Consider the following 181107-nt stretch of genomic DNA (forward strand, 5'->3'; position numbering starts at 1 on the left):
CAACTCGGGCGACGACACCGCCGGCGCCGGCAACACCGACACGCAGGCGAGCACGACCGACACGACCGACGGCAGCACCGCCGGCGATCCGACCGGCGGCGCCAGCGAGAGCGACACCACCGTGCCGACGACCTCGAACGGCAGCAACTCCGGCGCGAGCGACACCGACGACACCACGACCACCACCGGCATGACGGCGACGAGCACCACGAGCGAGCCGACCACCGAGACCGGTCCCGAAACCACCACGACCACCAGCGACAGCGACACCACCACCACCGGCGACACCACGACGATGGGCGTCGACGACACCGGGATGACCGACACGAGCAGCACCACCGGCGAGCCCGACACCACCACCGGCGAGCCCGACACCACCACCGGCGACCTCCCGTGCGGCAGCGTGCTCAAGGCGACCATCCGCGACTTCGCCTTCGCCCACCCCGACTTCGAGAACTACAGCGGCAACAACGCCTACAAGGGCCTCGTCGAGGAAAACCTCGGCCTCGACGACAAGCCGGTCTACGCCCACCCCGGCCCGACCCCGCAGACCAGCGGGCCCGACGCGTTCGCCCAGTGGTACAACGACGTCCCCGGCGTCAATCACACCTTCCAGGTCGACCTCCCGCTCACCGAGGTCATGCCCGGCCTCTATCAATTCGCCGACAACACCTTCTTCCCCATCGACGGCCTCGGCTTCGGCAACGAGGGCCAGCCCAACAACTTCGCCTTCACCACCGAGATCCACACGACCTTCGCCTATAACGGCGGCGAGGTGTTCACGTTCATCGGCGACGACGACGTCTGGGTGTTCATCAACGGCAAGCTCGCGCTCGACCTCGGCGGCCTCCACCCGCAGCTCACCGACTCCGTGAACCTCGACGACAGCGCCGCCTACCTCGGCATCACCCCGGGCATGTCCTACTCGATGGACATCTTCCACGCCGAGCGCCACACCGACCAGTCGAACTTCCGCATCGACACCACCATCGCCTGCTTCGTGCCGATGTGACCCAAGGACTTGACCGACGGCCGGGCGCGTGCGACCTCATCGACAGATGGAAGACGAGGCGCACGGCGACGAGGCGGAGCTCGCCCGCGAACGGCTGTCGCAGCTGCGCGGGGTGCTGCGCCTCGTCGGCGCGACCGTCGACGGCGGCGCCGGCGTCGCGCAGGACATGCACCGGACGATCGCCGACACCGCGGGTCGTCTGCTCGCGCCCGTGCCGGTCGCGGCGGCCGCGGAGCAGCTGCACGCCGGCGTGTGCGACGCGGTCTACGCCTGCGTGCGCGGCAGTAGCCGGCTGGTCTTCAAGGCGCTCGACGCCGCACTCGAGCGCGGCGGGCCGCTCCTCACCCCTCCGAGGGCGTTGCCCGGCCCGCTCGTCGGGGTGCTGCACGGAGTCGTCGGCGATCGCCTGGTCCGCGACGCCAATCCGATGCACATCACGATGCAGCTGCGGCACCGCGGCGCGACGCTGCCGCTCGCGCGCGAGGCCCTGGCGGCGGCCCTGGAGCGGGCGAGCGAGCGGGTGATTCTGTTCGTACACGGGCTCGCGGCCGACGAGTCGAGCTGGGAGCTCGCCTCGGCGCGGGCGTGGGGCCGCGACGGCGTCAGCTACGGCGCGCTGCTCGCCGAGCGCCACGGATTCACGGTGCTCCACGTCCGCTACAACAGCGGGCTGCGGATCGCCGAGAACGGGCGCGCCCTGGCGGCGCTGCTGCGCGCCCTGCTGGCGGAGTACCCGGGGGACCTACGCGAGCTCACGCTGATCGGCCACAGCATGGGCGGCCTGGTGGTTCGAAGTGCATGTCTTTACGGACATGCTGTGAGGGACATCTGGTCCGGGCGGGTGCGCGACGTCGTGTGCCTCGGTTCGCCGCACCGCGGGGCGCCGCTGGAGAAGCTCGGGGCGGCCGCGGCCGCGGTCCTGGCGGCGGTCCCGATCACGGCGCCACTCGCCCGGGTGCTCGAGGTGCGCAGCGCCGGGATCAAGGATCTGCGGCGCGGCGCCGTGCGCGACGACGGCGAGGAAGACGATGAGACGCCGCCGGCGGGAGCGCGGTATCATCTCATCGCCGGCACGCTCCGAGGAGCCGGTCCGGTGCTCGGCTGGGCGCTCGGAGACGGGCTGGTGCGCCTCGGCAGCGCGACGCTCCGGGGTGGACCGCGGATCCGTCGCGTGCGCTTCGACGGACTGCATCACGTCCACCTGCTCAACCATCCGCGAGTCTTCGCGTACCTCGAGGCGACGCTCGCTCGCTGAGATGGCGTTCCGACCGCCCCCGGCACCGGTGTCGATGACACCTGCCGTCCTCGCGCGCCGCGGCGAGGTCGTCGAGGGGATGATCCTCCAGACCGCCCGCGCAGCAGGTCAGTGCGTCCAAAGGCGGCCCTGGAGGCCGCCGTCGGCCAGGCGGCCCACCGTCAAGGAGTGGCCTCCGGCCCCGCCGAAGTTGCCGGTGACGAAGATGTCGGCGCCGGATGTGAGGCCGTCGCCGTCGCCGCCGCTGTCGTTGATGCGCATGGGGCTGCCGGTGGTGACGCTCCACTCGATGACCATCATGTCTCCGGAGGACGTGCGGACGGCGGTGTAGATTTCGCCGAACTTGGACAGGGAGATCTCCTGAGCGAAGCCGGCCTGACTGCCGCTGTTGCCCTGCCACGAGATGTTGCCGGCGCCGTCGATGTCCCAGCGGGTGACGAGCAGGTCGTCGTCCTCATCGCGGATGGCGGTCACCGCTCCGTCGCCCCACTCGCGGATCTTCACGCGGCTGGCCGGGCCGCTGGTGTAGTTGTCCAGCTCCGTGAAGTCTCCGGCGGCGTCGATGGCGAGCGTCTTGAGCTGCAGGTTCCCGCTGTTGTTGCGAAACGCGACCACGACCGACTGATCGATGGTGCTGCCGATCGAGTCGATGTCGATCTGGGAGGCGTTGCCGAACGTGATCGTGTCCAGCTCGACGACCTCCACGTCGCTGGTTCCGGGGAGGTCGACGATGTCCCACGATGTGAGCTGCAGGCTCCCCCCCGCGGTGCGAACCGCGGTGACGACCCGGTCGGAGGAGTCGGGGTGGCTGGTATCAAACGACACCTGGGTGACGGCGACTTCGCTGATCGCGGCGCCAGGGAACCCGCTGAGCACGTTGTCACCCAGCCGAGCCAGGGTCTGGGGCTCCCAGACGATGAGCATCAAGTCGCCGCCCCCGTCTTTGAAGGCCGATACGACGTAGTACGTGGGATCGACCGCCGTGGGCGGGGGGAGGCTGGTCATCGCGAGCTGGCTGGTGCTCGAGATGGGACCCGCCGTATTGCTCACGGGTCGCTCGATCCCGGTCGTGACGATGCTGGTGGCGTCGTACCGCGTCAACTTGAGATCCCCGGAGCTGGTCCGAAAGCCCACGACGGCGTTGCGGTAACAGGCGCTGCCGGGGGTAATGCAGATTTCGGTCCCGGCCAGACGCGAAGAGCCGAGCGCTCCATCGTTCAGGGTGTCGTCGACGTTGATGTCGCCGGCGCCGGCGAACGCGTCGCCAGGGGCTGCGAGCGAGAGCGCGGACAGGAGGGCGAGGCTGAATGCCTTGGTCTTCATGGTGGATTCGTTTCGTAATGGTTGTTGGGTCGAGCGCGGCGGGGCGCTCCACGGCTAAATCGCTGCAGACGGAGATTCAATTGCACCGGCCTCGAAATTCTCGATCGTCCCGCTTCCGCTCGACCGTTGGCGTTCGACCGAGCGTCCTCGCCCGTGCTCGACGCATCCCCCGTGCTCGCGCCCTCGCCGGTCGCCGAGACCGCGCCGCTCGCCTCCGTGGACGAGCCCGCATGCTCACTGCTGGTCCTGATCCGGGTCGACGTGGAATGGTGTTCCAGATGAGCGGTTTCGAGCTCTTGACCGATGGTCGCGGAGTCCCGCTGCGCCGTCGCCAAGTACCGCGAGGTCGTGGTCGCCGGGCGCCTGATCGGCCGCCCGGGAAAGCGTCCGTCACCTCGGCGCCGCAGATGGGCTCAGCGGCACCGGGCCTCACCGCCACCGCGCCGGCTCGTCCGCGCAGCCCGGCTCACCGCCGTCGCAGCACAGGCACGTCGGCTGCCCCTCTCGCTCCGCGCACGTGCCGTCGTCGTGGAGCTCCCGCGGAGTCAGTCCGTGGTACCGGCACGCCTCGCGGCAGTCGACGGCCACCATCCGGCCCCGCTCGCACACATGGAGGTTCCGCCCCTCGCAATATTGCATCCGCGTCCTGTCACACGGCGTCCCCGGACCGGAGCCGCACGCCACGACGCCTTCCGCTGCCACGTACGCGAAGTCAAAGCCCTCCGCGCGGCACAGCTCGTCGGGCGTGCGCGACGCGGGCGCGGGCGCTGGCGCCACCATGCTGGCGGGCCTCCGCGGGGCGCCCTGCGGGCGCGAGCCACAGCCGAGCAACAGCAACGCGATGATCATGGCTCGCATCGAAGCTCGCACTACCACGTCCGACCCGCCCGCCGATCCGACCGCGATCGGCACAACCCGCGCTGGTGCGGCCGCAAAGTCGCCCGCCTCACCCCGGGATCGGCGGCTTGCACAGCCCGCCGTTCTCGATCTGCGAGTTCGTGCGGTAGGTGTTGAGGTTCTTCCACGACGGCGGCTCGAACTGCGGGATCGTGCCGTCTTCGCGCACGTTCGTCACGTGATAGGTGTGCTGGTTCCAGATCCGTCGCGCCTGGATCCACCGGTCTTCCTTGTCGCGGATCACCTGCACCGTCGGCGACGGCGTCCCGCCGAACTGGCACGACACGACCACGATCTCCGCCGAGCCGTCATTGTCGATGTCGGCTATATGGGCCGCAGAGGGGCTCATTTCTCGCGTTTGCGGCACTTCGAGCGACTCGATCGAGAATTCGTACCAAAGTTGAACCAAGTTTGACCCGCCGGGGGAGATCTCACTACCGCGCATAACTCGTCGCAGGTGTACGGACCCTACCGAGAATCGACGGCCATGGGGCCGACCTCGGACCATCGCCTAATCGGTCCGACTTCGAAATCGAGTCCCCGTACGGCTCCAAGGGTATCGGGGGCGCGCACCTCGAAGGTGGGAGTTTGACCGGCGGATCGACCATGCGGAGGGGATGAGCGCGGCGTGGCGGCGTAGTCGAGCTTCTGGGTCCCGTGTCCTACGGGAGCGCGCGCTCCGTCCGGGTTCACCCCCAAGTCGGCGACGAGCCCAAGCGCCTCGGCGACCTCTTCATCGCGCCGAAGACGGCAGAGCGGCGGGCGGCTGTTCCTTCGGTCAGCTTCGCTTTGCCGGCGTGCCCTCGGGCTGCTGGTGACGGTCCGCTTCAGGGGCGTCGCGGGCCCGAGCGCGATCGGCCCCTCGGTGCGGCTCACGGGATCGATGAGCGACGGCTCGGCGGGGTCGTATCCTCCTCGACAACCTGCGGCCGCTCCGTGTGCGCCTCGGCTTCGACCGCGTCCATCGGCGCCGGGTGAGGGGTTGCTCGTCTGGGCCCGGCGGTGTCGCCTCCTCGGTCGGCGAACGCACGACGACGAGGATCGGCCGGGAACGCTAACGGTGCGGCGAGTTCGGCTTCGGCTTGCGCGAGGCGAAGTCGAGCTCGGCCTCGTGGGCGTCCATCAGTCGGCGCAGCGCCTCGAGCTGACGCTTCACCGCGCCGACCAGCGACGGGCGCGTCGGTGCGGAGGGCGGCGGCAGCGCAGCGCGACGTCAGGGGCAGGGGGTGGCCGCGGAAAACCATGCCCATCCCGCCCTCGCCGATCAGCTCGGGCCGCTTGAGCCGCCCCGGCAGTATGCACGGAGGCAGCGCCTCCTTGCGGACGAGCCTCGGCGCGTCCGGTCATCGTCGAGGGCGCCCCAGCCCGAGGCGCCGTCGCCGTCGTCGTCGTCCTCGCCGACCACGACGTCCCGACCCTTCGCCCATTAGATCCTTGCGGCTCGCACACGCCGGTGAGAGTGCATGGCTGTGCATCGACGAGTGCGGGCCGTACCAGGTCGACGGGCAGCGGGCTCAGGTTCACGATCGATCGACCTCTTTGAGCGGCGGCAGAAGGCTTCGACGGCGAATTCTACGTCAGCCAGATCCACGCGTCCCCGTTTGCCCTGGGGGCTCGATTGCTCGGCCTGTACATGGCCATTCGGACATGTACAACGGTGTCCAGTGGCCTACGTGGTGGTCACTACGATCAGCTAAAGACTGGCGCGGGGTGTAAACCGGCCGACAGTACATGACCCCTGGCGCAGTCCGCCCTCTCGGCTGTGCGAACCGCGGCACGATGGCCGCCACCCCGCAGCCGCGGGCGAGGGGTGGTCCAGGCGCGGAGGAGTTCGGGCGGCGACGCGAGGCGGTCACGCCGCCGTCCATCCGAGCAGCGCCGCCTCCGGCGCGTAGGAACCCTTGCGTCCCGATCGCCATCTACGGCGTCCCGTCCGCAAAACGCCGGCGCGTCTGTGTTACCCTCCCGAAGCGTCCCCGAGCATGGCCCCCACAACGTCCTCTCCCCGCTCGGGGCACCAACCCACGGCACCGCTGCAAGGCCCGGCCTCAGGAGCACCCCGATGGCGCGTAAGCGCAAGCCCAACGACGATGAACAGCCTGAGCATTCCGCCGAGGCACCTGCCGAGAGGTACGACATAGACCCTGCTGAGGGCGAAGGGGACGATAGCGGCGACGAGCCGATCCCGCAGGACACCCTGGTTTGCGCCCTGACAGGCGAGTTCAAGCCCGACAAGCCCGAGGAGCGCGTACTCCAGAGCTTCGTCGAGCAGCTTCACCGTGAGTACCAGGTCGAGCTGGCTGACATGAAGCGCGACGTGCGTATCGCTTGCCAGGACGCCGCGGGGAAGAAGAAGACCGTCACGGTCGGCATCGCGGTGTACGAGCACGGCAAGCCGCACGAAGTGGACAACATCATCCGCGTGGTGGTGATTGCGAAGGCAAACGCGAAGGTCTCGGACGCGGCGGTGGGCCAGCTCGACCTGGTGCTCTCGAACCTCAGCGAGGAACGGCCGGAGGTCTACGGCGCGTGGACCAACGGCAAGGACCTCACCTTCCGCATGAGGACCTACGACCCCGCCACCGGCTTCCCGGTCTCCGCCGAGCTCAACGACTTCCCCGCTCCCCACGAAACGCTGGCCGACCTCAACGACCCCAACCGCCGAGCCCTCCGGGTGGCGGCAGGTGACTCGCTGCTGCGCGCGTTCACGCACTGTCACGACTACCTCTCGACGCACGGTCTGCGTGACGAGAAAGCATTTTGGCAGCTCCTCTACTTGATCTTTGCCAAGATTTTGGACGAGGAGCAGACTAAGAACCTGTTCTTCGTCGGCGCCACGGAGCGGAACTCTCCCGAGGGGCAGACGCGCATCGCAAAACGCATCGAGCGGCTGTTCAAGCTCGTGAAGGAAAAGGTCAGCGATGTGTTCGACGGCAACGAGCGTTTGGAGATGAACGAGCGGGCGCTGGCCTACGTTGCCGCGCAGCTCGCGCGCTTTGACCTGCTCTCTACCGACACCGACGCCAAGGGCATGGCCTTCGAGGCGATCACCTCGCACACGCTGAAGCAGAAGAAGGGCCAGTTCTTCACGCCCCGAAACGTCATTCGTATGATGGTGGAGATGGTGGAGCCGCAGGCTGGCAAGCGTGTCCTCGACCCGGCTTGTGGCAGCGGCGGCTTCCTCATCGTCGCGCTGAATCATGCGCGCCGTCGGATCCTGGCGAAGCAGGGATGCCCGTTCCCCGACGACCCAGTGCAGAGCGAGATTAAGCGGGCAACGCCGCAGATCCGCAAGTACGCCGAGACCAGCCTGTTCGGCATCGACGTGGACAGCGACCTCCGCAAGGCTGCCCGCATGAACATGGTGATGAATGGCGACGGGCACGGCCATATCTTCAACTTCAACAGCCTGGAATATGGCGTCTATGGCGCGTCGGAGAGTGTCGGCAAGTCGCGCTACCGGACGCCCGAGATGGAACTGCTGGAGCGCGAGCTCGGCGTAGGCCCCGGCAAGGCGCACGGTCAGTTCGACTACGTGTTTACCAACCCACCGTTCGGCGCGAAAATCCCGGTTGAGGACCCGGAGGTGCTTTCACACCACGATCTGGGCCATGTCTGGAAGCGATCGGCGAGAGGGTGGTCTCGAGGCCCGCTCCAGAAGAAGGTCGCCCCCGAGGTGCTGTTCATCGAGGCGTGCCTGAAGTTCCTCAAACCCGGCACTGGTGTCATGGCGCTTGTGCTGCCGAATGGCATCCTCGGCAACCCCGGCGAGCAGATGGAATTCGTGCGGTGGTGGCTGCTTCAGCATGGGGAGCTGCTCGCTAGCGTGGACCTGCCCGCCGAGACCTTCCTGCCCCAGGTTTCGGTGCAGGCGAGCTGCGTGTTCGTCCGCCGCCGCGCACCATCCGAGATGCGCTTGGTTGGCGCGGACGGGCCGAAGCAACGCCCGGTGTTCATGGCGATCGCCGAGACCTGTGGACATGGACGGCGCGGTGAGAAGACGTGGCAGCGGCTACCAGACGGCTCTCTGAACCTCCGCGACGTGAAGGAGCCTGACCGGTGGGAACGTGACGGCGTTGTTCACAACGGTACACGGCCCAGGAAGAACCAGAAAATACTCGACGACGACCTGCCGCTCATCGCCAAAGAGTACCGTCGGCTAGTTGCCGAGGGGCGGTTTACATGAGGGCATTCGTCGTCGAGGAACCCCGCTCCCGAGCGCTTCGGGCGCTGAACTACTCGCCGGCTGTCGAGCGCATCCGGCGCGCGGGTTCCAGCTCGGCTCGCCCGCTGCGGCAGATCGTCAAGTCGTTCGGTCCCGCCTACGGCACGGTGTTCACCCGCCTCGACTGCCACTCCGACCACGGCATCGAGCTGCTGTCGCAGAGCGACATGTTCGCCGCCGAACCGCGTGGTCGCGTGATCCGTAGCGACTCGCTGCACGAGCCCGACGAGCATCTCGTCAAGCGTGGTCAGGTGTTGATTGCGGGCGCGGGAACGCTCGGCGAGAATGAGCTCTATGGCCGGGCCATCCTCGCGGACGACCGCCTCGCTGGGAAGTACGTCGGCCCCGACTCGATGACCCTCGTGTTCGAAGACCCCGACGACGACTTCTCGCTGTTCGCCTACGCATGGCTGGCCAGTCCGACGGGGGTCCAGGCGATTCGCTCGACAAGCTACGGAACGAAAATCCTAAGGTTTCGAAGCGAGCTACTTCAATCACTTCCGGTTCCGGTCGCGCCGCTATCCACGATCAAGCGCGTGGCCGGCCTGATCAGACGTTGCTCATCGCTTCGGGAGACATTCTTCCAACGGCTGTTGCTGGCTCGCGCTAAGATTGAGCGCCTTCCAGACATGCAAGAGGCAACTCTGATGTGTGGAGAGCGGTCTCGGAGGACGATCGAGTGGCGGGGGCCGTTTCCTTCTCTGTGTGCCTGGACGTTCGCCTCCACTGGTGGCGCGCTTCGTTTCCTGGCTGACCGTTGGGAAGGCCGCCTCAGAGATTTTGCAGAGCCGAACGGTATTTTCAACGGTCAAAGATTTGCAAGGATCGACTGTGCGGCTCCACACGGCGTCGAGCTAATGTCCCAGCGAGACGCACTGCTGATCCGGCCGGTACCTCGACGTATCGTGACGCCCGACGTGCCAGCGGAGAAGCTGTTCGTTCGGCCCGGCACCATCCTGGTGGGCGCACAAGGTACACTCGGGGAAGGTGAAATCTTCGGACGGGCATTGTTTGTCACGGAGAAATTGTTGGGCGTCGCGTTCACTCAACACCTTCTTCGCATCATTCCCCGGGAGCCGTTCGCTGAGGCGTTGTATGCGTTCCTCACAACGACTGTGGGTTTTCGACTTCTGCGCAGCACGGCAGTCGGCACCAAGTTGTTGAGCATGAGGACGGACCTCCTTGCGAACCTACCGCTGCCTGAACTGAATGGTGCGCTCGGTCGCAGCGTGAGCGAGCTGGTCCAGTCGGCGTTCGCATCCCGAGACGAGGCAGACGACGCCGAGGCCGAAGCCATCCGCATCATCGAGGAGGAGGTCCTTCCCCAATGGCTCGCCTGATTTACACTCCGTCCGGCGGCAACGGCCCTGTCGGCCCGTTTGAGGCGTTGGTGCTGGAGACCCTTCGCAAGGCCCTGCCGCGCGCCTGGGGCCTCGCGCCGAACTTCCAGCTCAAGCAGCGGGGCCGCGATGCGCTGGAGTACGACATCGTGCTCCTCGCCAGGCACGCGTTGTTCGTGATCGAGGCGAAGGAGTGGTACGGCAGGCTCACCGGCGACGACCAGGAGTGGCTGCTCAACTACACGCCGAAGCGTTGCCCGATGACGACGGTCAACCACAAGTGCAAGGTCCTCAAGACCGAGCTCGGCGCGCTCGGGAGCCACGCCGCCGCGGTCCCCGTGCTCGTGGTTCCTGACAACACAACTATCCAGATCGGTGGTGGTTGGAACGGCTCGGTGGTGAACCTGTGCGACCTCGCCGCCTGGCTGCAGGACGAGCGCAACGTGCCGTCCCACCGACGAGGCGAGGAGCTCGTGCCGCTGTTTCCCGCGCTGGAGGAGGCCCTCCAGGGCAAGTGGGCGGCCCGTCAGCGCCAGCGGCGTCGGCGTGTCGGTAGCTACGAGATCGTGGAGACCTTGCACCTCTCGAACGATGAGGCGATGTACCTCGCCAAGCGGGCCTACATCGAGGGCGATACCACCCGCTACCGAATTCGTACCTGGAAGATCGACCCGAGCGGCAGCCACGAGGAGGTCGAGCAGCGCAAGGCGGTCGTCCGCCGGCCCACCGAGGCGGTGGCCCGTATCGGTCGGCACCCGAACCTGCTACCGGTGCTCGACTTCTCTTACTCGGACGAGGACCACGAGTTCGTCGAGGTCACGGAGTGGTCCGAGTACGGCACGCTCCACGGTTTTTTCACCAACCCGGAGCGCGACCGACTCACGATTCGGGAGCGCCTGGAGATCGCGGAGGGCGTCACCGCCGCGCTCGAGGCCGTCCACGCCGCGGAGGTCGTTCACCGCAACGTCTGCCCTTCCACGGTCCTCGTCGGCTTCGACCGCAAGCCGCGCCTGACCGACTTCGACCGGGCCTGGATTGACGCCAGCCGCACCGTGTTCGCGGACACCGAGAGCCGCGTCGAGAGGCCATATCTGCCGCCCGAGCTCGCCGACGTGTCGAACTACGACTTCGACACCACTTCGGACATGTACTCGTTCGGGGTCCTGCTCTACCAGCTTCTCGCCGACGAGGTGCCGTTCACTGGACCGGAGGAGGCGCGGGCGGCGGGTGGCTGCCCGAAGAAGCTTCCGTCCGAAGTCCGGGCCGGCGTGGACACGAGCATCGACCAGTTGGTGCTCGACCTTCTCCGCATTGACGACTTCAAGAGTCGTCCGACTGCCGCAGAGGCGCTATCGCGTTTGCGGAGCGTGCTCGGCATCACGACCGGACTCGGCCGCAAGGAGCCGTCGCAGCCCCCCGCGCCGGCCCCGACCGAGCTCAAGGTGGGCGTGGTGCTCGACGGGAAGTGGCGGCTCGACGAGGAGATCGGCAGGGGCACGTTCGCCAAGGTCTACCGGGTATTCAACTTCGACCACCAGCGGACCTACGCCATGAAGGTGTTGGTGGACGCCGACAACGCGGATCTCGCCCTGCACGAGTTCAACGAAGTGCAGCCGCACCTACCCCGCAACCATCCCAACATCGTCGAGATCGTCTGGATGGACCGGCTGGGGCCACCGTTCGGCCACCCCTACATCGTCTCGGAGTACGTCAAGGGCGAGACCCTGGAGCCCTACTGCGCTGACGAGCGCCGCCTGGCGTGGGCGGACGTGAGACGGATCGGCAGCGAGCTGCTGGACGCCCTGGAGGCGCTGCACAAGCGCGGCGTCTACCACCGCGATATCAAGCCCGCGAACATCATGCTCGAGCTTCCTTCGCACCGGCCGAAGCTCATCGACTTCAACATCGCGGCGAAGGCGAGCGAGGCGAAAGGCAAGGCCGGGACGCGCCGGTATTGGGCACCCGACGTGATGACCGCCGGCTGGGGCGCCCACGCCGACCTGTTCTCTCTCGGCATCGTGCTCTACGAGCTGATCGTTCACCGGCACCCGTTCCCGCACGACCGGCCCGATCGCGGGCAGCCCTTCGACCCGCGCCAGCTCGTCGTAGGGGTGCAGTTGTCGGATGAGATCGTTGCCTTCCTGCTCAAGGCGGTGCAGCCGCGGGCAGAAGCCCGGTTCCAGTCCGCCGCCGAGATGAAGGCGGCGCTCCTAGCGGTGCCCGCCATGCTCGCGCCGGCCACGCCGCCCCCTCTCCCGACCGACGGGTTTCCGGGCATCCATCTCGCCCCCGAAGAGATCGGCCGCACCGATTACAACCCCTACGTCACCCGGATGCTGACGCTCTACAGCCAGGCGCGGCGCTCGAACACCGGCACGCGGGGCCTCGACGACATTGCGCGACTCACCTACGTCAAGACCGGCCTGGACAACAAGCTCGCCCCGCAGATCACAACCGGCCGCTACCGGCTCGTGATCGTGACTGGCAACGCAGGCGACGGCAAGACCGCCTTCCTCCAGCAGGTTGAGAGCCTGTTCGAGCAGAACGGCGCGAAGGTGACCCGGTTGCCGAGCAAGAACGGCTCGAGGTGGACATGGGAGGGACGCAACTACGAGACGAACTACGACGGCTCGCAGGACGAGGAGGATCGTTCGAACGATGCTGTGCTCGACGCTTTCCTCAAGCCCTTTGAGGGCGAGGAGATGAGCGGGCTGTCGGGCTCTCAAGTCCGGCTGATCGCCATCAACGAGGGCCGCCTGCTGGACTTCCTCGCCCACGGGCCCCGTGCCACGGCCTACGACGGCCTCCGGCGCTTCGTGAACGACGCGCTCGACGGAAATCCGGGACCGGAGGGGGCGTTGCTCGTCAACCTCAACCTCCGCGCCGTGACGGCCGGGGGCGCGGCTTCGCTCGTCGAGCGCCAGCTCATGCAACTCCTCCAGGCGGCATTGTGGGCCCCCTGCTCCTCGTGTTCGGTGAGTGAATCGTGCCCGTTGCTGCACAACGCGAACACGCTGCGGGACAGCAACTCTGGTCCGGCGGTGCGGGAGCGTGTGCGTCGTCTCTTCGAGGTCGTCCACCTTCGGCGCAGAGCACACGTTACCATGCGCGATCTGCGCTCTGCACTGTCGTGGCTTCTGCTACGTGACCACGGGTGCGAAGACGTGAAGGCGCTGCTCGCTCGCGCCGGCCAGGATGGGCCAAGCACACTGGTCGCACTCTACTACACCGAGGCGTTCGCGGACCCGGACGCGGGCGCTAGCCTGCCGGTCCATGTAGATGGACCAGAGCGCGCCGTCGATCGCCTCGTGCGACGGCTCCGCGAGACCGACGTGGGCAGGGTGAACCACCCCACTCTCGACCGTAACCTCAATCACGACCTGGACAGCGCGGTGCCCTGGATGACCTTCGACGACCGCTCGCCGGTCGCTGCGGCCCAGGTGCGTCGGTACGCCGCCGAGGTCCCCCGGCCCATCGACGACGTGCCTGTCCCGAGCGTCGTAGAAGCCCGGCGGAAGCTCGCCGCCGTGCTGCGACGTTGGTCCTACTTCGAGCGCCGCGACAACGGCTGGCGGGAAATGCTGCCCTACACCTCGGTCGCGCTCCTCGAAGCCGTTATTAACGCGACCAACGACGACGACCGGGAGCGCGCCCGCCTCGACCTGCGCGATCGCGTCGTGGAGGCCGTGAGCGTGGCCGAAGGCGTACGGAACCCGAAACTGCGGCGTAACTACCTCGCGCTCAAGGTTTCGCGGGTCAAGGACGCCGTCATCCGCTCCTACCGCCTGTTCCCCAAGGACGACTTCCGGATCGAGGTCGCACTGCCGGCGCACGAGGATTTCCTGGAGTTCGCGCCCGACGCCGTGGAACTGGCGGCCGTGAACGGTCCAGCGCGGCTCCGCATCTCCCTGGACCTACTGGAGATGATGGAGCTTATCCGTCACGGCTACCGTCCGACGGCGAACGACCTCCAGGGCTTGTTCGTGAACTTGCTGATCTTCCGTCACGAGCTGATCGCTACCACCTTCGACCGGGTGCTGTTGTCGGCGGATGACGAGCAGTTCTACGAGGTGTCTGCCGAAGGGCGGCCCGAGGGCATTCGGCTGACGCTGGTACGACACGGCATCGATGTCGAGGCCGCGATGGAGGGCGCATGAAGCTCCGCAAGCAGGACCAGGAGTTCCGCAACCCCCGGATCTTCTACGCCGATCCGAAGAACGTGGACCTCGACCGCGTGCTGGTCGTCTTGTTCCTCTGGCTCAAGACGAACGGAATGCGGCCGGCGACCACCGGCCGGCAGAAGAAGGAGTTCGAGAAGGTCGATGTTCACTTCAAGCGCCTGGCCACGCTTCCCGGCGTCTCCGGCTTCACGGAGAACGAGGAGATCGCCCGCCAGTGGCTCGAGACGGACGTGTTCGACCTCGTGAACCGGGGACGTCCCACCGAGGCGATTGCGTCCCTGCGACCGCTTCACCTCGACGCCCACAAGATCCGCGTTGCGAAGCACTGTCGCGACTACAACTTCGCCGACGCGCTCTACGCCATGCTGGAGCACGGCGAGGGCCGCGCCCACAAGGAGTTGAAGGCGTACTTGGAGCAGGGGCGTAGCTACCAGCCTGGCGCGAAGCTGGACCTGGAGACACTGGCCGTTCTCAAGCTCGTCGAAAAAATCACCGACACCTTCCCATCCGGAGAGAAGATCACGCCGTACCCACCCCTGTGTCGGGGGCAGTCGCGCGTGCTCTGCGACGACATCGAGCGCATCCTGTCCTACAAGGACGTGCCCCGCCCGGTGATGATCGACTACCTACGGACGATCCTTGGCCTTCACCTGGGCATCTATACGCTACGGCTCGGTCGCCAGCTCTCCGGCTGGATCAAGGACTGCGGGTCACACCCAACCTGCCGTTCGTGCCCCGTATACGGCAACAAGGCGGATCCGTTCGCCGAGTGCCCGTACCCGGTGACGTTCACGACTGACATGGGCGGCGACTACCGGAGCCGCATGGCCCAGCTCGCGCAGGAGGACGCAGCGTCCGAGTACGCTCGCCTCGGCGATCTCATCAAAGCTGTGTTCTCGATGAACCAGCTTCTCCGCTATGCACGCGAGGAGCGCATCACAGATGACCCCTTCGACGCGCCATCTCTGCTTGCAAATCCGACCCCGGCATTCGAGGCGGACTTCAAAGCCGTGCTCAAGCAGATCCGTAACCTCAACGAGGAGGACGAGAGCCTGCCCCCGGAGGTGCAAGCCATCTTCGACGCAGGCATGTCGTCGTTCGACACGCTGATCGAGCTCGTCACCCACGTCCGCCAGGCTCACCACATCAAGTACCTGGTCCAGATGATCGACAAGCTGTTCCAGAAGAACTCGCCGTTCGGCGCGCTCGTACAGGGCAAGTCGCGCGCCAACCCGCGCCGGTGGCACCTGGGCGGGCGCACACTGGAAGTCCTCGTCCAGCTCGCCGTGCTCAAGGCGAAGGACACGCCCACGGGTCGGCAGTTCGAGACCGAGCCGATCCTTGTCGAGGACTTCCTGACCTGGGTGGAACGACGCTACGGCTTCGTCATCGCACCCGGCGTGACTCCGGCCGGTCGTAAACCAGTGTCCCTCGACGAGCACCGCGCGTTCCGCGAGAACGTGCGTGCCTTCAAGGATCGACTGCGGGAGATCGGCTTCTACGACGATCTGTCGGACGCCTACAACGCGCAGACCATCCGGCCCCGCTACGAGCTCCGCGCGGAGGAGAGTGCGTCGTGACCGACCTCAAGCCCATCGTGCCGGCCTCGGCCGACGACCACCACGACGCCCTTGCGGAACAGCTCGCCCCCCGCCTGCGCGAGGTGCTGAAGCAAGCCGGCCCTGGTCACCGCCTTCGGGTGACGACGCTGCCCGAGCCCGTCATGACCCGCCTGGCGATCGCCCTGAAGGACGCACGCTGGCGAGTGTGCGTCCTGAGCGAACACCCCACAGCCGCTCATGAGGCGACAGCAGCGACGATCATTCGATTCCGCGACCACTCTGACGTGCCGGTCCTCGTGTTCTTCCCGCCGGGGCCACGCACCGCGTCTGAGGACTCGCTCGACATCGCGACCTTCACCGAGCTGTCGCTGGCTTCGATGGCGCAGCACCTTGCCGACGTGCTCTCGGAGCGCCTCGCGGAGCCGTTGCGCGGTAACGTTCGCGAAGTAGCGAAGCACCTCGCGGAGGTGCGCCAGATCCGACATCCCGACGAGCAGGTCAACTACCTGCTCACGGTCCTCAAGAACGGTGGCACCTCCGAAGCTGCCGGAGCTGCCGTCTACCTCTTCGGGCTCGTACCCGACTTCGAGCTGTTCACGCGAGGAGCCGGGACGACGCTCAACCGGGTAAGCCGGAACCAGAAGGCGTGCGAGAAGCTGGCCGACGTGAACCAGTCGCTCCAGAAGCGACTCCGCGCGCTCAACCTGAAGCCGGACACGCTCCAGCAGCCCCTCTTTCACTTCTTCCGGCTGCGGCACACCGAGGAGCCTCGTGTATGGGGGCAGGTTGTCGCCTGCGATCCAACCGCCCGTCACCTTTCCTTCGACCGCTGGGAGTTCGCCGACGCCGAGACGGACGGAGAGCTGCGGCTCATTCTCGACCCCCTCAACCTGCCCCGCCAGCAGGCGGACGAGGTGTCCGGGGCCGACCGAATGCCGGTGTTGAACGTCACTGGACGCGATCCGCTGAAAGTCGTGTTCCGCTCCGTGCCGAACCCCTCGCAAGCCCCCGCGTGGAAGAGCTGGCGCGTGCAGATTCTCGCCATCGGAGATGGGGGCGCGACCGTCGCCTGGGAGAGCAACAGTTACCCGAAGCCCGCTGGTGGCCGGCTGGCGAAGGTTCGGCGGTCGATCAAGACCAAGGACCTGGAGAGCTTGGACGAGGGCACCTACTTCCTGCGCGTCGACGCCTACGACGGTGACGGCGCACTGCTGACGACCCCGCGTCGGATCGACCCGAAAGACGACACATCCCGCGCCGAGAACGAATCCGAGCCCTTCCTGGTGGTCCGGGAGGACGTCGTCATCGACGACCCGGACGTTCGCACGATCTTCGTGCCATCGCTGCTCGCCGCCTGGCTGCGTGGCGCGCTCAAAGCCCTCGACGGCAAGTCGCGCGAGCCGGTGCCAACCCGCCACGACCTCAAGGGTTCGTGGAACCAGCCTGTCGGCGCGTCGGTGAAGGGCGACGTGCGATTCGACCTGGAGACAGACGGCTTCCACGGCTTCGCTGTCGTCGTTCCAGGACTACTGCGGAAGGTCGAGGTCGAATTCCTGTGCAGCCCGCGAGCGCTCGGCGTCTACCAGATGGTCCTCGGAAAGGCTCGCACACCGGGCGACGTGGAGCTGGTGCGGAAGGAACACGCCAACCTCGACGCCATCCCTGGAATTGACCCCTTCCTCGCTGCACGGGACGAGGTATTCCGGCGCATCCGAGAGCAGCACCTTCCCCCGGGCGCGATGCCAGAGGAGCGGGGCGCCCGCCTAGGGATCGTCGAGGTTGTGGATCTCGTGCCGCACGCCGATGCGATCCGGGCTTACGCCGAGGCGTTCACCGACCTGGTACGGGGCTCAATCGAGCTGGAACCCGTCCAGCGCACCGCACTCCTGCGCTCAATCGCGTGGCTCGACACCGTGGAAATCCGCTGGCCCGCGCAGCCCGGCGATCCCGGGCGTGGGCTTCTGCTCGCGCCGACCCATCCCCTTCGGCTGCTCTGGCACCTTCGGCACACATCCGAGTGCGCCGCGGCGATCGCGGCCTGGGATACCCGTACTCATCAAGTACCGGAGTGGCGGCGCTTCATCGAGCAGATCCGCGACGACCTGCTGCCGCTGAACCTGCCGATGGCGATGTTCGACCGCCGCGGCCGAGCGTACACCGAGGCCCTCCCCATCACGCCGTTTTGGGGCCTCTACTTGCCCGATCGCGATCACGACGGTCGGCACGTGGATGCGACTGCTGCCCGTGACCGGGCGCTCGCCAGCATGGGGGTGAAGGCTCGGTCGGTCGCCGTCACCACGGTCAATCCGGACGATGTCGCGGCGCGGCTGTTCGAGTTCGTTATCCAGCACCCCTACGTCGAACAGCTCCGGCTCAACGTGTTCAACCCAGGCAACGGTGAGCTGATCGCCGACGTCCTTCGCGGCGTGGAGGCCCTGCGCCGCAGCGCCGAGTCTCCATCATCTCTGCGCTACGCCGTCCACCTGTTCGCGCCGCCCAGCCAACTCGACACTGTGGGCGAGGCCGTGGAGGGCCTGCTGGACCCGGAGCGGCACGTCGGCGAGGACGACGAGTTTGCGCTCTACAGTGGCAACCATCTGCACCCGAAATTGCTTGTCGCCCGTAACGACGTGGCCGACTTCGTGGCGGACCACACCCGGTTCCCCGCCCACCTGTCGATACTCGTCGAGCAGTTCACCGCGCAAGGGCGAGTCGGCCCGCTGAGCCACTTCCGGCGCGGGTCATATGTCGGTGGTCTTGTGCAGGAGCCCGAAACCGTCCCGCTCGAAACACCCGAGGGGCAGCCGAAGCAGGTCACCGGCTGGTCGAAGGGCGTTCGCCCGGGAACCCGGACCAACCCTGAGCCGATGGAGCGGCAGCTCGCCGAGGCTCTGGCTGCGACCCATCGGCTCCAAGCGGCGGTCGCGTTGGGGCAGCCGGTAGATCCGGGAGTCGCGCCGGTTCTCGCGCTCCAACTCGACGCCGAGACCCAAGGACTCATCCGGCAAGTCCACGACGTGAGTGACCGGGTGATCACCATCGACCGCCACCTCGGCGTGGATTTCTTCGACACTCCATCGGCCGGCGAGGAGGCTGGGTACCTGCTCGACTTCGCGCCCGAGTTCTTGCAGGAAGAACGGCAGCGGATCGTCCTGACGACGCGGAACACGGCGGAGATCGAGGGCGTCCTGTCTCCGATGCTCCAGGGCTACGGCATCCATCTCCGCGCGGGGGACGAGGTGATGGTGCTGGAGGGCCTTCGCTCACTGTCGGGCCGGCTCGCGCTGCGCCTGGAGGGCTCGACCACCCGCGCGAAGGAGGTGGTGGGGTTGCTGTTCGCGCGCTGGCTGATGGAGGAGATCGGCGCGCTGGAGAATCGGATCGTCATTCCACTCGACGCACACCGCTCCTGGTTCCAGGGGCCCGGACCGCAGCGGCGGGCAGATCTGTTGCTGGTGGGCTTCCCCGGTAACGGGGTGATCCGCATGGACGTGATCGAGGTGAAGCTTCGAGATGACCTGCCTCCTGCCGCACGCGGCCCGCTCTATCGCTCCATGCGGGAGCAAACCGACACCACGGAAACTCGCCTACGGGCGCTGTTCGACCCCGACCTTTACTCGCTCCCGCGTGCCGACCTGGCCTTGCGCGCCAAGGAACTGGCCGGTGTCCTGGCCTTCTACGTCCGTCGAGCCGTTCGCTACCGGCTGCTCGCGCCCTCCGACGGCGACGCCGCGCTCTCCGTCGTCGAACGACTCGACGACGGCTACCGCCTCGACGTGCAGCGCATGGGCATCGTGTTCGAGCGCCGGGGCTCTGGCCACCACATCGACGAGGACGAGCCCGGTTTCGCGGTGCAGCGTTTTGGAGCAAACAAAGCCCGCAAGCTGTTCCACATGGCGATGGGGCGGTACAGCGAGCGCGCATCAACGCGCAGTGACATGGAGTCGGACGCCCCCCTGTTTACCGAGCGCGGCATTGTCGAGCTCGCCGAGGCCCCCGGCGAGGATCGCTTGCTGGACGCGCTGCGTAGCGCCATCTCGGTGCCCCTAGCGGGGACAACGAGACTGTCTCCCGAGGCGCCGCGTGACGCCGCCGGGAACCGCGCGGACGCGTCGGCGCCAGTTCCGCGCCCCGAGCCGAAGGGCCATCCGGCCACCCCCGTCGCCGATGTGAGGGCCGAGCTTCCGCATGAGGAGCCCATCCGTTCCACCCGCCCCGTCATCCCTGAAGGCTCACAGCCTGTCACGGGAGCGACGCCGGTGGTCGTGCCTGACGTGCTCATCGGTTCCACCGAGGTAACCCCACAGTATGGCGTGCTCGGTCGCTCCGGGTCTCAGGCCGTCGCCATCGACCTCAATGGCTGCAACACGATCTCGTTGTTCGGCGTGCAGGGCTTCGGCAAGAGCTACACGCTCGGCGTGATCGCCGAGATGGCGTCAGTGGTGAACCCCGGCGTGAACGTGCTGCCGTCGCCGCTTGCCACCGTAATCTTCCACTTCCACAAGAGCGACTCCTACGAACCCGAGTACGTCACGGCTGTCGAGCCGAACCGCAAGACTTCCGAGGTGGACCGGCTGCTCGTCGAGTACGGGGCGCGGCCGAAGGGCCTGGGCGACGTGGTGCTGCTCGCGCCGGAGGCCAAGGTGGAGAGGCGGCGTCGGGAGTACCCAGGCGTGCGGGTCGAGCCAATCAAGTTCAGCTCCTCGGAGCTCGGCGCGGAGAGCTGGAAGTTCCTGATGGGCGCGGTCGGCAACTCGTCGCTCTACGTCCGACAGATTGTGGACATCATGCAGTCCTACGGTAACGACCTGACTCTGGCCGACCTGGAGAAAGAGATTGAGGAGTCCGACTTCTCCAAAAGCGACCTCCGCTTCGCTAACATCCGCCTGCGCCTTGCCCGCCGCTTCATCGACGACTCAGTGCGCCTGCGGGATCTGCTCCGGCCCGGTCGGACCCTCATCGTCGACATGCGCGACGAGTGGATGGAGAAGGACCAAGCGCTCGGCCTGTTCCTGGTGATCATGAATACGCTCGCGCAGGCCGAGGAGAACGGCACACTGTTCAACAAATTGATGGTGTTCGACGAGGCCCACAAGTACATCAGCGAGAGCGGCCTGATCAACGAGGTCGTGGCGATGATCCGCGAGATGCGCCATTGGGCCACGAGCGTCGTCATCGCTAGCCAGGACCCCTTGTCGGTGCCCCGCGCGATCATCGAGCTGACCTCGATCCTCGTGCTCCACCGCATGACCTCGCCCCAGTGGCTGAAGCACCTCCGCAGCGCGATCGTCGCCCTCGACGATGTACAGGACGGTGCCGTCACTTCGCTCCAGCCGGGGGAGGCGCTCGTGTGGGCGCAGCGAAGCACCGACAAGCGGTTCACCCTCAGACCGCAGAAGATCGCGATCCGGCCGCGATTCACCCAGCACGGCGGCGGGACCAAGACGGCAGTCGATGGGGCGACCACTCGGTGATCCGGGAGGCGAGCTGGCCGCTCGTCGTCGGCCACTCCAGCGGCGTGATCGCGTGCAGATTTTTACAGCTTGAACCGCAAGGGTTGATCGGCGCGAAGGCTCAGCGATTGTGCAACCTTGAGGGCACAGTCGCCGAGGGCTCCCAGGGGCTCGCGCCCATCGAAGCGGACGCTCAGCCTCCCGTCAGACGCGCGCTCGATGACGACGATCGCCGTCAACTGGGCCCTGGGTGGGTTGCAGGCGAGAATCCCCTTCCGAGCTCGGGAGACGTGTGCTGGGGGCTCGGAGGAGCGCAGGACAGCGCTGCGGGGCTTCGGGACAGCGCTCGATGCCTGATCCGTGGTCGGAGGCGGTGGCGCAACGAGGGGCACGTGACGGGACGGCAAACTGGGAGTGGACGCGCGCTCGAGGAGGTCGTCGTCCAGGTCGATGTGTCGCCGGCCGGTGTCGGTGTTCGCTTCGGCGGTCATGGCGACTTGCCCGGCCATGACACCAACGGCCGATCCGCTGGCAAACGCGACCGACAACAAGGCGCTCAGACCCTTGCGCGTGAGGAGCGCGGACGGTGCGGAGGCCGCAAGCTGGATCGTGGTCGGGGCAACGAGTGGCGACGACGAAGGCGTCACCCCGGCCGAGGCAGGCGACGCGAGTGACGACGGGGACGCCGGCCTCGGCGAAGTCGTCGACGCCGGCGGTGCGGTGTCGGCCGCGAAGGTCACTTCAGGCAGGGTGGCCACGGCCGCAGCGGCCGCGACTGGCGAGACGTGCGCAGTGAGGACGGGCGGTGTCGTTGACGCTGGCGCAGGGAGGGTTGCCACAACCGCAGCAGGTGCAGCCGTCAGGACGGGCGCAGTGAGCACGGGCGGTGAGACGTAATCGAGGACGTCGCGTAGCGCCTGGGCCATCTCTTGCGCGTCGCGGAAGCGGTACTCGACGTCGCTGAGCGCCCGCATGACGATCGCGTCGAGCGCCTCGGGGATGTCGAGGCCGGGGGCGATCGTGCGGACCGGGGGGATCGCCAGGCCGGGGTCGAGCTCGTACTCGGGGAGGGTCTGGGCGGTGAGCAGCTCCCAGAGAAGCACGCCGACCGAGTAGAGGTCGGAGCGCGGGCCGGGGGCGTCGCCGGCCCGGCGCTCGGGGGCGATGTAGCGGCACATGCCGAAGATGTACTTGCTCGGCTCGGGCGAGCCTGTGATCCGCTTCGGCGGGATCACGAAGGCGAAGCCGACGTCGATCACGACGGCGAAGTCGAGGCCCTCGAGGTCGCGCTGGACGAGGATGTTCGAGGGGTGCAAGTCGCAGTGGACGATGCCGCTGGTGTGGAGAGCGTCAAGGGCCGCGAGGATCTGGATCGCTAGCCGCGCGACCCGGCGCCACGGCAGCGGGTTGTCGCGGCCGAGGTTGAAGAGGGAGATGCCGTCGACGAACTTGAAGACGGTGAAGGCGCAGTCCTCGTGCTTGCCGAAGTCGATCGCCTGGACGAGGTGGGGGCACGTGTGGCGGGCCGCGACCCTGCCCTCCTGGCCGAAGAAGCCGAGGAGGTGCTCGTGCATGTCGGCGTTGAGGATCTTGACGGCGATCCTGGCGCCGGTGCGCAGATCCTTGCCGCTGTAGACGGTCGAGGTGCCGCCGGGGCCGATCGGCTTGTCGAGTTGGTAACGGCCGTCGAGGACCGTGTTGCTGTAGTTGTAGGCGAGCCCGTCTTCGGGGATGTCGAACGGGATCAGCTCGGGGTCGGGCGCGAGCCGTGGCGGGTGCCAGATCGCGGGCATCGGATCAGAACTCCACGGCGAGGCGAGGCCCGGCGAGCCGCACGCGTGGGCGCTGGGCGAAGCGCTGCGCGCGGCGATGGCGGTGGCCGTCGACGGCGAGCATGGTGATGCCGGCGATGAGCGCGGCGCCAGCAGCGGCGACCAGCCCCCCGGCGATCCGGTTGAGGCGTACGCCGGTGGCGGCGAGTTGAGCGTCGGCCTCCAATACGTCTTTTGGGACATGTCCCATGGGGTAGGCGCCGTTCACGACGAGGCTGTGCTGGCGCTCGGCAGCCTCGCCGAGGGTGAGCGGGATGGCGGTGACCGACGCGAGCACGATGCCGGCGCCGAGGAATACTCCGCCGGAGACACGGAGCGGGCGCGCTGCTCGAGCGGGCGGTGGTGGCGAAGGCGGTGGTGCTGGCGGTGGCGGCTCTACACGCGGTTCGGCGACAGCGTGCACAGGGACGAGTTCGACCTCCGGTATTTCGCAGCGGTGGTCGCCGAGTGCGGCGCCGAGATCCTTGAGGAGCCGCTTGGCGTCGCGTCGATCGGCGGGCCGGGTGTCGACGCTGACGTGCGTGTCGAGGAAGGCGAGGTAGGCGCGAAGGAAGGCAACCTCCTCGCACAACAGCGCCGGATCGCGGGCGACGCCTTGCGCATCCTCGTAGGTGTAGTGCGTCTCCCAGACGACGAGCGAGCGGTCATGCAGGGCCTCTTCCACGGTCGCGAGGGGCAGCGCGTCGTAGGCGGCACGGCAACGCGGGAGCGCCTCGCGGGGCTTGCCGGCCTTCCGGAGCTGGATGCACTCGTCGAACGCGCGCGGCACGGGCGGCTCGGCGCTGGCCGTCGCACTACAAGCAGCCACGACCACGACGAGCAGACGCCGGGCGGCCGATCGAGGGAGATGCAACACGGCTGCGCCATCGTAACGAGCGGCCGCGGCGAGGGCAACAGCTCGGGCGGGTTTGGGGGTGGTCTCCCCCCGCTCGGCGGCCATGACGGTCGACAGGTTGCGGGTACACGGACCAGATCAGGTCAGGAACCGGAGGACGGCCGGGTTGCGAGCGCGAGCACTTCCGAAGTGCAACAGGCAGCCCACGCGCCGACGTCGGAGGGAGATCGCCAATTGTGAGAACTTCACCAAAATTTCAGTCGCCGATGGCCGCAGGTGGGGTCCGGCGAGGTTGAAGGACATCGTGTGCTTCGGCATGCTCGGGTGCATGGGGCGCTTCGGGATGTTCTTCGCGGCTGGCCTGGTCGTCGCGTCGATCGCCGGTTGCTACCAGCGGCCGGCGTGGCCGCCCTGCGTGCTCGAGGTGACGCCGGAGTGCGGGGACAGCGGGTCCAGCGGGGGGGTCGGCGAGTCCGAGACGGAGACCCCGGGGCCCATCGCCACCGTGACGATGGTCCACCCGACGAGCTCGACCGGGACGGGCGACGACGGCTCGGAGAGCATCTCGACTTCGGGCTCGGGCGAGCTCCAGCCCCCGACGATCGTCGACATGACGCTGACGCCGAACCCCCTCAAGTCGGCGGGGATCGTCGCGGTCGAGGTCACGGTCAAGGACGCCGGGGTCGCCGTGTCGATGACGGTCGACGGGGGCGAGCCGATCGCGCTCGTGCCGGCCCAGGACAGCGCGACGCTGTTCGAGGGCGAGATCGTGGTGTTCGGCGAGTCGTGGAACGGCGAGCACGAGGTCGTGGCGATCGCCATGCGCGATGAGGAGGTGAGCGCGCCGTGGCCGGAGACGTTCAAGGTCGAGGCGCCGGCGGCCGGGGGCGAGGTGTGGCTCGACAAGAGCGGACCCGTGCCGAGCTTCGGCAACGCGGTCGACGTCGACGACCAGGGCGACATCGTGGAGCTGTTCACGTGGTCCGGGATGGACGGCCAGCAGTGCCTTATTCGTCGGCGCGACTCGGGCGGCAAGAAGCTGTGGGCCGGCGACGGCTACCAGGTCGCGCCAGGGGACTGCGTCGGCGAGGCCGTGAAGTTCGCGCCGGACGGGACCATCTGGGTGCTGGTGAATGTGTACGAGAACGGGTTCCCGCGCTGGCAGCTCTGGCACCTCGGCGCCGGCGGTCTGCCGCTCGGGCCCCCGGAGGTAGGTGGCCTGACGCACCTGGGGCGCGGGCTCGACGTAAACGCGGACGGCGACGTGCTGCTGTGCGGGACGGCCCCGGCGACGGAGGACGACGACGATGCCTGGGTCCGGCTGCTGCCGGCGGCCGCCAAACCGTGGACAGAGACGTGGGACTATGTCGATCCCATCGAGGAAGAAGAGCACTGGTTTAACGAGCGGACCCAGGACTGCGCGTTCGTCGAGGATCGGATCGTCGTCGTTGGAGAAGCATGGGGAAAGCACCATAACGGAGGACTCGAGTCGCAGAACCGCGGCTTCGTCGTTGAATTTAGCCCTGCTGCTGCGAAGCTCGCCGAGGTGGTCAACCCTCCTGCCTTCGCCTGGCACAGCAGCCACCAGGCGGTCGCGCCCGACGGCAAGGGCGGGTACGTGGCGGTCGGGTACAACTGCGAGCCGATGACGACGCCCTGCAACAACACCCGGGGCGCGCTGCGATGGTTCTCGCTCGGCGCGACCGAGGTCAAGATGCAGCCAGTGACGAACGCTGATGTCCTTAACGACGTCGCGCTCAGTCCGGCCGGCTACGCCGTCGTCGCCGGTGTGGCGCTCCAGATCGACCAGGGATTTCTCGTGCAAGCCTGGTCCAGCGACTCGTCCGAGCCGGTTCTGCACTACCAGAGCATGCAGACCCAACTGCAAGTCGCCACCGGGATCGCCACGGATCCGGTCGGCTTCATTGTGGCCGGTGGGTACTACCAGGAGGCCGACGACTCGCTCGCCGCCGGCGTGGCGATGGTGCACCCCTACTAACCCGGCACGAACGCGCTGCACGCCTCGAGCGCGAGCGCGGCGGCCTCGTCGAAGATCGGGCCGTAGTCGGGGGTCGTGAGGACTTCGAGGAGGCTGTGCGGGAACTTCGGGGTCATCGTGCAGAGGCGATTGTCGGGGTTCTTCGTCCCCATGCAGTCGTCCGTGAGCGTGAACATGACGATGGCGTCCAGGTCGCCCTTCTTCCGGTCGACGACCGCCTGCATCCACTCCTGCCAGGTGCCCTGGGAGCTGGCCGGCGTGTCTGCGTTGTCCTCCGGGCCGATGAGCGTGACCATGAGCAGCGCGTCGTCGCGGATGAAGCCCTCGTTGCAGCCGCCGACCTTGTTGAGCTTGGGACTCATCGCCCCGAGCAGGGCGTCGCCGATCTTGTTGTTGCCGTAGGTCCCCACGCGTGCGAGGCACTCGAAAGTGGCCGGGATGTCGAGCGTGTCGGCGGTGATGTAGCGACGCGGACCGTCCAAGCAGGGCGCGTTCGCAGTGTTGGGGCCGACGTTCATCACGATGCCCGCGCCGATCGTCTCGTCGCAGGTCGTTGGCGCGTAGGCGCAGGGATAGGCGGGCTCCGCCATGCAGATCTCCGGGCAGTCATCCTCGCACGCGTTCGACCCCCACTGCTGCACCGAGTCGGTGACGAGGATCTGGACATCGAAATCCGTGAACTGGCTCTGAATCGTGTCGATGAACTGCGGGAAGGCTGCGACCAGTTGTTCCTGGTGCGACAGCATGAAGCTGTGGCGCGAAATGATGAACAGGAAGTCGATCTTCCCCTGACAGCCCGGCGGCGTCACGTCGAAGTCGGGCGGCGTGCCCATGTCCCAGACCATGCCAGTTGAGGCCGAGGCTCCGGCGCTCGAGTCGGTCGAGCTGCCCCCGCTCGTGCTCGTGCTCGTCGACGAACTCCCCGTGGAGCTGCCCTCGCTCGTGTCGTCGGGCAACGTCGTGATGGGCGCCGTCGTACCGGGCTGGGTCGTGAAGCCCGGCGACGTCTCGGCCCCGCCGGAGTTGCAGGCGAGCACGGCGAGTGCGAGCACGGCAGGCTTTCGTGCGGCGGTCACCTCGGTCAACGGTAGCGCGGCAGTGAACGTGTGCCAAGGGGCGCGCCGGCCGGGGCCGCGATGCTGCGGGCTGCTCATCGCTGAGGCCCCCACGCCTCATGCACGAGGTTGACGAACGAGGAGCGTCGGCCAACGCGAGTTCTGGGGTGCGGCTCGTTGTTCTGATGGGAGCGTGCTCTCATGGGATCACTCCAGGTCCTGAACGCCGGCGGCGTCCAGGCGCCAGCCCGTCTCGTTGACGTACGAGTGCCCCCACCCCCAGCCGCCCGACCGGGAAACGAGGTACTCCATGGTGTACGTCGCCCGCTTCCGGCACCCGACGACCCCGACCTGCTTCGGCATGTCCGGCCCGGCGTCGTCGTGGACCGCGAGCATCGTGAAGTTGAGCTCCTGCGGGGGACAGTTGAGGTCGAACGACGCCCGCCGGCGCAAGCTGGCCAACAGTTCCTCGGTCCTGTCGCGCTCGAGGTCGAACCCGTTCATCTGAATGCTTGGCTGGGCGCAGGCTGCCGAAATACACACACTGCCGATAATGCACTTGCTGAGTCTCACGGTTCGTCTCCCCGGTCAGGTGGTGTTGCACGAACCCACGTAGACGCGCCCACACGCGCGGCACTGAAACAGGAGGATGCCGTCAAGGACACCGTCCTTTCGGCCCTCGTCGAGGAGATCCTGATAGCCTGTTTGCCAGACCTTCTCGACGGCCTGTTCGTCGCGAGGGCTCCAGTCGTGCCAGATCTCCATCTCCATGAAGGCCAGGTCGAGGGGTCCGGTCTCCGCTTCGATGCTGGCGAGACTGCGACCGCTCCCCTCCTCGTTGATGAGGGTTGATAGGCGGCCACAGCACATCGGCCAGCTCGGGTCACGAATTTCGCTGGAAGCCGAGCGGAGGGACCGTAGTTGACTCAGGTTGTCGTAGAAGGTCCGCCAGGCCGGGATCGGCGCACCACTGTCGATCGTGGCGATCCGAGCGCGCTTGAGATCGTCACGAGTGATGACATACAGGCGTGGATCGCTAAATGCCGGAAGCTCATCGCCCGGCTCGCCCGTTTGCCAGGATGACCAGACCTCGTCGCTGATCCATGGCACGGGGCTGCGCACGAAGGGCGCGCTCGAGGCGGAGGAGGACGACGGCAGCTTGGCGCCTCGGATGCGTTGCAGGAGGGAACGTAGCACGGGTTACTACCCCTTGGTCTGCTGGTTGGAGGGGAGTGCAGCTCGGGCAGCCGAGCTGACGTCAGTCGGCGGGGTCCATGGGCCGTGTGTGGCCCAGCGTGTGAAACCGTATCGCTGGCCGAAGCGCCACTGCTCGTGCAACTGCACGTGCTCGAGCGGGGTGCGGAAGATCGAGCCGGGACCGTGAAGGTTCGCTCGTGTCAGCAGATTGTTCAGGTTGTCGAGGGCTGTGTTGGCTCGATGTTGTGGGACGCTGAACTCAGGGTACTGAGCAACATTTCGCTGGTGATGCGTGCTCGCATTCTTGTGGGCAGCCTCCATGTGCGCTGCTGCCCGTACGCTGACGCGTGTACGCCAGTATTGATAGCTCGTAGGATGTAGGGCCGTCACGGCGAGCCCGAGGAGGGCGCCGCGCCAGCTCGCATCGCCGATACGAGCTTCGCTCAGCGCGTTACCCTCCCAGAGATCGCCGGCGACGGCGCCGGTCGCAGCAGACGCGGAGCCAATGACGGCCGAACCTAGCCCGTAGGGGCTCACGAGCCCCCGAACACCGAGTTGGGCGGTCCTGCCACCCCAGGACCGACCTGGGGCGATGCGCCCGCCGTGGATTCTCGACCAGAGCCCAGACGGCAGCACGCCCGCTCGGAGCGCCCCCTGGAACAGGCCGCCGCCCACGGCGCCAGCGGCCATGCCCGAGATTCCCTCGCGGAGGGCGCCGGTCTTGATCAAAGCCCAGGCGTCACCGCCGTAGCGGGCGGCGCCATACGAGCCGGCGGCAGCTCCGGCGAGGCCGCCGCTGAGGCCGCCGCTGAGGGCCCCGGCACCGATCCCGCTGGTGACACTGAGGGCGACGGAGGTCTTGGAGCCGAGGGCGACGCTGCTGCGGCCGGCGACGCTGAGCAGGCCGCGTGTGATGCCGGCGGAGGCCCAGCCGAAGGTGGTCGCGCCGACGAAGCCGGCGCCGAAACCGATCGTGCCGGCGGCGAGGAGGTCCCAGGCGTCGGCGTCGGGGTCGCTGCGCCAGGTCTGGATCACGCTGAAGGCTGCGCCGATCGCTCCGAACAGCAGGCCGCCCCACAGCTCGCCGCCGGGGTCGTGGCGGTCGACGGGGTTGTGCGCGCAGTAGGTGTAGGGCGAGGGGCTGTCGATGTGCAGCGCGGGGTCGGGGGTCAGGTAGAGGGCGGCGATCGGGTCGTAGGCCCGCGCGGGCGCGAGGTACAGGCCGCACTCGGGGACGTAGGTCATGCCGCCCCAGCGCGGGCGCAGGCCGAGGGCGTCCGCCGGGAGCTCGACGGCGGCGTTGCCATCGCGGACGAGCGGGGCGCCGAACACAGCGTAGTCGTAGCGCAGGAGCGGCTGGCCGAGGAGGTTGGTGACGAGCGCGAGATCACCGAAGGCGCCCGGGTGTAGCGCGAGTGGACCGAGCGCTGTGGTCGCCATCACGGGGCCCGAGGCGTGCGGGTGGTGAGTGTACTGGCGTAGGGCGAGGCCGCCGGCGGTCTCCTCGTGGAGAGCGAGCGGGCCGAAGTAGAGGGTGCGAACGGGTTGGTCGAGACCTGTCTGAACGGACAGGCGACCGAGTGCGTCGTAGATGTGCGTCGTCAGCACGGTGAGGCTGTCCACGGCGGAGACCTCGGCGAGGCGGCCGAGGGCGTCGTACCAGAAGACACGCTCGGAATCCGCGGTGCGGCGGCCGGCCGGATCGTGGGGGTGAGCCGCGCCGTTGATGGCGAGCACCTGATGATGCGGGCCGAGCTCGCGCTGGACCAGAGTCTGAATGTTGTTCTCGGTGGTGGCTATCGCCTCTGGTGTGTCGGCGCCGGTGAGGGTCCAGGACTGGTGAAGCGGGGCCTGGGCCGCCGCCAGCTCGGCCGCCTTGATCGCGGCGTCCTGCGCGGCCTGGTTGAGCCCGCCGAGCTCCGGCGGAGCGAAGCCGGCGCGCAGCTCGGCGAGCCGCGCGTGGGCGTCGAAGCCGTGCAGCCGGACCAGCGCGTCGGGCCCGGAGCGCACGAGCAAGCGGCGATGATCACCGCGATCGTGCCGGAGGTCTACTGCCCCGAGCGGGAGCATCTCGGCGTCGGTGTGCTCGACGCGGACGAGGCGGCCGAGCGGGTCGTAGGTCAGGTGCGTCGCGGCTCCGCTGCCGTAGCGCAGGCTGGAGAGCCGCCCGGGGCCGAGGTAGCTCGCCTGGACGAGGCCACCGGGCGGGCCGCCGTCGAGGCCGGCGTTGCCGGGATACTCGAGCTCGATCTGGGTCACGCGTCCGAGCGCGTCGAGCCGGTGCAGCTCGCGGCGCTGGTCGGGATAGACGAGCCGTGTCGTGCGAGCGATGTCGTCGATCTCGAGCGCGGTGATTCGGCCGTTGCTGTCTTCACGGCGCAGACGATCGAGGCTGTCGTAGCGGCGGCGGACATCGCTGTCGCCGGCCTGAGCGCGCACCAGTCGGCCCAGGCCGTCGTAGCTGTAGGTGTGCTTCGGGACAGGTTTGAGCGTCGGGCCGCCGAGCACCTCGAGCGTGTGGAGCCGGCCGGCCTTGTACTCGAAGCGCTGCTCGGTGCCGTCGGGGCCGATCGTCCGCGTGAGCCGGCCGGCCTGGTCGTAGTCGTACTGGACGTGGACGCCACCGGGGAGGTCGACCCGGCGGATCCGGCCGAGCCGGTCGCGCTCGGTCTCGGTGACGGCGCCGGTCGGGTCGACGAACTGCACCTCGCGCCCCGTGGGATTGCAGTCGTGCGTGTAGACGAGGTCGAGGCCGCCCGGGTCGACGTGCTCGCGCTCGAGCTCGCCGAGCGTCCCGTACTCGCGGCGGGTGACGACGCCGAGGGCGTCAGTCAGCTCGACGAGCAGGTCGCGCGCGTCCCAGCGCTGGGTCAGCACGGGACCATCTGGGCGAAGCGTGGTGACGAGGCGGCCGCGCGCGTCGTGGTGCAGCTCGGTCCAGCGGGCCATGGGCGGGTCGCCTTGATCTTCGTCAGTGAGGCGCAGCGGGCGGCCGTCAGGGCCGTAGTCCGTGCGGGTGACGTTAGCGAGCGGGTCCGTGGTGCGCGTAAGCCGGCCGAGGCCGTCGTACTCGTGAGCGATCGTCCCGTTCAGGCCGTGGACTTCCCGGCACAGACCGTCCGCATCGCGCCAGAAGCTCGTGACGAGCGGGGTCGCCGCGTCGGGGTCGTCCTCGAAGGCGAAGGCGATGTGGCGGATCAGGCGGCCGCGGGCGTCGTGGTCTCGGCGCGTGCGCTGCAAAACGCGCGGCAGACCGTCGCCGGGGTCGCCGGTGACGAGCTCCTCGGTCGGCAGGTCGAAGGGTCCATACGACAGCACGGTCGTCGTGCCGGTCGGATCTGTCTTTCGGAACAGACGGCCCCAGGCGTCGTACTCGAAAGTGCGCACGTCGCCGGCGGGATCCTCCTCGCGCACGACCCGGCCGGTGCGGTCGTAGGTCCACCGGGTCGCCAATTCATCGGGCGTCTCGTAGCTGTCCTCGACGCTGAGCACGAGGCCGCGCTCGTCGTAGATCGTCTTGGTCTGGCAGCCCGCGGGATCCTTGGCGACGACGACCCGGCCCTCCCAGTCGCACTGGAACTCCCACACGCGAAACTGGCTGGTGTTGTCGGCGATCGTGACGCGCTGCAAGTGGCCGAGCGGCGTCCAGCGGTAGGCGTCGACGATGGCTTCGCCGACCAGCTTCGGGTCCTTGAACTCGCCGCGCGGGCGCTCGACGCGGACCAGCTTGCCCTGGGCGTTGTAGAAGTGCCGGATTGGGTCGACGGCGCCGTCGACCTCGGGCTGCTCGAGGTCTTCGACCTGGCCGAGCGGGTTGACCGTCTGCCGCCAGGTCGCGCCGCCCGGCGCTGTCCATACGGACAGGTGGCCCGCGCCGTCGTACTCGAAGCGGGTGACGAGGTCGGCGTCGTCGGGGTCTTCGTGCTGCTCGCGCACAAGACCGCCGAGCGGCGCGCCGGGCGGCTCCCGCACGAAGCTGCGCACCCGGTTCGCGGGCGAGGTCTGTCGGACGAGCAAGCCGCGCGCGTCGTAGTCCAGGCGCGTCACGGCGGCCTGCGGCGTGCCGTCAGGGAGCTCCGCGACGGGCCAGTGGATCTCGCGCAGGTCGCCGCTCAGGTCGTACTCGAGCGTCACCTTGGCGCCGGTCTCGTAGGTCAGCTCGCGCGGGAACTGGTACGCCGGGTCATAGCTCGCGCGCAGGACGATCCGGCTCTCGACGAGGCCCGCGGCGCGCAGCTCAACGCGCAGGAGGTTGCTCCGGGCGCGCGGGTCGGGGCTGCCGTCGTCGTAGCGCCACTCGACGCGGCTGCCGTCCGGGCGCGTGAGGGCGACGAGATTGCCGGCGGCGTCGAAGGTGCGGCGCGTGACGATGACGCGGTAGGATTTGTCGCGGACGAGCCGCACACGCTCGTCGAGCAGGTCGCCGCGGTAGTTGAAGGTGTAGGTCCAGACCGCGCCGCCGGGGTCCAGCATCATGGTCCGCATCGCCGGCGTTCCGACGAACTCGGCCGCCGCCGGCACCCACTGGATTTGTTCGTAGGCGAACTGCCACAGGAAGTTGCCGGCGCGCTGGGCGAGGATCCGGCCGAACGCTAGCGAGGCGGGGTCGGCCTGGTAGAGGTTGTCGAGGACCAGGTTGCCGTGGTGGTCGAAGATCCGGGCAATGCAATGGCGCAGCAGCGGGTGCGGCGCGCTCCACAGGTATTCGTAGTGGGTCAGCCGGCCCTGCGGAAAGTCGCGGGTCGCTGGCTCGCGCACGGCGACGAGGTGGGTCGCGGCGTTGTCGTGCAGGTACTCGACGCGGCGGCCGCTGTGATCCTCGATCGCTTCCACGATGCCGCAGCGGCCGTAGGTGAAGGCGAGGAAGCGGCCGTCGTCGTCCTCGACGCGTCGGAGCAGACGGCCCTCATAGATGAGGCGCACGCCGTTGGCGTGGCGGTCGCGGATCTCGACCAGCGGGATCCGCTCGGGATCGGTGTAGCCCGGCGGGCGCTCGAAGCGATAGACGAGGCCGTGGCGGGCGCGTAGCTCGTAGCGCTGATTCGGGAGCGGGACGAGTTGCTCGAAGACGCCTCGCGGCGGCTGGAACTGCGCGCCGTCCCAGACAAAGACGTCCTCGTGCAGCGCGCCTGTCCACCGGGACATGTCGCCGGACGCGAGCGGGCGCAGGTAGACGTTCCAGTTATGGTCCCAGTTGAAGCCGAAGGGGCCGAACGCGGGCGCGCCCGAGAGGTAGCGTCGAACGAGCGCGAACTCGAAGAACGGCGACGCGAGCTCGAGGTCGACGGCGACGAGCGCGAGCCGGCCGGTGAACAGGTCGACGGGATCGCCACCCTGTGCGGCGTGTTGCGACTTCTCGCCGGTGTGCGTGCTGCGGGGCTCACCCTCGGGCGGCTCGCCCCGGAGTCCGCGCTCGACCTCGGCAGTCGCGGCGTCGAGGTCCTTGCCGCTGGCCATCGCCTGGCCCTGGACCTGGCTTTCGGTCGCCGGGTGCTTGGGGTCGTGCAGCGCCTCGGCAGGCGTGCGCTCGTCGCCTGGCTCGCCGTGGACGGTACGGTGAACCTCGACCTCCATCGGCTGGCCGACCGGGCCCGGCGCGCCCTGAGACTTCGCTGTGTCGCCGCCGAAGGGAACGACCTCGGTCGCCTCGCTCTCCTCGGTCGGCGCGACGACTGTGCCCGTGACCTGCTCGCCACAGCCGGCGCGCTTGGCGGCGCGGTTGATCCCCTGTACGACTGCGCCGGGCGTGTTTTCGAGAAAGGCGCCCCCCGTCCCGTTGACGAAGTGGACGGCGGAGCAGACGTCGGAGAATTCGTGCGTGTCGCCGGGTTTGATGGTCGTCGTGCCGTCGCTCATCGGCGCGGCCGAGCGGTTGCGGATCCTGACGGCCGTCATCGCCGGCGCTCCTGTCGGGCGAGGCGGAGGGCGTGCTCGATCGCGTCGTGGCGCAGGCGGGCGGCGGCCTCGTCGGTCAGGCCGAGGCGCTCGCCGAGCTCATCGACCTCGCCGAGTAGCTCGCGCCAGCTCAGGCCAAGCTGAGCGCCGGGGACGACCGCCGGGCGGTCGAGCCTCTCGCCGAGCAGGGTCGCGGCATTCGCGGCGAGGGCGTCACTGCTCCGGTACGTGCGTGCGCCGAAGGCCAGCCGCGCCGGGCTCGACAGGCTGCGCTCGAGCTCGCGGCGGAGCTCGGCGGCCAGGGCCCGGCTCTCGCGCAGGTGCGCTGGGCTGGCCGCGGTGAAGCCGGTCGTGAAGGGACGAGGAAGGGCGCGCTCGTAGGTGATCGCGGTGATGTCCTCGCGGTTGGGGGTCTTGGTGCAGCAGCAGAGCTGGCGCGCGGCGAGGAACATCCGCGTCGCCTTCTCCTCGACCATCGCCTGCGTGCTCCGCAGGTGGACGCGCACGTCGGCGTGCAAGTGGCCGTCGCGGTAGATGTCCTCGTACTCGCCGCCCTTGAGTTTGCCCTCCTCGAAGCGCCAGCTCACCTTGCCCCGCACCGACAGGTGCTTCTTGTCGTGGTCGACAATGGGGCCCTCGATCACCCGCTCGGTCTTGATCAGCGTGACGTCGTAGCCGACGATCTCGAAGTCCGGCGGGGCGTCGTAGTGGACGGTGTCCTCGGCCTCGCCCTCCCCGCTGTCCTTCTTGATGGTCTTGTCGAGGTTCGGGGCCTTGGCGGTCAGGCGGAACTCGACGCGGGCGGTGTCCTCCTCGAAGACCTCGATCTCTTGTTTGAGCAAGTGCGCCGTCTCGAGCACCGCGCCGACGCACAGCTCCTTGATCGCCTTCGGGCGCACGACGACGAGGAAGACCTCTTGCATGCCCTCGAGCGCGCGCGGCCCCTGGATGAACGTCGCCTCCGACTGGCGCACGTGGGGCCGCGGTTCCATCAGGAACAACGTGCGGTTGGTGCCGACATGGAACGCCTGGAAGAGGTTGTACATCTGCGAGAGCTGGGTCGTGTGCGAGTGCAGCTCGCGGCGCTCGGTGCTCTGGTCGGCGGTGCGGATGTCGGTCGACTGGTAGCCCGAGCTCGACACCGAGCCGCGCGTCTCGGATACGCCGACGAAACCGCTGCCGCTGCCGCCGCCCACCGGGCCGGAGCCGCTCGCCGACATGCCGAAGTTCCAACCGTGGTTGAGGTTGTAGAGCTCGGTGGTCTGGAGCGCGCCCTGGCTCTTGCCGACCGACAGGGCCGAGGTCGAGCCGGACAGCACCTCGCCGGTGTCGGTGACGAGCTCGTACAGCTCGCGCTTCTTCGGCTCGACGTCGAGGAAGTACGGGTATGCCTGGTGCGATAGGCCCGCGCGCTGGTCCTCCGGCGGGGCGACGGTGACGTGCAGCAGCGCGCCGTAGCACGGGAACGCGGGCGCGAGGGCGTCGACCTCGCGGCGCCCGAGCTGGATGTCGAGCTCGGGCGCGAAGGGTGTCAGCGTGACCGTCAACTTGAGGTAGGTGACGTGCAGGTCGGAGTACGGCTGAAAGCTGTCCTCGGGGTCATAGCGGAACAGGGCGATCGACGAGCGCCAGCGCGGCGGCACGGCGAGGTCGCAGGGGTCGGCGTCATGCATGTCGCCGCTGGCGCAGACGCGGCGCCAGGGGATGTCGGTCGGGACAGAGAGCGCGAATACTTGGGTCACGGTAGCGTGGTCCTTTCGCCGCGGTCGAAGACACGGCCCACGCGTCCCCCCGCGGCGAGGGGGCGCGGGCAAAATCGGCGTCACTGCTCGCTCACACTGCCCCCCGCTCTTCGATGCACCGGAGGTCTTCGAACGCGTTCACAGGGGCCTCCGCCGAGGCGACGTCGAGGACGATGTTCCTGGCGAAGTGCAGTGTGAATTCTTGCTGTTGAGGGTCCGGCACGCCGACGCGGCGCGCTCGTGTCGCGGTCCGGTGTCCGGGTCGCCGGCTCACCGCTCCCTCCCGACGCCGAACAGCAAAGGGACGCGCGTCAGGTACGACACACGACGGAGATCGGCGATGGACAAGCCACAACGGGCGGCGCAGTCCTGGAGGCTCGAGGACTCGGTGACTGCGCGCCGGAGAAGGGCGCCGAGCGCGGTCTGTAGCCGGGGGACATCGCTCGACTCGAGGACGATCTTGCCGCCGGGGACACGGCGGAGGGACGGAGGGTTGCTCATGTCTGCACCTGTCGTCTCAGTTCCGTGGGCCTTGGCCGTGGGTCGAAGTCGACGAGCGGCGGGCGCTCGCCGGCGAGGCAGAGGTCGGCGTCGCTACCTGGCCTTCCGAACACATGCACGACGCCGCACTGCACGGTGATCCACAGGTCGCCGCGTAGGCACAGCTCGCGGGTGATCCGCTCGCGTTCGGCTCGTGGCAGGCCGGCCCGGATGCCGAGCACGGGGCGCAGGATGTTCCCGAGGTCGGCCACCCATGCGAACGCGCCTCGGTAGTGGCCGCGATCGCGGAACGGCGTGAGCGCCACGGGCAGGGGCGCCAAATCGCCGGAGGACGGCGAGGGGGCTGCGACACTGGCGACGGACTCCGCTGAGCCGGCGAGGGGCTCGGAGTACGGCGAGACCGTTGCGACGGCCGGTGCGGCGCTCTGGGCGTGGCGGTCGATGACCGCGGCGTGGCGCCCGGCCTCCACGACGACGCACGCGACGTCGGCGAGGTCGGGCAACGCGGCGAGCGGACGGTCCATCATCGTCTCTCCTTCAGGTTGTTTTCTATAATTACTTCGGTGAACCAGCAAGCGGCGAAGTCGCACATCCCAGCGGTTGTCTAAGTCAGCCCGCCTACCCGGCCGCGGCGTGGACGCTAGCGAGAGGCACCGCTACTATAAGGAAGTGACTCCGAAGGAACCCTTGCCCCCGGTCGCCACGACCGGCGACCTCGTGAAGATCACGGGGCTGAGCAAAGACACGATGTACGACTGGGCCGACATGGGTCTGCTGCCCGCGCCGGAGGTGATCTCCGACGGGCGCCGGGGGATCAAGTCGCGCTGGCCGATCGAGGCGCTCGAGCGGGCCCGGTTCGTGATGGCCAGACGCGCCGAGCTGCTGACGCTGGCGGAGATCAGGGTCCTGGTCACCGAGAAATGGGGGCCGCCGACCGCGGAGGACATCGCCCGGCGCGAGGCGGCGCGGGCGCTACGCCGGCCGAAACGGCTACGCTCGCAGCAGTAGGCGATGAAGCGCAGGTTCGTCACGAACGAGGAACTGATCGCCGTCACTGGGGTGTCGCGGCAGTCGCTCAACCTGTGGGTTAAGAAGGGGCTGCTGCCAGCGCCGACGCTGATCTCCGACGGCAAATCCGGCGTCCGCTCGCGGTGGCCGGCGGAGGCGCTCGAGCGGGCGAAGTTCATCGTCGAGGTACGGAGGCACTACGCGCTGTCGGAGATCGTCGCGCTGGCGCGGGCGCGGTGGAGCGTTGAGGAGGACACCCAGGCGGGACCGCTCAAGCCGGATACCCGACGCCGCCCGGAGTGACCTGTCAGGTGTCCTCGAGCGACAGCGCCGATGGCATAAGGGCCGAGCGCCCGGGCATGTAAGGCGGAAAGCTTCGATGCCGGGCCTACCCGGGCCGCTCTTGCGTATCCGTCCGATGCGAGCCCTGGCGAGCGCACCCCTTGACGGGGTCAACACCTCGCAAAACTACTGAACCCGACGGTGGCGGGGTGGTCGCGATACGGTCGGGTTGTCGCGCGACAACCTTCGCGCCAAACAGCCATTTTCCCTGCGGCAGCGCGTCGTGGTCAAGCGCAAAGCCTGCGGGATCCACTGGTCGCGAAAAGTGGATCCGATCCTGGCCGCCACTAAAGCGGAGGGCCTTGAGGTAGAAGGCAGTCGGCCGGTCGACCAGGATCCGGGCGTCGAAAATCGCATTGTAGGTCGCCTGAAAGGCCGAGAAGGTGGCCTCGACGTGCCGCGCGCCGCTGGGGTCACTCCTGGACCCATGACCACAGCCTTTTGGCCAGCGGGTAGCTCTCGATGGCTAGGCCGAAGTGCAGTCCGCTAGCCTCGCTACAAGCCGCGACGGCGAGCCAGTCGCTGAAACAGAGGAAGACCGCGTCGTCCATGACTAGCGCGTGGAGGGGAACAGGTTGGTAAGGCAAAAGCACGCGGAGGCGGGGTGAAGGAACGAGCGCTTTCAATGTGGTACGCGCCTTCTCGGCCGCCTCCCGGGTGCTTCCCGATCCACTGGAGCAAACGAGCGTCACCTGCCACCCGCGCACCTCGACAGCGTGGGCGATGACGGCCGTGATCTCCGACGTCAGGAGGTCTTCGTCAAGGCGAGAGCCGAGGATCAGGATCTGGCCCTCTACGGGGCGGCGGTTCGGCTCCGTCAGGACAGCCGCTAGTGTCGGTAGCAGGTCGCTCGCACCCAGCCGAGTCCACAGCGCCCACGGAGACGCAGGGGTCAGCGAAAGATTGTACGCCAGCTCGTCCCGCTCCTCGCCTAGGAACGGGAGCTGTTCGACGAGGGGGCGGGAGCGGTCGATCTTGTGCGAATCAACAGTCTGAAGCTCCTCGATCTGCTTGCGCATGAGCAGTTCCGGGTCGACTACGGCGTTGACGAGCCGCTCCGTGAATGCTCGCAGTCCGTCGATCGCCACGATGATCGGGCGCGCGTCCGGCCCCTCGCCGAGTCGGGCCTCCTCATGCGACCGCATCGTGTCACGGCGAACGCGCAGGCGACGGAGCAGTTCGCGCGACAACTCGTGCTCGTGGCCCTGTTGGTGCGTGTCGGGCAGCGCCTGGAGGATCCCGAGGAACTCGTTGGCCAGGTTCGCGCCGGTCATCCGCAGGGTGTGGGTCTGCGGCGCGTGACGCAGTCGGATCTCGGACCAATCGCCGAGCACGACCGCGGGGCCACCGTGCGGCCACTCCCGGACAAGCACCGACACGAACCGCGTCGGGCCGACCACCCGCTGCAGCTCGCTGTCCAAGCCATCGAGCCGCGCCCGGACCGTCGGCGGTACGATCAACAGCAGGTTGCTCGGAACCGGTTTGTCCGCGCGCGCGCGCTCGTCGAGTAGCTCATGGACCCCCGTGATCGCGCCCTCCCAGGGCACGACGACGACCACCCAGTCGTGCGAGCGGTCGAGCACGGGCGCGATCCAGCGCATGTCTCGGTCGGCCCGTGCGTGCTCGAGCAGTTCGACGTGAGCGACCGACAGCAGGTGGCCGGCCAACGGGGCCTGCTTCTCCCGCACCGTCCGGAGCTCGAACCCCGACATCGGCGGCGGGAGCTGCTGGAGGAACGCGTCGACCGCGTCCCTCCACGCGTCGAGATGAGCTCGTGCTCGCCACCTCGAGACCAGGCGCACGCCTTCAGCATCGGTCGTCGCCGCAAGGTGGAACGCCATCTCGTTGCCGCGCGAGAACGCGATGCGCCGCAGTGAGACGGACCAGACGCGGGTGACCCATGCCGGAATGCCGTCGGCGGTCAGCTGCGGGATCACCTGATCTTGGAGCTGCGCCTCGCTCCCGGGCACGCAGATCGTCTGCGGGCGCACGCGGTACCGGTCCGTCAAGCGATCGAGGAGGGAGAAGCTCTGTCGCCGCTCCATTAGCTGGCTGTCGCACCGGAGCAGGCACTCGATTAGCTGCGCGTCCGGGGCCTGGAGAAAGCTATCGACCAGCGGGACGAGCCCCGTCAATTCGTGAGAGGCACCGCCTCCGCCGGACTCGAGGTGATCGACGAGGTCGGCCGGCAACACGATGCCTGTGGCAGAGTCCTGCCAAACGTCGAACGCCTCGCCTGCCCGATGGACCACAATCGGGCTCGACTCGCTGACCAGGCGCAGCTCCTTGACCCCGTTCTGCACCACCAGGCGCGCGCGATTGCGACGCACCAGATCGCCGAGGACATCTTCGACGACCCGCGGTTCGAGCCCGAACGCCCGGACCAGCCGCGAGACGTTGGTCTCGTACTTCAACACCTCGAGGAACAACCGCGCGAGTGGGTCGAACTCGTCGACCGGCAAGAACTGCGGCGTGCAGCGGTAGCGGACCCCGGACAGCCGAAGCACGAAATCACGATTCACGGGCACCTCGCTTCGCCGACGATCTGCGCTCCGCCTCGCGCTTGAGCCCGTGGTAGCGCCGCAGGTCATCCCAGTAGCGGTCCTCGATGAAATCGCTCGCCGGCAGAATCAACACGCCGGAGTTTCGGTCGCCCGCCAGTGCCTCTACCTCGCTGGCGACCCGCTCCATCGCGGTCCCCGGGTGGCGTCTGAAGTGCTGCAGACACCCGACGATCACCAGGAGGCGCTCGGCGCGTGAGAAGATGACGGTCGCACGCTGCACGTTCTCGAGGAAGCCGAGCGCCGACTGTCGCCGCCTGAGGCTGTTGTTGCGGACGAGCGACACCAGTACGATGTCGGCCTGCTTGCCCTGGAAGCTGTCGGCAGTGTGCAGGTTGTTCTGCAACTCGCCACCGCCGCTGAAGCTGTAACCGCGGGTCAGTTTCGCCAAGGCACTAATCTGCGCCCGGTACGGTGACAGGATCGCTACGGTGTATTTTTTCGGCGGTCCGACCAGGAGATGGCGCGCGAAGCCGAGCAGCACGCGCGCCTCGAAGCCATTCTCGTACCCGCCGCCGAAGACGTGGTGTTCGGTCGCTAGCTCCTGATCCTCGACCCAGGGCGTGTCGAGCCAGACGATCGATTTGTCGCGGATCTCCGGGAGATTCCTGGGTTCGAGGCGGTGGCGTCGCTGTTCCTTGAGCAGCTCTGGCGAGCCCGTAGCGATTTCGCCGTCGTAGAAGCACCGGCTGATGAAGTCGCCGATGACGGGATGCATGCGCCATTGCGTCCGCAACATGCCTGTCAGCCCCTGTATGGCCGCGGACTTGCCGTCGAGCCCGCCCGGCAGCGATGCACCCAGCGGGACCCGTAGCCGCGAGCGCGTGAGGGCGTAGTCGAAGAATCGGAACAGGCTCATCATCTCCTGCTGGATGCCGGCCCACAGATCGCGGGGCGCCGGGCCGGTCCCGAGGATGGTCGCCGGATCGATGCCACTCGCGTTCCCGCCGGTGCGTTTGCCGTACCGGTACCGCTCACGGTGCTCGGCGATCTCCGCTCGCAGGCAGCCGTCGATGTCGTCAAGGCCGAACGGTGGAAGCTGCTTCTGGTCGCCGATCAGCAGCCAGCGGCGCGCGAACCGTAGCGGACCGAGCACTTCGAGCGGATACGCCTTCGCCGCTTCCTCGTAGATCACCAGATCGAAGCTGCCGGGCCGCAGCGCTGCCAATCGGCGGTCATTGGCGGTGGCGTAGACGAGGTTCGCGGAGCTGACCAGCCGGTTCTCCAGGCTGCGGGATAGTCCGTAGAGCGCCTGGGTCTCTTTCAGATGCTGCCACGCCGCGAGCGCCTTCTCGTGCTGGATGTCGCCTGGGCCGGGGCGCCACTCGGATGCGTCGATCATCAGCTGCGCGGCCACGCGCGACGGGTGGAATTCCCGCGCCACCCGCACGCCCTCCTGGCCATAGCGCTGCTCGTCCAGACGCTCCTCCGAGGTGAGACGCACGCTGCTGGGGCTGAGCTTGCCGCCGCCGCTGCCCAGCGCGGCGAGCGACTGCTGGACCCGCTCAAGGAGGTTATTCAGCGGATCATGGGCCTGCGAGACAATGAGGATCCGCGACGACGGTGCCTGATGCAGGGTACGGAGGATGATCTCGGCCGCGAGCGTCGTCTTGCCGGTGCCCGGGGGACCCTGGACGAGGAAGTGCGGGCGGCGGTTCTGGATCGCCACCGCCAGCGCCTGCTTGTCCGCGTCGAGCCGACCATCGAACAGCCGCGTCGGCGGCAAGTTGAGGTCGTCGAAGGTCTCCTCGGGGGTATGGAGCGCGCGGACGAGGAACGGGTCGCGCTCAATGTCCGCCAGAACGTCCTTGCGGCGCTGGTACAGGGCGTGGTGGCCCGCGAGGCTGTGCGGGCGGACGAAGCCTTGCGTCGGCGGCCTGCCGGCACCCTCACGGCGGATCCGGTGCATCTCGATCCGACCGGTTTGCTCGTCGCTGCTCTTTTGGAACCATCTCTGGCCGGGATCGAAGCGGGCGGTCGGGCTCCGCCGGCGGCCGAGCTCGAAGTACGTGTTGCCGCGATCGGCCGACTGCGCCATTAGATCGGAGAGCCCATATCGGTTTCGCTCGCCGTTCCCGACCCGCCGGTCGCCGACTCCCTGAATGATCGCAACGTCGTACAGGCCCGGCCGCGTGGCCTCCCTATACTCGACGAGCTCGTATGGTTCCACCTGACGCTCCCACGACTTGCGCTCGAGATCAATCGACCAGTGAAGGCGGGCGACGAAGGCCCGCTCGTCGGACGTGAGCCCCTCGTAGAGCCGCTCGACCGCGTTGAACCAGCGGGTCCACCCCTCCGGGCTGGTCAGCAGAGGGGCGATCTGCAGCTGCCGGTGGTAGTTGTGGATCTCGACACCGCCGACGAGCGTGCCGAGGACCGCGCCCGACGGGCCGTCGTGCTCCTTGGCGACCTTGAGCCAGCCGATGTGGTGGTGAAGGTGCCCGTGAAAATGGAACGGCTCGACCGTGAAGTTGAGGTCCCTACCCTCGAGCAACAAGGGGGCCCCCGCGCGCCGATTGGGGCGGATTCTCGCGTTCTTCAGCTGCTTCTGGATCCACGAGGCGAGCGCCTCGATACTGGCGAATTCGAGGTTGGGAAGCTCATCGTGGATGAACCGAGCGATCGATTCTGGGGTCGAGAGTTCGAGTGCGGAGACCAGTTGGAGCGGACGATCGGCGCCGGCGTGATGGTCCGGGTCGGACTGGGCTAGGACGCCGACAGTCTCAAGGATCGAGTCGAGATCGGCGCAGCGGCGGATCGGGTCGGGGCGCAGCAGCTCGGCGAGGACGAACGCCTCCTCGGGAAGCAGCCGCTGGTCGCGCCTCGCCTCGTTGACCGTGATCAGGAGCTGGGTGATCCATTCCCTGTGCGCCTTCGCGTCGTAGCTCGTCGGCAAGCGCTCGCGCTCGGCCGGGCGCAGCGGTTCCATCATGCATTCGTACAGCAGCACGCCGAGGGCGAACGCGTCCGTGACTGGGCCCTCGCCGCTGACGAACCCGTCCTCGCCGCGAGCGCGCATGGAGATCCGCTCCGGCGCCATGTAGCGGTCGACGACCGGGTTCGTCAGCGGCTGCGAGGCGATGATGTTGTACATGTAAACGGACCACTCGAAGTTCGCCAGGCGTAGCCACGGGCGTCCCCGGCTCGAGCGGGCTTCGGGGTCCACGAGAACGTGCTCGGGGCGGACGGCGCGGTGAAGGTATCCGGCACGGTGCAGCGACGCGAGGCCGTCGATGATGCCCTGCAGGTGCCACCACAACCCGGAGCGGGAGCTGCGGCGGAGGCGCTCGATCTCGCCGCTGTCGATCAGGTCGCGGAGGGTCCGTGGACCCACGTGATCGGTCACCAGGATGAGCGCCTGACCCTCGAAGCGGGAGACGTGGAGGCGGGGCAGCGCGCGGCCTTCCCAGCGGGTGGCGAGGGTGGTCAACAGCCGGCGTTCGTTATCCCACAGGTGGGCAAGGAAGGTCTGGACGCTCGGCTCTCCGCCCTCGACTCGGTACGCGCGCGCAAGCAGCTCGCGCCCGAGGCGCTCGACGCTCCAGGCTCGGACGTACCCGGGCGGGACGCCATAGATCCGGTAGGGCACCGGGCGCCCGACCTTGTAGACGCTGCCGAGAATCACCGCGAGCTCGCTGGCCTCGATGTGCTTTCCAGCGCGGGTCGGCGCGGCCTCGGGCATGGCGACGTTGATCGCCCGAAGCGTTTGGATCGATCCGCGCAGACTCGAGATCTCGGCCGGCCAGTCGCTCGCGAGAGCCTCGAGCAGTTCGTGCCAGCTCGACCAGACCGACTCGTCCTCGCGGCTCGCCGCCGCCGACCACTCAGGGTCGGCGTCGATCCGCTGAAACAGGTACTCGATGTTATTGACGATGTCCTGAAGGTACGACTGGCGGCACTGCTCGTCGACCAGGGCGATGATGTGGGAGATGATCATCGGCAGCGTCCACAGCGCCACGCCGACGCCCGCGGACGAACCGGAGTCGACCGACTCGACGGCCCGGTGCAGCGCCTCGCCGAGGCGCTGACGCGCTTTCTCCTTCTCCTGGAGGTGGGCCAGCAGGGCAACCGCCCCCCGGGTGAGGACCACGTCCTGACACGCGAATTCGGTCAATCGTGAAACAGTGACCAGGGCAGACACGAGCTTTCGTACCCGGTCGCCCATTTCGGACTGTGCGCGGCGGCAGCTGGCGAGCTGCGACAAGCTGCCCGGCAGCACAATGGTCCCCAGGTGACCCGGCTCGAAAGCGAATCGCTCGAGCGCCGACGTGACCGCCGCGAAGCTGTGTGCCCACAATTCGGACAGGCCCTCGGCCGCACTGTCCGTGAGCGGTTCGCAGCGCTGCAGGACGTGCGGTGAGACGTGGCAGACGAGACCTCGCAGGGGCTGAATGTCCGTCCGGCCCTCGAGACCCCCGAGGATGGCAGCGTGCAGCCGGCGCAGCGCCGCCGGGATCCGTGCGCCGGCCGGAACCAACACGAGGCGGTCAGTCGCCTGGATCCACTCCTCCGGCGGCCTCTCACTGGTAATCACAGACCACCAGGATTCGACGTCGATCTCCGCGAACGAGGCCTCGGCTTCCGGGGCCTCCTGCTGCTGCGGATCGACGGCGCGCAGCTCGTCCGCCCAAGCCGCGACGTCGTCATGCAGGGCGAGTGCCTGCTTCAGGCTCGCGGCCAGCGCGCGCGCCCGGATCCGCCGGACCTCGGCGGTCGGCGAGGCCTGACGGAGCTTGCGCGCCGCGTCCATCGGCCGGTTCTGCTTCAGCAGGATCTGCCCGAGGCTGACCGCGGCGTGCCAGCGGCCCTCGTCGAGCTCTAGCGCCCGCTCGAACGCCTGGGCGGCCCCGTCGAAGTCCCCCTTTCCGTACAGCTCGCGGCCCCTGCGTTCTTCGCGCTCAGCGGCCGCGGACTGGCCGTCGCGTGGGTCCTCGGGCTCGGCGAGGAGCACGCCGGGGTCGATCGATGCGATCCACTGCCGGATCATCTCGACCGCGTAGACGTACCCATGGGCGGTCTCGGCGAGGACGTCGTCGTCAAGGAGACCGCCGAGGAGCGGTTTGAAGTCGGAGCTCTCGTAGGGCGCTCCCCATCGCTGCACGCGCGCCGTCACCTCCTCGAGGACCGCGGGCGTGCCCTCGGCGACCGCGCGGAGGAACAGCTGCTTTACCCGCCCCAGCTGGCGCCAGGCGTCCCCCCATGTCTCTGACCGGTCCAGCGCCAGGTCCAGCGCCGCGTTCACCTCGGGGATGGTCACGACGGCGGTGGTGCCGTCTGCGCGCCGGCGGTGCACTGCCGCGCCGAGCGCCGCAGCGAACAGTGGATGACCGCTGGTCAGTTCCCAGGCCCTCCCGACCGCGTCGTCGCTCCACGCGTAATGGTCGCGCACGGGCTGATTCAACAGGGCGGCGACATCGGCGCGAGAGAATCGCTCCAGGTTGTGGCGAGGGAAGTCCTTGTAGATGTCGGGGATGTCACGCGCCAGGCCCCGTCCGTACGCGCGTCCCCAGACGACGCAGAGAAAAGGTCGATTCCGGGACGCCCCAACGATCGGCGTCAGCGCGTGGCCGAGCTCGCCCGGCGCTCGCGGGTCGCGAGCCTCCGCCACCTCCATCTCGTCAATCAGGACGACCAGACGGCGCGGCGCCAGCTTGAGCAGCTCCGCGAGCCCGCGCCGGCGGAACATTTGGATGTCGATCCCGGGGCTCGATACCAAATTGCGCAGCGGCGCCGGCAGGTGACCGACCGCCGATTCGACGACCTCCAGCAGGGCGAGCAGCACGGTCGGCGCGACCGAGCCGACCGGCCACACGTCGGAATGCCCTAGAATACTCAGCAGATCGAGCCGGATGACGAGCGCCTCGTCTTCGATGAGTACCCCGAGCCGCTCGAGGACGGAGGACTTGCCGAATCGACGCGGCCCGCGGATCAAGAAGCCGGGCACGTTCAGGTTCCGCACGAGCGCGCGAATCTCGCTCAGCAGCACCGTCCGGTTGGCAAATCGGCAGTCGTCGTGGATGGCTCCGCCGACCAGGAACGGCGCTGCCGGCCACTCGTCGCTCATGCCTCCCACGCCTCGGTCCATTCTGGCACCCTCGGGCGCGGGTCAGCATCTCTCGTCAAGATCCCGGCCTTCCGCAACGCGTCGACGCACCCGAGGGCCTTGCTGCGGCCGCAGACGACATCGACGCAGCAGTGAAACATCGAGGCCAGAAGCACCCGGCCGACGTTGATCAGGGAATCGCGCACCAGCTCGAGCCGTTCCGCTGGTGAATTACGTGACAGGACCCGCAGGGCGGTCTGCGCCGGCTCAAGGAACCCTCCGGTCGCGCGCACCAGTGTGTCGCGCTCGGCAGTAGCGAGGTGAGCCAGGCGCCTGCGCAACCAGGATTCGAGCCGCTCGCCGTCGTTGTCGGACGGGATGATCGACTCCGCCGTGAAGAGCGAGCCCTCCCGAGTCCCCCGGACCACATGCTCCAGCGGCGTGGGCATCATGCCGATGAGGATGGTTTTGGGAGTGGTATTCTTGAAACCGAGCCAGAACAGCGCGATCGCGCGCAGCGACTCCGGACCCCAGGTTTGCTCGTGCAGACCCCACCCGGAGATGAGGAGTACCAGCCGGCGCCTGTCGCCCCGAAGCGCCTTCGCCAAGCCGATGTGTGTGGAGCGGTCGGGCGCCGTGTCTGCGGACTCAATTAGGTGCGCGACGCAATCGGCGGGCGTCTCTAGCTCGCTGATATCGACCTTGACGACCCGAAGCTCGGGGGCCCATTGCTCAAGGACATCCTGGATGTGATTGGGACCGTTGCCCGGCAGGATTCGTACTTGCGACCACCTGTCCTCCGCGACGCAACTCTTCAGGTGCTCGATCCATTGGAATGCGGGTAGATCGAGCACTCCGCCGGCGGCATGGTCGGCTGCGCGGGTACCCCGCGAACCTGATGTCGATCGCCGCAACACGACGGACTCCATGCGCGTACCGCCGTCGACGCGATCCAGCTCGCATTGGGTATCGCCGACGAAATTGATGTAGTTGCCCTCTTTTTGCACGGCCATCCGCGGCCACAGCCTGTAGGTCGCCGAGCCGCCGCGCAGTTCGATCTTCCCGAGCGTGAAGCCGTGTCGGCGGTCGATGGCGCCGTAGCGCTTCTCGATGCCGAAGAGCGCGGTCCCTTGCCAGTGCCGGCGCGGCTCTGCGGCCCCGGCCGACGTGCTGCGATGGGAGTGCTCGTGCATGTGCCCGAACAAATGGGCGACGAATCGACCAGGCAGATAGATCTCGCTTTCATAGTGCGTACGGGCGACGGGGTGAAGCCAGGCGGGGGGATGGTGGGTCAACAACAGCGCCGCGTCGACTTTGTTTTGGGACCACTGCGCGCCGTCGCCCCCGCACGCCGCATGCAATTGGCGGACGTCGAGAGCGAGCCGCTCCATGTACGGCTCGTCGGCGTGCTTCGGCGCGGCGACGTGACGCCTGTCGACCAACTGAAGAGCGGCGCTGTTGAGGCCGACGATGCCGAGGCGCGCACCGTCCTTCTCGAAGATCCAGGCCCTGTCGCCCGGCAAGAGCCCGCTGGGGGTGACGGAGGGCACTCGCGGGAAGCGGTGGTTGCGCTCCCATTTCGAATACGCGGCGAAGGCTCGGCGCACGATCTGTCGCGTCCGGCACTTCGGGGCGGTCCAGAATGTCTCCCGGGCCTGCTCGTCGTCACACAGCGCCAAGAGCCGGGAGACGTACCGGTCGCTCGGATCCTGCCAGGCGAGGTCATGATTTCCTGGGACCGTAAAGAGCTTGGGCGAGAACTTCAGGGTGTCCTCGAAGAAGTTCCACAGACCGCGGAGGGTCCGGTCGAGCGCATCATAGAGCGCCGGTTCGGCCTTCTGCACGAGATCGCCGGTGAAAAGGACCACATCCCACGGGCCCGTGGTGCGCACCAGCGCCGTCAGGTCGTCACGGATCCGCTCGACGATGTTCGGCCACAGATGCGGCTGGCGGTGCCCTTCGTGCAGATCGGTGATGTGTAACCATGTAAAGGTCGTATCGGCCGAGGGCCAAGCTCGTTGGTGCGGTTCTCCTGGCACAATGATCAGCATCGCCAAGCTTCCTGCTGGGTGTCAACCATCGACGGCTCGTATCCTCGTGAACCCCACTCGGAGCCTCGCGCAGGTCCAGGAAAGCCGGAAGCGGTGCGCATGCCGGTCGCTCGGCTCCGTAGGGGAGTCGCGGCCGAGAAAATGCGAGAAATCCCACAATGCACGAAGAGGCCGGAGTTCGACGGGCCTCGACAGGAGCTTCGAGAAGATGAGCGGGGCGCACGGGCCAGAATGATGGCCCGCCAGCCGGGTGCCGTGCCACCGCGAGGGAACCCCGAGCAAGTCGAGCGTGGGCGCGCGCGGGTGGCGATCGCCGCGACGCAGGTTTTGCGCAGCTGCGGCGTCTGGTCGACGACGATCACGGCATGAGCCCGAGGACGACTCCGGCCGTGACGGTTCCGCCGATGACGCGGCGACGCGGTGGAAGATCGTCTCGGGCCTGCGCGAGCAGACGCCGCAGATCGCGGAGCAGGATCCGGCGACCGCGACGGATGAGCAGGCGAGACCGTTCGAGGCGACCAAGCTCGAGCGACACGCTCTCGCGGGTCGTGCCGATCAGCGCCGCGAGTTCATGGTGGGTCAACGAGAACGCGAGTTCGCGGCCGTCAGGCGTGTCGCGGCCGTGCTCGGCGAGCTCGAGGAGTTGGCCGGCGAGCCGCGCGCGCACGCTGCTGGTGAGGGCTGCGGCCAGTCGGCGGATCGTCGCGTCGCGCCGGACGACGGCGAGCTCGGACAGGCGCTGTTCGATCCGCCCGTGAGCGTCGAGAACCGCGCGCAACAGGGCGCGGGGGATCCGCGAGAGCAGGACCGACGTCGCGGTGACGGCGGTGTCGTCACGCGGGGCCGAGCTCCACAGACAGCTCTCCCCGAAGACCTCGGTCGGGCCGTAGAGCCCGAGACTGACCGTGCGATGGGTGCTCGTGATGTAAAGCGAGCTGACCCGGCCGCCGTGCAGGAAGTACACGTCCCCGGCGAAGTCGCCCGCGAGGTAGAGCGTCGTATTGCGCCGTCGTTCGCACAACTCGGCGGCCTGGGCGAGCGATTGCAGCTCTGCGGCAGGCAGGTCCGCCAGCACCGGGCTCTTGCTCAGATACCAGCAGTGGCGCGTAGTCTCGGTGGTCATGGCGTCCTTTCGCGGGCATGAGGCATCGGGAGGACCACCCGCGTCGACGCGTCGAGATCGACGAGCGGCGGGCGCTCCCTGGCGAGGAGGAGGTCGGCGGAACCGTCTCAGGAAGACGGGCGCGATGTGCTCCGGGCGTGGTGGTCAAGGATCGCGGCGAGCTGGCGTTGCAGGTCGTCGACGGCGGAGCGCGCGACGCTATCGGCGCCCTCGGGGAGGTCGTCGAGTCGCTGGACGGTGATGGGCGCGCCTGGAGCTCGCAGTAGGAACACGTCGCCGCGCTGCGTGACGTAGAAGACGCGCGTGCGGGTCTCGTAGAAACCAGGCGGGCGGCGACGAGCCTCCACGACGATGCACTCGAGGTCGGTGAGGTCGGGTGACGCAGCGAGCAGGGGGTCCATCGTCCTTTTTCCTTGTGGTTGCTTTCTATAATGGTTGAGGAGAACCAGCAAGTAGCGAATTCGCGCCTTTCCTGGATGGGCCCAACGGCGCACCGATCGCCGTTGAACGTGGATGCTATCGAAAGGTACTGCTACTATGTGCAGGTGAGTCCGAAGGCACCCCTCCCTCCGATCGCGGCCACGGGTGACCTCGTGCAGATCACGGGGCTGAGCAAGGACACGATGTACGACTGGGCCGATATGGGTCTGCTGCCCGCACCGGAGGTGCTCTCGGACGGCCGCCGGGGCATCAAGTCGCGTTGGCCGATCGAGGCACTCGAGCGGGCCCGGTTCGTTATGGCCAGGCGCGCCGAACTGCTGACGCTGGCGGAGATCAGGGTCTTGGTCATCGAGAAGTGGGGACCCCCGACCCCCGAGGACATCGCCCGGCGGGAGGCCGCGCGCGAGCTGCGGCGGCCGAAGCGGCTACGCTCGCAGAGGCAGCGATGAAGCGGAAGTTCGTCACCAACGAGGAGCTGATCGCCGTCACCGGGGTGTCGCGGCAGTCGCTCAACCTGTGGGTCAAGAAGGGGCTGCTACCGGCGCCGACGCTGATCTCCGACGGCAAGTCCGGCGTCCGCTCGCGCTGGCCCGCGGAGGCGCTCGAGCGGGCCAAGTTCATCGTCGAGGCGCGGAGGCACTACGCGCTGTCGGAGATCATCGAGCTCGTGCGCGAGCGGTGGAGCGTCGAGGAGGACGTCGCGGTCGGGCCGCTCAGGCCCGACCCGCGACGCCGCGGTGAGTGACCTCCGCGACCTGCTGTTGCGTCGGCGCGATGCTCCTCCCTCTTAACCTGTAGCACCCACCCTCCCCACGATGACCGCCTCCGCCGAGCCGGATGCCGGCGCGCTCGACCGCGCCCGTCCGGACTCGAAATGCTCGCCCGTGCGCCCGACCTGGCGCAGCGTGAGAGGACGACGCTTTCATGGCGGCGGCCTCTCCATGGCTGATTTCGCGCCGTGCGGTGCTTGACCATGATTTTCGCTAGTCTAGCGAGGTGCGGGGATGCTGGCCCGCACGGGCGGCGCGCACATGGCTGGACGCAGTCTCACCACCGAAGACATCCGCGACGACGTCGCCGATTACAAGCACAGGGCGCTGCTTCATCTCGAGCAGGGCTTTGGCTCACTCGAGACCGCCGTCGACGCCAAGTGTTTAATCGAGCGGGCCGCCGAGATCTCGCTTAGGCACGGCCTCGAAGACGAATTGCTCGAACTGCGACGGATCCACGAGCGGATCGAGGTCGCGACCTACGCCTTTCTTCTCGACCAGATCCCCTTCGATCTCGATCACGGCGAGTATCCGCCTGAGGATGAGTGGAAATGGTCAGATTATGAACATACCATCACGCGCAGCCGAGCGTGGGGGCTGGACGTGACCGAGGCGGAGCAGGCGCTCACTCGTGCTCGCCAGGTGGCGGCCTCGTGGGCGCGAGGATACGACGATCCCGAGCACGAGGAGGAGCGGCGGGAACAACGTGCTCGCAGGCGATCCATCGCCGGTGTCGAGGATGCCGTGACAGGTGCAACTGAGTACGGCGCGCCACTCCAGGCTGGGCCAGCACGCGACGAGGACGGCGCCTGCGAGCGACTCCCGGTCGAGCTTGCCTCTCCGGACCTTGAGGTGAATGCACCTGACTCCGAGTTGGAAGAGGCTCAACTCGTCGGAACCTCTGCCTGCGACGAGGTGAGGGACTCACCGCAGCCCGATCCACCAGCCACTTCTGCGCCGAGACCTCGGTTCTCGCTGGCGGGGGACCTGTCGGCGGAAGCGCTCCAGCGTCATTTCTTGGAAGTCGAAGCGGCGATCCCTGCGCGTCGAACCGGCGCAGCCACCGCGGTCGAGCTCTGGCAAGCGATCCGCGAGGCGCATCACCACGGGGCGCTGCCGCTCACCGGCAATTGGGTCGATCTCGTCTCGGTCCTGCATCATCGAGGGTTGCTCTCGCATCTCCCCAGCGACCGGGCGTCGCGCGCCGCCCTCACGATCTTGGCGGAGCTGACTCCCCTTGTCCGGCGGCTGCACCACCGCCGATGGTTCATCGGCGTGGGGCCTTGACCGACTCCCGCGGACGTGTGGCTGCTCCTAGCGAGGTTTTCTCGCTGGGACTGTGCCCGTCGGGCCGGCTGGCACCAGCGCCGTCTCGGCGGGCGCGAGGGCCAGCGTGACCGGCCGGCTCGATCCGGCCTCGAGGCGCAGGAGAGCCTCGCCGACCGTGATGTCGTCGTTCGTCATCAAGAACGCCGCCAGAATCTCGCCCACGCCGCACAGACCCTCCTCGGCAACGGCGATCGAGTTCTTCAGCAGGTGAGCCACGGCCCGGTGTAGGCGCCTGAACTTCTTGTCCGGGTCTCGGGCCTCGTCCGAGGCGTGGATGTCGATCTTGTAGAGGCGTCGGTCGATGCGGAAGTACAGCCGCGAATTCCGGCCGCCGAGGGCTACCCATCGGATGTCGGTGATCCCCAGATCGGCGCGATCGAGGAGCTTCTGAATCTCCTCCCTCGACGTCGTCGCTGAGATCCCCGTCGTTTGATATGAGGGCCGCTTTCGCGTCGCTGTCGTGGCTGCGGAGGTCATCGAGCTACGAGGATCGCCGCCTCATCCGCGAAGATCAATCGCGTGGGGGGCGCTGCGTGGAGCGCTCATCGACGAGCAGGGCGACGCCGCCCCGACCTCGACGAATAGAGCCACATGCGGCGAATCTGAACCGCTCGATTTCATGCATGTCTTATGAGACATGTCGCTCACCCTCCATGTGGAGCGTGGAGGATCGAGCCTCGGTAGGTCGCAGGAAACGAGAGCCGTGGCGTCGAGCTTCACGAGATGCAGACGCGACTCGAGCCGCCGAGGATGGCGGCTCGGCGCGCTGGGATGATGCGCGGAGCGTGGCGCCGAGGATCTCGTTTGGATGGCCAGCCCTGAAGCGTGAAGCTCGGCGCGCTGGATCACGGATAACCAGGCGCGAAATGAGGGGTGGAGGATCGCCCTTCCTGGCGGTAAGCTCGCGGTACGGGGTGGCAGTATGGGCACGTCTACGGGCATCGAAGGGGTGGAGGACTGTCTCGGCGAAATGGGGTATGGGGCTGGGGTTCGCGGCGTCGTGCGGCGGTTTCGTGAGACCACCGCGGCGCTGCAAGAGCTCACGCTCTGCTGGCGCCCCGAGGCGCCAGAATCGGGCGCGCCAGTGGTCGAGCGCGCCGGACATCCCGGAGGCCAATTCTTACTTGGAATTGATGCCTCGGGCACCGGAATGCTCACGCACCTCTGGCCTGGCAGGGGCCGCCGCGTCCTCGGGAGCGGCCGTCCGGAACACCTGCGCTCGGAGGCGCTCGCCATCCTCCGGCATGGTGGCCCCTTCGGCGGGCCCACGAGCACGCGGCAGGGCGGGCAGGTCGTGCAGATTCACGACCCGCATGGCGGGATGCGCGTAGCGCTCACCGACGGGAGCGAAATACGCGCGCTCCTGCTGGCGCGGGGGGTGCTCGGTGTGCGGACCTGGCCGAGTGGCAAATTCGCTATTGGGATTACTCAGGACGACCTGGCCAGAAGTATCGAGGACGATGCCGAGCGCCTGTCGTTCGGCTCGACAGCCACGTTCTGGAGGTCCACGGAGCTGCATCCGCTCGTCGGCACAATCCGGGCGGATCCGTACGACCTCCTGCTCTGCGCATTACGAGCGGATCTGGCCGGGCTATTTGCAGTGCGGGGAGATGAATTGCTGGGGCTCAAAGTCGCGCCGTGGGACGCGATCCGGGAGATTGACGCAGGGCCATGGCTCGAAGGCCTTGTCATTCGTCAGTCTCCGTCGGCCGCGAAGGCGACGACAGCGACCGCCACAGAGGCGACGTCGGCACGCGCGCCCGGCAGAGACGAGGGCAAGGCCACCACGGAGGCGCCAGCGACCAAAGGCCGCAAGCGTGCTGCAGCGTCCTCAGGGGGCATGTCTGGCGGGCGTGGGCGACGGGTACGCCTCAAGTCAGCGTTCGCGGCGGCCCTGACACAGCACCTCGCCAACGTGGCGTCGAGGCTCCCCGCCGGGGTGCTCGGGGCCGCCTTCGCGGTCGAACTGCTGCGGGCGCTCGAGGCCGCCGCTCTCAGCGACCATCCGACCTTGACCGGCAAGGTGGTAGAGCTCTTTTCCCGGCTGCACAAGAAGGGGTTTCTCGCGGCGATGCCCGGCGACCAGGCCGGGCGAGCCGCCCTGAAGTTGCTCGCCGCGCACACACCGCTCGTCCGCAAGATCCACTACCGCCGCTGGTGCTTCGCGTTCGGCGACATCCATGCTCCAGAGTCCGAGCTGCGCGCTCGGCTCGGGCCCATCGCCGTTGAGTGACGGCCCGGAGGCTCGCGGTCAGCTTGGCGTGGGCCGCGCTCGGTGCTCGCGTTCGCGCAGCCGAACGAGATGTGCGAATATGTCCTCGCGCTGCCCCCGATGCACCCGATCCTCCACGCCCTCATCGAGCGCAACCTCCTGGTCTGCGTCGGCCCGCTCGTCTCCGAGACGGTCGGGCTCGTGGGGCCGCGCCGGCTCGCGCAGCGCATCGTCGAATCGCTACACCCGCTGCTCCCGGACCGTGTGGAGATGGCGGCGCTCGTCGCCGCCGGCGAGGTCAGCTCGGCTCTCGAGCGGGCCGAGCGGCTCGTGGGCAGCGCGCGCTTCGTGGACGTGGCCCGGCCGCTGCTGGACCGCGGTGACGCGCGGCTCCCTCTCGTCGTGCGGGCCGTCGCGGCGCTCTCGCCCGTGCTCGGGCGGATCTGCACGACCAATTTCGACACCCTGCTCGAACGTGCGCTCGGGACGTGGACAGCGCTGGACGCCGAGCCGCTCGACCTCCGAAGGCGCGAGCGATGCATCGTGAAGCTGTGCGGCACCGCGGCGCAGGTCTCCTCGTGGGTGCTCACCCGCGAGCGGCTGCTCGCCCGCAGCTCGGAGTTGCCGCAGACCGGGTCGTGGCTTCGCTGCCACCGGCTGCTTCTTGTCGGCTACCGCGCCGATGACGAGGTACTGCGCCGGCTGTTGCTCGCGCTGCGCGGCCGCGATGCCGCTGGCGCCCCGCCGGTCAACCTCGCGTTCGTGCCGGAGGACAGCATCACGCCCGAGAGCCGCACGCTGCTGGGTGAGCACGGCGTCGATCTCGTGCCTGTCGCCGGCGACTACGACCTCGCCGTCGCCGAGCAGCTCCACGCGCTGGTCGACGCGTACGAGCGCGCGACGGGGACCCGCATCACCGCGATTCCGAGCCGTCCGCGCTACGAGGGTCACCGGGTTCAGGGCACGGGCGGTCCATATCTCGGGCTGGCGCCGTTCTCGCCCCGCGACGATGCGCAGTTCTTCGGCCGCACCGGCGACGTTCACCGCTGCATCGAGCAGCTCCGCGCCTGCCCCGAGAGTCGGTGGCTGATCGTCCACGGCGCCGACGGAGTCGGCGCATCCTCATTCGTCGCGGCGGGCCTCTATCCGGCGATCGTGCGCGGCGCAGCCTGGACGCTGCCCGGCAAACCGACGTGGCAGGGACTGCGAGGACGGGTGGATCGTCGGCCGCTGCTCGCGCTCGCAGAGGGGCTGACCTCGCTCGCCCCCTGGGGCGAGCAGGAGCCCGAAGGGGTGGGTGATCGATCGTGGGAGGCCGCGACTCTGCACGAGGAGTTCAGCGCTCACACACGGGCGTTGACGGACCGCCTCGCCTCCCCGCACCTGCACGGCCTCGTGCTCGTCATCGACGGGATCGAGGAGGCGATCGACAGCGACGACGACCGCGAGTGCGAGCAATTCGCGGCCGTGCTGGCACACGCGCTGGCGCACGCGACCGCGCCGTTCCTGCTGATCACTCCGATCCGCAGCCGCTACCTCGCCGAGCTCGGGCGGCTCCTGCGGCTCCACGAGCGAATGATCGGCCGCGCGCCTCCCGTGCTCTACGCGCTCGCGCCCATCGACCAGGACGGGCTGCGCCAGATCGTCCGGGAGCCGGGCGAGCGGGCGGGGCTCATGGTCGCCGAGCGGCTCGTCGAGCGGATCCTCGCCGACCTCGATCGGCTGACGCGCGAGCCCAGCGCGCCACCGCCGGGGATCGTGCTCGCGCAACTCGCGGCCGCGTTGGTCGGGACCTACCGCCACATGAAGCACGGCGAGTTCTGCGTGACCGCGTATGAGGCCGCAGGGGGCCTCACCGGCGCTGTCGAGCAGCTCGCCGAGCAGGCGATCGCGGCGACGATCGAGGACTACGGCGAGAGCCTCGTGCGGCAGGTGTTCTTGACGGTGATCGCCGGCGGGGTCGATCGCCGCGGCGGCCGTCGTCCGCTGACGCCCGCGGAGGTGATCGATCGGCTGATCGCCGAGGGGCCGGCGACCTCGCCTGGCGAAAACCGCACCCTCGCCGAGCAAGTGCTCCGGCGGACGACGGCCGCCAAGGTGGGTCTGGTCGTGATCTCGGAGCGCAGCGTCACGCTCGTCCACGACGTCCTGCTGTCCCACTGGCCGCGTCTGCGCGCCTGGCAAGCGCCGGATTGGCCCTCGAAAGAAGAGGCCGACGGGCGAGGGCAGCCCCACGGCAAGGGCCACGAGAACGCCCAGGCGGAGGCCGCCGAGCCCAGCAGCACCGTCGACGCCCCGGATCAAGGCGACCTCCAGGCGGAGGGGGCGATGATCTCGGGCGCGCTCCGCGATGAGGTCGAGGCCGAGCTGCCTTATCTGTTCGTGTTCGCGTTCCTGGCCTCCGCCTCGCGCTCCGACGCGCTTGATCTTGTCTCCGCCGCTCTCGCCGCTGTCGCGAGCGATCCGCAGGCGCTGCTCTCGGCGCCGCAGCCTGCCGACGCGCTCCTCCAGCAACTGATCCTCGTCATCGAGGAGCAACTCGGTCGAAAGACCGGGCGGGGGTTTGAATTACTCGAGAACCTCTTGAACGAAAGGTTCTACTGGCGGTCCGACCGCCCCCAAGTATCTGGCGCCGAGGCCATGATTCTACTGTCCGAACTCAAGCGGACATGCCTGGTCTCGGTTCTGCAATGCCTCCCACCCGGTGTTCGCATCGCGTTCATCCTCGTCGACATCTTCGGGTACCCCGTGACGACCACGGCCGCGCTCACGCGCGGGAAGGAGTCGTCGGTCCGCGTTCGGTTGACGCGCGCTCGTAGGCGCCTCGACGAGTTCCTTCGCAATCGGTGCGGGCATATCGACTCGCACAACTCCTGCTATTGTGAGGGCATCCTGTTCCAGGCGCTCGACACGGGTTTCGTGACGGCGCCCGCGGTGCCACAAGCCGCCGCGAACGAGACCCCACCCATCGCCGACATCGGCGCCCTCTACCGCTCGCTGCCGGGTGCCGCGCTCGATGAGGCCGAGCGCGAACGCTTGTTGGCCGTCCTTGCGAGCTCGCTGCCGCCCAGTGGGTCACGTCTTCGCCGCTGAAGGCGGGGTCGTTCGGACGCGTGGGCCCGGCTGGACGGCTCAGGATCGCTGCCGAGCGGACGGCCACGCTCCTGCCACGCGGCCTGTCCTTGGGGACATCACGCCGCTGAGGGCGGCGGATCCGAGCTCGTATGGTTCGCCGAGCGAGCCCGGATCCAGTGCGGAGTCGTCGACCCCTTGTGCTCGGGCCACGGCTGGCTACCGCCGCGTCTTGGCCGGGAAGGCCGTCCGCTTCGTCGCCTTCGCTTTGCCCCTCGCCGCGCGGGCGATCGTCTTGCTCGTCCGGTTCACCGCCTCGCGCAGCGCCTTGTCGGCGATGTGGGCGTAGCGCTGCGTCGTGCGGTAGTTGCGGTGGCCGAGCATCTTGCCGACGACCTCGAGCGGCGTGCCGTCCATGATCGCGTCGCTGGCGAACGAATGCCGGAGGTCGTGCAGGCGCACGTCCTCGAGCCCCGCCAGCTTGCGGACCTTGAGCCACGTGGCCTTGAAGCTGTGGAGCTTCTTGCCGCTGCGGGAGCAGACGACGAGCCCGCGCCGCGGGTTGCCCTTGGCCTGGGCGATCCGGCCGAGGAGGTCCATGACCTCCTCCGAGACGACGACGTCGCGCTTGCCGGTCTTGGAGTCCGGGAGGCGGAGCAACTGCTGGCGCCAGTCCACCTGCTCCCAGCGCAGGTCGCGGACCTCGTCGCGCCGCATGCCGGTGAGTGCCAGCAGGCGCACGGCGGCGACGGCCTCACGGCCGATGTGGCCGTGCCTGCCGGGCGGCGTACGCTCGGCGGTATTCAGCACCCGCTCGAGCGCCTCGCGCTCGTCCGGTGACAGGAAGCGCTCGACGGCCCGCTCGTCGAAGCGCTCGACGTCCGTGACCGGGTTGCGCTGCTTCGTGACCCCCCACTTGGCCGCCTTGTTGAACAGCGCGCTCAGGACGCAGCGCATGTAGTTCGCGGCGCACGGCTTCGACTTCATGCTTGTATGGAGCTTGTCGACGTCGGCCGTCGTGATGTCATCGAGGCGTCGATCGCCGAGCTTGGGGAGGATGTACTTCCTCAGCGACGACTTGTAGTGCCAGGCCGTTTCTGGCTTTAAGCGCATGTCGATATGTTCCTGTTCAAACCGCAAGGCGAACTCGGCTAGCGTGGGCGACTTCGACCCCGGCGCCTGCGCATCCTCGAGCCGCGAGCTCGTCGGGGCCGGCGCGTCGACGCTCGCCGGCGCCTCGCGTCGCGCGAGGACAAGCATCGCCTCCCTGCGCGCTTCATCGACACCGAACCCCGGCCGTATCAGACCGAGCCTTACCCGCCTGTCCTTTCCGCCAGCATCGCGGTACCTGGCGAAAAACACCTTCTTGCCAGTGGGGAGCACCCGCAGGATGAATCCTGGCAGTGCATCGCAGGTGATCTCATATCGGATCGCGCGCGGCTTCGCCTCTCGTGCCTGAGCATTCGTGAGCATCTCGACCTCCGTTCCCCACCGATATCGAACCAAAAACGACCCAGATCAAGGCCGCACTGGAGCATGTCCGAAAGTACACAATATCTCGAATTCGAGCGCTAAGAGCTATTTTAGACCATATGGCCGTCATTGTCGACGTCGGCGACCACGGGGTACTCGATCAGGGTCGCGGTGGTGTTGCAGCGCTCGAGCAGGACGTCGCCGGTCGGACCCTCGTAGATCCGCAGGCGGTTCTGGTCGGAGTAGACGACCTCGGCCTTGCCGTCGCCGTCGAAGTCGAACACCGAGCTGCCGGTCGAGGCCGAGGAGCAGTCGACGGTCTGCTTGATCCACAGGAAGGTGTCGATGCCGGCGACGTTCGGGTCGACCAGCGCGGCGCCGCTGAACACGGCGTAGCCGATGCCGCCGGCCGTGCCGACGTCGGGGGTGCCGTCGCCGTCGAAGTCGGCGACGGTCGGCGGGCCGCCGCCGTGGGTGCGACCCCACGAGCCGTTGGGGCACGAGTTGGGGTCGAGGGTGCCGTTGATGTCGACGGGGGCGCGGACGACGACGAAGCTGCCCGGTGCGTCGGGATCGTGGCGCCAGATCGACAGCCGGTGCGCGAGGTTGTCGATGACGACGACCTCGGGGATCCCGTCGAGGTCGAAGTCGGCGACGGCCGGCCACGGGCTCTTCCAGTCGGAGGTGGCGTAGAAGTCGCCGACGGCGGCGAGCCCGGTGTCGACGAACACGCTGCCGTCGGCGTGATAGCCGCGGCTCGAGGTGATGACGTCGAGGAGGCCGTCGTCGTCGAGGTCGCTGACGACGAACGAGCTGTTGAGCGTGGGGTTGAAGCTGGCCTTGACCGCCCCGGTGGCGCCGTCGAGGATCGCGCCCTCGACGATGACCTCGGCGGCGCCGTCGCCCTCGAGGTCGGCGATGGCCGGCATGAAGCAGGTCTGGTCGGCGGTCCATAGCGGGGAGCCGTCCTCGCCCTTGAGGGCGAACACCTGCCCGTTCACGCCGCAGGCGACGATCTCGTTGCCGGGCTGCCCGTCGATGTCACCGCCGGCGAGCTGCTTGGTGGGGTTGACCTGGTTGGCGAGGACGTTCCACTTGTCGACGACGACGCCGCCCACGATCGAGATCGCGTGCAGCGAGCCGGTGGTCTTGTAGGCGCCGTTGACGAACGTCGAGAACACGATCTCCGGGATGTCGCGCTCGGTGATCTTGCCGTCGCAGTCGTCGTCGTCGAGCTGGACGACGATCGGGGTCATCATGATGTCGCTGTCGTATGGCGGGTTGACGACGCCGCCCCACGCGAACTTGACGGTCGGGTTGAACTCGCCGGCCGGCGAGTACTCGCAGCTCTGCAGACACTCGGGGTCGTTCGGGTCGGGCGGCGGGTCGTTCGGGCCGCACAGCGGCGGCTTCTTGAGACACTTGCCGTTCGGCTCGGCGACGCCGCCCATGCACATCGGGTCGGGCGGCTGCACGTCGGGCTCGCCGAGGGAGTAATCACAATACTCGTCGCCGGCACAGTCGGCCTCCTCCTTGCAATCGGCGCCGGGGGCCTCACACTTGGTGAAGTTGCACACCTCGCCGGCGTCGCAGCAGACCTCGCCGCAGAAGAGCTGGCCCATCTCGCAACATTCGGCGCCCTGGCAGGTCTCGCCCGTGGTGCCGGTCTCGCTGGCGCTGACCGGGCCGGTGGTATCGTCGGTGGTCGAGCCGGTGGTGGCGGTGCCGTCGGTGGTCGGCGCGACGGTGTCGCTCATCGAGTCCGAACCCCCCTGCGTCGTCGAATCGGTGCCCGTCGGGGTGACCGGCGTGGTCGTCCCGGTCGGGGTGTCGTCGGTGGTGCCGGGGCCGGTGCTGGTGGAGAGCGACGCGGTGTCGGTGGTGGTATTGTCGTCGCCGCACGCGGCGAGCCCGAGCGAGGCGACGGCGACGAGGACGCGGCGCGCGTCACCGAATAAACTCAAGGAGCTGTGCATCGCCCCAGGGTATCGGATCGCGGCGGGCGTCGGCGCGCGCCCGCGACCGTGAGGTGGAGACGTGATCGCGGGCGCAGCGGTTCGTCGAGCGCCTCGTGCGCCCGGCGGGCCGACGTATGGGACGGCAGGAGCCGCGGCCGCGAGCACAGCGGCGTCCATCGCCTCACATCTCCGGCGCGGGCCGGCGTCGCGTCGCTGCTCGTCGGCCCAAAGAAACTGTCTCATGAGACATGCGGCGATCGCCTCGTCTCCGCCGGCGGGCGTCGGCATGGAGCGAGGCATGCTTGCGTGAGCGAAACCCGGGCGGAGGAGCGGCGATCGCCGCGCCGACGAGCGCGAGGCACGGTCGGTCGCTCGCGTGAATCGCCAGCGGTGCCCGCGCAATTTCGCTCGCCTCGGGCCGGCCGTCGGTGTGGTGATTCGGCGAACGCCGACGCGGCCTCGCACGACCGTGAATCGTGGCCGCCGACGCGTCGCGGCGCGACCTCGATCATGCTGTCCGGCGCAATCCCCAAAAAAGATCCCAGGAGCGTCCGATGCGTCGTCTTTCCATGATCGTGTGTGCGGCCCTGCTGCTGCCGCTGGCCGCCTGCCAGGGGGCCGACAAGCCCGGGAGTCCGTCGTCGCCGGCGCAGTCGGTGACGATCCAGGGCGACGCGTCCTATCTCGAGAAGATCGTGCTGCCGCCCGGTTCGATGCTGCACGTCCAGCTGGTCGACACGCGGCACGCCGACACGGCGCGGGCGGTGATCGCCGAGGACAAGTTCCCGGCGACGACTGTGCCGATTCCGTTCCGGCTCGAGGTCGAAGGCAAGAAGATCGCGCCGAACGTGCAATACGGGCTGCGCGCCAGCGTGCGCGACGTGGATGAGAAGCTCGTGTTCACGACCGATACGGCGGTGCCGGTCGACCTGAAGTCGTCCGCGCCGGTGGAGATCCGGATGGTGCGCGCGGGCGGCAGCCGCGAGTAACGAGCGACGCCGGCCGGATCGCCGGCGCGCCCGTGGGCCCCGGAGGCGGCGTCAGGCCTTCCAGTGCGGCGGGATCGTGCGGTCGTGGTACGGCAGCGCGGACAGCCGGTCCTGCCAGGCGCGCAGGTTGGCGGGCAAGGCGTCGTCGATGGCGAGGCCGTCGAGCCTGCTGCCGAAGCGCTGCAGCAGGCGGTAGTGGGGATAGAAGGCGAAGTCGGCCAGGCCGAGACCGCCGACGAAGAACTCGCGGTCGCCGAGGTAGCCGGAGAAGCGCCGCAGCTCGGCGACGACGCCCTCGCGCGCGGCGGCCAGCGACTCGGGGGTGGCCTTCTCGCGGCCGAAGATCATCATCGCCAGCGGGCGCGTGGAGGTGGCGAAGTAGCCGTCGGCCTCGAGGGCGATCCGCCGGGCGAGCGCGCGGTCGGCCGGGTCGCGGGCGAGCAGCGGCCGCTCGGGGTACCTGTCCTCGAGGTACTCGACGATCGCGCCCGACTCCCACAACACGTGGCCCTCGTCGACCAGCACCGGCACCTTGCCGCGCGGATTGAGGGCCCGGAACTCGGGGGCCTGCGTGTCGCCCTTGTCGAACGACAGGAGCTTGAACTCGTACGGCAGCTGCTTGAACTCGAGCGCCAGCCAGACCTTCCACGCGTAGGGCGAGCCGGAGCCGTAGTAGAACGTGCGGGGGTTGTTCGACATGCCGCGAGGCTGGCCGAGCCCGCCGGCCACGTCAAGCGCCAGGAAGCGACATGGCCGGGACGACGATCCGGTGCGGCTGGTGCATCCGCCGCTCCTCCTCGATGCTGAGGATGGTCTTGCCGAACGGCGTCAGCGCGAGCCCGGCGAGCCGCATGCACGCGATGCCGAACGGGATGCCGATGATGGTGAGGCAGAGGATGAGGCCGGCGAGGAGGTGCCCGATGGCCAGCCAGATGCCGGCGAAGATCAACCACAGGAGGTTGCCGATCGCCGACAGCGCGCCGCCGTCACCGGGGACGCTGACGACGACCCGCCCGAAAGGCCAGGCGGCGAACAGCGCGAGCTTGAACGCCTGCACGCCGAACGGCAAGCCGATGATCGTCAGGCACAGGACGACGCCGGCGGCGAAGTAGCCGAGGAACAGCGGCAGCCCCGCGACGAGGAACCAGAGCACGTTGAGGATCAGGCGCAGCACCCGGCGAGCCTAGCACGCGCCGCCAAGGGCGCACGGTGGGGGCATCCGCGCGGGAGAGGACCTGCGCGAGCGGCCGTGCCGAGGCCCCGGCGGCGATCGGCGGCGGCCGCACGGTGGCGTGGCAGCACAGGGCGGCGAGAGGTCGGATGCTGGCGAGAGCGAGCGCGTGGCGGTCGGTGGACGAAGCGTCGGCCGACAGCGAGCGGCGAGGTCCGACGACGACGAGCGCAGGGGGAGCACGCGGAGCGGCGAGAAGCGTCGGACGAAAGCGAGAGGGAGCGACATGCGAACCATACCGAGCGGCGAGAGGGCGAGACCGACAAAGCAGTAGCGACGAAGGCCCGCGAATCACAGGAGCACGCGGATCCGGTGAGGCGGGCCGAGCGAGCGGCGAGAGAGGTCGGACGGAAGAAGCAGAGGCGTGCGGGCGGGCTGCGGTATGGTCATGGTGCGTCGAGGGCTAGGTGATTCGAAGTGTCGTGACGACGATCGCCGCCGCCTGCCTGACGAGAGAAGCACACCCCCGAATTTGAGCCGGTACATGCGGCGAGCGTGGTGGCTGCGAGCGTCGCGGAGATCGTGCAAGGGTCCGCTTGCGAGTCCTCGTCTGTCCCGCATGGTTGCGGGCCGAAAAGGACCCCCCAGGAATGCCGCTCGCCAGGACGTTCGTGCAATCGCTCTTGCTCCTCCCCGTCGTCGTGCCGGCGTCGTCCGCCGCCCGCTCGACAGGGCCCGCCGAGGCCGTCGCCGAGGCCGACCCGGAGCTCCCCCGCGTCGGCGGCATCGACATCAGCACGCCCGTCGGCAAGGTCTGGCGCCTGCGCGGCGTCGGTGACCTCGACGGCGACGAGACCGACGACATCCTCTGGCAGCACCAGAACGGCCAGGTCCATTACTGGCCGATGCTGAACGGCCAGCGCGTCGACGGCCTCGACATCTATACGCCCGTCGGCCAGGGGTGGATCCTGCGCGGCGTCGGCGACGTCGACGGCGACGGGACCGACGACATCGTCTGGCAGTACAAGAACGGTCAGGTCCATTACTGGCCGATACGGGACGGCAAGCGCCAGGGCGGCATCGACATCTCCACGCCCGTCGGCAAGGACTGGGCCCTGCGCGGCGTCGGCGACGTCGACGGCGACGGGACCGACGACATCGTCTGGCAGCACAAGACCGGCCAGGTCCACTACTGGCCGATGCAGGACGGCAAGCGCGTCGACGGCATCGACATCGCCACGCCCGTCGGCGCCGAGTGGCGCCTGCGCGGCGTCGGCGACGTCGACGGCGACAGCACCGACGACATCGTCTGGCAGCACCAGAACGGCCAGGTCCACTACTGGCCGATGCAGGACGGCAAGCGCGTCGACGGCATCGACATCGCCACGCCCGTCGGCAAGGAGTGGACGCTCCGCGGCGTCGGCGACGTCGACGGCGACGGAACCGACGACATCGTCTGGCAGCACCAGAAGGGCCAGGTCCATTACTGGCCGATGGAATTCGGCCAGCGCTAGGATTGACCGCCGGGAGACCAGCGAGCACGCGGCGCGATGCCGCGGCGCTCGCCCGCTGCACGGCCGTACGGCACCCGCGGCGGCCGTGCTACCGTGCCCGCGCCATGAAGGCCGCGCACGACACCCTGACCTCCGCACGCCTCGCGGTGCGCCGCTACACCGCGGACGACCTCGACCTGCTGGTGCGGCTGCACACCGATCCCGAGGTCACGCGCTTCACCGGCGGCCTGCTGACCCGCGATCAGTCGCAGGCGATGTTGCGCTCGCGGATCCTCGCCTACTACGACGAGCACCCGGGCCTGGGGATCTGGCTCACCGTGGAGCGCGAGACGGGGGCGCCGGTGGGCCTGCACCTGCTCAACCACATCCGCGGGTCCGACCTCGTGCAGATCGGCTACCTGCTCTACCCGCAGTACTGGGGCCGCGGCTACGCCACCGAGATGGGCGAGCGGCTGCTCCGCTACGGCTTCGAGGAGCTCGGCCTGCCGCAGATCTCCGGGATCACCGACCTGCCCCACGTCGACTCGCAGCGCGTCCTGCTGAAGATCGGCCTCCGCCGCGCCGGCGAGCGCCAATTCCCCGCCTACGGCCCCGCCCCCCTGGCGTTCTTCACCCGCGACGCCGGCAGCTGGCTCGCCGAGCACGCCGCCCGCTGAGCCGTCCGGTCCTCACTCCCACGAATGACTCTTCGGACATGCCCTAAAAGGCATGTCTACCGAATTCCGCCGCCGGTCCCGTGGCGGAATCGCCGCGGCGTTCAGCTGCGGCCGCCGAACACCTTGAGGTATTCGTCGCGGTGCTTGCCGTCGAGCAGCGCCAGCGAGCTGTCGGCGTCGTCCTGGTGGCGCACCGCGTAGCCGGCGTCCTTGAGCGCGCGCAGGTGGCGGCGGACCGCCTCGGCGTCGATCTGGAACACCTTGCCGATCTCCTCCGGGTCGCAGATCACCCGCGGCGCCTTCGCCGGACCCTTGCGGTGGCGGTAGGCCGCAGCCAGCGCCGCGTCGACGAAGGTCCAGAGGTAGGCGAGCACGACCTTCGCTCCCGGCGACAACGGGTCACCCTCGGGGGAGGTCGCGGAGAACAGCTCTCGGGGCATCTCGGCCATGCGGAGATTGCGGGCTACTCCGATCGGCGCCGACCGTCAAGGTCGAAGTCGCACACTTTTCGGCCTCCGTCTGGAGTGAACGGCGTTCGCGCGGAACCGCTCGCCGCCCTCGCCGTCGCCGCCCGTCTCGGCGCCGATCGACCGGCGGCGGGCTCATGGCCGCGATCTCGCCGGGTCCGCGCCCGGTTCGCCGCGGCGTAGCGAGGGCCGGCGAGGCCCCCTATCGGCATCTGCGGTCGTGCCGCCGATCGCCGTGAACGGCTGATGCACGGCGGCCCACCGGGCTGTCTCGCGCCGCGCTGCGCCGCGGCTGGCAATCGATGCACCGCGCATTGGCGCGAATCGACGGAGGGCGATCGATCGATATCCGAATCGCAACACCAGGCCATGCGCGTTTTCGCGCGTCCCGTCGCGCCTGGGGCCGTCTCGCGCGTCTGGAGCAGATGGAAAAGCGCGCCCTCGGGCGGGGCCCGACGAGCGGCGAACTCGCCGCCGGTTTGCGCTTGACTGCGTCGGCGACCGGGGTAGCCTCGGGAGAAATGCCGCTTAACCCTTCCTTGCTGACATTTCGATTCGTGACGCCGCAGACGGGCGTGCGTCCCCGTTCCTGAGCCGTTTTGAAACCGCCGTGCGCCTGCCGCCCTGACCGCGCCGCCCGCGAATCGAAGCTCTTGACTTGACTTGACGATGCCCGCAGCCCCTCGCTTTCGGGCTCGCTCCGACCGACATGACCGCTTTCGCCGCGACCACCTCGAAGTTCCGATTGTCGGCATCGCTCGCCACCGTGGTGGCGCTGGCGTGCCTCGTCGTTCCTGACGCCGTGGGTTCGCCCAGGCTCGGGTTGTTCCTGTTCGGCGGGGCCAGCTTCGTCCTCCTCGGATTCATCGGCCTCGACCTGCTCGGCGCCGTGCTGCCGGTCGGGCGCCTCACCGCGCGGCGGCTGCGGCGGGTCGCGGCGCTGGTCATGGGCGCCCCGCTGTTGCTGCTGGCGGTCCTGATCTTCGCCTTCCAGTCGCCCGCCGCCATGCCGCTGGTGTTGGCCGGCGGGCTCGTGTTCGCCGCCGTGGCCGTGTTCGCGGTCGAGCGCCTGGCCCCGCGCCTGGGCGCGCCCGACGACCCGCGCTTCTGGCTCGGCACCGCCGTCGCCGCCGTCCAGCTGATTGCGATCTTCCTCTACGTACATGTCTCGGAGGACACCTTCGCGGTGGTCCGCCCCGGCACCGAGCGCCTGCACGCGGTGCTGTACTTCGGCACCTGGGCCGCCTCGCTCGCGCTGCTCATGCCGTGGGGCGCGCGGATCGCCAGCCGTACCGGCGCCGCCGCGGCCTCGCCGTGGTGGGGCGCCTGGAGCGGCCTGGCCGCGCTCGTCGGTGTCGGGGCCATGTTCGCCGACCGGCGCTTCATGGTCGGCCTCTACCCGGCCGTGCACCTGTGGCTGCAGTTCGTCGGCGTGCTCAGCCTCGACGCCGCGCTGAGCCGCGGCCTCGCGCGCGCCCAGCTCGAGCGCTCGCGCCTCGCGCCGGCCACCGTCGCCCGCCTGCAGCGGCTCGGCGCCGGCGCGCTCGGCCTCGTCGTCGTCGCGGCCCTCGGCTTCGCCGTCGCCGCGTTCGGCGGCTTCGCCGGCGACCGCGGCTTCCGGGCCCAGGTCGGCGAGACGGCGATCGGCCCCACCTTGCTGAAGCTCGCGCGCACCGAGGCGCGCACGCGCGGCAACCTCCGCACCCTCGATCACCCGCTCTACCACGACGTCGCGGCCCCGAAGAACGACTGGAACATCGTCCTCATCAGCATCGACGCTCTCCGCGCCGACGCGCTGCCCGACCCCGAGAACCCCGACAAGAGCGCCGCCCCGCGGCTGTCCGGCCTCGCCTCGACCTGCGCCGACTTCCGCCGCACCTACGCCCCCGGCTCGCGCACCGCGATCGGCATGGGCGCGCTGATGCTCGGCCGCTACAGCGCCCACATCCAGTGGAACCTGTGGATCTGGGACGGCAAGCTGATCAACCCCAAGACCGCCACCGCCAAGGACATCCGCGGCCTCAGCAACGGCGTCCAGTACACCACGATCCCGGAGATCCCCCCCGAGGGCAACCTCGCCCAGCGCATGAAGGCCGCCGGCCTGCGCACCCTGGCGAGCCCGTGGGACGGCTACAGCCGGTTCTTCCGCAAGGACGCCGGCTTCGACCCCGGCTTCGAGGATTACACCGACTTCAACGGCAAGAGCTGGCGCGAGCCGGCCAGCCTCGAGGTCCTGCCGATCGCGCTCGCGCAGATCGACAGGCACAAGGAGAAGCACAAGAACAAGCGCTTCTTCCAGTGGATCCACCTGTTCGACCCGCACGAGTCGGGCAGCGACCGCGACCGCTACGCCGAGCTGGTGCGGGCGATGGACGACGCGATCGGCGGCTTCCTCGACGGCCTCGAGGAACGCGGCCTGCGCGACAAGACCGCGATCTTCCTCGTCGCCGACCACGGCGAGGCGCTCGGTGACCACCGCAACGCCACCCACGGGACCTCGCTGTACGAGGAGCAGGTCCGCGTGCCGATGCTGATGTGTCTGCCCGGGCGCAACGGCCAGGTGTTCCGCCAGCCGGTGTCGACGCTCGACGCCGCCGCGACGATGCTGGCGCTCGCCGGCGCCGACCTCACCGGCATCGACGGCGTCAACCTCCTGCCGCTGATCGACCAGGGCACCTACCCGGCGGAGCGGCCGGTCTTCACCGAGCTGCACCGCTACATGTCGAGCCAGGCCGAGCGCACCACCGACATGCAGGCGGTGATCCTCGGCGACTGGAAGCTGATCCGCGACCTCAAGAACGACACCGCCCAGCTCTACAACCTCGCCGCCGACCCCAAGGAGGAGCAGAGCGTCCTCGGCGGTCGCTCCGACATCGCCGACGACCTCGAGGACCTGCTCGACGCGCTCAACGCCGCCCGCTTCAAGCCCAAGCCGCCGCAGCCGCTGTTCGCCGCCAAGCCGGCCGCTTTCGACGTCACCGGCGACTCCGTCCTGCTGTGGACCCGCGCCACCCTGCCGGCCACCCTCCACTTCGAGGTCGCGACCAACGCCAAGTTCACCAAGATGGTCGTCGAGACCCCGGCGGTCGAGGTCACCGAGGCCACCGACCACGTGCTCGTCGCCGACGTCACCGGCCTGTCCCCGGGGACACGTTACTGGTACCGCCCGATCCTCACCTTCGAGGGCGAGCGCCTCGAAGGCGACACCGGCGCCTTCACCACCTCACCGGCCAAGCCGAAGGCGATCAAGCTGGCGTGGAGCGCCGACCTCATGGCCGAGGACCAGCCGTTCCAGATCTTCGGCGCGCTCAAGCGCGAGCGGCCCGACATGTTCCTGATGCTCGGCGACACCATGTACGCCGACATCCCGAAGAAGAAGAAGGCCAAGGACCTCAAGGGCTACCGCGGCCGCCACCGGCTGGTCCGCCGCGACGAGGCCCTGCAGAACTTCCTCGCCTCGACCGCCACCGCCGCGGTGTGGGACGACCACGAGATCGCCAACAACGCCCACGCCAGGACCGAGAACATCGACGTCGCCCGCCAGGTCTTCCGCGAGCAGTGGCCGCTGCGCAGCGCCGACCCCGACGACGTCGGCCTCTACCGCTCGTTCCGGCCCGCCCCCCAGGTCGAGGTGTTCATGCTCGACCTGCGGAGCTTCCGCGACCCGCCCAAGTCGCGCTCGAGCATGCTCGGCGAGGTGCAGAAGGAGTGGCTGATCACCGGCATCAAGTCGTCGACCGCCAAGACCAAGGTCGTCGTCAGCAGCGTGCCGATGTTCGCCCCGTTCGGCGAGGACAGCTGGAACGGCTTCCCCGACGAGCGCGACGAGCTGCGCACCGTCCTCGCCAGCGAGCCGCCCGGCAGCGTGATCGTGCTGTCCGGCGACTACCACCTGGCGTGGCACATCGTCGACAAGGAGAGCGGGCTCAACGAGCTCGTCGCCGGCCCGCTCGACGCCTGGAGCTTCGAGGAGATGCTGCCGCAGCACACCGGCGACGTGTCCAAGTTCGGCGGCTTCGCCCACACCGACGGGCCCAACTTCGGCGTGCTCGACATCGCCGCCGACGGCTCGGTCACCGCCCGTTACGTCGACGCCAAGGGCAAGCAGAAGTACCGCGTCGTCCTCAGCGGTCCGCCCGAGGGCTCGGCGGTCGAGGCGCCCAGGCCCGAGCCCACGCGGCTCGTCGGGCCGAAGGCGGGCCGCGCCAAGAGCGGCGCCGCCGAGCCCGACAGCACCAGGCCGACCGCCCCGGTCACCTCTTCAACTTCGGCAGGCACCGCCCCGAAACGTTGACCAGGCCCTCGCTGCAGCGCGTGAGCTTCGGCGCCGCCAGCTTCTTCGGCGTCAGCGCCTGGCGCAGCAGCTTGCTGCGGTCGAGGCTCGGCTTGCTCGGCTGAACCAGCTGCTTCACCGCGAGGTTCTCCGGCGACCCACTTGTCGGCGGCGACGTCCTGCGTGTTCACCAGGTCGAGCTGGATCGATCATCGGCGTGTCGTTGCCGCTGTCCGAGTCGACGGTGCACTTCATCGACGCCAGCACCCCCACGACGACGGCGTCTCGATCGCCGGCCTCGTCAACTTGTCGTTCGTCGGCAACGTCGTCCCCGCGCTCCACGGCTGCGGTACCGACGGCGACCGCGGTCCCTGCTACAACGGTTACAGCGACGGCCTACAGCCCCGAGACCGGGCTCGTCGCCTACATCGAGGATGCGCGCGCCATCGACGTGCTGCATAACGCTATGCTCGTCCCGGTGTCGCTGCTCGTCGGTCTCACCGCGTCCACACCGCCGCGCCCCGTCCTCGCCGCCACGCGACCTGTCTGAAACGACAGGCGCCCTCGTGAGCCGCGCGCGTCGGTGGTAGCCTGCGCGCGGTGGCCGGCGTCTTGACCGCCCTCGCGCTGGCGACCGCGCTCGCGGTCGCGGCCTTGCTGCGCGACCGGCTCGGTTCGGCCTGCGCGCTCGGGGTCGGCCTCGCCGGCACCTGCCTCGCCGTCAGCGCCGTCGGGATGCTCCTCCTCGACCTGCAGCGGCTGCAGCCCTGGCCGGTGCGCGCCGGCCTGCTCGGCGCGTTCGCGGCGCTGGTCCTCCTCGCCTTCACAGTTCGACGGCGGCTCCCCGCCATCACGCTCCCGCTGCGCACGCGTCACACCGTCGCCACCACCATCGCCGTCGTCGTGTTGCTCGTCTGCGGCGTCGGCCTGCGCCTGCACCCCTCGCCCTATCTGCAGGGCGGTCAGGACCAGGGCATCTACGTCAACGTCGGCCATCACATCGCACGTACCGGCCGGCTGCGACCCGTCGACCGCGTGATGCAGGGAGCGCTGCGCGGCGTCCCGCAGGCCGACGTGCTGGCCGCGTACCGGATCAAGCAGCCGCCCCCCGGCTCGCCGCTCGCCGGCGTCCGCGAGGGTCGCTGGACCGCGGGGCTCCACATCGAGGACGCCGCCGCGGGCCGCCTCGTCCCGGCCTTCTTTCATTTGATGCCGGTGTGGTTCGCGCTCGCCGAGCTCGACTGGGGCTTCGCCCGCTCGACCTGGCCCCTGGTGCTGTTCTGGCAGCTGTCGGGCCTGGCCGCGTTCGCCCTCGCGCGCCGCCTCGCCCTCGCCGGCGCCGACCCGCACCTGCAGCACCGCGCCGACCGGGTCGGGATCGTGGCGCTCGCCGCTCTCGCCCTCCACCCGCTCGACCTGTGGATCTCCAGCTTCACCGTCACCGAGAACCTCGCCCGCGCCTGCCTGCTCGCGGCCGCCTGGCTGTCCCTCGAGGCAGGTGCCGCCGAGCGCCAGGGCCGGGCCGGCGTCGCCCTGCTCGCCGGCCTCGCCGGCCTCTGCTTCGCCGCCGGCGCCTTCACCCGCGGCAGCTTCGTGGCCCACGCGATCGTCCTCGCCGGCGCCCTCCTGCTCGTCCCCCGGGACGCCCCGCGGGCCCGCCGGGTGCTCCTGCGGACGCTCGTGGCCGGCACCGCGCTCGCGGTCGTCCAGGCCGTCCTGCACTCGTGGCCCTACTTCTTCTCCGCGGCCACCAACCACTTCCACGTCCCGCGCCTCACCCCGTCCACCGGCGAGGCGGTCGCCTGGACCTTCGCCGCCGCCGCGGCGCTGCTGCTCGCCGACCTCGGCCTGCGGCGACTGCCCCCGCGCCTCGCCGCGCTCGCGCCCCGACTGCTGCGGATCGTCGCCGGCCTCATGCTCGCCGCCGGCGCGCTGGTCTCGCTGCGCGACCTGTTCGCCCCCGCCAACGAGCTCGGCCCCGACCAGCAGGTGCTCGCCGTCCTGCTGCGCCACGGCGGCCCGCTGCCGCTGCTCCTCGGCTTCCTCGGCCTCGCCGTCGCCGTCCGCCGCGCCCACGCCTCACTCCTCCCGTGGGTCTTCCTCGCCTCGGCGATCGTCCTGCTCACCGCGCTCAAGCAGGGCGTCCGCTACGAGTTTTATTACGCCCGCTACTTCGTCGCCGACGCGCTGCCCGTGCTGCTCGTCGCCGCCGCCTGTCTCTCGGGACATCTCATCGCCCGCCTCGCCGCTCGCCGCGGCCCGCGCTGGGCGGCGGCAGGGTTCGCCGTGTTGCTGCCGGCGTGGTTGGTCCCGCCGCTGCGCCTGTTGCCGCGCGAGGTCTACTGGACCCGCGACCTCGCCGACGACCCCGCGCAGCTCGCCAGCATCTTCGAACATGTCCCCGAGGACGGGTTGCTTTTGTTCGACGACCGCGCCCCCGGGCGCTGGCGCGGGCTCCTGGCCGCGCCGGCCTTGCTGTCGTTCGGCCGCAACGCGCTCGCCGTGCCGCCCCGCGGTCACATCGTCGAGGGCGCGCTCAAGGCCGGCACCCCGGTGTTTCTCCTGTCCGGCGGCTGGGAGCCCGACGAGCGCCAGCGCTGGCCCAGCGCCGCGCACGGCCCGTGGCGCACCCGCGTGGTCGCCCGCGGCATCTACCGCGCCGTGCGGGCGGAGACCGTCGCCGGAGGCGTCCCCGGCCGGCTCGTCGACGGCGGCGGCCCGTGGGAGCTGCAGCAGCTCGACCGATCGATCTGGCGCAGCTCCGGCGCCTTCAGCCTCTACCCCGAGAGCGTGTTCGTGGCGACCACGGCGGCCGGCCTCGTCACCGAGCCGCTGCCGCTGCCCGCCGGCGCGCGCCTCGAGCTGTGGCTGCCCGCCCGCGGCCCGGCCTGCGAGGTCACCGCGGCGCTGCGCACCGGCGACGCCGCGCACGAGCTCGCCCCGCTCCCGCGCGAGCGCGACGACCAGCTGCTGTGGTCCTTGCCCGCGGCGCCCGGCCCCGCCGCCCTGGCGCTCACGGCCCGCTGCGAGGGCGCGTTCGCGTGGCGCTGGCTCAGCGTCCGCCGCAGCGAATGACACGTCCTTCGAGACACATCTCGATAGATGTCTCGAGGGACATCTCGCGTCGTGACGGCGGAGAAACCCAGCCCTCCGCGCGCGCGACGACTCGGCGAAGACGTCACGCCCGCCCGCCTTTGTTTATGTCTCGAAGGACCTCCCGCGTCGTGACGAGCGGAGATGACTCGGCCCTCCGCGCGCGGCGCGACGTCTCGGCGAAGACGTCAAGCCCGCCGTTCTTTGTTATATGTCTCGAAGGACATCTTGCGTCATGACGAGCGCGGGCGCGGCGTCTCGGCGGAGACGTCACGCCCTCTGAAGCAGCTCACCGCGGCGGCGGCGAGGCCTCGAGCACGGTGGCGCCGGCCTCGTCGGAGACGACGAGGATGGCGAAGCGCTCGACGCGGTCGAGGTCGTCGGTGGACAGGGTGACGTAGTCGAAGCGCCCGCGCGCGTCGGTGTAGCCGTCCTTGTAGAACTGGACCGTGCCGCCGGCCTGGCGGGCGTAGACCTTGACGTAGGTCGCGGGCAGCGGCGCCTGCGTCGACGCGCGGAGGACCCGGACCTGGCCGTATTGATGCGCGAGCTGGGCGGCGAGGTCGTGCGAATAATGGGTGATCGAGCGGCGCAGGCCCGGGGCGACCGCCTCGATCACCAGGTTGGCGCCGCGCATGCCGGCGGGGATCTCCACGACCGTGCGGCCCTCGCCGGTCAGCGCCACGTCGAGCGTCGCGCCGGGCTCGATCCACGAGAAGCGCTCGACGTCGCCCTGCACGAACGGCTGGCGCGAGAACAGCAGCTCGATGTCCATGCGGTAGAAGCGGAGCTGGCAACCTGCGAGGTTGTGGTGCTGGACGATCACCCGGCCCTGCTCGGCGCCGAGGCTCAGCGCGGGCTGGCGCGCCGCGAGCTCGTCCATGCGCTGCTCCCGGCTGTCGGCGTCGACGGCGACCGCCGGGCCGCGGCCCTCGGCCTCGTCGAGCATGGCGAGCAGGGCGGCGAAGCGGCTGCGCCAGCGGTCGACCGGGTGATCGCGCCACGGCTCGGCGAGGGCCCGCGCGGCCGCGAGGTCGCCGGTGGCGCTGGCGGCGTAGGCGGCGAGGTAGTCGTACTGCAGGCGGGTCGACAATTGCGCCGGGTCGACGCGGGCCAGCGCGGCGAGGGCGTCGTCGACGCGGTCCATGCCGAACAGGTAGTGCGCCGCGGCGAGCAGGTCGTCGGGGCCGGCGGCGGGGCGGTGGGCGACGAGCTCGAGGAACTTGTTGTACTGCGCGGCGAGGGCGTCGTTGAGGACCTGGCGCCTGCTGCCGAGGCGGTGGGCGCGGGCGCTGACGAGCGGGGCGTACTCGAGGTGCTCGTACCAATTGCGCTCGACGGCGTCGAGGTCGACGATGCCGTGCGCGAGCGCGGGGCCGGCCTTGCGCACGAAGCCGTCCTGGTGGCGCAGCCACTCGGCGACGCGCCGGCGGTCGGCGTGGGCCAGCGAGTAGGCCCACAGGCGATCGTGGTAGACGCCGCGGGCGGTGAGCAGGGCGAGGACGCGGGCGAAGGCGTCGCGGTCGCGCATGCGCCAGGCGATCTTCTCGAGCTCGACGCGGCCGAGGTTGGCGCGCCCGAGGAACGCGAGCACCTCGTCGGTCGTGCCGTGCTGCGAGACGTGGGCCCACGAGTTGGCGTCGACGCGGGTCGGGGTGACGACGACGTCGAGCACCGCCGGCGGCGCCGCGCCGACCAACTCGTGCTGCCCGAGGTCGGTGCGCGTGACGTGGGCCGGGAAGTGCGTGAACTGCCCGGGCGCCGGGAAGTAGAACGCGTACTCGAGCGACTCGGTGCCGTGCGGGCCGAGGTGGAGGTTGAAGGTGCGGGTGTAGAAGCCCTGCGCCACCGGCAGCGCGCCGCGGGGGATCTGCAGCAGCGCGGCCAGGCGTTGATAGCGGCTCGTCGGGTTGGTGACGACGACCTGGCAGCGGTAGACGACGCCGACCAGCAGCTCGCCCTCGACGATCTTCTCGCGCTGCTCGGCGCCGTCCCACTCCCAGCGGTCGTCGCTGCGCAGGTAGCTCTGGCCGACCAGCAGCGGCGAGCGCGAGTCGACGTCGCCGACCGCGGCGATCCGCGTGCGCGCGGCCAGGGCCGGCGAGGCGCAGGTGAGGCTGAGGCGCGTGTCCTCGACGGCGATCGCGTGCGCGCCGGCGACGAACGGCAGGTCGAGCACCGCGAGGGCGCACAACGCCGAGGCGAAGTCGCCGGCGCACTCGCCGAGGTGCGGCGAGAGGAATGGACCGACCGCGGGGTCGTGCCTGGCGAAGTCACGCCAGTAGCGATTGACGGCGATCAACGCGTGGCCGGCGTCGGCGGCCCGGATGTGCCACCAATCCGACTCTGCCCACTCCTGGGTCTTGTCGGCGCCGCGGTAGAGCGGGGCGGACCGGCTGCGCTCGCGCAGGTCGGCGGCCACGCCGGCGCCGTCGAGGTCACCGCCGCCGCCGCGTCGCGCGGACCGCATCATCATCGGGGCCGCGGGGGCGGCGGCCGGCGGGGGAGGCGGGCGACCGCCGACCTCGATGAGCGCGCTGGCCGGCGCGTCGTCGTCGTCGGCGACCATGTAGTCCACCTCGGAGCGGCTGCGGCGGGCCGCCGAGTCGCGCTTCTTGGCCTTCTCCTTGGGGCGCGGCTCGCCGGCCTCCTCCTCGGCGACCTCGCGCTCGAGGAAGTCCATGGTCGCGGCGGCGGCGACCGGGCCGCCCTCGAGCGCGGCCGAGCCGAGCAAGGTGTCGACGAGCAAGGCGTCGCGGTCGGGATCGGGGGCGATCAGATCGACGGCGTCGCCGAGCAAGCGGACCACGGCCTCGCGCACCTCGGGCAGGCGGCGGGCCAGGAGGGCGCGCTCGAGCGCGTTGAGGCGGCCGAACGCCCACGGCTCGCAATAGGCCGAGAGGTCGGCGCCGAGCAGCCAGTGATCGACGAAGGTCTTGCGCCGCTTGTGCGCGAGGTACGGCCTGACCACGCGGGCGAAGAATTCGGGGTCGCGGAACCAGAGGAACAGGTGCAGCTCGTGGCAGGCGTACTTGCTGTAGCGCGCGCGGCGAGTCGCGTCGTCGAGGGCGTGCCACTGGGCGACGAAGGCGAACTCGCGCAAGCTGTCGGGCGCGCCGAGCGAGACCAGGACCTGGTGCGCGCGGGCGACGGTGTCGACCAGCTCGAGCTTGCCCGAGCGCAGGTCCTCGACGACGAGGGTGGTGCCGGCCGGCGCGCCCTCGACGCCGCGGACCTCGGTGAAGTGCCGGTCGTGCGCGAGGGCGAAGCGCAGCCGGAGGTCGCGCGGGCGCAGCTCGGTGGCCGGCAGGGCGAGGTCGGCGACGCTGGTGAGCGCGGGATCGACGACGATGACGCGCACGCTCTGGGCCGCGCCGAGGTCGGCCCGGGCGATCTGCAGGCGACCCTCGGCGTCGGGGCGGAGGTTGGCCAGCACGACCGCGGGCGCGCTCAGGAAGTCGAGCGAGACGAAGCCGCCCTGCTCGCCGCCGACGACCATCGTCTGCCGCGGGGCGCCGGTCGACGGCGCCGGGGCGGCGCGCGGCGGGCTCGAAGCGTACCCGCTGCCGCCCTTGGCGTGCTGCACGCCGGTGCTGGTGGTCCGCAGGGCCCACGGGTTCAGCAGCAGACCTGGCTTTTCGAGCAGCATGCCGGGGCGCCGCGCTTGGTTGCGGCGGTCGAGGACGTAGCGGTACTCGTCGCCGATGTCGCGGCCCGAGACGTAGTGCGACAGCACCGGGGCGACCGCGCCGGCCAGCGGCGGACGCGGGCTGCGCCGCAGGTGGCGCGGCAAGACGCCGTCGGGGCGGTAGCGGGTCGCGAGCACGTGCACGCGCGTGGCCGGGCCGGCGTCGGCGAGCTCGAGGACGAGGTGGTCGGCGTCGGCGGCGAGGCGGGTGAGCAGCGGCAGCGGCGGCGACAGCTCGACCGAGGTGGGACCGGCGGCGGCCCAGCCGTCGCTGATCGGGGTGTCGGCGGGCACGAGGACGATGCGCACCTCGGCGACGCCGCGGCACTGCAGCAGGTACTCGCCGGCCTCGAGGTCGCCGGCGACCTCGAGCACGCGCTCGGCGAGGCGGACGCGGCCCGAGACGTCGCGGGCCGGGGCGCCGCCGCGCAGCTCGACGAGCGCGAGGGCGTCGGCGGTCAGCGCCGGCGGTCGCGGCAGCAGGACCTGCTCGCCGGCGACGGCGTGGATCGTGCGGGTGGCGTCGACCTCGGGCCACAGCCACCAGCTCTGCTGCTCGCCGGCCGGCGGCGACGCGGTGACGCGCTCGATGCCCGCGAGCGCGCCGAGCTCGATGCGCCCGCGCGCGTCGGTCTCGAGCGTGGTCGACAGCTCGGTCGTGACGGCGACGTGCTTGAACTTGAGGCTCACCGCGCGGCCGGCCCGCGGCTCACCTGTCTTTCCGAGCAGGTGAAGGACGTGGCCCTCGGCGCTGCTCGAGAGGTGCAGCGCCTCGGTGGACTCGCCCTGGTGGATGCGGCCCACCGCCGCTTCGGCCGCGTCGAACAGGTCGCCGGTCTTCTGCGCCGAGGTGCTGCGGATCTGCCCGCGCACGGCGACCTTGAGGTGGGCGGCGTCCTCGGGGACGTTGAGCTCGACGACGGTCTCGGCGTCGTCACGCAGGATCACCGGCCGGGTCTTCGTGGAGGTGGTGCCGGCGTGGTCGGTGACCGCGAGCTCGACGACCGGCTCCTCGACGAGGCCGACCGGCGCGGGCCAGCCGGCGACGGTGAGCATCGGTCGCAGCAAGATCCGCGCGACCTTGCCGGGCAGCAGCGACTCGCGCTCGAGGTGGATGCCGGCGAAGAACTGATACTGCTCGGCGGGGTGCTGCAGGGTCTCGGCCTGGGCGATGTCGCCGTGGACGAGCAGCATGGTGGCGCGCGACGGGGCGGTCGAGAACGGGATCGAGATGGCGCCGTCGTCGCGCGGCGTGTACTCGCGACCGGCTAGCCAGATCCGCGCGTCGGGCAGCGGGCGGCCGGACTCGTCGAGCACGCGGATCGTCGGGCCGGCGAGGCCGACGCGCACATTGTGGCGCAGCGCGCCCTTGCGGATCAGGGCGCGGCTCGACTTGCCGTTGCCGATCAGCTCGATCACGTAGGTGCCCGGGCGGGCGCAGCCGGGCAGGGCGATCTGCCGGCGCACGCGGCGGATCGCGGGGGCGTCGCCGAGGATCACCTGCTCGTCGCTGGCGACCAGGCCGTCGAGGTCGATGGTGGTGTCGACCTCGGCGCGGCGGGCGAGGAAGTGGGCGACGGGGTCGATGCGGTAGGTCTTGACGACGAGCCGCGGGACGTTCTTGACGTCGACCTCGAGCGCGACCGCTGCGTCGGCGGCGTGGCGCGCCGGGTTGCGCACGGTGAGCTCGAGGTCGACGCGGTCGCGCAGGGCGGCGAGGCGGGCCGGGCCGAGCGCGGCGGCCCAGCGCTCGGGGTCGGGGGCGCCGGCGAGGAGGCGGGCGGTGGCGACCTGTTCTTCGAGCCAGTCGGCGCGCAGGTGCTCGGCGAAGGCGTCGCCGTCCTCGTGGACGAGCAGCTGCTCGAGGTACTCGCGCACCAGCGGCTCGTCGTCGGCGACGGGCTCGAGGCCGGCGGGCTGGGCGGCGTCGATGCCGGGCGCGACCTGGTGGTCGGCCGGGACGTGGCGCAGGCGCGCCTCCGGGGCGTAGTGGACCTGGCGCGGCAGCCCCAGGTAACGCAGGAACCGCTCGCGGTCGAGGACGCCGCGGCGGCGGTCGAGGTCGAGCTGGTGGTAGAGGACCTGGGCCTTGAGGGCGTTGAAGGCGGGCGGTAGCGCGGCGACGTAGGCCCACAGCTGCGCGAGGTAGGCGGCGCGGGCGTCGAGGTCGGTGCGCCAGTCGACGTGCCCGGGCGGACGCAGGCGCACGAGCACGGCGGCGACGAACTGCGGGTGCTTGCGCAGCTCGGGCCGGAGCGCGGCGAGCTCGTCGAGCTGGGCGCGGGTGAGGCGGCCGTGGATCGGCAGCGAGCCGAAGCCGCGCGACGACTTCTCGCCGAGGTCGGCGGCGACGACCGCGACCAACTGCGGGTAGTTGGTGCGCGTGAGCCGTTGCAAGAGGTGACGCCGCTCGCCCGGCTCGAGCTCGAGCGACAGGAGGTCGGCGAGGGCCCAGTCGGTCAGGTGCGCGAGGTCATGGCCGCGGCCGCGAGCGTTGCTCACGAGCGCGGCCTGGTCGATGAGCGCGGGGTCGAGGCGCGTGGGATAACGGTGCGCGGCGGCGACGGCCTCGGCCTCGTCGTCGAGCCGCACGTGGGCCTCGAAGCGCACGGCGTCGGCGTGCTTGCCGAGGTCGCGACCTGCCCGAAGGAGCAGCTGACGCCGCGACAGCCGGGTGTAGAGCTCGTCGGTGCGGCCGTGCCGCTTCTTCCACCCCGAGAGGATCGCGTCGACGGCCTCGAGCTCGCCGTGGTGCTGCAGGTGGACGCCGCGCCAGTAGTCGTGGTCCGGGGTGCCCGGCAACAGACCGGCGAGGGCGGCCGCGCGGTCGTCGGAGAGCGCGAGTGCTTCGAGGTGCTCGAGGTCCATGAGGACGCCCAACATATGCCGCCGACCCGCTACGTGCCAGCGCGTGCGATGGCACCGCGAGCGATGGCGAGCGCGCCGATGAGTACATGTCTCTCGGGACATGTCGTGAACGCGCGGCGGACGGGACGGCGTTCCTCGTGGCGCGGCCTCCGCGCGTGGCGGCTGCGGCTGCGGCTGCCGGGCCCTTCAGGCCTCCGCTCGAGTCGGCTACCCTCGGCGGTGGATGGATCTCGAAGAGTTCAGGGCCTTCCTCGGGGTGGTCGAGACCGGTTCGTTCCTGGCCGCGGCGACGTCGCTCAACATGGCCCGCGCGACGCTGCGACGCCGGGTCGAGGCGCTCGAGGCCCGCGCCGGAGTACCTCTGCTCGAGCGGAGCGCGCGCGGGGTGGTGGTGACCGAGGCCGGAGCTGTCCTCGCGGCCAGGGGTCGTCACGTGCTGCAGGAGGCGAGCGCGCTGGTGGCGTCGGTGCGGGAGATCGGGCGCGAGCCGGTCGGGGTGCTGCGGGTGCTGATGCCGATGGGGCTGCCTCCGCACGCGCTGACGCCGTTGTTCGCGGCGCTGCGCGAGGCGTTCCCGCGGCTGTCGCTGCAATTGCGCTTCAGCGAAGACCCGGTCCAGGGCGCGCTCGAAGACGTCGACCTGCTGGTGCACTTCGGACCGGAGGGGCCGGAGGGCCCGTGGCTGTCGCACGAGGTGTGGCGCCTGCGCGAGTGGCTGCTCGCGTCGTCCGCGTACCTCGAGCGCCGCGGGACGCCGAAGACGCTCGAGGACCTGGCCGGCCACGAGCTGCTGGCCTGGGCCCCGCCGGGCGAGGACCCGCGCGTGCTGCCGACGCTCACCGGGGAGTCGATCGAGGTCGAGCCGACGCTGGTGTCGGCCGACGTGCACTGCCTGCGCCAGATGGTGCTCGCAGGGCACGGGATCGGCTTCGTGCCCGACGCGCTGCTGCCCGACCCGGGCGTGCCCGAGGGGCTGCTGGTGCCGGTGCTGCCGGAGCTGGTCGGCCGCCAGCGGGGGCTCCACGTCGTGTTCCCGGCGGCCCAGGCCGGGCTGCCCAAGCTGCGGGCGATCCTGCAGCACGTGCGGGCGTTCGCGGAGCGCTCGGCGGCGCTGCGCGGGGGGTGAACGCGGTCGACGGGCGCTGGGCGGCGGGCCGGCGTGGTAGCGTGCGGCATGCTGCGAGCGATCTTTCGCGGGTGCGTGGCGGTGATCCTGGGCTCGGCGTGCGCGTCGCCGGTGATGTCCGAAGAGACAGGTGATTCCGAGGGCGCGACGTCGACGACGACGTCCACGACCTCGACGACGACGAGCTCGAGCGGCACGACGGACGCGCCGACGACGTCGAGCACGACGAGCGGGACGACGAGCGAAGTCACCGAGACCGAGGGCGTGGTCGGCAACCTGCTGCTTTCAAACAAATTTCTAAACATCGCGCACCGCGGGGGCGGCGACCTGCGGCCGGAGGAGACGCTGCCGGCCTTCGAGAACGCGCTGGCGGTCGGGGCCGAGGTGCTCGAGTTCGACGTGCACGCGAGCAGCGACGGGGTGATCGTGGCGATGCACGACGGGACGGTCGACCGCACGACCGACGGCACGGGGGCGGTCAAGGCGATGACGTTCGCCGAGCTGCGGGCGCTCGACGCCGGCTACCGGTTCACGCCCGACGACGGCCAGACCTTCCCGTACCGCGGGACGGGGATCGTGATCCCGACGATCGAGGAGATCCTCGACGCGTTCCCCGATTCGTACTACCTGATCGAGATCAAGCAGACCGACCCGCCGATCGTCGACGGGGTGCTGGCGGCGCTGGAAGAGCGCGGGGCGCTCGAGCGGGTGGTCCTGGCGTCGGCCGACCTCGACACGATCGTGGCGGTGCGCGCGGCGATGCCGGCGGTGTTCACGTCGCTGAGCACGCCGGAGATGCTCGACCTCTACGTGAACGTGGGCAGCCCCGATTACACGCCGCCGGCGCAGTTCGTCCACGCGCCGTGGGACCTGGCCTCGGCCGAGCTGGTGGCGTTCGCCCACGAGCTGGGGATGAAGGTCCACCCGTGGACGGTCAACGAGGAGAGCCGGATGGTCGACCTCATCGGCCGCGGCGTCGACGGCATCATGACCGACGACCCGGTACTGCTCGAGTCGGTCTCGCCGTGACGTCATGCTCGACAAGATCGCGAACGGCAGCGTGAATCGGACGCTTCACGACATGCTATGAATAGCATGTCGGATGGGTCAGAACATGTCGCTCATCCACGGGGTGCCGCCGGCGAACACGCCGGCGGCGGCGCGGAGGACGGCGGGGTCGCCGGCGACGAGGCCGAGGAGGGCGGCCTGGGCCGGGGTGGTGTAGCCGCTGAACATGCAGGCGAGGCCGCGGACGCCGGTGCGCAGGTGGCCGTGACCGCCGGGTTCGACCTCGCCGCGGCCGCCCTCGACGCGGAGGATGAAGCGCCCGTGGTTGGCGGGGACGAGCGGGTCGTCGACCTCGAGGTGGAGCTCGGCGGAGACGGTCGGGGCATAGCGGCGGGCCGCGAGGGCCCGCGGCACGTCGACGATCCGCAGCAGCCACGAGTCGAGCAGCTCGCTCTGGTGACGCTGCTGCGGCAGGAGCTCGAGCAGCGGGTGCGTCGGCCCGCCGTGGAACACGAGGTCGACGCCGTACATGGCGAAGTTGGCGAGGAACTCGACGAGCCGCCGACCGGCCCACGCCTCGAGGAAGACGACGTCGGACAGCATGAGGTCGAAGCGACCGTCGGGGCGCCGCGACTGGTGGAGGTACAGGTAACCGGCGAGCCGGCCGTCGTCGTCGCGCACGCCGAAGCCGGTAAACTCCATGTCGCGGAGGTTGCGGAGCCGACTCCAGATGTAAACGCCGCGGTCGAGCGCGCCGTCGTGCAGGGCGGCGAAGGCGGTGTAACAGGCGTGGATGTCGTCGCGGTCGGCGTCGGCGAGCGCGACGAGCCGGCCGCGCGCCTCGCGGGCGACCAGCTGGGTGAGCGCGACGGTGTGGCGGAAGCGATAGCCGGCGTGTTCGAAGCCGACGCCGCGGTAGAGGGTATGGGTCGAGGCGTAGAGGCCGGCGAGCGGCCAACCCGCGGCGGCGGCCTCGCGCACGAAGGCCTGCATCATGGCGCGCGCGTAGCCGCGGCCGCGGTCTTCGGGAGCGACGGCGACGCCGGCGACGCCGAGCATGGGGACGCTGACGCCGCCGAAGAACTGGCCCATGGCGATCTCGAGCAGACACGCGGCCGGGCGCGCGCCGTCGCGGAGGACGCGGAAGTGCTCGGCGCCGGCGACGGCGACCCAGCCCTCGATGCCCTGCTGCGTGGCCCCGAACGCGAGCGCGAGGGTGCGGAGGACGGCCGGCCGGTCGTCGTCGCGGAGGGGGGTCAAGAGGCGATCGTGCATGGGCGCAGGATACCTCGAGCGCGAGGTTGCGCGAGCCGGAGAGAGCGACGACCGCGTGGACCGATGCCGGTCAGCCTGGCTTTCGAGACATGTATTCGACCGGCCGCGCCCGTGAACCTCACAGGCAATCGGTGCAGACGTGGACCAGGCCGCGGAGCTCTTCGTCCGGGTCCTGGTCGGGGGTCCAGAGGGCTCCGGGCTCGACGAACGGAATGAGCGCACACCCGCCGTCGATCGCGGTGACGTTGAAGCCGCCGAAGCCCGGGGCGGCCGGGCTGGGATGGTTGAATACCGCGGCGGGCGCGAACGGATCGTCATCGTCCAGGACGCAATGGTCGGGCACGCAAGCGTCGATCTGCGGCAGGCAGTCGTGGGGCTTCATGGCCTCGAGGTTATGCGCCCTGACGTTCAGCCACGCGTCATCCGGCACGTCGATGACGATGTCGGCGGCCCACGGCTGGATGGCGTGGACCAGCATCTGGCCGTAGAGAGCGGTGCCGCAGGGGCATTCCGGCGACCAGGCCTCGCTGCCGCTGCCGTCGGGCCAGGTGGCGCAGGCGGCAGCGCTCTCCGGCGGACAGGTCGGGGCAGGCGAGAGGTCGCGGCACAGGCGAACGCGGGCCCGCCCGGCCTCGAGGTACATCTCGCCGTTGCCGCACAGGCCGTCGATCGTGACGTCGCCGCGGCGCGGCCACGCGGTCTCGGCGATGTTATCCTCGGTGTGGACGAGCAGCTGGCCGCGCCAGCCGGTCGGGAGGTGGACGCGGAGGTCCATGCCCAGGCGGGCGGGCTGCGACTTGCCGTCGTAACGGGCGAGGATCGCACAGCCGTCCTTCCAGGTGTCCACGCTGCAATCGTCGGCGGGATCGGGGTGGTGCGTGGGATCGCCGTGGAGGACGAATGGCCAGAGGGAGAGGCGGGCGAACTGCATCTCGCGGTCGACCGCGTCGCCGAACACGTACTTGCGGGCCTCGACGGTGATCGTCTCCTCGGGGTGATCGAAGAGGACCTCGACGACGCCCCTGTTGGCGAAGTTCTCGTTGAACTCGCGGCCGCCGACGGTGAGCATGTGAATGTCGGCGATCGGGAACGGCAAGGCGTCGACCACGACCTCCCACGGGCCCTCGTGCGGCATCGCCCCCTCGGGGGGCACGGGAGCGTCGGTGGTCGGGGTGTCGCTCGTGGTCGGGGTGCCGCTCGTGGTCGGGGTGTCGCCCGTGTCGGTGGCGGATGAGGGCGACGGGTCGGTGTCGGAGGAGCTGGTGCCGTCGGTCTCGCCGTCGCCGGGTCGGCCGGGACAGGCGAGCAGGACGAGGCCGCCGAGGAGGCCGGCGAGGGCGCGACGCACATCATCCATCGTCATGTCCCTCAATTAGCACGAGGTGCGTGAGATGAATCAGCGCGTTGAGCGCGGGCCGATCGCCGACTCGTGGCCCGAACGCGAGCGCGAGGGTGCGGAGGACGGGCGGGGGGACTCGCCCTCAAGGTCTCCGGGACATGTGCTCGGCGCGAAGCGCTACAGACAATCGGTGCAGACATGGACCAGGCCGCGCAGCTCCTCGTGCGGCTGCTGGTCGGGCGTCCACGACGTGCCGGGCTCGGCGAACGGAATGAGGGTACACCCGCCGCTGACGGCGGTGACGTTGAAGCCGGCGCCGGCGGGGGCGGCGGGGCCGGGATAGTTGAACTCGGCGGTCGGCGAGAACGAATCGTCGTCGTCGAGGACGCATGGTTCGGCGTCACAACCGTCGATCTGCGGCAGGCAGTCGTGGGGCCGGTTGACCTCGATGTTCTGCGCGGTGGCGTTGAGCCACACGTCGTCCGGCACGTCGACGACGATGTTGGCGGCCCACGGCTGCGCGGCGCGGATCAAGAGCTGGCCGAAGAGATCGGGGCTGCACGGGCAATCCGTCGCCCAGGCCTCGCTGCCGCTGCCGTCGGGCCAGGTGGCGCACTCGGCGACGCGGTCCGCCGGACAGGTCGGCGTCGGCGAGAGGTCGCGACACAGACGAACGTGCGCTCGCCCGGCCTCGAGGTCGATGTCGCCGCTGCTGCACAGGCCGTCGATCGTGACGTCGCCGCGGCGCGGCCACGCGTCCTCGACGGCGTTGTCCTCGGTGGTGACGAACAGCTCGCCGCGCCAGCCTGCCGGCAGGTGGACGCGGAGATCCATGCCCATGCGCAGCGGCTGCGAATTGCCGTCGTAATAGGCGAGGATCGCACAGCCGTCCTTCCAGGTGTCGGTGCGGCAATCGCCGGCGGGATCGGGGTCTCCCGTCGGATTGCCGGACAGGACGAATGCCCACAGAGAGAGGTGCTCGAAGCCGTTCTCGGCGTCGGTGCCGTCGCCGAACACGTACTTGCGGGTCTCGACGGTGATCGTCTCCTCGGGGTGATCGAAGAGGACCTCGACGACGCCGCGGTTGGCGAAGTTGTCGTCGAACTCCTTGCGCCCGACGGTGAGGGTGTGAATGTCGGCGATCGGGAACGGCACGGCGTCGACGACGACCTCCCACGGGCCCTCGCGCGGGCCGATCTCGTCGTGCAGCAAGGAGTCGCCGGTGGTCGGCGCGTCGCTCGTGGCCGGGTCGGTGTCGGAGGCACCGGTGCCGTCGGTCTCGCCGCCGGGTCGGCCGGGACAGGCGGTCAGCACGAGGCCGCCGAGGAGGCTCGCGACGGCGCGACGGGCATCATCCATCGTCATGTCACTCGATTAGCACCGCGGTGTGTGGGACGAATCAGCGCGCTGAGCGCGGGCCGATCGATCACGGTGCGGGTTCGAGCGGCGACAGGCGGCGAGGAATGCGTGTCGCGGTGGCGTTTGCGATCTCGGCGATCCCCGAGCGGCCGATGGCGGCGAGGCTCGGCGAGCGCGCGCACCCGCTGCGCCGCGGGCCGGTCGACGGCATGAGCCCTGTGATGATCGACGGCGCGCAGGCGGTGTGGCTCGAGGGCAGCGGTCGCGATCGCAACAACATCTACAAAAAGATCGACCTGTGGCGCGCCGACGTCGTCGACGGGCCGGCGCTGGCCGACGCGCGGCGCGTGCTGGCGCTGGCGCGGACGACGATGGCGACGCCGAGCTTCGGCGGCGGCGTGGTGGCGGTGCCGCTGGAGCAGCACGTCGACGGGTACATGGTGGTGCGCATCGACACGGGCGAGCAGCGCTCGTTGCAGGCGCCTCCCGGGCTGATGATCGAGCGGGTGTTGTGGATCGCCGGGGACGAGGTGGCGGTGCGAGTCGGGTCTGGCGAGATGGGCGGTGCGCCGTCGGTGGTGCGGCGGATTCCGGTCGCGGCGCTGCCGCCGTTCGTCGCGAAGTGAGGGGTTGCGCGGGCCGGTGAAACGGCCTAGCGTCGGCGGACGATCATGGACCTGCCGCGCTTCGAAGCCCTGATGGTCGACCTCACCGCGAAGGTCGCAGGACGCCCGCTCGACGCCGATCTGGCCGAGTGGCTCAACCGGGAGATCCCCGCCGGCTCGCCGACCTTCGCCGCGATCGCGCAGGCCTGCCGCGAGGCAGTGGCGGCCGGCTGGATGTGCAGCCGCGAGCACGCGGGCATCAAGTACGGGCGCGTGATCAAGGCCGGACCCGCGACGCACGGGTTCTCGGTCGACGTCGTCGACATGAACGAGATCGCCGGCGGGCACCACGTGCACCCGAACGGCGAGATCGACATGGTGATGCCGCTCGAGGGCGACGCGAAATTCGACGGCCACGGCGCGGGCTGGTGCGTGTATCCGCCGGGCAGCGCGCACACGCCGACGGTCGCGGGCGGGCGGGCGTTCGTGCTGTACCTGCTGCCGCAGGGCGCGATCCAGTTCACCCCGGCGGCGTGACGCGAGCATGACGACGCCGAAGCTGTCGTACGTGCACGGCACGAGCGCGACGCCGCTGCTCGGCGAGACGATCGGCGACAACCTGCGGCGCACGGTGCTGCGGGTGCCCGACGCCGAGGCGCTGGTGGTCCGCTCACAGGGCTTTCGCGCCACGTACTCGCAGCTGTGGGCGTGGACCGGGCAGGCGGCGCGCGGCCTGATGGCGCTGCGGGTCCAGCGGGGCGACCGCGTGGGGATCTGGGCGCCGAACCGGGCCGAGTGGGTGATCGCGCAGTACGCCGCGGCGCGCGTCGGCGCGGTGCTGGTCAACATCAACCCGGCCTACCGCGCCGACGAATTGCAGTACGCGCTGCGCCAGTCGGGCGTGTCGGTGCTGCTGCTCGCCAGGCGGCACCGCGGCTCGGACTACGCGGCGATGGTCGCCGAGGTGATGCCGGGCTGCCCGGCGCTGCGCCTGTCGATCGTGTTCGAGGACGGCTGGGAGGCGCTGCTGGCCGGCGGGTCGTCGGTGTCGGAGGACGAGCTGGCGGCGCGCGAGGCGACGCTGCAATTCGACGACCCGGTCAACATTCAATACACCAGCGGCACGACCGGCTCGCCCAAGGGGGCGACGCTGTCGCACCACAACATCCTCAACAACGGGTTTTACGTCGGCGAGGCGCTGCGCTACAGCGAGCGCGACCGGGTGTGCATCCCGGTGCCGTTCTATCACTGCTTCGGCATGGTGATCGGCAACCTCGCGTGCACGAGCCACGGGGCGTGCATGGTGGTGCCGGCCGACGTGTTCGACCCGCTGGCGACGCTGGAGGCGGTGCAGGAGGAGCGCTGCACCTCGCTCTACGGGGTGCCGACGATGTTCATCGCCGAGCTCGAGCACCCGCGCTTCGCCGAGTTCGACCTGACCTCGCTGCGCACCGGGGTGATGGCGGGCTCGCCGTGTCCGGTGGAGACGATGAAGCAGGTGCAGGCGCGCATGCACATGCACGAGGTGACGATCTGCTACGGCATGACCGAGACGTCGCCGGTGTCGACGCAGAGCGCGGTCGACGACCCGTTCGAGCCGCGAGTGACGACGGTCGGCCGGGTCCACCCGCACCTCGAGGTGAAGATCGTCGACCCGGAGACGGGGGCGATCGTGCCGCGGGGGAGCCGCGGCGAGCTGTGCACGCGCGGCTACAGCGTGATGCTCGGCTACTGGAACGACCCGGCGGCCACGCGCGCGGCCATCGACGAGGGCCGGTGGATGCACACCGGCGACCTGGCCGTCCTCGACGACGCGGGCTACGTCAGCATCGTCGGCCGGATCAAGGACATGATCATCCGCGGCGGCGAGAACATCTACCCCCGCGAGGTCGAGGAGCTGCTGCACACGCACCCGCTCGTCAGCGAGGCGCAGGTGATCGGGGTGCCGAGCCAGCGCTACGGCGAAGAGGTGATGGCCTGGGTCAAGCTGCGGCCCGGGGCGACGGCCACGGCGGAGGAGCTGCGGCAGCACTGCCTGGCCCGGCTCGCGCGCTTCAAGGTGCCGGTGTACTGGAAGTTCGTCGACGCCTTTCCCATGACCGTGACCGGGAAGATCCAGAAGTACCGCATGCGCGAGATCGCCGTCGCCGAGCTCGCGCAGGGGCACGTGCGCAAGGAGTGATGCGGTCGCGGGCGCGCAGGCGACCCGTCGCGTGCACGAGCCGAGGAACTTCGGTACCGTGAGGCGTGCGCGCCGCCCTCGCCGCAGTCTCGCTCGTCGTCGCCTGCAGCGGCGGCGCCGGTGCGCCCACGAGCACGAGCACGACGACCTCGGGCACGTCGAGCACCGGCGCGGCGATCGACTGCGAGGTCGAGCCCGACGCGCTCTTTATTAAAAGAATCGCGCCGTTGCTGGCGACGGACCGGCCGAAGACGTGCAACACGTGTCATCTGTCGGGCGTCGACCTGGAGATGTTCGTGCAGGAGACGCCGTGCCGGACGATGGCGTGCCTCGAGTCGCGCGGGCTGGTCGACCTCGCCGACCCGGCGGCGAGCGTGGTGCTGCGGTGGATCTCCCGCGCCGATCCGGCGAGCCCGCTGATCGACCAGTCGGTGATCGACGAGGAGTACGCGGCGTTCCTGGCGTGGATCGAGGCGACGGCGACGTGCGGGCCGTGCTGGTCGGGCGAGGAGCCGTGCGGCGCGGGGACGGAGGCGACGTGCGAGGAGGACGACGCGATGCCGGCGTGGGTCGACCCTGGCGACTGCTCGCCGCTGACGCGCGAGGCGCTGTTCCGCCACCGGGTCTACACGTGGCGCGACCGCTGCTTCCCGTGCCACTTCGACACCAGCGAGATCGAGGCGCCGAAGTGGATCGCCACCGGTTCGTGCGAGCTCGGCTCGTTGATGACGATGCGCGACGTGCTGGAGCGCGGGCTCGTGAACTACGACGACCCGGAGCAGAGCCTGTTGTTGCTCAAGCCGCTGGCCGAGAGCGCGGGCGGGGTGATGCACGGCGGGCACGACAAGTTCGCCGACAAGAACGATCAGGCGTACGTCGACTTCCTCGAGTGGATCTCGCGCGAGACGTCGTGCGCGCCGTGAGGGCTGTCTTTTGGGACAGTTTGAGCGTGAGTGAGGGCGTGTCTGGTCAGGTGCCCGGTCCCATATTTTGTGTTGACGCCCTGGCACCCCCCCTATATCTTGGGGTCGGCGCTGGTACCTTCTGCGTTGCGAAGACGCCGAGGGTTTAATAGGGAACCCGGTGAGAATCCGGGGCTGCCCCGCAGCGGTAAGCGAGAACGAACCCCACGGAGCACTGGCCGCGCGGCCGGGAAGTGTGGGTAGTAGGGACTCGGCGGCGACGTCGAGGAGCTCGTGAGCCCGAAGACCTGCCTGCGCCCGGCGACGGGAGACATCCGCCGCCGGAACGACCTGGAAGCCTCGCGGGAGGTCCGGTGCAAGCGAAGCGGTGATGCCGCCGCGCCTCTGCTCCTGTCCCGCGCCGACTTCCGGTCGCCCGCGGGGGCGAGAGGTCGGTGCAGGGCGTTCGCTCGCGCTGACCCTCTGCCCCGGCTCCTCCTCGCGGTTCTCACGCGGACACGAGGAGGCGAGATGGACAGGGACATGACGACGAGCGCGGCGGCGGACGAGACGACGCGACCTGGCTTTCAGACCAGCATGCGGGTGAAGAAGCGCAGCGGCGCGCTCGAGCCGGTCGACGTCAGCAAGATCGTGCGGGCGATCGACCGCCGCTGCGCGGGGCTCGGCGACGTCGACGCGGTGCGGGTGGCGACGCGGACGATCAGCGGCCTGTACGACGGCGCGACCACGCAGGAGCTCGACCTGCTGTCGATCCAGACGGCGGCGGCGCTGATCGCCGAGGAGCCGCAGTACTCGCGGCTGGCGGCGCGGCTGCTGGCGGCGTACATCGACGAGGAGGTCCGGTCCGAGGAGGTGCGCGCGTTCTCGCAGTCGATCGCGCTTGGGCGGCGGCTGGGGCTGATCCACGAGCGCCTGCACGAGTTCGTGGCCGCGGCCGCGGGCCGGCTCGACGAGGCGATCGCGCCGGAGCGCGACCTCGAGTTCGAGTACTTCGGGCTGCGCACGGTCTACGACCGCTACCTCCTGCGCCACCCGCAGACGCGGCGGGTGATCGAGACGCCGCAGCAGTTCTTCCTGCGGATCGCCTGCGCGCTGGCGGAGAGCGTGCCGGAGGCGTTCGAGCTGTACGAGCTGCTGTCGTCGCTGTCGTACTTGCCGAGCTCGCCGACGTTGTTCAACGCCGGGACGCGACATGAACAATTGGCCAGCTGCTTCCTGATCGACTCGCCGCGCGACCAGCTCTCGCACATCTACCAGCGCTACACCGACGTGGCGATGCTCTCGAAGTTCTCCGGGGGGATCGGCCTGGCGTACCACCGGGTGCGCTCGCGCGGCTCGCTGATCACGGTGACGAACGGGATCTCGTGCGGGATCGTGCCGTGGCTGAAGACGCTCGACGCGAGCGTGGCGGCGGTCAACCAGGGCGGCAAGCGCAAGGGCGCCTGCTGCGTGTACCTCGAGTCGTGGCACGCCGACATCGAGGCGTTCCTCGAGCTGCGCGACAACACCGGCGACGAGGCCAGCCGGACGCACAACCTCAACCTCGCCAACTGGGTGCCCGACCTGTTCATGCGCCGGGTCGAGGCCGACGCGGGGTGGAGCCTGTTCGACCCCAAGACGGTGCGCGACCTGCCCGACCTGTACGGCGAGGCGTTCGAGGCCCGCTACCTCGAGTACGAACGGGCCGGCCTGGCGGTGAGGACGGTGCCGGCGCGCGAGCTGTACGCGCGGATGATGCGGACGCTGGCGCAGACCGGCAACGGCTGGATGACCTTCAAAGATCGCTGCAACACGACGTGCAACCAGACGGGGGCGCCGGGGCGGGTGGTGCACCTGTCGAACCTGTGCACGGAGATCGTCGAGGTGACGGCCGGTGACGAGGTGGCGGTGTGCAACCTCGGCTCGATCAACCTGGCCCGGCACACGAAGACATGTCCCGATGGACAGGTCGAGTTCGACTTCGACAAGTTGGCGCGGACGGTGCGCCTGGCGGTGCGGCAGCTCGACCGGGTGATCGACCTCAACTACTACGCGCTGCCGGGGGCGCGGACGTCGAACGAGAAGTGGCGGCCGGTCGGGCTCGGGCTGATGGGCCTGCAGGACGTGTTCTTTCAGATCGGGCTCGCGTTCGACGGTGAGGCTGCGCGGGGCTTGTCGCGCCGGATCTCCGAGGAGATCTACTTTCACGCCCTGGCGGCCTCGTGCGCGCTGGCGCGGGAGCGCGGGCGCCACCCGAGCTACGCGGAGACCCGGGTCGCGCGCGGGGAGCTGCAGTTCGACGCGTGGGGGGTGACGCCGAGCGAGCCTGCTCGTTGGGACAGGTTGCGAGCGGAGATCGGGGCGCACGGGCTGCGCAATTCGCTGCTGGTGGCGATCGCGCCGACGGCGACGATCGCGGCGATCGCCGGCTGCTACGAGTGCATCGAGCCGCAGGTGTCGAACCTGTTCAAGCGCGAGACGCTGTCGGGCGACTTCCTGCAGGTGAACCGCTACCTGGTGGCGGCGCTGAAGCAGCTGGGGCTGTGGACCGAGGCGACGCGCGACCAGCTCAAGCTGGCCGAGGGCTCGGTGCAGGGGCTGGCGGGGCTGCCGGAGGCGCTGAAGCTGGTGTACCGGACGGCGTGGGAGCTGCCGATGCGCGCGCTGATCGACATGGCGGCCGAGCGGGGGGCGTTCATCGACCAGAGCCAGTCGCTGAACCTGTTCAGCGAGAGCCCGAGCATCGGGCAATTGTCGAGCATGTACTTTTACGCGTGGAAGCGCGGGCTCAAGACGACATACTACCTGCGCTCGCGGCCGGCGACGCGGATCGCCAAGGCGACCGTCGATTCGGCGGCCGGCGCGGAGCAATCGGCGCCGCGGGCCGCGGTCGCCTGTTCGCTCGAGAACCCCCAGTCCTGCGAGGCTTGCCAATGAGTCACGTCCACCGCCCCGCCCGCTTGCTCGACCCCGGGCTCTGTCTGACGCTGCGACCGATGGCCTACCCGGCCTTCTTCGAGATGTACCGCGCGGCGATCAAGAACACCTGGACGGTCGAGGAGGTCGACTTCTCGACCGACGTCGGCGACCTGCGCGGCCGCATGAGCGAGGCGGAGCGCCACCTCGTACAGCGGCTGGTCGCGTTCTTCGCCACCGGCGACGCGATCGTCGCCAACAACCTGGTGCTGAGCCTGTACCGCCACATCAACGCCCCGGAGGCGCGGATGTACCTGTCGCGCCAGCTGTACGAGGAGGCGCTGCACGTGCAGTTCTACCTGACGCTGCTCGACACCTACGTGCCCGACCCCGACGAGCGCCACCGGGCCTTCGCGGCGATCGAGAACATCCCGTCGATCCGCCGCAAGGCCGAGTTCTGCATGCGCTGGCTCGACGCGGTGCAGGGCATGGAGCGGCTCGACGAGCGCGAGCAGCGGCGGCGCTTCGTGCTCAACCTGATCTGCTTCGCGGCCTGCGTCGAGGGGCTGTTCTTCTTCGGGGCGTTCGCCTACGTGTACTTCCTGCGCTCGCGCGGGCTGCTCCACGGGCTCGCGGCCGGGACCAACTGGGTGTTCCGCGACGAGAGCGCGCACATGCGGTTCGCGTTCGAGGTGGTGAGCACGATCCGCCGCGAGGAGCCGGAGCTGTTCGACGCGGCGCTGACGAGCGACGTGCAGGCGATGATCGCGGAGGCGATCGACTGCGAGACGCAATTCGCCGAGGACCTGGTCGGCGGCGGCGTGGCCGGGCTGTCGGTGCGCGACATCCGGCAGTACCTCGAGTTCTGCGCCGACCAGCGGCTGGCGACGCTCGGGATGCCGCGCCGCTACGGGGTCAAGAACCCGCTGCCGTTCATGGAGCTGCAGGACGTGCAGGAGGTCGCCAACTTCTTCGAGCGCCGAGTGTCGGCGTATCAGGTCGGAGTGACCGGACAGGTGGTGCTCGATGCAGCGTTCTGACGACGAGAACGAGCGGATCGAGGCGGGCCGCGTGCGCGAGGCTCGGCTCGTCGAGATGGTGTTCCCCGAGCAGACGAACCACTACGGGACGCTGTTCGGCGGGCAGGCGCTGGCGCTGATGGACAAGGCGGCGTTCGTGGCGGCGTCGCGCTACGCCCGGCGCACGGTGGTGACGGCCAGCAGCGAGCGGGTCGACTTCCATGTGCCGATCCGCCAGGGGCAGCTGGTCGAGCTGATCGCGCGGGTGGTGGCGACGGGGCGCACGTCGATCACGGTCGAGGTCGAGGTGTTCGCCGAGGACCTGCTGACGGGCGACCGCCAGCTCGGGACGCGCGGGCGCTTCGTGCTGGTCGCCCTCGACGCGCACGGCAACCCGACGGCGGTGCCTCGGCTTCCGGACGAGCAGGGCTCGCCGGGCGCGGAGTCGTGAAGGGGCGTGATCGGAGGCGCGGGGCCGTGGAGAGCTGGGTGACGGCGGGCACGGACGGCAGCTTCTAGCCGTCGAGGCGGAACAGCACCTGGCCGGCAGTGCCGGCGCCGCTGGCCCAGTCGACGCCGAGGCGCGGCAGCACCTGCAGGCACAGCGAGTCGACCTGGCGCGACCAGCAGCCGCACGGGGCCACGGGGTTGGTGCCGCACACGGTGGTGTCGAGCTTGGCGAACAGGGCGTTGTAGTCGACGACGATCGTGCTCGACTCGAGGTCGAAATCGTCGAGGACGATCTCGGGGCGGTTGGAGCGCTGGCAGGTGGCGCCGACGCAGCCGTCGCTGGCGAGGTCGAGGCCGACGCCGCTGAAGACCTGGGTGTCGGGGCTGAAGGACTCGAAGTTGGCCCACGCGGTGAAGAACAGGTGGCCGCCGGTGACGGCCGAGCGCAGGGTCGGTTCGGCGAGCGGCGTGGGCAGGGTGGCGGGGTCGGCGAAGTCGAGCTCGGGCGGGACGCCGATGCGGAAGCGCAGGCCGGTGTAGCGGGCGTGCTCGGCCCGGTCGGCGGCGGACAGCTCGCCGCGGATCGTCTTGTTGAGCGCGGGCGTGCCGCGGCACTCGCCGGTGGCATCCTCGAAGTCGAGCAGGGCGACGCCGCGGGCCTGAAACTGGCCGTCCTCGGCGAGCTCGACCGGGTGCTCGCGGCCCTCGTCGGTGACGAGCCGGACGTCGGTCACGTACATGCGAAAGTCCTGCGGTTTCATGGCCGCCCCGGCGCCGGGGTACATCTCGCCGCAGCTGAAGTAGGCGCCGCTGACGACCGGGCGAAAGAAGAGCTCGACGGTGCCGTCGAATTCGTCGCGGTCGGAGCAGGCGGCGAGCGTGGCGAGGGTCAGGAGCAGGGCGCGGCGCATCGCCGCCAGTCTAGCGGAGCCGCGCGGGCGCCCGTGGGAGGCGGCGGCGACGTCCGTTCGCGGGCCGATCGGTTCGTCGTTCTCGCGGCGAACTCGCTGGAAAATCGTCACATGCAGGGCGCGCCGCCGATGGCGGCCTCGCACAGGGCCGGGTCGTCGACGGCCAGCTCGCAGTGGGCCAGGCGGCATTCGAGCGAGTTGCCGGACATCGCCGGCGTGCCGACGGTCGGCAACATCTCGGCGGCCATGGTGCAGTTGATCTCCGACATCGGGTGCTCCTCGCCCCAGGTGCCGTGATACTGGTCGTGGCAATGGACCAGCATGCACTCGCAGTAATCGGCGACCGGGGAGCCGTCGCCGGTGGTGCTGCTCGTCGTGGTGGTGTGCTCGTGACCGGTCGAGGTCGGGCCGTGCTCGGTGGCGTGCTCGTGGGTGGTCGCGTCGCCGGTCGAGCTGCTGGTGGTCGCGTGGTCGTGCGTGCCGGCGCCGTGGGAGTCGTGGTCGGTGCCCGATTCGGTGGTGCCGCAGGCGACGAGGCCGAGGAGGAGGAGAGGCGCGAGGGTCGTCTTCATGGCGGATGCGCGTGGTTCGCGGTACGCAGGAGCGGGGCGGACGGACCGGCGGGCCACTGTAGCGGAGGCGGCGAGGCCGCCGGGCTGCGGCGGATGGTCGCAGCCCGACGTGGGGCCGCGAGGCGACGGGCCAGCCCACGCGCGGGGGCGGATCCGTGACGAGGACGGGTAAGGCGCGGCCCCATGCGCTGCGCACGGCTCGAGGTCGTGCGCACGCATTAATGGTTGTGCGCGATGCCGCGCCAATCCTATGACGGCACCGCCGTCAACGATCGACGGGTCATCGCTGCCGCGGCGTCTCCGCATTGCGTCGCCGCCGCCGGGGCGGGCAGACTTCATTCGAGCTGTCTGGGCGGGTGGGATGTGCGTGCCCGGCTGTATGTGACAGCGGCGCGTCAGTGCGCGATTCGAGGGCCCTTGTCTCACTATTTGTGCAGTGATTGCTCCTTTGTTCGCCCCTGCGCACCGGTGCAGGAAGCGTCCGAATCTGCGGCAGAGCAGCGTTCTGCCGTCGAGCCTGGTGTCTGACGGTGAAATGTGCGGACTCGCCGCCGGTGTGAATGCATCTAGCCACTCGACGAGACTGGAGTAAGTTGTGTCTCCATGCACTCCCGCCATTTCCTCCTGGCCCTCCAAGCCGGTCTGGGCATCGCCTGTTCGAGTGGAGCCGGAGTCAATTCCACGAATTCGAGCGGCGCGACCGGCTTCGGGAGCTACACGACATTCGTCACCACCGTGCAGACCGGCGCCGACCCGAACGGCGAATCGAGCAGCGGAGGGGGCACGCAAACGGGGACCGACAGCGGGACGACCGCGGACGGTGCGGCGCCGACCACGAGCGGCGGCGGCGGCGAGACGACGACGGGCAACCTGAGCGGGGCGTTCGAGACCAGCGGCGCGAGCACGGGCCCGGAGACGCCGACGACCACGAACGACGGGCCGCTGACGAGCGGCCCGGACGCGACGACCGAGCCGCCCGGCGGTTCGACGACGACGACCGGCGAGGCGCCTGGCGGCGACAGCAAGCCCCCGCCCGCCAACGCGACCGACGAGAACCTGCTGGTCGCGCTGATCGGCGATCAGGGCACCGGGAGCGACACCAAGGCGGTGTACCAGCTGATCCTCGCCGAGCAGGCCGACTTCGTCATCATCCTCGGCGACTTCGACTACGGCGACAACCCCGACGCGTGGGCGAGCGAGATGAACGGGGTCCTCGGCGACGACTTCCCGGTGTTCGCGGCGATCGGCAACCACGACAAGGACGCGTGGTCGGGCTACCAGAGCAAGCTGAAGTCCCGCCTGGCGAAGATGGAAGGGGCCTCGTGCGAGGGCGACCTCGGCGTCAAGTCGAGCTGTACGTACCGCGGGCTCCACTTCGTGCTGTCGGGCCTCGGCGTCAAGGGCTCCGACAGCGACCACGAGAAGCACATCGCCGAGGTGCTGGCGGCCGACGACCACCTGTGGAGCCTGTGCACGTTCCACAAGAACCAGCGCGACCTGCAGGCCGGCGACAAGCCCGACGACCTGACGTGGAAGGCGCTGCAGTCCTGCCAGAACGACGGGTCGATCATCGCCATGGCCCATGAGCACTCGTACGCGCGCACGCGCACGCTCACGGACATCGGTAACAGCGGTGCAGCACATGGTGCCACCGGGATGGCCGAATTGTTGGAGGTCGGACCGGGCCGCACGTTCTCGGTGGTGTCCGGCCTCGGCGGCAAGAGCATCCGCGACTACGAGTCCGGCCTGCACGACGGCGAGGACTGGTGGGCGTCGATCTACACCGGGAACTACTACCTGAAGAACGGGGTCGAGGTCGGCAACTTCGACGCCGACCACGGGGCGCTGTTCCTCCGCTTCTACGTCGGCGGCGACCCCAACGCGGCCCACGGCTACTTCAAGAACATCAAGGGCGACGTGATCGACGAGTTCGACATCATCCACAAATAGCGGCAGCCGCGTCAGCGCCAGGCGCTGAGATACGCGTTGTCGCGGGCGACGTCGTTGGCGATCGTGGTCGAGCGGCGGGGCGACAGGGAGGCGAATGGGTTGAGCGCGGGCGCGAGCAATGGGACGGCGCCGATGGCCTTCAACACCCGCGCCTCGCCGGCGGCCTCCCACCCGCGGTAGCTGGTGATCACGAACGGGACGCCGGAGCCGCGCAGCTCGAGCATGGTCTGCTTCCACGTCGGATAGAGGAGCAGGCCGCAGTCGTAGCCGATGACGAGCGCGGGCCGCCCGAGCCGCTGCCACAGGTCGCGCCGGTAGAGGCCGGGGACGGCGCGGATGCCGGGGCCGAGGTCGCCGGGCGCGAGCTCGGGCCCGACGAGCGTCAGCGCGAAGCGACGGCCGAGCAGGCGCCCCGCCTCGGACCACAGGGCGGGCGGGACGTCGCGCTCGCGCCGGGCGGCGGCCATGATGTGGATCTCGCAGACCTCGGAGGAGGTCTTGGGGACATGTTCCGAGAGCAAGGTTAGCACGTGCGCGAGGGTCAGCGGGCGCGTCGCCAGGTCGGTCATGCACCGGCGCTCGCTGGCGGCGAGGTCGGCGCCGAGGTAGTCGGCCCAGGAGGTCGGGACGGCGGCGCTGCTCGGCGCGCGCGCGAGGAGGGCGTCGGCGAGGCGCGGGTGCTCGGCGGCGAAGGCGAGGTCGTCGGCGATCGCCCGCAAATCGGCGCACACGGGCGCGTGCCAGCGGGCGTCGCGATCGCGGTGCTCGTCGCCGCAGTAGGCGACGCCGCGGCAGTACCCGCACGGGCGCGCCGGGCCGGCGCCGCACACGAGGCAGGCGAGGTCGGCCGAGGGCCCGGCGAGCCCGGGGGACGCGGCCTCGACCGCGGGCCGCGGCTCGAGGCGGGCCATCTTCTCGAGCTCGGCGCACTGACCGACGTAGTCGAGGAGGCGCGGCATCGCGGCGGCAGTGTAGTGCGGCGGCGTGGCAGGCGGGGGCCCGCTCGCCGTGAGCGGGCGTGGCGGGCGCGCCGCGCACGCGCAGGCGAGCCGCGCTATCATGCGGTGTCCCCGTGCAGTCGTCGCTCGAGACCCGCGCGCCCCGGTCCCCGCTCCTCGGGCCCGACGCGAGCGAGCGCGGCGCGGTCTTCACCCGGCCCGAGGTGGTCGAGGCGCTGCTCGACCTGGCGGACTACACGGCGGAGCGGCCGCTGCACCGCTGGGCGGTGCTCGAGCCGTCGTTCGGCGCGGGTGATTTTCTCCTGGCGATCGTCGAGCGCCTGCTGGCCGCGTGCGCGCGCGCAGGCCCGGGGCCGAAGGATGCGCGGCGCCTCGGCGAGGCCGTGCGCGGCGTCGAGGTCCACGCCGAGTCGTTCGCGGCGACGCGCGACCGCGTGCGCGCGCGCCTGCTCGCGTGGGGGGCGAGCCGCGCCGACGCCGAGTGGTTGTGCGACGCGTGGCTGCTCCGCGGCGACTTCCTGCTCGCGCCGCTCGAGCGCCGCTTCGACGTCGTCGTCGGCAACCCGCCGTACGTGCGCCAGGAGCGGATCCCCGAGGCGCTGCTCGCCGAGTACCGCCGGCGCTATCGCACGATCTACGACCGCGCCGATCTCTACGTGCCGTTCTTCGAGCGCGGGCTGCAGCTGCTGGCCGAGGGCGGGCGCCTGGCGTTCATCTGCGCCAACCGCTGGCTCAAGAACAAGTACGGCGGACCGCTGCGCGACCTCGTCGCCCGCGAGTTCCACCTGTCGCACTTCATCGACATGGAGGGGACCGACGCGTTTCAGTCGGAGGTGTTCGCGTATCCGGCGATCACGGTGATCCGCCGCGGCGCGGGCGAGGTGACGCGGATCGGTCGCCGGCCGCAGGGCGCGGGCGAGCTGCCGGCGGTGGTGCAGGCGATGACGACGCCGGGGCCGATCCGCGATCCGCGGGTCGAGGAGGTCGCGCAGGCGGTCCGCGGGGCCGACCCCTGGCTGCTCGACAGCGCCGATCAGCTCCGCGTGCTGCGCCGGCTCGAGCGTGACCACGTGGCGCTCGAGGACGCCGGGTGCGTGGTGGGGATCGGCGTGGCCACCGGGGCCGATCGGGTGTTCATCGCCGAGCTCGACGCGCTGCCGGTCGAGGCGGCGCGCAAGCTGCCGCTGGTGATGGCGGCGGACCTGCGCGGCGGGGCGATCGCGTGGAGCGGGCGGGCGATCGTCAATCCCTTCGAGCCCGACGGAGCGCTCGCCGATCTCGCCCGCTACCCGCGCTTCGCCGCGTACGTCCGCAGCCACCGCGAGGCGCTGCAGCGGCGCTACGTGGCCCAGCGGAGCCCGGCCGCGTGGTACCGGACCATCGACCGCGTCGACGTCGCGCTGACGCACACGCCCAAGCTGCTGATCCCCGACATCAAGGGCGAGCCGACGGTGGTGTTCGACGCGGGTCGCTATTACCCGCACCACAACCTCTATCACGTGACGTCGCCGACGTGGGACCTGCAGGCGCTGGCGACGATCCTGCGCTCGTCGCTGGCGGCCCTGTTCGTCGCCAACTACGGGATCAAGATGGCCGGCGGGTTCTTGCGGTTCCAGGCGCAGTACCTGCGGCGGATCTGCGTGCCGCGCTGGGCCGACCTGTCGGCGAAGAGCCGGGCGGCCTTGATCGCGGCGCCCGCCACCGACGCCGCGGCGATCGACCGCGCGGCGTTCGCCGCCTACGGGCTCACGCGGGCCGAGGCGGACACGGTCCGGCGCGCGGCGGCGACGATTCGCGTCGGGGGCAAGCGGTCGGTGTAAAAGGACATGTCTGCATGAGCATGTCTGCATGAGCATGTGCTTCAGGACATGCCCAAATGAGCGAGGGCGGCAACGGCTGGGGACGCGAGGGGCGTCGAGGCCGTGGCGGGGTCGAAGCCGGGCCTGTCCTGAAAGCCAGGCAGGCGATGGTCGTCTCTCCGATTGTCGCGTGTGGGTGATGATCATGTCCGAGGAGATCAGTGGAGCCGGCAGGGCGCGAGGAGCTCGGCGAGCGCGGCGTCGCTCGGCGGGCCTGCGGGTTCGGGGGTGGAGCAGAGGACGGCGGTGTCGCGCGCGGCCTCGGCGATCCGGGCCCGCTCGCCGGGCGTGAGGCGAGCGACGGCGACGAGGGTGTCGGCGACGTGATCGCCGTCGCTGCCGGCGGCGCCGTGGACCCGCAAGCAGCGGGTGGCGCGGGTGCCGGGCGGTAGTACGGCCTCGATTGCGCGGATGTCGGGCTCGCATACGGTCATGGCCAGGCGCTCGACGGTATAGGCGTAGCCGACGCAGCCGATCGGGTCGAAGGCGCGGACGCTGCGCTCGAAGTACTCGACCATGCGCATCGCGGTGGCCGGACGCACGCGCTCGACGACCCGCACGGGGTCGTAGCCGAGGTCGCGGAGGTCTCGCAGCGCGAGCAAGTCGTGGTCGCTCCCCTCGCGCGCGCGCTCGCGGGCCCACTTCGCCAGGACCTTGCGGCCGACCGCGGCGAAGCGCTCGGCGGCCAGTTCGAGCCGCGCGGGCGTGGAGTGGGTGAGGTGATAGAGGCCGGCGAGGCGAAAGGCCCAGCGCGTGGCGGTCAGCGGCGGGACCTCGGCCGGGCGCGCGTGCGGGAAGGCGGAGGCGACCGCGCGGTCGAGCAAGGTGCGGACGCGGGCGACGTCGCTGTCGCCAGGGTGGTACGGGGTCGTCGTCGAGGTCGCGTCGAGCATCTCGATCGCGTAGTGATCGAGGCGGTCACTTCGATCGGGACGATCGGCGACATCGTTCGAACACCTCCCATATGCGGAGGAAAAGCCAAGGATAACGAGGCGGTGCGCGTTCCCGGGGTCCGAGGCGGGTCCGAATCGGTGCGCGGGCGTCGCCTCCGCCGCTGAAGATCGGGAGCGCCCTCGGGCGAGTCCCGAGCTCGAGCACGGGTGAGATGTCCTTCAAGACATGTGGAGCTGGGTATGTCCCTCGGGTCAGGTCAGTTCAGGCCATGGCCTCTTCGAGGCCGGCGATCATCCACGCGAGCTGCTGGCGCTGTTCGGTGGACAGCGGGCCCCGGGCGGCCGCGGCGGCGAGTCCGTACCCCATACGGGCCGCGAGCTGGAGGGCCGCGAGCGAGCCGGCGGGGACGTGCGGGGCGAGGTGGCGGGCGAGGGCTCGCAGGGAGGCGATGGTGGCGAGGTCGTCGCGGGCGTCGGTGTCGAAGGGCGCGGGGGCCTCGGGGCGCTCGCGCAGCAGCTGCACGAGGCCGGCCAAATAATCGACGGTGGAGACGATCTTGTCGTAGTCGAGCCGGTCGGGGGTGTCGGTCGGCTGGTGATAGTGCTGCCAGCGGCCGCAGCTGAGGAACAGCACGGGGACGCCGGCCTGGCGGAAGGCGTAGTAGTCGCTGAGCGGCGGGAGGACGTCGAGGTCGGCGCGGCGCGGGTAGACGCCGCCGGCGATCGTGGCGGCGTCGACGAGCTCGCCGACGCCGGCGCTGAGCTCGGCGCCGAAGACGAACAGGGAGTTGCGGACCTCGCTGGGGAAGCTCGCGGGCCCGATCGCGTGGCCGCACAGGTCCATGCACACCATCATGTCGATGCTGGCGAGCGGCGCGGTCGGGTTGGCGACGTGGTACATCGAGCCCATGGTGCCGTGGAGGAAGTGCGGCATCTCCTCGCCGTCGTAGGCGGCGAGGATGACCCGCCGGCCGGGGCGCCCGCGCGCGACGAGCTCGCGCCCGACCTCGACGAGGATCGCCACGGCGGCGGCGTTGTCGTCGGCGCCCCAGAAGACGCAATCGTCGGCCGTCGCGCCCAAATGATCGTAGTGCGCGGCGACGACGATCGTGCGCTCGGCGAACGAACCGCGGCCCGGTACCTCGGCGAGGACGTTGGCGCCGCAGTTCGGGACGGGCTGCAAGTACCCGTCGATGCCGCCCGGCACGGCCCCGATCGCGCGGAACTCGTCGACGAGCCGCATGCGCGCGGCGATGCCACCAGGCGTGTCGGGCGCTCGCCCGGCGCACTCCGGCGAGCAGAGGTAGCGGACCAGATCCTCGATGCGGGCGCGTCGCTCGGAGGTTCGGCGTTGCATCCGGCGATCGTAGCGGACTTCGCCGGGCGGCGGAGGTCGGCGAAATAAGAGGTGCCCGGCCGCGTCGGCCGATATGTCGGGGTCCGTCGCAGGAAGCACCTATCGACGCGCGCGAGAAAGGCCAGCAGGGAAACGCCAGGAGCCAGGGAACATTGATTTGCCGGCCACAATGCGTTGTGGGCGAGAACGCTCGCGCGCGGGCCTGGTCCGTTGACCCCAGCGTCATCGTCGACCTACACTCGATCGTCACGGAGAGATGATGGCCGCGTTTCACGATCAATTTTTGAAGCTTGCAGAGCAGATCCGCAGGCGGCTGCCCCACGTCCATGGAGAAGAGTCCACGAAGCAGGCGTTGATCCTCCCCTTCATCGGCGCGCTTGGCTACGATATCTACGATCCGACCGAGATACGTCCGGAATACGTGGCGGACTTCGCCAAGAAGCGTCCAGGAGGCCCGGCGGAGAAGGTCGATTATGCCATCCACCTGGGCGGGACGCCGGTCATCTTCGTGGAGTGCAAGTCCGCCGACGTCGCGTTGCACAACTTCAGCGGCCAGCTCGCTCGCTATTTCAACGCGACACCGGCGTGCCCCGTCGCCGTGCTGACGAATGGCGTGAAGTATATGTTCTTCACCGACCTCGAGGAGAAGAACATCCTCGGTGAGAAGCCCTTCTTTGAGTTCGATGTTCTTTCGTTCACCGAGGCCGACGTCGAGGTGTTGGAGACGTTCTCGCGTGAGCGGTTCAACCCGGGTGGGGTGCGTGAGCAGGCGGAGGAGATCATCTACACGAGCAAGATCAGCGGCTACATGGGGTCGATCTTGCGAAATCCGCCCGAGAGCTTCACGCGCTTCGTCCTCGGCGAGCTCAGTGTCTTCGCCGGCAAGCGCCTCACGCCGAGGGTGATCGAGAAGTTCACACCGACGATCAAGCGCGCGATCCAGGCGACGTTGCTCGACATGGCGACGCGATCGATCAAGGATCAGGCTGAACCGAGGGCCGAGGCGCCGGTCCCGGCCGCTCCTCCGAAGCTCGAGGTCCCGACGGTCGCTCCGCCGCAGCCGGTGATCAAGATCGACGAGAAGCTGTGACGGCGCCCGCGGTGCCGAATATCGTCACGACAGGCGAAGAGCTGGAGGCGCTCGAGATCGTTCGATCGATCTGCGCCGACTCGCCGATGAGTTCGGGGGCGCCGATCCTGCACAAGGATACGGTCAATTGGTTCACGATCTCGACCATCTCGATTCGCCGCTGGTTCGTCAGGCTCCACTTCAATCAGCGTAAGAAGTCCATTTCCACCAAGGTGTCTCCAGAGAAGGCCAAATCGCTGTCACCAGGCTTCGAGGTGGAGAAGGGGTTCGTTTACATCAACACAGTGAAGGACCTGCATCGCCTGCGTCCGCTGCTGCTCCTCGCCTACGAAGAGGCCATCCGCCAGACAGAGCCCGCGGCTGATGCCGAGGCGGGCTAGGCTCCGCTTCTTGCGATCGATCTGCGCCGGCGGCGCGATCTTCCTGCTCCTGGTTCACGTGCTCGCGGCGCGCGTGACGGAATCGCCGCGGTCCGGCCACCTCCCTCGATTCCCAGCGCTCGGGCAACGAGGGTCGTGATAGAGAGGAGCGATGGCATCGGTCTCGCGGTTTGTGGCGCTCGGGCTCGTGTTCGGGGGTGGTCTCATCGCGCGCGAGGCGGCGGGGTGCCTCGACCTCGGCGATCCGTGCGGCACCTTCGACACGTGGACGACGGTCGAGGAGGTGTTCACGGCGCCGATCCCGATCGACGGGGTGATCGTGATGCGGGTGTCGGGGCCGTCGGGGGCGGCGCCGACGACGGACATCCTCGAGGTCGAGGTGACGCTGGACGGCATGCCGCTGGCGGGAGCGGTCGAGGACAGCGGGATCGACGGGGTGCTGCTGTGGCGGCCGGAGCTGCCGCTGACGGCGAATGCGACGCTGGTGGTGACGGGGACGATCCACAACGTCGAGTTCGTGCCGAACCTCGAGTTCTGCGGGGAAGAGTTCGTGCCGTTCGAGTTCGAGGTCGAGGTCGCGGGTGAGTCGATGCCGCCGCTCGCGCTGCCCGCGGTGATGACGAACGAGGCGCTCGCGGAGCCGCCGCTGTCGAGCCTCGTTCGGCTGGTGTGCTGCGACGGGGCGTTCCCCCGGGTGGAGTTCGCCGGCTGCGGGTCGAGCGAGCTGGTGGTCGACGAGGGGCACTGCGCGCCGCTCGACTGGGTCGGGGCGATGCAGGTGGAGGTGACGGGGACGGCGATCGCGGCGCCGGGAGCGGCGTCGATGATCGCGGCGGAGCTGCGCGCCGAGGGGAAGATGTGGGCGCCGAGCTTCTCCGGACCGGACGGGTTCGTGCTGCGGGCGCGCGAGACGGAGCCGTTCTGCGCCGAGGTGGTGCTGCGCAACCTGGCCAGCGGCGAGGAGGTGGTGGGGCCGCCGCAATGTCACGGGGATGCGCTGGCGAGCCAGCTCGGACCGCAGACGTTGACGGCCGAGTCGCCGGCGCTCGCGGCCTGTCAGGGCCAGCCGTACGTGTGCGAGACGGACGAGCTCGAGTCCGAGTGGGACCCCGACCGCTGCGCGGCGTGGCCGGCGATGGAGGGGAGCACGGGCGAGCCGACGACGGGCGCGCCGACGACCGGACCGGTCGAGCCGGGGACGACAGGGGCGACGACGGGGGCGACGAGTGATGCGAGCGGCGGGGCGACGACGGCGGCCGACGACGGGCTCGTCGAGCACGGTTGCGCCTGCGCGAGCGGGAGTGCGTCGTGGCGCGAGGCCTGGGCGCTGCTGGTGCTGGTGGGATTGCGGCGACGGCGACGCATTGAGTGAGACGGCGCGGCTGGGTGTGACTCCTGCCGACGAATCATGAGGGGACGGACGAAGGCGAGCCGGCTCAGGCGTCGCTGCGGAGCAGGCGATAGCCGGCCCACGCCAGCGCGGGGCCGTCCGGGCCGTCCTCGGCGGCGACGCGCTGGCCCTTGCCGCGGCCGATGCCGAAGATCGTCGCGTCGCGCGGGCCGGAGGGCGCGAGGGCGAAGCGGGCCAGGGTCGAGCTGGTGGCGAAGGCTTGCGGCAGCTCGAGGCGCAGCTCGAGGCCGCCGCCGACGTGCTCGAGGTGGGCGGCCTTGAAGGCGACGACCTCGCCGGGGGCGGCGTCGACGCGGTAGCGGCCGGCGCGGCGGAGCCAGTCCTCGGGGACAGGTCCTTCGGGACAGCGGACGCCGATGCGCGTCTCGATGCCGCGCACGGTGCTGGTGAGGACGTGGTAGCCGGCGCGGTCGGTGATGGTGACGTGAGAGTCGCGGTTGGCGGCGCTGTGGAACCCGCCGCCCTGCGCGGGGATCAGGGCGGTGTCGCCGAGCTCGGCGCGCGAGACCAGGCCGCCGTGCCCGAGCTCGAGGCGGACGACGTCGAAATCGTTGGCGTAGCGGCCGACGTGGCGCTGCAGCGCGACGGGGTCGAAGGCGGCGCGCGGGCGTGCCTCGCCGTCGCCGACGCTGGGCGGGAGGTCGAGGCCGTCGCGCTCGAGCAGGGCGGTCTGCAGGGCGTCGACGGCGAGGTCCTCGACGCCGCCGGCCTCGCGGAAGTTGGCGAGGACGGCGATGCCGAGGCCGCGGTCAGGCAGGACGAACAGGACGGCGCGGTGAGCGAAGGTGCGGCCGGTGTGCCAGCCGACGCGGCCGGCGTGGGCGAGGCCGACGTGCTTCAGCGCGAGGCCGAGGCCCCAGCGCTCGTCGCAGTCGAGCGGGCCGGCCGGTTGCGGGGTGAGCATGGCGGCGGCGAGGCCGTCGCCGGCGAGCAACCAGCGGAGCAGGGGGACGAGGTCGAGGACGCTGCCGTACATGCCGGCCGCCGGCTGCAGGCGCAGGCGCGGCTCGACCTCGCGGCGGCCGGCGCAGTAACCGGCGGCCAGCAGCGGCGGGGGATCGAAGCAAAGGGCGCTGGTGCCGAGGGTGTCGCGGGCGACGTCGAGGGCGTGGTCGGGGAATGGCTTTTCGGACATGCTGTCGAGGACATGTCCCATGAGGGTGTAGCCGACGTTGGAGTAGGCGTACCAGCGGTCGGGCGCGGCGATGAGCGGCTCGTCGGCGATCTCGTCGGCGACGAGCCGCCAGTCGGGCGGGCGCTCGCCGAGGCTGCCGCGGTGCCAGTCGGAGATCAGGCCGGAGCGGTGACAGAGGAGGTGGCGCAGGCGGACGGCGTCGACGCCGGGGGCGCGTAGCTGGGGGAGGTGCCGCTGCAGCGGGGCGTCGAGGTCGAGGGCGGCGCGGGCGTCGGCGCGCAGGGCGGTCAGGGCGGTGTAGAGCTTGGTGAGCGAGCCGATGGCGTAGACGGTGTCGGCGTCGGCGGGGCGGTGCGCCTCGCGGTCGGCCATGCCGAAGCCTCCCGCCCAGGCGAGCTCGCCGCGGTCGACGAGCGCGAGGCTGAGACCGACGACCGGCATCTTCTCGCGCCAGGCCTCGACGAGCGCGGCGACGGTCTCGCGCGTCTCGCTGAAGGCGAACCTCGGGGCGTGACCCGGGCGGCCGCAGGCGAGGGCCGCCGCGCCGGCGATGAAGCTGCGGCGACGCACCCGGCCATCGTACGCGAGCAGGGGAGCGGAGGCGACGGCGGGTCGCAGCGGCGCGGACGGGGCATCGGCGCCGAAGCTGGGGGAGAGGTCGCCGGCGCGACGCGGGGCGCGGAGGGATGAGGCTGGAGGAGAGGACGACAGCCGCCCGCCTCGCGGGCGAGGGCGAGGGCGAGCGCGTGTCGCGGGGGCGGCGGCTCGTGGCACGGTGGGCGCGGCGAACGAGATGTCCTTCGGGACATGTCATGAGCGCCCGCGAGGACGAGGCGGCAGGGCCCTGCGAGCGCGCGGGCGCGCCTTGATGGGCATGGGCGGCTGCGATAGCGTGGGCTCCACCGTGGATCGTCGCACCCTCCGCGTCGCCGACCTCGAGGTCCGTCTGCTCGGCGAGTCGCCGGGGCCGGGGGAGCGGCTGGCGTTCGCGGATGTGCGCGCGGCGTCGGCGTTCGTGGCCCGGCTGATGAGCGACGCGCGCGACGTCTTCGTGCTGCAGCAGCTCGCCGGCGAGCTCGATCACCGCGGCGGGGAGGACGTGGTGACGCGGCTCGCCGGGGCGCTGGTGAGCGGCCGGCTGGCGTTCACGCGGCCGGGGGCGGTCGCGCCGCCGCTCGTCGGGCCGCCCGGCGAGGAGAAGGAGGTTGACGAGCGCGCCGGCGAGGAGGCGTTCTCGACGCTGGAGGCGGGGCCGCCGACGCACTGGGTGGAGATCCAGCTGGTCGGCGAGGACGGCGAGGGGATCCCGGGCCAGCGCTACCGCATCGTCGCGCCCGACGGGGTCGAGTGGCGCGGCTTCACCGACTCCCTCGGCGTCGCGCGGATCAGCCGGATCCCCGCAGGCACCTGCGAGGTCTTTTTTCCCGACCTCGACGCCGACGCGTGGGAGCCGGCGTAGAGCCTCGGTGCCGATCGCGGCCGAACTGATTTCGTGCGATCCTGCGGGCCTCTCTCTCGCCGCAGGAGCTCGTCTTGTTCGTCCCGCTCACGATCCTCGACTTCATGCGCCGCGCCGAGCAGGTCTACGGCGACCGCGTCGGCGTGTTCGATGAACCGCAGCAGCCGGCGAGCTCGCTGGGGGCGTTGACGTATAAAAAGCTGGCGGCGCAGGCGCGGGCGCAGGCGGCCGGACTCGACGCGCTCGGGGTCGGGTTCGGCGAGCGGGTGGCGATCGTGTCGCACAACGCGGCGCGCATGCTGGTGTCGTTCTTCGGGGTCGCGGCCCACGGGCGGGCGCTGGTGCCGATCAACTTCCGCCTCAGCCCGGCCGAGATCGCGTACATCGTCGAGCACTCGGGGGCGTCGATGCTGCTGGTCGATCCGGAGCTCGACGCGGCGCTGGCGGAGGTGAATTGCGCGCGCCGGTTCGTGCTCGGCGCCGAGAGCGATCGGCTGCTGTTCCGCCACGACGCGACCCCGGCGATCTGGCAGGCCGACGAGAACGCGACGGCGACGATCAACTACACCAGCGGAACGACGGCGCGACCGAAAGGGGTACAGCTGACGCACCGCAACCTGTGGATCAACGCGACGACGTTCGCGCTGCACACGGCGGTCACCGACCGCGACGTGTACCTGCACACGTTGCCGATGTTCCACTGCAACGGCTGGGGGATGCCGTTCGCGCTGGCCGGGCTGGGCGCGGTGCAGCACGTGCTGCGCAAGATCGACGGTGCGGAGATCTTGCGGCGGGTGCAGGCGCACGGGGTGACGCTGATGTGCGGGGCGCCTGCGGTGTACAACGCGATCCTGGCGGCTGCGCAGCAGTGGCAGGGGCCGATCCCGGGGCGCGGGAAGGTGCGGGTGGTGTGTGCCGGGGCGCCGCCGCCGACGCGGACGATCGAGCGCGTGGAGGCGGAGCTCGGGTGGGAATTTATCCAGATCTACGGGCTCACCGAGACGTCGCCGCTGCTGACGATCAACCGCACGCGCGCGGAGTGGGACGCGCTGCCGGCTCACGAGCGCGCGGAGAAGCTCGGCCGCGCGGGCGCGCCGGCGCTGGGGACGGAGATCGAGGTCGACGCGCAGGGCGAGGTGCTGGCGCGCGGCAACACGGTGCTCGAGGGCTACTGGCGAGATCCCGCGGCGACGACGACGGCCCTGGCCGACGGGTGGTTCCACACCGGCGACGGCGGCCTGGTCGACCCGGAGGGCCATCTGGTGATCTCCGACCGCAAGAAGGACGTGATCATCAGCGGCGGCGAGAACGTGTCGTCGATCGAGGTCGAGGACGCGTTGTGCTCGCACCCGGCGGTGGCGGAGGCGGCCGTGATCGGCGTGCCCGACGAGAAGTGGGGCGAGACGGTCAAGGCGCTGGTGGTGCTGGCTCCCGGGCAGTCGGCCACCGAGGCCGAGCTCATCGCCCACTGCCGCCAGCGCCTGGCACACTACAAGTGCCCGACCTCGGTCGAGGTGCGCTCCGAGCTGGCGCGCACGTCGACCGGCAAGCTGCAGAAGTTTAAACTGCGCGCGCCGTACTGGGCCGGACGCGCGCGGCAGGTCAACTGAAGGGCGGGTCGCCCACCCCCGCGTCTCAGTACGGCTTGTCGCCCTTGGCGAGGACGAACGGGCTCGGCGGGGCGTGCACGCCGTTCACGGTGGTGCCGCCGTTGTGAATGGCCGGGAACATCGGCTGCATGTTCTGCGGGAAGCCGAAGGTCGGACGGGTGAGCGCCTCGAGGCGAGCCAGGTCGTCGGCGTGGAGCTTCACGTCGAGCGCCTTCACGTTGTCCTCGAGCTGCGCCAGGGTGCGCGCGCCGATGATCGTGGAGGTCACGCCGGGCCGGCCCTGCACCCACGCCAGCGCGACGCGGGCCACGGTGGTCTCGTGGGCCCTGGCGATCTCCTCGAGCGCGTCGACCAGGGCGAAGGTCTTCTCGTGGAGGAACGGCTCGAGGAACATGCCGCGGGCGGCCTTGACCGTGCCGGCGTTGGCGCGGGTGTACTTGCCGCTGAGCGCGCCGCTCTTCAGCGGCGACCACGGGGTGACGCCGAGCCCGAGCTCGAGCGCCATCGGCACCAGCTCCTGCTCGACCGAGCGCTCGAGCAGCGAGTACTCGATCTGCAGGCCGATGAACGCCGACCAGCCGCGGAACTGCGCGGTGACGTTGGCCTGGGCGATCTTCCACGCCGGGGTGTCCGAGACGCCGATGTAGCGGACCTTGCCGGCGCGCACGAGGTCCTCGAGCGCCGCCATCGTCTCGTCGATCGGCGTGTGCACGTCCCAGTTGTGCAGCCAGTACAGGTCGATGTAGTCGGTCTGCAGGCGACGCAGCGAGTTGTCGCATGCGGAGAGGATCGACTTGCGGCCCGAGCCGCCGCCGTTGGGATCGCCGGGGTAGAGGTTGCCGCTGAACTTGGTGGCGAGCACCAGGCGGTCGCGGCGCGCCGGGTGGCGGCCGACGTGGTCGCCGAGGATCTTCTCCGAGTGGCTCTTGGTGTAGAAGTTGGCGGTGTCGATGAAGTTGCCGCCGAGCTCGATGAAGCGGTCGAGGATCCGCTGCGACTCCTCGACGCTCGAACCCCAACCGAGGTCCTCGCCGAAGGTCATCGCACCGAGGCAGAACGGGCTCACGCGCAGGCCGGAGCGGCCGAGCGTCACATAATGGTCGAGTGGCATCGTGACTCCTGGTATGTTCGAGTTGGTTCAGCCTCGAACTGGTTCAACCTTGAACTGGTTTAGTGTTGAACTATCGGGAGCGCAAGAGGGGTCATGACGAAAATCGACGCCGCCAGGCTGTGGTCGCTCAATCACCGTTTGCTGATGTCCGTGATCGCCACGGTGGCGGCCGAGGTGGGCGCGCTGGGCCTCGAGGTCAAGGAGCTGTTCGTGCTGTCGGAGGTCGACGAGCACCCGTACCCGGCCGAGCTGGCGGCGGCGCTGGTGATGCCGAAGCCGACGATGACGCTGTACGTGAAGCGGCTCGAGGCGGCGGGCCTCCTCCGGCGCGAGATCGACCCCGACGACCTGCGCAAGCACCGGCTGGCGCTCACGCCCGCCGGACGCAAGGTGATGCAGCGGGGGATGACGCTGCTCGCCGACGCGTTCGCGGCGCGGGTGGGGCGCCTGAGCGCGGGCGAGCAGGCGCAGCTCCGCGGGCTGCTCGAGAAGCTGACGGGGTGAGGTCGATGTCCTTCAAGACATGCTCGAACGAGCATGCTCATCCGCTCACGGTGCCGCGCAGACGTCGGAGCGGATCAAGAAGCGCACGCCCTCGGGCGCCTCGAGCGAGAAGCCGGAGCCGCGGCCGGGGACGACGTCGAGGGTGAGGCGGGTGTGACGCCAGCGCTGGTACTGGTCGCCGCCGATGTAGAAGGGAGCGTCGCCGACGGTGCCGAGCAGGACGTCGCGGGCCCCTATTTTGAACTCGCCGGCGGGGTAGCACATCGGCGCGCTGCCGTCGCAGCAGCCGCCGGACTGATGGAACATCAGCGGGCCGTGCTGCTGCCGCAGCGCCGCGATCAGCGCCAGGGCGGCCGGGGTGGCGCTGATCGGGGCGTCGGTCATCAGAAGAACCCCATCGGCTTGGGGTCGTAGCTGACGAGCAGGTTCTTGGTCTGCTGGTAGTGGTTCAGCATCATGCGGTGGGTCTCGCGGCCGATGCCCGACTGCTTGTAGCCGCCGAACGTGGCGTGGGCCGGGTACAGGTGGTAGCAGTTGGTCCACACGCGGCCGGCGGCGATGTTGCGGCCGGCGCGGAAGGCCGTGTGGACGTCGCGGGTCCACACGCCGGCGCCGAGGCCGTAGAGCGTGTCGTTGGCCTGGGCGATCGCGTCGTCGAAGCCGTCGAAGCTGGCCACCGAGACCACCGGGCCGAAGATCTCTTCCTGGAAGATCCGCATCTTGTTGTGGCCCTCGAAGATCGTCGGCGCGACGTAGTAGCCGTCACCGAGGCCGTCGCCGAGGCGCACGCGCTCGCCGCCGGTGCGCACGCGGGCGCCCTCCTTCTTGCCGATGTCGATGTAGGCGAGGATCTTCTCCAGCTGGTCGTTGCTGGCCTGGGCGCCGATCATCGTCGTGGTGTCGAGCGGGTCGCCCTGGACGATCCGCCGGGTGCGCTCGGTCGCCAGCTCGAGGAAGGTGCCGTAGATCTTCTTGTCGACGAGCGCGCGCGAGGGGCAGGTGCAGACCTCGCCCTGGTTGAGCGCGAACATGGCGAAGCCCTCGAGCGCCTTCTGGCGGAAGTCGTCGTCGTGGTCGAGGATGTCGGCGAAGAACAGGTTGGGCGACTTGCCGCCGAGCTCGAGCGTCACCGGGATGATGTTCTCGGAGGCGTACTGCATGATGAGGCGGCCGGTGGTGGTCTCGCCGGTGAACGCGACCTTGGCCACGCGCGGGCTCTGGGCCAGCGGCTTGCCGGCCTCGATGCCGAAGCCGTTGACGATGTTGACGACGCCGGGCGGGAGGATCGATGAGGCGAGCTTGGCCCACAGCAGGATGGTCGCGGGGGTCTGTTCGGCCGGCTTGAGGACGACGCAGTTGCCGGCGGCGAGGGCGGGCGCGAGCTTCCACGCGGCCATGAGCAGCGGGAAGTTCCACGGGATGATCTGGCCGACGACGCCGAGCGGCTCCTTGAGGTGATAGGAGACGGTGTGCTCGTCGAGCTCGGCGAGCGTGCCCTCGTCGGCGCGGATGCAGCCGGCGAAGTAGCGGAAGTGGTCGATCGCAAGCGGCAGGTCGGCGGCCAGGGTCTCGCGGATCGGCTTGCCGTTGTCCCACGTCTCGGAGACGGCCAGCTCCTCGAGGTGCGCCTCCATGACGTCGGCGATCTTGTTGAGCAGGCGGGCCCGCTCGGCGGCCGGGGTCTTGCCCCACTTTTCTTTGGCGCCGTGGGCGGCGTTCAGCGCGAGGTCGATGTCCTCGGCGCTCGAGCGCGCGACCTCGCAGAAGGTTTGCCCGGTCACGGGGCTCGGGTTCTCGAAGTAGCGCCCCTGCACGGGGCGGACGAACTCGCCGCCGATGAAGTTGTCGTAGCGCGACTCGTAGCTGACCTTCGCGCCGGGAGTGTTGGGCCTGGCATATCGCATGTCGTCGGTGCTCCTCCGCCGGCCAAGATACTCCCGCGACGAGGCGCACGCGTGGGGCCTGCGACCGACACGCGGGCGAGGAGCGCGCTGCGCATCAGGAAAAGCTCAACGCGAGGCCAGGACGGGGCGCGGGCGGGCGATCGGGGCGCACGAAGTGCGCAGGCTGCTCAGCTCGGACGCGCGCCGCGGACGGCGAAGTCCTGCATGATCGGCGCGTACTGCTCCGGTGGCGGCAGGTCGGGGAACGAGTACACCGCCGGCGTGGTGACCCACGGCAGCTTCTCGGCCGTGCCGGTCTCCATGAAGGGGACGAACCACGCGTGCTCGTCGAGCATGGTGGGCCGCAGCACGACGAGGTGGTCGATGCCGTGGGGGCGGCCGAACAGCCACGACTTGCAGTGCGGGCAGTGGAAGTGGCGGTTCGGGCCGTGGAGGCCGCCGATCACCGGCTCGCCCGCGGTGACCTCGAAGCCGGCGGAGAGCAGCAGCAGGCTCAGCGAGAAGGCGCTGGCGGCCATGCGCTGGCAGCCGCGGCAGTGGCAGGCCATCGTGACGAGCGGCGGCGTGGTGACGCGGAACCGCACGCGGTCGCAGCGACAGCCGCCGGTCCAGGGGAGCTTCCAGTCGTTCGTCGTGTCGTCCATGATGATGCGGCAGGAATGGTGTGAGTCGGCGCCGGCGGCAGGCTGTCCGGAAGGGCAGGTGAGCGCGGCGCCTGCTTTCTACCTGTCCGGGGCGAGAAGACAAGCGCGGCGCAGCGAGCGTCGCGCCCGTGCGACCTGTCGTCGCGGCGGGCGACCTGTGGCACCATGCGCGGCATGTCGAGGCGTTGCCCGTGCGGTCGTCGCACCTACGAGAGCTGCTGCGGCCCGCTCCTCGTCGGCGCGCGCCCGGCCGAGACGGCGGAAGATCTGATGCGCAGCCGCTACACGGCGTATGTGGAAGGGGCGGTGGACTACCTCCTCCAGACCACAAGCGCGGCGGCGCGCGGGACGATCGACCGCCAGCAGCTCACCGCGTATTGTCGCGGGCTGCGAGGGATGTCGCTGACGATCGTCGAGACGGCCGCGGGCGGGCCCGCAGACGAGACCGGCGTGGTCGCGTTCGCGGCGGCGCTCAAGTCGGAGGGGCGCCGCTTCGTGCAGCGCGAGCGCAGCCGGTTCGTCCGCGAAGACGGACGATGGGTCTACGTCGACGGCGTGGTGCAGGGATAGCGGCGGGCGACGGCTCGGTGAGGCCCTGTTGACGGCCGGCGGGCCGTCGTCGACGTTGCGGCGATGGGCCATCGCCTTGTCGTCGTCGCACCATTCGCAGCTCTCCTGATGACCGTGCCGAATGCGGCCGAAGCGGCGGCGCCGTGCGACTGCGACCACGTGATCGAGCTGTCCGGGGAGGTCGTGAACGGCACCGACATGGGGGTGCAGCCGGGCGAGAGCGTGTGCGTCCGCGGCGGCGACCGGCCGTTCTTGCGCCTGCAACAGTTCATCGGCGAGGAGGACGCGCCGATCGAGATCCGCAACTGCGAGGGCCAGGTCAACATCGACAACAACGACAAGGGCTACGGCCTCACGGTCGACGGCTCGCGTCACGTGCGGGTGACCGGCTCGGCCGACCCGGAGATCCCGTACGGCTTCAAGGTGCGGGCGTCGCGGATGGGGCCCGACTATTCGGCGTTCGGGGTGGCGGTGGGCGACCTCAGCAGCGACGTCGAGATCGATCACATGGAGGTGTACGAGGCGGGCTTCGCCGGGGTGGTGATGAAGACCGAGTCGCGCTGCGACGGGTCGGCCAACCTCGGCAACTTCGTGATGTACAACTCGCGGCTTCACCACATGTACATCCACGACGTGCACGGCGAGGGCATCTACTTCGGCAGCACCGGCTACGGCGGGCGGGTGTTCACGTGCGACGGCCAGGAGGTGACGCTCTACCCGCACGAGCACCACGGGGCGTGGATCCACGACAACATCATCGAGAACACCGGCTGGGACGGGGCGCAGATCGGGGTGACGCCGAAAGACTGTCACTTCTATCGCAACACGATCAAGAACGTGGGCACCGCGGGCGAGCTGTACCAGCAGCAGGGCCTGCAGGTCGGCGGCGCGTCGAGTTGCAAGATCTGGGGCAACGTCCTGCTCGACGGCCCGACCAATGGCTTCTTCATCTTCGGCGCCGGCGACACGCAGCTTTACAACAACGTGGTCGCCAACTTCGCCGACTCCGGGATCTACATCAACGATCAGAACCTCAACATGGGGTCGAAGATCCAGGTCGCCCACAACACGGTGATCTCGTCGGGCGGCTGGGGGATCGCGGTGTTCGGGCCGATGCTCGGGCAGGGCTTCTTGCGCAACAACGCGGTGGCCGGGGCCGGGATGTCGCCGATCGGGATCGGCGGCGAGGTGCCCGACTTCATCGACGAGGGCAATCAGACGGCCGACGACCCGGGCGGCTGGGGGTTCGTCGACGCGGCGGGGCGCGACTTCCACCTGACGGAGGGCTCGTCGCTGCGCAACATCGGCTTCCCGGTGCCCGAGATCGAGATCGTCGACGACCTCGACGGGGTGCCGCGCGACGACGGTGCGCCCGACGTCGGCGCGTACGAGTACAGCGACACCGGGACGAGCGGGGATACGTCGACGTCGACGACCGACGACCCGACGGGCGGAGGGCCGGGGAGCGACAGCGAGTCGAACGGCGAGACGCAGGGCCCGACGAGCGGACCGTCGAGCGAGTCGGGCGGCGACAGCGAGTCAGGCGGTGACACGAACAGCCCGACGAGCGGCCCCGGCAGCGACAGCGAGGGGCCGAGCTCGGCGAGCGGCGGGACCGACGACGGCACGGCGGGCGCCGACGCGGCGACGGCCGGCGAGGGGAGCGAGGGCAGCAGCGACGGCTGCGCGTGCTCGAACAACGCGAACGCGGCGGCGGTGTGGCCGATGCTGCTGGTGCTGGCGGCGATCCGGCGCCGGCGAGCGATCGCTTGAGGAATTGCTGCGGGCGAATGCGCTCCCTGCAGCGCCCGCGAGTGCGGTGATTCCCCGCGGGTACCGTGAAGTGCCCGCAATTCCCCGCTGCACGGGCGATCTGGCCGAAAAAGCAGTACCCAAGGGGCTGGCGGCGTGCAAAGGTCGGGGCGTGGTGAAGATCCACAAGCTGGCGACCGAACGCGTCGATCGCCTGCACCGCACCCTGGACGTGCCGCAGGCCGATCGTCTGAGCAACATCCGCCAATTGGTGGCGGCGGTGCGCGACGGCATCGAACACGCGGGCACGCTGCTCGAGCTGCTCGACGTCGACCGGCGGCACTTCCTGTACTACCGCCAGGCGGCGGTGATCCTCGGGGTGGTCGAGTTCAACGCGCGCGGCGAGCTGCTGGTGACGTCGCTGGGGCAGCGCCTGCTGGCCACGGGGGAGGGCTCGCGCGAGGAGCGGCAGGTGTTCGCGGAGGCGGTCGGGCTGGCGCGAGCGCTGCGGCCGTTCGCGTCGTTCTTCACCGGCGAGGCGCTCGACCTGGCGACGCTGACGCGCCGGCTCGAGGTGTTGACGGGGCTGTCGCGGACGACGGCGGAGCGGCGGGCGCACACGCTGATCAAGTGGCGGCGCTACATCCAGGGGCCCGACGCGGCGGCGCCCGGCGGGCTCGAGCTCGGTGACCCCGCGCCGCAGATCGAGGCCCTGGTGGCGCGTCACAACGCGCTGGTGAAGCAGCAAACGCTGCAGTGGTTGATGGGGGTCGAGCCGCGCAAGTTCGAGGCGATCGTGGCCGACCTGCTGCGCGCGATGGGCTACGTCGACGTCGAGCAGCGCGGCGGGCCGCTCGACGGCGGGGTCGACGTGGTCGCGGCGCGCATCGACGGCTGGGGCCACCGCTCGCGGATCGCCGTGCAGGCCAAGCGCTACGCCGGGGCCGTGGGCCGCCGCTACGTCGACGAGCTGCTGGGCGCGTTCCGCCGCCAGCAATTCTCGGAGGCGCTGCTGGTGACGACGTCGGACTTCTCGCCGCAGGCGAACGGGGCGGCCCACGGCGAGCCGAACCTCAAGCTGGTCGACGGGCCGAAGTTCGTCGACATGCTGGCGGCCCACGGGGTGCTGCTGCGCGTCGGACGCTTCGGTGAGCTCAAGCGCCACGGGTCGTGAAGGGCGTGCAAGCGGCGGCGGTTCGGCGCAAGATCGGGGCGTGAACCCGCCGCTCCGTCTCGCCACCTTCGCCGACGCGCCCGCGCTGCGCGAGCTGATCGCCACCTCGGCGCGCGCGCTGCAACAGCACGACTACTCGGCGGCGCAGATCGAGGCGGCGCTGCGCTCGGCCTACGGGGTCGACTCGCAGCTCATCACCGACGGGACGTACTTCGTGGCCGAGGCCGAGGGCGCGCCGGTGGCGTGCGGCGGCTGGAGCTTCCGGCGCACGCTGTTCGGCGGCGACGACCAGCCGGGGCGCCAGGCCGACCGCCTCGACCCCGCGCGCGAGGCGGCGCGGATCCGTGCGTTCTTCGTCCACCCGGGGTGGGCCCGCCGCGGGCTCGGCTCGGCGATCCTCGGCCGCTGCGAGGCCGAGGCCCGCGCGGCCGGCTTCGCCGCGGCGGAGCTGATGGCGACCCTCCCGGGCGTGCGTCTGTACGCGGCGCTCGGCTACGAGGCCGCGGCGGCGCAGGAGGTGCCGCTCGCGGGCGGGCTGACGATCACGTTCGTGCCGATGCGCAAGGCCCTGAGCTGAGCGGGCGCAGGATTGATATTGTGTCCTTCGGGACATGTGGCCGGTCGGGCGGGGAAAATGTTCGTTGGGCCGGCCCGACGGCGAATATGCGGCCTGCGCCGAGCTGGCCGCTCGCTTCAATTGACCGCGCGGGCGAGCGTTCGCCCGGTATGTGCATTGCCGTCGCCCGCTCGCGGCATTCGTGGCGCCGTCGCCCGCCTGCGGGCGGGGGCGGTGATGTGGTGAATCGCCGGGAATCGTGGGAATCGACGGCACGTCGCGGCCTCGACGGCGCCGAATCGGTCGGCGCAGGCCCTGGCCGGCGTCCGGGCCGGGCGGGGGTCGCGGCTCGGGAGCGGCGCGACGGGCTCGGCCTGGCCGGCGGGCGCGAATGTCCATACTGTGATGGTGAGCACAATCGGGGCCGCGCCGCCGCTGCGGCGGAGAACGGGCGCCGATCGACGGCGGACTGAACATATCGCCGGCATTTCGGCGAGGCGGCGTCCGTTCCGGGTCGCCGTCAGACTCACGACATTCCCCGAGGAGGCCGCCGACGCGAGGCGCGGGCCCCTCGCCGACGACCAAGGAGTGCGAGTGATGTTCATCCAATCGAAGCGACGGTTCTACGCGGGCCTGTTGACGGCGGGGCTGGTGCTCGGCTGCGCGCTCTCGGAAGTCGACGACGACGACGACGCCGTGGCCGTCTGCGCGGTGGACGAGGACGACACCGACTGCGACGTGTGCATCAAGACGGGCTGCTGCGGCGCCTACTCCTCGTGCCAGAACGACCCGAATTGCATCTGCGTGCTCAACTGCGCCAACGAGAACCAGCCGCGCGAGGTGTGCGCCACCCGCTGCAACGTCAGCACCACGGAGATCTCCGACGTGCTGACGGTCCTCGCCGGCACCGACCAGACCTGCACGGTCCAGTGCGACGACGAGTGCGCGGTGTACGGCTTCGTCGACGACGACGGCATCTGACCCAAGAGCTCTGACGCAACAGAGGAGAGGTTCGCGCGGGGTCGACATGAGGTCGCCCCCGCGCGATGTCTTGCCGATCCTTTTAAGAAAAATAGTATGTCCTGGAGGACATGTCTGCGAAGGCGCTCGCGGCGGCGACCGGGCCTCGTGGGGCGGGCGTGGCGCGAATTCGCGCAGAACTCGTGAGGCCGAGCGCGGCCGGGTGGTGGTAGAAGGCGGACGGCATGTTGATGTCGGCGCACGAGTACGTCGCCTGGATGGCCCGGCTCGGGCGGTTCTCCGAGTCGGCGGCGGCGCCGGAGCACGACCCGCGGGTGTGCGCGAGCTACTTGCAACTGCACGCGCGCTGGCTCGCCGCGCCGCTCGACGGGCCGATCGTGGCGGGGCAGGACGGCGTCGGGCTCTACCGCGACCCGCTGGCGCCGGGGGCGTTCGGGTGGGCGCTCGTCGGCGCGCTGTCGCATCCGGTGGTGCCGCTGTCGGCCGCGGAGATCGTGGCGAGGGCGCCGGCGATCGCGGCGACGCTGGCGGACGAGTGCGGCGAGGCGATCGTCATGACCGACACCTTCGAGGCGGCGGAGGCGCTGGCTCCGGGTGCGCCGGGCGGGGAGCGATTCGCCTGGCTGGCGAGCCCGCGCGCCCGCTTCGGCGACGAATTCGCCGGCTACCTGGCGTCGCTCACCGCCGATCGCCGCCGCGCCGCGCGCGAGCTGCTGGCGCGCTTCGACGAGGGCGAGGGCTTTCGCTTCGCGCTGTCCCCGGATCCGCCGAGCGAGGCCGAGCTGACGTGGATCGCCGAACAGCTGACGCGACAATGGGGGGAGGACGCCGCATACGCGCTGGCGCAGCACCTGTGGCCGGTGGCGGTCGCCGGGGTGCGGCCGGGCCAGGCGCTGTTCATGCGGGTGTTCGTCGGCGACCGGCTGGCGTACTTCAACGGGTACCTGGTGCGCGGGCCGGTGATCACGTCGCAGTCGACGAGCCGCGACCTCGAGGTGCACCGCGACGGGCTCGGGGTCGTCATCGACCTCAAGGCGATCGCGCGGCTGGTCGACGCGTTCCCGGCGATCCGCTGCCTCGACCCGACGTGCCGCACCGGGCTCGACGACCCACCGTCGATCGGCGTGGCCAAGCGCAAGGTCGTCAACGAGGACGCGTACAAGCCGGTGCTGATCGTCGGCGCGCCGGCGCAGGAGTTCGCGGCCGGGCTGCCGCGATTCGACGCGAGGCTCGGGTGGGTGCCGGGGACGACGGCGATCGTCGGGAGGCGATTGTGAGGCCCTCGAAGCGGCCGCCGCGATTGACGGCGGCGATCGTGCGCCGGCTGGCGGCCGAGCTGGAGGGCCGGCGCGCGGGCGCGGGGCTGCGGGCGTTCGTGATGACGGCGGCGGACATCCCGGAGGTCGCGGCGATGAGCGCGGCGGCGTTCGGCGAGGAGGCGCTGACGCCGGCGAAGCTGCGGTTCTACCTCGAGCGGGCGCACGCGCTGGCGATCGGGCTGCGGCGCGGGGGGACGATCGTCAGCTACACGCTGGTCGAGCTCAATCGCGGGCAGCGGCGGGTGTACGTGGTCGAGACGTGCACGCGGGCCGGCGAGCAGGGCCGCGGCCACGCGTCGTGGCTGCGCGCGCGCATGGCCGCGATCGCGTACCGGCTCGGCTATCGCACGCAGACGACCCACGTGCGCCTGTCGAACACGGCGGCGCAGGAGCTCAATCGGCGCGCGGGGATGGTGCTGGTGCGGGAGATCGCCGATTATTACGATGATGGCGAGACCGGGCTGTACCTGGCGCGACCGCTGACGGCGGCCGACGACGCTTGAATGGTACATGGGACATGTCCTCTCGGGCATGTCCCCGGAGCGTCAGATGCCCTTGCGGCGGCCGCGGCCGAAGTGCCAGGCGGCGTTGAGGCCGATCTCGGTGGCGAAGCCGAGGCCGCCGCCGACGCCGATCATGCCGGCCTCGGCGTGGCCGCCGAGGCTCCACCGCTCGTTGAGCTTGCCGAGCACGGTGACGCCGCCGAGCAGCCAGCCGGCGAGGACGGTGCCGCGGAAGTGCGTGGTCGCGCCGAGGTCGTCGATGGCCTGGCCGCGCGTGAAGGCGGCGCCGAGGCCGAGGCGCAGCGAGAACAGGCCGACCACGCGGTCGCTGCCGCCGCCGACCAGCAGGTCGCCCTCGGGGCCGAGCATGTGGATGCCGATGTCGTGGCCGCCGAGGCCGCCCTCGTGGGCGCGGACGCTGCGGTAATGGAGGCGCGGGCCGCCGCCGATGTAGCCGCGGCCGCGGGCGCCGAAGCGCTGCGAGGCGTGGACGCCGACGCCGAAGTGGCCGCCGTGGTAGTCGAAGCCGCGGTACAGCATCGAGTAGCCGCCGAACAGGCGCAGGGCCCAGTCGGGGCGGCGCTTCTCGGGGCTGGCCTTCGGGGCAGGTTCGGCCGGGGTCCGGTCGGCCACGGCGGCGCCCTCGGCGGGCAGGCTGTCGGCGCCCTCGGTGACGATGAAGCCGGCGCGGCGGTTGGCGGTCCAGATCTCCTTGCACTCGGCGAGCTTGGCGTCGGCGACCGTCTCCTCCGAGCGGTTGCGGCAGTAGCTGGGCTCGACGCGCTCGGGCTGGCTCTCGCCGTAGCCGCGAGCTTCGAGCCGGTCGCCGGCGACCCCGCGGCGGACGATGGCGCTCTTGATCGACTGGGCGCGCTTCTCGGACAGCTCCTGGTTCGACTTGGTGCTGCCGCGGCTGTCGGTGTGGCCGTCGATGCGGATCTTCAGGGCGGGGTACTGCTTGAGCACGTCGGCGTAGCGGTCGAGGATGTCGTCGGTGTCCTTGCCGACGAGGGCCGCCGAGTTGGTCTCGAACTCGATCTCGCCGTTCTCGTAGTCGAGCTTGTCGCCGCGGCGGACGATCTTCACCGCCGAGGCCCGGGTCTGGATGGCGGTGCGCGCCTCGACGTCCGCGGGCGAGGCGGACACGTTGATCGAGGCCCTGGCCGAGCAGCCGGCGACACCCGCGATTGCGAGGACGACGAGGGGACGGACGTGACTGCGCATGCGCGGAAAATACACCACGGCCGCGGCCGCGGAGCGACGAAATCAAGGACCGGTGAGGCGCTGGCGACCGAGGCGGGTCAGGCCGCACACGAACAGCTCCATGCGATTGCTGGGCAGCTGCGTGGCCTTGACCTCGTCCATGCCCATGGCGGAGATCGACGCGAGCAGGCGCGGGACGTGGCGAACGGCGCGCCAGTCGTCGAGCTTGAGGGTGAGGAGGACGCCGTGCAGCGCGTGGCGAGGCCGGGCGGCGAGCCGCCGCGCGGTGATGAGGGCGACCTGCGGGGCGAGGTTCACGTCCATCAGCACCCAGTGCAGCGCGGGCGGCAGGTCGGCGCGCTGGACCAGGCTCATCGGACGGTGCAGGTGAATGAAGCGATTGCCGGCCGCGCCGCGGTAGTCGAGCACGACCGGGTCCATCAGCGCGGGGTCGATGCCGTAGACGGTGACGCCGCGGCGCAGCAAGGCGTAGCTGGCACCCCCGGGGGCGCTGCCGATCTCCACCGCGACGTCGCCGGGGCGCACCGGGGCGCCCGACCAGATCAGCGCCTCCTCGAGCTTGCGATAGGCCCGCGACGGCGCCTCGGGCGGCATGTCGACGGCGATCCGTCCGCCGGGGAACGGCGAGTGGCCGGGGCCGTGGACGTGATGGCCGACCCACCACGGCTCGCCCTCGGCGACGATGACGTCGAGGACCCGGTCGCCGACCTCGGCGACCTCGCCGGGCAACAGCGGGTGCTGTCCTTCGGGCCATGTCGCGACGATGGCCTCGCGCGCGGCCGCGGCCCGCGGGCCGTAGCGGAACCCCGGCGGCTCCTCGCCCGGGCGGGTCACGTCGCGCTCCCACACGTGCAGGCGCACGGGCTGGCCTTGAGGACATGTCCCGGAGAGCATTGTGTGGACCTGCGGCGGGCCCTCGGCGGGGCCGAGGGAGGCGCCGAAGGCGCGGACGAACACGGCCGGCAGCGGGTCGTCGGGGGCGACCGGCGACGGCGACTTGAAGGTGACGAGGCCGGGCCGGCTGTAGGCGAAGCGCAGTTCAGGCCGCAGGACGGCGAGCTCGGCCTTGATCGCCGGCTCGGCGCCGAGCTGGCACACGCAGAAGAGGAAGTGGGTCACGCCGGCGCTGCTACCTGACGAACACGGAGACGGCGCGGACGCCCCACGACTCTTCCTCGATCGCCTCGTCGAGGTTGCTGGTGAAGCTCAGGGCGACGGCGTCGCCGTCGTGCGCGGCCGGGTCGGTGGCGATCGCCACGACGCCGTCGTTGAAGTCGGCGTCGCCGCAGACGTCGGCCTGCTGGTTGCAGCTGAACGCGGCCTCCGAGTCGCAGAGCTGGCTGAAGATGTCGACGTCGTCGAGCTTGATGATGATCTTCTCGTCGGTGAAGGCGTCCCACGAGTCGATGACGACGGCCTCGGCGACCACGCGCAGCTCGGTGTGCGGGACGGCGGCGGCGGTGGTGTCGAGCGTGAGCACGTCGCCCATGCCGTAGGGGCCGTACATCTCGCCGAGGTCGCCGCAGGCGCCCTCCTTGACCGGGTCCCAGGCGCCCTCCACGGCCGGCGAGAAGACCTCGGTCCAGCCGGGGCTCTCGGGGCTCATGTCGCAGTTGAACTCGAGGCCGGTGCCGTCGCCGTCGGGGTCGAGCGGGTAGGTGCCGCTCGCCAGCTCGGGCAGCTCCTCGTGCAGCGCCAGGCAGCTGGCGAGCAGCGGGAAGCAGACCTCGGCCTCGCACTTGCTCGACTTGCAGTCGTCGTCGCCGCCGCACGCGGCCCCGCCGTCGCACCCGCCGCAGCTGCCGCCGCAGTCGACGTCGCTCTCGTCGCCGTTCAGCTGGCCGTCGCCGCAGCCCGCGGGCGGCTCGCCGGTGTCGGTGTCGGTGTCGGTGACGGGGTCGGAGGTCATCACCGACTCGGTGGTGGTCGGTTCGCTGGTGGCGGGCGGGTCGCCGCTGGACGAGCCGGTGTCGGTCGTGTCGTCCGTGCCGGTCGAGCCCTGCATGGCAGGGCCCGGGCAGGCGGGGAGGAGCAGGGCGGTGACGAAGAGACAGGTCTTGGGGGACATCTGTGCTTAGTGCTCGCTCAAGAAGCGGGTGGCGTCGACCGAGGTGTCGACCCACCGTATTGTGCCAGTCTTGCTGCGGATGGCCAGACTCTGGAGGTGCATGCGATCGCCGATCCGCCGCACACCTTTCAGCAGGGGGCCCCCCGTGACGCCCGTGGCGACGAAGATGACGTCGCCGCGGACCAAATCGTCGACGCCGAACACTCGATCGGGGTCTTTGTGCCCCATGGCGATGGCCCGCCGGCGCTCCTCGTCGGAGCGGAACACCAGCTTGCCGACGAACTCGCCGCCCATGCAGTGGATCGCCGCGGCCCCCAGCACGCCCTCGGGGGCGCCGCCGATGCCGTACACCATGTCGATGCCGCTCTTGGGGATGCACGTGGCGACCACCGGCGCGACGTCGCCGTCGGTGATCAGGTGAATGCGTGCGCCGGCCTCACGCAGCTCGGTGACGAGGTTCTCGTGGCGCGGACGATCGAGGACGACGACCGTCAATTCGTCGGGCCGGCGCCCCTTGGCCGCGGCGAGCGTGTAGAGGTTGTCGCGCGGCGACTTCGACAGCGAGATCTTGCCGCGACCCTCGGGGCCGCAGGCGATCTTCATCATGTAACAGTCGGGGGCGTTGAGCAGGAGGCCGCGGTCGGTGACGGCGAGCACGGTGATCGCGCCGGGCAGACCGTTGGCGCACAGGTTGGTGCCCTCGAGCGGGTCGACGGCGATGTCGACCTCGGGCAGCGTCGGGTCGGAAGGGCCGACTTTCTCGCCGATGTAGAGCATCGGCGCCTCGTCGCGCTCGCCCTCGCCGATGACGATGGTGCCGCGCGCCGCGACGCGCTCGAACGCGTCGCGCATGGCCTTGACGGCGGCCGCGTCGGCGCCGTTGCGGTCGCCGCGACCGATCATGGTCGAGGCCGCGATCGCGGCGGCTTCGGTGACGCGGGTGTACTCGAGGACGAGGGTGCGGTCCATGTCAGTCGGCTCCTTCTGGCTTCGGGGCCAGGTCGGCGAGGGCGGCCCGCAACGGGCCAGGAAACCGCGCCGGACGGCCATCGGCGCGGGCGATACAACAGTGGCAAGTCTCGGCGAAGGCGATGGTGAGCGGCTCGGCCAACCCCTTGCGATCGCCCGGCTCGACGCGCACGTGGTAGCCGAGGATCAACCGCGCGTAGCCGATCTCGACCACGCCGACCATCACCGACAAGATGTCGTCGTAACGCGCCGGCGAGAGGTAGCTGATCTGCAGGTCGGTCAACGGCAAGGCAAACCCCGCCGCCTCGACGTCGGCGTACGTCTGACCGGCGTCGCGCATGAACTCGACCCGCGCCGCCTCGAGATACCGCGCGTAGGTGCCGTGGTACACGACGCCCATCTGGTCGGTGTCGGCGTAGATGACCCGCAACTTGACGCCGAGCCGCAACTCTCGGGCAGGCGATCGGGTGAGCCTCGGTGTGCGCGCCATGACGAGCGGCCGCGAGGGTAAACCGCCCCGCACACGAGCGGGGCCGCGCGGGGTGTGAGCGGTGTCGCGTTCCGGCCAGGCGGAATACCCGCCAAAGGGGTTGCGGCGGGCGAGCGGCGGTTTTTTTGCGCGACCACGCGGGGCTCGTCGCGCTCGCGGCGGGGCAGTGACCCCGGCAGAGGTGCCGAGCGGCCTCGGCCTCGTCACGGCTCCGCGGCGGGCCGGGGCGTGACGCCGTCGTTGCGTCGGCTCGCCAGGCGAACGACCGGGGAGGGGCCCGGATGCGGATGCGGCCTGCCGCTCAGTCCTCTTGCTCGAGGACGAAGCCGTCGTCGATGCAGTAGAGGCGGGCGAGCGCGCTGCAAGTGAAAACCGAGAAACTGGTCCACCACCGCTCGGCGCGCCAGCTGTCCCATTCAGGACCGCTTTCGACAGCGAGCGCGTTGATGCCCGAGCGCGCTTGCAGCGACCCATCGGCCGCGGTCCAGCCGTCGCAGTGATCGTCGATGCTGAAGATCTCGCCGAAGGCCGAGGTGTTGGTCCACACTCGCTCCTTGAACAGAGTCTCGCCGAACTCGGTGCGAGCGATGCCGGTGTGCGGGCCGTTGTCCACGAGGTCGAGGAGGTCGTCGGCGACGACGAGACCGCCGGTCAGGATGACCGGGACGCCAGGCAGATCCCACTGATCGAAGCGAGTCTCCGGCGACTGAAAATTGTCGCTGATCCAGGCGCGGTACTTGTTGGCGTTCGGCAACCCGGCGGCCGAGGCGGCGGCGCGGCATTTTAGATCCGCGCCCGAGACGCCGCCGAGGTTGCCGTTGAATTGCTGACTCGTCATGAAGAGCAAGCGGCCGTAATAGCCACACATGAGCGAGCACGGCGCGAACTCGTCGTCGGTGACTCCGGTGCCGTTGAGCTCGCCCCGGTCGCAGATCTCGTACTCGACGTCGAGGATACCGTCGCCGCAGCGAGGGCCGTATTGACAGTCGAGAGGCCGGCACCCGTCGTAGGAATCATCGTTGCCGAGGCCGAAGTCGCACTGCTCGACGCCCTCGTGCACGAGGCCGTCGCCGCAGGAGGCGTGCTTGCACTCGAGCGTGCAGGCGCCGGTGTTGGCGTTGGCGGCGCCGAGGTCGCACTGCTCCTCGTCGCCGACGATGCCGTCGCCGCACACCGATCCGTCCGGCCCGGTCGTAAGATCGCCGGTCGAGGTGGTGCTCGACGTCGTGGGCTCGGTGGTCGTCGGTTGCTCCGAGGTCGTCGAGGACGACGACGGCGGATCGAAGGATGTCGGCGAGCCGCTCCCGCCGCCGGTGGCGGGCATCGAGGGCAGGGGATCGTCCGTGCAAGCTGTCCCGAGGGGCATCACGAGGAGCGCGAGGAGATCAGTGTTGCGCGGCATGGTCACTCCCCCTCGATGCAGTACAGCCGCGCGGCGAGGGCGGTGCAGGGCTGGGGGTTGACATCGGGGTTGGGGAGCATCGTCCAGGACTCGTCGGTCGCGGAGGGCACACCGATGTAGGCCGAGAAGTCGGTGAGCTTCTCGGTGGTCCAGTTGTCGCAGTGGGTGCCGGGAGCGGCGGTGCCGTCAAACCTGGTGCCGGTGAGTACGCCGCCGCTGAGCTCCTGGTTGCCGTGCTCGTCGACGTCGATGGTTGCGGCGATCGAGCCGGAGAAGAAGCGGTCGACGGTCTCGGCGACGACGACGCCGTCGGTGCGGACGTAGCGGCCGCGGCCCGGGTAGAGGCGGTCGCGGACGTCGTGCTCCGAGTCAGAGAGCCAGGCGATGAAGGTCTTCCAGGAGTCGTCGGCCTTGCCGCTCTGCAGGGCGTACTGGCGGCACAGGCTGTCGGCGCCCTCGACGCCGCCGAGTGCGCCGGTGTTGTGCAGGGCGGCGGAGGCGAAGACCCACCGGTTCTTGGTGCACTCGAAGCAGCGGTCGTCGTCGATGTCGTTGGCGTCGTCGCACTCCTCGTCGCCCTCGACGACGCCGTCGCCGCAGAAGGGCTCGGCGCCGGTGGTGGTCGTCGTCGTGTCGGCGGCGGTCGCGTCGGCGGTGCCGGTGGCGGCGTCCGAGGTGGTGCTCGTGGTGCCCGAGTGCGAGGCGTCGCCCGAGTCCGAACCCTCGGTGCTCGTCATGATCGAGGTGCTCTCGGCCCCGCCGCTGCTGCTCGTGGTCGCGTCGCTGCCACCGGTGGTCTTGTCGTACCCGTCGATGTACTTCAGGCCAGGTGCGGTGCAGCCGGCCAGGAGCAGCGCGGCGGGCAGGAGCGTGCGGATGCGCGACATCGCGCAACGGTCTCATGATCGTCGGTAGCGTGTCAACCGAGGCCACGATCGCGCCGGGCGATGTCGCAGGGCGGTGTTGCGAACGAGCGCGACGGGCCTGTGCGGCCATCGCACTGGAACCCTACGCGCTTGCCGGGCGCGAGCGCGAGCGACCCTGGCCTGACTCGCATCTCGGTGCGAGCGGGCAGCTCAGCCGCTACTTCGGCGGCTTCTTCTTCGGCGCTGTCTTGGCGGCCTTCTTCGCGGGCGTGACCTTGGCGGTCTTCTTCGGCGCGGTCTTGGTGGCCTTCTTTGCAGGCGTGGCCTTGGCGATCTTCTTCGCGGGCGTGACCTTGGCGGTCTTCTTCGGCGCGGTCTTGGCGGCCTTCTTGGCGCTGGGCTTCGCGGACGCGGCGCGCTCGACGAACTCGAGCGCGGCGAGCTCTCGCCTCTCGTACTGCTTCGCGCTGTGACCGATCATGCGGCGCAAGATGTCGGCGGCGTCGGTGCCGTAGGCGTCGACGATGTCGAACGACAGCCAGAGCGGCCTGCGGGGGGTGCCCTCGCCGAAGACGCGGGTGATCAGCTCGACGGCCGAATTCGCGTCGAGCAGGGCCGGGTAGAGGAACGGCAGCGGATCGGGGCTCTCGTCGAGCGCTGATTGCATCAATTCGGCCTTCACCGCCTCGGCGATCGAGGGATCGCGCGACAGGGCGAACGCGACGCGGCAGCGGATGTTCAAGACGTGGGGGCCGAGGCCCTTCCACCGCGCGAGGAGCGGCCGCGCCGCGGCGAGCTCGCGGGCGAACGCGTCGTCGGGCAGCGATGAGACCCACACGCGCAAGGCCCACCACAGCGGAGACGTGACATTGTGCACCCCGTCGTACAGGACCCAGGTGTCGTCGTTGGGAGCGACGAGCTCGCAGTCGAAGAACCCCTCGCTCCGTTCGTATTCCAGCGAGAATTGCCCGGGACTCGTGAGCACCTCGAGGCAGAACGCGAGGCCCTTCGAGCCGGCCCAGAAGTCGACGAGCGCGCGGGCATGACGCCAGCCGCCCCACCTGTCCAGCAGCGTAGGGTCGTTGCTGTCGGTCCGAATGTGCTCGAGGACGTATGCCCGCACGAGCTCCTTGAGGACGTCGAGGTCCTGCGGTCGCTCCGGGCGCTCGAGCTCGGCGAGCACCGCGGCGAGGCACGACCGGACCGGCTTGAACTTCGTGACGAAGCGCCGGGGGAACAGCACGCGGGGGCCGAGCTGGGTCTCCTTCTTCACCCGCTGGGCGTAAATCGCGGTGAGCTGGAGCCACGCGTCATCGGGGGTGGCGGCGAGCGGGTCGCTCGCGTGACGGTTGCGTGGCCCGTGCAGCTTGAGCCGGTGCACTTTCGTCCATGGCAGGGTAGCCGTCGTCATTCAGGGCGATGGTATGCGCGACGCCGGCTGGAGTCGAGCGTGAAGTGCTCGAACATTGAATTGCTACGGCCGTGTTCGGGCGAGGTTCGGGACCTCGCGAGGGCGACGATTGGGGGGAATGCCGCGAGGAGGCAGTTCGATCCTCACGGGGGAGAGCTCCATGCTGCGGCGGTCGTCGCATTCGTCGTCGTCTGCGAGAGGTCGATGCTCGTGCGCAGGTGCGAGACATCGGTCGGGTGCGCGTCTCCTTATGGCGAGCTGTCGATGCATTTCAGCCCAGGGAGATGTTTGAGGCGGTGCTGGCGCCGGTCGGTCCAATCGATGCATCCGCGCGGTCGCAGAGTGGATGATAAGAACGACGACGCGCGCCAATCGTCTACTTCGTGGGTGTGGGTGGTCGTGGCGGCACCCGATGCCCGACGGACGCCGCACGTGGGGCGAGTTCGTGGCGCTCTTGCTCGATCCATCTCGGCCATTCGAGTGGAACGGGTCGCGCCTTGTAAGGCGGACGAATCAGCGGACACTTTTCGGTGACCCGCATCGAACTGACGGACAGATCACTCAGAGCCGCCACTAACTTCGTGCACAGTGTTTCCCGGAAAGGATACTTAACATGCGAAACAAGTTCATTGCATTGGTCTCTACCTTTTCCCTCACCGCCATGCTCGGGGCGACGGTGGCGCTGGCAGCGAGCGTGCACCTCAAGGGCGGCGCGAACGCCGAGCCGAGCTTCACGGACCTGGGCCTTGCGCTGCAGGCGAGCGGGGCCCTCGCGGGGCTCGGCGCGGGCGACATCGTGATCAGTCTTGCGGGCACGGGTCAGGCGACCGCGGTCTGTGTCAACCCGTCCGGCGTCAATCAACCGCCGGGACAGAATCCTGCGCCGATCACCCTTACGGGTACCGAACCGATCTCGGAGGGCGAAATCAAGAACGGGAACGTGTCCTTCGTTGTGCAGACGGATCCTGCTCCGAGTTCGATCGCCGGCGCGCCCGGCTGCCCCAATTCCCGGTGGACCGAGAACGTCACCGCCTTCGCCTTCACGGCGGCAACCATCACGGTCACCCTGGACGAGAACAGTAACGAGGTGGTGGACCCAGGCGAAGAGACCCTGCTGACCGTCACCTGCACGTTCAGCCAGCCCACCAGTAATGGCCCGGTGCCCCAGAGCAACGTGATCAACTGCGTGTAGCTAATCCGTAGCCGGCATAGCGGCAGGGCCAGCGTCTGCGTAGGCGCGAGTCAGGGCAGCGGAACAGGTCGCTGCTGCTCTGCGTCGCGGTCGGCGGAATGACGCGGGCACAGGCGAGCGGAGTCCCGTCAACCCGGGGAGACGGGCTCCGGCGCGAGGAGGGGGCGCGGGGGGCCGAGGGCCAGGGAGGGGCGGGGTTCGGGTGCGGGCAGGGGGAACGGCTCGGGCAGGCCTTTGATGTACACGTCGTGCTTCGAGTACGGGATCTCGATGTTCGCGGCGGTCAGGGCCTTGTAGACGCGGCAGTTGAGGTTGTCGAGCACCTCCTCCAGGAGGCCGGGCTGGTGGATCCACACCAGCAGCGAGAGCTCGAGGCCCGAGCGGCCGAAGCTGGTGAACACGACCGTGGGGGCCGGCTCGTCGCAGATGTGGGGCTGTCCTTTGGGACACTCGAGGAGCACGGCGCGGACGAGGTCGATGTCGGAGCCGATGGCGACGGAGACCTTGACCGACACGCGCTCCTTCTCGGTCGGGCCGGCGCTCTCGTTGACGACCTTCGAGTTGCCGATGATCGAGTTGGGGACGTTGATCTCGATGTTGTCGCGCGTGAGGATCCGGGTCGAGCGCAGGCCGATGTCGGTGACGCGCCCGCGCAGGCCGTCGTCGAACTTGATCATGTCGCCGATCTTGTAGGGGGCGTCGGCGAGGATGAAGATGCCGGCGAACAGGTTGGCCAGCGAGTCCTTGGCGGCGAAGCCGACGGCGATGCCGACGATGCCCGCGGAGGCGAGCCAGCCGGTGACGTCGACCTTCCACGCCAGCAGGGCGAAGTAGGTCGCGCCGCCGACCAGCAACAGCTTGGCGAACATGTCGAACAGCGGCAGCGTGCGCGGCTGGAGGAACGCGCCGTCGCCGGCGCGCCGGCTGAAGTGGTGCAGCAGGAGGGTGGCGATCCGGAAGGCGGCGCGCGTCCACACGATCACGGCGATCGTCTCGAGCGCGGCGTCGCCGATGTGCCCGAAGCGCCCCTCGCCGTCGAGGATGCCGGCCGACCAGTGGAAGCCGACCAGCAGCACGGTGATGAAGACCGGGCGCCGCAAGATCGCGACGATCTGGTCGTCGAGGTCGGTCTTGGTCTTCCGCACCAGGATCTGCACGACGCCGCGGAAGAACAGCTCGACGAGGAAGGCGCCGAGGAAGGCGCCGAGGAGGACGGCGGCCGCGCGGACCGGGGGGACTTCGAGCAGCTCCAGCAGCGCTTGGGGCATATCCGGGCCAGCGAGGATGCCGTGACGCCCGGCCGCGGTTCAAGTCATGAGAGCGAATGCGCGTGTTGAGGTGTGGTCTTTCGACCTCAGGGGCCCAGGGCCGCGCGGACGGCGTCGGCGAGCCCGCGCGAGGCCTCGGGCGCAGGGCCGCCGGCGACGTGGACGATCCGCCCGTCGCGGCCGAGGACCAGCGCGGTCGGCAGGGCGGCGAGCTGCAAGCGGGCCGCGAGGGCGCCTTGCGGGTCCCAGCCGAGCTCGAAGCCGTGGAGGCGCAGGTCGGGTTCGGGGCTGAGGATGCTGCGGTCGTGGTCGAGGGCGACGAGGACGACGGCGAGGCGAGCGGCGCCGTGCTCGCGCAGGAGGTCGTTGTAGAGGGCGAAGCTGGCCGGCCACGAGGGCAGCGCGGCGGAGGTGAGCTCGAGGACGACGACGCGGCCGCGCAGGCTGGGCAGCGGGAGGGCCGGACCGGCGAGCAGGGGGACGGTGAGGTCGAGGACTTCGCCGGCGGCGTGGCGGATCGGCGCGTCGGGCAGGACCGGCGCGTCGGGCGGCGGCGGCTCGGGCGGGGGTCCGGTCTGCGGACGCGTGCAGGCGGCGGTCGACGCCACGAGCGCCGCGAGCCGGAGCACGCGGGACGGGCGGCTCATGCGTCGTGGACCGTGTCGACCAGGAGGCGCGCGATCGTCGGGTCGGTGTGACGCGAGATCCCGTGACCGAGGTTGAAGATGTGGGCCTTCGCGCGCCGGCCGGCCGCGACCACCGCCCGCGCCTTGCGCTCGACCAGCGCCGGCGGGCCGAGCAGCGCGAACGGGTCGAGGTTGCCCTGCACGACCCGCTCGGGGCCGACGACGTCGATCGCCCGGTCGAGCTCGATCGACCAGTCGACGCCGACGACGTCGGCCGCGGTCTCGGCGGCGAACGCCAGCAGGTTGGCGTTGCCGCGGGTGAAGTTGATCAGCGGGACGCCGAACTCGCGCACGGCGGCGCACAGGCGGGCGGTGTGGGGGTGCACGTGCTCGCGGTAGTCGTCGGGGGCGAGCGCGCCGGCCCAGCTGTCGAACACCTGCAGCGCGTCGACGCCGGCCTCGACCTGGCCGCGCAGGTAGTCGATCAGCAGGTCGGTGAGCCGCTCCATCAGATGTCCGAAGAGACCTGGCTCGCAGAACATGAGCGATTTGACATGTTCGAACTCGCGGCTGGTCTTGCCCTCGACGAGGTAGCTGAGGGTGGTGAAGGGCGCGCCGCAGAAGCCGATCAGCGGCACGCGGTCGGCGAGGGCGGCCTTGCAGGCGCGCACGGCCGCGTACACGTAGTGGCAGGCCTCGCGCGGGTCGATCCACTGCAGGCGGTCGACGTCGGCCCGGGTGCGCACGGGCGCGGCGATCACCGGCGAGGGCTCGAAGCGGACGTCGACGCCGAGGGCGTCGAACACCACGAGGATGTCGGAGAACAGGATGGCGGCGTCGACGCCGAGGCGGTCGATCGGCTGCAGGGTGACCTCGGCGCACAGGTCGGGGCTGCGGCACAGTTCCTCGAAGCTGACCCGGGCCCGCACGGCGCGGTACTCCGGGAGGTAGCGCCCTGCCTGTCTCATGAGCCAGATCGGGGTCCGCTCGGGGCGTTCGCCGCGGCAGGCGCGGAGGAAGCTGTCGTTCTGCATGGCCCGGGGACGATAGCGCACCCTGGCGGGCGCGGGGCCCCGCGTCCGGGGCGCGGACGCACACGCGGGGCTGGAGCGGTCCGTCGGGCCCCCTGGCGCGCGCCCGGACCGTTTGCCATCCTTCGGCCCATGCGACTTAGATCTCTCTTGTTGATCTCCACCATCGGTCTCGGGTGTTCGACGGCGGCCTCCCAGGGCGAGAGCCTCGGCAACTCGACGGCGACCGCGACCGACACCGGCACCAGCGACCCGAGCGGGATGACGAGTCCCGGCGGCTCGACCGACTCGCCGACCACGGGGGTGTCGGGGCCGACGCCCGACACCAGCACGACCGGATTGAGCGACCCCACCGGGGAGGGCCCCGCGACGACCTCGGACAGCACGACCGGGGCGATCACCACGACCGAGTCGACGACGACGATCGACACGGGCACGACGGGCGAGACGACGACCACCACCGGCGACACCGAGACCGACACCGAGGCCGGCACGACCACGGGCGGCACGACCGGGCCGATCGGCGGCGGGCCGTGCGTCACCGACGAGGACTGCAAGCTCCACGACGATTGCTGCTCGTGCTACGCGATCCCCGTCGACCAGGACGACGCGGTCTGCGACGAGCGGTGCGACCAGACGCAGTGCCAGCAGATCGGCATCGACGAGGCGAAGTGCGTGCTCGGCCAGTGCACGACCGAGAAGGTCGACTGCAGCAGCGATGTCCTGTGCGACTCGCTGCCGCCGGACTGCCCGCCGGGCAAGCTGCCCGGCGTCACGGGCGGGTGCTGGAGCGGCGCGTGCGTGCCGGCGGTGTCGTGCGACAAGGTGCCGGACTGCAATGCGTGCCCCGACGAGCTGCTGTGCGTCGAGAACCAGGCGTTCGTGTTCGAGCACGTGTGCCTGCCGATGCCCGAGGCGTGCGGCGGCGAGGCCAGCTGCGGGTGCGCCGAGGAGGCCTGCGTCCAGCCGTTCGGGTTCTGCGGCGAGGGGGCCGGCGAGGTCGATCTGGCGTGCTCGTGCCCGAACTGCTGAGGGCTACGGCCGGCAGCGCTCGGGCGACCACAAGTGCGCTGCGCGTCCGTCGAGGAGGCGCACGCACGGGTCGGGGTCGATGAGGTCGAAGGCGCCGACGGGGCCGAGCTCGACGAGCTGCTCGGGCTCGCCGCGCGCGGATCTCGTGCACGCGACCGGAGCCGTGGCGCAGGCGCACAGGGCTCCGCGCGCGGCCGGGAGTCGCTTCAACATCGCGGCGGGTCGTAACCGTCGAGCACCGCGCCCACCAGCCGGGCCTCGTGCGCGAGCAGCCAGCGCTTGCGCTCGAGGCCGCCCCCGTAGCCGGTGAGCGTGCGGTCGCTGCCGACGACGCGGTGACACGGGACGATGATGGCGAGCGGGTTCTTGTTGTTGGCCCCGCCGACCGCCCGCGTGGCGGTGGGCCGCCCGAGCGCGCGGGCGATGTCGCCGTAGCTGCAGATCGCCCCGAATTCGACGGCCGTCAGGGCCTTCCACACGGCGCGCTGAAATTCGGTGCCGACGGCCCCCAGCGCGACGTCGAAGCGGCGACGGCGGCCCGCGAAGTACTCGTCGAGCTCGCGCCGCGCCTGCTGCAGCACCGGCTCGTCGGGGCGCTCGCGGCCGTACGCCGCGGCCGGCGGGTCGCCGCGGCGCTCGGTCAGGTGGACGGCGCGCAGGGCCCCGTCGGCGGCGACCAGCCGCAGGTCGCCGATCGGGCTGTCCATCCATGTCCAAAAGGCCATTGTCATGACAAGCTCCAAAGGACAGGTCGATACGGGGCCCGCGGTGCGCGGCGCGGCGGCGAGGCGGGCGGGTCGGAGGCGGCGCGGGTGAGGCTCACGCGACCGGTGTACCCCGGCGCGCGGGCGCGCGGCAGCGAATTCGCGCGTCGGCGTGAAAACGCCGTCTCGGGGGCCGCAGGAGCCCGTGCGCGCGCTCGGGGCGAGGACGAGGGCGCGCCGGATCACAGGCGAGCCGAGCCGCGGCGACGCACCCGCAGGGGCGACGAAGATGCAGCGCGACCGACCGCGCTCGCCACGGCTGCGCTCGCTCGCGACGGCCCCGCCACCCCGCGGAACGCGGGTCCACTGCGAACCGCGCACGCGAGGTGGATGCACCGCGCGCGGCGTCCGAGGTAAAACGGGCAGATGCTGCACGTCGCCGCGGCCCCCGAGCTGTTCGACCGCACCCTCTGGTCCAGCGCGACCGACGAGCGCCGCGACGAGCTGGCGCGCCTGGTCGCGGCGGAGCTCGGCCCCGAGTTCGAATACGCGGGCCTGCGCAGCTACGGCGGGGCGCACACGCCGGTGGCCGTGTTCACGCACGCGACCGTCGGCGAATTCAGCCTGGTGCCCGGCGGCGGCTTCGACATGGGGCTGTCGCCCGAGGAAGAGGAGGCGATCCGCACGGCCCGCGAGGCGGTCGAGGTCGCGGCCGACGACTTCGATCAGGAGTTCGACCTGCTGCTCAGTGAGATCGGGCAAATGCGCCCGCTGCACCGGGTGGTGGTGCCGCCGTTCTTGATCGCACAACGCGTGCTGAGCATCGGCCGGGCGCTGCGCTGGCTGCCCGACTTCAGCGACCCGCTGTACGGCCAGGTGGCGAAGGCGGCGGCCCACCTGAACCCGGAGCAGATCACGGCGGTGCTGGTCGGCACGGGCATGCGCCTGCCCGCGGAGGCCGAGCTCGAGTACGCGGCCCGCGGCGGGCTCCACCGCCGCCTGTTCCCCTGGGGCGACCGCCTGCCCGACGACGCGACGATCGAGGCGATCCTCGCCGACGAGGACGGCTCGACCCACAACGCGTTCGGCCTCCACGGCTACGGCCTCTACCCCGTGCTGTGCGCCGACCACTGGCACCCCCACTACCGCGCCGCCCCCGACGACGGCGCCCCCTGGCTCGCCTCCGGCATGCATGTGGTCCGCGGCGGCGCCGCCGATTGCTACCCCTGGCAAGGCTGCGGCGAGTGGAACCTGATGCTCTGCGCGATGCGCATGACCGACCGCGCGGCCGAATACGGGGCGTCGGTGCGGCTGGTCTACGGGCTCGGCGAGCACGAGAGAGCAGACATGGTCGAAGAGACAGGCGCGGTGAAGAAGGCGAAGGCGAGCGCGAAGAGGGCGAGCAAGACGGCGGCGAAGAAGGCGAGCAAGACGGTCGCGAAGAAGGCGGCGAAGAAGTCGGCCAAGGCGCGGAGGAGCGCGTAGGTCCGTCCGCGGCTCCCGCCGGGGGCCGCGAATGTCATGCGCGCACGAGCATCGCTCGGCCGCTCGCCGGTCTCAGAACGGGTGGGCGGCCTGCGGATCGGTCTCGGGGGCGTGCTTGACCTTGCCCTTGCGGCCGATCTTGATGTTGACCATCTCGATGGCGACCGAGTAGGCCATGGCGAAGTAGATGTAACCCTTGGGCACGTGGATCTCGAACGCCTCGGCGGTCAGCAGCAGGCCGATCGTCAGCAGGAAGCTGAGGGCCAGCACCTTGATGGTCGGGTGGCGGTCGACGAACACGGCGATCGACTTGCTGGCGAGCAGCATCACCCCGAGCGCCAGGACGTTGGCGGCGACCATGATCCACAGTTCCTGGGCCATGCCGACCGCGGTGATGACGGAGTCGATCGAGAACACGAGGTCGAGCAGGAGGATCTGGAAGATCACGCCGCCGACGGTGGCCGCGCCCCTGGCGGCGAGGTGCTCCTCGCCGTCGCCCTCGATCTTGTCGTGCAGCTCCTTCGTCGACTTGTAGATCAGGAACAGACCGCCGAGGAGCAGCACCACCTCCTTGCCGGTGAAGGGGTGGCCGAGCAGCTCGAAGAACGGCTTGTCGAGCTGCATGATCCAGCTGAGCGTCGCCAGCAGGCCCAGGCGGGTGACGAACGCGCCCATGAGGCCGATCCGGCGCGCGCGGTCGCGGCTGGCCTCCGGCAGCTTGCCGACGAGGATCGAGATGAAGATGATGTTGTCGAGTCCGAGCACGACCTCGAGGGCCGAGAGCGTGAGCAGGCTGATCCAGACCTCGGGAGTCGCGAGCGTGGCGGGGTCGAACACGGGCGGTAGCTTAACCCGATTCAAGAATCGCGGGTCGCCGAGGCGGACCCGGGGCGCCTGGCGACGAGCTCAGCCGACCGCGCGGTACGGGTGCTCGGGCGCGCCTGCCAGCAGGGCGCGCTCGCAGGCCTCGAGGTCGCGGATCAGGGCCAGGACGAGCTGCTGGACGGCCTTCACGTCGTCGACGGCGAACGGCTCGAGCGCAGGTGCGCGGACGCTGCGACGCACCTCGCGGCCGAGCTCCGCCCGTCGCTCGCCGAACTGCCGCGCGGTGTAGCCGTACTCCTCGAGCCGCCGCTGCTCGTGCTCGGGCAGGCCGTCGTAGACCCGCAGCCACGCGTTGGCGGCCGACCAGGCGTCCGCCAGCGCGAACCGGTAGCGGAGGTCCCGGACGCACCCGAAGGCGACATCCGGGTCGATGAGGAGCACCATGGCGACCTGCCGCGCGCTGGCGACGAGCTGGACGCGACCCGCGTGGCTGTGCCCGAGCAGCCCCGCGAGCGCGCCGCCCAGGTGCGCGGGCGCCTGCGCCGGCGCGCCCGCCCGCGGCAAGTCGCCGCGCATGCGAAAGAACCGCCACTGCCCCCGCGCCCACAGGGCCGACCGCATGGCGCCGTAGACGAGCATGAGGGCGAGGAGGACGAGCGACACTCGAGCTCCACCATAGCGCAGGTCGAGCGCCCGGGGCACCTCGCCCGAACGACCCGGTCGGCTCGATCACGCCCGGGCCGTCTATCGCATCGGTCGCGCGATCTCCGCTGGCGCTCGAGCGAAACGCCCCGTCACGCGCTCGCGTGCCGGGGCGTCGCCGTGGGCCCGGGCTCTCAGTTCTCGACGAAGGCCTTGAGGCGCTTGCTGCGGGACGGGTGGCGCAGCTTGCGGAGCGCCTTGGCCTCGATCTGGCGGATGCGCTCGCGGGTGACGGAGAAGTCCTGGCCGACCTCCTCGAGGGTGTGGTCGGACGACTCGCCGATGCCGAAGCGCATGCGGAGGACCTTCTCTTCGCGCGGGGTGAGCGTGGCCAGGACACGACGTGTCTGATCGGCCAGGTTCATGTTGATGACCGCGTCGGTCGGCGAGATCATGTTCTTGTCCTCGATGAAGTCGCCCAGGTGCGAGTCCTCTTCCTCGCCGATGGGGGTCTCGAGGGAGATGGGCTCCTTGGCGATCTTGAGGACCTTGCGGACCTTGTCGAGCGGGAGCTCCATCTTCTCCGCGATCTCCTCCGGCGTGGGCTCGCGGCCCAGCTCCTGCACGAGAGACCGGCTGGTGCGGATCAGCTTGTTGATCGTCTCGATCATGTGGACCGGGATGCGGATGGTCCGGGCCTGGTCGGCGATCGCGCGGGTGATGGCCTGGCGGATCCACCACGTCGCGTAGGTGCTGAACTTGTAGCCGCGCTTGTACTCGAACTTGTCGACGGCCTTCATCAGGCCGATGTTGCCCTCCTGGATCAGGTCCAGGAACTGCAGGCCGCGGTTGGTGTACTTCTTGGCGATCGAGACGACGAGGCGCAGGTTGGCCTCGACCAGCTCGGCCTTGGCCTTCTCGGCCTGGCGGCGAGCGGTCATCAGCTGCTCGTGCAGCTCGCGCAGCTGGGGCGCGCGCATGTTGGTCTCTTGCTCGACGGCGCGGATGCGCTTGATCGCCAGCTTCATGCGCGCCTCGATCTCGTGCAGCTCCGAGGGGTGGAGGCCGAGGCGGCGGCACAGCTTGAACTCCTCTTCCTCGGACAGGCGGACGTCCTTGAAGAGCTTGCGCAGCTCCTTGAGGTCCATGCCGGCCCGGCGCTCACACTGGATGAGGTCCTTCTCGGCCCGGGCGACGCGCTCGACGAGGAGGGTGAGCTCGCCGACGATGCCGTCGATCGGGCGGCGGCCGAGCTTCATGTCCTGGATGGCCTCGAGGATCTGGCGCTTGTGCTCCTCGCCGGCCTTGGTGTGGGCCTCGCGGGACTTGTCGTCGAGCGGCGGGGTGGGCGGCTCGTTGACGGCGACGACGACGGCCTTCTTGGTGTCGACGGCGAGGATGAGCTTGATGCGGTCGAGCTCTTTCTGGTGCCGGCGGATGCGCTCGACCTGCTTGCCGAGGTTCTCCATGGCCGCCTCTTGATTGAGCGCGGTCGGGTCGTTGCTCATCGGCAGCGCGCCGGGGCCGGCCTCGGCCGGGTTGGAGATGTTGAGCACGTCCTTGGCCCGGATCTGCCCGCGCTTGATGCGGTCGAACATCTCGAGGATGTAGGGGACCGAGACCGGCGACGCGAGCGCGATCTCGAGGACCCGCATCTCGCCCTGCTCGATGCGCTTGGCGATCTCGACCTCGCCCTCGCGGGTGAGCAGCGAGACGCTGCCCATCTTGCGCAGGTACATGCGGACCGGGTCGTTCGTGCGCGAGGGCTCGTCCTCCGGGTCCTCGTCGCGCTTGGGCATGACCTTGCGCGTGGCCAGCTTGGGCTTGGCGGCCTCCTTGGCGGCGGCCTCGCCGGCGATGACCTGGACGCCCTCGTCCTGCAGGGTGCGCTCCCACTCGCTCAGCTCCTCGGGGTCGATCAGGTCGGGCGGCAGGAGTTCGTGGAGCTCGTCGTAAGTGACGTGGCCCTTCTTCTTGCCGAAGGCGATGAGCTGCTTCTTGAGCTTCTCACGGTCCACGGTGCGCGTCTTGCTGGGGGTCATAGGTTGCTCTGGCCTCGGAGTGACTGCGTAATGCGCGAGGGGAGTACGAACGGTCAGGCCCGCAGGCCCGATTGTGGATTCGCCATGGGAATGAGGGCCTGCTCGTCGAGGTTGGCGAGCATGCGGTTGTGCTCGATCTTCTTCAGCGACAACTCGCGGGCGCGGTCGAGCTCGCCCCGCTCCTTGGCCTCGCGCATCTGCACGTCGAGGCGCCGCGACTCGGCCTTGAGCTGCTCGCGTCGGCAATCGAGGATGCAGCCCTGCAGCAGCATCACCGGGTCGTCCTGGGTGTCGCGGAAGGTGCCGACGAACACGGCGTCGTGGACCTGACGGCGCGTCTCGGCCGGGATGAGCTCGAGGAGCTCGCCCTCGGTCGGGTTCTCGCCGACGAGGGCCCGCCGCACCACCTCCTCGGCGATCGGCGCGAGTCTGCGATCTGTCACGTATTGCTGCACACCCGCCCGTTCGGCCTTGTCGGCCAGGTGTGGGTTGTCCACCAGCAGAGCGAGCAGCGCAACTTGATGGCGCGGAAGCTCGGGCAGCGGCCGCGCTGGCGCGGGCGGCGAGGCGGCGGTGCGAGACGGCGGGCTGGGCGCGGCACGGTTTCCTTGAGGACCCGGAGGCCCGTGAGGATGCTGGCGCGACGATATGCGCCCGGCGGGCAGCCTGAGCAACTTTGCGGCGCGCTCGGCATAGCGCTCCCGGGCGGCGTCGCTCTTGACCTTGGCGAGCAGCGGCCGCAAAGCGGCGACCGCGCGCTCCTGCGCGTCGATCGAGTCGAGCGCGCCCTGGGCCACCCATTGCCGCACCAGCCACTCGAGCGCCGAACCTGGCTCTTCGAGCAGGGCGGCCAGGCGCTTGGGGTCGGTGCTGTCAGGGTCGGCGCCGGCGTCGAGCGCGACCACCCGGGCGTCGAGCCCCTCGTCGAGCAAGATCGGGATGGCGGCCCGGATCGCCTTGCGACCGGCGTTGTCGCCGTCGAAGCAGAGCACCACCGTGTCGGTGAAGCGGGCCAGGATCGCGGCCTGCTGGGCGGTCAGCGCCGTGCCGAGCGGCGCGACCGTCTCGATGTAGCCGCGCTGATGCATGCTGACGACGTCGACGTTGCCCTCGACGAGGATCGCCCGGCGCGCCCGGCTCATCGCCTGGCCGGCGACGTGCAACCCGAACAGGGTCTTGCTCTTGGTGTAGAGCAGCGACTCCGGGCTGTTCATGTACTTGGGCGCCTCGCGCCCGTCGGCGTCCTTGGCGTACTCCGGCAAGATCCGCCCGGAGAAGGCGATCGGCTTGCGGTTCGACTGCAGCACCGGGAACATCAGCCGCCCGCGGAACCGGTCGTACAGCGAACCCTTGTCGCTGCGCACCACCAGGCCCAGCTTCTCCGCCAGCGCCAGGTCGCAGCCCTTCGATTGCAGGTGGCGCGTCAGGCGGTCCCAGCTGCCCGACTCGGCCGGCGCCGGCGCATACCCCAGCATGAAGGTGGCCGCCAGCTCGGGGCTGATCGCGCGCTGTTGCTGATACAAGCGCCCGAGCTTGCCCTCGGGCCTGCTCTCGAGGATCTCGCGGTAGAGGTCGGCGGCGATCTGGGTGATCGCGCGGGCCTTCTCGAGCTCGACCTGCTGCTCGCTCGACTTCCGGTCGACCAGCCCCTCGGGCAAGGTGACGCCGAACATGCCGGCCAGGTGCCGCGCGGCCTCGAGGAAGCCGAGGCCGTCCATGCGCATCACGAACTCGAGCCCGTCGCCCCACACACCGCAGCCGAAGCACTTGAAGCTGCGCCGCTCGGGGTTGACGAAGAAGCTCGGCGTGCGCTCCTGGTGGAAGGGACAGCACGCCGTGAAGTTCTTGCCCGCCCGCTTGAGCCCGACGTAGCGCCCGACCAAATCGACGATGTCGATCCGATCCCGCAGCTCTTGCAGTTTCTCATCGGGGATCATCACGAGGTTCTGGCCCAGCGCGCCTTGCTCTTCCGCTTCTGCTGATTCTGCTGTGAAGCCCGCCGGGGGCCCGCGAACTTCGGGCGCAGCAGCGGAAGACCGCTCGCTGCGCCCTGTCGGCCGCCTGGAGCGGCACAGATTAGGACAACTCCTCCGGCCCGGCCCTGCGCGTCGCCGTTAGGATCTTCACGCAGGGCGCGGCTGGCAGCCCGAGACGTGAACATCTGCGCCGATACGGACCCGTCTGCGCCGGCGCGCTGCGCCTCGGATCGCCCGGAGAGGACCACGCACGAGGATTTAGCCGAAAACTTGCCCGCCGCCGCGAAGGCTGCCATGCCACCGCCATGGCCGAGTCGCTCGCTCCCCCCCTTGCCCTGGATGGTCCAGAAATTGCTGAGGCACGCGAGCTCGACGGTCGGGAGCGCCGCCGCAGCGGCAACCGCACCCGGGCCCGCGACCGCATGATGGACCGCGCCTCGCGCGACTACCCGGAGAGCGACGCCCTCCGCGGCGTGCGTGGCGTCGAGAACCTGGTGCTGTTCATCGACGACGACCTCCGCGAGACGGGGATGGCGCTCGGCCACGTCGAGGCCTATCTGGTCGAGATCTTGCGGATGCTCGAGGGCCCCCGCATCAAGCGTGAGGATGTCCACGCGCTGGCCAGCGACACCCGCGTGCTCGACCATGTCGACATGCTGGTCGAAAACCTCGAGACGCTGCGCCGCCGCCTGACCCGACTGGCGACCAGCCTGCGCTGATAAGCTCGCGCGCCGTGACGTCCCCCGAGGCCAGCCGGCGCGCCCGCACCGCAGTGCTGGCGACCTGCGGCCTGTACGCCGCATACGGGCTCATGGCGCTGGTGCCGGGCCTGTCGATGGTCCGCGGCGCGGCGCTGGTGGCCGCGTTCTACTTCTTGCCCGGCTGGCTGCTGCGCGACCAACCGGAGGTCCAGGCCCGCTACCAGGTGGGGCCGGAGGGCCCGATCCCGCCGTGGAGCTGGCGCGCCGTCCGCTGGGCCGCGGGCGTCTGCCTGCTGGTGTTCCCGCCGTTCGTGCTCGGGTTCTGGTGGTTCTACGACCAGGTCTGCGCCGGCGACCTGCGGGTGCTGGCGCCGGCGCTGTGGGTCGAACAACAGACGCCGTGGGCCGGCGGCCTCGAGCACTACCTGGAGCGGCTGTGCCGCGGCCACAGCGGCGATTTCTGGCCGACGTCGCTGCGCCTGCCGGCGACCTGGACGAGCTACGGCGGCCTCGGCTTCGTGTTCCAGGTGGTCGAGGGCCTGTTCGCGGTGGCGCTGGCAGAAGAGGTGTTCCACCGCGGCTACCTGATGAGCGCCCTCGAGGAGCGCTTCCCGCCGCGCCGCCGGATCTTCGGCGCCCAGATCGGCGCCGCCGCCGTGCTCTCCAGCCTGCTCTTCGCCGTCGGCCACCTCGTCGGCATGGCCCAGGCGGCGCGCCTTGCGACCTTCTTCCCGGCGCTGGTGTTCGCCTGGCTGTGGCGCCGCAGCGGCAACCTGTGGGCCCCCGCGCTGTTCCACATGAGCGCCAACCTGTTGATGGAGTTGCTCCTGGCGAGTACCTTCCGCGCGTGACGACCAGGCCCGAGCCGACGACCGTGGGGGCCTTCTTCGACGTCGATCACACCCTGCTCGCCGTCAACTCCGCGGTGCTGTGGGTGCGGCACCAGCGGCGCACCGGCAAGATGTCGGCGGCCAAGGCGCTGCGCTCGCTGTCGTGGGTGGTCCGCTACCGCCTCTCGCTGCTCGACCTCGAGGCCGTGACCGCCCGGGCGGCCCGCGACTACGCCGGCGTGCCGGTGGCGGAGGTCGAGGCCGAGACGCGGGCGTGGTTCGAGGCGGAGATCGTCCGGTGGATCTGCCCCGAAGGACAGGCCCGCATCGCCCGCCACCGCGAGGACGGCCACACCGTCGCGCTGCTCAGCTCGGGCACCCGCTTCTCGGTCGAACCACTGGCCGAGCGCCTCGGCGTCGAACACGTGCTGTGCACCCGACTCGAAGAGACCGGCGGGGTCCTCACAGGCAAGCACGTCGCCCCCGCCTGCGCCGGACCCGGCAAGGTCGTGGTGGCGGAGAAGTTCGCCGCCGATCACGCGATCGACCTGTCCCGAAGTTACTTTTATACCGACAGCTTCTCCGACCTGCCGATGCTCGAGCGCGTCGGCCGACCGCAAGTGGTCAGCCCCGACCCCCGGCTGCTCCGGCGCGCGCGCGCCCGCAAGTGGCCGATCGAGCACTGGACGGCGGCGTGAGGAAGCCGGGCGCGGCGAGGCGGCTCGCCGGGCGCGGCAAGTCAGTCGTCGCGCAAGAGTGACAGCGCGCCGAGGGACCCGCGCGGTGGCAGGCGAACGGCACGTGTGGCACCCTCCGGGCCATGCGTGACCCGTGGAGCGAGCTCGGACCGGTGGCGGCGATCATCGAGGCGGCGCTGGCCGAGGACCTGGCCAGCGGCGACGTCACCGGCCGCGCGACGGTGAGCCCGGAGACGCGCGCGAGCGCGCACATGGTGGCCAAGGCCGACATCGTGGTGGCAGGGCTTCAGGTGGCCGAGGCGGTGTTCCGCCGGGTCGAGCCGGAGGTCGAGTTCTCGGCCTACGTGCGCGACGGCGCGCGCGTGACCCCGGGAATCGAGATCGCGCGGATCGTCGGGCCGGCCCAGGCGCTGCTGGCGGCCGAACGCACGGCGCTCAACTTCCTCCAGCGGATGTCCGGCGTGGCCACGCTGACCCGCGCCTACGTCGACGCGGCCGGCGAGCGCTGCCGGATCACCGACACCCGCAAGACCATGCCCGGCCTGCGCGCGCTCGACCGCTACGCGGTCCGCTGCGGCGGCGGCCACAACCACCGCAACGACCTCGGCGCGGCGGTGCTGATCAAGGAGAACCACGTGCGCGCGGCCGGCGGGATCACGGCGGCCATCCAGCGCGCCCGCAACTGCGCGCCGCACACGATGCGGGTCGAGTGCGAGGTCACCAGCCACGACGAGCTGCGCGAGGCGCTGGCCGCCGGGGCCGACATCGTCATGCTCGACAACATGGACGACGAGGCGGTCCGCCAGGCGGTCGCCATCAACAAGGGCCAGGCTGTCCTCGAGGTCAGCGGCGGGGTCGCGCTCGAGCGCGTCGCCGCGGTCGCGCGCCTCGGCATCGACGTGATCAGCGTCGGCCGCCTGACCCACAGCGTGCCGGCGGCCGACATCTCGCTGCTGTTCGAGCGGGCCGACGGGACGTGGGCGTGAGCCGCTTCGAGGACCTGTCCTTCGAGACACGTTGGCTCGGGCGCCCGCGCGAGCACTGGGCCGAGCTCGGCTCGACCAATGACCGCGCGATGGCGTGGGCCCGCGCCGGCGCGCCGCACGGGGCGATCGTCACCGCCGACGCGCAGACGGCCGGCCGCGGGCGCCTCGGCCGGGCGTGGGCCTCGGAGTCGGGAGAGGACCTGTACGTCAGCGCGATCGTCCGCCCCGACGCCGGCAAGCCGATCGGCGCGCTCGGCCTGGCGGTCGGCGTCGGCCTGCGCGAGGGGCTGGCCGCGTGGCTGCCGGCGACCCAGCTCAAGTGGCCCAACGACCTGCTGGCCGGCGGCCGCAAGCTGGCGGGGATCCTCTGCGAGGCGCGGTGGGTCGGCTCGTCGCCCGAGGTCGTGGTCGGCTTCGGCGTCAACGTCGGCCGGGCGCTGTTCCCCGGGCCGCTGGCCGACACGGCCACGAGCCTGCGCCGCGAGCTCGCCGCGCCGCCGGACCGCGGCGAGGTGCTGGCGCGCGTCCTGCCGGCGCTCGAGGCGGCGCTGGCGGCGTTCTTCGCCGGCGGCTTCGCGGCGATCCGCGCCCGCTACGAGCCGCACTGCGCGCTGCGAGGACAGGCTGTTTTTGTGGACATGTCGAACGGGGCAGGTCCAAAGGAGCAGGCGCGCGCGCTCGGGCTGGCCGACGACGGGGCGCTGCTGGTCGAGCCGCCGGGCGGCGGTCCGCCGCGACGGGTCGAGTCGGGCGACGTGTGGCTGGCGCCGTGAGCTGCGCGCGGAGTGCGCGTTGGCGTGCCGGCTGAGCCCGACCCGGGGTATAAAGAGGTTCCGATGATCACTCGCCTCGAAGTCGACGGCTTCAAGTCCCTGCGAGGCTTCGCGATCGACCTCGAGCCGTTTACCGTGCTCATCGGCCCCAACGGAGCGGGGAAGTCCAACGTGCTCGAGGCGATCGGGCTGCTGTCGCGGCTGTGGGAAGGCGCCGCGGACGCGCTGAAAGCGGGGCGCGGGCGGGCGAGCGATCAGTTCTCCCGCTACCGCTCGGAGTCGGTGCGTGACATTCGGTTCGGCGTCGAGACCCTCGAGCCCGATACTGATGATCAGGGAGAGGACGGGTTCACGAACTGGGCGGTGCGGTCACGCTACGAGGTCTCGCTGGCGAAGACTGCGGCGACGGGGGGGGTCGAGCACGTGAAGCTGACGCACCGCGCGCATCACCTGGCTTCAACTACAGATGCCTGGCTCGCGGCTCACCCGGAGTGGTCGGAGCGAGTGATCGCTTCCAGCGATGAGCGAGAGCTGGGATACATGCCGAGTTTCGGCTTCGTCGAGTTTCACGCGGCGAATCTCCGCGAGTCGAGCGACCGCATCGATTCGGGCGAGTTGCTGCCCGATGGCAGCAATCTCCCCACCGTACTCGCGTCGCTCGCAGATGACTCGCTCGGAGAGATCCGGGCCGAGTTGGCGGCGCTCGTCCCCGGGGTCGCAAACTTCGCTGTCGTCGAGAGTGACGACGCTTATCGCATCGAGTTCCACATGCGCGACGGTGACGTGGTCCCGGCGCGTCTGATCTCGAACGGCACCTTGCGTGTTCTAGCCCTTCTGACGGCCGTCTATTCACAGCGCGCGTGGTCGTCGATCCTCTGCATCGAGGAACCCGAGAATGGAATCTATCCCGGGCGGTTACGCCGGCTTATCGACCTTCTGCGGGAGGTCACGGATTTGGACGCCTGGCGGGAAGAACGGTCGGATCGGCTGCCGCCTCAAGTGATCGTCACAACTCACTCGCCGGTCTTCCTCGCGGCACTGCGCGAACATCCGCAACACCTGCGGTACATCGACACGGTGCAGCGAGGAGGGATTCGCGTGACTCGGGCGAGACCCGTGGGAGAGCGCGCATCTGCGCAAGAGGGGCAAACTATCGCTTCATTGGCGGAGATCAGCGCGATCTTGGAGGACGCGTCTCTCTCAGAGGTCGATCGATGATCTATGTTCAGGCTGGGCTTTATGCCGAGGGGCGGACAGATTATGACCTCTTACTCCCGCTCGTCGATCGCCTTCTCGCAGAACTCGTGGCCCGTCATCCGGCGGCCTTCGCCGATCTTCCGGCTCCCATCGCGTTGGCTGACGAGCCTGGGGACGGACGGCGAAGGAAAGAGCGGATCGCCGCCGCGATCGAGCGAAATTGGGAGCGCTGCACCTTGTTCGTGATTCACGCCGACTCCGATGGCGATTCGAAGGGAGCCCGCGAGAGAAACATTCTGCCGGGCTTGAGGGCGGCAAAGGAGCGTCTCGGCGTCGAGATTTGCCGGCCGCGGCCTGTGTGCCCGTTCGCGAGATTGAGGCCTGGCTCCTGGCTGACGCTGGGGTGTTTCAAAGACTCTTCCCTACGGCCGCGTCACCCTCGCTCCCACAGGATCCCGAGAGAGTCACCGATCCCAAGCATCGGCTTCAGGCAGTATTCAGCGAGCTCCAGCGCAGGCGCCCCAAGAATCTGTTCGCGTCCGGTGGTGAGAACGTCAGCCTCGCAGCCTTGCGGAGGCTGCCCGCGTTCCGCGAATTCGAGGCCGATCTGTCGGCGGCGCTCGACCTCCTGGCGCGGGCGTGATTCCTCAAGCGTGACGCTCACATCATGAAGGACGCCTCGAGCGAGGCGATCACCTGGGCGACGACCTCGTCGCTGTAGCCGCCGACGAGGATCAGCGACACCTCGTTCTCGAGCACCTGCCACTCGCCGGGGGCGTTGCGGGTCATCTCGAACAGCTCGAGCTCGACGCCGGGGTCGAAGGCGAACTCCCACACGATCAGCGGGGTGCCGGCGCCGTCGCGGGCGCAGTCGAAGCGGTCGCCCATCCAGCGGCCGGCGACGTCGAAGTAGCGCTCGCGCTCCGCGAAGTCGAGGTTGTCGCCGTCGACCGGGTCGACGTGCATGAGGAAGTTGAAGTACATGGCGGCGCCGAGGCGGTCGGGGGCGCGCAGGCCGTAGCCGGGCGGGAGCTCGTAGGGGGTGTTCGGCGCGGCCGGCGGGGTGTCGGTGAGGCGGCGACGGATCAGCTCGGCCGTGCTGGCGACCGGGCGCGTGAACGCCTCGTCGGTGGCGCCGGGGTTGTCGGCGAGGAAGTTCTTGAGCGCGAAGCGGGCCCCGGCGACGGGGAGGCGCAGGTCGACGTAGCGGTAGTCGAAGCGCCACGAGCGGGCGTACTGGAACAGCTCGCGCTCGGCCGGCTCGTAGTCCTTGAGCTCCCTGGCGACGCGCTTGTGGAAGTCTTCGGCGGGCTCCGCTTGCGTCTTGAGCGCGGCGGCGTCGCCGAAGAACCAGCCCTCGCCGAAGAACAGCGCGTCGAGGACGTCGGCCTGGTCGGAGGTGAGGCCGTGCTCGGCGCGCCACTCGACGAACCCGCCGAGCTCGACGTCGCGTTGGGCCTGGGCGATCGCGCGGAGGATCGGGATCTGGACGTCCTCGGGGTCGGCGCTGTCGACGACGACGACCTGCCGCCGCTCGACGTCGAAGCGCGCGGTGGCGTCGATGTTCTCGAAGGTCTGGACGTACTCGTGCGGCCACAGCGAGGTGAGGCCGAGGCACTCCATCGTGTCCTCGGCTGGGCTCGGGAGGCTGTTGTAGCGCGCCATGTATTCGTCCTTGCTGACGAACTCGAAGGCGGGCGGCTCGCTGGCCAGATCGCCGCCGCGGACGCAGGCGACGTGGGCGTGGAGGTCGCGCTGGCAGTCGGCGTCGCGCGGGTCGCAGGTGGGCAGCACGCTCTCCTCGCATGGTTCGAGGCCGCCGCAGGCGGTGAGGCCGAGTGCGCTGCAGATTGTCAGGGTAAGCGGTCGCAACATAGGATGCTTCTAGCGTGTCGCGGCGGAGGATCGTCCGTCAACCGCGAACCGCCGGCGGGACCGGGTGCAGCGGCGGTCACGGGCGGGCGCCGCGGACCAGGGCGGCGCAGGCCTCGTCGCACAGCGGGCGCCAGGCCCCGCGCTCGGGGTCGGGCTGGTTCATCGCGTAGCTCAGGAGGCCGTGGCTGGTGAGCCAGGCGACCTGCGACAGGCGGGCCGGGTTGGCGTCGGGGTGCAGCAGGCCGGCCTTGCGGTCGCGCTGGAGCTTGGCCTCGAGGGTCTGGCTGACGACCGCGGTCAGGGGCAAGATCTCCGCCAGCACCAGCCGCTGGGCCGCGCCGAGCGTGGGCGCCCAGGTGTAGAGGATCCGGAACGCGTCGGGGTCGGCGAGGTAGTGCTCGACGCGGGCGCGGATCAACGCGGCGAGGCCGTCGATGCCGCGCTCGGCGGCGATCACGGCGCCACTGACCGCCTCGACCTCGCGCCGCAGGGCCTCGATCGCCAGCGCGGCGACGACCTCCTCCTTGGCCTGGAAATAATAATAGAGCGCGGCCTTGCTGGCGTCGGCCGCTCGCGCCACCTGCTCCATGGTGAAGGACTCGGGGCCGCTGGCCAGCAGCACCTCGCGGGCGGCGCGGAGGATCTGCTGGCGGCGGTTGTCCTGCCGCCGCGACTTGCGGGCCAGTCGCCGCGCCTCGGGGCTCGGCTCGCTGTCGGGTCGAGGCTGTCCCATGGGGCCTGGTGAAATGGACATGTGCCTAAAGCCAGGCAGCGGCAGCGCGCACGGCATCCTTGCCGCCGGTGGGGAGGATGTCGCGGTGGCTCATGACGACGCGGTCGAAGTCCCACTGGAGGAGGCGCTCGATCGCGGCCCTGGCGGCGGCGCGGTCCTTGATCATGCCGCGCAGGAACGCGGTCTGGGCCGGCTTGCCGAGGGCCCGCGAGAGGCGGAGGTAGAGCCCGGTGAGCCAGTTGGGCGCCTCCTTGAAGTAGAACACCCAGTCGGTGAGGATCAGGGTGCGAGAGGCGCGGTGGAAGAAGGCGACCTCGCCGAGGCCGGGGGCGCCGTCGAGCTCGAAGTGGTCGAGGTCGCCGGCCCAGAGCAGGTCGGGGTTGGTGGGGATGGGCGCGAGCTGCAGCTCGGGGTGCTTGGCGATCGCGCCCGGAGCCGCGTAACCGCGCGCCTGCGGGTAGGCGGCGAGGAAAGGCCCGAGGAACATGTGGTGCATCGAATTGGGAGCGACGGCGGCCTGCACCGGGCCGAGCGCGTCGATCGCCGCCCGCAACTCGGGCGTCAGGGAGATCGGCGCATGGACCAGGAGGCCGCCCGAGCCGAGCTTGACGACCGTCATGCGCGCGCCGATCTGCACGCCGAAGATGCTCAGCGGCTGGGTGGCGGTCCACAGGTTGGTGTCGATCGACTGCAGCACGCGGCGGCCTCCTTCAAGGGTGTCGAGAATCTGACCGAGGGTTGAAAAATGTGCAAGCCCGGGGTTGTGGGTGGCTCTCGTTGCGATCGGGGCCTACAATGCGGGCATGTCGGAGCGACGGATCGAGCTGGTTCGCGGGGACATCACGCGCCTCGCGGTGGATGCGATCGTCAACGCGGCGAACACGTCGCTGCTGGGCGGCGGCGGGGTCGACGGGGCGATTCACCGCGCGGCCGGGCCGGAGCTGGTGGCGGAGTGCCGCACGCTCGGCGGCTGTCGCACGGGACAGGCGAAGATCACCCGCGGCTACCGCCTGCCGGCCCGGCACGTGATCCACACGGTGGGCCCGGTGTGGAACGGCGGGCGCCACGGCGAGGAGGGGCTGCTGGCGAGCTGCTATCGCAGCAGCCTCGAGCTGGCGCGGGCCCACGGGCTGCGCACGATCGCCTTCCCGGCGATCTCGTGCGGCATCTACGGCTACCCGATCGCCGAGGCCTGCGCCGTCGCGCTGCGCACGATCTCGGCGTTCTTGGCCGAGGACCCGGCGATCGAGCGGGTCGTGCTGGTGTGCTTCGACGCGGCGGTGCATGACGCGTATGCGGCGAGTCTGGCCGAACCGGCGCCGGCGGCAAGCGTGACGGCGCGCGAGCGCATGCTGGGGTGCCTGCTCGGGTCGGTGGTCGGCGACGCGCTCGGCGTCCCCGTGGAATTTCGCAGCCGCGAGCAATTGTCGGCCGATCCGGTGACGGGGGTGCGCGGCCACGGGACCTACGACCAGCCGCCCGGGACCTGGTCGGACGACAGCTCGCTGCTGCTGGCCACCGCCGACAGCCTGAGCCACAACGGCTACGACCCGCCGGACATGATGGCGCGATTTCTGACCTGGCTTCAAGGACAGGCATACACGCCGCACGGCAAGGTGTTCGACGTCGGCATCGCCACGCGCAGCGCGATCCTCCGCCACGCCCAGGGCGCGCCGGCCGACGCGTGGGGCGGCCGCGACGAGCGCGACAACGGCAACGGGTCGCTGATGCGGATCGCGCCGCTGTCGCTGTTCACCCGCGCGCTGTCGCCGGCGGAGATCGTCCGCTGCAGCATGGAGGTCAGCGGACTGACGCACGCCCACCCGCGCTCGCAGCTGTGTTGCGCGTACTTCTCGCTGCTGCTGCCGCTGGCGCTGCTGGGCTGGCCGCTGGAGCGGGCGATGTCGCAGGCTTCGCGGCACCTGGCGCCGTTCGTGCCCGAGGCGGAGCGCGGGCCGCTGGCGCGGATCCTCGACGGCTCGGTGGTCGCGGCGCCGGTCCGCGAGATCCGCGGCAGCGGGTACGTGGTGCATTGCCTCGAGGCCAGCTTGTGGTGCGCGGCGAATCAGCCGAGCTACGAGCGGGCGGTGCTGGCGGCGATCAACCTCGGCGAGGACACCGACACGACCGCCGCGGTGACGGGAGCGCTGACGGGGGCGATGTACGGGCAGAGGGCGATCCCGGAGGCGTGGCTGCGGGCGCTGGCGAGCCGTGAATACGTCGAGGGCGTGTGCGAGCGGCTGGTCGACAGGATCGATGAGGAGATGCCGCGGCGGTGATTGGCTGTGGCGCTGGGAGCTGGCGATGACTTCCGTCGGCGTCGAGGGGCAGCGAGGCGGGGGGTATCAGGCTCGATCTCACCGGCGGGCCATGGCCATTGCCGCGCTTGGCTCCGCGACGAATGTCCTGTCCGCCATGGCCGGGCGTCCTCGACGCTCGGTCCTGACGATGCCAGCAGTGATGAAGGGGCTTTTGCGCGACCGGCGGTGGTCCTCCGACGCCTGCAGGCTTGCGGGGGGCGGCGCGGCCGACCTAGCCTGAGACATGCGCGACCTTGGCTTGACGATCACGACCTGTTGCTGGCTCCTCGCCGGCTGTACCAGCCTCAACCCGGCGTGGCTGAGCGGGACGACCGACGACTCGACCGCGTCTGCCGGGACCGAGCCCGGTTCGGACTCGACGGGCGCGCCGGCGACGACGAGCACCGCGGGGCCCGGGACCACCGACGCCCTGACGACCAGCGGGACCGACCCCACGATTACCGGTGGGCCGGTGACGGTCGGTGAGACCGATCCCGTGACCACCGATCCCGTGACCGGCGGCCCGGACACGACCACCGACATCGAGCCGGGCACCACGACCGGCGGCGAGGGCTGCTTTTTTCCGAACGGGCTCGAGCTCGAGCTCGTCGTGAACAGCACCGAGCCGCAATTGTGTGATGCCATCAATCCGCGCCAGATCTACGCCGAGGTGCTGGGCCAGGCGGGGCCGGGCCGGTGGAAGTTCAACGTGTGCGGGGACAAGGACGCGTGCAAGGACCCGCAGGCCGAGTGCCCCGATTCGGAGCACCTCACCTTCGTCTTCGAGGGCGAGCCGTCGCTGGTGCCGGAGTTCCAGGCCGGCGAGTGTCATCACCTCGACTTCCTCGCCCGCGCCGCTCTGCCGGACGATCCTTTCACCTGCAAATTGCGGGCGCTGCGGGTCGCTCACACCGGCTTCACGCCGGAGCTGACGCAATACGTCGGCGCGATCGACACGCCGGGCAGCGACGGCCTGCCCATGCCGATCGACTGGAGCGCGCTGTTCGGGTTCACGGTGGTGGCGAGCGTCGACACGGTGTGCCAGACCGACATGCCGGCGTGCTTCCCGTCCACCGGCTCGTACAGCTACGTCGTGACCAGGGAGGACAAGGGCACCGAGCACGTCGTGCTCGAGGGCGAGACCTTCGAGGAGGTGTTCGCCGTCGCCACCGACAATCAGGACGAGGTCGAGGTCACGGGGACCTTCACCGACGTCCGCTCCCGCATCGAGCCCGGCGTGTGCGGCACCGGCCAGGACTTCCGCTGGGCGTGGCTGGCGACGTTCAACGGGCCGTGAACCACCCATACACAATACTGTCCTCGAGGGCATGTCGCGAGGGACATGCCCCAAGAACATCACTCGGGCGGCAGCAGGCGCAGGCGGGTGACGGGGAGGGCGGCCTCGTCGAGGGCGGCGGCGAGCTGGCCGTCGGCGACGGGCTCGGTGAGCATGACCATGGCGGCCGAACCGTCGTCGGAGGGGGTCTCCTGCGACATGCGGCGGATGCTGACGCCGTGGCGGCCGAGGCAGGCGGCGACGCGGCCGAGCACGCCGGGGACGTGCGGGGCGCGGAAGCACAGGTAGTGGGCGCAGACGACCTCGGCGAGCGGGCGCAGGGTCGCGGGCGTGGCGGGGGGGATCGCAGGCTGGCCCGAGGGACCTGTCCCGGAGTACAGGCCCGCGAGGATGTCGCGGGCGACCTCGAGGATGTCGGACACGACGGCGACGGCGGTGGGCATCATGCCGGCGCCGCGGCCGTAGTAGAGGCTGGGGCCGAGGGCGTCGGACTGGACGAGCACGGCGTTGAAGGCGCCCTGGACGCCGGCGAGGACGTGGCCGCGCGGGACCAGCGTGGGGTGGACGCGGAGGCTGACGCCATGGTCGTCGCGCTGACCGATGGCGAGGCTCTTGATGACGAACCCGAGCTCGGCGGCGGCGCGGATGTCGAAGGCGGTGATGCCGGAGATCCCCTCGGTGGGCATCGTGCTCGGGTCGACCTGGACGCCGAAGGCGACGAGGGCCAAGAGCGCCAGCTTGTGGGCGGCGTCGCCACCACCGACGTCGAGCGTGGGGTCGGCCTCGGCGTAGCCGGCGGCCTGGGCGCCCGCCAGCGCCTCGGCGAAGCCCGCGCCGGTGCGGGTCATGGCGTCGAGGATGTAATTCGAGGTGCCGTTGACGATCCCGCACAGGCCGGTGATCCGGTCGCTGGCGAGGCCCTCTCGCAGACTGCGAAGCAGGGGGATCCCGCCGGCCACGGAACCCTCGAAGACGACCGCCCGCCCGACCCGCGCGGCCTCGGCGAAGATCTCGGCGCCGCGCTCGGCCAGGACGGCCTTGTTGGCGGTGACGACGTGCTTGCCGGCCCGCAGCGCCGCCAGGATGTAGCTGCGCGCCGGCTCGATGCCCCCCATGAGCTCGACGACGACGGCGATCTCGGGATCGCCGAGGACAGCCTCGATGTCGGTGGTGAGCAGGCCCGGCGCGGTGGCCACGGCTCGCTCGCGGGCGGGATCGCGCACGAGGACGCGCCGGATGTGAAGGGATGCCCCCAGACGGGCCTCGATCCGGGCGCGGTGTTCACCGAGCAATCGCACGGTGCCCGCGCCGACGTTGCCGAGGCCGAGGATGCCGACGCCGAGCGCTCGCACGCGGCGACACTACCACGCGGGCGGCGATTGTGCGAACGTGGGCGGCGATGGAAGCGCCGGCCGAAGCGACTGAAACGCCGTTCAGGACCCTTCCCCGGGCGCCCGGACTGCCCTGGCTGGGCAGCATGGTCGACATCGCGAGGAAGACCAATTACGTCGGCATGACCGAGCTGGTGCGCCGCTACGGGGCGCCGCTCGGGGTGCACTTCGGCAACATCGTGGTGGTGCCGACGGTCCGGCCGGAGCACGCGCAGCACATCCTGGTCGAGAGCCGCGGGGTGTATCAAAAGCTGAACGAGATCGACGGGCTGCGGCTGCTCGTCGGCCAGGGGCTGTTCTCGAGCGAGGGCGAGACGTGGACGAGCCAGCGGCGCCTGATGCAGCCGCACTTCACGCCGAAGGCGGTGCAGCGCTACGTCGCCGACATGCGCGGGGCGGTCGAGCAGATGCTGCAGCGCTGGTCGGGGCAGGCGGAGGTCGAGGCGCTGTTCGAGTCGATGCGGATGGCGATGGACGTGATCGGCCGGACCATGTTCGGGGTGCCGGAGATCGGCGAAGCGGGGCCGATCGGGCGCGCGATCGGGACGGCGCTCGAGCTGGCCAGCCGGCGCCTGTTCGAGCTGTTCACGCCGCCGCTGTGGATCCCGACGCCGCAGAACCGCCGCTTCGTCGCGGCCAAGCGCGAGGTCGACGCGTTCATCTACGACCTCATCGGCAAGCGCCGCGCCGGGACGTCGGGCTCGGAGCAGCGCGACCTGCTCGACGTGCTGATCGCGGCCACCGACGACGAGTCGGGCCGGCGCATGAGCGACGAGCAGCTGCGCGACGAGGTGATGACGGTGTTCATCGCCGGCCACGAGACGACGGCGGTGACGCTGACGTGGGCGCTGGCGCTGCTGGCCCGCCACCCCGAGGTGATGGCCCGCGTGCAGGCGGAGGTCGACGCGCTGGGCCACGACATCCCGGGTCTCGAGGACATCCCGAAGCTGCCCTACACGCGGCAGGTGATCGACGAGACGCTGCGGCTGTACCCGGCGGTGTGGGCGATCCCCCGCACGGCCGCGCGCGACGACGTGCTGTGCGGCTACCCGATCGCGAAGGGCTCGATCGTCACGGTGATGGTCCACGAGCTGCACCGCCAGCCCGACGTGTGGCCCGACCCCAACCGCTTCGACCCGGGCCGGTTCGCCGCCGGCGCGGCGCAGGGCCGCCAAAAATCGGCGTACATGCCCTTTGGAGCAGGTCATCGCATTTGCATCGGCATCCACTTCGCGCTGCTCGAGCTGGTGGTGGCGCTCGCGGCGGTGGCCCGCCGCTACAGCTGGCGGCTGGTGGCGCCGGAGGTGCCGGCGGTGGGGGTCAGCACGCTGCGGCCGGCGCGGCCGGTGCGGATCGCGCTGGCGCCGCGGCGGGCAGACGCACGGTGAAGACGCTGCCGCGGCCGAACTCGGAGCGGACGCCGATGGTGCCGCCCATCATCTCGACGAGGTTCTTGCACAGGGCGAGGCCGAGGCCGGTGCCCTCGTAGCGGCGGCGCGGCGACGAGTCGACCTGCGTGAAGGGCTCGAAGATCCGGCGGTGGTCGCCGTCGCGGATGCCGATGCCGGTGTCCTCCACCGCGAACACGACGAACTCGGCGAGGCCCGCGGTCTCGCCGTGCACGTGGACGGTGACGCGCCCGCGGGCGGTGAACTTGAGGGCGTTGCCGACCAGGTTGATGAGGACCTGGCGCAGGCGGCCGCGGTCGAGGTCGGCGACGAGCGCGGCGGGCGGCGGCCGCAGCTCGAGCACGTTGCCGCGGGTGCGCGCGAGCGGCTGCAGGGCCTCGACGACCTCGCGCGCGACGTCCTCGGCGACGAAGCGCTCGCGCCGGAGGTCGAGCTTGGCCGCCTCGACGCGCGAGAGGTCGAGGACGTCGTCGATGAGGCCGAGCAGGTGCTGGCTGGCGCCGACGATCTTGACGAGGTCGTCGCGCATGTCGGGCAGGTCGCGGGCGTCGGCGTCCTCGACCAGCATCTCGGCGTAGCCGATGACGGCGTTGAGCGGGGTGCGCAGCTCGTGGCTCATGGTGGCCATGAAGGCCGACTTGGCGCTGCTGGCCGCGACCGCCTGCTGGGCGAGGATCCGCGCGCGCTCGATCTCGAGGTCGGCGTGCTCGAGCTGGACCGCCGCGGCCTCGGCGCGGGCGATCGCCTCGTCCTTGGCGAGGTCGGCCAGGTAGCCGAGCCCCTGGACGGCGAGGATCGTCATCGCGCCGTAGATCGCGGTGGTCGAGGCGTAGCTCCTCGGGTCGTGGAACTGCGGCAGGACGTCGGTGAAGTGGTCGGCGGCGAACAGGAGGCCGACGCCGACGAGGCAGATCGCGCCCCACAGGTGGCCGGCGGCGCGCCCGGCCATCTGCGTGGCGAGGAAGGGCACGAGCGCCAGCAAGATCCAGTAGGGCGAGGCGAACACGCCGGTGGTGGAGACGGCGTAGACGGTGCCGGCGAACACGCAGCCGGTGATCCAGTGGCCGGCCGCCGTCGGCGTGCCGGTGCGCCGCAGCAGCCACGGGCCCACGAGGGTGAGCGCGAGCGTGCCGAGGTCGGCGGCCAGCGAGGTGACGCGGCCGAGGCCCTCGGTGGTGGTGGCGATGACCGGGACGGTGAAGGCGCAGGCGAGGACGACGAGCCAGGCGGTGCCCTCGATCAGCAGGGCCCTGCGCCGGCGCTCATGATCTTCCAGCAGGGCGGACGGAAGTCCGCGCTCGAGCAGGGCGATGAGCCGGCTCGACCATGTTGGCAGACCCTGTGCCATGCGGGGGAAACAGCATAACGCAGCCGATGATGGTCGTGCGACGTGGGCCACGTCGCGCCGGCGCTGCGCTTTACACAGGGCTGCCGGCGTGGTCTCGTGCGCGCCATGAGTACCCCTCCAAGCGGCGTTACGGCGCCTCCTCGCGGCAAGACTCTGGTGACAGGCGCAGCCGGTCACGTCGGCGCGAGCCTTGTGCGACATCTGCTCGCGGCCGGCGAGGATGTGCGTGTGCTGGTGCATCCTCGGCACAACAACCGCGGTGTGGAGAACCTCCCGGTCGAGCGCGTCGAGGGCGACCTGCTCGACGAGGCGGCGGTGGCGCGGGCGGTGCAAGGTTGCACGCGCGTGTACCACACGGCGGCCAAGGTCTCGGTGCTGAGCCCGACCGAGCCGCAGATGCGCGAGCTGTGGCGGATCAACGTGCTCGGCACGCGCCACGTGCTGCGCGCGGCCCAGCGCGCCGGCGTGGCCCGCGTGGTCCACACCAGCTCGTTCTCGACGATCGGCTTCGACCCCGACGACCCGAGCAAACCTTGCCATGAGGACATGCCCTTTTATCCCTTCGTCGAGTGGATGCCCTACTCGCGCACGAAGGTGCTCGCCGAACAGGAGGCGCTGCAGGCCTGCGCCGACGGGCTCGACGTGGTGATCGCGGTGTCGACCGGGGTGGTCGGGCCGCACGACTACCTGCCGTCGCGCACGGGCAAGGCGATGATCGACTTCGCCAGGGGCAAGCTGCGGGCGATCATCCCCGGCGGCTACGAGGCGGTGACCACCGACGACCTGGCGCGCGGGCACGTGCTGGCGATGGAGCGCGGGCGCACGGGGCAGCGCTACATCTTCAGCACGCGCTACGTGACGATGGACGAGATGCTGGCGCTGTTCGCCGAGCAGGTCGGGACGAGCCGCCGGCCGGTGGCACTATCGCCGCGGCTGATGTCGACGGTGGCGCGGGCGATCTCCAGGCCGATGGCGCGGCTGTTCCCCAACGTGCCGCAGCACCTCACGCCGGGCGCGGTGTTCGTGCTGACGATGCAGCGCCGCGCCGACACCACGCGCGCGCAGCGAGAGCTGGGCTTCGTGCCCGGCGACCTGCCGGCGGCGGTGCGCGCGTGGTACGAGTTCTTCGTCGCCGAGGGGATGATCGCGCGCTGAAGCTCAGCGGGTGTGCGCTTCGAACTGCAGGCTGAACACCGCCTTGGTCGGCTTCGGCATGGTCGGGTGGACCCTCCACCCGACGGACGCCTTGGCGAGGCACTTCTCGATCTTGCCGATCGAGAGGGTCGACCAGTTGACGCGGGCGAGCACGGCCTTGCCGGTCTCGTCGAAGTGGACCTGGAACTGCATGACGCCGGCGAGCTCGGGGTCCTTGACCAGCGCATCCTCGTAGCAGGCGCGCCAGGGGCCGGACCGCTTGCGCGCGTACTCCCGCAGCTGCTGCGATTCGATGCCGCCCTCGCCGGTCATCGCCGGCGCGTCGATGTGGAGCTGGGCGATGATCCGGCTCCTCGCCTGCTCCTCGGCGGTCGGCGGCGGCAGGCCCTGGGTGGCGGTGAGGGTGACCTGAGAGACAGGTCCCTTCTTGGGCTCGGGCTTCTCGGGGTGCACGCCGCCGCCGCGCTCGGTCTCGGCGAGCTCGAGGCCGCCGAAGTGCTTGCTCGTGCGCGGCGGCCCGCCGGTGGCCTGGGCCCACCACGCGTCGTCCTGGGGGCCGCCCTTGTAGGCGCGCTGGCCGTTCTTCATGTTGACGGTGAAGTCCTCGACGGCGTTGACGAAGCCGGGGTCACCGAGGTGGCCGGCGACGCGGTCGTAGTCGAAGCTGCGATCGAAGCGCGAGCCGACCTTGGAGGGCCGGCGGGCGAACGCGGCCGCCGAGCTCGGGGCGACGAGGCCGGTGGTCTCGTCGGCGACGAAGGCGGGCGCGGGCTCGGGCTCGGGCTCGGGCGCTCGCGCGGGCGCGGGCTGGCTGCGCGGGACAGCGACGCGCGGCGCTGCGACCGGCGGCGGAGGCGGAGGCGGCGGGGTCGACTCCGAGGGCGGCGGCGTGGGGCTGATGTAGCGGGTGACGAGCTCGATCTGCGCCTCGCGGTCGAGCTCGAGCGGCGCCGCCGGGGCGCGCTCGAGCCAGAACATCCAGCCGCCGAGCAAGAGCGCGGCGCCGATGTGGCTGAGCCACGCGAGGCGGTCGAACGCGAGCGGGTTGTGCGGCGCGTCGGCGGGCGGGACCTGGGAGATCTCGAAGGTCAGGTCGCCGAGCTCGAGGACGGCGCGGGCGCCCGCGGGCAGGGCGATCGAGCGGCGGCCCTGGGCGACCGCCTCGGCGAGGTCGAGCGGGCCGGGGCCGTCGACGGTGCCGCGCACGCCGGGCGGGAGGCCGAGGACGAAGCCCTGCTCGAGGGCGATGATCAGCGGGACGCCGGCTTCGGGCGCGCCGGCGACGGCGACGGTGAGATCGACCCCGGGGGCCTCGCCGATGGTGTAGCGGGCGCGCGGACGGTCGCGCCAGCGGACCAGGCCGAGGACCAGCGGGACCAGGCCGAGAGCGACGAGACAGGCGCCGAGGCCGGCGCCGAGGCCCGCGGTGGGGCAGGGCGGGAGCTCGCACTGCCCCGTGGCCGCGGCCTGGGCGACGGCGCGCAGGGCCAGGGCGAAGCCGAGCAGCAGGAGGACCGCGCCGGCCCCGAAATAGGCCGCCGGGGCGACGGCCGGCGCCTCGGACCAGCGGACGTGCTGGATGTCGACGACGCGGCCGCGATAACGGGCGACGACCTCGGCGACGGGCGGGACGATAGGGGTCACGCTGGGGGCGGTCACGCAGAGGGAGTGTCACGTCCGGGGGACCCGAAAGTTCCCGACCAAGTGAGATTCACGACGAGCCCGGGCGTGTGAAACCAAGCGGTGTTCGGCCGGGTCGGCGCGCGAGCGCTTCCGGAGATGTCCGTAAGAGCATGTCCGATCGAGCATCGGCGGAAGCGGAGGTCGTGAGGCAGCGGCGATCGGTGGCCATCCCTGGCGCGCGTCCGGCTCGGGCAAGCTGGCGTCATGCGCGTTCGTGTGGGTGCGTCCTTGTTGTGGATCGTGGCGTGTGGTGGCGGCGGTGGGGGCACGAGCGCGTCGACGGCGACCGGGGAGGCGACGAGCACGAGCACGGGCGCGGACGGGACGACGAGCGGCTCCGCCGCGACGACCGAGGCGCCGACGAGCACGACGACGGCGACGCCGACCTCGACGACGACGACGACGGGCACCACCGGCGAGGAGGCGGGCTGGCGCAGCGAGCTGTACCCGGAGGACTGGACGCCCGGGTTCACGGGGCCGGAGGGGCGCTTCCTCCACGACTTCTCGTACGCGGGCTACCACCTCGCGGGCGAGGAGCCCGGCAGCGTGGTGCCGGCGATCACGATCGACGCGGTGCGCGACCACGGGGCCGACCCGACGGGCACGAGCGACGCGACCGCGGCGCTGCAGGCGGCGATCGACGCGGCGGCGCAGGCCGGGGGCGCGGTGGTGCGGCTGCCGGAGGGGCTCTACCGGGTCGACGGCCGGCTGACGGTCACGAGCTCGAACACGGTGATCGCCGGCGCGGGGGCCGAGCACAGCCGGCTGTGGTTCACTGCCTTTTCGGACATGTCCTTCGAGGCACACCTGACGTTCGCCGGCGCGCCGCAGCTGGGGGCCGACGTGCCGCTGGTGGCCGACGGCCAGCCGCGCGCGCGCACCGTGACGGTGGCCGACGTGGGGACGCTGAAGGTCGGCGACGAGGTCGCGATCGGCTGGCAGATCTCCCCGGCGTTCGTCGCAGAGCACGGCATGACCGGGACGTGGATGGCGTTCAACGACACCTGGCAGGTGTTCTTCTGGCGCACGATCACGGCGATCGACGCCGGCAGCGGGACGATCGAGCTCGACGTGCCGCTGCGCTACCCGGCGCTGGTGCGCGACCAGGCGAGCGTGCGCGCGGTGACGGGGCTGCTGCACGAGGTCGCGCTGACGGACGTCGGGGTCGCCAACGCCGTCGGCTGGGAGGACGCGTGGTCGCAGGACCAGGTGTACGCGGTGGCGATGGTCGGCGTGCGCGACGCGTGGGTCGCGGGCGTGAAGTCGTTCGTGTCACCGGGCGCGCCGACCGAGGGCAAGGGCGCCGGACGGCACCTGCAGTCGGGGGGGCTGACGATCCAGCGCAGCGCGCGGGTGACGGTGATGGACTCGACCATGGAGCTGGCGCAGCACCGCGGCGAGGGCGGCAACGGCTACCTGTTCGAGGTGATGCAGAGCGGCGAGGTGCTGGTGCGCGACTGCGTGGCCCGGGCGGGGCGGCACAACTTCGTGCAGAACTGGGGCTTCGGCGCGACGGGGATCGTGTGGCTGCGGGTGCGCAGCTCGGAGGGCAGGGCGATCGCGCTGATGAGCAGCGAGCTCGGGCCGGTCGGGCTGTCGGAGTTCCACCACTCGCTGGCGACGGCCAACCTGCTCGACCAGAGCGTGGTCGACGACGGCTGGGGCGCGGTCAACCGCCTGGCGTGGTCGAGCGGCGCCGGACACAGCGCGACGCAATCGGCGGTGTGGAACGCCGACGGCATCGGGGCGGTGCGCTCGCGCCAGTTCGGCCACGGCTACGTGATCGGCGTCGGGCCGCAGCTGCGGGTCGAGACCAGCCTCGACGAGCCCGACGCCGAGGGCACGATGCCCGAGGACTGGGTCGAGGGGCCGGGCAAGGTCGGGCCGCTCGAGCCGCCGTCGCTCTACGAGGACCAGCTGGCGCGCCGCCTCGGCCGCTGAGCGCGGCGTGACGAGGGGCAGGTCCATCGGGACATGCGCGAACGGGCATGAGGACATGCCCGTTCGGGAAGGTTCGCGGCGACGCCGGCCGCGGCGCTCAGTTGCCGGCCGAGGCGGAGGCGCTGGCCTTGACCTTGACCTTGCCGCTGCCGCCGCTGTCGCCCTGGATCTTGCCGGTGTCGACGACCTCGCCGGTCTTCAGCGGGAACACCGGCGGGGTGTTGGGATCGCAGTCGGGCGGGGGGCCGAAGCCGTCGGCGCTGAAGTCCCACTCGAGGTCGCCGGAGCCCTTGGGGTTCTTGCTGTTGGCGACGATCCGCACGGTGTGGGTGCCCTTGCGCGCGGGGGTGCAGTACGACAGCAGGTAGAAGCGCTTGGTGTGCCTCTCGATGCGGTCGGCGACCTTCTCGAAGGCCGCCTTGACGCCGGTCTGCTCGGTGGCGAGCTCGGTGCCGTCGCGGCCGATGTCGCCGAGGCCGGCCTTCTTGATCTCCGCGCCGACGCCGATCGCGTAGATCTCGTAGTCCTTGTACTGCTCCTTGAGCAGCTCGCCCTTCATGTCCTCGCGGCTGAAGCGGGCGGCGCGGTCGGTGCCGTCGGTGAACACGACGAGGGTGCCGAACTTGAGCGGCTTCTTCTCCTTGTCGAGCGACTTCTTGAGCTCCTTGAGGCCCTCCATGACCGCGCCGTGCAGGTTGGTCGAGGGGTCCTTGGGCTTGTAGGTCCGCAGGCCGTCGAGGCCGCCGGACACGGCGCCCTCCGACTCGGTGAAGGGCGTCACCGAGTGGAGCTCCTTCTCGCCGTCGAACGCGTAGACGCCGACCTTCTGGGTCTTGCCGACGCGGTCGGTGAACAGCTGGGCGGCGTCGACCAGCTGATCCGCCGAGCCCGACTCCGACACCGAACCGCTGACGTCGAGCAGCAGCATGGTGTACATGACCGCCGCGACCTCGGGGTTCTGGATGACCTGCTTGCTCTCGTAGGTCGAGACCAGGTCACCGTCCTCGTAGATCTGGAAGTCCTCGGCCTGCAGGCCGGCGACCGGCTCGTCGCCCTGCTCGACGGTGAAGAACACCCACACGTTGTTGGGCTTCTTCTGCGCCGAATTCAGGCGGGTCAGCGTCAGCGAGGTGCAGGCGATCAGCGGTACGGACAGAGCTGCGCCGAGAGCGAAGCTGCGGCCCATCCGGCGCGGATCGAACAGTCGAGAGAACGCGCGGCGAATGCGCACTGCGAGGGGCGTGACGGGCGGCACGGCCCCAATTCGTCCGACCGACCACCGCTTGTCAATCGCCTAAACGCCCGCCGCCGCTACCGCCACACCCTGAGGCGCAATTTCGCGCGATTGGGCACGAGGTCTTGGAATTCACGCGCCGGGGTCGCGAGGGCGGCCTGTCCCGAAGGACCTTGTCGCGAGGACAGCTAGTTGAAGGCGCACGGTTGTTCTTCGCACTCCTCGAGGTTGTCGCCGCTCCACGGCGAGACGCTGGGCGCGACCCGATAGGGGGCGCTGTCCCCGGCGCTCATCGCCAGCGGAATGTTCGGGTGCTCCTTGTGCTCGGGGGGTTGGTGGGTCTCGTTGTGATCACGCATGGGGTCCTCTGTGGGAACGAGTGAGGCGCCGTGAACCAGGGGCATGTACTGCTCACGGCGAGGTGCAATCGCGCTGCGTGCGCCGCGCATAATTCTGCAAGGGTGCTCGTAGACGCGTCGTGGCGAGGCTGGCGGCGGCTGCGGTGGCTGCGCGAAGGGCGCCGTTCATCGACTGCGCAAGACGCGGCGTCCCCTGGGGGCTCGGCACACCTCGCGATCGCACTCGACGCCGCCCTGAATCGGGCGAGCAGGAGGCGATGCCGACGCATCGCGAGCATGGCGAGAGCGCGGTCATGGGCGGGCCAGAGAGACGTAGGTGCCGTCCTCGCCGAAGCCGACGATGTCGGCGAGGTCGTCGCCGTCGACGTCGGCCATCACGCGCGGGTGCTTGTCGACGCGCCACTCACCGGCGTGGTAGCCGAAGCTCTCGACCCCCGGCTGCGGCCAGGCGTAGCTGCCCGCGGTGGCCAGCGAGACCACGACGCCGTAGGTGCCGAAGCCGACGATGTCGGGCCGCCGGTCGCCGTCGACGTCGGCGAGCAGGCGCGGGTGGCGATCGATGCGCCACTTGCCGTCGCAGCCGAAGTTGGCCAGCCACAGGCTCGGCGAGCGGAAGCCGGTGGCCTGCGACAGGGACACGAACACGCCGGCGTTGCCGAAGCCGACGACGTCGTGGCGGCCGTCGGCGTCGACGTCGGCGACCGTGCGGATGTGGCGATAGGACCGCCAGTCGCCGGCGTCGTGGCCGAAGGCGTCGACCCACAGCTCGGGGGAGGTGAAGCCGGTGCCGGTCGAGAGCGAGACGTGGACGCCGTCGTTGCCGAAGCCGACGATGTCGCTGCGCCCGTCGCCGTCGACGTCGGCCAGCAGGCGCGGGTTGCGATCGACGCGCCAGGAACCGACCTCCTCGGCGAAGGCGTCGATCCACAGCTCGGGCGGGGTGAAGCTCGAGCCGGTCGAGCGCGAGACGTAGACGCCGTAGTCGCCGAAGCCGACGACGTCGGGCAGCTCGTCGCCGTCGACGTCGGCGAGGCTGCGGACGTGGCGAGCGACGCGCCAGTCGCCGGCGTCGTAGCCGTAGTTGGCGACCCACAATTCGCCGGGGTAGAGCCCGGCGCCGTACGAGCGCGCGACGAAGGTGCCGGCGTCGCCGAAGCCGACGACGTCGACGAGGCCGTCGCCGTCGACGTCGGCGAGCAACCGCGGGTGCCGGTCGACGCGCCACTGCCCCGCCTCGTAGCCGAACTCGGCCGCCCACAGCGACGGGACGAGGAAGCGCCCGCCGGTCGAGAGCGCCACGCGCACGCCGTCGTCGCCGAAGCCGACGACGTCCTGGCGACCGTCGCCGTCGACGTCGCCCATCAGCCGCACGTGTCGATCGGTGCGCCAGTGGCCGGCGGAGTAGCCGTAGTCGTCGATCCACAGCGTCGGCGGTGCGAATCCGGCGGCGGCCGTGGTCGCCGCGGCGAAGGCCGAGGCGCCGGTGAGCGGACCGAAGATCCGGGACGTGATCATGCTTCGCCTCCTCGCAGTCGCGCGCGAGTCACCCGCAGCGACGCGGGTGTCGGGCGCGCGAGCCACCCTCCGCGCGCCGAGAAACCGCGGCGATCGTGACGGCGAAGACGCGCCGGCGCAACGCGGCCGCCACGCCGTGGGACCGCGACGGTCGGGCTCGTGTCTGCGAGCGGGGCGCGGGGGGACGCGGCGAGTCGCCGGGGGCGTGGCGATCTCGCATCGTCGAGGACGCCCGGCGGACCTCGGGAAGATGCATGCGCCGGGCAAGCCGACCGGGCGGGGGGCGCCGAGAAACTCGTGGGAGGTGCGAGCGGCGAGGCGGGCGCCGGCGGGGGCGAGCACGGCAAAAGGACCAGCGAGCACGGCGCCGCGGGGCGAACGGCGAGTCGGTGGCGCGCGTCGAGGCGACCGCCCACGACGGGGCGGTTCGAAACGCGGCCGAACAGGACACGCCCCGCTCGTGGCAGACGAGCCGTGTGCGAGTGATTCGGCGGTGCGCGACAGGACCATGGTGTCGAGGATGTCGCAGGTTGGTGGGCGAGCCAAACGGCGGCGAATTGTGCTTTCTCGCCAACTGCATTTGGGTCCGACGTATGGCCGTCGGGGTGAGGCAATCTGGCTTGAGGGACACCACGCAAGATTGCGTCGGCGCCTCACACCGATGAGGGGTGAATTTCGCGGAGCGGTGCGTTGCCGCGGCTTCCGAGCGCGTGCTAGACACTCACACGATTCGCTGAGTCACGCCATTTTGGTGTGGTCGCGGTGTCGAGCCTGTGCAGTTCGGAGGTCTCATGTCCATGTATCCGCGTATCGCTCTGCTGTTTGCCGTCGGCTGCGTCTCCCCGGACGCCGACGCCGGCGACGAATCCGAGGGCCGCGACGGCCAGACGGACGGTGGGGCTGCGGGCGAGGTTTCGTCTGCCGAGGCTTCGTCTTCGTCGACGGAGGCGCCGGTGCACGCCGGCTGGCCGCAGGGGGACAAGTCGGGCGCGAACGTCGGGGCGGTGTATGTGTATTGAGGAGACGTGCGGGCCCGGGGGCGCGCGGATGGCGGGCGTTGACAGGCGGCCGGCGGCTTGCGATGGCAGGGTTCGTGGCGGTCGCACGCGCCCTCGCCGAGTTGCCGGTCGCCTGGGCGCTGGTGCGAGCGCTGACGGCGACCGCGGGCGCGGCCGCGATGCGCCGCGCGTTGCCGGTCTACGCGGGGCTGCTGGCGGTCGCCGGGCTGTTGTTCGGCGGCAACGGGCTGTCGACCGAGACGGTGGTGGCGGGCGCCGCCGAATCCATGCCGGCGCGGGCCCTGCTGTGGACCGCATGGTTGGTCGCGCTGACGCCGACGCTGGCGGCGCTGTGGCAGACGAAGGCGAGCCTGTGGCTGCGCTCGTTGCCGGTGCCGCGGGCGTGGCACCTGGCGACGCTGCTCGGCTTCTCGGCGCTGGCCGAGTCGCTGTGGGCGCTCGGTTGGGGCCTCGGCGGCGGGCCGCTCGTGGCCGTGGGGGCCCTCGGCGGGGCGCTGGCGGGGCACGGCGTCATGCTGGCTCGACCGCCCGGATGGCAGGGGGCGCTGGCGGTGGCGGCGACGGTCGCAGGGCTGGTGTCGGCGCCACCGATCGTCCTGGCCGTGGCGACCTGGCCGGTCGCGATGGTGACGCTGCGCGCGGCCTGGCTGGCCGCTCCGACCCGCTCAGCGGGGGTTCGCGGGTTCGCGCGGGGGCTGCCGGGGCCGTGGATGCTCGCCTCTGCGCTGGTGCGCAGCGCGGCGCGAGGCCAGGCGACGACGCTGGCCCGCGGAGCGCTGATGTTGGCGCTGGCGACGGCGGCCGCGTGGCTGGCCGCGCGCACGAATCAGGTGAGCGACCCGCGCGGGCTGCAGATCTACCTGTGCGGCTTCATGGTGCCGGCGGCGCTGGCGGCCGGCTCGGCGGCGAGCGGGCCGATCTTGCAGTGCGAGCGATCGGCGCTGTGGCTGCTGACGATGGCCGGGGCGTCGGCGCGGACGCGGCTGGCGGCGCTGGCGCTGGCGCTGGCGTGGCTGGGCGGCGGCTTCGGAGCCGGGTGCGGAGCGGCGCTCGCGGCCACGAAGAACGGCGCAGCCGCGCCGCGCCTGGTGCTGGCCGGGGCCCTGGCGGCCGGCAGCCTGGCGGTGGGCGCGGGGCTGGCGGCGCGCTGGGCCGAGCGCTTCGGGACGCGCGGTCCGGGGCGCCTGATCCTGGCGCTGCTGCTGTCCGCGGCGCTGGCGCTGGCCGGGCTGGTGTGGTTCGAAGCGGGGGCGGTGATCGTCTGGGCGATCGCGGTGGTCCTGATATGGTTCATCGGACATGCCCGATCAATCACCTTGAAGCGAGCGACAGGAGGTGCGGCGGCGGTGCTCGAGATGATCGGGGTGCGCAAGCGGCTGGGGACGCGGATCGTGCTCGAGGCGATCGACCTGCGCTGTGGGCCGGGCGAGGTGACGCTGCTGCTCGGCGAGAACGGGGCCGGGAAGTCGACGCTGCTGCGGATCGCGGCCGGACTGGTCGAACCGGACCGCGGGACGGTGCGGGTGGCCGGAGCGGCGCTGGACGGGGGCAGTGCTGCAGGGCGGCGGGGCCTGGGCTACGCGCCGGACACGGCGGACGCGTTCCCGGAGCTGGGGGTGCGGGAGCTGCTGACGCTGGTGGCGGCGCTCAAGCAGGCGTCACCGCCCAGCCCGGAGCTGTGCGCGCGCCTGGGGCTCGGGCCGGTGATGGACCAGCGCATGCGCACCTTGTCTTTCGGTCAGGTGAAGCGCACGTACCTGGCCGCGGTGACGATCGGGGGGCCGCCGCTGTGGGTGCTCGACGAGCCGAGCAACGGGCTCGACCCCGAGGGCGGGGCGCTGGTGGCCGCGCTGCTGCGCGAGCACGCGGAGGGCGGCGGGGCCGCGCTGGTGGCGACCAACGACGCGCGCTTCGTGGCGCTGTGCCCCGGGCGTACGGTGCGGCTGGCGGCGGGGACGCTGCGCGAGGAGCTGCGCGCGGAGGGGTGAATCGTGGCGGTCTGGGGTCGCCGCGGAATCCCGACCGGCGAGGTCGAACCAGCGGGTCGGGATGCGACTGGTACCTCGGCGAAGAATCCGGTGAGCCTTCCATGTCCCGGTCGAGCCGGGGCGGCGGAGGCTCTGCCGTGCCGCTCGTGCGCGTCGTGCGATGCCGCGGCCGGGGCGAGACGGCGCGGTCACGCGGCGAGGGCGGGGAGGCGATACCAGGCGACGGCGTTGTCCCACAGGGCCTGGCGCGCCAGCTCGGGGCCGAGGGCGTCGCGCAGGAGGTCGATGTCGGCGGCGGTGAACGGGCGCGGGGCGCGGGTGCAAGGCAGGTCGGTGCCGAACATCAGCGCATCGGGAGCGATGGCGGCGATCTGGCGCAGGACGGGGGCGACTTCGAAGTCGACGCGGCCGAAGCCGGTGGCCTTGACGCGCACGCCGTGCTCGACGAGCCGGAGCAATGCGGGCAGGCCGGCGCGCGAGAGGCCGAGGTGATCGATGCTGACCCGCGGCAATGCCCGCAGTCGCGGGACGAGCTCGGGCAGCGCGGTGGAATCGACGTAGAGCTCGACGTGCCAGCCGGCGAGGTCGTGGACGCGGCGGGCCAGCGGTTCCAGGTCGGCGAGCTCCGCGGAGCCGCCGCGGCGCAGGTTGAAGCGCACGGCCCTCACGCCCGCGGCGTGCAGGCGCAGGACCTCGGCGTCGCTCGCGTCGGCCGGCAGTTGCGTGACGCCGACGTAGCCCGGGCCGAGGCGGGCCAGCGCGTCCTCGAGGTAGGTCTGGTCGAAGGCCTGGAACGAGCCGGACACGACGGCGCCGCCGCAAATGCCGAGAGATGTCGCCTGGGACATGTACTCACGGACCGGGAACGGCTCGGGCAGCCAGCCGTGATTTTCGACCAGCGGGAAGCGCGGGTCGATGACGTGGAGGTGGGCGTCGAAGATCATGAGACAGCGTGGCGGTGGCGGCGGCACTCCTCGCGTAGCACGGCCAGGGCGAGGTCGCCGGGGTATTCGACGGTCAACCCGGCCAGCACCTGCTCGGCCTCGGCCATCCGCCACTCCGCCATCGCCCGCACGGCGGTCACCACGGCGTCACGGGTGGCCCGCTTGTCGGCGCGCAGGGCGGGCGCGTCGGCGCTGAAGACCTCGAAGACCGCGGCCGGGCGCCGCTTGCCGGCGGTGCGGCTGACGCCGAGGGGACGGGCGTCGCCGGCGAGCTCGGGCGGGAGGCGAGCGTGCACCGCCTCGGTGACCAGCAGGGCGACGTCGAAGCGCCGCGTGAGCCGCTCGACGTGGGCGGCGAGCTGCACGGTCTCGGCGACGACGGTGCTCTGCATGCGGCCGTCGGCGCCGACGAGGCCGAAAGTGACGGGGCCGAGGTGGACGCCGATGCCGACGTCGACGCCGAGGTCGCGCGCGCGGGCGATGATCGCCAGGCCGGCGCGCACGGCGTGGACGGGGGAGTCGGGGAACACGGCGATGAGGCCGTCGCCGAGGTACTTGTCGACGACGCCGCGCTGCTCGTCGATCGGCGGGACGATGGCGGCGAAGAAGCGGTTGAGCGCGGCGAAGGTGTCGCGGGTGGTCTGCCGCTCGGCGCGGTCGGTGAAGCCGCGCTGGTCGACGACGAGCACGGTCATCTCGCGCTCGACCTGGTCGCCGAGGACGGCCTCGGCGGCGTCGGAGCGGCCGAGCAGGGCCAACAGCCGCTCCGGTACGAAGCGGGCGCAGGCGGCCGCCAACACTCGCTCGCGCCGGTGGAGCTCGGCGATCGCAACCAAATCGCGGTACGAACGGAGGGCGCCGAGGACGGTGGTGGCGAGCCGGCGGGCGGTGAGCTCGGTCTTGTCGCGATAATCGTGGATGTCATAATCGGACATGACCTTGTGTTCAGGTGCGAGCCCGGGCTGGCCAGTGCGCAGGACGATCCGGACATGCGAGTCGCCGAGGTCGTGGCGGATCCACCGCGCCAGCTCGAGGCCGGCGTGGTCGGACTCCATGACGACGTCGAGCATGACGACGCCGATGTCGCGCTCGGCCGCGAGGGCGTCGCGGGCGGCTGCTGCGCTGTGCAGCGAGCGAAGGGCGACGGGCCGACCGTCCACGGCGAGGCCGGCGAGGGCGAGGCGAGTGATGTCGTGGACCTCCTGGTCGTCGTCGACGACGAGGATCTTCCACGGCTGCGCGCTCACGGGTACCGGGACGGGCTCGTCGTCGGCGGGGAATTGGACCAGGTCGTCGTCGTGAGGGGTCATAGGCTTTTTAAAATGGTAAGTGTGGGGAGTGGGCGAAGACGGTGGTACTCGTCGTCGTCGGTCACGGGTCTCCGGGGCGGGCGGGGAAGCGGACGATGACGGTGGTGCCGCGCTCGGGGGCCGAACGGGCGACGATCGTGCCGCGCAGGAGGTCGGTGACGAGGTTGTGGACGATGTAGAGGCCGAGCCCGCTGCCGCCGCGGTCGCGCGCGGTGCTGAAGAAGGGCTCGTAGATCCGCGGCAATGTCGAGGCCGTCATGCCGACGCCGTCGTCGCGGCAGCCGAGCTCGATCTGGTCGCCGGCGACCTGATCGACCCACAGGACGACGGTGCCCACCCGGCCCGAGGGGAAGGCGTGACTCAGGGCGTTGTGCACGAGGTTGGTGACGATCTGCGCCAGGGCGGCGGGGAACACGGCGGCGGTCGGATCGCGGCGGACCTCGACGCTGACGCGGTGCGGCGAGCCGGCCGACAGCGGGCTCAGGCTGGCGACGACGGCGCCCACATATGTCCCCACGGAAATGTCCTGGCGGACCTTCTCGGAGCTGTCGACGGCGACCTGCTTGACGCCGATGACGAGGCCGGCGGCGCGGCGCAGGTTGAGGAGGGCCATGTCGGCGGCGGCGAGCGCCTGCTCCAGATGGTGGCGCATGTCGCGTTGGCGCAGGATCCCGGCCTCGAAGGAGGCCTGGAGCTCCTGCAGGCGGTCCTGGGTGAGGCTGGCGGCGGTGACGGCGACGCCGAGGGGGTTGCCGATCTCGAGGGCGATGCCGTCGACGAGACCGCCGAGCGCGGCCAGCTTCTCCTTGCGCAGCAGCTCCTCGCGCGTGGCGTCGAGGGCGGCCCGCAGACGCTCGGCGCGGCGCCGCTCGGTGACGTCGCGCAGCGACAGCCATAGACCGGCGAACCGATGGCGCGGCAGGGCGAGCGGTCGCGCGGCGAACTCGAGCCAGCGGCCGCGGTGCTGCAGCTCGCGGCCGAGCGCGCTGCGACCGGCGAGGTAGTCGCGCAGCACCACCAGCGAGTCGTCGATCAGCAGGTCGACGAGCGCGGCGCCGCGCAGGGCGTCCTCGCTCAGCGGGATGTTGCGGGTCGAGCGGAGGTCGAGCAGGCGGAAGAACGAAGGGTTGTACTCGAGCAGGCGGCCGTCGCCGCCGAGCACGGCGATGCCCTCGGCCGATTGATGCACGACCTCGCGCCACAGCTCGCGGCTGTGCGCCAGCTCGGACACGAGGTTGCCGGCGCCGCCGAGATCCTCGATGAAGGCGAGCCAGCCGACGTCGGTGCGCCTGAGCAAGAGGCGCGTCAGGACCTCGCGCGCGCCGAGACGAAGGGCGATCGTGAGGTCGATGTTGTCGGCGTCGCTGTGGCTGATGAGTTCGTCGAAGCGGAGGATCCCGCGACGATCGCGGACGCTGAACAGGGCATCGAGAGGGCGGCCGAGGACCTCGCCGGCGCGGTCGCCGGCGATCGCGGCGAAGCCGGCGTCGAAGCAGCGAATGACGAGGCGCGGGTCGAGCTCGAGCCGCCCGAGGTGCGGCGCGCTCGGCGAGGGCACATGGCGCGAGGGACAGCGGTGAGTGTCGGGCGGGGTCATGCTCCGGCGTCGGCGGGGAAGCGAATCGTGAAAGCGGAGGGGGGTGGGGTCATGCTCCGGCGGCGGGGAAGCGGATCGTGAAGCGGAGGTGGGGCGGGGTCATGCTTCGGCGACGGCAGGGAATGCGGATCGTGAAGCGGAGGTGGGGCGGGGTCATGCTCCGGCGTCGGATCGTGAAGCGGAGGTGTTGGGGGTCATGCTCCGGGGTCGGCGGGGAAGCGGATCGTGAAGCGGGCGCCGCGTCCCGGCTCGGATTCGGTGTCTATCGTGCCGCACAGCAGCTCGGTCACGAGGTTGTGGACGATGTGGAGGCCGAGGCCGCTGCCGCCGCTGCCGCGCGCGGTGGTGAAGAAGGGCTCGTAGATCCGCCGCAACAGCCGGGGCGGGATGCCGACGCCGTCGTCGGCGCAGCCGAGCTCGACGCGGCCGTCGTCGGCGCGGGCGATCGACAGGGTGACCGTTCCGACATGTCCTTCGGGGAATGCATGTACGAGGGCGTTCTGCAGCAGGTTGGTGACGATCTGGGCCAATGCGCCGGGGTAGGTGTCGACGAGGACGGCGGCGCGGACGTCGACGTCCACCCGGTGCGGCCCCCGGCGGTACAGGGGGGCCAGGCTGGCGACCAATTCGCAGAGGTGGGGGCCGAGAGCGACGCGGCGGCGCGACTCGCTGCTCTGGTCGACGGCGAGCTGCTTGAAGCCGGTGACGAGGCCGGCGGCGCGCTGGAGGTTGCCGAGGGCCATGCCGCCGGCCTCGCCAGCGCGGGCGAGGCCGTCCCGCAGGTCTCGCTGGCGCAGGCCGCCGGCCGCGAAGGCGTGGCTGAGCTCGTCGACGCAGTCCTGCATGAGCGAGACGGCGGTGATGGCGACGCCGAGCGGGGTGTTGATCTCGTGGGCGACGCCGGCGACGAGGCCGCCGAGCGCGGCCAGCTTCTCCCGCCGCAGCAGCTCGCGCTGGGCGGTGTCGACGACCTCGTGCAGCTTGCGGGCGTAGGTGTCGGCGGTGAGGAAGGCGGCCTCGAAGCAGGCGGCGTCGACGCGGCGCAGGATGTCGAAGGCGAGCTGATGCGGCACGCTGTCGCGGGCGAGGATCGGCTCGAGCGCGCGGTGAAAGGCGAAGAAGCCGCGCAGCAGCGTCGATATGCGGAACCGCAGGTTTGAGCGCAGGGTGGTGACGCGCTCGATGAAGGCGTCGCGCGGGCGCGGGTCACCAGCCAGCAGCAGCGCGGCATAAGTCCGCACGCTCTCGGCCACCAGCGCCCGCGTCTCGCTCGCCGGCCGCCCGGCGAGGTCGACCGCGGCCACCTCGCGCACCCACGCGGTGCCGGTCTCGATGATCGCCTCCTCGTGGGCCGCGAGCAGCCGGCGCAAGGTCAACATCGATTCGTCCATACCGAGCGCGGCGAGGATAATCCCGGGCCCCCGGCTGAACAAGAGGCCGTCACGGCGGCTGATATCGCGACACCGTGAATGAGCGATCGCGAAGAACGGTGTATTCGAACCTTCGACAGCCGCGACAAAGATTCGCTGGGGTCCGGCGGCGACGCTCGGGGGCCGGCTCGCCGACGCCGCGAATGTGCTGATGTCAGAGATTGATGATTGGCAGGACGGCCCGGTCGCGGCCGCAAGTCGATTCACATCATGAACTGTATGTAGTAGAGGGTGTGATTTGATGTCCGAAGGGACAGGTGGTGGGCGGCGGAGGGCGGAGTGCCGACGGGCGCTGGCGCGAGGGGCGAGGCTCGGCGGCGGACGCGTGGGAGGTCGGCGCGCACCCGGCGTGGCCGCGAGCAAGAGTCTGCCGGCGGGGGCGGTCGGCGGCGATCTCCCCGTGCGGGTCGCGCCCAGGGACCGGGGGGTTACGTGGGCGAGAGTCAAGGGGCGGCGCGGCGACGTTCGCCGGGCGCGGGGCTCGCGGAGCGGCGCTCGCCGGGGAGGCCTGGATCGCGGGCGCAGACCCGGGCGGACGCGGTCGGGGCCGATTTGCGCGTGAGCGGACGCGCGATAGCGCCGCGGACCGGAAATCTCTTATGCTGCCGGCCATGAGCCCGGGCGAGCATGACCGCACCGTATTGCCGCGACGGTGCCCGACGTGCGGCGAGCACTTCCCGCTCGATTACAAGGTCTGCCCGCGGCACGCGGTCGAGCTGGTGGCGGTCGATTCGAACAGCGACGATCCGTACATCGGCTCGACGCTGGCCGAGAAGTACCACATCGAGGCGGTGATCGGCGACGGCGGCATGGGCCGGGTGTACGAGGCGAAGCACCTCCGTCTGCCGGGCCGCACGGTGGCGGTGAAGATCCTGCACCGGGTGCTGGCGAGCGACAGCGAGGTGGTGTCTCGCTTCCGCCGCGAGGCCGAGATCGCGGGGACGATCGAACACCCGAACGTCGTGCAGATCCACGATGTCGACCAAACCCTCGACGGGACGCCGTTCATCGTGTGCGAGCGGCTGGTCGGCGAGGACCTCGGACAACACCTCGACCGCGTCGGCCGCATCGGCGTGCGCGAGACGGTCCACATCCTCCGCCAGGCCGCGGCGGTGCTGACGGTCGCCCACTCGCGCGGGGTCATCCACCGCGACCTCAAGCCGACCAACCTGTTCCTCGTCGGCGACCCGGCCCAGCCGACGGTCAAGCTGATCGACTTCGGCATCGCCAAGCTACATGACCCGAAGGCCAGCCAAACGCAGACCGGCATGATCATGGGCACGCCGGCCTACATGGCCCCGGAGCAGGCGCGCGGGTCGAAGGTCGACGGGCGCGCCGACCTCTACGCGCTCGGCGCGATCGCGTACCGCTGCGTGACCGGGCGGCCTCCGTTCGACCACGACGACTCGGCGGCGGCGCTGCACGCGGTGCTGACGTCGGAGCCGCCGCGGCCGCGCGCGATCTTCCGCGACCTGCCGGAGGCGTTCGAGATGGTGCTGCAGCGGGCGATGGCGCGCGAGCCGGCGCAGCGCTACGCGACCCTCGAGGAGTTCGATGCGGCGCTGGCAGGCTTCGTCGCCCCGACCGAGGCGATCGCCGTGCGCGCGTCGAGCTCGCTGGCCGCCCGCACGGCGACCGACATCGACGAGCTGTCGGCGGTGGCGCGGCGCGCCCGGCCGGAGATCGCGGCCTACTCGGGCATCGGCGCGGCGATCCTGATCGGCGGGCTGGCCGACGTGCTGGCGCTGATCTTCTCGGCGTCGTCGCTGGCCGGCGGCCTCGCGGTGGTCGCGGCGATCGGCGTGGCGGCCACCCCGGGCTACCTCTACGTGCGCTACCTGCAGCGCGAGGTGTGGAGCAACAGCCCGCGCGCGGTGGCCTGGGCCCGCTCGCTCGGCGCGATGGTCAGCGCCGGTGGCATGGTCTACGCGGCCACGTTCCTGGGCCTGCGCCTGCTCGACCTGTCCTTGGGGTCAGGCGACGGCCCGGGCGGCTGGGGCCGCATCCCGCCGTGGGTGCTCGCCCTCGCGGCCGCCGGCGCGGTCTGGCACCTGCGCCAGAACGCGCGGTCGACCCGCGAAGAGGCCGCTCTGTCGATCTCGGTGTTCTGACCTCGGTGTTCTGGCGCCGCCGGCCGCGCGAACGCGCTGGCGGGATTTCCGCCGAACCGACCGCGGGCGCCTTAAATTGACGCGCAGCACAGGTTTGCGCGGGCGTCGCGGGCGCCGCTTCGACGCGCGGCGCGGCGGTGCTCACACTCCAGAACCCATGGCAGAGGCGCGCGCGACCGACTTCGTGGACCCGCAAGCCCGGGCCTTCTACGTCCAGACGATGGCGGCGCTGACGGCGGCGCAGGTGCCGTTCATGGTGGGGGGAGCCTACGCATTCGCCCGCTACACGGGGATCGAGCGTCACACGAAGGACCTCGACATCTTCGTGCTGCCCGACGACGCCCGCCGCACGCTCGAGGTGCTGGCGGCGGAGGGCTTCACCTGCGACCTGACGTTCCCGCACTGGCTCGGCAAGGCCCACTGCGGCGAGGACTTCGTCGACGTCATCTTCAGCTCGGGCAACGCGGTCGCGCGGGTCGACACGCAATGGTTCCGGCACGCGCGCCACGACGTGGTGCTCGACCAGGAGGTGCTGCTGGTCCCGCCGGAGGAGATGGTGTGGAGCAAGGCGTTCATCATGGAGCGCGAGCGCTTCGACGGCGCCGACGTGGCCCACGTGCTGCGCTCCTGCGCCGACGAGATCGACTGGTCCCGCCTGGTCCGCCGCTTCGGCGACCACTTCCGCGTGCTGCTCTCGCACCTGATCCTGTTCGGCTTCATCTACCCCGGCGAACAGAGCAAGATCCCCGGCCCGGTGATGGTCCACCTGCTCGACCGCCTGCGCCGCGACAACTACGTCCACACGAGCATGTGCAAGGGGACATTGCTCTCGAGACAGCAATACTTGACCGACATCGACCGCTGGGAGCTGGCCGACGCGCGGCTGGAGGAGCGGTGGATGTCCCGCGAGGACATCGCCCACTGGACAGCAGCGATCGACAAGCACGGCAGGTGAACGATGGATGTGGCGGCGACGGGCACGACGGTCAAAATCGCGGCGGTGAGCGATCTGCACTGCACCAAACACTCACACGGAGCGCTGGCGCCGCTGCTGGCCCAGGCGGCCCAGGCGGCCGACGTCATCGTGATGTGCGGCGACCTGACCGACTACGGGCTGGTCGAGGAGGCCCACGTGCTGGCGCGCGAGCTCCACGGCCTGCGCGCGACGATCGTGGCGGTGCTCGGCAACCACGACTACGAGTCCGGCCACGAGACGGAGGTGAAGGAGATCCTCTCGAACGCCGGGGTGAGCGTGCTCGACGGCGAGTCGGTCGAGGTCCACGGGGTCGGGATCGCCGGCATCAAGGGCTTCTGCGGCGGCTTCGGCCGCTACTCGCTCGGCCCGTGGGGCGAGGCCGGGACCAAGGCGTTCGTCCGCGAGACGCTCGACGAGGCGCTCAAGCTCGAGTCGGCGCTGGCCCGCCTGCGCACGCCGCAACGGCTGGCGCTGCTCCACTACTCGCCGATCCGCGCGACCGTCGAGGGCGAACCGCTCGAGATCTTCCCGTTCCTCGGCTCGAGCCGCCTCGAGGAGCCGCTGATGCGCTACCCGGTGACGGCGGTGATCCACGGCCATGCGCACAAGGGCTGTCCCGAGGGACAGATGAGCAACGGGGTGCCGGTCTACAACGTGGCGCTGCCGCTGATGCGCCGGCTCCACCCCGAGGGGCCGCACTTCCGGCTGATCGAGCTGACGGCCGGGCCGGCGGACTGACGCGCCGCCGCGTCATTGGTGCGGGCGAATCGCTTGCTCGCGCTCGCCATGTCGTCGCAACTCTCTGTCAGTGACCGGTGAGAGCGCAGGCGATCAAGCAGACGCGGGGCGGGCGGCGTTGACGGCGAGCAGGCGGTCGAACAGCTCGGCGGCCACGGGCGCGCCGGCGAGCTGCTGCGTCCACGGCGGGAGCTGCAGGTCGGTCCATTCGTAGGCGGCGAGCACGGCGCGGTCGAGGGCCTCGTGCGCGGCGCGGAGGTCGGCGAGCCGGGGCTCGCGGGGGTCGCGGAGGGCGTTGTACAGGGCGGTGAGCGAGCGCGGCGCGGCGGCCAGCGCGGCGGCCCTGGCGGCGAGCAGGCGCTCGCCCAGCGCGGCGAGGCGCGGGTGCTCGACGCGCGGGCCGGGGCTCGGGAACGGGAAGGTGGCGAAGCAGTCGGCGATCGAGTAGCGCAGGTCGGTCTTCATCGAGGAGGCCAGGCGGCGGGCCCAGACCTCGTGGACTCGCGATTGCAAGACGGCGAACAGGCTGAGCGGCGCGGGGGTGGCGTAGACGTAGGCGGTATGACTATAGACATAGCCGGTGGGGACGAGGTCGAACACGAGGTGCTTGCCGACCTGCGAATTGACGACGCAGCGCTCCAGGCCCCGCAGCGCGGCGTACAGGCCGGGCGCGACCTCGCCGAAGCGCCACCAGTAGCGGCGGCGGAACTCGCGGGCGTTGCGCTCGCGCTCGGGCTGGACCCGCGCGCGCACGATCGCCAGGAGGTCGGGGTGCGCCTCGGCCTCGGCCAGGCTGCACGCGCCGAAGTTGATCACGTGGCGCCGCGGACCGCCGCCCCGCAGGATGTCGTCGCCGCCGAGGTACGGGAAGATCCGCCGCGCGTTGTGAGGATCGCGGGCGACCAGCGCGGCTCGCTCGCCGACGGTCAGGAGAAAGCCCTGGCCGTAGATCTTGCTGCCGGCGAAGCCGATCCGGCGGTTGTCGGCCAGCGGTCGCGGATCGGGCAGCTCGCGCCCGGGCTGCAAGTGCGAGGAGACGGCGGCGACGGTGCGCGTGCGGTGCGAGGGCGGTGACTCCTCGGATGTCCCGGGGGACAGGTCACCGGCCGGCTCGTGGAGCAGGCACGGACCGGCGGCCGCAGCGGCGGCGCCGCGGGCGAGGTGCACGATCGCCACCGTGACGGCGGCGCTCTCCGGCCAGGGCAAGTCGCGCGTGACCTCGTAGAGCAGGTGGCCGCGCGCGAGCAGGGCCTGCAGGCCGGTGATGCGGGTGTCGCCCTGGCCGATCGTGTTGGTGGCGATGAAGCCGATCGTGCCGCTGGCGGCCAGGAGGCCGTCGACGCGGCGGAGGAAGTGGGCGCACAGGTCGGCGTTGCCGTGGCTCCCCGGGTGGAGGGCGAGCAGCCAGGCGAGGTAGGCGTCGCCGAAGGCGCCGGAGATCTGGCTGCCGCCGAGGAAGGGCGGGTTGCCGACGAAGGCGTCGAACGGCCGCGAGAACGCGAGCGGCCAGTGCAGCGGCGGCGCGAGCGGGACGGGCACATGGAAGCGCGGGAATTCGTGATCGCCGCCGCCGCGCGCGAGCCAGGCCTCGACGACGAGCAGGCGGCGCCGGCGCTCGCGCTCGCGCTCGCGGTCTGTCTCTTGGGACAGAAACGCGCCGACGAGGAGATCGCCGAGCCGCGCGGCCAGCTCGGGGTCGCGGGCGACGGCGGCGGCGATCGCAGGCACGACGGGCCCGGGCTTCCAGTGAAAGGCGTCGAGGCCGTCGCGGTCGAGGCCGAGGAGGGCGTCGCCGTGGCGGACGGCGCGGGCGAGGAACTCGGGCGGCGGCTCACCTGTCCCGAAGAGCAGCCAGAGCGAGCGCCGGGCGAGGGCGACGGCGTGCGGGTCGGCGTCGACGCCGAAGAGGCAGCGCTCGACGACGAGACGACGGGCCAGGCGGTGCGGCTCGGGCGGGAGGTCGCCGGCGCGCGACCAGGCGGCGACGAGGTGCACGGCGAGGCGGCGGGCGACGGCGAGGAGGAACACGCCGCAGCCCATGGCGGGGTCGCAGATCTGCAGGCGGAGCAGCTGGTCGGGCGTCGGGTCGGGGCCGAGCGCGGCGAGGAGGGGCCGCAGCGCGGCGGCGACGACGACGTCGGCGAGGACGCGCGGGGTGTAGTAGGCGCCGGCGCGGCGGCGATCGGGAGATGGCTGAAAGACCAGGGCACCAGGGCGCGGCGAGGGGTCGCCGCGCGCGCGGGCGAGGATCCGGCGCGCTGCCGCCTCGTCGCTCACGCCGGCGAGCTCGCGGACGCACCGCCGGGCGGCCTCCCGCGCGAGGCCGAGGCCGCGCAGGTGATGAGCGCGCAGCGCCTCGGGCACCGCCAAGAGCCCGGGCAAGTTTATAAAAAAGGCGCGGCCCTGGAGGTCGCGCAGCGCGACGGCGTCGGCGTCGAGGCGGACGATCCGCCGCCCGGCGAGCGCGGCGTAGACCTCGCCGAGCGCCTCGATCGGCAGTGGGGACCGGTCCGAAAGGACAGGTGGGGGCGCGAGAGCGAAAGATGAGATGTCCCAAGGGACAGGCGGGTCGCGGACGGCCGGGGGCGCGGAGGCGGTGGGCGAGGCGCCGAAGGAGGACGTGGCCGAAGGGACAGGCGGATCGCGGGCGGCCGGAGCGGCGGGCGAGGAGATGCGGGTGGCCGAAGGGACAGGCGGATCGCGGGCGGCCGGAGCGGCGGAGGCGGGCGGCGCGGCGCCGAATGAGAAAGTGTCCGAGGGGACAGGCGACTCGCGGGTGGCAGCAGGAGCGGGCGAGGAGACGCGCGCGTCCGAAGGGACAGGGGGGGCGAGGGCGGCCGAAGTGGCAGACGCGGGCGGCGAGCGGATGTCCGAAGGGGCAGGTGGGTCGCGGGCGGCCGAAGAGGCAGTCGCGGGCGGCGAGCGGATGTCCGAAGGGGCAGGTGGGTCGCGGGCGGCCGAAGAGGCAGTCGCAGCCGACGAGCGAGTGGCCGAGAGGACAGGCGGGTCGCAGGCGACCGGCGCGACGGGGCGCGGTTCGGCGGCGGGTGCGAAGAGGCGAGTGTCCGAGAGGACAGGTGGGTCGCGGGCGGCGGCGGCCGAGGGGGCCCTGTTCAAGAAAGATGTCTGGAGGGACAGGTCTGAAGGGCCGGGCGGGCCGCGGGCCGCGGCTGACCGATCGGGCAGGTCATCCGCGGCAGGCTCGACGAACAGGGCCGCGGGCAGGGTCAGGAGCGCGTCGGTGAGCAGCGCGGCGTGGGCGGCCGCGCCGTCGTGTTCGGCGGCGCGGACGAGCTCGGGGCTCGGGTCGGCGAGGGCCGCGTCGAGGGCGGCGGCGATCTGCGCGACGAGGACGCGCGGCGCGGGCATGAGAGGCTCAGCCCCCGGCGGCCCGCTCCTCGGCGCGGAGGCGGCGCTCGAGCACGAAGGCGCCGAAGGGGACGACGCTGGCGATGAAGGCGCCGGCGATCTTCGACAGCGGCCAGCGCGCGGCGGTCGAGGCCGAGAGCAGGGCGAGGATGAACAGCACGAACAACAGGCCGTGCGCCCAGCCGACGTAGCGGACGGCCTCGGGGATCCCGGCGGCGTACTTGAGCGGCATGGCGATCCCCAGCAGCACGAGGAACGAGATGCCTTCGAGGAGGCTGACGAGGCGGAAGCGGCCGATCTCGGTGCTTAGCATCGGCGTGAAGCTAGCGCGTCCGGAACGGCGCGACCACCGTTTGTCGGGCTGCGACGATCCGCCGCGGGCTCACGGGCACACCACGGCGAACATCTCGCCGTCGCAGACCGCGAAGTCGTCCGGGATGCAGGTGCTCCCGAACAGCCACGCCTCCTGGGCGCCCTCGGGGCAGGCGAGCGTGAGGACCTGGCCGCAGTCGGTCGCCTCGATGCACGCGAGGAATTGCCAGGGGCCGAAGCACTCGTTCCGCGCGTCGGGCGGGCTGCCGCGGATCGCCGTGCATGCCGCGTCGGCGGTGCACGCCTCCTGGTCCAGCCCGTCGCACGGCCCGGCCGGGCCGGTGGTGCCCCCGGTGGAGGTCGTGGATGTCCCGGGGTCGGTGGTCGTGGTGGTCGTGCCCGGGTCGGTGCTGCTGGTGTCGAGGGTCGGGTTCGGGACGTGGG

Annotated in this window: 135 protein-coding genes, 2 pseudogenes and 1 riboswitch; of the genes and pseudogenes, 67 read left to right on the forward strand and 70 right to left on the reverse strand. The window is 70.5% G+C overall.

Annotated features, from left to right (window positions below; translation table 11 throughout):
* Window positions 1-1012, forward strand: a 1012-nt coding sequence (locus K7C98_RS32250) for a fibro-slime domain-containing protein (protein WP_224195667.1), incomplete at its 5' end; no start/stop codon positions are given.
* A 46-nt stretch (window positions 1013-1058) separates the two neighbouring features.
* The gene (locus tag K7C98_RS32255) at window positions 1059-2267 is read left to right on the forward strand and encodes an esterase/lipase family protein (protein WP_224195668.1); all 1209 of its coding nucleotides are present in this window, start codon (window positions 1059-1061) and stop codon (window positions 2265-2267) included.
* Between the two features lie 108 nt (window positions 2268-2375).
* Here K7C98_RS32255 and K7C98_RS32260 read toward each other — a convergent pair whose 3' ends face one another.
* Entirely contained in the window at window positions 2376-3590 is a 1215-nt protein-coding gene (locus K7C98_RS32260) for a hypothetical protein (protein ID WP_224195669.1), read from the reverse strand.
* A gap of 153 nt (window positions 3591-3743) precedes the next feature.
* Here K7C98_RS32260 and K7C98_RS44075 point away from each other — a divergent pair, with 153 nt between their 5' ends.
* Complete coding sequence (locus tag K7C98_RS44075; protein ID WP_263430019.1) at window positions 3744-3872, forward strand: hypothetical protein; 129 nt, start codon at window positions 3744-3746, stop codon at window positions 3870-3872.
* Window positions 3873-4536: 664 nt separating this feature from the next.
* Here K7C98_RS44075 and K7C98_RS32265 read toward each other — a convergent pair.
* Window positions 4537-4836, reverse strand: coding sequence for a hypothetical protein (locus tag K7C98_RS32265; RefSeq protein WP_224195670.1), 300 nt, complete (start codon window positions 4834-4836; stop codon window positions 4537-4539).
* 1713 nt (window positions 4837-6549) lie between these two features.
* On the opposite strand from K7C98_RS32265, the gene K7C98_RS32270 reads away from it, so the two are divergent.
* The 5 genes from K7C98_RS32270 to K7C98_RS32290 are packed head-to-tail and all read left to right on the forward strand — an operon-like array spanning window position 6550 to window position 21269.
* Window positions 6550-8673 carry an HsdM family class I SAM-dependent methyltransferase gene (locus tag K7C98_RS32270; RefSeq protein WP_224195671.1) on the forward strand — a complete coding sequence of 708 codons (2124 nt, stop codon included), beginning with the start codon at window positions 6550-6552 and terminating at the stop codon, window positions 8671-8673.
* Window positions 8670-10052, forward strand: coding sequence for a hypothetical protein (locus K7C98_RS32275; RefSeq protein WP_224195672.1), 1383 nt, complete (start codon window positions 8670-8672; stop codon window positions 10050-10052). Before K7C98_RS32270 ends, K7C98_RS32275 begins: the two co-directional genes overlap by 4 nt.
* Window positions 10040-14209 (forward strand): methylation-associated defense system protein kinase MAD6, encoded by a 4170-nt coding sequence (gene mads6, locus K7C98_RS32280; RefSeq protein WP_224195673.1) that lies wholly within the window; start codon window positions 10040-10042, stop codon window positions 14207-14209. The genes K7C98_RS32275 and mads6 overlap by 13 nt, the downstream gene beginning before the upstream one ends.
* Window positions 14206-15813, forward strand: a complete 1608-nt coding sequence (gene mads7 / locus K7C98_RS32285) for a methylation-associated defense system protein MAD7 (protein ID WP_224195674.1) — start codon at window positions 14206-14208, stop codon at window positions 15811-15813. Before mads6 ends, mads7 begins: the two co-directional genes overlap by 4 nt.
* Window positions 15810-21269, forward strand: a complete 5460-nt coding sequence (locus K7C98_RS32290) for a hypothetical protein (RefSeq protein WP_224195675.1) — start codon at window positions 15810-15812, stop codon at window positions 21267-21269. The genes mads7 and K7C98_RS32290 overlap by 4 nt, the downstream gene beginning before the upstream one ends.
* Window positions 21270-21331: 62 nt before the next feature.
* Here the strand turns inward: K7C98_RS32290 and K7C98_RS32295 are convergent, their stop codons facing one another.
* The gene (locus tag K7C98_RS32295) at window positions 21332-23041 is read right to left on the reverse strand and encodes a serine/threonine protein kinase (protein ID WP_224195676.1); all 1710 of its coding nucleotides are present in this window, start codon (window positions 23039-23041) and stop codon (window positions 21332-21334) included.
* Window positions 23042-23045: 4 nt separating this feature from the next.
* Window positions 23046-23936, reverse strand: a complete 891-nt coding sequence (locus K7C98_RS32300) for a hypothetical protein (protein ID WP_224195677.1) — start codon at window positions 23934-23936, stop codon at window positions 23046-23048.
* 271 nt (window positions 23937-24207) lie between these two features.
* On the opposite strand from K7C98_RS32300, the gene K7C98_RS32305 reads away from it, so the two are divergent.
* On the forward strand, window positions 24208-25914 hold the full coding sequence (locus tag K7C98_RS32305; RefSeq protein WP_224195678.1) for a hypothetical protein: 1707 nt from the start codon (window positions 24208-24210) through the stop codon (window positions 25912-25914).
* Here the strand turns inward: K7C98_RS32305 and K7C98_RS32310 are convergent.
* From K7C98_RS32310 to K7C98_RS32335, 6 genes are all read right to left on the reverse strand, one after another.
* Complete coding sequence (locus K7C98_RS32310) at window positions 25911-26990, reverse strand: hypothetical protein (RefSeq protein WP_224195679.1); 1080 nt, start codon at window positions 26988-26990, stop codon at window positions 25911-25913. The two genes, K7C98_RS32305 and K7C98_RS32310, sit on opposite strands and share 4 nt — an antisense overlap.
* Before the next feature lie 186 nt (window positions 26991-27176).
* Complete coding sequence (locus tag K7C98_RS32315; protein WP_224195680.1) at window positions 27177-27473, reverse strand: hypothetical protein; 297 nt, start codon at window positions 27471-27473, stop codon at window positions 27177-27179.
* An 84-nt stretch (window positions 27474-27557) separates the two neighbouring features.
* Window positions 27558-28166 carry a hypothetical protein gene (locus K7C98_RS32320; protein WP_224195681.1) on the reverse strand — a complete coding sequence of 203 codons (609 nt, stop codon included), beginning with the start codon at window positions 28164-28166 and terminating at the stop codon, window positions 27558-27560.
* 6 nt (window positions 28167-28172) lie between these two features.
* The gene (locus K7C98_RS32325) at window positions 28173-34061 is read right to left on the reverse strand and encodes a DUF6531 domain-containing protein (protein ID WP_224195682.1); all 5889 of its coding nucleotides are present in this window, start codon (window positions 34059-34061) and stop codon (window positions 28173-28175) included.
* On the reverse strand, window positions 34058-35803 hold the full coding sequence (locus K7C98_RS32330) for a hypothetical protein (RefSeq protein ID WP_224195683.1): 1746 nt from the start codon (window positions 35801-35803) through the stop codon (window positions 34058-34060). Before K7C98_RS32330 ends, K7C98_RS32325 begins: the two co-directional genes overlap by 4 nt.
* Window positions 35804-36300: 497 nt before the next feature.
* Window positions 36301-36828: a hypothetical protein gene (locus tag K7C98_RS32335; RefSeq protein ID WP_224195684.1), complete on the reverse strand. Its 528-nt coding sequence runs from the start codon at window positions 36826-36828 to the stop codon at window positions 36301-36303.
* Between the two features lie 145 nt (window positions 36829-36973).
* Between K7C98_RS32335 and K7C98_RS32340 the strand changes: the two genes are divergently transcribed.
* Together K7C98_RS32340 and K7C98_RS32345 are read left to right on the forward strand one after the other, a co-directional pair.
* Window positions 36974-37312, forward strand: a complete 339-nt coding sequence (locus tag K7C98_RS32340) for a MerR family transcriptional regulator (RefSeq protein ID WP_224195685.1) — start codon at window positions 36974-36976, stop codon at window positions 37310-37312.
* Window positions 37313-37315: 3 nt separating this feature from the next.
* Window positions 37316-37615 (forward strand): helix-turn-helix transcriptional regulator, encoded by a 300-nt coding sequence (locus K7C98_RS32345; RefSeq protein WP_224195686.1) that lies wholly within the window; start codon window positions 37316-37318, stop codon window positions 37613-37615.
* A 452-nt stretch (window positions 37616-38067) separates the two neighbouring features.
* On the opposite strand, the gene K7C98_RS32350 is transcribed toward K7C98_RS32345, so the two are convergent.
* From K7C98_RS32350 to K7C98_RS32370, 5 genes are all read right to left on the reverse strand, one after another.
* Entirely contained in the window at window positions 38068-40176 is a 2109-nt protein-coding gene (locus K7C98_RS32350; RefSeq protein ID WP_224195687.1) for a hypothetical protein, read from the reverse strand.
* Window positions 40166-46279: an AAA domain-containing protein gene (locus K7C98_RS32355; RefSeq protein ID WP_224195688.1), complete on the reverse strand. Its 6114-nt coding sequence runs from the start codon at window positions 46277-46279 to the stop codon at window positions 40166-40168. Before K7C98_RS32355 ends, K7C98_RS32350 begins: the two co-directional genes overlap by 11 nt.
* Window positions 46276-48309 carry a metallophosphoesterase family protein gene (locus K7C98_RS32360; RefSeq protein WP_224195689.1) on the reverse strand — a complete coding sequence of 678 codons (2034 nt, stop codon included), beginning with the start codon at window positions 48307-48309 and terminating at the stop codon, window positions 46276-46278. The genes K7C98_RS32355 and K7C98_RS32360 overlap by 4 nt, the downstream gene beginning before the upstream one ends.
* A 358-nt stretch (window positions 48310-48667) precedes the next feature.
* A complete protein-coding gene (locus K7C98_RS32365; RefSeq protein WP_224195690.1) occupies window positions 48668-49432 on the reverse strand; it encodes a Crp/Fnr family transcriptional regulator in 765 nt (254 codons plus the stop codon).
* A gap of 107 nt (window positions 49433-49539) precedes the next feature.
* A complete protein-coding gene (locus K7C98_RS32370; protein ID WP_224195691.1) occupies window positions 49540-49833 on the reverse strand; it encodes a hypothetical protein in 294 nt (97 codons plus the stop codon).
* Window positions 49834-49863: 30 nt separating this feature from the next.
* On the opposite strand from K7C98_RS32370, the gene K7C98_RS32375 reads away from it, so the two are divergent.
* The 4 genes from K7C98_RS32375 to K7C98_RS32390 all read left to right on the forward strand — a co-directional run bounded on the left by K7C98_RS32375 (window position 49864) and on the right by K7C98_RS32390 (window position 51930).
* Window positions 49864-50322 carry a hypothetical protein gene (locus K7C98_RS32375; RefSeq protein ID WP_224195692.1) on the forward strand — a complete coding sequence of 153 codons (459 nt, stop codon included), beginning with the start codon at window positions 49864-49866 and terminating at the stop codon, window positions 50320-50322.
* Window positions 50319-50618, forward strand: coding sequence for a hypothetical protein (locus K7C98_RS32380; protein ID WP_224195693.1), 300 nt, complete (start codon window positions 50319-50321; stop codon window positions 50616-50618). Before K7C98_RS32375 ends, K7C98_RS32380 begins: the two co-directional genes overlap by 4 nt.
* Before the next feature lie 70 nt (window positions 50619-50688).
* Window positions 50689-50844: a hypothetical protein gene (locus K7C98_RS32385; RefSeq protein WP_224195694.1), complete on the forward strand. Its 156-nt coding sequence runs from the start codon at window positions 50689-50691 to the stop codon at window positions 50842-50844.
* A gap of 33 nt (window positions 50845-50877) precedes the next feature.
* The gene (locus tag K7C98_RS32390; RefSeq protein WP_224195695.1) at window positions 50878-51930 is read left to right on the forward strand and encodes a hypothetical protein; all 1053 of its coding nucleotides are present in this window, start codon (window positions 50878-50880) and stop codon (window positions 51928-51930) included.
* Window positions 51931-51957: 27 nt separating this feature from the next.
* Here K7C98_RS32390 and K7C98_RS32395 read toward each other — a convergent pair whose 3' ends face one another.
* Window positions 51958-52449 carry a hypothetical protein gene (locus tag K7C98_RS32395; RefSeq protein ID WP_224195696.1) on the reverse strand — a complete coding sequence of 164 codons (492 nt, stop codon included), beginning with the start codon at window positions 52447-52449 and terminating at the stop codon, window positions 51958-51960.
* A 445-nt stretch (window positions 52450-52894) separates the two neighbouring features.
* On the opposite strand from K7C98_RS32395, the gene K7C98_RS32400 reads away from it, so the two are divergent.
* A complete protein-coding gene (locus tag K7C98_RS32400) occupies window positions 52895-54205 on the forward strand; it encodes a hypothetical protein (protein ID WP_224195697.1) in 1311 nt (436 codons plus the stop codon).
* Between the two features lie 249 nt (window positions 54206-54454).
* Window positions 54455-57277, forward strand: coding sequence for an SIR2 family protein (locus K7C98_RS32405; RefSeq protein ID WP_224195698.1), 2823 nt, complete (start codon window positions 54455-54457; stop codon window positions 57275-57277).
* A 198-nt stretch (window positions 57278-57475) separates the two neighbouring features.
* Here K7C98_RS32405 and K7C98_RS32410 read toward each other — a convergent pair whose 3' ends face one another.
* Both K7C98_RS32410 and K7C98_RS32415 read right to left on the reverse strand, forming a co-directional pair.
* On the reverse strand, window positions 57476-58729 hold the full coding sequence (locus K7C98_RS32410) for a site-specific integrase (protein ID WP_224195699.1): 1254 nt from the start codon (window positions 58727-58729) through the stop codon (window positions 57476-57478).
* A 110-nt stretch (window positions 58730-58839) separates the two neighbouring features.
* On the reverse strand, window positions 58840-60693 hold the full coding sequence (locus tag K7C98_RS32415) for an FG-GAP repeat domain-containing protein (RefSeq protein ID WP_224195700.1): 1854 nt from the start codon (window positions 60691-60693) through the stop codon (window positions 58840-58842).
* A 470-nt stretch (window positions 60694-61163) separates the two neighbouring features.
* Between K7C98_RS32415 and K7C98_RS32420 the strand changes: the two genes are divergently transcribed.
* Entirely contained in the window at window positions 61164-61676 is a 513-nt protein-coding gene (locus K7C98_RS32420) for a YbaY family lipoprotein (protein ID WP_224195701.1), read from the forward strand.
* Window positions 61677-61727: 51 nt separating this feature from the next.
* Here K7C98_RS32420 and K7C98_RS32425 read toward each other — a convergent pair whose 3' ends face one another.
* Window positions 61728-62375 (reverse strand): glutathione S-transferase family protein, encoded by a 648-nt coding sequence (locus tag K7C98_RS32425; protein WP_224195702.1) that lies wholly within the window; start codon window positions 62373-62375, stop codon window positions 61728-61730.
* A gap of 31 nt (window positions 62376-62406) precedes the next feature.
* Window positions 62407-62847 carry a YccF domain-containing protein gene (locus K7C98_RS32430; protein ID WP_263430021.1) on the reverse strand — a complete coding sequence of 147 codons (441 nt, stop codon included), beginning with the start codon at window positions 62845-62847 and terminating at the stop codon, window positions 62407-62409.
* Between the two features lie 671 nt (window positions 62848-63518).
* Between K7C98_RS32430 and K7C98_RS32435 the strand changes: the two genes are divergently transcribed.
* Both K7C98_RS32435 and K7C98_RS32440 read left to right on the forward strand, forming a co-directional pair.
* Complete coding sequence (locus K7C98_RS32435) at window positions 63519-64361, forward strand: FG-GAP-like repeat-containing protein (RefSeq protein ID WP_224195704.1); 843 nt, start codon at window positions 63519-63521, stop codon at window positions 64359-64361.
* Window positions 64362-64465: 104 nt separating this feature from the next.
* Window positions 64466-65017 (forward strand): GNAT family N-acetyltransferase, encoded by a 552-nt coding sequence (locus K7C98_RS32440; RefSeq protein ID WP_224195705.1) that lies wholly within the window; start codon window positions 64466-64468, stop codon window positions 65015-65017.
* 101 nt (window positions 65018-65118) lie between these two features.
* On the opposite strand, the gene K7C98_RS32445 is transcribed toward K7C98_RS32440, so the two are convergent.
* Window positions 65119-65466, reverse strand: coding sequence for a transcriptional regulator (locus K7C98_RS32445; protein ID WP_224195706.1), 348 nt, complete (start codon window positions 65464-65466; stop codon window positions 65119-65121).
* 727 nt (window positions 65467-66193) lie between these two features.
* Between K7C98_RS32445 and K7C98_RS32450 the strand changes: the two genes are divergently transcribed.
* Window positions 66194-69778, forward strand: a complete 3585-nt coding sequence (locus K7C98_RS32450) for an alkaline phosphatase D family protein (protein WP_224195707.1) — start codon at window positions 66194-66196, stop codon at window positions 69776-69778.
* On the opposite strand, the gene K7C98_RS32455 is transcribed toward K7C98_RS32450, so the two are convergent.
* Window positions 69738-69896 (reverse strand): hypothetical protein, encoded by a 159-nt coding sequence (locus tag K7C98_RS32455; RefSeq protein ID WP_224195708.1) that lies wholly within the window; start codon window positions 69894-69896, stop codon window positions 69738-69740. The two genes, K7C98_RS32450 and K7C98_RS32455, sit on opposite strands and share 41 nt — an antisense overlap.
* A 78-nt stretch (window positions 69897-69974) precedes the next feature.
* Here K7C98_RS32455 and K7C98_RS32460 point away from each other — a divergent pair, with 78 nt between their 5' ends.
* Together K7C98_RS32460 and K7C98_RS32465 are read left to right on the forward strand one after the other, a co-directional pair.
* A complete protein-coding gene (locus tag K7C98_RS32460) occupies window positions 69975-70307 on the forward strand; it encodes a hypothetical protein (protein WP_224195709.1) in 333 nt (110 codons plus the stop codon).
* A gap of 50 nt (window positions 70308-70357) precedes the next feature.
* Window positions 70358-72832 (forward strand): hypothetical protein, encoded by a 2475-nt coding sequence (locus tag K7C98_RS32465; RefSeq protein ID WP_224195710.1) that lies wholly within the window; start codon window positions 70358-70360, stop codon window positions 72830-72832.
* Window positions 72833-73139: 307 nt separating this feature from the next.
* Here K7C98_RS32465 and K7C98_RS32470 read toward each other — a convergent pair whose 3' ends face one another.
* Window positions 73140-79406 carry a hypothetical protein gene (locus K7C98_RS32470; protein WP_224195711.1) on the reverse strand — a complete coding sequence of 2089 codons (6267 nt, stop codon included), beginning with the start codon at window positions 79404-79406 and terminating at the stop codon, window positions 73140-73142.
* A 223-nt stretch (window positions 79407-79629) separates the two neighbouring features.
* Here K7C98_RS32470 and K7C98_RS32475 point away from each other — a divergent pair, with 223 nt between their 5' ends.
* Window positions 79630-80532: a LysR family transcriptional regulator gene (locus K7C98_RS32475; RefSeq protein ID WP_224195712.1), complete on the forward strand. Its 903-nt coding sequence runs from the start codon at window positions 79630-79632 to the stop codon at window positions 80530-80532.
* Window positions 80533-80580: 48 nt separating this feature from the next.
* Window positions 80581-81561 carry a glycerophosphodiester phosphodiesterase gene (locus K7C98_RS32480; protein WP_224195713.1) on the forward strand — a complete coding sequence of 327 codons (981 nt, stop codon included), beginning with the start codon at window positions 80581-80583 and terminating at the stop codon, window positions 81559-81561.
* Between the two features lie 78 nt (window positions 81562-81639).
* On the opposite strand, the gene K7C98_RS32485 is transcribed toward K7C98_RS32480, so the two are convergent.
* The 3 genes from K7C98_RS32485 to K7C98_RS32495 form a co-directional block, all read right to left on the reverse strand.
* On the reverse strand, window positions 81640-82815 hold the full coding sequence (locus K7C98_RS32485; RefSeq protein ID WP_224195714.1) for a GNAT family N-acetyltransferase: 1176 nt from the start codon (window positions 82813-82815) through the stop codon (window positions 81640-81642).
* Window positions 82816-82933: 118 nt separating this feature from the next.
* Entirely contained in the window at window positions 82934-84178 is a 1245-nt protein-coding gene (locus tag K7C98_RS32490) for a hypothetical protein (RefSeq protein ID WP_224195715.1), read from the reverse strand.
* A gap of 153 nt (window positions 84179-84331) precedes the next feature.
* The gene (locus tag K7C98_RS32495) at window positions 84332-85519 is read right to left on the reverse strand and encodes a hypothetical protein (protein ID WP_224195716.1); all 1188 of its coding nucleotides are present in this window, start codon (window positions 85517-85519) and stop codon (window positions 84332-84334) included.
* Window positions 85520-85629: 110 nt separating this feature from the next.
* Here K7C98_RS32495 and K7C98_RS32500 point away from each other — a divergent pair, with 110 nt between their 5' ends.
* From K7C98_RS32500 to K7C98_RS32530, 7 genes are all read left to right on the forward strand, one after another.
* Window positions 85630-86139: a hypothetical protein gene (locus K7C98_RS32500; protein ID WP_224195717.1), complete on the forward strand. Its 510-nt coding sequence runs from the start codon at window positions 85630-85632 to the stop codon at window positions 86137-86139.
* Between the two features lie 45 nt (window positions 86140-86184).
* On the forward strand, window positions 86185-86655 hold the full coding sequence (locus tag K7C98_RS32505) for a DUF4863 family protein (RefSeq protein WP_224195718.1): 471 nt from the start codon (window positions 86185-86187) through the stop codon (window positions 86653-86655).
* A gap of 7 nt (window positions 86656-86662) precedes the next feature.
* Window positions 86663-88300: an AMP-binding protein gene (locus K7C98_RS32510; protein ID WP_224195719.1), complete on the forward strand. Its 1638-nt coding sequence runs from the start codon at window positions 86663-86665 to the stop codon at window positions 88298-88300.
* 65 nt (window positions 88301-88365) lie between these two features.
* On the forward strand, window positions 88366-89223 hold the full coding sequence (locus K7C98_RS32515; protein WP_224195720.1) for a hypothetical protein: 858 nt from the start codon (window positions 88366-88368) through the stop codon (window positions 89221-89223).
* 95 nt (window positions 89224-89318) lie between these two features.
* Window positions 89319-89532: riboswitch (cobalamin riboswitch) on the forward strand.
* A 213-nt stretch (window positions 89533-89745) separates the two neighbouring features.
* On the forward strand, window positions 89746-92139 hold the full coding sequence (locus K7C98_RS32520; protein ID WP_224195721.1) for a ribonucleoside-diphosphate reductase subunit alpha: 2394 nt from the start codon (window positions 89746-89748) through the stop codon (window positions 92137-92139).
* The gene (locus K7C98_RS32525; protein ID WP_224195722.1) at window positions 92136-93158 is read left to right on the forward strand and encodes a ribonucleotide-diphosphate reductase subunit beta; all 1023 of its coding nucleotides are present in this window, start codon (window positions 92136-92138) and stop codon (window positions 93156-93158) included. The genes K7C98_RS32520 and K7C98_RS32525 overlap by 4 nt, the downstream gene beginning before the upstream one ends.
* On the forward strand, window positions 93145-93588 hold the full coding sequence (locus K7C98_RS32530; RefSeq protein ID WP_224195723.1) for an acyl-CoA thioesterase: 444 nt from the start codon (window positions 93145-93147) through the stop codon (window positions 93586-93588). The genes K7C98_RS32525 and K7C98_RS32530 overlap by 14 nt, the downstream gene beginning before the upstream one ends.
* Before the next feature lie 64 nt (window positions 93589-93652).
* Here the strand turns inward: K7C98_RS32530 and K7C98_RS32535 are convergent, their stop codons facing one another.
* On the reverse strand, window positions 93653-94498 hold the full coding sequence (locus K7C98_RS32535) for an MbnP family copper-binding protein (RefSeq protein WP_224195724.1): 846 nt from the start codon (window positions 94496-94498) through the stop codon (window positions 93653-93655).
* A gap of 107 nt (window positions 94499-94605) precedes the next feature.
* Entirely contained in the window at window positions 94606-95070 is a 465-nt protein-coding gene (locus K7C98_RS32540; protein ID WP_224195725.1) for a hypothetical protein, read from the reverse strand.
* A gap of 603 nt (window positions 95071-95673) precedes the next feature.
* Here K7C98_RS32540 and K7C98_RS32545 point away from each other — a divergent pair.
* On the forward strand, window positions 95674-97020 hold the full coding sequence (locus K7C98_RS32545; protein ID WP_224195726.1) for a metallophosphoesterase: 1347 nt from the start codon (window positions 95674-95676) through the stop codon (window positions 97018-97020).
* An 11-nt stretch (window positions 97021-97031) separates the two neighbouring features.
* Here the strand turns inward: K7C98_RS32545 and K7C98_RS32550 are convergent, their stop codons facing one another.
* Complete coding sequence (locus tag K7C98_RS32550) at window positions 97032-97979, reverse strand: MSS51 C-terminal domain-containing protein (RefSeq protein ID WP_224195727.1); 948 nt, start codon at window positions 97977-97979, stop codon at window positions 97032-97034.
* A 113-nt stretch (window positions 97980-98092) separates the two neighbouring features.
* On the opposite strand from K7C98_RS32550, the gene K7C98_RS45140 reads away from it, so the two are divergent.
* Entirely contained in the window at window positions 98093-99799 is a 1707-nt protein-coding gene (locus K7C98_RS45140; RefSeq protein WP_224195728.1) for an Eco57I restriction-modification methylase domain-containing protein, read from the forward strand.
* Window positions 99800-99996: 197 nt separating this feature from the next.
* Here K7C98_RS45140 and K7C98_RS32560 read toward each other — a convergent pair whose 3' ends face one another.
* Together K7C98_RS32560 and K7C98_RS32565 are read right to left on the reverse strand one after the other, a co-directional pair.
* Complete coding sequence (locus K7C98_RS32560) at window positions 99997-100731, reverse strand: hypothetical protein (protein ID WP_224195729.1); 735 nt, start codon at window positions 100729-100731, stop codon at window positions 99997-99999.
* A 262-nt stretch (window positions 100732-100993) separates the two neighbouring features.
* Window positions 100994-102088 (reverse strand): M28 family peptidase, encoded by a 1095-nt coding sequence (locus tag K7C98_RS32565; RefSeq protein WP_224195730.1) that lies wholly within the window; start codon window positions 102086-102088, stop codon window positions 100994-100996.
* Window positions 102089-102347: 259 nt separating this feature from the next.
* On the opposite strand from K7C98_RS32565, the gene K7C98_RS32570 reads away from it, so the two are divergent.
* The 3 genes from K7C98_RS32570 (at window position 102348) to K7C98_RS32580 (ending at window position 104930) form a co-directional block, all read left to right on the forward strand.
* Window positions 102348-103178, forward strand: a complete 831-nt coding sequence (locus K7C98_RS32570) for a type I restriction enzyme HsdR N-terminal domain-containing protein (protein WP_224195731.1) — start codon at window positions 102348-102350, stop codon at window positions 103176-103178.
* Window positions 103175-103558: a hypothetical protein gene (locus tag K7C98_RS32575; protein WP_224195732.1), complete on the forward strand. Its 384-nt coding sequence runs from the start codon at window positions 103175-103177 to the stop codon at window positions 103556-103558. The genes K7C98_RS32570 and K7C98_RS32575 overlap by 4 nt, the downstream gene beginning before the upstream one ends.
* A gap of 151 nt (window positions 103559-103709) precedes the next feature.
* Entirely contained in the window at window positions 103710-104930 is a 1221-nt protein-coding gene (locus K7C98_RS32580; RefSeq protein WP_224195733.1) for a hypothetical protein, read from the forward strand.
* A gap of 64 nt (window positions 104931-104994) precedes the next feature.
* On the opposite strand, the gene K7C98_RS32585 is transcribed toward K7C98_RS32580, so the two are convergent.
* Window positions 104995-106674 carry a serine hydrolase domain-containing protein gene (locus tag K7C98_RS32585; protein WP_224195734.1) on the reverse strand — a complete coding sequence of 560 codons (1680 nt, stop codon included), beginning with the start codon at window positions 106672-106674 and terminating at the stop codon, window positions 104995-104997.
* A 334-nt stretch (window positions 106675-107008) separates the two neighbouring features.
* On the opposite strand from K7C98_RS32585, the gene K7C98_RS32590 reads away from it, so the two are divergent.
* The gene (locus tag K7C98_RS32590) at window positions 107009-107563 is read left to right on the forward strand and encodes a hypothetical protein (protein ID WP_224195735.1); all 555 of its coding nucleotides are present in this window, start codon (window positions 107009-107011) and stop codon (window positions 107561-107563) included.
* A 74-nt stretch (window positions 107564-107637) separates the two neighbouring features.
* A complete protein-coding gene (locus K7C98_RS32595; protein ID WP_224195736.1) occupies window positions 107638-109173 on the forward strand; it encodes an AMP-binding protein in 1536 nt (511 codons plus the stop codon).
* A 25-nt stretch (window positions 109174-109198) separates the two neighbouring features.
* Here the strand turns inward: K7C98_RS32595 and K7C98_RS32600 are convergent, their stop codons facing one another.
* The gene (locus K7C98_RS32600; protein ID WP_224195737.1) at window positions 109199-110284 is read right to left on the reverse strand and encodes an aldo/keto reductase; all 1086 of its coding nucleotides are present in this window, start codon (window positions 110282-110284) and stop codon (window positions 109199-109201) included.
* Between the two features lie 93 nt (window positions 110285-110377).
* On the opposite strand from K7C98_RS32600, the gene K7C98_RS32605 reads away from it, so the two are divergent.
* Window positions 110378-110788, forward strand: coding sequence for a MarR family winged helix-turn-helix transcriptional regulator (locus K7C98_RS32605; RefSeq protein ID WP_224195738.1), 411 nt, complete (start codon window positions 110378-110380; stop codon window positions 110786-110788).
* Window positions 110789-110833: 45 nt separating this feature from the next.
* Here K7C98_RS32605 and K7C98_RS32610 read toward each other — a convergent pair whose 3' ends face one another.
* The 3 genes from K7C98_RS32610 to K7C98_RS32620 all read right to left on the reverse strand — a co-directional run bounded on the left by K7C98_RS32610 (window position 110834) and on the right by K7C98_RS32620 (window position 113336).
* Window positions 110834-111172: a DUF779 domain-containing protein gene (locus tag K7C98_RS32610; RefSeq protein WP_224195739.1), complete on the reverse strand. Its 339-nt coding sequence runs from the start codon at window positions 111170-111172 to the stop codon at window positions 110834-110836.
* Window positions 111172-112692, reverse strand: coding sequence for an acetaldehyde dehydrogenase ExaC (gene exaC, locus K7C98_RS32615; protein ID WP_224195740.1), 1521 nt, complete (start codon window positions 112690-112692; stop codon window positions 111172-111174). The genes K7C98_RS32610 and exaC overlap by 1 nt, the downstream gene beginning before the upstream one ends.
* Before the next feature lie 167 nt (window positions 112693-112859).
* Window positions 112860-113336 (reverse strand): GFA family protein, encoded by a 477-nt coding sequence (locus K7C98_RS32620; protein ID WP_224195741.1) that lies wholly within the window; start codon window positions 113334-113336, stop codon window positions 112860-112862.
* 174 nt (window positions 113337-113510) lie between these two features.
* Here K7C98_RS32620 and K7C98_RS32625 point away from each other — a divergent pair, with 174 nt between their 5' ends.
* From K7C98_RS32625 to K7C98_RS32655, 7 genes are all read left to right on the forward strand, one after another.
* The gene (locus tag K7C98_RS32625; protein ID WP_224195742.1) at window positions 113511-113906 is read left to right on the forward strand and encodes a YchJ family protein; all 396 of its coding nucleotides are present in this window, start codon (window positions 113511-113513) and stop codon (window positions 113904-113906) included.
* A 114-nt stretch (window positions 113907-114020) separates the two neighbouring features.
* Window positions 114021-115679, forward strand: a complete 1659-nt coding sequence (locus K7C98_RS32630; protein ID WP_224195743.1) for a right-handed parallel beta-helix repeat-containing protein — start codon at window positions 114021-114023, stop codon at window positions 115677-115679.
* 151 nt (window positions 115680-115830) lie between these two features.
* A complete protein-coding gene (locus tag K7C98_RS45145; protein ID WP_224195744.1) occupies window positions 115831-116832 on the forward strand; it encodes a restriction endonuclease in 1002 nt (333 codons plus the stop codon).
* Between the two features lie 40 nt (window positions 116833-116872).
* On the forward strand, window positions 116873-117409 hold the full coding sequence (locus K7C98_RS32640) for a GNAT family N-acetyltransferase (protein ID WP_224195745.1): 537 nt from the start codon (window positions 116873-116875) through the stop codon (window positions 117407-117409).
* 576 nt (window positions 117410-117985) lie between these two features.
* Window positions 117986-118369, forward strand: coding sequence for a hypothetical protein (locus K7C98_RS32645; RefSeq protein WP_224195746.1), 384 nt, complete (start codon window positions 117986-117988; stop codon window positions 118367-118369).
* Window positions 118370-118593: 224 nt separating this feature from the next.
* Window positions 118594-119646 (forward strand): hypothetical protein, encoded by a 1053-nt coding sequence (locus K7C98_RS32650; protein ID WP_224195747.1) that lies wholly within the window; start codon window positions 118594-118596, stop codon window positions 119644-119646.
* Window positions 119643-120191: a GNAT family N-acetyltransferase gene (locus K7C98_RS32655; RefSeq protein ID WP_224195748.1), complete on the forward strand. Its 549-nt coding sequence runs from the start codon at window positions 119643-119645 to the stop codon at window positions 120189-120191. Before K7C98_RS32650 ends, K7C98_RS32655 begins: the two co-directional genes overlap by 4 nt.
* Window positions 120192-120233: 42 nt before the next feature.
* Here K7C98_RS32655 and K7C98_RS32660 read toward each other — a convergent pair whose 3' ends face one another.
* From K7C98_RS32660 to K7C98_RS32695, 8 genes are all read right to left on the reverse strand, one after another.
* A complete protein-coding gene (locus tag K7C98_RS32660) occupies window positions 120234-121415 on the reverse strand; it encodes an OmpA family protein (protein ID WP_224195749.1) in 1182 nt (393 codons plus the stop codon).
* 42 nt (window positions 121416-121457) lie between these two features.
* Entirely contained in the window at window positions 121458-122534 is a 1077-nt protein-coding gene (locus K7C98_RS32665; RefSeq protein ID WP_224195750.1) for a hypothetical protein, read from the reverse strand.
* Window positions 122535-122544: 10 nt separating this feature from the next.
* Entirely contained in the window at window positions 122545-123483 is a 939-nt protein-coding gene (locus tag K7C98_RS32670; protein WP_224195751.1) for a fibrinogen-like YCDxxxxGGGW domain-containing protein, read from the reverse strand.
* Window positions 123484-123489: 6 nt separating this feature from the next.
* Window positions 123490-124452, reverse strand: a complete 963-nt coding sequence (glpX, locus tag K7C98_RS32675) for a class II fructose-bisphosphatase (RefSeq protein WP_224195752.1) — start codon at window positions 124450-124452, stop codon at window positions 123490-123492.
* 1 nt (window position 124453) lies between these two features.
* Entirely contained in the window at window positions 124454-124900 is a 447-nt protein-coding gene (locus tag K7C98_RS32680; RefSeq protein ID WP_224195753.1) for an acyl-CoA thioesterase, read from the reverse strand.
* 343 nt (window positions 124901-125243) lie between these two features.
* Complete coding sequence (locus tag K7C98_RS32685) at window positions 125244-126344, reverse strand: hypothetical protein (protein ID WP_224195754.1); 1101 nt, start codon at window positions 126342-126344, stop codon at window positions 125244-125246.
* Window positions 126345-126346: 2 nt separating this feature from the next.
* Window positions 126347-127231 (reverse strand): DUF4215 domain-containing protein, encoded by an 885-nt coding sequence (locus K7C98_RS32690; RefSeq protein ID WP_224195755.1) that lies wholly within the window; start codon window positions 127229-127231, stop codon window positions 126347-126349.
* A 196-nt stretch (window positions 127232-127427) separates the two neighbouring features.
* Window positions 127428-128621 carry an RNA recognition motif domain-containing protein gene (locus tag K7C98_RS32695; RefSeq protein WP_224195756.1) on the reverse strand — a complete coding sequence of 398 codons (1194 nt, stop codon included), beginning with the start codon at window positions 128619-128621 and terminating at the stop codon, window positions 127428-127430.
* A 613-nt stretch (window positions 128622-129234) separates the two neighbouring features.
* Here K7C98_RS32695 and K7C98_RS32700 point away from each other — a divergent pair.
* On the forward strand, window positions 129235-129813 hold the full coding sequence (locus K7C98_RS32700) for a hypothetical protein (protein ID WP_224195757.1): 579 nt from the start codon (window positions 129235-129237) through the stop codon (window positions 129811-129813).
* Window positions 129814-129941: 128 nt separating this feature from the next.
* Here the strand turns inward: K7C98_RS32700 and K7C98_RS32705 are convergent, their stop codons facing one another.
* The 3 genes from K7C98_RS32705 to hemE all read right to left on the reverse strand — a co-directional run bounded on the left by K7C98_RS32705 (window position 129942) and on the right by hemE (window position 132741).
* On the reverse strand, window positions 129942-131081 hold the full coding sequence (locus K7C98_RS32705) for a mechanosensitive ion channel family protein (protein ID WP_224195758.1): 1140 nt from the start codon (window positions 131079-131081) through the stop codon (window positions 129942-129944).
* An 86-nt stretch (window positions 131082-131167) separates the two neighbouring features.
* Complete coding sequence (locus tag K7C98_RS32710; RefSeq protein WP_224195759.1) at window positions 131168-131728, reverse strand: TlpA family protein disulfide reductase; 561 nt, start codon at window positions 131726-131728, stop codon at window positions 131168-131170.
* Window positions 131725-132741 (reverse strand): uroporphyrinogen decarboxylase, encoded by a 1017-nt coding sequence (hemE, locus tag K7C98_RS32715; protein ID WP_224195760.1) that lies wholly within the window; start codon window positions 132739-132741, stop codon window positions 131725-131727. The genes K7C98_RS32710 and hemE overlap by 4 nt, the downstream gene beginning before the upstream one ends.
* 129 nt (window positions 132742-132870) lie before the next feature.
* On the opposite strand from hemE, the gene K7C98_RS32720 reads away from it, so the two are divergent.
* Window positions 132871-133770 (forward strand): hypothetical protein, encoded by a 900-nt coding sequence (locus K7C98_RS32720; RefSeq protein ID WP_224195761.1) that lies wholly within the window; start codon window positions 132871-132873, stop codon window positions 133768-133770.
* Window positions 133771-133773: 3 nt separating this feature from the next.
* Here K7C98_RS32720 and K7C98_RS32725 read toward each other — a convergent pair whose 3' ends face one another.
* Window positions 133774-133983 (reverse strand): hypothetical protein, encoded by a 210-nt coding sequence (locus K7C98_RS32725; protein WP_224195762.1) that lies wholly within the window; start codon window positions 133981-133983, stop codon window positions 133774-133776.
* Window positions 133977-134495 carry a methylated-DNA--[protein]-cysteine S-methyltransferase gene (locus K7C98_RS32730; protein WP_276572736.1) on the reverse strand — a complete coding sequence of 173 codons (519 nt, stop codon included), beginning with the start codon at window positions 134493-134495 and terminating at the stop codon, window positions 133977-133979. The genes K7C98_RS32725 and K7C98_RS32730 overlap by 7 nt, the downstream gene beginning before the upstream one ends.
* A gap of 405 nt (window positions 134496-134900) precedes the next feature.
* On the opposite strand from K7C98_RS32730, the gene K7C98_RS32735 reads away from it, so the two are divergent.
* The gene (locus tag K7C98_RS32735; RefSeq protein WP_224195764.1) at window positions 134901-135959 is read left to right on the forward strand and encodes a formylglycine-generating enzyme family protein; all 1059 of its coding nucleotides are present in this window, start codon (window positions 134901-134903) and stop codon (window positions 135957-135959) included.
* Window positions 135960-136031: 72 nt separating this feature from the next.
* On the opposite strand, the gene K7C98_RS32740 is transcribed toward K7C98_RS32735, so the two are convergent.
* The 4 genes from K7C98_RS32740 to dnaG form a co-directional block, all read right to left on the reverse strand.
* Window positions 136032-136796: a TerC family protein gene (locus K7C98_RS32740; protein ID WP_224195765.1), complete on the reverse strand. Its 765-nt coding sequence runs from the start codon at window positions 136794-136796 to the stop codon at window positions 136032-136034.
* Between the two features lie 69 nt (window positions 136797-136865).
* Entirely contained in the window at window positions 136866-137447 is a 582-nt protein-coding gene (locus K7C98_RS32745) for a hypothetical protein (RefSeq protein WP_224195766.1), read from the reverse strand.
* Between the two features lie 173 nt (window positions 137448-137620).
* Window positions 137621-139444, reverse strand: coding sequence for an RNA polymerase sigma factor RpoD (rpoD, locus tag K7C98_RS32750; protein WP_431312847.1), 1824 nt, complete (start codon window positions 139442-139444; stop codon window positions 137621-137623).
* Between the two features lie 77 nt (window positions 139445-139521).
* Window positions 139522-141405 carry a DNA primase gene (dnaG, locus tag K7C98_RS32755; protein WP_224195768.1) on the reverse strand — a complete coding sequence of 628 codons (1884 nt, stop codon included), beginning with the start codon at window positions 141403-141405 and terminating at the stop codon, window positions 139522-139524.
* Between the two features lie 344 nt (window positions 141406-141749).
* Between dnaG and K7C98_RS32760 the strand changes: the two genes are divergently transcribed.
* The 6 genes from K7C98_RS32760 to K7C98_RS32785 all read left to right on the forward strand — a co-directional run bounded on the left by K7C98_RS32760 (window position 141750) and on the right by K7C98_RS32785 (window position 146650).
* The gene (locus K7C98_RS32760; RefSeq protein ID WP_224195769.1) at window positions 141750-142163 is read left to right on the forward strand and encodes a hypothetical protein; all 414 of its coding nucleotides are present in this window, start codon (window positions 141750-141752) and stop codon (window positions 142161-142163) included.
* A 14-nt stretch (window positions 142164-142177) separates the two neighbouring features.
* Entirely contained in the window at window positions 142178-142996 is an 819-nt protein-coding gene (mrtZ, locus tag K7C98_RS32765; RefSeq protein ID WP_224195770.1) for a myxosortase MrtZ, read from the forward strand.
* Window positions 142993-143673: an HAD family hydrolase gene (locus tag K7C98_RS32770; protein WP_224195771.1), complete on the forward strand. Its 681-nt coding sequence runs from the start codon at window positions 142993-142995 to the stop codon at window positions 143671-143673. Before mrtZ ends, K7C98_RS32770 begins: the two co-directional genes overlap by 4 nt.
* A gap of 122 nt (window positions 143674-143795) precedes the next feature.
* Window positions 143796-144659 (forward strand): carboxylating nicotinate-nucleotide diphosphorylase, encoded by an 864-nt coding sequence (nadC, locus tag K7C98_RS32775; protein ID WP_224195772.1) that lies wholly within the window; start codon window positions 143796-143798, stop codon window positions 144657-144659.
* The gene (locus K7C98_RS32780; RefSeq protein WP_224195773.1) at window positions 144656-145432 is read left to right on the forward strand and encodes a biotin--[acetyl-CoA-carboxylase] ligase; all 777 of its coding nucleotides are present in this window, start codon (window positions 144656-144658) and stop codon (window positions 145430-145432) included. The genes nadC and K7C98_RS32780 overlap by 4 nt, the downstream gene beginning before the upstream one ends.
* 63 nt (window positions 145433-145495) lie before the next feature.
* Window positions 145496-146650, forward strand: a complete 1155-nt coding sequence (locus K7C98_RS32785) for an AAA family ATPase (protein ID WP_224195774.1) — start codon at window positions 145496-145498, stop codon at window positions 146648-146650.
* A 50-nt stretch (window positions 146651-146700) separates the two neighbouring features.
* Here the strand turns inward: K7C98_RS32785 and K7C98_RS32790 are convergent, their stop codons facing one another.
* The 4 genes from K7C98_RS32790 to K7C98_RS32810 form a co-directional block, all read right to left on the reverse strand.
* Window positions 146701-146880 (reverse strand): hypothetical protein, encoded by a 180-nt coding sequence (locus K7C98_RS32790; protein WP_224195775.1) that lies wholly within the window; start codon window positions 146878-146880, stop codon window positions 146701-146703.
* A gap of 409 nt (window positions 146881-147289) precedes the next feature.
* Window positions 147290-148501 (reverse strand): hypothetical protein, encoded by a 1212-nt coding sequence (locus K7C98_RS32800; RefSeq protein WP_224195777.1) that lies wholly within the window; start codon window positions 148499-148501, stop codon window positions 147290-147292.
* Window positions 148502-148580: 79 nt separating this feature from the next.
* Window positions 148581-149237 (reverse strand): TetR/AcrR family transcriptional regulator, encoded by a 657-nt coding sequence (locus K7C98_RS32805; protein WP_224195778.1) that lies wholly within the window; start codon window positions 149235-149237, stop codon window positions 148581-148583.
* 25 nt (window positions 149238-149262) lie between these two features.
* Entirely contained in the window at window positions 149263-149934 is a 672-nt protein-coding gene (locus K7C98_RS32810) for a DUF4336 domain-containing protein (protein ID WP_224195779.1), read from the reverse strand.
* Between the two features lie 106 nt (window positions 149935-150040).
* Between K7C98_RS32810 and K7C98_RS45150 the strand changes: the two are divergent.
* The 3 genes and pseudogenes from K7C98_RS45150 to K7C98_RS32825 form a co-directional block, all read left to right on the forward strand.
* Window positions 150041-150550, forward strand: a pseudogene (locus K7C98_RS45150) (O-acetyl-ADP-ribose deacetylase); the annotation flags it as partial.
* Window positions 150551-150604: 54 nt separating this feature from the next.
* Window positions 150605-151516 (forward strand): annotated as a pseudogene (locus K7C98_RS45155) (ADP-ribosylglycohydrolase family protein); the annotation flags it as partial.
* A gap of 265 nt (window positions 151517-151781) precedes the next feature.
* Window positions 151782-152834, forward strand: coding sequence for a hypothetical protein (locus K7C98_RS32825; protein ID WP_224195780.1), 1053 nt, complete (start codon window positions 151782-151784; stop codon window positions 152832-152834).
* Between the two features lie 59 nt (window positions 152835-152893).
* Here the strand turns inward: K7C98_RS32825 and K7C98_RS32830 are convergent, their stop codons facing one another.
* On the reverse strand, window positions 152894-154186 hold the full coding sequence (locus K7C98_RS32830; protein ID WP_224195781.1) for a homoserine dehydrogenase: 1293 nt from the start codon (window positions 154184-154186) through the stop codon (window positions 152894-152896).
* Between the two features lie 47 nt (window positions 154187-154233).
* On the opposite strand from K7C98_RS32830, the gene K7C98_RS32835 reads away from it, so the two are divergent.
* Window positions 154234-155613 (forward strand): cytochrome P450, encoded by a 1380-nt coding sequence (locus K7C98_RS32835; protein WP_224195782.1) that lies wholly within the window; start codon window positions 154234-154236, stop codon window positions 155611-155613.
* On the opposite strand, the gene K7C98_RS32840 is transcribed toward K7C98_RS32835, so the two are convergent.
* A complete protein-coding gene (locus K7C98_RS32840) occupies window positions 155546-156982 on the reverse strand; it encodes a sensor histidine kinase (RefSeq protein ID WP_224195783.1) in 1437 nt (478 codons plus the stop codon). The genes K7C98_RS32835 and K7C98_RS32840 overlap by 68 nt on opposite strands.
* 105 nt (window positions 156983-157087) lie before the next feature.
* On the opposite strand from K7C98_RS32840, the gene K7C98_RS32845 reads away from it, so the two are divergent.
* Window positions 157088-158137, forward strand: coding sequence for an NAD-dependent epimerase/dehydratase family protein (locus tag K7C98_RS32845; protein WP_224195784.1), 1050 nt, complete (start codon window positions 157088-157090; stop codon window positions 158135-158137).
* A 3-nt stretch (window positions 158138-158140) separates the two neighbouring features.
* On the opposite strand, the gene K7C98_RS32850 is transcribed toward K7C98_RS32845, so the two are convergent.
* Window positions 158141-159781, reverse strand: coding sequence for a hypothetical protein (locus tag K7C98_RS32850; protein ID WP_224195785.1), 1641 nt, complete (start codon window positions 159779-159781; stop codon window positions 158141-158143).
* 243 nt (window positions 159782-160024) lie between these two features.
* On the opposite strand from K7C98_RS32850, the gene K7C98_RS32855 reads away from it, so the two are divergent.
* The gene (locus tag K7C98_RS32855; protein ID WP_224195786.1) at window positions 160025-161761 is read left to right on the forward strand and encodes a glycosyl hydrolase family 28-related protein; all 1737 of its coding nucleotides are present in this window, start codon (window positions 160025-160027) and stop codon (window positions 161759-161761) included.
* A gap of 97 nt (window positions 161762-161858) precedes the next feature.
* Here K7C98_RS32855 and K7C98_RS32860 read toward each other — a convergent pair whose 3' ends face one another.
* From K7C98_RS32860 to K7C98_RS32870, 3 genes are all read right to left on the reverse strand, one after another.
* On the reverse strand, window positions 161859-162947 hold the full coding sequence (locus K7C98_RS32860) for a VWA domain-containing protein (RefSeq protein ID WP_224195787.1): 1089 nt from the start codon (window positions 162945-162947) through the stop codon (window positions 161859-161861).
* Window positions 162948-163183: 236 nt separating this feature from the next.
* Window positions 163184-163354 (reverse strand): hypothetical protein, encoded by a 171-nt coding sequence (locus tag K7C98_RS32865; RefSeq protein WP_224195788.1) that lies wholly within the window; start codon window positions 163352-163354, stop codon window positions 163184-163186.
* Window positions 163355-163645: 291 nt separating this feature from the next.
* A complete protein-coding gene (locus tag K7C98_RS32870; RefSeq protein WP_224195789.1) occupies window positions 163646-164869 on the reverse strand; it encodes an FG-GAP repeat domain-containing protein in 1224 nt (407 codons plus the stop codon).
* A gap of 791 nt (window positions 164870-165660) precedes the next feature.
* Between K7C98_RS32870 and K7C98_RS32875 the strand changes: the two genes are divergently transcribed.
* Complete coding sequence (locus tag K7C98_RS32875; RefSeq protein WP_224195790.1) at window positions 165661-165888, forward strand: hypothetical protein; 228 nt, start codon at window positions 165661-165663, stop codon at window positions 165886-165888.
* Between the two features lie 74 nt (window positions 165889-165962).
* A complete protein-coding gene (locus K7C98_RS45160) occupies window positions 165963-167876 on the forward strand; it encodes an ABC transporter ATP-binding protein (RefSeq protein ID WP_224195791.1) in 1914 nt (637 codons plus the stop codon).
* 188 nt (window positions 167877-168064) lie between these two features.
* Here the strand turns inward: K7C98_RS45160 and K7C98_RS32885 are convergent, their stop codons facing one another.
* The 4 genes from K7C98_RS32885 to K7C98_RS32900 all read right to left on the reverse strand — a co-directional run bounded on the left by K7C98_RS32885 (window position 168065) and on the right by K7C98_RS32900 (window position 173106).
* Window positions 168065-168820, reverse strand: coding sequence for an amidohydrolase family protein (locus tag K7C98_RS32885; RefSeq protein ID WP_224195792.1), 756 nt, complete (start codon window positions 168818-168820; stop codon window positions 168065-168067).
* The gene (locus K7C98_RS32890) at window positions 168817-170130 is read right to left on the reverse strand and encodes an adenylate/guanylate cyclase domain-containing protein (RefSeq protein WP_224195793.1); all 1314 of its coding nucleotides are present in this window, start codon (window positions 170128-170130) and stop codon (window positions 168817-168819) included. The genes K7C98_RS32885 and K7C98_RS32890 overlap by 4 nt, the downstream gene beginning before the upstream one ends.
* 61 nt (window positions 170131-170191) lie before the next feature.
* Complete coding sequence (locus K7C98_RS45165; protein WP_224195794.1) at window positions 170192-171688, reverse strand: PAS domain-containing sensor histidine kinase; 1497 nt, start codon at window positions 171686-171688, stop codon at window positions 170192-170194.
* Window positions 171689-171921: 233 nt separating this feature from the next.
* Entirely contained in the window at window positions 171922-173106 is a 1185-nt protein-coding gene (locus K7C98_RS32900; protein WP_224195795.1) for a sensor histidine kinase, read from the reverse strand.
* Window positions 173107-173768: 662 nt separating this feature from the next.
* Here K7C98_RS32900 and K7C98_RS32905 point away from each other — a divergent pair.
* The 3 genes from K7C98_RS32905 to K7C98_RS32915 all read left to right on the forward strand — a co-directional run bounded on the left by K7C98_RS32905 (window position 173769) and on the right by K7C98_RS32915 (window position 176982).
* Window positions 173769-175268: a serine/threonine-protein kinase gene (locus K7C98_RS32905; protein WP_224195796.1), complete on the forward strand. Its 1500-nt coding sequence runs from the start codon at window positions 173769-173771 to the stop codon at window positions 175266-175268.
* Window positions 175269-175425: 157 nt separating this feature from the next.
* Complete coding sequence (locus K7C98_RS32910; RefSeq protein WP_224195798.1) at window positions 175426-176223, forward strand: nucleotidyltransferase family protein; 798 nt, start codon at window positions 175426-175428, stop codon at window positions 176221-176223.
* A gap of 3 nt (window positions 176224-176226) precedes the next feature.
* Window positions 176227-176982 (forward strand): metallophosphoesterase family protein, encoded by a 756-nt coding sequence (locus tag K7C98_RS32915; RefSeq protein ID WP_224195799.1) that lies wholly within the window; start codon window positions 176227-176229, stop codon window positions 176980-176982.
* Between the two features lie 93 nt (window positions 176983-177075).
* On the opposite strand, the gene K7C98_RS32920 is transcribed toward K7C98_RS32915, so the two are convergent.
* From K7C98_RS32920 to K7C98_RS32930, 3 genes are all read right to left on the reverse strand, one after another.
* On the reverse strand, window positions 177076-180351 hold the full coding sequence (locus K7C98_RS32920) for a type IIL restriction-modification enzyme MmeI (RefSeq protein WP_224195800.1): 3276 nt from the start codon (window positions 180349-180351) through the stop codon (window positions 177076-177078).
* 7 nt (window positions 180352-180358) lie between these two features.
* Entirely contained in the window at window positions 180359-180664 is a 306-nt protein-coding gene (locus tag K7C98_RS32925) for a DUF3817 domain-containing protein (protein WP_224195801.1), read from the reverse strand.
* Window positions 180665-180733: 69 nt separating this feature from the next.
* A partial coding sequence (locus K7C98_RS32930) for a hypothetical protein (protein WP_224195802.1) occupies window positions 180734-181107 on the reverse strand: 374 nt, incomplete at its 5' end.

Origin of the sequence: Nannocystis pusilla (assembly GCF_020073745.1) — a bacterium.
GTDB classification, from domain to species: domain Bacteria; phylum Myxococcota_A; class Polyangia; order Nannocystales; family Nannocystaceae; genus Nannocystis; species Nannocystis radixulma.

Bases quoted from the DNA above. Each gene is read 5' to 3' on its own strand.
- K7C98_RS32255 (WP_224195668.1), top strand. From the start codon at position 1,059: ATGGAAGACGAGGCGCACGGCGACGAGGCGGAGCTCGCCCGCGAACGG.
- K7C98_RS32260 (WP_224195669.1), bottom strand. From the start codon at position 3,590: ATGAAGACCAAGGCATTCAGCCTCGCCCTCCTGTCCGCGCTCTCGCTC.
- K7C98_RS32265 (WP_224195670.1), bottom strand. From the start codon at position 4,836: ATGAGCCCCTCTGCGGCCCATATAGCCGACATCGACAATGACGGCTCG.
- K7C98_RS32270 (WP_224195671.1), top strand. From the start codon at position 6,550: ATGGCGCGTAAGCGCAAGCCCAACGACGATGAACAGCCTGAGCATTCC.
- K7C98_RS32275 (WP_224195672.1), top strand. From the start codon at position 8,670: ATGAGGGCATTCGTCGTCGAGGAACCCCGCTCCCGAGCGCTTCGGGCG.
- mads6 (WP_224195673.1), top strand. From the start codon at position 10,040: ATGGCTCGCCTGATTTACACTCCGTCCGGCGGCAACGGCCCTGTCGGC.
- mads7 (WP_224195674.1), top strand. From the start codon at position 14,206: ATGAAGCTCCGCAAGCAGGACCAGGAGTTCCGCAACCCCCGGATCTTC.
- K7C98_RS32295 (WP_224195676.1), bottom strand. From the start codon at position 23,041: ATGCCCGCGATCTGGCACCCGCCACGGCTCGCGCCCGACCCCGAGCTG.
- K7C98_RS32315 (WP_224195680.1), bottom strand. From the start codon at position 27,473: ATGAACGGGTTCGACCTCGAGCGCGACAGGACCGAGGAACTGTTGGCC.
- K7C98_RS32325 (WP_224195682.1), bottom strand. From the start codon at position 34,061: ATGACGGCCGTCAGGATCCGCAACCGCTCGGCCGCGCCGATGAGCGAC.
- K7C98_RS32335 (WP_224195684.1), bottom strand. From the start codon at position 36,828: ATGGACCGTCCGCTCGCCGCGTTGCCCGACCTCGCCGACGTCGCGTGC.
- K7C98_RS32345 (WP_224195686.1), top strand. From the start codon at position 37,316: ATGAAGCGCAGGTTCGTCACGAACGAGGAACTGATCGCCGTCACTGGG.
- K7C98_RS32355 (WP_224195688.1), bottom strand. From the start codon at position 46,279: ATGAGCGACGAGTGGCCGGCAGCGCCGTTCCTGGTCGGCGGAGCCATC.
- K7C98_RS32360 (WP_224195689.1), bottom strand. From the start codon at position 48,309: ATGCTGATCATTGTGCCAGGAGAACCGCACCAACGAGCTTGGCCCTCG.
- K7C98_RS32365 (WP_224195690.1), bottom strand. From the start codon at position 49,432: ATGACCACCGAGACTACGCGCCACTGCTGGTATCTGAGCAAGAGCCCG.
- K7C98_RS32370 (WP_224195691.1), bottom strand. From the start codon at position 49,833: ATGGACCCCCTGCTCGCTGCGTCACCCGACCTCACCGACCTCGAGTGC.
- K7C98_RS32375 (WP_224195692.1), top strand. From the start codon at position 49,864: ATGGTTGAGGAGAACCAGCAAGTAGCGAATTCGCGCCTTTCCTGGATG.
- K7C98_RS32380 (WP_224195693.1), top strand. From the start codon at position 50,319: ATGAAGCGGAAGTTCGTCACCAACGAGGAGCTGATCGCCGTCACCGGG.
- K7C98_RS32385 (WP_224195694.1), top strand. From the start codon at position 50,689: ATGACCGCCTCCGCCGAGCCGGATGCCGGCGCGCTCGACCGCGCCCGT.
- K7C98_RS32390 (WP_224195695.1), top strand. From the start codon at position 50,878: ATGCTGGCCCGCACGGGCGGCGCGCACATGGCTGGACGCAGTCTCACC.
- K7C98_RS32395 (WP_224195696.1), bottom strand. From the start codon at position 52,449: ATGACCTCCGCAGCCACGACAGCGACGCGAAAGCGGCCCTCATATCAA.
- K7C98_RS32400 (WP_224195697.1), top strand. From the start codon at position 52,895: ATGGGCACGTCTACGGGCATCGAAGGGGTGGAGGACTGTCTCGGCGAA.
- K7C98_RS32405 (WP_224195698.1), top strand. From the start codon at position 54,455: ATGGCGGCGCTCGTCGCCGCCGGCGAGGTCAGCTCGGCTCTCGAGCGG.
- K7C98_RS32410 (WP_224195699.1), bottom strand. From the start codon at position 58,729: ATGCTCACGAATGCTCAGGCACGAGAGGCGAAGCCGCGCGCGATCCGA.
- K7C98_RS32425 (WP_224195702.1), bottom strand. From the start codon at position 62,375: ATGTCGAACAACCCCCGCACGTTCTACTACGGCTCCGGCTCGCCCTAC.
- K7C98_RS32440 (WP_224195705.1), top strand. From the start codon at position 64,466: ATGAAGGCCGCGCACGACACCCTGACCTCCGCACGCCTCGCGGTGCGC.
- K7C98_RS32445 (WP_224195706.1), bottom strand. From the start codon at position 65,466: ATGGCCGAGATGCCCCGAGAGCTGTTCTCCGCGACCTCCCCCGAGGGT.
- K7C98_RS32450 (WP_224195707.1), top strand. From the start codon at position 66,194: ATGACCGCTTTCGCCGCGACCACCTCGAAGTTCCGATTGTCGGCATCG.
- K7C98_RS32470 (WP_224195711.1), bottom strand. From the start codon at position 79,406: ATGGACCTCGAGCACCTCGAAGCACTCGCGCTCTCCGACGACCGCGCG.
- K7C98_RS32475 (WP_224195712.1), top strand. From the start codon at position 79,630: ATGGATCTCGAAGAGTTCAGGGCCTTCCTCGGGGTGGTCGAGACCGGT.
- K7C98_RS32480 (WP_224195713.1), top strand. From the start codon at position 80,581: ATGCTGCGAGCGATCTTTCGCGGGTGCGTGGCGGTGATCCTGGGCTCG.
- K7C98_RS32485 (WP_224195714.1), bottom strand. From the start codon at position 82,815: ATGCACGATCGCCTCTTGACCCCCCTCCGCGACGACGACCGGCCGGCC.
- K7C98_RS32490 (WP_224195715.1), bottom strand. From the start codon at position 84,178: ATGACGATGGATGATGTGCGTCGCGCCCTCGCCGGCCTCCTCGGCGGC.
- K7C98_RS32495 (WP_224195716.1), bottom strand. From the start codon at position 85,519: ATGACGATGGATGATGCCCGTCGCGCCGTCGCGAGCCTCCTCGGCGGC.
- K7C98_RS32505 (WP_224195718.1), top strand. From the start codon at position 86,185: ATGGACCTGCCGCGCTTCGAAGCCCTGATGGTCGACCTCACCGCGAAG.
- K7C98_RS32510 (WP_224195719.1), top strand. From the start codon at position 86,663: ATGACGACGCCGAAGCTGTCGTACGTGCACGGCACGAGCGCGACGCCG.
- K7C98_RS32520 (WP_224195721.1), top strand. From the start codon at position 89,746: ATGACGACGAGCGCGGCGGCGGACGAGACGACGCGACCTGGCTTTCAG.
- K7C98_RS32525 (WP_224195722.1), top strand. From the start codon at position 92,136: ATGAGTCACGTCCACCGCCCCGCCCGCTTGCTCGACCCCGGGCTCTGT.
- K7C98_RS32530 (WP_224195723.1), top strand. From the start codon at position 93,145: ATGCAGCGTTCTGACGACGAGAACGAGCGGATCGAGGCGGGCCGCGTG.
- K7C98_RS32535 (WP_224195724.1), bottom strand. From the start codon at position 94,498: ATGCGCCGCGCCCTGCTCCTGACCCTCGCCACGCTCGCCGCCTGCTCC.
- K7C98_RS32540 (WP_224195725.1), bottom strand. From the start codon at position 95,070: ATGAAGACGACCCTCGCGCCTCTCCTCCTCCTCGGCCTCGTCGCCTGC.
- K7C98_RS32545 (WP_224195726.1), top strand. From the start codon at position 95,674: ATGCACTCCCGCCATTTCCTCCTGGCCCTCCAAGCCGGTCTGGGCATC.
- K7C98_RS32550 (WP_224195727.1), bottom strand. From the start codon at position 97,979: ATGCCGCGCCTCCTCGACTACGTCGGTCAGTGCGCCGAGCTCGAGAAG.
- K7C98_RS32560 (WP_224195729.1), bottom strand. From the start codon at position 100,731: ATGCTCGACGCGACCTCGACGACGACCCCGTACCACCCTGGCGACAGC.
- K7C98_RS32565 (WP_224195730.1), bottom strand. From the start codon at position 102,088: ATGCAACGCCGAACCTCCGAGCGACGCGCCCGCATCGAGGATCTGGTC.
- K7C98_RS32570 (WP_224195731.1), top strand. From the start codon at position 102,348: ATGGCCGCGTTTCACGATCAATTTTTGAAGCTTGCAGAGCAGATCCGC.
- K7C98_RS32580 (WP_224195733.1), top strand. From the start codon at position 103,710: ATGGCATCGGTCTCGCGGTTTGTGGCGCTCGGGCTCGTGTTCGGGGGT.
- K7C98_RS32600 (WP_224195737.1), bottom strand. From the start codon at position 110,284: ATGCCACTCGACCATTATGTGACGCTCGGCCGCTCCGGCCTGCGCGTG.
- K7C98_RS32605 (WP_224195738.1), top strand. From the start codon at position 110,378: ATGACGAAAATCGACGCCGCCAGGCTGTGGTCGCTCAATCACCGTTTG.
- K7C98_RS32610 (WP_224195739.1), bottom strand. From the start codon at position 111,172: ATGACCGACGCCCCGATCAGCGCCACCCCGGCCGCCCTGGCGCTGATC.
- exaC (WP_224195740.1), bottom strand. From the start codon at position 112,692: ATGCGATATGCCAGGCCCAACACTCCCGGCGCGAAGGTCAGCTACGAG.
- K7C98_RS32620 (WP_224195741.1), bottom strand. From the start codon at position 113,336: ATGGACGACACGACGAACGACTGGAAGCTCCCCTGGACCGGCGGCTGT.
- K7C98_RS32625 (WP_224195742.1), top strand. From the start codon at position 113,511: ATGTCGAGGCGTTGCCCGTGCGGTCGTCGCACCTACGAGAGCTGCTGC.
- K7C98_RS32645 (WP_224195746.1), top strand. From the start codon at position 117,986: ATGTTCATCCAATCGAAGCGACGGTTCTACGCGGGCCTGTTGACGGCG.
- K7C98_RS32650 (WP_224195747.1), top strand. From the start codon at position 118,594: ATGTTGATGTCGGCGCACGAGTACGTCGCCTGGATGGCCCGGCTCGGG.
- K7C98_RS32660 (WP_224195749.1), bottom strand. From the start codon at position 121,415: ATGCGCAGTCACGTCCGTCCCCTCGTCGTCCTCGCAATCGCGGGTGTC.
- K7C98_RS32670 (WP_224195751.1), bottom strand. From the start codon at position 123,483: ATGTCCCCCAAGACCTGTCTCTTCGTCACCGCCCTGCTCCTCCCCGCC.
- glpX (WP_224195752.1), bottom strand. From the start codon at position 124,452: ATGGACCGCACCCTCGTCCTCGAGTACACCCGCGTCACCGAAGCCGCC.
- K7C98_RS32685 (WP_224195754.1), bottom strand. From the start codon at position 126,344: ATGCCGCGCAACACTGATCTCCTCGCGCTCCTCGTGATGCCCCTCGGG.
- K7C98_RS32690 (WP_224195755.1), bottom strand. From the start codon at position 127,231: ATGTCGCGCATCCGCACGCTCCTGCCCGCCGCGCTGCTCCTGGCCGGC.
- K7C98_RS32695 (WP_224195756.1), bottom strand. From the start codon at position 128,621: ATGACGACGGCTACCCTGCCATGGACGAAAGTGCACCGGCTCAAGCTG.
- K7C98_RS32700 (WP_224195757.1), top strand. From the start codon at position 129,235: ATGCGAAACAAGTTCATTGCATTGGTCTCTACCTTTTCCCTCACCGCC.
- K7C98_RS32705 (WP_224195758.1), bottom strand. From the start codon at position 131,081: ATGCCCCAAGCGCTGCTGGAGCTGCTCGAAGTCCCCCCGGTCCGCGCG.
- K7C98_RS32710 (WP_224195759.1), bottom strand. From the start codon at position 131,728: ATGAGCCGCCCGTCCCGCGTGCTCCGGCTCGCGGCGCTCGTGGCGTCG.
- hemE (WP_224195760.1), bottom strand. From the start codon at position 132,741: ATGCAGAACGACAGCTTCCTCCGCGCCTGCCGCGGCGAACGCCCCGAG.
- K7C98_RS32720 (WP_224195761.1), top strand. From the start codon at position 132,871: ATGCGACTTAGATCTCTCTTGTTGATCTCCACCATCGGTCTCGGGTGT.
- K7C98_RS32725 (WP_224195762.1), bottom strand. From the start codon at position 133,983: ATGTTGAAGCGACTCCCGGCCGCGCGCGGAGCCCTGTGCGCCTGCGCC.
- K7C98_RS32730 (WP_276572736.1), bottom strand. From the start codon at position 134,495: ATGGCCTTTTGGACATGGATGGACAGCCCGATCGGCGACCTGCGGCTG.
- K7C98_RS32735 (WP_224195764.1), top strand. From the start codon at position 134,901: ATGCTGCACGTCGCCGCGGCCCCCGAGCTGTTCGACCGCACCCTCTGG.
- dnaG (WP_224195768.1), bottom strand. From the start codon at position 141,405: ATGATCCCCGATGAGAAACTGCAAGAGCTGCGGGATCGGATCGACATC.
- K7C98_RS32760 (WP_224195769.1), top strand. From the start codon at position 141,750: ATGGCCGAGTCGCTCGCTCCCCCCCTTGCCCTGGATGGTCCAGAAATT.
- nadC (WP_224195772.1), top strand. From the start codon at position 143,796: ATGCGTGACCCGTGGAGCGAGCTCGGACCGGTGGCGGCGATCATCGAG.
- K7C98_RS32785 (WP_224195774.1), top strand. From the start codon at position 145,496: ATGATCACTCGCCTCGAAGTCGACGGCTTCAAGTCCCTGCGAGGCTTC.
- K7C98_RS32805 (WP_224195778.1), bottom strand. From the start codon at position 149,237: ATGGGACAGCCTCGACCCGACAGCGAGCCGAGCCCCGAGGCGCGGCGA.
- K7C98_RS32825 (WP_224195780.1), top strand. From the start codon at position 151,782: ATGCGCGACCTTGGCTTGACGATCACGACCTGTTGCTGGCTCCTCGCC.
- K7C98_RS32835 (WP_224195782.1), top strand. From the start codon at position 154,234: ATGGAAGCGCCGGCCGAAGCGACTGAAACGCCGTTCAGGACCCTTCCC.
- K7C98_RS32840 (WP_224195783.1), bottom strand. From the start codon at position 156,982: ATGGCACAGGGTCTGCCAACATGGTCGAGCCGGCTCATCGCCCTGCTC.
- K7C98_RS32845 (WP_224195784.1), top strand. From the start codon at position 157,088: ATGAGTACCCCTCCAAGCGGCGTTACGGCGCCTCCTCGCGGCAAGACT.
- K7C98_RS32855 (WP_224195786.1), top strand. From the start codon at position 160,025: ATGCGCGTTCGTGTGGGTGCGTCCTTGTTGTGGATCGTGGCGTGTGGT.
- K7C98_RS32860 (WP_224195787.1), bottom strand. From the start codon at position 162,947: ATGGGCCGCAGCTTCGCTCTCGGCGCAGCTCTGTCCGTACCGCTGATC.
- K7C98_RS32865 (WP_224195788.1), bottom strand. From the start codon at position 163,354: ATGCGTGATCACAACGAGACCCACCAACCCCCCGAGCACAAGGAGCAC.
- K7C98_RS32870 (WP_224195789.1), bottom strand. From the start codon at position 164,869: ATGATCACGTCCCGGATCTTCGGTCCGCTCACCGGCGCCTCGGCCTTC.
- K7C98_RS32875 (WP_224195790.1), top strand. From the start codon at position 165,661: ATGTCCATGTATCCGCGTATCGCTCTGCTGTTTGCCGTCGGCTGCGTC.
- K7C98_RS32885 (WP_224195792.1), bottom strand. From the start codon at position 168,820: ATGATCTTCGACGCCCACCTCCACGTCATCGACCCGCGCTTCCCGCTG.
- K7C98_RS32890 (WP_224195793.1), bottom strand. From the start codon at position 170,130: ATGACCCCTCACGACGACGACCTGGTCCAATTCCCCGCCGACGACGAG.
- K7C98_RS32900 (WP_224195795.1), bottom strand. From the start codon at position 173,106: ATGTTGACCTTGCGCCGGCTGCTCGCGGCCCACGAGGAGGCGATCATC.
- K7C98_RS32905 (WP_224195796.1), top strand. From the start codon at position 173,769: ATGAGCCCGGGCGAGCATGACCGCACCGTATTGCCGCGACGGTGCCCG.
- K7C98_RS32910 (WP_224195798.1), top strand. From the start codon at position 175,426: ATGGCAGAGGCGCGCGCGACCGACTTCGTGGACCCGCAAGCCCGGGCC.
- K7C98_RS32915 (WP_224195799.1), top strand. From the start codon at position 176,227: ATGGATGTGGCGGCGACGGGCACGACGGTCAAAATCGCGGCGGTGAGC.
- K7C98_RS32920 (WP_224195800.1), bottom strand. From the start codon at position 180,351: ATGCCCGCGCCGCGCGTCCTCGTCGCGCAGATCGCCGCCGCCCTCGAC.
- K7C98_RS32925 (WP_224195801.1), bottom strand. From the start codon at position 180,664: ATGCTAAGCACCGAGATCGGCCGCTTCCGCCTCGTCAGCCTCCTCGAA.